Annotated in this window: 219 protein-coding genes, 1 tRNA gene, 2 rRNA genes, 1 pseudogene and 1 riboswitch (2 of these 224 running past the window's edge); of the genes and pseudogenes, 138 read left to right on the plus strand and 85 right to left on the minus strand. The window is 59.9% G+C overall.

Features of this window, described 5'->3' with window-relative positions; all coding sequences use genetic code 11:
• From GAL_RS04200 to GAL_RS04225, 6 genes are all read left to right on the plus strand, one after another.
• A 23S ribosomal RNA gene (locus tag GAL_RS04200) occupies positions 1-1272 on the plus strand (it extends 1556 nt beyond the left edge of the window).
• A gap of 118 nt (positions 1273-1390) precedes the next feature.
• Positions 1391-1505, plus strand: a 5S ribosomal RNA gene (rrf, locus tag GAL_RS04205).
• Positions 1506-1604: 99 nt separating this feature from the next.
• Positions 1605-1681: transfer RNA gene (locus tag GAL_RS04210), tRNA-Met, on the plus strand.
• Between the two features lie 213 nt (positions 1682-1894).
• Positions 1895-2971: a Hint domain-containing protein gene (locus GAL_RS04215; RefSeq protein ID WP_024096344.1), complete on the plus strand. Its 1077-nt coding sequence runs from the start codon at positions 1895-1897 to the stop codon at positions 2969-2971.
• A gap of 247 nt (positions 2972-3218) precedes the next feature.
• Positions 3219-3839 (plus strand): 30S ribosomal protein S4, encoded by a 621-nt coding sequence (gene rpsD, locus GAL_RS04220; RefSeq protein ID WP_024096345.1) that lies wholly within the window; start codon positions 3219-3221, stop codon positions 3837-3839.
• 205 nt (positions 3840-4044) lie between these two features.
• Complete coding sequence (locus GAL_RS04225; RefSeq protein WP_024096346.1) at positions 4045-4617, plus strand: PA14 domain-containing protein; 573 nt, start codon at positions 4045-4047, stop codon at positions 4615-4617.
• A gap of 41 nt (positions 4618-4658) precedes the next feature.
• Here the strand turns inward: GAL_RS04225 and GAL_RS04230 are convergent, their stop codons facing one another.
• Positions 4659-5120 carry an Lrp/AsnC family transcriptional regulator gene (locus GAL_RS04230; RefSeq protein ID WP_014875429.1) on the minus strand — a complete coding sequence of 154 codons (462 nt, stop codon included), beginning with the start codon at positions 5118-5120 and terminating at the stop codon, positions 4659-4661.
• 156 nt (positions 5121-5276) lie between these two features.
• Between GAL_RS04230 and hisC the strand changes: the two genes are divergently transcribed.
• From hisC to GAL_RS04245, 3 genes are read left to right on the plus strand one after another with little or no spacing between them, the layout of a single operon-like run.
• Positions 5277-6362 (plus strand): histidinol-phosphate transaminase, encoded by a 1086-nt coding sequence (hisC, locus tag GAL_RS04235; RefSeq protein ID WP_024096347.1) that lies wholly within the window; start codon positions 5277-5279, stop codon positions 6360-6362.
• On the plus strand, positions 6359-7279 hold the full coding sequence (locus GAL_RS04240; protein WP_024096348.1) for a prephenate/arogenate dehydrogenase family protein: 921 nt from the start codon (positions 6359-6361) through the stop codon (positions 7277-7279). Before hisC ends, GAL_RS04240 begins: the two co-directional genes overlap by 4 nt.
• Positions 7276-8139 (plus strand): extensin-like domain-containing protein, encoded by an 864-nt coding sequence (locus GAL_RS04245; RefSeq protein WP_024096349.1) that lies wholly within the window; start codon positions 7276-7278, stop codon positions 8137-8139. Before GAL_RS04240 ends, GAL_RS04245 begins: the two co-directional genes overlap by 4 nt.
• Here the strand turns inward: GAL_RS04245 and GAL_RS04250 are convergent.
• Positions 8136-9137: a DUF2125 domain-containing protein gene (locus tag GAL_RS04250; protein ID WP_024096350.1), complete on the minus strand. Its 1002-nt coding sequence runs from the start codon at positions 9135-9137 to the stop codon at positions 8136-8138. The genes GAL_RS04245 and GAL_RS04250 overlap by 4 nt on opposite strands.
• A 67-nt stretch (positions 9138-9204) precedes the next feature.
• Here GAL_RS04250 and GAL_RS04255 point away from each other — a divergent pair, with 67 nt between their 5' ends.
• From GAL_RS04255 to GAL_RS04265, 3 genes are all read left to right on the plus strand, one after another.
• The gene (locus GAL_RS04255; protein ID WP_024096351.1) at positions 9205-9735 is read left to right on the plus strand and encodes a gamma-glutamylcyclotransferase; all 531 of its coding nucleotides are present in this window, start codon (positions 9205-9207) and stop codon (positions 9733-9735) included.
• Between the two features lie 78 nt (positions 9736-9813).
• Positions 9814-10995, plus strand: coding sequence for a hypothetical protein (locus GAL_RS04260; RefSeq protein ID WP_024096352.1), 1182 nt, complete (start codon positions 9814-9816; stop codon positions 10993-10995).
• Positions 10996-10998: 3 nt separating this feature from the next.
• The gene (locus tag GAL_RS04265; protein WP_024096353.1) at positions 10999-12966 is read left to right on the plus strand and encodes a peptidoglycan -binding protein; all 1968 of its coding nucleotides are present in this window, start codon (positions 10999-11001) and stop codon (positions 12964-12966) included.
• Positions 12967-12976: 10 nt separating this feature from the next.
• Here the strand turns inward: GAL_RS04265 and GAL_RS04270 are convergent, their stop codons facing one another.
• The 4 genes from GAL_RS04270 to gloB form a co-directional block, all read right to left on the minus strand.
• A complete protein-coding gene (locus tag GAL_RS04270) occupies positions 12977-13561 on the minus strand; it encodes a DUF2087 domain-containing protein (RefSeq protein WP_024096354.1) in 585 nt (194 codons plus the stop codon).
• Between the two features lie 199 nt (positions 13562-13760).
• A complete protein-coding gene (locus GAL_RS04275) occupies positions 13761-14726 on the minus strand; it encodes a M23 family metallopeptidase (RefSeq protein WP_024096355.1) in 966 nt (321 codons plus the stop codon).
• 4 nt (positions 14727-14730) lie between these two features.
• On the minus strand, positions 14731-17052 hold the full coding sequence (clpA, locus tag GAL_RS04280; protein ID WP_024096356.1) for an ATP-dependent Clp protease ATP-binding subunit ClpA: 2322 nt from the start codon (positions 17050-17052) through the stop codon (positions 14731-14733).
• 182 nt (positions 17053-17234) lie between these two features.
• Positions 17235-18008 carry a hydroxyacylglutathione hydrolase gene (gene gloB, locus GAL_RS04285; RefSeq protein WP_024096357.1) on the minus strand — a complete coding sequence of 258 codons (774 nt, stop codon included), beginning with the start codon at positions 18006-18008 and terminating at the stop codon, positions 17235-17237.
• 65 nt (positions 18009-18073) lie between these two features.
• Between gloB and GAL_RS04290 the strand changes: the two genes are divergently transcribed.
• From GAL_RS04290 to GAL_RS04320, 7 genes are all read left to right on the plus strand, one after another.
• Positions 18074-18820 carry a class I SAM-dependent methyltransferase gene (locus GAL_RS04290; protein WP_024096358.1) on the plus strand — a complete coding sequence of 249 codons (747 nt, stop codon included), beginning with the start codon at positions 18074-18076 and terminating at the stop codon, positions 18818-18820.
• A 553-nt stretch (positions 18821-19373) separates the two neighbouring features.
• Positions 19374-19934, plus strand: a complete 561-nt coding sequence (locus GAL_RS04295) for a F0F1 ATP synthase subunit delta (protein WP_024096359.1) — start codon at positions 19374-19376, stop codon at positions 19932-19934.
• Positions 19935-21473, plus strand: a complete 1539-nt coding sequence (atpA, locus tag GAL_RS04300; RefSeq protein ID WP_024096360.1) for a F0F1 ATP synthase subunit alpha — start codon at positions 19935-19937, stop codon at positions 21471-21473. It abuts the gene before it with no gap.
• Between the two features lie 14 nt (positions 21474-21487).
• Entirely contained in the window at positions 21488-22369 is an 882-nt protein-coding gene (locus tag GAL_RS04305; protein ID WP_024096361.1) for a F0F1 ATP synthase subunit gamma, read from the plus strand.
• A 20-nt stretch (positions 22370-22389) separates the two neighbouring features.
• Positions 22390-23814: a F0F1 ATP synthase subunit beta gene (gene atpD / locus GAL_RS04310; protein ID WP_024096362.1), complete on the plus strand. Its 1425-nt coding sequence runs from the start codon at positions 22390-22392 to the stop codon at positions 23812-23814.
• An 11-nt stretch (positions 23815-23825) separates the two neighbouring features.
• Entirely contained in the window at positions 23826-24239 is a 414-nt protein-coding gene (locus GAL_RS04315; protein ID WP_024096363.1) for a F0F1 ATP synthase subunit epsilon, read from the plus strand.
• Positions 24240-24372: 133 nt separating this feature from the next.
• Positions 24373-24723: an H-type lectin domain-containing protein gene (locus tag GAL_RS04320; protein WP_040103900.1), complete on the plus strand. Its 351-nt coding sequence runs from the start codon at positions 24373-24375 to the stop codon at positions 24721-24723.
• A 6-nt stretch (positions 24724-24729) separates the two neighbouring features.
• Here the strand turns inward: GAL_RS04320 and GAL_RS04325 are convergent, their stop codons facing one another.
• Both GAL_RS04325 and GAL_RS04330 read right to left on the minus strand, forming a co-directional pair.
• On the minus strand, positions 24730-25107 hold the full coding sequence (locus tag GAL_RS04325; protein WP_024096365.1) for a GFA family protein: 378 nt from the start codon (positions 25105-25107) through the stop codon (positions 24730-24732).
• 138 nt (positions 25108-25245) lie between these two features.
• A complete protein-coding gene (locus tag GAL_RS04330) occupies positions 25246-26265 on the minus strand; it encodes a ribose-phosphate pyrophosphokinase (RefSeq protein ID WP_024096366.1) in 1020 nt (339 codons plus the stop codon).
• Positions 26266-26480: 215 nt separating this feature from the next.
• On the opposite strand from GAL_RS04330, the gene GAL_RS04335 reads away from it, so the two are divergent.
• Positions 26481-27344: an alpha/beta fold hydrolase gene (locus GAL_RS04335; protein ID WP_040103912.1), complete on the plus strand. Its 864-nt coding sequence runs from the start codon at positions 26481-26483 to the stop codon at positions 27342-27344.
• A gap of 104 nt (positions 27345-27448) precedes the next feature.
• Here the strand turns inward: GAL_RS04335 and GAL_RS04340 are convergent, their stop codons facing one another.
• On the minus strand, positions 27449-27883 hold the full coding sequence (locus tag GAL_RS04340; RefSeq protein ID WP_024096368.1) for a hypothetical protein: 435 nt from the start codon (positions 27881-27883) through the stop codon (positions 27449-27451).
• A 91-nt stretch (positions 27884-27974) separates the two neighbouring features.
• On the opposite strand from GAL_RS04340, the gene GAL_RS04345 reads away from it, so the two are divergent.
• On the plus strand, positions 27975-28850 hold the full coding sequence (locus tag GAL_RS04345) for a LysR family transcriptional regulator (protein WP_024096369.1): 876 nt from the start codon (positions 27975-27977) through the stop codon (positions 28848-28850).
• A 36-nt stretch (positions 28851-28886) separates the two neighbouring features.
• Here the strand turns inward: GAL_RS04345 and GAL_RS04350 are convergent, their stop codons facing one another.
• From GAL_RS04350 to GAL_RS04370, 5 genes are all read right to left on the minus strand, one after another.
• On the minus strand, positions 28887-29921 hold the full coding sequence (locus tag GAL_RS04350) for a threonine aldolase family protein (RefSeq protein ID WP_024096370.1): 1035 nt from the start codon (positions 29919-29921) through the stop codon (positions 28887-28889).
• Positions 29922-30392, minus strand: coding sequence for a YcgN family cysteine cluster protein (locus GAL_RS04355; protein ID WP_014875404.1), 471 nt, complete (start codon positions 30390-30392; stop codon positions 29922-29924).
• The gene (locus tag GAL_RS04360) at positions 30389-31321 is read right to left on the minus strand and encodes a bifunctional riboflavin kinase/FAD synthetase (protein WP_024096371.1); all 933 of its coding nucleotides are present in this window, start codon (positions 31319-31321) and stop codon (positions 30389-30391) included. Before GAL_RS04360 ends, GAL_RS04355 begins: the two co-directional genes overlap by 4 nt.
• A gap of 81 nt (positions 31322-31402) precedes the next feature.
• Positions 31403-31846: a MaoC family dehydratase gene (locus tag GAL_RS04365; RefSeq protein ID WP_024096372.1), complete on the minus strand. Its 444-nt coding sequence runs from the start codon at positions 31844-31846 to the stop codon at positions 31403-31405.
• Between the two features lie 142 nt (positions 31847-31988).
• The gene (locus tag GAL_RS04370) at positions 31989-32864 is read right to left on the minus strand and encodes a TIGR01459 family HAD-type hydrolase (protein ID WP_024096373.1); all 876 of its coding nucleotides are present in this window, start codon (positions 32862-32864) and stop codon (positions 31989-31991) included.
• Positions 32865-33120: 256 nt separating this feature from the next.
• On the opposite strand from GAL_RS04370, the gene GAL_RS04375 reads away from it, so the two are divergent.
• Positions 33121-34971 (plus strand): methyl-accepting chemotaxis protein, encoded by a 1851-nt coding sequence (locus GAL_RS04375; protein ID WP_244462727.1) that lies wholly within the window; start codon positions 33121-33123, stop codon positions 34969-34971.
• Between the two features lie 689 nt (positions 34972-35660).
• Here GAL_RS04375 and GAL_RS04380 read toward each other — a convergent pair.
• A complete protein-coding gene (locus GAL_RS04380; RefSeq protein ID WP_024096375.1) occupies positions 35661-36581 on the minus strand; it encodes a manganese-dependent inorganic pyrophosphatase in 921 nt (306 codons plus the stop codon).
• Positions 36582-36779: 198 nt separating this feature from the next.
• Between GAL_RS04380 and GAL_RS04385 the strand changes: the two genes are divergently transcribed.
• The 7 genes from GAL_RS04385 to GAL_RS04415 all read left to right on the plus strand — a co-directional run bounded on the left by GAL_RS04385 (position 36780) and on the right by GAL_RS04415 (position 43872).
• Positions 36780-37490: a DUF2161 domain-containing phosphodiesterase gene (locus GAL_RS04385; protein WP_024096376.1), complete on the plus strand. Its 711-nt coding sequence runs from the start codon at positions 36780-36782 to the stop codon at positions 37488-37490.
• 181 nt (positions 37491-37671) lie between these two features.
• Complete coding sequence (locus GAL_RS04390; RefSeq protein ID WP_024096377.1) at positions 37672-37959, plus strand: co-chaperone GroES; 288 nt, start codon at positions 37672-37674, stop codon at positions 37957-37959.
• Positions 37960-38033: 74 nt separating this feature from the next.
• Positions 38034-39686 (plus strand): chaperonin GroEL, encoded by a 1653-nt coding sequence (gene groL / locus GAL_RS04395; RefSeq protein ID WP_024096378.1) that lies wholly within the window; start codon positions 38034-38036, stop codon positions 39684-39686.
• 251 nt (positions 39687-39937) lie between these two features.
• Complete coding sequence (locus GAL_RS04400) at positions 39938-40831, plus strand: HNH endonuclease (RefSeq protein ID WP_024096379.1); 894 nt, start codon at positions 39938-39940, stop codon at positions 40829-40831.
• Positions 40832-40925: 94 nt separating this feature from the next.
• Positions 40926-41807, plus strand: a complete 882-nt coding sequence (locus GAL_RS04405; protein ID WP_024096380.1) for a DMT family transporter — start codon at positions 40926-40928, stop codon at positions 41805-41807.
• A gap of 101 nt (positions 41808-41908) precedes the next feature.
• Positions 41909-42727 carry a lipase family protein gene (locus GAL_RS04410; RefSeq protein WP_024096381.1) on the plus strand — a complete coding sequence of 273 codons (819 nt, stop codon included), beginning with the start codon at positions 41909-41911 and terminating at the stop codon, positions 42725-42727.
• The gene (locus tag GAL_RS04415) at positions 42724-43872 is read left to right on the plus strand and encodes an alpha-D-ribose 1-methylphosphonate 5-triphosphate diphosphatase (protein ID WP_024096382.1); all 1149 of its coding nucleotides are present in this window, start codon (positions 42724-42726) and stop codon (positions 43870-43872) included. The genes GAL_RS04410 and GAL_RS04415 overlap by 4 nt, the downstream gene beginning before the upstream one ends.
• A gap of 165 nt (positions 43873-44037) precedes the next feature.
• Here the strand turns inward: GAL_RS04415 and GAL_RS04420 are convergent, their stop codons facing one another.
• The 3 genes from GAL_RS04420 to GAL_RS04430 form a co-directional block, all read right to left on the minus strand.
• Positions 44038-45126, minus strand: coding sequence for a 5-(carboxyamino)imidazole ribonucleotide synthase (locus tag GAL_RS04420; RefSeq protein ID WP_024096383.1), 1089 nt, complete (start codon positions 45124-45126; stop codon positions 44038-44040).
• The gene (gene purE / locus GAL_RS04425; RefSeq protein WP_024096384.1) at positions 45119-45619 is read right to left on the minus strand and encodes a 5-(carboxyamino)imidazole ribonucleotide mutase; all 501 of its coding nucleotides are present in this window, start codon (positions 45617-45619) and stop codon (positions 45119-45121) included. The genes GAL_RS04420 and purE overlap by 8 nt, the downstream gene beginning before the upstream one ends.
• 129 nt (positions 45620-45748) lie before the next feature.
• The gene (locus GAL_RS04430) at positions 45749-45973 is read right to left on the minus strand and encodes a YdcH family protein (protein ID WP_014875389.1); all 225 of its coding nucleotides are present in this window, start codon (positions 45971-45973) and stop codon (positions 45749-45751) included.
• A 178-nt stretch (positions 45974-46151) separates the two neighbouring features.
• Here GAL_RS04430 and GAL_RS04435 point away from each other — a divergent pair, with 178 nt between their 5' ends.
• From GAL_RS04435 to GAL_RS04450, 4 genes are all read left to right on the plus strand, one after another.
• Positions 46152-46565: an Hsp20 family protein gene (locus GAL_RS04435; protein ID WP_024096385.1), complete on the plus strand. Its 414-nt coding sequence runs from the start codon at positions 46152-46154 to the stop codon at positions 46563-46565.
• Positions 46566-46570: 5 nt separating this feature from the next.
• A complete protein-coding gene (locus tag GAL_RS04440; protein ID WP_024096386.1) occupies positions 46571-46795 on the plus strand; it encodes a DUF1150 family protein in 225 nt (74 codons plus the stop codon).
• 249 nt (positions 46796-47044) lie between these two features.
• Complete coding sequence (locus GAL_RS04445) at positions 47045-47926, plus strand: PhzF family phenazine biosynthesis protein (RefSeq protein ID WP_024096387.1); 882 nt, start codon at positions 47045-47047, stop codon at positions 47924-47926.
• 18 nt (positions 47927-47944) lie between these two features.
• On the plus strand, positions 47945-48805 hold the full coding sequence (locus GAL_RS04450) for a glycosyltransferase family 10 (fucosyltransferase) (protein WP_024096388.1): 861 nt from the start codon (positions 47945-47947) through the stop codon (positions 48803-48805).
• A gap of 65 nt (positions 48806-48870) precedes the next feature.
• On the opposite strand, the gene GAL_RS04455 is transcribed toward GAL_RS04450, so the two are convergent.
• The 3 genes from GAL_RS04455 to trxB all read right to left on the minus strand — a co-directional run bounded on the left by GAL_RS04455 (position 48871) and on the right by trxB (position 52413).
• Positions 48871-50946: a bifunctional sulfate adenylyltransferase/adenylylsulfate kinase gene (locus GAL_RS04455; RefSeq protein WP_024096389.1), complete on the minus strand. Its 2076-nt coding sequence runs from the start codon at positions 50944-50946 to the stop codon at positions 48871-48873.
• A gap of 184 nt (positions 50947-51130) precedes the next feature.
• Positions 51131-51466 carry a ribonuclease E inhibitor RraB gene (locus GAL_RS04460; protein WP_024096390.1) on the minus strand — a complete coding sequence of 112 codons (336 nt, stop codon included), beginning with the start codon at positions 51464-51466 and terminating at the stop codon, positions 51131-51133.
• 5 nt (positions 51467-51471) lie between these two features.
• Positions 51472-52413, minus strand: a complete 942-nt coding sequence (gene trxB, locus GAL_RS04465; RefSeq protein WP_024096391.1) for a thioredoxin-disulfide reductase — start codon at positions 52411-52413, stop codon at positions 51472-51474.
• A gap of 242 nt (positions 52414-52655) precedes the next feature.
• Here trxB and GAL_RS04470 point away from each other — a divergent pair, with 242 nt between their 5' ends.
• Positions 52656-53156, plus strand: a complete 501-nt coding sequence (locus tag GAL_RS04470) for an Lrp/AsnC family transcriptional regulator (RefSeq protein WP_024096392.1) — start codon at positions 52656-52658, stop codon at positions 53154-53156.
• Between the two features lie 100 nt (positions 53157-53256).
• On the opposite strand, the gene GAL_RS04475 is transcribed toward GAL_RS04470, so the two are convergent.
• From GAL_RS04475 to lgt, 5 genes are all read right to left on the minus strand, one after another.
• Entirely contained in the window at positions 53257-54033 is a 777-nt protein-coding gene (locus GAL_RS04475) for a Hint domain-containing protein (protein ID WP_024096393.1), read from the minus strand.
• Positions 54034-54284: 251 nt separating this feature from the next.
• Positions 54285-54437: a hypothetical protein gene (locus GAL_RS22635; RefSeq protein ID WP_024096394.1), complete on the minus strand. Its 153-nt coding sequence runs from the start codon at positions 54435-54437 to the stop codon at positions 54285-54287.
• Positions 54438-54630: 193 nt separating this feature from the next.
• Positions 54631-55398: a peptidoglycan editing factor PgeF gene (gene pgeF / locus GAL_RS04480; protein WP_024096395.1), complete on the minus strand. Its 768-nt coding sequence runs from the start codon at positions 55396-55398 to the stop codon at positions 54631-54633.
• A complete protein-coding gene (locus GAL_RS04485) occupies positions 55395-56462 on the minus strand; it encodes a class I SAM-dependent methyltransferase (protein ID WP_024096396.1) in 1068 nt (355 codons plus the stop codon). Before GAL_RS04485 ends, pgeF begins: the two co-directional genes overlap by 4 nt.
• Complete coding sequence (gene lgt, locus GAL_RS04490) at positions 56459-57361, minus strand: prolipoprotein diacylglyceryl transferase (RefSeq protein WP_024096397.1); 903 nt, start codon at positions 57359-57361, stop codon at positions 56459-56461. Before lgt ends, GAL_RS04485 begins: the two co-directional genes overlap by 4 nt.
• A gap of 96 nt (positions 57362-57457) precedes the next feature.
• Between lgt and GAL_RS04495 the strand changes: the two genes are divergently transcribed.
• The 5 genes from GAL_RS04495 to GAL_RS04515 all read left to right on the plus strand — a co-directional run bounded on the left by GAL_RS04495 (position 57458) and on the right by GAL_RS04515 (position 60751).
• Entirely contained in the window at positions 57458-57706 is a 249-nt protein-coding gene (locus tag GAL_RS04495; RefSeq protein WP_014875376.1) for an accessory factor UbiK family protein, read from the plus strand.
• Positions 57707-58081: 375 nt separating this feature from the next.
• Entirely contained in the window at positions 58082-58582 is a 501-nt protein-coding gene (locus GAL_RS04500) for a type III secretion system chaperone family protein (protein WP_024096398.1), read from the plus strand.
• 57 nt (positions 58583-58639) lie between these two features.
• Positions 58640-59467, plus strand: coding sequence for a pyrroline-5-carboxylate reductase (proC, locus tag GAL_RS04505; protein ID WP_024096399.1), 828 nt, complete (start codon positions 58640-58642; stop codon positions 59465-59467).
• Positions 59460-59798 (plus strand): tRNA-binding protein, encoded by a 339-nt coding sequence (locus GAL_RS04510; protein ID WP_024096400.1) that lies wholly within the window; start codon positions 59460-59462, stop codon positions 59796-59798. The genes proC and GAL_RS04510 overlap by 8 nt, the downstream gene beginning before the upstream one ends.
• Positions 59799-59824: 26 nt before the next feature.
• Entirely contained in the window at positions 59825-60751 is a 927-nt protein-coding gene (locus GAL_RS04515) for a 2-hydroxyacid dehydrogenase (protein WP_024096401.1), read from the plus strand.
• A gap of 61 nt (positions 60752-60812) precedes the next feature.
• Here the strand turns inward: GAL_RS04515 and GAL_RS04520 are convergent, their stop codons facing one another.
• On the minus strand, positions 60813-61412 hold the full coding sequence (locus GAL_RS04520) for a thymidine kinase (RefSeq protein WP_024096402.1): 600 nt from the start codon (positions 61410-61412) through the stop codon (positions 60813-60815).
• Positions 61413-61784: 372 nt separating this feature from the next.
• On the opposite strand from GAL_RS04520, the gene GAL_RS04525 reads away from it, so the two are divergent.
• Positions 61785-62246, plus strand: a complete 462-nt coding sequence (locus GAL_RS04525; protein ID WP_014875370.1) for a hypothetical protein — start codon at positions 61785-61787, stop codon at positions 62244-62246.
• A 1-nt stretch (position 62247) separates the two neighbouring features.
• Positions 62248-62997 carry an arsenical resistance protein ArsH gene (arsH, locus tag GAL_RS04530; RefSeq protein WP_024096403.1) on the plus strand — a complete coding sequence of 250 codons (750 nt, stop codon included), beginning with the start codon at positions 62248-62250 and terminating at the stop codon, positions 62995-62997.
• A gap of 100 nt (positions 62998-63097) precedes the next feature.
• On the opposite strand, the gene GAL_RS04535 is transcribed toward arsH, so the two are convergent.
• Positions 63098-64222: a beta-ketoacyl-ACP synthase III gene (locus GAL_RS04535; protein ID WP_024096404.1), complete on the minus strand. Its 1125-nt coding sequence runs from the start codon at positions 64220-64222 to the stop codon at positions 63098-63100.
• Positions 64223-64432: 210 nt separating this feature from the next.
• Here GAL_RS04535 and GAL_RS04540 point away from each other — a divergent pair, with 210 nt between their 5' ends.
• The 4 genes from GAL_RS04540 (at position 64433) to GAL_RS04555 (ending at position 70338) form a co-directional block, all read left to right on the plus strand.
• Complete coding sequence (locus GAL_RS04540; RefSeq protein ID WP_024096405.1) at positions 64433-64930, plus strand: MarR family winged helix-turn-helix transcriptional regulator; 498 nt, start codon at positions 64433-64435, stop codon at positions 64928-64930.
• Between the two features lie 3 nt (positions 64931-64933).
• Positions 64934-65977: an efflux RND transporter periplasmic adaptor subunit gene (locus GAL_RS04545; protein WP_024096406.1), complete on the plus strand. Its 1044-nt coding sequence runs from the start codon at positions 64934-64936 to the stop codon at positions 65975-65977.
• An 11-nt stretch (positions 65978-65988) separates the two neighbouring features.
• Entirely contained in the window at positions 65989-69033 is a 3045-nt protein-coding gene (locus tag GAL_RS04550) for an efflux RND transporter permease subunit (RefSeq protein ID WP_024096407.1), read from the plus strand.
• A gap of 591 nt (positions 69034-69624) precedes the next feature.
• Positions 69625-70338, plus strand: a complete 714-nt coding sequence (locus GAL_RS04555) for a trypsin-like serine peptidase (RefSeq protein WP_024096408.1) — start codon at positions 69625-69627, stop codon at positions 70336-70338.
• A gap of 128 nt (positions 70339-70466) precedes the next feature.
• Here GAL_RS04555 and GAL_RS04560 read toward each other — a convergent pair whose 3' ends face one another.
• On the minus strand, positions 70467-71774 hold the full coding sequence (locus tag GAL_RS04560) for a serine hydroxymethyltransferase (protein ID WP_024096409.1): 1308 nt from the start codon (positions 71772-71774) through the stop codon (positions 70467-70469).
• A 118-nt stretch (positions 71775-71892) separates the two neighbouring features.
• On the opposite strand from GAL_RS04560, the gene GAL_RS04565 reads away from it, so the two are divergent.
• Positions 71893-72774: a LysR family transcriptional regulator gene (locus tag GAL_RS04565; RefSeq protein ID WP_024096410.1), complete on the plus strand. Its 882-nt coding sequence runs from the start codon at positions 71893-71895 to the stop codon at positions 72772-72774.
• An 81-nt stretch (positions 72775-72855) separates the two neighbouring features.
• On the opposite strand, the gene carB is transcribed toward GAL_RS04565, so the two are convergent.
• Positions 72856-76215 carry a carbamoyl-phosphate synthase large subunit gene (carB, locus tag GAL_RS04570; RefSeq protein WP_024096411.1) on the minus strand — a complete coding sequence of 1120 codons (3360 nt, stop codon included), beginning with the start codon at positions 76213-76215 and terminating at the stop codon, positions 72856-72858.
• Between the two features lie 188 nt (positions 76216-76403).
• Here carB and GAL_RS04575 point away from each other — a divergent pair, with 188 nt between their 5' ends.
• From GAL_RS04575 to GAL_RS04595, 5 genes are all read left to right on the plus strand, one after another.
• Positions 76404-77555 carry an aminodeoxychorismate synthase component I gene (locus tag GAL_RS04575; RefSeq protein ID WP_024096412.1) on the plus strand — a complete coding sequence of 384 codons (1152 nt, stop codon included), beginning with the start codon at positions 76404-76406 and terminating at the stop codon, positions 77553-77555.
• Positions 77498-78151, plus strand: coding sequence for an aminotransferase class IV family protein (locus tag GAL_RS04580; RefSeq protein WP_024096413.1), 654 nt, complete (start codon positions 77498-77500; stop codon positions 78149-78151). The genes GAL_RS04575 and GAL_RS04580 overlap by 58 nt, the downstream gene beginning before the upstream one ends.
• A gap of 168 nt (positions 78152-78319) precedes the next feature.
• On the plus strand, positions 78320-80098 hold the full coding sequence (gene aspS, locus GAL_RS04585; RefSeq protein ID WP_024096414.1) for an aspartate--tRNA ligase: 1779 nt from the start codon (positions 78320-78322) through the stop codon (positions 80096-80098).
• 215 nt (positions 80099-80313) lie between these two features.
• Positions 80314-81711: a DUF1800 domain-containing protein gene (locus tag GAL_RS04590; protein ID WP_024096415.1), complete on the plus strand. Its 1398-nt coding sequence runs from the start codon at positions 80314-80316 to the stop codon at positions 81709-81711.
• Positions 81712-81724: 13 nt separating this feature from the next.
• Entirely contained in the window at positions 81725-82966 is a 1242-nt protein-coding gene (locus GAL_RS04595) for a DUF1501 domain-containing protein (RefSeq protein ID WP_024096416.1), read from the plus strand.
• Between the two features lie 145 nt (positions 82967-83111).
• Here GAL_RS04595 and GAL_RS22415 read toward each other — a convergent pair whose 3' ends face one another.
• Positions 83112-83252: a hypothetical protein gene (locus GAL_RS22415; protein WP_024096417.1), complete on the minus strand. Its 141-nt coding sequence runs from the start codon at positions 83250-83252 to the stop codon at positions 83112-83114.
• A gap of 1 nt (position 83253) precedes the next feature.
• Positions 83254-83973 (minus strand): response regulator, encoded by a 720-nt coding sequence (locus GAL_RS04600; RefSeq protein ID WP_024096418.1) that lies wholly within the window; start codon positions 83971-83973, stop codon positions 83254-83256.
• A gap of 222 nt (positions 83974-84195) precedes the next feature.
• On the opposite strand from GAL_RS04600, the gene mce reads away from it, so the two are divergent.
• Positions 84196-84600: a methylmalonyl-CoA epimerase gene (gene mce, locus GAL_RS04605; protein ID WP_014875354.1), complete on the plus strand. Its 405-nt coding sequence runs from the start codon at positions 84196-84198 to the stop codon at positions 84598-84600.
• 57 nt (positions 84601-84657) lie between these two features.
• Positions 84658-84933 carry a DUF1467 family protein gene (locus GAL_RS04610; RefSeq protein WP_014875353.1) on the plus strand — a complete coding sequence of 92 codons (276 nt, stop codon included), beginning with the start codon at positions 84658-84660 and terminating at the stop codon, positions 84931-84933.
• A 92-nt stretch (positions 84934-85025) separates the two neighbouring features.
• Here GAL_RS04610 and GAL_RS04615 read toward each other — a convergent pair whose 3' ends face one another.
• Positions 85026-85730: an EI24 domain-containing protein gene (locus GAL_RS04615; protein WP_024096419.1), complete on the minus strand. Its 705-nt coding sequence runs from the start codon at positions 85728-85730 to the stop codon at positions 85026-85028.
• Positions 85727-86305 carry a nitroreductase family protein gene (locus tag GAL_RS04620; protein WP_024096420.1) on the minus strand — a complete coding sequence of 193 codons (579 nt, stop codon included), beginning with the start codon at positions 86303-86305 and terminating at the stop codon, positions 85727-85729. Before GAL_RS04620 ends, GAL_RS04615 begins: the two co-directional genes overlap by 4 nt.
• A 211-nt stretch (positions 86306-86516) precedes the next feature.
• On the opposite strand from GAL_RS04620, the gene GAL_RS04625 reads away from it, so the two are divergent.
• Positions 86517-86813: a DUF167 domain-containing protein gene (locus GAL_RS04625; protein ID WP_024096421.1), complete on the plus strand. Its 297-nt coding sequence runs from the start codon at positions 86517-86519 to the stop codon at positions 86811-86813.
• Between the two features lie 64 nt (positions 86814-86877).
• Here GAL_RS04625 and GAL_RS04630 read toward each other — a convergent pair whose 3' ends face one another.
• The gene (locus GAL_RS04630; protein ID WP_024096422.1) at positions 86878-87126 is read right to left on the minus strand and encodes a hypothetical protein; all 249 of its coding nucleotides are present in this window, start codon (positions 87124-87126) and stop codon (positions 86878-86880) included.
• Positions 87127-87293: 167 nt separating this feature from the next.
• On the opposite strand from GAL_RS04630, the gene GAL_RS04635 reads away from it, so the two are divergent.
• From GAL_RS04635 to GAL_RS04650, 4 genes are all read left to right on the plus strand, one after another.
• Positions 87294-88019, plus strand: a complete 726-nt coding sequence (locus tag GAL_RS04635) for a M48 family metalloprotease (protein WP_024096423.1) — start codon at positions 87294-87296, stop codon at positions 88017-88019.
• Positions 88016-88402, plus strand: a complete 387-nt coding sequence (locus tag GAL_RS04640; RefSeq protein WP_024096424.1) for a YigZ family protein — start codon at positions 88016-88018, stop codon at positions 88400-88402. Before GAL_RS04635 ends, GAL_RS04640 begins: the two co-directional genes overlap by 4 nt.
• Before the next feature lie 111 nt (positions 88403-88513).
• Positions 88514-88795, plus strand: coding sequence for a DUF6455 family protein (locus GAL_RS04645; RefSeq protein ID WP_024096425.1), 282 nt, complete (start codon positions 88514-88516; stop codon positions 88793-88795).
• Positions 88796-88891: 96 nt separating this feature from the next.
• Positions 88892-89158, plus strand: a complete 267-nt coding sequence (locus tag GAL_RS04650; RefSeq protein ID WP_024096426.1) for a DUF6455 family protein — start codon at positions 88892-88894, stop codon at positions 89156-89158.
• Here GAL_RS04650 and GAL_RS04655 read toward each other — a convergent pair.
• A complete protein-coding gene (locus tag GAL_RS04655) occupies positions 89155-89544 on the minus strand; it encodes a thiol-disulfide oxidoreductase DCC family protein (RefSeq protein ID WP_024096427.1) in 390 nt (129 codons plus the stop codon). The two genes, GAL_RS04650 and GAL_RS04655, sit on opposite strands and share 4 nt — an antisense overlap.
• A 297-nt stretch (positions 89545-89841) precedes the next feature.
• On the opposite strand from GAL_RS04655, the gene GAL_RS04660 reads away from it, so the two are divergent.
• Positions 89842-91194, plus strand: a complete 1353-nt coding sequence (locus tag GAL_RS04660) for a hypothetical protein (protein WP_024096428.1) — start codon at positions 89842-89844, stop codon at positions 91192-91194.
• Between the two features lie 19 nt (positions 91195-91213).
• Here GAL_RS04660 and rimO read toward each other — a convergent pair whose 3' ends face one another.
• Entirely contained in the window at positions 91214-92635 is a 1422-nt protein-coding gene (gene rimO / locus GAL_RS04665) for a 30S ribosomal protein S12 methylthiotransferase RimO (protein WP_024096429.1), read from the minus strand.
• Positions 92636-93045: 410 nt separating this feature from the next.
• Here rimO and GAL_RS04670 point away from each other — a divergent pair, with 410 nt between their 5' ends.
• Positions 93046-94998, plus strand: coding sequence for an AsmA family protein (locus GAL_RS04670; protein ID WP_024096430.1), 1953 nt, complete (start codon positions 93046-93048; stop codon positions 94996-94998).
• A gap of 78 nt (positions 94999-95076) precedes the next feature.
• On the opposite strand, the gene GAL_RS04675 is transcribed toward GAL_RS04670, so the two are convergent.
• Genes GAL_RS04675 through GAL_RS04690 form a run of 4 tightly spaced genes read right to left on the minus strand, consistent with a single transcriptional unit; the run spans position 95077 to position 99776 of the window.
• Positions 95077-96573, minus strand: coding sequence for a phosphomannomutase/phosphoglucomutase (locus tag GAL_RS04675; RefSeq protein WP_024096431.1), 1497 nt, complete (start codon positions 96571-96573; stop codon positions 95077-95079).
• A gap of 21 nt (positions 96574-96594) precedes the next feature.
• Positions 96595-97428: a 3-deoxy-8-phosphooctulonate synthase gene (gene kdsA, locus GAL_RS04680; protein ID WP_024096432.1), complete on the minus strand. Its 834-nt coding sequence runs from the start codon at positions 97426-97428 to the stop codon at positions 96595-96597.
• 4 nt (positions 97429-97432) lie between these two features.
• Entirely contained in the window at positions 97433-99139 is a 1707-nt protein-coding gene (locus GAL_RS04685) for a capsule polysaccharide export protein (protein ID WP_024096433.1), read from the minus strand.
• The gene (locus GAL_RS04690; RefSeq protein ID WP_014875338.1) at positions 99117-99776 is read right to left on the minus strand and encodes an ABC transporter ATP-binding protein; all 660 of its coding nucleotides are present in this window, start codon (positions 99774-99776) and stop codon (positions 99117-99119) included. Before GAL_RS04690 ends, GAL_RS04685 begins: the two co-directional genes overlap by 23 nt.
• A gap of 279 nt (positions 99777-100055) precedes the next feature.
• Here GAL_RS04690 and GAL_RS04695 point away from each other — a divergent pair, with 279 nt between their 5' ends.
• Both GAL_RS04695 and GAL_RS04700 read left to right on the plus strand, forming a co-directional pair.
• Complete coding sequence (locus tag GAL_RS04695; protein ID WP_024096434.1) at positions 100056-100649, plus strand: uracil-DNA glycosylase family protein; 594 nt, start codon at positions 100056-100058, stop codon at positions 100647-100649.
• Positions 100646-101443 (plus strand): SseB family protein, encoded by a 798-nt coding sequence (locus GAL_RS04700; protein WP_024096435.1) that lies wholly within the window; start codon positions 100646-100648, stop codon positions 101441-101443. Before GAL_RS04695 ends, GAL_RS04700 begins: the two co-directional genes overlap by 4 nt.
• A 98-nt stretch (positions 101444-101541) precedes the next feature.
• Here the strand turns inward: GAL_RS04700 and yghU are convergent, their stop codons facing one another.
• A complete protein-coding gene (gene yghU / locus GAL_RS04705) occupies positions 101542-102423 on the minus strand; it encodes a glutathione-dependent disulfide-bond oxidoreductase (RefSeq protein ID WP_024096436.1) in 882 nt (293 codons plus the stop codon).
• 392 nt (positions 102424-102815) lie between these two features.
• On the opposite strand from yghU, the gene GAL_RS04710 reads away from it, so the two are divergent.
• The gene (locus GAL_RS04710) at positions 102816-103334 is read left to right on the plus strand and encodes a YHS domain-containing (seleno)protein (RefSeq protein ID WP_024096437.1); all 519 of its coding nucleotides are present in this window, start codon (positions 102816-102818) and stop codon (positions 103332-103334) included.
• A gap of 154 nt (positions 103335-103488) precedes the next feature.
• On the opposite strand, the gene GAL_RS04715 is transcribed toward GAL_RS04710, so the two are convergent.
• On the minus strand, positions 103489-104097 hold the full coding sequence (locus GAL_RS04715; RefSeq protein WP_024096438.1) for a GcrA family cell cycle regulator: 609 nt from the start codon (positions 104095-104097) through the stop codon (positions 103489-103491).
• 316 nt (positions 104098-104413) lie between these two features.
• Here GAL_RS04715 and GAL_RS04720 point away from each other — a divergent pair, with 316 nt between their 5' ends.
• Positions 104414-105250, plus strand: a complete 837-nt coding sequence (locus GAL_RS04720) for an ABC transporter permease (protein ID WP_024096439.1) — start codon at positions 104414-104416, stop codon at positions 105248-105250.
• Here GAL_RS04720 and GAL_RS04725 read toward each other — a convergent pair.
• Positions 105232-106161: a DMT family transporter gene (locus GAL_RS04725; protein WP_024096440.1), complete on the minus strand. Its 930-nt coding sequence runs from the start codon at positions 106159-106161 to the stop codon at positions 105232-105234. The genes GAL_RS04720 and GAL_RS04725 overlap by 19 nt on opposite strands.
• A gap of 356 nt (positions 106162-106517) precedes the next feature.
• Between GAL_RS04725 and GAL_RS04730 the strand changes: the two genes are divergently transcribed.
• Both GAL_RS04730 and argF read left to right on the plus strand, forming a co-directional pair.
• The gene (locus GAL_RS04730; protein WP_024096441.1) at positions 106518-107702 is read left to right on the plus strand and encodes an aspartate aminotransferase family protein; all 1185 of its coding nucleotides are present in this window, start codon (positions 106518-106520) and stop codon (positions 107700-107702) included.
• Positions 107703-107811: 109 nt separating this feature from the next.
• On the plus strand, positions 107812-108738 hold the full coding sequence (gene argF, locus GAL_RS04735; protein ID WP_024096442.1) for an ornithine carbamoyltransferase: 927 nt from the start codon (positions 107812-107814) through the stop codon (positions 108736-108738).
• A gap of 91 nt (positions 108739-108829) precedes the next feature.
• On the opposite strand, the gene GAL_RS04740 is transcribed toward argF, so the two are convergent.
• From GAL_RS04740 to hrpB, 3 genes are all read right to left on the minus strand, one after another.
• Positions 108830-110311, minus strand: a complete 1482-nt coding sequence (locus tag GAL_RS04740; RefSeq protein ID WP_014875328.1) for an inorganic phosphate transporter — start codon at positions 110309-110311, stop codon at positions 108830-108832.
• A 90-nt stretch (positions 110312-110401) separates the two neighbouring features.
• Positions 110402-110860, minus strand: coding sequence for an NUDIX hydrolase (locus GAL_RS04745; protein WP_024096443.1), 459 nt, complete (start codon positions 110858-110860; stop codon positions 110402-110404).
• Positions 110861-111051: 191 nt separating this feature from the next.
• A complete protein-coding gene (gene hrpB, locus GAL_RS04750) occupies positions 111052-113556 on the minus strand; it encodes an ATP-dependent helicase HrpB (protein WP_024096444.1) in 2505 nt (834 codons plus the stop codon).
• 142 nt (positions 113557-113698) lie between these two features.
• Here hrpB and meaB point away from each other — a divergent pair, with 142 nt between their 5' ends.
• The 5 genes from meaB (at position 113699) to GAL_RS04775 (ending at position 116964) form a co-directional block, all read left to right on the plus strand.
• Entirely contained in the window at positions 113699-114721 is a 1023-nt protein-coding gene (meaB, locus tag GAL_RS04755) for a methylmalonyl Co-A mutase-associated GTPase MeaB (RefSeq protein WP_024096445.1), read from the plus strand.
• A 304-nt stretch (positions 114722-115025) separates the two neighbouring features.
• On the plus strand, positions 115026-115316 hold the full coding sequence (rpmB, locus tag GAL_RS04760; RefSeq protein ID WP_024096446.1) for a 50S ribosomal protein L28: 291 nt from the start codon (positions 115026-115028) through the stop codon (positions 115314-115316).
• Positions 115317-115490: 174 nt separating this feature from the next.
• The gene (locus GAL_RS04765) at positions 115491-115847 is read left to right on the plus strand and encodes a DUF2946 family protein (RefSeq protein WP_024096447.1); all 357 of its coding nucleotides are present in this window, start codon (positions 115491-115493) and stop codon (positions 115845-115847) included.
• Positions 115848-115900: 53 nt separating this feature from the next.
• Positions 115901-116371, plus strand: coding sequence for a copper chaperone PCu(A)C (locus tag GAL_RS04770; protein ID WP_024096448.1), 471 nt, complete (start codon positions 115901-115903; stop codon positions 116369-116371).
• Positions 116372-116508: 137 nt separating this feature from the next.
• Positions 116509-116964, plus strand: a complete 456-nt coding sequence (locus GAL_RS04775; RefSeq protein ID WP_024096449.1) for a low molecular weight protein-tyrosine-phosphatase — start codon at positions 116509-116511, stop codon at positions 116962-116964.
• A 3-nt stretch (positions 116965-116967) separates the two neighbouring features.
• Here the strand turns inward: GAL_RS04775 and GAL_RS04780 are convergent, their stop codons facing one another.
• The 4 genes from GAL_RS04780 to GAL_RS22420 all read right to left on the minus strand — a co-directional run bounded on the left by GAL_RS04780 (position 116968) and on the right by GAL_RS22420 (position 119989).
• Positions 116968-117933, minus strand: a complete 966-nt coding sequence (locus GAL_RS04780) for a LysR family transcriptional regulator (RefSeq protein WP_024096450.1) — start codon at positions 117931-117933, stop codon at positions 116968-116970.
• Between the two features lie 171 nt (positions 117934-118104).
• A complete protein-coding gene (locus GAL_RS04785) occupies positions 118105-118416 on the minus strand; it encodes a hypothetical protein (protein WP_024096451.1) in 312 nt (103 codons plus the stop codon).
• Between the two features lie 191 nt (positions 118417-118607).
• On the minus strand, positions 118608-118790 hold the full coding sequence (locus GAL_RS04790; protein WP_024096452.1) for a hypothetical protein: 183 nt from the start codon (positions 118788-118790) through the stop codon (positions 118608-118610).
• A gap of 173 nt (positions 118791-118963) precedes the next feature.
• Positions 118964-119989: a hypothetical protein gene (locus tag GAL_RS22420; protein WP_145957942.1), complete on the minus strand. Its 1026-nt coding sequence runs from the start codon at positions 119987-119989 to the stop codon at positions 118964-118966.
• 318 nt (positions 119990-120307) lie between these two features.
• Between GAL_RS22420 and lepA the strand changes: the two genes are divergently transcribed.
• From lepA to GAL_RS04810, 3 genes are read left to right on the plus strand one after another with little or no spacing between them, the layout of a single operon-like run.
• Positions 120308-122122 carry a translation elongation factor 4 gene (gene lepA / locus GAL_RS04800; RefSeq protein ID WP_024096454.1) on the plus strand — a complete coding sequence of 605 codons (1815 nt, stop codon included), beginning with the start codon at positions 120308-120310 and terminating at the stop codon, positions 122120-122122.
• Positions 122123-122129: 7 nt separating this feature from the next.
• The gene (locus GAL_RS04805) at positions 122130-123014 is read left to right on the plus strand and encodes a hypothetical protein (protein ID WP_040103905.1); all 885 of its coding nucleotides are present in this window, start codon (positions 122130-122132) and stop codon (positions 123012-123014) included.
• Entirely contained in the window at positions 123015-123566 is a 552-nt protein-coding gene (locus GAL_RS04810) for a hypothetical protein (RefSeq protein WP_024096455.1), read from the plus strand. It abuts the gene before it with no gap.
• A gap of 312 nt (positions 123567-123878) precedes the next feature.
• Here GAL_RS04810 and GAL_RS22135 read toward each other — a convergent pair whose 3' ends face one another.
• Positions 123879-124028, minus strand: coding sequence for an entericidin A/B family lipoprotein (locus GAL_RS22135; RefSeq protein WP_072506443.1), 150 nt, complete (start codon positions 124026-124028; stop codon positions 123879-123881).
• 244 nt (positions 124029-124272) lie between these two features.
• On the opposite strand from GAL_RS22135, the gene GAL_RS04820 reads away from it, so the two are divergent.
• The 5 genes from GAL_RS04820 (at position 124273) to GAL_RS04840 (ending at position 129202) form a co-directional block, all read left to right on the plus strand.
• Complete coding sequence (locus tag GAL_RS04820; RefSeq protein WP_024096457.1) at positions 124273-124581, plus strand: TraR/DksA family transcriptional regulator; 309 nt, start codon at positions 124273-124275, stop codon at positions 124579-124581.
• A gap of 250 nt (positions 124582-124831) precedes the next feature.
• Positions 124832-125347: a PhnA domain-containing protein gene (locus tag GAL_RS04825; RefSeq protein ID WP_024096458.1), complete on the plus strand. Its 516-nt coding sequence runs from the start codon at positions 124832-124834 to the stop codon at positions 125345-125347.
• 105 nt (positions 125348-125452) lie between these two features.
• Entirely contained in the window at positions 125453-126106 is a 654-nt protein-coding gene (locus GAL_RS04830; protein WP_024096459.1) for a protein-L-isoaspartate O-methyltransferase family protein, read from the plus strand.
• Between the two features lie 139 nt (positions 126107-126245).
• Positions 126246-127664: a TolC family outer membrane protein gene (locus GAL_RS04835; RefSeq protein WP_024096460.1), complete on the plus strand. Its 1419-nt coding sequence runs from the start codon at positions 126246-126248 to the stop codon at positions 127662-127664.
• Between the two features lie 128 nt (positions 127665-127792).
• Entirely contained in the window at positions 127793-129202 is a 1410-nt protein-coding gene (locus GAL_RS04840) for a hypothetical protein (RefSeq protein ID WP_024096461.1), read from the plus strand.
• Positions 129203-129259: 57 nt separating this feature from the next.
• On the opposite strand, the gene GAL_RS04845 is transcribed toward GAL_RS04840, so the two are convergent.
• Together GAL_RS04845 and GAL_RS04850 are read right to left on the minus strand one after the other, a co-directional pair.
• Positions 129260-130720 (minus strand): cobyric acid synthase, encoded by a 1461-nt coding sequence (locus GAL_RS04845; RefSeq protein ID WP_024096462.1) that lies wholly within the window; start codon positions 130718-130720, stop codon positions 129260-129262.
• A gap of 193 nt (positions 130721-130913) precedes the next feature.
• Complete coding sequence (locus GAL_RS04850; RefSeq protein ID WP_008207990.1) at positions 130914-131231, minus strand: DUF6280 family protein; 318 nt, start codon at positions 131229-131231, stop codon at positions 130914-130916.
• 216 nt (positions 131232-131447) lie between these two features.
• On the opposite strand from GAL_RS04850, the gene efp reads away from it, so the two are divergent.
• On the plus strand, positions 131448-132011 hold the full coding sequence (efp, locus tag GAL_RS04855) for an elongation factor P (protein WP_024096463.1): 564 nt from the start codon (positions 131448-131450) through the stop codon (positions 132009-132011).
• Between the two features lie 91 nt (positions 132012-132102).
• On the opposite strand, the gene GAL_RS04860 is transcribed toward efp, so the two are convergent.
• The 3 genes from GAL_RS04860 to GAL_RS04870 form a co-directional block, all read right to left on the minus strand.
• The gene (locus GAL_RS04860) at positions 132103-132672 is read right to left on the minus strand and encodes a hypothetical protein (protein ID WP_024096464.1); all 570 of its coding nucleotides are present in this window, start codon (positions 132670-132672) and stop codon (positions 132103-132105) included.
• A 101-nt stretch (positions 132673-132773) separates the two neighbouring features.
• Positions 132774-133514 carry a CAF17-like 4Fe-4S cluster assembly/insertion protein YgfZ gene (gene ygfZ, locus GAL_RS04865; RefSeq protein ID WP_024096465.1) on the minus strand — a complete coding sequence of 247 codons (741 nt, stop codon included), beginning with the start codon at positions 133512-133514 and terminating at the stop codon, positions 132774-132776.
• Between the two features lie 57 nt (positions 133515-133571).
• On the minus strand, positions 133572-135413 hold the full coding sequence (locus GAL_RS04870) for an ABC transporter ATP-binding protein (RefSeq protein ID WP_174888031.1): 1842 nt from the start codon (positions 135411-135413) through the stop codon (positions 133572-133574).
• Positions 135414-135817: 404 nt separating this feature from the next.
• Between GAL_RS04870 and GAL_RS04875 the strand changes: the two genes are divergently transcribed.
• Positions 135818-137071 (plus strand): pyridoxal-phosphate-dependent aminotransferase family protein, encoded by a 1254-nt coding sequence (locus GAL_RS04875; protein ID WP_024096467.1) that lies wholly within the window; start codon positions 135818-135820, stop codon positions 137069-137071.
• A 25-nt stretch (positions 137072-137096) separates the two neighbouring features.
• Here GAL_RS04875 and GAL_RS04880 read toward each other — a convergent pair whose 3' ends face one another.
• Positions 137097-138206, minus strand: coding sequence for a pyridoxal phosphate-dependent aminotransferase (locus GAL_RS04880; protein WP_024096468.1), 1110 nt, complete (start codon positions 138204-138206; stop codon positions 137097-137099).
• A 139-nt stretch (positions 138207-138345) separates the two neighbouring features.
• On the opposite strand from GAL_RS04880, the gene GAL_RS04885 reads away from it, so the two are divergent.
• Positions 138346-139131: a crotonase/enoyl-CoA hydratase family protein gene (locus GAL_RS04885; protein ID WP_040103918.1), complete on the plus strand. Its 786-nt coding sequence runs from the start codon at positions 138346-138348 to the stop codon at positions 139129-139131.
• 96 nt (positions 139132-139227) lie between these two features.
• On the opposite strand, the gene GAL_RS04890 is transcribed toward GAL_RS04885, so the two are convergent.
• From GAL_RS04890 to secG, 3 genes are all read right to left on the minus strand, one after another.
• Complete coding sequence (locus tag GAL_RS04890) at positions 139228-140130, minus strand: fructose bisphosphate aldolase (RefSeq protein WP_024096470.1); 903 nt, start codon at positions 140128-140130, stop codon at positions 139228-139230.
• 192 nt (positions 140131-140322) lie between these two features.
• The gene (locus GAL_RS04895; RefSeq protein ID WP_024096471.1) at positions 140323-141966 is read right to left on the minus strand and encodes a CTP synthase; all 1644 of its coding nucleotides are present in this window, start codon (positions 141964-141966) and stop codon (positions 140323-140325) included.
• A 262-nt stretch (positions 141967-142228) separates the two neighbouring features.
• A complete protein-coding gene (secG, locus tag GAL_RS04900) occupies positions 142229-142591 on the minus strand; it encodes a preprotein translocase subunit SecG (RefSeq protein WP_024096472.1) in 363 nt (120 codons plus the stop codon).
• Between the two features lie 249 nt (positions 142592-142840).
• Here secG and nthA point away from each other — a divergent pair, with 249 nt between their 5' ends.
• From nthA to GAL_RS04930, 6 genes are all read left to right on the plus strand, one after another.
• Positions 142841-143455 (plus strand): nitrile hydratase subunit alpha, encoded by a 615-nt coding sequence (gene nthA, locus GAL_RS04905; RefSeq protein WP_024096473.1) that lies wholly within the window; start codon positions 142841-142843, stop codon positions 143453-143455.
• A complete protein-coding gene (nthB, locus tag GAL_RS04910) occupies positions 143452-144156 on the plus strand; it encodes a nitrile hydratase subunit beta (protein ID WP_024096474.1) in 705 nt (234 codons plus the stop codon). Before nthA ends, nthB begins: the two co-directional genes overlap by 4 nt.
• A complete protein-coding gene (locus GAL_RS04915; protein WP_024096475.1) occupies positions 144153-144509 on the plus strand; it encodes a nitrile hydratase accessory protein in 357 nt (118 codons plus the stop codon). Before nthB ends, GAL_RS04915 begins: the two co-directional genes overlap by 4 nt.
• Before the next feature lie 703 nt (positions 144510-145212).
• The gene (locus GAL_RS04920) at positions 145213-146529 is read left to right on the plus strand and encodes a sensor histidine kinase (RefSeq protein WP_024096476.1); all 1317 of its coding nucleotides are present in this window, start codon (positions 145213-145215) and stop codon (positions 146527-146529) included.
• Between the two features lie 407 nt (positions 146530-146936).
• Positions 146937-148250, plus strand: a complete 1314-nt coding sequence (locus GAL_RS04925; protein WP_024096477.1) for an adenylosuccinate synthase — start codon at positions 146937-146939, stop codon at positions 148248-148250.
• Entirely contained in the window at positions 148250-148495 is a 246-nt protein-coding gene (locus GAL_RS04930) for a DUF2842 domain-containing protein (RefSeq protein ID WP_024096478.1), read from the plus strand. The genes GAL_RS04925 and GAL_RS04930 overlap by 1 nt, the downstream gene beginning before the upstream one ends.
• A gap of 168 nt (positions 148496-148663) precedes the next feature.
• Here the strand turns inward: GAL_RS04930 and GAL_RS04935 are convergent, their stop codons facing one another.
• Positions 148664-150934, minus strand: coding sequence for a hypothetical protein (locus GAL_RS04935; RefSeq protein ID WP_024096479.1), 2271 nt, complete (start codon positions 150932-150934; stop codon positions 148664-148666).
• 139 nt (positions 150935-151073) lie between these two features.
• On the opposite strand from GAL_RS04935, the gene GAL_RS04940 reads away from it, so the two are divergent.
• The gene (locus GAL_RS04940; protein ID WP_024096480.1) at positions 151074-151739 is read left to right on the plus strand and encodes a thiamine diphosphokinase; all 666 of its coding nucleotides are present in this window, start codon (positions 151074-151076) and stop codon (positions 151737-151739) included.
• Between the two features lie 25 nt (positions 151740-151764).
• Here GAL_RS04940 and GAL_RS04945 read toward each other — a convergent pair whose 3' ends face one another.
• The 3 genes from GAL_RS04945 to GAL_RS04955 all read right to left on the minus strand — a co-directional run bounded on the left by GAL_RS04945 (position 151765) and on the right by GAL_RS04955 (position 154920).
• Complete coding sequence (locus GAL_RS04945) at positions 151765-152727, minus strand: DMT family transporter (RefSeq protein ID WP_024096481.1); 963 nt, start codon at positions 152725-152727, stop codon at positions 151765-151767.
• Positions 152728-152839: 112 nt separating this feature from the next.
• Entirely contained in the window at positions 152840-154213 is a 1374-nt protein-coding gene (locus tag GAL_RS04950) for an L-serine ammonia-lyase (RefSeq protein WP_024096482.1), read from the minus strand.
• Positions 154214-154251: 38 nt separating this feature from the next.
• Positions 154252-154920: a glutathione S-transferase family protein gene (locus tag GAL_RS04955; protein WP_024096483.1), complete on the minus strand. Its 669-nt coding sequence runs from the start codon at positions 154918-154920 to the stop codon at positions 154252-154254.
• A gap of 189 nt (positions 154921-155109) precedes the next feature.
• On the opposite strand from GAL_RS04955, the gene GAL_RS04960 reads away from it, so the two are divergent.
• The 7 genes from GAL_RS04960 to GAL_RS04990 all read left to right on the plus strand — a co-directional run bounded on the left by GAL_RS04960 (position 155110) and on the right by GAL_RS04990 (position 162248).
• Positions 155110-155421, plus strand: a complete 312-nt coding sequence (locus GAL_RS04960; RefSeq protein WP_024096484.1) for a Dabb family protein — start codon at positions 155110-155112, stop codon at positions 155419-155421.
• A 77-nt stretch (positions 155422-155498) separates the two neighbouring features.
• Entirely contained in the window at positions 155499-156287 is a 789-nt protein-coding gene (gene rpiA / locus GAL_RS04965; protein WP_024096485.1) for a ribose-5-phosphate isomerase RpiA, read from the plus strand.
• Positions 156288-156324: 37 nt separating this feature from the next.
• Positions 156325-156837, plus strand: coding sequence for an AAA family ATPase (locus GAL_RS04970; protein WP_024096486.1), 513 nt, complete (start codon positions 156325-156327; stop codon positions 156835-156837).
• 153 nt (positions 156838-156990) lie between these two features.
• Positions 156991-158346, plus strand: coding sequence for a glutathione-disulfide reductase (gor, locus tag GAL_RS04975; RefSeq protein WP_024096487.1), 1356 nt, complete (start codon positions 156991-156993; stop codon positions 158344-158346).
• 69 nt (positions 158347-158415) lie between these two features.
• The gene (gene hflK, locus GAL_RS04980) at positions 158416-159573 is read left to right on the plus strand and encodes an FtsH protease activity modulator HflK (RefSeq protein WP_024096488.1); all 1158 of its coding nucleotides are present in this window, start codon (positions 158416-158418) and stop codon (positions 159571-159573) included.
• Positions 159573-160463: a protease modulator HflC gene (gene hflC, locus GAL_RS04985; RefSeq protein ID WP_024096489.1), complete on the plus strand. Its 891-nt coding sequence runs from the start codon at positions 159573-159575 to the stop codon at positions 160461-160463. Before hflK ends, hflC begins: the two co-directional genes overlap by 1 nt.
• A 285-nt stretch (positions 160464-160748) precedes the next feature.
• Positions 160749-162248, plus strand: coding sequence for a Do family serine endopeptidase (locus tag GAL_RS04990; protein WP_244462729.1), 1500 nt, complete (start codon positions 160749-160751; stop codon positions 162246-162248).
• Positions 162249-162797: 549 nt separating this feature from the next.
• On the opposite strand, the gene GAL_RS04995 is transcribed toward GAL_RS04990, so the two are convergent.
• Both GAL_RS04995 and GAL_RS05000 read right to left on the minus strand, forming a co-directional pair.
• Positions 162798-163562: a Crp/Fnr family transcriptional regulator gene (locus GAL_RS04995; RefSeq protein WP_024096492.1), complete on the minus strand. Its 765-nt coding sequence runs from the start codon at positions 163560-163562 to the stop codon at positions 162798-162800.
• A gap of 42 nt (positions 163563-163604) precedes the next feature.
• Entirely contained in the window at positions 163605-164189 is a 585-nt protein-coding gene (locus tag GAL_RS05000) for a peptidoglycan-binding domain-containing protein (protein ID WP_024096493.1), read from the minus strand.
• A gap of 323 nt (positions 164190-164512) precedes the next feature.
• Between GAL_RS05000 and GAL_RS05005 the strand changes: the two genes are divergently transcribed.
• The 3 genes from GAL_RS05005 to GAL_RS05015 all read left to right on the plus strand — a co-directional run bounded on the left by GAL_RS05005 (position 164513) and on the right by GAL_RS05015 (position 167694).
• The gene (locus GAL_RS05005; protein ID WP_014875267.1) at positions 164513-164836 is read left to right on the plus strand and encodes a 2Fe-2S iron-sulfur cluster-binding protein; all 324 of its coding nucleotides are present in this window, start codon (positions 164513-164515) and stop codon (positions 164834-164836) included.
• On the plus strand, positions 164836-165699 hold the full coding sequence (locus tag GAL_RS05010; protein WP_024096494.1) for an FG-GAP repeat domain-containing protein: 864 nt from the start codon (positions 164836-164838) through the stop codon (positions 165697-165699). Before GAL_RS05005 ends, GAL_RS05010 begins: the two co-directional genes overlap by 1 nt.
• Before the next feature lie 219 nt (positions 165700-165918).
• On the plus strand, positions 165919-167694 hold the full coding sequence (locus tag GAL_RS05015) for a DUF1217 domain-containing protein (protein WP_024096495.1): 1776 nt from the start codon (positions 165919-165921) through the stop codon (positions 167692-167694).
• 817 nt (positions 167695-168511) lie between these two features.
• On the opposite strand, the gene GAL_RS05020 is transcribed toward GAL_RS05015, so the two are convergent.
• From GAL_RS05020 to purD, 3 genes are all read right to left on the minus strand, one after another.
• The gene (locus tag GAL_RS05020) at positions 168512-169144 is read right to left on the minus strand and encodes a LuxR C-terminal-related transcriptional regulator (protein WP_024096496.1); all 633 of its coding nucleotides are present in this window, start codon (positions 169142-169144) and stop codon (positions 168512-168514) included.
• A gap of 147 nt (positions 169145-169291) precedes the next feature.
• Positions 169292-170173, minus strand: coding sequence for a bestrophin family protein (locus GAL_RS05025; protein WP_024096497.1), 882 nt, complete (start codon positions 170171-170173; stop codon positions 169292-169294).
• Between the two features lie 309 nt (positions 170174-170482).
• Entirely contained in the window at positions 170483-171748 is a 1266-nt protein-coding gene (gene purD / locus GAL_RS05030) for a phosphoribosylamine--glycine ligase (protein WP_024096498.1), read from the minus strand.
• A gap of 144 nt (positions 171749-171892) precedes the next feature.
• Here purD and xseA point away from each other — a divergent pair, with 144 nt between their 5' ends.
• Positions 171893-173458, plus strand: coding sequence for an exodeoxyribonuclease VII large subunit (xseA, locus tag GAL_RS05035; RefSeq protein WP_024096499.1), 1566 nt, complete (start codon positions 171893-171895; stop codon positions 173456-173458).
• 75 nt (positions 173459-173533) lie between these two features.
• Here xseA and GAL_RS05040 read toward each other — a convergent pair whose 3' ends face one another.
• Complete coding sequence (locus GAL_RS05040; protein WP_024096500.1) at positions 173534-173947, minus strand: hypothetical protein; 414 nt, start codon at positions 173945-173947, stop codon at positions 173534-173536.
• 228 nt (positions 173948-174175) lie between these two features.
• Between GAL_RS05040 and GAL_RS05045 the strand changes: the two genes are divergently transcribed.
• From GAL_RS05045 to ptsP, 10 genes are all read left to right on the plus strand, one after another.
• A complete protein-coding gene (locus tag GAL_RS05045) occupies positions 174176-174853 on the plus strand; it encodes a lysoplasmalogenase (RefSeq protein WP_024096501.1) in 678 nt (225 codons plus the stop codon).
• A gap of 111 nt (positions 174854-174964) precedes the next feature.
• Positions 174965-176248: a signal recognition particle-docking protein FtsY gene (gene ftsY / locus GAL_RS05050; RefSeq protein WP_024096502.1), complete on the plus strand. Its 1284-nt coding sequence runs from the start codon at positions 174965-174967 to the stop codon at positions 176246-176248.
• A gap of 96 nt (positions 176249-176344) precedes the next feature.
• Positions 176345-177247, plus strand: coding sequence for an EamA family transporter (locus GAL_RS05055; RefSeq protein ID WP_040103907.1), 903 nt, complete (start codon positions 176345-176347; stop codon positions 177245-177247).
• 123 nt (positions 177248-177370) lie between these two features.
• Positions 177371-177985, plus strand: coding sequence for an inner membrane-spanning protein YciB (locus GAL_RS05060; RefSeq protein WP_024096504.1), 615 nt, complete (start codon positions 177371-177373; stop codon positions 177983-177985).
• Between the two features lie 162 nt (positions 177986-178147).
• A riboswitch (SAM riboswitch) is annotated at positions 178148-178227 on the plus strand.
• A 61-nt stretch (positions 178228-178288) separates the two neighbouring features.
• Complete coding sequence (gene metZ / locus GAL_RS05065; RefSeq protein ID WP_024096505.1) at positions 178289-179479, plus strand: O-succinylhomoserine sulfhydrylase; 1191 nt, start codon at positions 178289-178291, stop codon at positions 179477-179479.
• 210 nt (positions 179480-179689) lie between these two features.
• On the plus strand, positions 179690-180793 hold the full coding sequence (folE2, locus tag GAL_RS05075) for a GTP cyclohydrolase FolE2 (RefSeq protein WP_024096506.1): 1104 nt from the start codon (positions 179690-179692) through the stop codon (positions 180791-180793).
• A 224-nt stretch (positions 180794-181017) separates the two neighbouring features.
• The gene (locus GAL_RS05080) at positions 181018-181779 is read left to right on the plus strand and encodes a hypothetical protein (protein ID WP_024096507.1); all 762 of its coding nucleotides are present in this window, start codon (positions 181018-181020) and stop codon (positions 181777-181779) included.
• A 64-nt stretch (positions 181780-181843) separates the two neighbouring features.
• Complete coding sequence (locus GAL_RS05085; RefSeq protein WP_024096508.1) at positions 181844-183292, plus strand: TrkH family potassium uptake protein; 1449 nt, start codon at positions 181844-181846, stop codon at positions 183290-183292.
• A 157-nt stretch (positions 183293-183449) separates the two neighbouring features.
• On the plus strand, positions 183450-184688 hold the full coding sequence (locus GAL_RS05090) for an aspartate kinase (protein ID WP_024096509.1): 1239 nt from the start codon (positions 183450-183452) through the stop codon (positions 184686-184688).
• A 46-nt stretch (positions 184689-184734) separates the two neighbouring features.
• Positions 184735-186975, plus strand: coding sequence for a phosphoenolpyruvate--protein phosphotransferase (gene ptsP / locus GAL_RS05095; protein WP_024096510.1), 2241 nt, complete (start codon positions 184735-184737; stop codon positions 186973-186975).
• Here ptsP and GAL_RS22425 read toward each other — a convergent pair.
• Positions 186950-187243: a hypothetical protein gene (locus GAL_RS22425; RefSeq protein WP_145957941.1), complete on the minus strand. Its 294-nt coding sequence runs from the start codon at positions 187241-187243 to the stop codon at positions 186950-186952. The genes ptsP and GAL_RS22425 overlap by 26 nt on opposite strands.
• A 403-nt stretch (positions 187244-187646) precedes the next feature.
• Between GAL_RS22425 and GAL_RS05100 the strand changes: the two genes are divergently transcribed.
• The 6 genes from GAL_RS05100 to GAL_RS05125 all read left to right on the plus strand — a co-directional run bounded on the left by GAL_RS05100 (position 187647) and on the right by GAL_RS05125 (position 194838).
• Positions 187647-189941 carry a bifunctional salicylyl-CoA 5-hydroxylase/oxidoreductase gene (locus tag GAL_RS05100; RefSeq protein WP_024096511.1) on the plus strand — a complete coding sequence of 765 codons (2295 nt, stop codon included), beginning with the start codon at positions 187647-187649 and terminating at the stop codon, positions 189939-189941.
• A complete protein-coding gene (locus GAL_RS05105; RefSeq protein WP_024096512.1) occupies positions 189938-190696 on the plus strand; it encodes an SDR family NAD(P)-dependent oxidoreductase in 759 nt (252 codons plus the stop codon). Before GAL_RS05100 ends, GAL_RS05105 begins: the two co-directional genes overlap by 4 nt.
• Positions 190696-191154 (plus strand): MarR family winged helix-turn-helix transcriptional regulator, encoded by a 459-nt coding sequence (locus tag GAL_RS05110; RefSeq protein WP_024096513.1) that lies wholly within the window; start codon positions 190696-190698, stop codon positions 191152-191154. The genes GAL_RS05105 and GAL_RS05110 overlap by 1 nt, the downstream gene beginning before the upstream one ends.
• Positions 191151-191954 (plus strand): enoyl-CoA hydratase family protein, encoded by an 804-nt coding sequence (locus GAL_RS05115; RefSeq protein ID WP_024096514.1) that lies wholly within the window; start codon positions 191151-191153, stop codon positions 191952-191954. The genes GAL_RS05110 and GAL_RS05115 overlap by 4 nt, the downstream gene beginning before the upstream one ends.
• Before the next feature lie 105 nt (positions 191955-192059).
• Positions 192060-193220 (plus strand): acyl-CoA dehydrogenase family protein, encoded by a 1161-nt coding sequence (locus GAL_RS05120; RefSeq protein ID WP_024096515.1) that lies wholly within the window; start codon positions 192060-192062, stop codon positions 193218-193220.
• Between the two features lies 1 nt (position 193221).
• Positions 193222-194838 (plus strand): AMP-binding protein, encoded by a 1617-nt coding sequence (locus tag GAL_RS05125; protein ID WP_024096516.1) that lies wholly within the window; start codon positions 193222-193224, stop codon positions 194836-194838.
• A 32-nt stretch (positions 194839-194870) separates the two neighbouring features.
• Here the strand turns inward: GAL_RS05125 and GAL_RS05130 are convergent, their stop codons facing one another.
• Positions 194871-195995 carry a glycosyltransferase family 2 protein gene (locus GAL_RS05130; protein ID WP_024096517.1) on the minus strand — a complete coding sequence of 375 codons (1125 nt, stop codon included), beginning with the start codon at positions 195993-195995 and terminating at the stop codon, positions 194871-194873.
• A gap of 3 nt (positions 195996-195998) precedes the next feature.
• Positions 195999-199346, minus strand: coding sequence for a glycosyltransferase family 2 protein (locus GAL_RS05135; protein ID WP_040103909.1), 3348 nt, complete (start codon positions 199344-199346; stop codon positions 195999-196001).
• Positions 199347-199789: 443 nt separating this feature from the next.
• Here GAL_RS05135 and GAL_RS05140 point away from each other — a divergent pair, with 443 nt between their 5' ends.
• The 5 genes from GAL_RS05140 (at position 199790) to GAL_RS05160 (ending at position 204061) form a co-directional block, all read left to right on the plus strand.
• Positions 199790-200470, plus strand: coding sequence for a hypothetical protein (locus GAL_RS05140; protein ID WP_244462730.1), 681 nt, complete (start codon positions 199790-199792; stop codon positions 200468-200470).
• A 564-nt stretch (positions 200471-201034) separates the two neighbouring features.
• Positions 201035-201898 (plus strand): hypothetical protein, encoded by an 864-nt coding sequence (locus GAL_RS05145; RefSeq protein ID WP_024096521.1) that lies wholly within the window; start codon positions 201035-201037, stop codon positions 201896-201898.
• 140 nt (positions 201899-202038) lie between these two features.
• Positions 202039-202290 carry a helix-turn-helix transcriptional regulator gene (locus GAL_RS05150; RefSeq protein ID WP_024096522.1) on the plus strand — a complete coding sequence of 84 codons (252 nt, stop codon included), beginning with the start codon at positions 202039-202041 and terminating at the stop codon, positions 202288-202290.
• Position 202291: 1 nt separating this feature from the next.
• The gene (locus tag GAL_RS05155; RefSeq protein WP_024096523.1) at positions 202292-203593 is read left to right on the plus strand and encodes a type II toxin-antitoxin system HipA family toxin; all 1302 of its coding nucleotides are present in this window, start codon (positions 202292-202294) and stop codon (positions 203591-203593) included.
• Positions 203594-203863: 270 nt separating this feature from the next.
• Positions 203864-204061 carry a hypothetical protein gene (locus GAL_RS05160; RefSeq protein ID WP_024096524.1) on the plus strand — a complete coding sequence of 66 codons (198 nt, stop codon included), beginning with the start codon at positions 203864-203866 and terminating at the stop codon, positions 204059-204061.
• Positions 204062-204328: 267 nt separating this feature from the next.
• On the opposite strand, the gene GAL_RS05165 is transcribed toward GAL_RS05160, so the two are convergent.
• Complete coding sequence (locus GAL_RS05165) at positions 204329-205231, minus strand: LysR family transcriptional regulator (protein ID WP_024096525.1); 903 nt, start codon at positions 205229-205231, stop codon at positions 204329-204331.
• A gap of 96 nt (positions 205232-205327) precedes the next feature.
• Between GAL_RS05165 and GAL_RS21890 the strand changes: the two genes are divergently transcribed.
• The 7 genes from GAL_RS21890 (at position 205328) to GAL_RS05200 (ending at position 210826) form a co-directional block, all read left to right on the plus strand.
• Entirely contained in the window at positions 205328-205933 is a 606-nt protein-coding gene (locus GAL_RS21890; RefSeq protein WP_024096526.1) for a DsbA family protein, read from the plus strand.
• Positions 205934-205950: 17 nt separating this feature from the next.
• Positions 205951-206814: an MBL fold metallo-hydrolase gene (locus tag GAL_RS05175; protein WP_024096527.1), complete on the plus strand. Its 864-nt coding sequence runs from the start codon at positions 205951-205953 to the stop codon at positions 206812-206814.
• Between the two features lie 108 nt (positions 206815-206922).
• Positions 206923-207465, plus strand: coding sequence for a nuclear transport factor 2 family protein (locus GAL_RS05180; protein ID WP_199535422.1), 543 nt, complete (start codon positions 206923-206925; stop codon positions 207463-207465).
• An 81-nt stretch (positions 207466-207546) separates the two neighbouring features.
• Positions 207547-207858, plus strand: a complete 312-nt coding sequence (locus GAL_RS22770; protein WP_024096529.1) for a DoxX family protein — start codon at positions 207547-207549, stop codon at positions 207856-207858.
• 105 nt (positions 207859-207963) lie between these two features.
• A complete protein-coding gene (locus tag GAL_RS05190; RefSeq protein ID WP_024096530.1) occupies positions 207964-208587 on the plus strand; it encodes a dioxygenase family protein in 624 nt (207 codons plus the stop codon).
• Between the two features lie 32 nt (positions 208588-208619).
• The gene (locus GAL_RS05195; protein WP_024096531.1) at positions 208620-209444 is read left to right on the plus strand and encodes an MBL fold metallo-hydrolase; all 825 of its coding nucleotides are present in this window, start codon (positions 208620-208622) and stop codon (positions 209442-209444) included.
• A 698-nt stretch (positions 209445-210142) separates the two neighbouring features.
• The gene (locus GAL_RS05200; protein WP_024096533.1) at positions 210143-210826 is read left to right on the plus strand and encodes an ArdC family protein; all 684 of its coding nucleotides are present in this window, start codon (positions 210143-210145) and stop codon (positions 210824-210826) included.
• A gap of 1 nt (position 210827) precedes the next feature.
• On the opposite strand, the gene GAL_RS05205 is transcribed toward GAL_RS05200, so the two are convergent.
• From GAL_RS05205 to GAL_RS05215, 3 genes are read right to left on the minus strand one after another with little or no spacing between them, the layout of a single operon-like run.
• Complete coding sequence (locus tag GAL_RS05205; protein WP_024096534.1) at positions 210828-211826, minus strand: tyrosine-type recombinase/integrase; 999 nt, start codon at positions 211824-211826, stop codon at positions 210828-210830.
• Positions 211823-212767, minus strand: coding sequence for a tyrosine-type recombinase/integrase (locus GAL_RS05210; protein WP_024096535.1), 945 nt, complete (start codon positions 212765-212767; stop codon positions 211823-211825). Before GAL_RS05210 ends, GAL_RS05205 begins: the two co-directional genes overlap by 4 nt.
• The gene (locus GAL_RS05215) at positions 212764-213978 is read right to left on the minus strand and encodes a tyrosine-type recombinase/integrase (protein ID WP_024096536.1); all 1215 of its coding nucleotides are present in this window, start codon (positions 213976-213978) and stop codon (positions 212764-212766) included. Before GAL_RS05215 ends, GAL_RS05210 begins: the two co-directional genes overlap by 4 nt.
• 227 nt (positions 213979-214205) lie before the next feature.
• Between GAL_RS05215 and GAL_RS05220 the strand changes: the two genes are divergently transcribed.
• The 8 genes and pseudogenes from GAL_RS05220 to GAL_RS05255 all read left to right on the plus strand — a co-directional run bounded on the left by GAL_RS05220 (position 214206) and on the right by GAL_RS05255 (position 221105).
• Complete coding sequence (locus GAL_RS05220) at positions 214206-214511, plus strand: zincin-like metallopeptidase domain-containing protein (RefSeq protein WP_024096538.1); 306 nt, start codon at positions 214206-214208, stop codon at positions 214509-214511.
• Positions 214508-214711: a hypothetical protein gene (locus GAL_RS05225; protein ID WP_024096539.1), complete on the plus strand. Its 204-nt coding sequence runs from the start codon at positions 214508-214510 to the stop codon at positions 214709-214711. Before GAL_RS05220 ends, GAL_RS05225 begins: the two co-directional genes overlap by 4 nt.
• Positions 214708-214911, plus strand: a pseudogene (locus GAL_RS05230) (hypothetical protein); the annotation flags it as partial. The gene GAL_RS05225 and the pseudogene GAL_RS05230, both read left to right, overlap by 4 nt.
• Positions 214912-214918: 7 nt before the next feature.
• Positions 214919-215200: a hypothetical protein gene (locus GAL_RS05235; RefSeq protein WP_024096541.1), complete on the plus strand. Its 282-nt coding sequence runs from the start codon at positions 214919-214921 to the stop codon at positions 215198-215200.
• A 174-nt stretch (positions 215201-215374) separates the two neighbouring features.
• Positions 215375-215965, plus strand: a complete 591-nt coding sequence (locus GAL_RS05240) for a helix-turn-helix domain-containing protein (RefSeq protein WP_024096542.1) — start codon at positions 215375-215377, stop codon at positions 215963-215965.
• Positions 215952-217748, plus strand: coding sequence for a relaxase/mobilization nuclease domain-containing protein (locus tag GAL_RS05245; protein WP_024096543.1), 1797 nt, complete (start codon positions 215952-215954; stop codon positions 217746-217748). Before GAL_RS05240 ends, GAL_RS05245 begins: the two co-directional genes overlap by 14 nt.
• A complete protein-coding gene (locus tag GAL_RS05250) occupies positions 217741-219669 on the plus strand; it encodes a type IV secretory system conjugative DNA transfer family protein (protein ID WP_024096544.1) in 1929 nt (642 codons plus the stop codon). The genes GAL_RS05245 and GAL_RS05250 overlap by 8 nt, the downstream gene beginning before the upstream one ends.
• Before the next feature lie 47 nt (positions 219670-219716).
• Positions 219717-221105 (plus strand): IS1182 family transposase, encoded by a 1389-nt coding sequence (locus tag GAL_RS05255; RefSeq protein WP_024096545.1) that lies wholly within the window; start codon positions 219717-219719, stop codon positions 221103-221105.
• Positions 221106-221125: 20 nt separating this feature from the next.
• Here GAL_RS05255 and GAL_RS22880 read toward each other — a convergent pair whose 3' ends face one another.
• From GAL_RS22880 to GAL_RS05275, 5 genes are read right to left on the minus strand one after another with little or no spacing between them, the layout of a single operon-like run.
• Complete coding sequence (locus GAL_RS22880; RefSeq protein WP_275541793.1) at positions 221126-221248, minus strand: hypothetical protein; 123 nt, start codon at positions 221246-221248, stop codon at positions 221126-221128.
• A gap of 48 nt (positions 221249-221296) precedes the next feature.
• Positions 221297-222799 carry a tripartite tricarboxylate transporter permease gene (locus GAL_RS05260; protein ID WP_024096546.1) on the minus strand — a complete coding sequence of 501 codons (1503 nt, stop codon included), beginning with the start codon at positions 222797-222799 and terminating at the stop codon, positions 221297-221299.
• Position 222800: 1 nt separating this feature from the next.
• Entirely contained in the window at positions 222801-223250 is a 450-nt protein-coding gene (locus GAL_RS05265) for a tripartite tricarboxylate transporter TctB family protein (RefSeq protein ID WP_040103924.1), read from the minus strand.
• 3 nt (positions 223251-223253) lie between these two features.
• A complete protein-coding gene (locus tag GAL_RS05270; RefSeq protein ID WP_024096548.1) occupies positions 223254-224204 on the minus strand; it encodes a tripartite tricarboxylate transporter substrate binding protein in 951 nt (316 codons plus the stop codon).
• A gap of 24 nt (positions 224205-224228) precedes the next feature.
• On the minus strand, positions 224229-224960 hold the full coding sequence (locus GAL_RS05275; RefSeq protein ID WP_024096549.1) for a GntR family transcriptional regulator: 732 nt from the start codon (positions 224958-224960) through the stop codon (positions 224229-224231).
• 80 nt (positions 224961-225040) lie between these two features.
• On the opposite strand from GAL_RS05275, the gene GAL_RS05280 reads away from it, so the two are divergent.
• The gene (locus GAL_RS05280; protein WP_024096550.1) at positions 225041-225820 is read left to right on the plus strand and encodes an amidohydrolase family protein; all 780 of its coding nucleotides are present in this window, start codon (positions 225041-225043) and stop codon (positions 225818-225820) included.
• Between the two features lie 103 nt (positions 225821-225923).
• Here GAL_RS05280 and GAL_RS05285 read toward each other — a convergent pair whose 3' ends face one another.
• Entirely contained in the window at positions 225924-226820 is an 897-nt protein-coding gene (locus GAL_RS05285; protein WP_158524442.1) for a LysR family transcriptional regulator, read from the minus strand.
• 176 nt (positions 226821-226996) lie between these two features.
• Between GAL_RS05285 and GAL_RS05290 the strand changes: the two genes are divergently transcribed.
• Positions 226997-227899: an MBL fold metallo-hydrolase gene (locus GAL_RS05290; protein WP_024096552.1), complete on the plus strand. Its 903-nt coding sequence runs from the start codon at positions 226997-226999 to the stop codon at positions 227897-227899.
• A gap of 13 nt (positions 227900-227912) precedes the next feature.
• Here the strand turns inward: GAL_RS05290 and GAL_RS05295 are convergent, their stop codons facing one another.
• A protein-coding gene (locus GAL_RS05295; RefSeq protein ID WP_024096553.1) for a TetR/AcrR family transcriptional regulator crosses the window boundary here: on the minus strand, positions 227913-228252 show its 3' portion. 269 nt of this gene lie beyond the right edge of the window; the window shows 340 of its 609 coding nt (coding positions 270-609); its start codon lies beyond the right edge, outside the window; it ends in the stop codon at positions 227913-227915.

The raw sequence follows: 228252 nt of genomic DNA on the forward strand, positions 1-228252 counted from the left end.
CTCCATGAGACCGTACCCTAAACCGACACAGGTGGACTGGTAGAGAATACCAAGGCGCTTGAGAGAACGATGTTGAAGGAACTCGGCAAAATACCTCCGTAAGTTCGCGAGAAGGAGGCCCGGTTCCAAGGCAACTTGGAGCTGGGGGCACAAACCAGGGGGTGGCGACTGTTTATTAAAAACACAGGGCTCTGCGAAGTCGCAAGACGACGTATAGGGTCTGACGCCTGCCCGGTGCCTGAAGGTTAAAAGGAGGGGTGAGAGCTCCGAATTGAAGCCCAGGTAAACGGCGGCCGTAACTATAACGGTCCTAAGGTAGCGAAATTCCTTGTCGGGTAAGTTCCGACCTGCACGAATGGCGTAACGACTTCCCCGCTGTCTCCAACATCGACTCAGCGAAATTGAATTGCCTGTCAAGATGCAGGCTTCCCGCGGTTAGACGGAAAGACCCCGTGCACCTTTACTACAGCTTCGCACTGGCATCAGGATTGTGATGTGCAGGATAGGTGGTAGGCATCGAAACCGGAACGCTAGTTCCGGTGGAGCCTCCCTTGAGATACCACCCTTCGCACTCTTGATGTCTAACCGCGGTCCGTTATCCGGATCCGGGACCCTGCGTGGCGGGTAGTTTGACTGGGGCGGTCGCCTCCTAAAGCGTAACGGAGGCGCGCGAAGGTTGGCTCAGAGCGGTCGGAAATCGCTCGTTGAGTGCAATGGCAGAAGCCAGCCTGACTGCGAGACTGACAAGTCGAGCAGAGACGAAAGTCGGCCATAGTGATCCGGTGGTCCCAAGTGGGAGGGCCATCGCTCAACGGATAAAAGGTACGCCGGGGATAACAGGCTGATACTGCCCAAGAGTCCATATCGACGGCAGTGTTTGGCACCTCGATGTCGGCTCATCTCATCCTGGGGCTGGAGCAGGTCCCAAGGGTACGGCTGTTCGCCGTTTAAAGAGGTACGTGAGCTGGGTTTAGAACGTCGTGAGACAGTTCGGTCCCTATCTGCCGTGGGTGTAGGATACTTGAGAGGAGTTGCCCCTAGTACGAGAGGACCGGGGTGAACGATCCACTGGTGGACCTGTTGTTGCGCCAGCAGCAGTGCAGGGTAGCTATGATCGGACAGGATAACCGCTGAAGGCATCTAAGCGGGAAGCCCCCCTCAAAACAAGGTATCCCTGAGGGCCGAGGTAGACCACCTCGTCAATAGGCCGGAGATGTAAGTGCAGCAATGCATTCAGTTGACCGGTACTAATCGCCCGATAGGCTTGATCTGTTCCAGTAACAGGCAGTGACACAATGAACCAAAAGCAAAACTAAAACATGGACTTCATGTCGATTGTATCTCCGCGACGTCTCAAAATAAAAACGTCGCGAATATGGATTTTCCTCGGTTTGGTGGTCATAGCGCAAGTGAAACACCCGGTCCCATCCCGAACCCGGAAGTTAAGCACTGTTGCGCCGATGGTACTGCGTCTTAAGGCGTGGGAGAGTAGGTCACCGCCAAACCTAGTAAAATCCATAAATCTAAACGATCAAAAATACCTTCAGATATCCCAGCTGAAGGGACACCTTCCTAATCACAAAAAACGTGATCTGGAAATATACCGCGGGATGGAGCAGCCCGGTAGCTCGTCAGGCTCATAACCTGAAGGTCGTAGGTTCAAATCCTACTCCCGCAACCAACTTAAGCAAGCAATAACAAATACTTACAGTCGTCTCCGGGCGGCTTTCCGTGTTTGGAACAACGGCGCTGGAAGCAACGCGGAAGAAAACAGAACCAAGTGGCACCGTGGCGGAGATGGGTTTTGCCGACCATCTTTGAAGTGCTTTTGCATCTGGCCCGGTTCTGTTAACGTTGGCTTAACAAAAAACGCCATAGGCAGGCAGTCGAGCATATGCACACAGGCTTTCGAGGCACCTACGTTATTTCGTGGGGGCAGACCGAGGTTGATGGTCTGCCAGGGGCGCCGGTATCCGCCGTCGCTACTGGGGCCAGTTGGCGGTGGGGCGGAGCGCCCTTGCGCGTTGACGGGCCGGGGAACCTTCTACAGTTGGAACCGAGCGATAGAGCGCGCGATTTGCGGCGCAGCGCGGCGCGCAGTGTGCGCCGGTTGGTGGGGCTGGCGATAGATCCCAAGGCTGAAGAAACCGGGTCGCAGGCTGCAGAGCCGGACACCGCGACAGTGCTGCGGGACCGCCATTTTGTGGTCACGGACGGGCTGCGCAATTACACTGTCACCCTGATTGAGGTGGGGCAGGGGCGACGTCCCTTGCTGATGTTCGTGGATTGCCGACCACCGCAGGACACAGATCTCTGGATTGTGGATGTACGGCTTGAGGGCTGCGACCGGGCGAATGTGTCGTCCCATACCGGGGTGATCTGTTTTACGCCCGGCACGATCTTGCGGACGCCCGCAGGCGGGGTGCTGGTCGAACACTTGCAGGAAGGGGACTGGATCCAGACCCGCGACAGCGGTGCCCAGCAGATCCAGTGGATTGGCGCGCGGCGCATGAGTGGAGCGCGCCTGTATGTGGCGCCAGAGCTGCGTCCGGTGCGGATCAGGGGCGGCGCGCTAGGCATGCAGAGGCCGGATGCGGATCTTCTGGTCTCCCCCAGCCACCGCATGTTGTTGCGCGGGCCGCATGTGCAGAGCCTGTTCAACACCTCCGAGGTGCTGGTTGCGGCGCGGGATCTGATCAACGGGCGCGATATTGTCGTCGATACCCAGTTGCGCGAGGTCACCTATATCCATCTGTTGCTGTCGGATCATCAGGTGCTTTGGGCGAATGGGGTGGAGACGGAGAGTTTTCATCCGGCCCAGGCCGCGCTGAGTGCGCTGCGTTGCGAAGACCGGACGCGCCTGTTGCAGGTGCTGCCGGATCTGGAGGTGGACCCGATGCGCTATGGCGATTTTGCGCGTCGCAACCTGAGCCAACCGGAGGCGGCTATCCTACGCCATGCTGCCGCCTGATCCATCGCGGATCAGAGGGGGCGGGCTCTTGGAAATTGCCCTGTTTTTCGGCGCGGGACATAGCGCCAGAAAAGCTGGTTGACTCTCTCCAGCCCTCGTCTATACACGCGGCTTCATTGGTGTTGGTGGCTCCCGCAAGGGAATGCCTGTCATGCCCGAAGCGCGCGAGTGAGTGCAACGCGGAGCAAGAGGACAACGCCCTTCGATGCAGCCATCTGGTTGTGATATAAACTGAAGGAGATCAGCCGTGACCAAACGCACGTCTGCCAAGTACAAAATTGACCGCCGTATGGGCGAAAACATCTGGGGCCGTCCGAAGTCCCCGGTGAACCGTCGTGAATACGGCCCCGGCCAGCACGGTCAGCGCCGTAAGGGCAAGCTGTCCGATTTCGGTATCCAGCTGCGCGCCAAGCAGAAGCTGAAAGGCTACTACGGCGACCTGACCGAGAAGCAGTTCCGCCGCATCTACTCCGAAGCGGAGCGTGTAAAAGGCGACACCGGTGAGAACCTCATTGGTCTGCTGGAACGCCGCCTGGATGCGGTTGTGTACCGTGCCAAGTTTGTTGCAACCGTTTTTGCAGCCCGTCAGTTCGTGAACCACGGTCACGTGCTGGTCAACGGCAAGCGCGTGAACATCCCCTCCTACCGCGTGAAGGAAGGCGACGTGATCGAAGTTCGCGAGAAGTCCAAGCAGATGACCGCGCTGCTGGAAGCTGTTCAGCTGCCTGAGCGTGACGTGCCTGACTACGTTGAAGCTGACCACTCCAAAATGACCGCCACCTTCGTGCGCGCACCGGGCCTGTCCGACGTGCCGTACCCGGTTGTCATGGAACCGAACCTGGTCGTCGAATTCTACGCCAAGAACTAAGTCTGTCCCAATCGGACAAGACAGAGAAGGGGCTGCCATCGGGCGGCCCCTTTTTTCGTTTGGGGGCTGCCGCTGCGGTTTCGGCTGTCCAACGGTCGCGCCGCCCAGCTTGCACCATTGGCATTAACGATTGTCAGCGGCCCCCTCACAGACCTATCCTGCCCGCAGAGGCCCGTTCAGAGGCCATGGAACAGGAAGGTAGACGATGAAGATGACCCGTATTCTGGGGTTGGCTGCGATGGCGGCTGTGACGGCAACATTGACATGGGCGGCCCCCCTGCGCCTGACACCGGCGGATCCGCAGCCCCGCGGGCTGAAGCCCGGCCTGTCGGTGCGCTATGCCTATCCCGATGATGTGAAAACTCTGCGCAGCGCCGCCAAGGCGCTGGAGGCCGGTGCGGAAGCTGGTCCGCCGCTCAAAGGGCTGGACTATCGCGATACCAGCATTGGGCAGAAGGCGCTGACTTCAAAGCGCTCCGAGAATGTCGCGGCGGATATTCGTGGCTATGTGCGGTTCGATGCGCCGGGCATCTATACCATTGATTTTCTCACCAATGACGGAATGCGCGCGGTGATCGGCGGCAAGGTCGTCGGCAAGTTCGATGGCCGCCAGACCTGTCAGGAGACCTTTGCCCAGAAGGTGGAAGTGCCCAAGGCGGGCTGGTATCCGCTGCAGGTGCTGTATTTCCAGCGGTTGAACACCTCCTGCCTGCATATGCGGATGGGGCCGGAAGGCAGCCGTGTCACCTGGATGCCGAACAAGGCCTTTGGCCGGTAACAGCCGGCGGCGATCATGATGCCACCGGTGGGTGTCCGCCGCTACAATGGCAGCGGGCGTCCCTCTGCGATGGCTTCCATCGCGAAATATGAGGTAACGCTGTCCAGCTCGACCCCTTCGATCAGGCGCTGGTAGACCTTGTCATAGCTCGCCATATCCTCTGTCACCACCTTGAGCTGATAGTCGTAGTCCCCGCCGATGCGGTGAAAATCGACAACTTCGGGGATGGTTAGCACGTGTCGGCGGAAGGTCTGCAGCCAGTCCGCTGAATGGTGCCGTGTGCGCAGCATGACAAATACCACCAGATCCAGCCCCAGCTGTTTGCGGTCCAGCCGGGCGGTGGTGCCCTGCATCAGGCCGCTTTCTCCGAGGGTTTTCAGCCTCCGCCAGCAGGCGTTCTGAGACAGGCCGACTTGTTCCGCCAGATCGCGTTGAGAGAGGCTTGCGTCACGCTGAAGCGCGCGTAGGAGGGCAAGGTCGATGTGGTCCAGCTTATGCGTCATGGCGCCATCATAGGCAGGGGGCAAACGGGAGTTCAATCGCTCAGTGTTGCGGTGCTGCCCGGAACCGGCGCCCTGCAACCGAAAGCGGGACGTCTTGCCGCTTTCCCATTGCGGTCAAGGTGGTTATTACGAAGCGGCATCTAAGGAGCATCTATCATGACCCACATCGCGCCGCAGCCTGGCATTCTGGATATCGCTCTCTATGAGGGTGGGGCTGCCCATGTGAAGGGGATGAGCAATGTGACCAAGCTCTCCTCCAATGAAAACCCGCTTGGGCCAAGCCCGAAAGCCATTGAGGCCATGCAGGCGGCGGTCGCTCAGATGCATCGATATCCCAGTTCCGATCACAGCGGCCTGCGTCAGGCCATTGGCGAGGTCTACGGCCTGCCGATGGAGCAGATCATCTGCGGGGCGGGCAGTGACGAGATCATCACCTTCCTCTGTCAGGCTTATGCGGGGCCGGGCGATGAGGTTCTGTTCACCGAGCACGGCTTTGCCATGTATCGGATCAGCGCGCTTGCCGCCGGGGCGACACCAGTTGAGGTTGCCGAGAGCGACCGTGTCACAGATGTTGACGCCTTGCTGGCTGGCTGCACGGAGCGAACGCGGTTGGTGTTCATCGCCAACCCGAACAATCCCACAGGGACCATGATCGGCGCCGCTGATCTGGCGCGTCTGGCGGATGGTCTGCCCAAGAGCGCGTTGCTGGTGCTGGATGGCGCCTATGCGGAATATGTCGAAGGCTACGATGCTGGTGCAGCGCTGGTGGCGAGCCGCGACAACGTTGTGATGACGCGTACGTTCTCGAAGATCTACGGACTGGGTGGCGCGCGGGTTGGTTGGGGCTATGCGCCAAAGCCGGTTATCGACGTGCTGAACCGGGTGCGGGGACCATTCAACCTCTCCTCTACGGCGCTGGCCGGGGCCGAAGCTGCGGTGCGCGATACCGAGTACACCGAACATTGCCGTCAGGAAAACGCCAAATGGCGGAGCTGGCTGGCGGAGGCACTGGCGGAGCTGGGCATCCCCTCGGACACCTCTTGCGCCAACTTCATTCTGGCGCGGTTTGCCAGCCCGGAAGAGGCCGGCGCCTGTGACGCATTTCTTCAGTCGCGCGGGCTGATCGTGCGTCGGGTGACAGGCTATAAACTGCCTGCTGCTTTGCGGATCACGGTCGGGGATGAGACCGCCTGCAAAGCGCTCGTTGCTGCGGTGAAAGCCTTCAAAGGGGGCGCAGCATGAGTAAACCCATCTACACCCGCATCGCACTGATCGGTCTGGGCCTGATTGCCTCCTCTATGGCGCATGCCATTCGCCGTGGCGGGCTGGCGGGCGAGATCACTGGATATGCCCGCAGCTCCGAGACCCGCGATACCGCGCGACGCATCAACCTGTGTGATCGCGTCTGTGATACGGCTGCGGAGGCGGCGCAGGACGCTGATCTGGTTGTGCTCTGTGTGCCCGTCGGGGCGATGGAGGCTGTGATGGCGGAGATTGCGCCGGTGTTGAAACCCGGTGCTACGGTTTCGGACGTGGGGTCGGTCAAACGCCATGTGATCGACGCGGTGCAGCCGCATATCCCGGAGGGGGTGCATTTTGTGCCCGCGCACCCTTTGGCCGGGACGGAACATTCCGGGCCAGAGGCTGGATTTGCGGAGCTTTATGACAATCGTTGGTGCCTGTTGGTGCCAGTGGAGGGCAGCGAGCGTGCCCCGGTGGAGCGACTACGGCAACTCTGGGAGGGGATGGGCGCCAATGTTGATGAGATGGATGCCGATCACCATGATCTAGTGCTTGCCGTGACCTCCCACGCGCCGCATCTGATCGCCTACACAATGGTAGGGGTCGCAGATGACCTGCGCCGGGTCACCGACAGTGAGGTGATCAAATATTCGGCTGCGGGGTTCCGGGACTTTACCCGGATTGCGGCCTCCGATCCGACCATGTGGCGGGATGTCTTCCTGACCAACAAGGATGCGACGCTGGAAATATTGGGTCGCTTCACGGAGGAGCTGTTTGCGCTGCAGCGGGCGATCCGCACCGGAGACGGTGAGCATCTGCACCAGTATTTCACCCGCACCCGCGCCATCCGCCGCGGCATTATCGAGGCGGGGCAGGATACAGCTGCTCCGAACTTTGGCCGTGAGGCAAAATCATGAGATGCGGCTGGATGGCCGGGCTGCGTGCTCTCTCAATTGCAGCTGGGCTGACCACGCTGGTTGCGGTCAGTGCCGGTGCCACGGCAGCCAATGCGCCGGAAACCTCCCTGCGGCCCAATGCGCGCCCGCACCCGGTGTCCGATGCAGCGGTGACGGCTGCTGCGCTCTCTGTCACCGCAGAGCTGCGCCCTCAATCGCGCCCGCAGTCGGAACAGGCTATCGCCCTGGCTGCGTTGAGCCTGCCGCTAGTACCTGCGGGGCCCGACGCCTCTCTGCGTCCGCATTTGCGACCCGGGGATCTGGCGGAGAAGATCCTGTTTGGCAAACGCAAACGCCGCAAGACCTCTGTCTGCGGTGATATCGACATTCAGGGCAGTAAGGTTGGCACGGTGCCGGGTCGATTGAACGGCTGCGGGGCAAAGAATGCCGTGCGCGTCCGCTCGGTCGCGGGGGTGACGCTCAGCCAGCAGTCGGTGATGACCTGTGACACGGCGCGCGCGCTCAAGAAATGGGTTGAGCGGGATGTGATCAAGGCCTTTGGCCGCCGTGACAAAGTGGTCTCCATGCGGGTGGCCGCGCATTATTCCTGCCGCACCCGCAACAACCGTCCCGGTGCCAAGATTTCCGAACATGGTCGCGGCAAGGCGATTGATATCTCAGGTTTTGTACTGGAGAGCGGTAAGGTTGTCACCGTGCTGAAAGGCTGGACCGCGCGCGCCACGCGCAAGGGGCTGCGCAAGATGTGGAAAGGTGCCTGTGGTCCATTTGGCACCGTGTTGGGACCGCTGTCGGATCGCTACCATCTGGACCATTTCCATCTGGATGTGGCGCGACATCGCGGCGGTCCTTATTGTCGTTAACGCAGGACCAGACGGGGCGCCGGGCCAATGGGCAGCGGGCCTAGCGCGACATAGCCGGATTTGAGCGTGAGCGGCAGATCAAGATCGCGGTGGTTGCCGCCGAGGCCGGCGAAAACCTGCAGCACCTGTTCAATGCCCGCGCGAACGCGGGGCGGCAGGTTTCCTGCAGTCTCTGCCATTTGCAGAATGTCCTGCCAGTTCTCGACTTGCAGCGCGAGGTCGCCCTCCGGCAGGCCGGTTTCATCAAGGCTGATATCCCCCGTGGCTTTGATCCGCATTGGCCCCCAGCGGGCTTCGGCCAGATGTAGTGTAATCTCGCGGGGCTGAGGGCGCCGCAACTCAATCGCGTTGCGGTCCCAACCGGTGTCGAAATGTACCTCCATATCGATGGCAACCACGTCGAGACGATCTGGTACGCCCTGCGTAGCCGCGAGACGCTGGCGCAGCAGCGGATGTGGCAACACGCCTTCGGCGCGAGCGCTGATCTGATACTGCGCGGGATCGCCGATCTGGCTCATTTCCAGCGCAAAGGTCTCACCGCTTAGATCCAGTTTGTCATCGCTCTTTAGGCTCCAGTCATTGGACTGCGCGCGCAGCTCTTCGAGGTCGAGCGCGGACCCGGGAGCGAGCTGCAAATCGGCGCGTAACCCATCGGCCTGAATGGTGGTGGTGGCGTCGAAATAGGAGAGTTTCTGCGGCGTTGGTGGCAGTCGCAGCGTTAGGGTGCCAGGCCATATCGCGAGGCTGCGAATGTCGAGCCAATCGGCGCGCCAGGCCAACCCTGTGCCGGGATCAGCAAGGGCAGGGGTGGTGATCCGATGATGGTGGTGCAAGGGAAAGCCCGTGGTATGCAGTGCTGCATAATCCGCCTGCCAGCCCTGACGCTGTTGCTCGGCAAACCAACCATCAAGCCCCTGACGCAGGCCCCAGCCCGCAATGGCCCAGTAAAGGCTCCAGACGCAGGCGGCAATCAACAGCAGTTTTGTCCATCGGATCATCATTCGGCCTCTTTTCTGGACGTTGAATTTGATGTTTATAGACCGCGATCAAAAAAGGGCCAGCGTCATGACCATGTGGGTATTTGGATACGGATCTTTGTTGTGGAACCCGGGCTTTCCGGTCGCCCGCCGCGAAGTCGCGACGCTGCCGGGGTATGCCCGGTCCTTCTGCATGAAATCCATCCATCATCGCGGCAGCGAGGAGAAGCCGGGGCTGGTTCTGGCATTGGACGCGATAGATGGCGCCGCCTGCACCGGGATCGCGCTGGCGGTTGAAGCGGGCCACGAGGAACAGACATTGCAGGAGCTGCGGGCGCGGGAGCTGATCTCCTCGGCCTATGTGGAGAAAGATCTGACGGTCCAGCTGGCCAGCGGGGGGGACGTGACGGCGGTCACCTATGTGATTGACCCGGATCACAATCAATATTGCGGTGGTATCAGTCTGGAAACTCAGGCGCGGATCATTGCGGAGGCGGTTGGCGGGCGTGGTCCCAATACCGAATACCTCTTTAATACGGCGGAGCATCTGGCCGAGATCGGGTTGCGCGATGCCGATTTGGATTGGCTGTCGGCGCGTGTGCGGGATCTTGCATCATAAAGCCTTGGCTCTTTTGAGGTTTTGCCTATAGGCTCCGGTTCTGCAAGAACACCAATAAAGTGTCAGGAGCCACAGACCATGGCGCAGCCAGACCGCGAAAGCAGGCCGCAGTTTTCCCAACCGGTACGCCAGATCATCATGATGCTGATTGCCCTTGGGCTGTCGGGGGTTGGGGCCTTTGTGGCGCTGCCGCGGGTCCTGCCGGTTTTTGAGGCCAATCCCTGGCTTAACGGGTTTATCCTGCTGGTGTTTGTCTTTGGTGTGATGGCCTGTTTCTGGCAGGTGCTGCAGCTGATCGGGTCGGTGCGCTGGATCGAAGGGTTCGCCGCCGGGGTGACCAGTGATGATGATCGCCCGCCGTCGATGCTGGCGCCGCTGGCCTCGCTGTTGCGCTCACGGGGCGCGCGGATGCAGCTGGGGTCCTCGTCGACCCGGTCGATCCTGGATTCCGTTGCCACGCGGATTGATGAAGAGCGCGAAATTACGCGTTACATCGTCAATCTATTGATTTTTCTCGGCCTTCTGGGGACCTTTTACGGTCTGGCGACCACAGTACCTGCGGTGGTGGATACCATTCGCAGCCTTGCCCCGCAGGAGGGGGAAGAGGGTATTGCGGTGTTCAATCGGCTGATGACCGGGCTTGAGGCGCAGCTGGGGGGCATGGGTGTTGCTTTTGCCTCATCATTGCTGGGGCTGGCAGGGTCGCTGATTGTTGGCCTGCTGGAGCTGTTTGCAGGTCATGGTCAGAACCGGTTCTACCGCGAGCTTGAGGAATGGCTTTCCTCCTTCACTCGGGTCAGTTTCTCCTCCGGTGAAGAGACAGGTGGCGGTGAAAACAGTGCGCTTGCTGGGGTGCTGGACAGTATGACCGAGCAAATGGATGCGCTGCAGGCGATGTTCGTCCAATCATCCGAAGGGCGCGCCGGGGTGGATCAGAAGCTGTCCGCGCTGGTTGATGCGATCACGGATATGAACCGGCGGCAGGATCAGTCCGAAGGCACCGCGCGCGCGCTTGAACGGGTGGCTGTCGGGCAGGAAGCCCTGACCGAGCTGATGCGTGCTCAGGGAGATGTCGGGCTGGACGCCGAAAGCCGGATGCGGCTGCGCTCCATCGATGTGCAGATGCTGCGTATCCTTGAGGAAATCTCCGCCGGACGTCAGGAAAGCCTTGCTGAATTGCGCAAAGATATCGACCTCTTGGTCAAAGCCTTTGCCAGACCACGTGGGTTGGGTCGCAGCGCGCGCGGGTCCGAGGATTAAGCCATGGCTTTGTCACGTCGCACCGGACAGCGTTTTCAGGCCTCGATCTGGCCGGGATTCGTAGATGCGATGACCGGTTTGCTGCTGGTCTTGATGTTCCTCCTGACCATTTTCATGGTGGTCCAGTTTGTCCTGCGAGAGACGATTTCCGGGCAGGAAAGCCAGCTGGATGAGCTGGCAGCAGAAGTCGGGGCGCTCGCTGATGCTCTGGGCCTCGAAGAACGTGCGAACAGTCAATTGCAGGCGCGGCTTGGGGCGCTGTCGGCCACGCTTGGAACCACCCAGGGTGCGTTGGAAACAGCAGAGGCAGACCTTGCAGCTGCGCGGGGCGAGATCAGCGATTTTGAGGCGCAGGTCGCCCAGTTGCTGCTGCAACAGCAGGACGCCAACGCCACCATCCGTGATCTGACCGCAGAGCGGGCAGCGCTGCAGGCGGCACAGAGCGATCTGGAAGGCGAGCGGGACGCGCTGTCGCAGGCTCTTGCGGCCAGTCGCGATGAAATCGATGCCCAGACAGAGGCTGCGCGCCTTGCCGCAGCCAAGCGGGAGGCGCTGGAAGCGCTTGTTGCTGATCTCGAAGGGCAGGCGTCTGAGGCAAGTGCAGCAGCTTCGCAGTTGGAAGCGGAGCTGACCGATGCAGAGGCTGCACGTCTTGCGGAGGCGGCTGCCGCAGAGGCGCTGCGAAATCGCTTGAAGACAGCAGACGCGGAATTGACGGCGATGACACTGGCCCTGGAAGAACAGCGTCAGGCCGCGGAAGATACGCTGACGTTGCTGGCGGCCGCGGAAACCGCCAAGGAGCAATTGGATGCGCAGTTGGCGGACGTGTTAGACGCGCTGGATGTCGCAAAGGTGGCAAACGCGGACCGTGACGCATTGGCCGAGCGCTTGACCCGCGTTCTCGCACAGTTGGAAACCGCGCAGATCAACGCCGATTCACAGGTTGCCGCACTGCAGGCAGAGCTGGAGCAGCTTCGTGAGAGCCGCGACGCGGCAACCTCTGAGTTGGAAAATACAGCAACAGAACAGGCTGAAACGGAACAGCGTCTGCTGGAGGCCCTGTCTCAGCTGGAACAGGCCAATGCAGCGGCTGCTGACCGGGAGGTGCTGCAACAACGCCTGCTTGCAGCGCTGACTGAGGGCGAAGAGCGGGCCGCGGAAACCGCAGATCTGGCCAGCCTCGCCGAACAGCGCGCGGCCCTCTTGGCACAGGCCCGCGAGAGCCTCAGCACGGAGCAGGCGGTGTCAGAGGAGGCGCAGCGACAGACGGCACTTCTCAACCAACAGGTTGCGGCGCTGCGAGAGCAGCTCGGTGGGTTGCAGGCGCTGCTGGATGACTACAAGGCCCGTGACGCCGCACAATCGGTGCAGATGCAAAATCTCGGTCAGGATCTGAACGCCGCACTGGCGCGGGCCGCTGCCGAGGAACGCCGCCGCCGTCTGCTGGAAGAAAGTGAGCGTAAGCGACTGGAAGCCGAGGCCGAACAGCTGAGCAGCAAGGCCCAGGATCTGGAGCAATACCGCTCGGAATTCTTCGGCCGCCTGCGGGATGTCCTGGGCAACCAGGAAGGGGTGCGGATCGAGGGGGATCGCTTTGTCTTTGCCTCTGAGGTGTTGTTTGCCCCGGGGAGCGCGGATTTGTCGCCGGTCGGGCGGGCGGAAATTGGCAAGGTCGCCGGTATCCTGCAGGCTGTTGCGGCGGCAATCCCGCCGGAGATCAACTGGATCATCCGTGTGGATGGTCACACCGATGACACGCCGCTTGGTATCCATCCGAAATTTGCCGACAACTGGGAGCTAAGCCAGGGACGCGCCCTGTCGGTTGTGCGCTATATGGTGCAGGCGCTGGGCATTCCGCCCGAGCGCCTGTCTGCCAATGGGTTTGGTGAGTATCAGCCGGTGAACCCTGCACAGACTGCGGCGGCCCGGGCGCAAAATCGTCGGATTGAGCTGAAGTTCACCGAACGCTGACGGCGCTGTGTTATCGCCTTGTCGCTCTGCCCTCTGGTCCCGCAGTTGCGAGCGCTGAGCGTTGTTTTCGCCGCGCTGACAGGCGGGATATCAGCGCCTTCGCCTCGGTCGGTGGTTCCTGCTCAATCCGCCTGTAGTTGCTGCCATCTCGCTGACGCGTCAGCAGTCCGCAGGAAATCATGGTCCGGCGTAAGGTTGCGGGGTCCTCAAACTCATGTTCTGCCAGCAGGAGTCTGTTCACTTCCGTCTCGGGCATTGGTGTGTCGGGCGGGAACACCGCCCAAAGACCAAAGAGCGCGAGCGTCTGCACCGCCCGTCGGGAGGGCCAGCGCAGCAGTCGCCCCGAAGCATCAAATTGGGTGAGTGTGCGTTCAATCAGCCGGTGATCAGCGGAGGGCGCCGTATTGGCCTGCGCCAGACGTCCGGCAGCGGCCTGAACGGCGCGCTGATGTTGCAGGTTCTGAAATCCGGCCGCGCGCGCCAGCATATTCATCAGCGTCAGATGGGGTGGACTGGCCTCCCCCAGTTGACGGGCCAGAGCTCGGGAGAAATGCGACAGGTCATCGACCTGTAAGGGAATAGATTTGCGGGTCATATTGCATCCAATTGGCGCCCGTCCTGGTCGTTGGTCGCTGGCTTGACGACGCGGCGCCATCTGCAATGGAAACCGTTCGATTGGATGGCAGGTTTAGCTCTCCCATGCGGGAGCAGCGACGCCTCGGTGTCTGCCGACCGCGACCGTAGACTAGCGCGTAGCCAAGGCGAGGCCAAGAGGGCTTCGCTTTGGCCCATCCTTATTCGACGGTCATGTCCTGCTGATGGTCATCAATGATCTCTCCGTCACGCAGCAGCGTCGCCGTGGCGGAGTAGCGACCGGGTTGGAGCCCGGCACCGTGGATCCGCTTGCCCGCTGCGCGGAACAATTGCGCCTGAGTTTTCTCCAACCGCTCAGTCTGCTCCAGCACGGGGCCGTCCGGCCCGTCGATCCGTAGCATCAGCTGATCACCACTGCGCGCGCCGAAGGCATAGGCCCAAAAAACCAATGCGCCTGACCCGGCGGGCAGGGGAGCCTGATCCGCTGTTCCGGCCTTGATGGCGGGAAATTTCGGGACATGATCGGCAAATCCACTGCCCAGAAACCCGCCAGCCTGATAGGTGATATCGTCTGCCCAGAGCGGTGTGCCTATGTCTGCACCGCAACCTCGCTCCATGCGGGGGCCGAACGGATCAACCGTCTTGCCGTCCTTGCGCACAGAGAGGTGCAAATGCGGGAATTGTGTGCTGCCAGAAAGGCCGATTTCTCCCAAAGGGGTGCCTGCAGTCACCTTGTCTCCCGACTTCACAAGAATGGAGCCGCGTTTCATATGGCAGTATTGGGTTTCCCAACCATCCCCGTGACGCAGCAGAACCCCATTGCCGCATTCGCGGCCCTTAATGGCAGGATCGCCGGGGCCGGTGGAATAGCGGTCTTCCATCCCGTCGCGGCTACCGGCCACGGTGCCATCTGCGGCGGCGAATACGGTGACGCCAGCATCCATATCGCTCAGGTAGGGCAGGGCAATGTCTGTGCCCTTGTGCCCATCGTAGGTAAGCGGATTGCAGGTGAAATCCTGTGTCGCCGGCCCCAACGCGCGGTCAACATATTGCTGGATCTGGCAGCTGTCGCCCAAAGTACAATCAACGGGCCAATCCAGAACGAGATCGCTCGCCGCGACGGGCGCGGCGAGCGATGAGATAAATGCAAAAGGCAAGAGCCGCATCGGGTTACTCGGCCGTCAGAAGGGGCGGCTTGTCTCCCGAGATGCGCGGTTTGGCTGGGCCTTCGATCCTGAGATCCAGTTTGCCATCCTTGATGCCGACCTTAACAAGACCACCTTTGGCGAGTTTGCCGAACAGCAGCTCCTCGGCCAGTGGTTTCTTGATGTGCTCCTGAATGACGCGGCCCAGAGGGCGGGCGCCCATCCGGTCATCATAGCCCTTGTCCGCAAGCCATTCGGCGGCCTTGCGGGTCAGCTCGATCGAGACATTGCGATCCATCAGCTGGGCTTCCAACTGCAGGACGAACTTCTCGACAACTTGCAGGATCACATCCTTGGGCAGCGGTGCGAAGGAGATGACCGCGTCCAGACGGTTGCGGAATTCCGGCGTGAAGGTCCGTTCAATCGCGGCGGTGTCCTCGCCCTCGCGCCGGTCACGGCCGAAGCCAATGGCCGCCTTTGCCTGTTCGGAAGCGCCGGCATTCGAGGTCATGATCAGCACCACGTTGCGGAAATTCACCGTGCGACCGTTGTGGTCGGTCAGCTGGCCATTGTCCATCACCTGCAACAGGATGTTGAAGACATCCGGGTGCGCCTTCTCGATTTCATCCAGCAGAAGTACACAATGGGGATGTTGATCGACACCATCGGTCAACAGGCCACCCTGATCGAAACCGACATAGCCCGGAGGCGCGCCGATCAGGCGGGAGACCGCGTGTTTCTCCATGTACTCCGACATGTCAAACCGCAGCAGCTCTACGCCAAGCGTATCGGCGAGTTGCTTGGCCACCTCGGTCTTGCCGACACCGGTGGGGCCTGCAAAGAGGTAGTTGCCGATGGGTTTTTCCGGCTCACGCAGGCCCGCCCGCGCCAGTTTGATGGCACTGGACAGGGCATCAATTGCGGCGTCCTGACCGAACACCACCCGTTTTAGCGAGCGTTCCAGATCCTTCAGCACTTCGGCATCGTCCTTGGAGACATTCTTCGGCGGGATTCGGGCGATTTTGGCGACAACGGCCTCGATCTCCTTGACGCCGATGGTCTTGCGGCGCTTGCTTTCCACCACCAGATGCTGGGCGGCGCCTGCCTCATCAATGACGTCAATGGCCTTGTCCGGCAGTTTGCGATCATTGATGTAGCGGGCCGACAGTTCGACCGCAGATTTGATCGCATCGCTGGTAAAGCGGATGCCGTGATGCTCCTCGAAATAGGGCTTCAACCCCTTCAGGATCTCGATGGAATCTTCAACCGAAGGCTCATTCACGTCGATTTTCTGGAACCGGCGCGACAGGGCGCGGTCTTTCTCAAAATGCTGACGGAATTCCTTATAGGTGGTGGATCCCATGGTGCGCAGCTTGCCGCCCTGAAGGGCGGGCTTCAGCAGGTTAGAGGCGTCCATCGCGCCACCAGATGTTGCCCCAGCGCCAATCACGGTGTGGATCTCATCGATAAACAGCACTGCGTCGGGGTGATCTTCCAGCTCGGTCACCACGGCTTTCAGGCGTTCCTCAAAGTCACCGCGATAGCGGGTGCCTGCCAGCAGCGCGCCCATGTCGAGCGAGTAGATGGTGGTTTCCGACAAGACCTCAGGGGTTTCACCAGCGACAATCTTGCGCGCGAGACCTTCGGCGATGGCGGTTTTGCCAACCCCGGGATCGCCGACCAGTAGGGGGTTGTTTTTGCGACGGCGGCACAGCACCTGAATGCAGCGCTCAACCTCGTGGCTTCGCCCGATCAGAGGGTCAATGTCACCTTCGCGGGATTTCTCATTGAGATCGACGCAGTATTTCGCCAGCGCGCTCTCTTTCTTGTCGCCCTCGGTGGTTGGCTGAGGTTCATCCTCGACTTCCGGGGAGCCGGAGACCGGGCGGGATTCACCAAAAGCCGGATCCTTGGCTACGCCATGGGCAATGAAGTTCACCGCATCATAGCGGGTCATGTCCTGATCCTGCAGGAAATAGGCTGCGTCGCTCTCACGCTCGGCGAAGATGGCCACCAGAACATTTGCACCTGTGACCTCAGTCCGGCCGGAGCTTTGTACATGGATGGCGGCGCGTTGGATCACGCGCTGAAAGGCAGCGGTTGGAACCGCTTCTGAGCCGTCGATATCAGTGACCAGATTGGCGAGATCCTCATCGACAAATTCGACAAGGGTCGCGCGCAACTCGGTGAGGTCCACGCTGCAGGCGCGCATAACGCGTGACGCCTCAGGCTCGTCCAGCAGGGCAAGCAGCAGGTGTTCCAGGGTTGCGAATTCGTGACGCCGTTCGTTTGCCAGCGCAAGCGCGGCGTGAATGGCCTGTTCCAAAGTGCTCGAGAATGAAGGCACGGGCGTGCTCCTCTTGGTCTTGGGTTGGCGGTGAGGCTGCGGGACGGATGCCTAGCCTTCCACAGTCCAACCATGTCCTGATAGTATTAGAGTTTGGTTGATAGTTGCCCGGCTTCAAGTTCTTTCTTGCAATTTCTTGTCACATTTATCGTGACTGTGCCGTGAAAAGGGGCCTGGCACGGTCAAAACTTGTCCTTCCGGGTCCGAATTTCGGCGAAGACTGCTGCCGCCGAGGCGTCCGGCATTCCAACCGCGGTCTTCAGGCTGTCGAGATGTGCCCGCAGGAAGGGGTTAGTGTCCAGTTCGTCCTGCAACCGCGAGGGCACGGTTGGCAGATCATCGGCGCGGGCGGCATCAATGGCTGTGCAGCGGCGTTGCAGCGCGGCGTTATCCGGCTCGATTGTGAGTGCGAAGCGGGCATTGGACTGGGTATACTCATGGCCGGAATAGACCGTCGTGTCTCCCGGCAGGGCTGCGAGTTTCTGCAGGCTCTGCCACATTTGTTCCGGTGTTCCCTCAAACAAGCGGCCACATCCCAGCGCCATCAGGCTGTCTGCGGTGAAGAGTGCGGCGGCATTCGGGACGTGAAAGGCGATATGACCAACCGTATGCCCGGAAACATCCAGCACGCGGACGTCATGGCCAAGGCAGGTGAAACTGTCGCCTTCTACCACTTCCAGGTCCAGCTCGGGCAGGCGATGGGCGTCAGCCTTGGCTCCGATGATTTGTGGGTCATAGGCGGCGCGCAGCTCCGCAACGCCGTCAATGTGATCCCAGTGATGATGCGTGAGCAAGATCTGATCCAACCCCCAGCCGCGGCGGTCCAGTTCGGCGCGAATGGCGGTGGCTTCGGGCGCATCCACCAGCGCGGTCTGACTGCTGTCGGCATTGTGCAGCAAAAAGGCATAGTTGTCGGAGAGACAGGGCAGGGTAACGATCTCAAGGGGCATGGTCATTCGCTTCTCGATGGGTAAACTGACGGCGACTGGCCTCAGATTGGCCCAAGCAACGGACGCCCGCAATGCATCTTGATGTTCAGGATCTGAGGAATTTCTATTATCGCAGCACCCTGGGGCGGGCAGCGCAGGCGTCAATCCGTGGGCGGCTGCTCGAATTATGGCCCGAAGCGGCGGGACAGACGGTTGCGGGCTTTGGCTTTGCCGCACCATTGCTGCGCCCCTATCTGGCCGAGGCGCGACGGGTCATGGCATTGATGCCGGGGCCGCAGGGGGTGATGCAATGGCCTGCGGGACTGCCCAATGTTTCGGTTCTCTGCGAGGAGACAGCCTGGCCGATTGAAACCGGACATGTCGACCGGCTGGTGTTGTTGCACGGGCTTGAGACCTCGGATCGGCCGTCGCATCTTCTGGAGGAATGCTGGCGGGTGCTTGGTCCCGGCGGGCGAGCCGTGTTTGTTGTGCCCAATCGCGCAGGCCTTTGGGCGCGGTCGGATGTGACGCCGTTCGGGTTTGGGCGGCCCTATACGCTGAGCCAGGTGGAAAATCAGCTGCGGCTGCATCAGTTCACCGTAGAGCGGCATTCTGCGGCGCTCTATCTGCCGCCCAGTCAGCGCCGCTTTTGGCTGAAATCCGGCCCATTGTTTGAACGTATGGGCGACCGGTTGCCGGCGATGCTGGGGGGCGGCGTGTTTCTTGTTGAGGTCAGCAAGCAGGTGCATCCCCAGCGCGGCGAGATGACCCGGCTGCGACCGCCCAGTCCGATCCGGGTGCTGGAAGGGTTGTCCAACCCGCTCCCGGAGCCGGCTTGAGCCAACGCAACGTCTCGGACCTGATCAGCAGGGTGGGTTTCTACCTTGGTTGACCATGGGTCGCCAGCGCAGGACGCTGCGTCGCGGGCGCCTTGGGCTGGACAGGCGGCGGAAATTCGGGCGGTCTCAAATAGGCAGGTCTTAATCTTGGTGCGGCGAATGGCGTGACGTTACGGGAGCCGACGCTGGGCAGTTGGCGGCTTGATTCCCCGCTGATGGTTCAAAATCGCGCTTTCAGCGCTCATTTTCGACGGTTTGGAGGTTTTTTCACCTGCAAGGCGTGTTTTTTGCTGATTTGGAATCGCAAAATTGACCCCTAAAGTTGGTTTTTTTGACGCATGTTCTGTCGTTTCATCGGGCGTTATCGTCTAATCATTTGAAAACGCTTATAACTTCCTTTTTCACCCTGCCGTCCAAGGCAGTTGATAGGTTGCCAACGCTCTGCTACATCCACGCTGATTTTGACGCCCCACCAAATTGTGGGGAGACCTCACGCCCCCGGACGCCGCCTGCACTAGGTCAGCCAACCGGGGCCAATATCGGAAGGGTGGACGTGTCCGAACCAGCTTCGATCTCCGCAGGCATTGCCGCGCGCTATGCCACCGCGATCTTTGAGATCGCCGAAGAGAGCAAGGCGCTTGATAGCCTTGAAACCAGCATCAATGACCTGTCTGCCGCTTTGGCGGATAGTGAAGATCTCCGCGATCTGATCACGTCACCCCTGGTGTCGCGTCAGGAGCAGGGAACAGCGATCACCGCGATTGCCAAGAAAATGGGCCTGGACCCGGTTCTGAGCAATGCGCTGACGCTGATGGCCGAAAAGCGCCGCCTGTTTGTGCTGCCTGCGCTGCTTGACGCCCTGCGCGCACGCCTGGCCGAAACCCGTGGTGAGATCACCGCCGATGTCACATCGGCCAAGGCGCTGACCAAGACCCAGAGCGAAAAGCTGGCCAAGACCTTGGCTGAGCGCACTGGCAAGAAGGTCGTAATCAATGCAACCGTCGATGAAAGCATCATTGGCGGTCTTGTCGTTAAAGTGGGCTCGAAGATGATCGACAACTCGATCCGCTCCAAGCTCAACTCCCTACAGAACGCAATGAAAGAGGTCGGATAAATGGGTATCCAAGCAGCAGAGATTTCTGCGATCCTGAAAGACCAGATCAAGAATTTTGGTCAAGAAGCCGAGGTGGCAGAAATTGGCCGCGTGCTGTCCGTTGGTGACGGTATCGCCCGTGTCTACGGTCTCGACAATGTCCAGGCCGGCGAGATGGTCGAATTCCCCGGCGGCATCATGGGCATGGCGCTGAACCTCGAAGCCGACAACGTCGGTATCGTTATCTTCGGCTCCGACCGTGACATTAAAGAAGGTGACACCGTCAAGCGCACCAACTCCATCGTGGACGTTCCTGCAGGCCCCGAGCTGCTGGGTCGCGTTGTCGACGGTCTGGGCAACCCGCTGGACGGCAAGGGCCCGATCAACGCGGCAGAGCGTAAAGTTGCTGACGTGAAAGCACCGGGCATCATCCCGCGTAAATCGGTTCACGAACCGATGGCAACGGGCCTCAAGTCCGTGGACGCGATGATCCCGATCGGCCGTGGCCAGCGAGAGTTGATCATTGGTGACCGTCAGACCGGTAAAACCGCCGTTGCTCTGGACGCGATCCTGAATCAGAAAGTCTACAACGACGCCGCTGGTGATGACGAATCCAAGAAGCTGTACTGTGTTTATGTTGCCGTCGGCCAGAAGCGCTCGACCGTGGCTCAGCTGGTGAAGAAGCTGGAAGAAACCGGTGCGATGGAATATTCGATCGTGGTTGCTGCAACCGCGTCGGAACCGGCCCCGATGCAGTTCCTGGCACCCTATGCCGCGACCGCGATGGCCGAATACTTCCGCGACAGCGGCAAGCACGCGCTGATCATCTATGATGACCTCTCCAAACAGGCTGTGGCCTATCGCCAGATGTCCCTGCTGCTGCGTCGTCCGCCGGGCCGTGAAGCTTATCCTGGTGACGTTTTCTACCTCCACTCCCGTCTGCTGGAACGTTCCGCGAAGCTGAACGAAGAATTCGGTGCAGGCTCGCTGACAGCGCTGCCCGTGATCGAAACCCAGGGCGGCGACGTGTCCGCGTTTATTCCGACCAACGTGATTTCGATCACCGACGGTCAGATCTTCCTGGAAACCGAACTGTTCTATCAGGGCATCCGTCCTGCGGTGAACACCGGTCTGTCGGTTTCGCGTGTGGGCTCCTCGGCTCAGACCAACGCGATGAAATCCGTCGCTGGCCCGGTGAAACTGGAACTGGCTCAGTACCGCGAAATGGCGGCCTTTGCGCAGTTCGGTTCCGATCTGGACGCCGCAACCCAGCAGCTGCTGAACCGTGGTGCGCGTCTGACCGAGCTGATGAAACAGCCTCAGTATGCACCGCTGACCAACGCAGAGATCGTCTGTGTGATCTTCGCAGGCACCAACGGCTACCTCGACAAAGTCGACGTAAAGGAAGTTGGCCGCTACGAGGCTGGCCTGCTGGCGCATCTGCGCGGCAAGCATCAGGACCTGCTCGACTGGATCACCACCGAAGATCCGAAGATCAAGGGTGACGCAGCCGACAAGATCAAAGCAGCTCTGGACGCGTTCGCAGCTGACTTCGCTTAAGGGGGGATCAGGCGTTGCCTAACCTTAAAGACCTTAAAAACAGGATCGCGTCGGTCAAATCGACCCGCAAGATCACCAAGGCCATGCAGATGGTCGCGGCCGCAAAACTGCGCCGCGCCCAAGAGGCTGCCGAGGATGCGCGTCCCTACGCCGAACGGTTCAACGCCGTTATGGCGGGGCTGGCCGCATCTGTCGGTGGCAGCGATTCTGCACCCAAGCTGCTTGCCGGCACCGGTAGCGACCAGGTTCATCTCCTGGTCGTACTGACCGCCGAACGCGGGCTCTGCGGGGGCTTCAACTCCAACATCGCCAAGCTGGCCCGGGTGAAAGCCCAGGAACTGGTCGCGGCGGGCAAGACCGTCAAGATCCTGACGGTTGGCAAAAAAGGCCGGGACGCGATGAAACGCGACCTTGGCGACTATTTTGTCGGTCATGTGGATCTGAGCGAAGTCAAACGCCTTGGCTACGTCAATGCGCAGGACATCGCCAAGGATGTGCTGGCCCGCTTTGATGCCGGGGAATTCGATGTTGCCACGCTCTTCTATGCGAAGTTCGTCAACGTTGTGACCCAGGTGCCGACTGCCCAGCAGGTGATCCCGGCGTCCTTTGATGCCAAGGAAGACGACGCTGCGACCAGCTCTGCCGTCTACGACTACGAGCCCAGCGAAGAAGCCATTCTGGCCGACCTGCTGCCGCGCGGTGTCGCTACGCAGATCTTTGCAGCGCTGCTGGAAAATGGGGCCTCCGAACAGGGTGCCCGGATGAGCGCGATGGACAACGCGACCCGCAACGCGGGCGAGATGATCGACAAGCTGACCATTGAGTTCAACCGCTCGCGTCAGGCCGTGATCACCAACGAGCTGATTGAAATTATTTCGGGCGCTGAGGCGCTCTAAAAGAAAACCGGAGACGAAATATGGCAAATGCAAAAGGCAAGGTGACCCAGATCATCGGCGCCGTTGTGGACGTTCAATTCGACGACCACCTGCCGGCGATCTTGAACGCGCTGACCACCGACAACAACGGTAAGACGCTGGTTCTGGAAGTTGCTCAGCACCTGGGCGAAAACACCGTCCGTACCATCGCGATGGATGCGACCGAAGGTCTGGTTCGCGGTCAGGCCGTAGCTGACACCGATGCACCGATCTCGATCCCCGTCGGCAACGCAACCCTGGGCCGCATCCTGAACGTTGTGGGTGAGCCCGTTGACGAGCAGGGCCCTGTTGTGGCCGCGGAAACCCGCGCCATCCACCAGCCCGCCCCTGAGTTCAGCGACCAGTCCACCGAATCCGAAGTGCTGGTGACCGGCATCAAGGTGATCGACCTTCTCGCCCCATACGCCAAGGGTGGTAAGATTGGTCTGTTCGGCGGCGCCGGCGTTGGCAAAACCGTTCTCATCATGGAACTGATCAACAACATCGCAAAAGTGCACTCGGGCTTCTCCGTGTTCGCGGGTGTTGGTGAACGGACCCGTGAAGGCAACGACCTCTACCACGAAATGATCGAGTCCAACGTTATCAAACCCGATAACCTGGAAGAGTCGCAGGTTGCTCTGGTCTATGGCCAGATGAACGAGCCTCCGGGTGCGCGTGCCCGTGTTGCTCTGACCGGTCTGACCCTGGCGGAACAGTTCCGTGACCAGTCCGGCACCGACGTTCTGTTCTTTGTGGACAATATCTTCCGCTTTACGCAGGCGGGTTCCGAGGTGTCGGCTCTCTTGGGTCGTATTCCTTCGGCTGTGGGCTACCAGCCGACGCTGGCGACCGACATGGGTGCGATGCAGGAACGTATTACCTCGACCAAGAACGGCTCGATCACCTCGATCCAGGCTGTGTACGTTCCCGCGGACGACCTTACCGACCCGGCACCGGCAACCACCTTTGCCCACCTGGACGCGACCACCGTTCTTAACCGTTCGATCTCGGAACTGGGTATCTACCCGGCTGTTGACCCGCTCGACTCCACATCGCGCCTGATGGATCCTTCCATCGTTGGCGAAGAGCATTATGCCGTGGCGTCCGACGTTCAGCAGATCCTTCAGCGCTACAAGTCGCTTCAGGACATCATCGCGATCCTCGGCATGGACGAACTGTCCGAAGAGGACAAGCTGACCGTGACCCGCGCACGTAAGATCCAGCGCTTCCTGTCCCAGCCGTTCGACGTTGCGAAGGTCTTCACCGGTGCAGACGGCAAGCAGGTTCCGCTTGAGGACACCATAGCGTCGTTCAAGGCCGTTGTGGCTGGCGAATACGACCACCTGCCCGAAGGCGCCTTCTACATGGTTGGCGGCATCGATGAGGTGATCGCAAAAGCCGAGAAAATGGCTGCTGACGCGGCCTAAGGAGGGCCCTGATGGCTGATACGATGCAATTCGACCTCGTGAGCCCGGAGCGCCGCCTGGCGTCGCTCCCGGTGACCGCGGTAATGATCCCCGGCGCGGAAGGCGACATGACGGCTATGGCCAATCATGCGCCGACCATCACCACGCTGCGTCCGGGTGTCCTGCGGGTCGAAAGCCCGCAAGGCACATCGGAATACCTGGTCACCGGTGGGTTTGCTGAAATCGGCGCTGACGGTCTGTCTGTCCTTGCTGAGAAGGCAATCCCCATGGACCAGCTGACGCGCGCGCAACTGGACGAGCTGATTGAAGAGGCCCGCACGACCTACAAGGCTGTGCAGGACACTGATCAACCGCATGGTCTCGTTGAAGATGCGGCGAAGCTGCTTGCTGATATGGAAGCCCTGGGCACACATATGAGCCTCTGATTTCTCAGAGCCATGGCAGAAGAATATGAACCGGCCCCTTGCGGGCCGGTTTTGTTTTTTGGCACTCTTGCCGCGGGGATCACGCAAAGAGTGAAAAACGGGCAGGGTGCAGCAGCGGGGGCGGGCACGCAGTATGAAACGGGTACACAGCCCCAGGCTTGGGGTGGATCAGGGCGATATCGAGATTTTCTCGGAGTTCGAGAATGGCGGCAGCATGTGGACAGGGGCGGGCCCACGCGAACGTCGACGCAAGGTGCGGTTTTCCGAACCCTTTGCGGAGATACCTGCGGTGCATCTGTCCAGTTCATTGATGGATATCGATTCCGGGGCCGCGATCCGGGCCGAGCTGGTCGCTGAAACCATCACTCCCGACGGGTTCGAGGTGGTCTTTCGCACCTGGAACGACAGTCGTATCGCACGGATACGGGCCGCCTGGATGGCCATCGGTACACTGCCCTTTGCGGACGACTGGGACGTGCCCTAGACGGCTCTAATCGCTGTCTCGGTCCTTGTTGTGTCGGATTGTGCCCGCGAACTCGGGCAACCAGTGCTCACGTCGGTCGCACCAAAGCTCATAGTCAGGCGTCAGACCACCTGTGTCGTCCAGACTGCCCAGATGCACCTCGATTTCACCCCCCGTTTTGGCAAAGACTGAGGACCCGCAGGTACCGCAGAAATAGCGTCCCTTATAGTGGCGCGGCCTGCCGTCAACGTGGACCGCCTGCGTGGGAAAGATAGCGGCGGCATAAAACAACGCCCCGTGATGTCTGCGGCAGTTCCGGCAGTGGCAGATGCCAACCCTGAGCGGCGGACCGGACGTGGTGACCCTGACGGCACCACACAAGCAGCCACCCTGATAGTGTTTCATGCGCCTCACTCCCGCTTCGCGACGTCTGGCAGTTTAGCACTTCTACCGGGGCGATGACATGGACGGGCCTGCAACGAAAAACCCCACGCGCCGGGTGCCGGGCGTGGGGTTCAAATTCTCTACGTCTAAGGGCGCGGCTTAGCCGTTGCGCGACAGCGACTCGTAGATCGGAACCAGTGTCTTGTCCTCAAACAGCGAGGATACAGAGGTGCCGTGCCAGATATTGAGGATCGCCTGAGTGAAGAGGGGGGCGGTCGGCAGGATGCGGATGTTCGGCGCGCCGAGAACCGCTTCGGTCGGCTGAATGGTGTCGGTCAGCACCAGCGATTTCATCACCGAGTTGGTGACGCGTTCCACTGCGGGGCCACTCATTACCCCGTGGGTGATATAGGCGTGGACCTCTTTGGCGCCATTGTCGAGCAGGACCTGAGCGGCCTTGCAGAGGGTGCCAGCCGTGTCGCACATGTCGTCGATGATCAGACAGATCTTGTCGGTCACATCGCCAATAACAGTCATCTCGGCAACTTCCCCGGCTTTTTCACGGCGTTTGTCGACGATCGACAGCGGCGCATTGATGCGCTTGGCCAGTTCACGGGCACGGGCCACGCCGCCCACGTCGGGGGAGACCACCATGAGTTCGTCCATGTTGTCCTTGAACTGGTTTTTCACATCCAGTGCAAAGATCGGCGAAGCATAGAGGTTGTCCACGGGGATATCAAAGAAGCCCTGGATCTGTGCGGCGTGCAGGTCCATGGTCAGGACCCGCTCGATCCCTGCGCCGGTCAGCATATTGGCAACCAGTTTGGCTGAAATCGGTGTGCGCGCCTTGGTGCGGCGATCCTGACGGGCATAGCCGAAATACGGGATCACCGCAGTGATCCGCTGGGCCGAGGAACGGCGCAGCGCATCGGCGATGATCAGCAGTTCCATCAGGTTGTCATTGGCCGGGTTCGAGGTCGGCTGAATGATGAACATGTCCTCGCCACGGACGTTCTCATAGACTTCGACGAAGATTTCGCCGTCGTTGAACCGTTCGACACGAGCATCGACGAGGCCCTGATCGACACCGCGGTGCATCGACATGCGGCGGGTAATGGTTTCGGCAAGCGGAAGATTGGCGTTCCCAGCAATCAGCTTGGGTTCGTTCAAGGTCGGCATTGGCTGTTATCCCCAGGCAGCAATGGCAGTGTGACAGATTCGTGATGTTGAACCCCGCTTAGCATGGGCGTACCGTCGCGCCTAGATTTAATGCGGGGGAACAGGCCCATGGTGGCGAAGGACAGAGCAGGGGAAACCTGCTGGGGTTGCGGGGAGGCGTGGACAATAATGGTATTGGTTGAAGGGGGCCTCATCGCCACGCCAGGGTGGCAATGATGGCGGTGATTTCTAACGGGCTGACGCAGCCTGTCGCCAGCCATGTTTTGGGAGGTGGCCCCAGAAAAGTGGTGGCAGTTCATTGTTCGCTGGCTCACTCGGGTGCCTGGCGCGGGTTGGCTACTATTCTGGAAGAACAAGTCACGGTCTCCAGCTTTGACATGTTGTCCCACGGCCGTAGCCCAGACTGGGATGGCGAGGGGTTGCTGCAGTTGCGCAACGCAGAGGCAGGTCTGGCTCTGATTGAGGCTGAAAACCTCGCCAAAGAGGGGCCGATTGATCTGATCGGTCATTCTTTTGGTGCCACTGTTGTTTTGGCAATGGCCCAGTTGCGCCCGGATCTTGTGCGGTCTCTGGTGATGGTTGAGCCGGTGTTCTTCTCGCTCGCCGCCGCCGCGGCAACTGCGGATCCGGCAGCCGTTGAGGCGCTGCGCAGGGATCACGTGACGGTGCGCGAAACATATCTGCGCGGCGACGTTGAACATGCGACACGGCTGTTCAATCGGGCCTGGGGCGCAGGCCATCCAAAGTGGAACGACCTTCCCGAAAGCGCCCGAGACGCCATGGTGCGCAGTTTTCCAGCCGTGATGGCCTGCGATACGCAGGTCTATGAGGATATGCTGGGGGTACTGACGCCGGAGAAGCTGGGGCGCGTGACGATGCCCTGTCTACTGATTGATGGCGGCAAGAGCCAACCCATCATGCATGAGGTTATTCGTGCGCTGGCTGCCCGGCTGCCGGATGTGACCTGCCGCCGGATTGACAGCGCGGGGCATATGCTGCCCATCACCCATCCTGCTGAAACCGCCGCGCTGCTGCAGGGATTCTGGCCGGAGATCGTACCAGCACCAGCTCAAGTCTAAGTTATCCATCATGTCCCTTGCCGGGGCTGTGTGACCATAGAAACCCGAGGCGGCACTGCGCCTCGGCTTCGCGTTTTTGAGGGTCCTGGGGCGATATCCTGGGATCAGATATCGTTCACTGTGGTGACGGTTTCGCGAAAATAGTCAATTTTTCCATCCGCCTGATGCGACAAGATGAAGGTGACGCTCTCCACCATGCGGCCACGCACAGCGTAGTGATAGCGTTGATGAAAGCGGGTGTTGTACCAGCCATCGCCCAGATCCTGTGAGCTTAGCCCGACAATTTTGGTGCCCTGGGGAAACACCTCCGGCCCAAGCCGGGACAGGATCACGCCGAAGCCTTCAATATCCGTGGCCTGTTGCCAGCTGACGTCGACACCGTCGCTGTCGCGGTAATGATCAATACGGAAATCAATGTCCGGCGCGATAAAGCCCATCAGCGCGGGATCGCCCGCTTCAAAAAGCCGGAGCAGCTGCTCGATGGCAGGTTGCGATGTGGTATCGGTGCCGGGGGCGGTGGCCAGATTGGTTGCGGGCATGGTGTTCTCCTGTTGGGTGTGAAGACAGGATCGCAAAGAAATCGGGCATAGGGAATTGCTCTGCCATCTATCTTTGATATAGTTTTGATCTATGGATGATCTCACACCGCTTCGATACTTCCGCGCTGCCTATGAGTTAGGGACCTTCAGCGCCGCGGCTCGCGCCTGCGATGTACGCCAGCCATCGGTCTCTGCCGCGATTGCCCGGCTTGAAGATCGCTATGACGGGCCATTGTTTCACCGCAGCAGGGATGGGCTAACCCCAACCGCGCTCGGCCATGAGCTGTATAGTCAGGCCGGGGGTGTTCTGGCGCAGGTGAGCCAGCTTGAGGCACGGCTGAAGGGTCATGTGGCGCGTATGGTGCGGGTGTATTGCGCACCGGATGTGATGATGGCGTCGTTTGAAGCCGGGCTGGCTCGGATCCGCCGCGCGGTGCCGCGGGCGCAGTTCCAATTCACCGATGATGCACTGCAGGCAGATCTGCAGTTTGTCGCCGAAAGCTGCCTGCCGCGTGGCTGCGGGTATCACCCGCTTTGGCAGGAGCGTTACGGCCTCGCATTTCACAGTGCCCATCCGCTGTTGGCGAAGGCAACGCTGACGCTCGCCGATCTGGCCGGGGAGGCGCTGATCGCCCGCCCTTACTGCCCGAGCGCCGATCGCTTTCTGACCGGGCTGGCGCAGGGGGAGGCGGTATCGGCGGGGCTGCGGGTGGCAGCGAGTGCAATCCATGATGCCCAGCTGATGGATCTGGTGGCAGCCGGGCTGGGGGTGGCGCTGATGCCGATGTCCCATGGTGAGGCCCATCGTGGCCTCGTGTTGCGTGAGATTTCGGATGTTGACCCGGTGACACGCGTTGTTGGTGTCGGGTACCGTAAGACCGGGTTTGCGGGTGACATGGCGCGGCATTTCCTCAACCGCGAGAGCGTCATGGGCGCGATGTCTTCGGCCTCGGTGGCGGCAGTCTGAAGGCAGCCGTTGGAACCGCTGCCCTCAGGATATGACCTACAGCAGCGCCAGAAACGCGTCGATCTGATCGTCGCCGATAGACCAGTCACAGACAAAGCGCGCTGTAACCTCTTCCTCTGCGGCGCCGTCCAGAGTTCCGTCCCAGAGGTGATAGACGGCGCCCGCATCGAACAGCCGCTGATGGGTCGCGCGGGGCAGCGCGGCAAAGATCATATTGGCCTGCGGTTCATGACTGAACTGGGCCCCCGCATCGCGCAAGCCCGCAGTCAGACGCGCGGCTTTTGCATTGGCGGTGCGGGCGTTTCTCAGCCACAGATCATCGGTCAGATAGGCCAGCATCTGCGCCGACAGATAACGGTGTTTGGAGAACAGATGAGCTCCGCGTTTGCGGCGATATTCGAACTCCTGCGCCTTTGCCGGGTCAAAGAAGATCACCGCCTCAACCCCCATGCAGCCATTCTTGGTGCCGCCAAAGGACACCACATCGACGCCTGCTTTCCAGGTCATCTCCGCCGGGGTGCAGCCGAGCGAGACCAGCGCGTTGGTAAAACGCGCGCCGTCCAGATGGACCGGCAGATCATAGGATTTCGCCACATCGCATAGTGCTCGCAGTTCGTCGAGCGAATAGACGGTGCCGAATTCTGTCACTTGTGTAATCGACACCGGTCCGCGTTGAGGGCCGTGTACGCCACGGGTTTCCTCGCCTTCAATCGCGCTGCGCAGATCGATGGGCGTCATTTTGTCTTCGCCAGTGATCAGTGTCAGCTTGGCCCCGCCGGTATAGAATTCCGGCCCGTTACATTCATCCATATTGATATGGGACGGGCCGGTGCAGAATACCGTCTGCCAGGGCTGGCACAGAGTCGACAGTGCCAGAACATTGGCCGCCGTGCCGGTTGCCACCAGATAGACCGCGGCCTGCGGCGCCTCAAAGATCTCGCGAATGCGGGAAGTGACCTTGGCCATCTCCTCATCGGCGCCATAGCCCATGGCGTAGCCAGTGTTTGCGGCATTCAGTGCTGCGAGGATTTCGGGATTGGCCGGGCCGGAATTGTCAGAGGCGAAATGCATTTAGAGCGGCTCCTCGATAATATGCTCTTCCCAGTCTTCTTCGGGGGTGTCGAATTCAGAAACGGTCCAGCCGCGCACCGAGACGCCTGCCTCATGTACGCTGGCCGGATCACCGGTGATCAGCGGGTGCCAATCGGGTAGGGGTTTGCCCTCCCACAGCAGGCGATAGGCGCAGGTCTGCGGCATCCAATAGGCGTGCGTGTCCAGATTGTCCGGTTTCAGAACGATACATTCCGGAACAAACTGGTGACGGTTTTCATAATGGGCGCAGCGGCAGGTGGCATCATCCAGCAGGCGGCAGGCAACACGGGTCAGCGCAACCTCACCACTGTCTTCGTCTTCCAGCTTGTTGAGGCAACATTTGCCACAGCCGTCACAAAGCGCCTCCCACTCACGGTTGTTCAGCTTGGCGAGCGGTTTCTTTTCCCAGAACCGTTTGGCCAGTCCGTTGCGATCAATACCGTCGCTCATAGGGCCGCCAAAAGGCTGCGCGCCTGTGAGCAATCCGCGTCCATCTGCGCCAGCAACCCGTCCAGCCCGTCGAAAGTCATTTCCGGGCGCAGGTATTCTACCAGACCGACAGACAGCGTCGCGCCATAGAGATTGCCGGTGAAATCAAACAGGAAGGTTTCGATGTTGGGATGGCTGCCGTCAAACATCGGACGCACACCAACGGAGGCCGCCCCGTGATAGCTGCCCTGATGCGGCCCATCCAGCACGTCAACCAGCACCGCATAGACGCCAAATGCAGGTTGATGCAGCCCGTCGATCGACATATTCGCGGTGGGATAGCCCAATTCGCGGCCGCGCTGTTCGCCGCCGATCACTTCGCCCTCAATCCGGTGCCAATGGCCCAGCATATTGGCGGCATCCCGTGGGCGTCCGTCGCTTAGCGCGCGGCGAATTGCGGTGGAGGACACCGTGTCCTCTGAGTATTCCATCAGCGGGGCGATGGTCACGCCAAAGCCCATATTCTCGCCAAAGCGTTTGAGATCTTCGGCGGTGCCTGCGCGCCCCTTGCCGAAACAGAAGTCAGAGCCGACAACGACATGCCGCAGCCCCAACCCGTCAGCGATGACCTTGCGCGCAAAAGCTTCGGGTGTGAGACCAGACAACGCGGCGTTGAAGTTCAGCTGATAGAGGCGCTCGACCCCCAGCTTTTCCAGTCGCGACGCGCGCGCCTCCGCTGACATCAGCCGGAACGGCGGGGCCTCTGGGGCAAAGAACTCACGTGGGTGCGGCTCAAATGTCATCACCCCCAGCGGGGCTTGCGGCTCTGCCTCGCGGGCCAGGTCGATGACCGATTGATGGCCGCGATGAACACCATCGAAATTGCCGATGGCGGCGGCGGCTCCACGATCCTTTGGATCTACGAATTGAAAGTCACGTATAATGCGCATGGCCACTGCCTAGCCGCGCCGACGCGCGCTTGCAAGAGCCATGCCGCGGGTTGGTGCCGGTTGCTGCAGGGCCGTCCTGGCTCAGTCAAACTTGCGGGACGGCGCCATCACCATGGCCTCACCGACCAACACCTTCTTGCCGTCGACCATGCAGCGGCAATCCAGCTTGACCCGCCGTTTGTCGATTTCGATGCCAGTGACTTCGACCTCGGCCAGAACCAGATCGCCGGGGCGCACAGGGGCGAGGAATTTCAGCGACTGGCTCATGTAGATGGTGCCATGGCCGGGCAGCTGTTCTCCGATGACCGCAGAGATCAACCCGGCTGTCAGCATTCCATGGGCAATGCGCCCCTGAAACATCGTATCCTGAGCGTAATCCTCATCCAGATGCACAGGGTTATGATCGGTCGAGACTTCGGCGAACATCTCGATGTCTTTATCTGTCACCTCTTTGCGCAGATAGCGGACCATCCCCATTTCGATATCTTCAATGCAGATGGTCCCGCGTGGAAAATTGTCCAACATGTGCCTCTCCCGGTTGCCGTAGGTTTGCTGCCGATTGTCCCAGCGTGCAGTGTTGGCGCAACGCGGAAACAATCGGGCAAATAAAGACTCTTTACGGCAACTTTATTACTTCGCAACTGCAGAAAGGCAAGTGTTTTCTGGCTTAGCGCAATTTGCCGATGGAATAGGTCGGTGCAGAATTTTCCTTTTTCAAATATTGGGTTAGCGCGGTTTTATCGGGTTGGTGATCGGTTTGGGTCTCTTTTGCGGCAAGTCCACCTGTTATGAACAGTGAGTCCAGACCCTCCCCCATTGCGCCGGCGACATCCGTATGCGGCCCATCGCCGATCGCCAGAATGTCGCGATCAGCGATGTCTTGGCCCAGTTCCGCGAGACGGCGACGCGCCAGATCATAGATCGGGGGATGTGGTTTGCCGAAATACAGGCTCTCACCACCCATTTCGGTATAAAGCCGCGCCAGCGCGCCGGCGCACCATTCGCGGGTTTCGCCACGATCGACCACGATATCGGGGTTCGCGCAGAGCAACTTCAAGCCCATTTGCTTGGCATAGAGAAAGTCGGGCCGGTTCACGTCAGGGTCTGCTTGGGTGTCAAAGGGGCCGCAGCAGACGATGCCCTCAGCTTCCTTAAGCGGCACTCGGATGACATCAAGCGGATCGTCCAGCATTTTCAATGGTTCGAAGAACCCGGCGTCGCGCTCCCATTCGCCCATGAAATAGACTTTGCTTCCGACCGCACCATTGAACATCGCCGCTCGCGCGGAGTCGCCGGAGGTGGCAATGGTGTCATAGGCATCATCCGGCACACCAAAGTCGCCCAACTGGGAGGCGACCCCGGCGCGGGGTTTTGGGGAGTTGGTCAGTAGCACAACGATCCCACCGTCCCTGCGATAGGCCTGCAGCGCTGCCACCGCTTCGGGGTAGGCTGTGATCCCGTTGTGAACGCAGCCCCACAGATCGACGAACAGGGCTTTGTATTGGTTTGAGACCTCTGCAAGTGAGGAAATGATCTGAGTCATGGGCTGATCTTTCGCGTGATTTTCCGGTGCATAAAGCTATGGCAGAGCGTGCGGTATTTGACCAGATTGGCTCCATTTCCAGTTTTTTAACAACCGAAGGGTAGAACGAGAAAGAGTTTCAACCCTGAGGTGTGCTGTAATGTTTCGAACTATCTCCACAAAAACCCGGTTTATGATCTCGGGGGCGGTATCGGTTTTTACGATCTTGGTGCTTGCTCTTATATCTGTTTACAGCCTTTGGCAGAGTGAACTGGAGTTGGAACGTCAAATAGATGTCACCAAAACGGTGCGACATGAGCTGAAAATTGACCTGTTACACGAGGAGCTGCACGCAGAGGTGCTCTACCTTGTGCTGGCGGGTGACCACGCCACAGCTGCTGAGCGAGAGGAGTTGCGTGCAAGGGTTGTGGAGGCCGGTGAAGAAATACGCACCAACGTCGAATTGCTGAAACGAGACACGTTGCCACCGAAAGCTCTTGCCCAGGTTGAGGGAATGGCTCCCGAAATGGACGCGTTTTTGACTCAAGGTGTGGCTCTGGCTGAGTTGGCAATGACGGATAGGGTCGCAGCTGAAGCGGGCCTCGATGCGTTCGAAGAGAGCTACAAGGCGTTGAACACACAGCTACACCCCCTCAGCGATTGGATTGAGCAGGCAGCAATTGAAACGGCCGATGCCGCGCGTGCACATGATATGGCGCTGCTCTATACACTGTTGGGAACATCTGTCCTGCTCGTCTTGATCACGATCTACAACGCCCGCAAGATGACCTTGAATATCGTGCGCCCAATTGGTCGCATGCGCGAGGCTTTGCGAGAAGTCGCCGAAGGGGATTTTGGCCTGAAAGTCGAAGCCCGTATGCGTGGAGATGACTTTGGTCAGATTGCCCATGACATCGACCGGGTATCTGGACGCGTCATCGATGAGCTGGAAAAACAGAACGCGCTGCGAGGCGAAAGCGAAAAGGTGATCGACCGGTTGCGTCAGGGCCTGCAGCGGCTTGCGGCGGGCGATTTCAGCGATCAGATCAACGACAGCTTTGGTTCCGATTATGATCCGCTGCGGATCAACTACAACGAAACTGTGGATAAGCTGAACGAGGTCATGGCGCAGGTGGTCAAGGCGAGTGCAGCTATACAGGCCCAGTCCGATGAAATCCGAAGCGGGTCCGAGGATATGTCTGCCCGCACCGAAAGCCAGGCCGCCACGTTGGAAGAAACAGCCGCTGCGCTGGAAGAGATGACGGTCAGTGTCAGTAACTCTGCGAAAAACGCCAAAGCGGTGGAAGGTGCGGTGGATTCCGCGCGCAAGGATGTTGAGAACAGTGGCCGGGTTGTCGAAGGCGCAATCGAAGCGATGAATGAGATTGAGCGATCCTCGGGCCAGATATCCCAGATCATCGGCGTTATTGACGATATCGCCTTCCAGACCAATCTGCTCGCCTTGAATGCAGGTGTTGAGGCCGCCCGAGCGGGTGAGGTTGGCCGTGGCTTCGCAGTCGTGGCCTCCGAGGTGCGTGCATTGGCGCAACGGTCATCGGATGCGGCCAATGAAATCAAAACACTGATCACAGCCAGCACCAGAACGGTCGAGGAAGGCGTTGAAAAAGTCGATAGCGCTGGTAAGGCCCTCTCGCAGGTTGTGGGCGAAGTGGTCAATATCGCGACTTTGGTTTCCGGGATCTCTTCGGAGTCCGGTGAACAGGCCCAGGGGTTGAACGAGATCAATATCGGAGTTGCTCAGCTGGACAATGTCACCCAGCAGAATGCTGCGATGGTTGAGGAATCCGGAGCGGCCATTCTAAAGATGAACAGTGAGACCTACGGACTTAATCAGATTGTCAGCCAATTTATCCTGCTGACGTCCGACGGGGGCGAGGGCGGGTCCTCTACGGCAAAGCGCGCGGCAGCGGCGGTCGAGGCAGGCCATCCAGATGAGGAACGTTGGGAAGACTACAATGAGGTCTCCGCACATGGGTCCGTTTCAGGGGACGGCATTGATGAGTGGAACAGCCAAGGTTCGTCATCGCAAAATCCTGCTGCGTCGGCGAGCGGCGCCGAGAGCGATGATGGCTGGTCTGATGACGATGCGGTGGCCAATTTCGCATAATACGGATTGGACCAAGGCGCGCGGCAGACATGGCGTGCCTTGGTTGCGAACGTTAGCGATACAGTATCTTCAGATACAGGCGCTCCACATGATGTAGATATCAAGGTGGGCAGCATCGGGGTGGTAAGGATGAGGCCCGTCTATATGAGGCCTGGGATGGCGCTTTGCGGCAATCCGGAGGGGCGTATCTGATCCTCGTGACCGCGTGGTGTACTCTGCCGACAGATTCTGCGCGGTTCTATCGGGCCATATAACCTGCCGAGCCACGGCGGGCTGGTCGGCAGCTTGACAGTCATGGCAGGTTTTGCGCGTTGCTGTAGGCAGGCTAGGCGCGGCCGCAGTTGGCATATGAGGCCAAGCCGTGCAGCGCAAAAGTAAAGCCAGCCCGTTTCTGATCTGGTTGCATAATTGCATATCAGGCTCATGATGCGCTGGCCCGGTCGCCGGTAGGGCATGCGACGTTGCAGACCTTAAACGCCGCCTGCCAACCATGCGCCCATGGCAAACCTAGGCATACGTGTTCGACGCGGCGAGGACATCCGGCGGAGCGCTGCTAGACAGCGCCCCCCTCTGCGGGATCGTTCGGAAACCAAAAAATGCGGAGCTCGTTACAAGCTCCGCATGTCTAAATCAGGTTGCGGCAGCAGTAGGCCGCCGCCTTAACTCTGGCGCATTCAGATCCAGCGACCTCAGATCGCCAGATTGGGGATGATCTGTTTCTTACGGCTCATCACGCCAGGAAGAACAACGGTATCGCCTTCGGCTGTGGCGTCAAAGCTTTTGGAGGCGAGGGTGCGGACCAGATCGTTGGGGACCAGCAGCGTGGCCTCTTCTTTCAGGATATCCACAACGAAGAGCAGGACCTGATCGACGCCATCTTCGTTTGCGACGGTTGTCATGGTCTCCATCAGCGACGCCTTGCGATCCAGAACAACGGCGGGAGCGGTGGTTTCCAGAACAGAGACGCGGAACTTGGTGCCCTCGACCGCATATTCCTTTGAATCCATCCGCAGCAGTTCCGCGTCGGAGAAGGCCGACACGTCGGATTTCGCGGCAAACATTTCTGCGGCATAGGCGGCAATGTCCACGCCCAGATCTTCGGCCAGGCTATAGGCCACGGCCTTGTCTTCCTGGGTTGTGGTGGGGGAGCGGAATTCGAGCGTGTCACTCAGGATGCAGGTCAGCATCGCGCCTTTGATGTCGCGCGGAGCCTGGGCCAGATCCGCGCCGATCATCTTCCACATGATGGTCGCGGTGCAGGCGACCGGCTCAATGCGGATGTTGATAGGGCCTTTGGTTTCAAGGCCGCCAACCAGTTTATGATGATCAATGATCGCTTGAATATCGGCGCCATTGATATTGGCGGGCAATTCGGCAGGATTGTTGGTGTCGACGATCACGACAGGCTGATCATCGGCGACGTCTGCAATGATCTCCGGCTTGTCCAACCCCCAGTGCTGCAGCATGAAGGCCGCTTCGGTGTTGGGCTCGCCCAGCAGTTTCGGCGCGGCTTCGACAGATTTGATCTGGTTGAGGTACCAAGACCAGATGATCGCTGAGCCGGTGGAGTCGGTATCAGGGGATTTATGGCCGAAGACGAAGGTGGTCATGACGTGTGTCCTATGCAAGTGCCGGAATTTTGCGCGTCTTATAGGCATGGGGAGGGGACTTGTCACCCCGGGCCGGTGTCTGATCAATGCCGCTATGTTGTTCGTGCAGACCTACGCTTCAGGGCTGGTCTGAGACAACAGGCAGGCGATGGTGGCGAACTGCTTTTCCTTCGGCGCGGTCGGGGCTACCATCGCGCCATGGACCGCGAAGATCAGCTCTATCCGCCTGTTAAGGCTCTGTTCGAAAGCCAGGGTTACACCGTCAAAGGCGAGGTCGGTGCGGCTGATGTGGTCGCCTGTCGCAGTGATGAGCCGCCGGTTATCGTGGAGCTGAAACTGCGGTTTTCGCTCTCCTTGTTTCATCAGGCGATCACGCGGCTTGCCCTGAGTGATCTGGTTTATATCGCGGTGCCCAAACCCTCGGGCCGTCAGGCGCGGCGAATGCTAAAGGACAATTTGTCGATGTGTCGGCGTCTGGGGCTGGGGTTGATTACGGTGCTGCCGGATGGGCGGACCGAGGTGCAGTGCGATCCAGGGCCATATGCGCCGCGCAAGTCGGCGAAAAAACAGACGCGACTGCTGCGCGAATTCCAGCGCCTTCAGGGGGATCCCAACGCAGGCGGCGCCACACGGCACGGCATTGTAACCGCATACCGTCAGGATGCGCTGCGCTGCGCCGCCCATCTGGCCGAACACGGGCCGAGCAAAGGAGCCGTCGTTGCTAAGAGCGCCGGTGTCCCCACAGCCACGCGGATCATGGCGAGCAATCACTATGGCTGGTTTGAGCGGGTGGAAACCGGCATCTATCAGCTGACAGAGGCGGGGCGTGCCGGGCTGATTCACTGGGCGCATAGCTGGGAGCCGATAGCGGCAGCCAGCGTCGCAGGCCCTGTGTCTGATCCAGCCTGACGGAGACGTGTGATGGGCGCGCCAGAATATTGCCACAAAATTTCCCCACGAGCCTGTTGACAGGGGCGCGCACCCTGCCTAGCTATTCCATCGTTAGCACTCAGACGCGTTGAGTGCTAACACCTCCTGCGGGGAGTAGGAGGCGAGACAACAACCTTTGAGCCTTTAAGGAGCTACAAAGATGGCATTGAAACCGCTTCATGACCGCGTGCTGGTCCGTCGCACCGAGAGCGAAGAAAAAACCGCCGGTGGTCTGATCATTCCTGATTCCGCCAAGGAAAAGCCGAGCGAAGGCGTTGTCGTCGCAACCGGCGAAGGCGCACGCAAGGACAGCGGCGAGCTGATCGCGATGGCTGTGTCTGCTGGCGACAAGATCCTGTTCGGCAAATGGTCAGGCACTGAGGTCAACGTCGACGGCGAAGAGCTGCTGATGATGAAAGAAAGCGACATCATGGGCATCATCGAGTAAGACGCCGGGTTTTCCCGACACCTTCTCTGATCCCATTCGCTGACAATTACAGATTTTCTCTAGGAGAGTGAACAATGGCTGCTAAGGACGTCAAATTCGACACCGATGCCCGCAACCGCATGCTGAACGGCGTCAACATTCTGGCCGACGCTGTGAAAGTGACCCTGGGCCCCAAAGGCCGCAATGTGGTTCTCGACAAATCCTTCGGCGCTCCGCGCATCACCAAAGACGGCGTGTCCGTGGCGAAGGAAATCGAACTGGAAGACAAGTTCGAAAACATGGGCGCCCAGATGGTGAAGGAAGTTGCTTCCCGCACCAACGACGAAGCTGGTGACGGTACCACCACCGCAACCGTGCTGGCACAAGCCATCGTAAAAGAAGGCCTGAAGCAGGTTGCTGCTGGCCTGAACCCGATGGACCTGAAGCGCGGCATCGACCTCGCGACCACCAAGGTTGTCGAAGCGATCAAAGCATCGGCCCGTGACGTAAAAGACAGCGAAGAAGTTGCGCAGGTTGGCACCATCTCCGCCAACGGCGAAGCTGAAATCGGCCGTCAGATCGCAGACGCGATGCAGAAAGTCGGCAACGAAGGTGTTATCACCGTCGAAGAAAACAAGGGTCTGGAAACCGAGACCACTGTTGTCGAAGGTATGCAGTTCGACCGTGGCTACCTGTCGCCTTACTTCGTCACCAACCCTGACAAGATGATTGCAGATCTCGACGACTGCATGATCCTGCTGCACGAGAAGAAACTCTCCTCGCTGCAAGCCATGGTTCCGCTGCTGGAGCAGGTAATCCAGTCGCAGAAACCGCTGCTGATCATTGCAGAAGACGTAGAAGGCGAAGCACTGGCAACTCTGGTTGTCAACAAGCTGCGCGGCGGCCTGAAAATTGCTGCTGTCAAAGCACCGGGCTTCGGCGATCGCCGCAAAGCCATGCTGCAGGACATCGCAATTCTGACCGGTGGTCAGGTGATCTCCGAAGATCTGGGCATGAAGCTTGAGTCCGTGACCATGGACATGCTGGGTACCGCCAAGAAAATCGAAATCACCAAAGACGAAACCACCATCGTCGACGGTGCTGGCGAGAAGGCCGAGATTGAGGCACGGGTTGCTCAGATCCGCGCTCAGATCGAAGAAACCACATCCGACTACGACCGTGAGAAGCTGCAAGAGCGCGTTGCCAAACTGGCAGGCGGTGTTGCCGTAATCCGCGTCGGTGGTATGACCGAAGTGGAAGTGAAAGAGCGCAAAGACCGCGTTGACGATGCTCTGAACGCAACCCGCGCAGCTGTGCAGGAAGGCGTCATCGTTGGTGGTGGTGTTGCTCTGGTTCAGGGCGGTAAGGCACTGGACGGCCTCGAGGGGGCGAACTCTGATCAGAACGCCGGTATCACCATCGTGCGTAAAGCCATCGAAGCGCCGCTGCGCCAGATCGCCGAAAACGCAGGTGTGGACGGTGCTGTGGTTGCGGGCAAGATCCGCGAATCCGCAGACAACAGCTTCGGCTACAACGCCCAGACCGATGAATATGGCGACATGTTCTCCTTCGGCGTGATTGACCCGGCCAAAGTGACCCGCACCGCTCTGGAAGATGCGGCGTCGGTTGCTGGCCTCCTGATCACCACCGAAGCCATGGTTGCTGACAAGCCCGCCAAAGAAGGCGCGGCTGCAGGCGGCGGCATGCCCGACATGGGCGGCATGGGCGGCATGGGCGGCATGATGTAATCCCAAATCCCACCGGGATTTGGGATGCGACAAAAGGCGATTGAGCAGATAGGCCAATCTGCCAGACGTCCGCCGCTTACGATGTTAGGAATTTGGGCTGCCTTCGGGCGGCCCTTTTTCATTTTGGACGGCGAAGGCCCGCCTTGCGGACCTGCCTGCGACGCGAGTATTTTTGGAGAGGTGATTGCAGCGATGATCTGCTTGTCATTGCTCTCTTTTCGTTTTCGAAACGACGGCCTAAAGTCGCCCTCATGGTCAAAGCCGTTTTTATTCAATCTTCGCATTCAGATTATGACGATCAGCCGGGCAAAGCATATCACTTTCCGAAAAAACACTATTTGAGTCGGGTAGAACAAACCATTGGCGATTGGGTGATTTTCTACGAAGGACGACGCGGAGGTGGAAGAGGCTACCATGCTGTTCAGCGCGTGCTTCAGGTTCAGAATGACCTTAACGACCCGGAAATGGCATACGCGCTGCTGGACGTCGGCAGTGAGTTGTCTTTCGAAAATCTCGTTCCCCGATGGGTAGATGGTCAGGGGCCGTTTGAAACTGGGCTGCCTAAATCGCGCGGCAGTAATACGAGCGCAGTCCGATTGATTTCTGATGGCGATTTTGCGCGGATAATCAACGCAGGGCTGGAGGCACGGAACGAGCCGAATGCCATTCCAAGAATCGGAGATGTCGTCGCTGAGTCGGGTTTTGCAGAGGCGCCGACACCCTTTGAACCCCAGATCCAACCGCGCGAGATGCTGCTGTCCCAGCGGGCCTTCCGGGACCGTAGCTTTGCGAGGCAGGTCAAACATGCCTATGGCGGACGCTGCTCAATGTCAGGGCTGGAATTGCGCAATGGCGGCGGACGGCCCGAGGTGGAAGCAGCGCATATCGTGCCGGTCTCGGAACGTGGTCCCGATACTGTGCGCAATGGTTTGGCTCTGTCGGGAACAGTACATTGGATGTTCGACAGGGGGCTGTTGTCGATCAGCGATAGCAATGAAGTGCTTGTTGCCAAAAATGCGGCGGATAAGGCGGTGCTTGACCGTTTGCTGCTGCCGGACAGGCGTTTGATCGAGCCTGAGAACGAGGCATATAAACCACATAAATCCTATCTCCGATGGCATCGGGAAAATGTGTTTAAAGGCTAGCGTCGTTCGCTATGGGAACGGGCAGGCTCTGAACCGGTGCCTGGACACAAAAATATCAGTGGTCCCGGGCATCCCGGCAGGGTAGCCCTAGCGCATGCGTCTGATTTTTCTCGTCTCTCTCACCATGGTGGCCTTTGCTGCAAATTCCATTCTGGGCCGGTTGGCCATTGGTGGGGGCTATATGGAAGCCACCAGCTTTGGTTTGCTGCGGCTGTTTTCCGGGGCGGTGACGCTGATCGCGCTTTGTATGTTCAGCGGGCTGTCGATGCGGCGCGATCTGCGGCAGACGCTCTGGGGCGCGGCGGCGCTTTCGATTTACATCGTCGGGTTTTCCGTGGCCTATCAGGATCTTGATGCGGGGCTTGGCGCCCTGATCCTGTTTGGTGTTGTGCAGGTGTCGATGTTTCTCTGGGGGAGTTTCAGGGGCAGCTCGGTGTCTCGGGGGCAGATCGGCGGGGCAGGGATTGCGCTGATAGGGCTTGCGGTAGTGGTCTGGCCCGGCGATGGGGCATCCGCCGCGCCGCTGGGGGCGTCGTTGTTGATGGCTTTGGGAGGGCTTGGTTGGGCAGCGTATAGTTTGCTGGGGCGGGGGGCGAGGACGCCGCTCGCGGCGACGGCAGTAAACTTTGCTGGGGCAACCCTGATGATGGTGCCAGGGGTCTTGCTGTTTGGTGGCGATATCGTGGTGACGCGAACAGGGGTGCTTCTGGCGGTCTTGTCAGGGGCGGTGACTTCCGGACTTGGCTATGCGCTGTGGTATCATGTGCTCCCCAAATTGTTGCCTGCAGTGGCGGCAACGGTGCAATTGTCCGTACCGGTGATTGCAATCCTCGCAGGTGCTGCACTGCTGGGAGAGGTTGTCGCAGTTCCGCTGGTGATCGGGTCGGCAACTGTCCTGGGCGGCATTGCCGTGGTTGTCTTGTCTGCTCCCGGTCGCAGGACGGCGGCGCGCAGCAAAACGGTTGCGGAGCGCTGACACGTCGCGTCACAGGAGACCCCTTTGCGGTCCACCCTTCCCGTTGCAGCGCTTTGGCCCTATGTGCAGTGTTCCATGATCCCAGTGAGGTCGCGAGCACCATGATCCGTTCTTTTATCCCCTCTGCGCTGGCGGGCGCTGTTCTGTGTTTCTCCGCAGCCATGGCGCGCGCGGATTGCGCCATCCTGCTGCATGGGCTGGCCCGCAGTGAAATCTCACTGGCAGTGATGGGGCAGGTGCTTGAGGCGCGCGGTGTCAAGGTTGTTACCCCCGGCTACCCCTCGACTGACAAAGCGGTGGCGGATCTTGCGGCCGAGACATTGCCCGATGCGGTGGAGCACTGCACGGCCCTCATCTCAGAAGGTGAGCGTATCCACTTTGTCACCCATTCCATGGGAGCCATCCTGCTGCGTCACTGGCTTCAGAACCACCGGCCCGACGCGCTGGGTCGCACGGTCATGCTGGCTCCGCCCAACCATGGCAGTGAGCTGGTGGATGAGCTGGGCGACTGGGAGGTGTTTGGCCTTCTGAACGGGCCGGCAGGCCTGCAGCTGGGGACGGATGCAAACAGCCTGCCCAACCAGTTGCCACCGGCCAGTTTTCCCGTTGGTGTGATTGCCGGCGATCTGTCTCTCAATCCGATTTTCTCGGCGATGATACCGGGAGCAGATGATGGCAAAGTCTCCGTGGAGAGCACCTATCTGGAGGGGATGGCAGATCACATCGTGCTGCCCGTCACCCATACGTTCATGATGAACAACCCTCAGGTTATCGCGCAGGCGCTGCATTTTCTCGACACCGGGCGCTTTGATCCCGATATCACGTGGCTCGACTCGATCACGGGACAGATTGAGGAGGCCTGCGCGGAAGGGCGGTGCAGTGACGACGGGAACCAGCCGCCAGAGGAGGCACAGCCATGAGCGCGCTCGAACTGACATTGACCGGGGCGGATGTGCTGCGCCCAGATGGCGTAGAGCGTGGTGGCGAGCTGACCTTCGCAGGAGGTGAGATCCAGACAGCGCGCGCCGGGCGGGCGATTGATCTGACAGGCTACCGTATATTGCCCGGCATCGTGGATTTGCACGGCGACGGATTTGAACGCCATCTGGCGCCGCGTCGTGGGGCCATGAAGCAGATGACCGAGGGCGTGATTGCAGCCGAGGCTGAACTGGCCGCAAATGGCATCACCACCGCTGTGCTGGCGCAGTTCTATTCCTGGGAAGGTGGGCTGCGCGGCCCGGAATTTGCGAGTCAGGTGTTTGACGGGATCAAGGCGGCTCGGCCCCGGGTGGTGACGGATCTGATCCCACAACTGCGCTTTGAGATCCATCTACTGGATGCCTATGATGATCTGCCCGCTCAGATTGCACAATGGCAGGTGCCTTATGTGGTGTTTAACGACCATCTGCCGCATGACCGGTTGGCACAGGGAAAAAAACCGCCGCGCCTGACCGGGCAGGCGCTGAAAGCAGGGCGCAATCCGGACGTTCATTGGCAGATGCTGAAGGATATGCATGCCCGGCGGCCAGAGGTGCCCGCAGCACTTGATAAGCTGGCTGCGACGCTGGGATCTGCGGGAGTCTGTCTTGGCAGCCATGATGACCACAGCGCCGAGGACCGCATCACCTGGCGCAATCGCGGCGCACGGATTTCGGAATTCCCGGAAACGATGGAGGCCGCAGAGACGGCCAAATCCGCTGGCGATGCTGTTATCCTTGGCTCGCCCAATGTGGTGCGGGGCGGCTCCCATAAGGGCAATGCCTCAGCGCTGGATCTTATTACCATGGGGCTGTGCGATGCGCTTTCGTCGGATTATCATTACCCCAGTCCGCGCCGGGCCGCGTTGATGCTCGAGCGCTCCGGCCTGCTGGATTTGGCAGGCGCCTGGCGGCTGGTGTCGGAGGGACCTGCGCAAATCCTCGGCCTTGGGGATCGGGGACGCCTGACCGCAGGGCTGCGCGCAGATCTGGTGATCCTTGACGCTGATAAACAGATTGCGGCGACTTTTTCGGGCGGGCGGGTCAGCTATATGAGCGGCGATGTGGCCGCCAGATTCCTCACCTGATTGTGGTCAAGGAGGGGAGCGCGGCCCATCAGGACGGAGGGCCCTCAGTGCCGCGCATAAAACCGGCGGGGCCGCTTTTACCGACCTGCCGCGTCTTTTGGTGTATTGTTGGCCAAGACGGTCCCCAGGGTTTGGGGAAGCGTTCCAATACCTCAGCCCCGCACTTCAAGTCTGCGGTTTTTGCACCCGGTTCACATGGCCCATCTTGCGTCCTGGCTTTGCCTCGGCCTTGCCATAGAGATGGAGTGCGGCGTTTGCTTCGCGCGCGAGCTCCGGCACCCGGTCCATATCTGCACCAATCAGATTCTCCATCACAACATCGCTATGCCGCTGCCCATCGCCAAGGCTCCAGCCTGCAACTGCGCGTATATGCTGCTCGAACTGATCAATGGCGCAGCCGTTTTGGGTCCAATGGCCGGAGTTATGAACACGGGGGGCGATCTCGTTTACGATCAACCCTTGAGGTGTGACGAACAACTCGACCCCAAGCACACCGACATATTCCAGCGCATTCAGGATTTTGCCTGCCATCAGCACCGCATCCATACGTTGCCCCGCACTAAGCCGGGCAGGAACGGTTGTGGTATGCAGGATACCGTCGCGGTGGATGTTCTCACCGGGATCAAAACAGGCGATTTCCCCGCTGACGCCCCGGGCTGCTATGACTGAGACCTCATGGCTGAAATTCACAAACCCCTCAAGGATCGAGGGCGCGCCTGCCATGGCAGCCAGTGCGTCGGTCGCGTCTTCAGGCGTTTTGATGCGGGCCTGCCCCTTGCCGTCATAACCAAAACGGCGGGTCTTCAGGATCGACGGGGCGCCGATCTGTGTCAGCGCTGCGTCGAGACTGGCCTGATCAGAGATATCGGCGAAGGGCGCAGTGGTCAGACCGAGATCCTGCAGAAAGGTCTTCTCGGTCAGGCGGTCCTGACTGATGCGCAGTGCCTCGCGGCCAGGGCGGATCGGCTTCAGTGTTTCCAGCAGATCAAGCGCCGAGGTCGGGATGTTTTCAAACTCATAGGTGATGACATCTACGGAGGCGGCGAAGGCGGCCAGTGCATCGGCATCTTCATAGCTGGCGGTTGTAACCTGATGGGCGACATCGGCGGCGGGCGGATTGGCGCTGGGTTCAAAGATATGTGTTCTGAACCCGAGACGCGAGGCCGCGACCGAGAGCATCCGCCCCAGCTGACCACCACCGAGGATGCCGACAATAGCGCCGGGTTTCAGAGCGTTCTCAGACAGGTCAGTCATCGACAGGTTCCTCGGGAATGGAGGCGGAGAGTGCGGCGCGCCAGTCGTCGAGGCGTTGGGCGAGATCTGCGTCCTGCAGTGCCAGAATACCAGCTGCCATCAGGCCGGCATTGGCCGCCCCGGCGGCACCGATGGCCATGGTCGCCACGGGAAATCCCTTGGGCATCTGCACGATGGAATAGAGCGAATCGACACCGGAGAGGGCGCGGGTCTGCACCGGCACGCCAACCACGGGCACGCGGGTTTTGGAGGCGACCATGCCGGGCAGGTGGGCGGCACCACCGGCGCCTGCGATAATCACCTGCAAGCCGCGGTCGGCAGCGGATTTGCCGTAGCTCCACAGCCGGTCGGGGGTACGGTGGGCCGAGACAATCTTGGCTTCATAAGGAATGCCCAGGTCATCCAGGAGGGTGGCGGCCTCTTTCATAGTGGGCCAATCCGACTGGCTGCCCATGATGATGCCCACTTTGATGTCGGCGGTGTGCTCTGGCATAGGCTCAGATCCTGTCATGCCGCGGGCCTGCGAACCCGCTGGGTTGGAGGAAGCGCGCACTATAGAGAACCCTGTGCATCACGCAATGCGGCAATGAACCCTTTGGGGCGCAGTGTTTAGAGGTCGGGATCAGGCGATGATATCCGGTGTCAGCCGGTCTTCGATCAGCGCGATTTTGTCCTTCAGGATCAGCTTCTGCTTCTTCAGCCGCTGAATGGTCAGTTGGTCACTGGTGCCACGGTCCTGCAGGGCGGTGATTGCCTCGTCCAGATCGCGGTGTTGCCTGCGAAACACCTCCAGCTCCACCTGTAAAACATCATCGGTTTTCATGGAGATATCGGTTGGTGCGTTCATTGGCGACTCGGCTGCTGGCGGGTTAAGACTTGGCGAATATTACGCTTTTAGGGGCTTTTGCGCCAGCGCTGCGGTGCCTTGGGCTTGTGAAAACGCATAAAACACCCATATTCTTAGGAAAGCGGTCGCCATAATGGGGCCGCCACCATACGTCGCTTTAGAATCAAGGACGAAACCTGTGTCTAAACTCACACTCGGCTCGTATCCGCATATGTTGGGATTTGAGCAATTGGAACGCCTTCTGGAACGCTCGGCCAAGTCCGGGAATGAAGGCTACCCCCCTTACAATATTGAACAAACCTCAGATCATTCCTATCGCATCACGCTGGCCGTGGCCGGTTTCGGCGAGGCAGATCTGGCGATCACCGTGGAGGACCGGCAATTGGTCATCCGGGGTCGGCAGAGCGATGACAGCGATGGCCGTGTGTTTTTGCACCGGGGTATTGCCGCGCGCCAATTTCAGCGCATGTTTGTATTGGCGGATGGTGTCGAAGTTGGCGAGGCGGTCATGGAAAACGGGCTGCTGCACGTCGATCTGACCCGGGCGCGACCGGAAACCGTGGTTCAGACAATCAACATCAAGAAGGGGTAAGACATATGCATACAGCCTATCAATTCAACGATGTGGACAGCCGTATTGTCTACGTGAAGGCCGTTGATGTGGCCGATCTCCCTGCTGAGGTTCAGGCCGGCGCTGACGGGCGCACACAGCTCTATGCGGTGCATGATGCCGCGGGGGAGCAGTTGGCCTTGGTCAGTGACCGCAAGATGGCTTTTGTGCTGGCGCGGCAACATGATTATGCACCGGTGCCTGTGCACTGACATCATCGCTGAGGGGCAGGGGGCGAGAGCGGTATCGCTGTTGACAACCTTGCTGCAGTTCATCGGTCGGGCGCCCTCGTGGCGCCCTTTTTCATGTTTGTGAAGGCACTCGGGCCTGATGATAGTGCCGAAAATCAATACGTTCTCATGAGCAGCGCTATATCGGAACCTCCAAGTAAATGCCCCTTGCGATACGGTCATCGGCGTGGTCTTGCTTGGAGGTGACGGGATTGATTGCGGGAGAGAGGCATGCGCTACGATTTCGATTGGGTCGATGCGTTTTCCGCGCGGGCCTTTGGCGGTAATGGCTGTGCGGTTGTGCATGGTGGTGCGGAACTGAGCGATGAGACCTGCATGGCCTATGTGCGGGAAACCTCGCTGGTAGAATGTACGTTTACCGGACCATCTGATGTTGCCGATCTGCGGGTTCGCTATTTTCTGGCCAGCCGAGAGATTCCCTTTGCGGGCCATCCGACCATTGCGACCGTTGCGGCGCTGCGGGATCGCGGGCTGATGACCGGGGATGCGATCACATTGGAAACAGGTGCCGGGCTGGTTCGGGTCACCACTGCCGATGGTCTCATCGAAATGACACAGGTCGCGCCAGAATTCGGTGCCTTCGCAGACCCTGCACTTGTGTCGGCGGCGGTGTCGCTGCCGGTTGATTCCATTATCGGCCGTCCGCAGAAGGTTTCGACCGGTCTGCCCTTTTGCATCACTGTGCTGCGGGACCGGGCGTCGCTGGAGGCAGCCCAGCTAGATATTCCGGCGCTTACCCGATTGGGGGAGGCAATGGGCGCTGATGGCATCGACATGATGGAGCCATTTCTGGTGACTTTGGACGGCGCCACGGCGGAGGGGGATACGTTTTCACGGCTGCTGATGGCGCCGCCCAGTCCGCCCGAAGACCCTTTCACCGGTTCGGCAACCGGGGCGATGGCGGCCTATCTCTGGCATCATGGGCTGATGGAGCCGGATCGCTTCATCGCGGAACAAGGTCACGGCCTTGGCCGTCCGGGGCAAGCCGTCGTAACCCGGGTGGGTCCGGCGGATGCCCCCAGCGGCATCCGTGTGGCGGGCCGGGGCTATGTGCTGATGCGCGGCACTCTCGATTTGCCTGACGTCAGCTGAAAGAAAGGCCGGAACCTGATGCGGGAACCTGCGATTGCGGTGGTGCCTTATGGGACCAGACTGACCCGCAACTTTGCCAAGCGTGACCTCTCCACCCTGCATTGGCCACTCGGCTGCCCTGAGGCGCTGGGCGGCGGGCAGGTCGCAGACCTGACAGCGCAGGATCATCTGATTGTCTGGGCCAAAACGGCCATGCACATGCAATGGCGGTGGCCCTGTCGTGCGCAGGTGTCCATGATGGTGATGGAGCCGAAGATCATGTCGGCGCTGCATCATCGACTGTTGCCCTGGACGTGCCGCCGCTTTTTCCGGGTGTTCAGCTATGACCAGGATCTGCTGGGTCGGATCGGCAATGGCGTGTTTCTCCCCTTTGGCACCACCTGGGTGCCGGACTGGCTGGATCTGACCGTGGAGAAATGCGCGGATCTTTCGGTTATCGCTTCGGCCAAACGCGACCATCCCGGCCATAAGCTGCGCCATGAGATCGTAGATCATCTGCAAAGTACAAAGCCCGAGGCCGCCATCTTGGGGCGCGGATACCAGCCCTTTGAGGCAAAGTCCGACGGGCTTGCGCCCTATCGGTACAGTGTGGTGATTGAGAATGTGCAGGAGCGCAATTACTTCTCCGAAAAACTTATCGATGCCATCCTCTGTGAAACGGTGCCTATCTACTGGGGGTGTCCGAATATCAGCGATTTTCTTGATCCGACTGGCATGATGATCTGCGCCTCGGCGGAAGAGCTACGCGCTGCCATCGCAATGATATCCGAGGGGGATTATGCCGCGCGTCTGCCCGCGCTTCGGGCAATCAAGTCGGAGGCCGCGCGGTATGGCAGCATCGAACAGCGTGCGGCGAAGGCCCTTTTGGACAGTCTATAAAACTACACCGCTGCGACGAAAAAGGCCGCCCAACTAGGCGGCCTTTTCAGTGTCTGTTGGCAGGATTAGCCTGCAATCAGCCCCATGTTTTCCAGCTTCAGCAGAACCTGATGGGCGCAGTTGTCGACGTCGACATTCTCGGTCTCGACACGCAGCTCCGGGTCGGCTGGTACATCATAAGGGTCGGAGATCCCGGTGAATTCCTTGATCTTGCCTTCACGGGCCAGTTTGTAGAGGCCCTTGCGGTCCCGGCGCTCACATTCCTCGATCGAGGTGGCAACATGCACCTCAAGGAAGGCGCCGAACTGTTCCACATCTTCGCGCACGGCGCGACGGGTGGTGGCGTAAGGCGCAATCGGCGCACAAATCGCGATACCGCCGTTCTTGGTGATCTCAGACGCCACATAGCCGATGCGACGGATGTTGAGGTCGCGGTGCTCCTTGGAAAAGCCCAGCTCGGAGCTGAGGTTTTTCCGCACGATGTCGCCATCCAGAAGGGTGACCGGACGGCCGCCCATCTCCATCAGCTTGACCATAAGAGCGTTGGCAATGGTGGATTTGCCAGAGCCGGAGAAGCCGGTGAAGAACACGGTGAAACCCTGTTTGGAGCGCGGCGGCTTGGTTTTGCGCAGCTCGTTCACCACCTCAGGGAAGGAGAACCACTCAGGAATTTCCAGACCTTCGGCCAGACGGCGGCGCAGTTCTGTGCCAGAGATATTCAGGATGGTGACGTTGTCGCGATCTTCGATCTCGTCATTCGGCTCATACTGGGCGCGCTCCTGCACATAGACCATGTGCTTGAAGTCGACCATTTCGATGCCGATTTCTTCCTGATGCTCACGGAACAGGTCCTGTGCGTCATAGGCTCCGTAGAAATCCTCGCCGGCGGAGTTCTTGCCGGGGCCTGCGTGATCACGACCAACGATGAAATGGGTGCAGCCGTGGTTCTTGCGGATCAACCCGTGCCAGACCGCCTCGCGCGGGCCTGCCATGCGCATTGCCAGATTGAGCAGCGACATGGAGGTGGTGGCGGCCGGGTATTTGTCCAGAACGGCCTCATAGCAGCGCACGCGGGTGAAGTGATCAACATCGCCGGGCTTGGTCATGCCAACAACCGGGTGGATCAGCAGATTGGCCTGAGCCTCACGCGCGGCGCGGAAGGTCAGTTCCTGATGCGCGCGGTGCAGCGGGTTGCGGGTTTGGAAGGCCACGATACGGCGCCAGCCCAGCTTGCGGAAATAGGCGCGCAGCTCGTTCGGGGTGTCGCGACGACCACGGAAATCATAATGAACGGGCTGCTGGATGCCGGTCACGGGACCACCGAGATAGATCTTACCTGCGGTGTTGTGCAGATAGTTTACCGCCGGATGGGCGTCGTCATCGGCGCCAAAAACCTTCTCGGCTTCGTGCGATTTATTCGGCTCCCAGCGGTCGGTCACAGTCATGGTGCCGAGGATCACACCTTCCTGATCGCGCAGCGCGATATCCTCGCCAATCTCCAGCGAGGCGGCGAAGTCCTCAGAGACATCCAGCGTGATCGGCATCGGCCACAGGGTGCCATCGGCTAGCCGCATGGTGTCGACGACGCTGTTGTAGTCTTCTTCGTTCAGAAAACCCTTCAGAGGGTTGAAGCCACCGTTCATCAGCAGCTCCAGATCGCAGATCTGGCGCGGTCTCAGGTCGTGGCTTTTCAGCTCTGCGGCTTCGACCTTCAGCTTTTGTGCGGAGTCATAGGAGACGTAAAGCTCCGGGATGGGGGCAAGGTTATTTTGCATCAACTTGGTCCTGTACTTAAATGGGACGAGGCCACTGGTGGTTCCGGTGAGTTCCGCATGCAGCGCATCATATTCAGCGAACTTGCGGGTGAGAAATTGATCGGTGAGCCGGATCTTCTCGGCGGCACCGCGGGTGGTGAGGGCATAGGCAAAGCGTTGGCGCTTGTCCGGGCCGGCGCGTGCGCTGACCTTGACAAGCCCCGCCTCAGCAGCCGCACGCAGCTGCGCATTGAGCCGACCCAGAGAGATGCCCACAGCCGCCGCCGTGGCCCGCTGCGAGGCGTCAGGCGCCTTGTCGAGCTGGCTGAGGATACGAAAGAGTAGATCTTCGTCCTCATGGCTTGGGGTGGTGGGGGAGGCTGGCATCGGGTCGACTCAAGGTGTGTTCATGCGTGAACAAATCTCACGCTTTGCAGTCGCAGCAAAGGCAAAACCACTACGCTTTGAGTGAAAAAGACCGCCGTTCCCAAATTGCAACGCAAGCGGAACGGGCGGTCTAATGCGATCCCTGCTTGGGAACAGGGATTTGACTGTCTGGGACGGGCAGGGGTTAGCCCTCTGCAAACCCCCAGCCATCGGGTTGAAAGCCGTGATCAATCGCGACGCGGGTTGCCACCTCTTCGACCATCCAGATCGCGGAGGCTGACAGGATCTGATCCGGCATCGTCGCAATGAGCGTTGCAGGTTCGTCGCCTTCAGCCTCGGCCCATTGGGTATGAAACCCCAGATCGGCCAGCGCTTCGGCCAGCGGCATCCACTCTTTATCGCCTGCGCCAGCCACAAAGAACAGGTCCAGATCGGCCTCAAACGGCAGATCACCTCCGGCCTGCAAATCGGAGAAGGCCGAGAATGTCTCGGCCTTCTGGGTGTCAAAATCATGCGCCACGGCGCTCACTCCTGTTCTGCCAGAAAGCGTTCGGCATCCAGCGCGGCCATGCAGCCCATGCCCGCTGAGGTAACAGCCTGGCGATACTTGTGATCGGTCAGGTCGCCAGCGGCAAAAATGCCGGGGACTGAGGTCTCAGTGGTGCCGGGGGTCACCTTCACATAGCCACCGTTGTGGGTTTCCAGCACATCCTTCACCAGTTCGGTCGCCGGAGCATGGCCAATAGCGACAAAGACACCCTTGCAGGGGATCTCGGTGATCTCGTCGGTTTTGACGTTCTTCACCCGTACCGCTTCAACACCCAGCGGGTTCTCGGTGCCGACCACTTCTTCCAGCTGGTGGAACCACAGCGGCTCGATCTTCGGGTTCTTCATCAGGCGGTCTTGCAGGATCTTTTCTGCGCGCAGCTCATCCCGGCGATGAATCAGCGTGACCTTTGAGGCGAAATTGGTCAGGAACAGTGCCTCTTCCACGGCGGTGTTGCCACCACCGATCACGACGATTTCCTGACCGCGATAGAAGAAACCATCGCAGGTGGCGCAGGCGGAGACGCCAAAGCCCTTGAATTTTTCCTCAGACGGCAGGCCCAGCCATTTCGCACGTGCACCGGTGGCGAGGATCACCGCATCCGCGGTATAGGTGGTGCCACTGTCGCCCTTGGCCACAAACGGGCGCGAGGAGGTGTCGAGGTCGGTAATGATGTCCCCGATGATTTCGGTGCCCATCGCCTTTGCGTGGTCCTGCATCCGCACCATCAGATCCGGGCCTTGAACCTCGGTATCGCCGGGCCAGTTCTCAACCTCGGTGGTGGTGGTCAGCTGGCCACCCGGCTCGATGCCCTGAACCAGGATCGGCTCCAGCATGGCGCGGCTGGCATAGACGCCGGCAGTGTAGCCAGCCGGGCCGGACCCGATGATCAGAACCTTGGTGTGGCGCGTGTCGCTCATCTCATTTCCCCAATAGATGAATAGGGCGGTCTTGCCGCCGTCAGGCAATGCATATAACTGCACCCGGCGACGTCTTAAAGCCCTGGCTTGGGCGAAGACGGGCGGTCCCGACCTCAGCGGTTTTACTAAGATGCTGAGGTTTCATCTTATCATTGGCAAATATTGTTGCGCGCAACTGAAATAATATTGCGTGTGCTTTGGATGCTGGTATAACAAACGGAAATTTCAACAGGAGCTTCCAGATGGTCACAACACGCCTTGATCCGATTGATCGCAAGATTTTGTCGGAATTGCAGGCCGACGGTCGCATGACCAATGTTGAGCTGGCCAAGCGTGTCGGTATTTCCGCGCCCCCCTGCCTGCGCCGGGTGCGCTCGCTTGAGGAGGCGGGGTTGATCCGGGGCTATCACGCTGAAGTTAATGCCCGCGAACTGGGGTTCGAGGTGCAGGTTTTCGCCATGGTGGGGCTGGAGAGTCAGGCCGAGGCAGAGCTGAGCGCGTTTGAAGCAAAATGCCGGGAATGGCCGCTGGTGCGCGAGTGCCATATGCTGAACGGTGAGGTGGATTTCATCCTGAAGTGCGTCTCCCCCGATCTCAGCACGTTCCAGAGCTTTCTGACCAGTGATCTGCTGACCACTCCAAATGTGGCAAGCGTCAAGACATCGCTGGTCATCCGTGGCGCCAAGGATGAGCCGGGTGTGCCGTTTGACGTTCTGGAGCAGCGTCTTGCCCGTGAGGCCTAACCAAGGCCGATAGCCCTAGTTGCGAGTATGAAAAAGGGCGCCCTGCAAGCGGGCGCCTTTTGCGTAGGGTTTTAACATTCTTGCTGCGCGAAGATGGACCTCAGACCATATCAGGGTCTGAGGGGGCGACGCGGGGATAGGCCAGCGCGCCAAAGCCCGAAATCGACTCAACGTGAGAAAACAGGTTGAGATAGAGTGTGCGGATTGCATGGCTCACCAATTTCAACGCATCGGGACCCGGATGATAGGTCTCAAACGGCAGACCGCCGACATTGATCACTGCGTGCCGGGGCAGGCAGATATGGTAGAGATCCACTGCCGTCGGGGGCGCGGTTTCCACAATGCTCATGCCGTCGTGGTACTGCTGTACCGGGATCAGAGAGGCGCCGTTTTCCAGCTGAAGACCGGGAAGCGGTGCGCGCTGCAGCAGGCGCGCCGCCGGACCCGCGACAACCGTTGACATTGGTTTTGCCTCGCCCAGGCTATCGGCGGTAAAGCTTGTCAGCCGATGGCTGCGCCCGCTCTGGCCGCTGCGGGAGGGGATTAGGCTGGTGCAGCCTTTCCACAGTAGTGGCTGCCGGTCTCCGTCGAAGGTAATCAGTTCGTCACCCGGCAGCAGATCCTCGATGGCGATGGGGCCTTGGGAAGTTTCGATCAGCGAGCCGCGGCAAAAGGCAGTAAAGGCCTCCTCAAACAGTGGTAGCGAAGGGGCCACATGGCGGGTTTCGGCGATGGATCCATTGGGCAACAGACTGCAGACGTCATAACGGCGCAGCTGAGGCCGCGCACCGCCGCGCTGGGCGGCTGGATCTTTCAACAGGGCGTTCGCTTCGACCGCATTGGCAGCTGCGCGGCGCAGCGACTGAGGTATGGTCATGGCTAACTTGCCTCTCTCATGACTGTACAGACGTCGACTTCGACGGCGCGATGAGCAGAAAGCGCGCCAAAGCCGTTTGACCCCTGCCGGACGTCCCGCCCGCAATACGCACGGTTCGGGGTATGCGCCCAGCAGGGCAGGTAATCGCGGCGGGTCCCGCTTGGGCAGAGGCCGCCGCCTGGCCAGAACATTGGTGGACGATGTCTGGCCGGTATTCATCGTCCCCGGCGTGTTGTGAGCCGGGGTGCAGTTCAGGCGCTTTTGACAGTTGCCTGCTGCGACGGGGTTTGATGACGGTGCTCAATCGCGGTTTGCCGGGTGGCGCCACGGGTCCAGGGCAGGCGGACCTCTTCGGTCTTGGCAGCAGCCACAATGGACTTGATGAAGCGCGATTTTAGTTTCATGAGGCGTCTCCTGTCGGGGCGGGGCAACCTCCTGTCGCCCGCGCGCTGTCTTGGCACCTTTTGTCGCCCGCCAATGCGCCAGCAATGTGGCCGATCTGTGGAAATCGCTGGAACGCCGATGCGCGGGGCTGCTCACGCCGCGTGGGGCGCGACGCAGTAGCGGGGAGCCTGTGACAGTCGTGTCTCGCGAAACTTACAGTCGGATACAGGAAATGAGGCGCCCATAGTCTGCCTCTTTTTGGTGGGTCGCGCGCCGGAAGGAATAGAACCGTTCCGGATCGGAATAGGTGCAATGACCCGTCCAGGCCGCCTCTGCCACGCCAGCGCTGCGGAGTTTGTGCAGGCCCAGCGATGGCAGGTCAAAAAGATACCGGTCGCCCTCGCCATTGGCAAAAAAACGGGCGTTGTCCGCATCCTGCATCATGAAGTCATCAAAGAACTCCGGGCCGACTTCATAGGCGCGCTGCGAGATCGAGGGGCCAATAACCGCGCGGGTGTTCTGACGACTCGCCCCCAGCTGTTCCATTGCATCCAATGTGGCTTCCAGCACGCCGTCCAGCGTGCCACGCCAGCCGGCATGGGCGGCGCCGACCACCTTTGCCTCGGCGTCGTGGAACAGCACCGGCTGGCAATCAGCCGTCAGGATCGACAGCACCACGCCGGGCACATTCGTGACCATCGCATCGGCCTGAATATCGCCCTGAATATTGTCCTGTTGCGCGCCGGAGATGGTCAGGACATTGGCCGAATGCACCTGATTTACCCGGCCGAGCGCCTCTGGCGGGGCCTCCATTGCAGCGGCGACACGGGCCCGGTTGATCTGCACCGCCTCTCGCTGGTCAGAGGAGCCAAGCCCGCAGTTCAGCCCTGCAAAGATACCCGAAGACGCGCCACCGCGACGGGTGAAAAACCCGTGTTTGGTGCCGTTCAATAGATCGGAGATGAGAATTTCCAGCGTCATGCGTTCAATCCCGGCGGAGGTGAGGCCTGCATGGGGAAAATCCCCAGCACTTTGAACAGGTTTCCCATTTCCTCAGGGTGCGTCAACCGTCGATGTGCGGCAATCAATGATTGCAGGGCGTTCCCCTCCAGCCGCGCAGCCAGTGTCTGCGCGCGATCGGTGATGCCAAGACGCTCCAGAAACACGCCTTGTGGGGTCAGTCGGCTATGGCTGCAACCGGCGGCCTTCGCGGTTAGCGCCAGTGCCTCAAAATCAACATGGGTGGTCAGATCGGCGCTGCCGGGGGCGTCCAGCGGGTCGCTTGGCGCATGGGCGCGTAGGGCCTGCAGAGTATCCCCCAGGGAGCGCCAGTCGCCATAGTCCACGATCAGCGCGGCGCCGCCGTGGCTTGCAATCCGGGTGGCGATGGTCTGCACCATGGGCTGCGCCGCTTCGCAGAGTTCCACCAGATCGTCATCGCGGGTGTCCTCAAGACGATGCGCCAGCGCCGGCTGCTGTGCGACAGCCCCAAGGCCAAAAGAGAGCTCACCATCCTGAAGTCCGACGGATTTTTCCCGCCAGCCCTCGCCATCCCGCAGGAACTGACGCACCGGCAGCGCGTCAAAGAACTCATTTGCGATTAGAAACAACGGCTGCTCGGGCAGGGCCGCCAGCGTGTCGAGCCAAAGAGGGGTGTAAACGTTCAGGGTCTCCGCCTGCTGGGTGCGCAGGGTGGGGGAGGCCTCAAGGAACGTGATTTGCATGGCATCATGGAAGCCCGGCACCTGTTTGGTCGCCCGCAGAAAATCGGCCATCAATGTGCCGCGACCGGGGCCAAGCTCGGCCAGAGTAAACGGGTTGGGGCTGCCCTGATCCAGCCAGCACTGCGCCAATGCCAGCCCGATCAACTCTCCGAACATCTGGCTGATCTCCGGTGCGGTGATGAAATCACCTGTACGGCCCAGCGGGTCGCGGGTGGTGTAGTAGCCATAGGTCGGATGCAGCAGCGCCTCCGCCATGTAGTCCGCAACCGAGATTGGCCCCTCTGCACGGATGCGGCTCGCGATGCAGTCATTCAGGGTCATGCGGGCACCGTTGACGGGCGACGGCTGCGCAGGACCAGAACGACACCGATGGCAATCATCGGGAGTGACAGGAACTGCCCCATGGTAAGCCCGTATCCACCGATGTGCCAGGCTAGCCCCAGCGGGTTGTCGATGGTCACGAACTGGGCATCTGGTTGGCGTACAAATTCGACCATGAACCGCGCCGCGCCATAGCCTGCGAGAAACACGCCGGTGACCAGACCGGGATGGCGCAAGCCATTGCGGCGATAGACCAGCCACAGCAGAACCGCGCCGAGGATGAGCCCTTCCAGCAGCGCCTCATAAAGTTGCGAGGGGTGGCGCGCGCAGATCTCTCCCACTGCCTGACCGCAGGACTGCGCTGCGCGTCCCGGAAAGGCCACGCCCCAGGGCAGATCCGTTGTGCGCCCCCAGAGTTCGGCATTGTTGAAATTCGCAAGCCGCCCCAACAGCAACCCCGGCGGCACCGTATGAGCCACCAGATCGGCAATCTGCAGACGCGGGATCTGATTGCGAATCGCATAGACCCAGGTGGCGAAAATGACTCCGAGAAGCCCGCCGTGAAAGGCCATCCCTCCCTGCCAGATGCGCAGGATCTCTGTGGGGTTCTCCAAATAATAGCCGGGCTGATAAAACAGCACATAGCCAAGCCGACCGCCCAGAATGACACCTAGGATGATCCAGGTCAGCAGGTCTTCGACCTGTGCTGGCCGCATCGGTGGTTGGCCCGCAGGCCAAAGTGCGGTGCGCCGCAGGGCGGCGACGGCCAGCCGCCAGGCGATGACAATGCCAACGATATAAGCCAGCGCATACCAGCGCAGGGCAAATTGGCTGCCAAACAGCTCAATCGTGAATATTTCCGGGGTCAGGTCGGGGAAGGGGAGCGTGAGTGCGATCATATGCCGTCAATGCCTCTGCGGGGGCTGCGGTGTCAACGGCTTGCCGCCGCCGGTGTTGATGCCCATATAGGGGGCAAGGCAGACATGGAGAAGACAATGCAGACTCGCAACAAGATCATGGACGATATTTCCCAGCTGATGACCAATGCGATGGGTGTAGCCCATGGCGCGCGGGAAGAGGCGGAAACCGCCATGAAGGGGCTGATCGACCGTTGGCTGGCGGATCGCGATTTTGTGACCCGTGAGGAATTCGACGCCGTACGCGCCATGGCGCAGAAGGCGCGCGAGGAGAACGAGGCGCTGAAAGCCCGGCTTGATGCGCTGGAAGCGGGTAAATCCGACTGAGCGCGATCGCAGGCTGAGGGGCAGGCAGAAGCCGCCAATCAGCGTCAAAATATCCGATCTGCAACATTTGACGGCGCGCGGCCCATTCCGGGTGGCGCGCTATTTTTTCGCGGATTTTTGGCCGCAAGGGTCAGCGTTCGACGGTGTGAGACCGCCGCCGTGCAGGCTCACAGCTTTTGTCACGATATTTTGAGTATGCGGGGCATTCGTCCACAACTTATTGCAGTTATCCCCAAATAAAGGGTTGCCAGACTCTCTCTCTGCCTCCACCATATCTAGTAGGAGAAGAGGAACGTCTCCTCTCCTTATTGAGCAGGCCGCTAGCAATTGGGGGTGCCCCGCATCTCTTTTGCTAGAGATCAGAGAGGTGGCAATATGGCTCTTTCCGAACATTTTTTGGAAGACGAAATTCACCCTATCGACATCGTCGAACATCTGGCCTCGGACCATGATTGGGATTTCGACCGTATTGGCGACGACCAGATCGCCATGGCGGTGGAAGGCCAGTGGCGAACCTATTCGCTGACACTCGCGTGGTCCGGCTATGAAGAAACCCTGCGGATGGTATGCAGTTTTGAAATGGAGCCGCCGAAGGACCAGCTGCCAAGGCTATATGAGCTGATCAATGAGATGAATGATCAGTGCTGGGCGGGTGGTTTTACCTTCTGGCCCGATCACAAGCTGATGCTTTACCGTTACGGGTTGGTGCTGACCGGCGGGCAGGTGGCAAGCCCGGAGCAGATCGACACATTGATCAACTCCGCAGTCGCCAATTGCGAACGCTACTACCCGGCCATCCAATTGATGGTCTGGGGCGGGCAGTCGCCGCGTGACGCGCTTCAGGTCGCCATTGCAGAGGCTTACGGGCGGGCGTAAACCTTTCCCGAACCGGTCCCGTATGGGGCCGGAGATCCGATCAGGGGAGGGGAAAGGATGCAGGTATCAGAGATCGCAGCGCGCGGTATTGTGCTATTGGGCTGCGGTAAGATGGGCTCGGCGATGCTGGCCGGGTGGCTTGATCAGGGAGTATCACCTGATCGCGTCTCGGTGATTGACCCAAACCCATCCGATTGGCTGCGCCAGAGCGGTGTTCATATCAACGCGCCGCTGCCCGAGGCTGGTGCCGATGCGCCGGGGATCGTGTTGATTGCGGTCAAGCCGCAGATGATGGGCGAGGCATTGCCGCAGTTGCAACAGCTGGGCAATGGCGAGACGTTGTTTATCTCCGTGGCCGCCGGCACGTCGATTGCCACCTATGAAACCCTGCTAGGGGCCGAGACGCCAATTGTGCGGGCAATGCCGAACACGCCGGCGGCTGTCGGACGCGGGATTACCGCCATCATCGGCAATACTTGCGCCTCTGCGGATGATGTGACCCGCGCGGAGACGCTGCTGCAGGCCATCGGCCAGACTGTCCGGCTGGAGGGTGAGGCACAGATGGATGCGGTTACCGGGGTCAGCGGCTCCGGCCCGGCCTATGTCTTTCACCTGATTGAAACCCTTGCTGCCGCCGGGGAGGCCGAGGGGCTTCCGGCGGATCTTGCCATGCAGTTGGCCAAGGCCACGGTGGCGGGCGCAGGCGCGCTGGCGGAAGCGGCGGAGGAGACCCCAGCAGAGCTACGTGTGAATGTAACCAGCCCCAATGGCACCACTCAGGCTGCGTTGGAGGTACTAATGGATAAGGATGACGGCTTCCCACCCTTGCTGCGGCGTGCGGTGGCGGCGGCCTCCAGCCGATCAAAGGAGCTGTCTCGTGGATAACATCAGTTTTGACGATTTTCTGAAGGTCGATATCCGTGTCGGCGAAGTTGTGCGTGCTGAGGACTACCCCGAGGCCCGCAAGCCCGCGATCAAGATGTGGGTGGATTTCGGCGATGAAATCGGCGTGAAGAAAACCTCTGCGCAGGTCACTGCGCATTACACCCCGGAAAAACTCTTGGGAAAACAGGTGATGGCGGTGGTTAATTTCCCACCCCGCCAGATCGGCAAATTCATGTCAGAAGTGCTGGTTCTGGGACTGCCTGATGACAGCGGAGAGATCGTGCTGATCGGTCCTGATGGCGCGGTGCCAATCGGGGGGCGCATGCATTGAGCGGAAAACTCTGGATCACCCGCCCGATGACGGCGGCGGTTGAGGCGCGTGCACGTGCGGAGTTTGATGTTGAGATCCGACAGGACACCACACCGTTGAGTGCGGCAGAACGCCAGCGTGCCCTTCGCGACTTTGACATTGTTGTGCCCACGCTCGGGGATCAGTTCGATGCGGCCAGTTTTGCGGGTGTGCCCGCGCCGCGCTGCAGGCTGCTGGCCAATTTCGGGGTTGGTTACAATCACATCAATGTCGCTGCGGCTGAGGCTGCGGGGGTCTTGGTCAGCAATACTCCGGGTGCGGTCACCGATGCCACCGCCGATACCGCGCTGACGCTGATGCTGATGACGGCGCGCCGCGCGGGTGAGGGGGAGCGACTGGTTCGCTCCGGTCAATGGCAGGGCTGGCATCCAACCCAGATGCTGGGGCTGCATCTGACAGGCAAACATGTGGGTATCGTAGGGTTCGGTCGTATTGGTGAGGCGATAGCGCGGCGCTGTCACTTCGGTTTTGGCATGTCGGTCAGCTATCTGGCGCGCAGTGAAAAATCACCGGGCTTTCCGGTGGTCCGGGCCGACAGCCTGAATGCCTTGGCGGCAAGTGTCGATGTGTTGGTGCTGGCGGTGCCCGGCGGTGCGGAGACCCGACACCTGATCGACGCCGAGGTTCTGGCTGCGATGCGGCCTGAGGCGCTGTTGATCAATATCGCTCGTGGCGAGGTCGTGGATGAGGCAGCTCTGATTGCGGCCCTTCAGGCGGGTCAGATCGCCGGGGCCGGGCTGGATGTCTATGAGTTCGAACCAGAGGTGCCGCAGGCGCTGCGACAGATGGAGCAGGTTACGCTCCTGCCGCATCTGGGCACCGCCACGGAAGAGGTGCGCAGCGATATGGGGCATCTGGCGCTGGACAATGTGGCGGCCTTCCTGGCTGGGAAGCCGCTGATTTCGCCAGTTTGATAAAGCGCAAAGGCCAGGGCGCGGAGAGTATGCGCCCCACCTTAGTTTTGGTCTGAGTACGTCAGTCAGACGTCTCTGCAGGCAGATCGCCCGTGGCCTGTCGCCAGTGGCGACGGCAGAGCGACACATACGTTTCATTGCCGCCGATCTGTACCTGAGCGCCCTCAGTGATGGTCCGCCCCTGATCATCCTGCCGGATCACCATGGTTGCCTTCTTGCCGCAGTGACAGATGGTGCGCACCTCGCGCATTTCATCGGCGAGCGCCAGCAGTGTCGCCGAGCCGGGGAACAGTTTGCCCTGAAAATCCACTCGTAACCCGTAGCACAGCACCGGCACCCGCAGATCATCGACCACCCGCGCCAGATCCCAGACCTGATCCGGAGACAGAAACTGCGCCTCATCGACAAAGATACTGGCGACCGGACCCGTCGACAGACGGTTGGCTACCTTGTCAAACAGGTTCTCGCCAGGGCGAAACATATCCGCCTCCGCACCAATCCCGATGCGAGAGGCGATCCGCCCCTGACCGGCGCGATCATCCAGCGCTGCGGTCAGCAAATAGGTGTCCATATTGTTCTCGCGGTAGTTATGCGAGGCTTGCAAGAGCACCGTCGATTTGCCGGCATTCATGGTGGAGTAGTGAAAATAAAGCTTGGCCATGGGGCTGATTTAGCCGCAGTGCATCCCGGAGGAAACGGTTTTTTCACCGGTGGCAGCATGATCTGCGGGTATTCCGTTTTAAATGAAGCGCCCTGCACGCTGATGCCGGTTCGAGGTGAAACAACCCGAGAAACGAACCACACGACACTCGCGGCAGGGCGCAAACTGGACGGAAATTGCCCACCAGCGAAGGCTCACGAAACACGCCTCCGCCCCCAACACATTTCCCTGTCGTAAGACCTGGATCAGCGCTGTAAGTCCCTTAAAACGTTAGGGATAGAAATAGGTTCGCATTTCCTTTAAGTGTCGTGAATGGGAAATTAACGCGTTTCTTCCCCAATGGGGAAGCGGTCATATGCAGGTAGAATTTATATGGCAGACATAGGTACTTATCTAAAAAAACACACCGAGGCGTTGGTCAAGGATGTGGGGATCGAGGCGGCCTGCCAGATCACAGGGAAATCCAAGGCGACGCTCGGGCGGTATTATTCGGATAATGCCGAACACGCCGATCGCTTCATGCCGGTTGATGCGGTGGCCAAGCTTGAGGCGGCAGCATCCTTTCCGCATGTGACCTCTGGTCTGGCGGATCTGAAAAACATTACGCTGTCGTATTGCGAGGCGAGCCCCGCGTCAGAGGCCCGCAGTGGCGGTGTCAATGCGGACGTTATCGCGCTGAGCCAGCGCTTCGCCACCTTGATGAGTGAGTATCAGGAGGCGATGGCCGATGGAATTATCACCATCAACGAGGCCAAGCGACTGCTGCGTGAAACTGTGATGCTGCAGCAGGTGCTGCTGGATATGAAACTGCATCTGGAAGAAGAGAGTGGCTGAGATGTCAACGGGGAAGGCCGCGACGCCTGAAGCACGAGCGGCCGAGGATCTACCTGCCCTTGTCGATGCCGCATTGCCACAGATTGATGTTGCTGGTTTGGCAGCGGGGGGCGACCCGCTGCATCCACCGCGCATTTTGCTCCTCTACGGGTCGTTACGGTCTGTAAGCTATTCACGAAAAGTCGTCGAGGAGGCCGCGCGAATCCTGCGTGCGCTGGGCTGTGAAACGCGGATCTTTGATCCGAGCGGATTGCCCCTGCCGGATGATGAGGGATCCGAGGGGCATCCCAAGGTCAGCGAACTGCGCGATCTGGTGGTCTGGAGCGAGGGCATGGTCTGGTCCAGCCCCGAACGCCATGGCGCAATGACCGGCATTATGAAAACGCAGATCGACTGGCTGCCGCTGTCGCTGAAAGGCGGCATCCGCACCACGCAGGGCAAGACGCTGGCAGTGATGCAGGTCTCCGGCGGGTCACAATCCTTCAATGCGGTCAATCAGATGCGCATTCTGGGCCGTTGGATGCGGATGATCACCATTCCCAACCAGTCCTCTATACCCAAGGCCTGGCTGGAATTTGGCGAGGGCGAGCGACTGCCTGACGGGCCGTTCTATCGCCGGGTTGTCGATGTGATGGAAGAGTTGGTGAAATTCACCTGGCTGACCCGTGGCCGCAAGGATTACCTAGTCGACCGCTATTCCGAGCGGGTTGAAGATGTCGAAGCCGTGCATCAGCGGGTGTCGCAGAAATAGTCCGACCCGTCTGTCGCACCGTTCCACGAAAAAGGCCTGCCACACTCGGCAGGCTTTTTTCTATGGCTCATGTTGTGTACTGGGGCGAGCCTGCGAAGGCTCAGGCAACGCGGCGCAGGATCACTGAACCCACGGAATAGCCTGCCCCAAACGAACAGATCAGCCCAAGATCTCCCGCGGCCAAATCATCTGAGTATTTTGAGAAAGCGATGATTGACCCGGCTGAGGATGTATTGGCGTAGTCCTGCAGGATATTGGGCTGTTCACCGGCCTCCGGCGTGCGGCCGAGGACTTTCTTGCCGATGAAATCATTCATCGTCTTATTCGCTTGATGCAGCCAGAGCCGCTTCAGGTCGGTGTTTGCAACCCCTTCGGCCTCCATATGCTCGGCGATATGCTGGCTCACCATCGGCAGCACTTCTTTAAATACCTTACGCCCGTTCTGCATGAACTGCATGTCGCGGCGATCCTCGACGCCGTCCGGGCGGGAGCGGCGGAGGTAGCCATTGTTGTTGCGGATGTTGTTGGAGAAACTGGTGGCACAGCGGGTCGACAGGATCTCGAAATAGGCTCCCGTTGCGTCTTCGCTGCGCTCGATCAGGGTCGCAGTCGCCACATCGCCAAAGATGAAGTGACAATCGCGGTCGCGCCATTCCAGATGGCCGGAGCAAATCTCCGGGTTCACCACCAGTGCCGAACGGATCGACCCCGACCGCACCATATCGGCAGCAGCTTGAATACCAAAGGTTGCCGAGGAACAGGCGACATTCATGTCAAAGGCAAAGCCCTCAATGCCCAGCAGCTCCTGAATTTCGATTGCCAGCGCAGGATAGGCGCGTTCCATATTGGAAGCGGCGCAGATTACGGCATCAACATCCGCAGCGGTCTTGCCTGCCTGCGCCAGCGCCTTCTTGGCGGCATCCAGCGCCATCTCCGCCATGATTGACGGCTCATCATCGGCACGTTGGCGCAGCAGTGGGTGCATCACCTCAGGGTCCAGAACGCCGCTTTTGTCCATCACGTAACGCTGTTCGATGCCGGAGGCTTTGAGGATGAACTCCTCGGAGGAATGCGCCAGCGGCTCCATTTCGCCAGCGGCAATCGCCTCGGCATTTTTGGCATTGGTCTTGTCTGCGTAGGCATTGAATGCCGCGACCAGCTCGGCATTGGTGATCGTCTGTGACGGGGTGAAGACGCCCGTGCCGGTGATGGCGGGTGTGAACATGCGCTGGACCTTCGGGTGGTTTTCAAAAAGTGCTGCATATCTGGGCATCTTCCCCCAGTCAGGTCAAGTCTGCCCCTTTGTTCCTGGCAATAGTGGCCCCTACGTCAACGCCGCGGGCAGGGCGCTGTGGTCGGTTTGAGGCAGTCAGGAAACTTCCCTCCTTGAATAGTTCGAATTTTGAAGTATATGCGCACTGAAGGCGGTGGCGGAATGATTCGAGAATCCGACAAGATCTTTGACGATGACACTGGCCAGCATCCGGGCGAAATCCGTCCAGAGGTCTGCGCGATGTTAGGTGTGTTTGCGCTCTATTGGCGCATTGATGCCTGCATCGAAGACAGCATTGAAGTCCCGGAATTGAGCCGTATGGAATGCCACATACTGGTGCGCCTTGGCACCCCATCCCGTATGGGGGAGTTGGCACGAATGCTGCAGACGGTTCCCTCTTCGGTGACCGCGGCAGCAGATCGTCTTGAACGGCAAGGGCTGATCCGGCGTAGCCGTGATCCTCAGGACCGGCGCGCCTGGCTTTTGTCACTGACGCCAGATGGTCTGATCAAGCGGGATCGCCTGGTGGCGGCGATGTCAGAGCTGTTTCAGCGCATTTCCGGGCTGGATCCGGACGAAATCCAACAATTTGCGGCCCTTTCGGCCAAAATCCATGACACTGTTGTAGCGGCGGACGCGAATCCGCTTCGGAAGGAGTAACTTATGCAGCTGAGTTCGAGAGTCATCGCCGGTATCGCCGCGCTGATGTTGGCGGGGGGACCGGCAGTTGCCGCGGATGTCCTGAAACCAGTCAAACTGATGGAAACACAGTCCGGTGCAATGCCAATCCACCGCGAGTTCTACGGTCAGGTCGCCGCCAAGGAAACGGTTGATCTGGCATTCCAGGTTGGCGGTCAGGTGGTGAAATTTCCCGTGACCGAAGGTGCCTTTGTGCCGAAGGGGGCGCTGGTTGCTGAACTGGACCTCGAACCTTTTGAGCTGAAGCTTGGCCAGGCCCAGTTGCAAAAAGAACAGGCGGATCGCACGGTCACGCGTCTGGAAAAACTGACTGGTACCGTCAGCCAGGTCTCCATCGACGATGCCGAGACCCAGGCGGGTCTGGCACGGATTGCCCTGCGGGATGCTGATTACGCGTTGGAACATGCAACTCTGAACGCTCCTTTTGATGCGCTGGTTTCCAGCCGTGAAGTGGCGTTGTTCAGCACTGTCAGCGCAGGCGCGCCGGTTGTGCGCCTGCACGACATGTCGGAACTCCACATTGAGGTCGACGTGCCTGAAGTGCTGTTCCAACAGGGGGAAGACAATGATGCCCTGACAATCACCGCAACCTTCCCGGGTGGTGATACAGCATATCCGCTGGAAATCCTGGAATTCGACGCAGAGGCCAGCAGTGTTGGCCAGACCTATCGCGTGACCTTCCGCCTGGACCCGCCGAAGGATCGTCAGATCTTCCCCGGCGCGTCCACGACGGTTCGGGTGACCGTGGATACCGGCGTATCGGCCATCGTTGTTCCGCCCACCGCAATTGTTCCCAAAGCCAATGGGGAGACCGGTGTAATGCTGTTTTCACCCAAAGGTGAGGATGAGGGCACCGTGACCTGGACCAAGGTTGAAACCTCCGCCACCGATGGTGGCCAGATTGAGATCACCTCCGGTCTTCAGGGCGGTGAAGAAATCGTGCTGACCGGTGGCAGCACGCTCGCCGATGGTGAGGCCGTACGCCGCTTCACCGGCTTCACCAACTGAGGGCGGATCTCATGGATATTGCACGCGGGTCGATCAATCGGCCGCTCTATACTTGGATCATCATGCTGACCGCCTTGTTCGGCGGGATATGGGGGTTCGTGAACCTTGGTCGACTTGAAGATCCGGCCTTTACCATCAAGCAGGCGGTGGTCATCACCCAATATCCGGGTGCCAGTGCCGAGCAGGTTGCGCTGGAGGTGTCAGAACCACTGGAATCTGCCATTCAGAAAATGGGTGAGGTAAAACTCATTAAGTCCATGAACCAGCCGGGGCTGTCACGCATCGATGTTGAGATGCAGGATACCTATGACGGCACCGAGCTGCCGGATATCTGGACGAAGCTACGCAGTGAGATCGGAGACGCTGCACGCGAGCTGCCGGAGGGCGTCAGCACACCGTTCGTCAATGATGGGTTCGGGGATGTGTTTGGCGTTTTCTACGCCGTCACAGCTGAAGGCTTCACCGATGCGGAGCGTCACGAAATGGCGACCTTCCTGCGACGTGAACTGCTTGCCGTGGATGGGGTTGCTGACGTGGAGATCGCAGGCCTACCGGAAGAAGCAATCTTTGTTGAGCCCAAGATGGCGATCACGGTTAACCAGAATATTCCGATCAGCGCGGTGTCCAATGCACTGGCGACAGCCAACTCCGTTCGCTCTGCCGGTGAGGTTGACAATGGCCCCGCCCGGACTCGCATCAGCGCGCCGGAAGGCTCGGACTCGGTCACTGAAATCGCGGGCTTGACGATTGGATCACAGGGCGAGGTCGTCAATATCGTTGATATGGCGGATGTGTATCGCGGTCGCGTGGATGAGCCATCACAAATCATCCGATTCAATGGTGTCGAGGCCTTCACCATGGGCGTCGCCGGGTTGGAGACCGAAAACATCGTTGAAGTGGGTCAACGTGTTGATGCGCGACTTGCCGAGCTTGATAGCCAGATCCCTTACGGGGTTGAATTAAAGCCGATCTACCAGCAACACGTCGTCGTAGATGAGGCGTCCAGCTCCTTTCTTGTGAACCTTGCGATGTCTGTTGGCATCGTGGTGGTCGTTCTGGCGATCTTCATGGGCTGGCGCGCCGCAATTGTTGTGGGCGCAACCCTTCTGCTGACGGTTGTCGGCACGTTGATGTTCATGAATTTCTTTGCCATCGAAATGGAGCGGATCTCACTCGGGGCGTTGATCATTGCGATGGGGATGCTGGTGGACAACGCGATTGTTGTGGCCGAGGGGATGCAGATCTCCATGGCGCATGGGCGAAACTCTCGCGAAGCCGCGCATGAAGCCGCCTCCAAGACCCAGATCCCGCTGCTGGGTGCCACCGTGATTGGTATCATGGCCTTTGCCGGTATCGGCCTCAGCCCGGATGCGACCGGTGAGTTCATGTTCTCGCTGTTTGCGGTGATTGGCATTTCGCTGCTGCTCAGCTGGCTTCTGGCACTGACGGCAACGCCGCTGCTGGCTCACTACTTCTTTAAACAGGGAAGCGGCGACGATCATGATGCCTATTCCGGGACCCTGTTCCGCGTATACAGCAAGATTCTGCGGCTTTCGTTGAAACTACGCTGGTTCGTGGTGCCGGGCCTTTTGGCAATCACTGTGTTGTGTTTCATTGGCTTTGGGCAGGTAAAACAGCAGTTTTTCCCGAATTCCAACACGCCGCTGTTCTTCGTGCACTACAAGCTGCCACAAGGCACGTCGATAGGAACAACCTCTGAGCATATGCGTGTCTTTGAGGGCTGGCTGGAAGAACGGGAAGATGTTGTGGCCGTAACGACATTTGTCGGAGAAGGTGCCACACGTTTCATGCTGACCTATGATGCAGAAGATCCCACACCGAGCTATGGGCATCTCATTATCCGGGCCACCAGCCTGGATGCGATCCCGGCGCTACAGGCAGATCTCGAAGTCTTCGGCAAGGGGCGCTTTCCTGAGGGTGAGTTCCGCACCAAACGTCTGGTCTTTGGTCCCGGCGGCGGTGATCCGATTGAGGTGCGGTTTTCCGGACCCGATCCACGCGTCCTTCGCCAGCTGGGGGATGAGGCCATGCAGAGGTTGCAACAGGCCACCTCTGACATCATCAGTGTGCGGCAAGACTGGCGCGAGCAGGAAATCTCGCTCAAGCCGGTCTATGCCACAGATCGGGCACAGACGGCTGGTGTCACGCGTGAAGCAATTGCGGATACCTTGCAGTTCTCGACCGATGGTTTGAGTGCCGGTATATTCCGGGAACGCGATCGCTTGATCCCTATTGTCCTGCGTCGCGAAGATACCGGCAACTATAACCTAATGGATCAACTGGTGTTCTCCGAAGCGGCTGGTAAATTCGTGCCCGTTGAACAGATGATCGACGGTGTGGATATCGTGGTGGAGAATACACTTGTCCGCCGCCGCGATCGGGTACCGACATTGACTGTCGGCGCGGATATTCAGGCGGACCTGACCGCGGCCACTGTTTTTTCTCAGGTGCAGAGCACTATTGAAGAGATTGCGCTGCCGGCCGGGTACACTATGGAATGGGGGGGAGAGCATGAGGATTCTGCCGAAGCGAATGCCAGCCTAGGTAAGCAGCTACCGGTTACAATCCTCATTATGGTGCTGATCTCCGTTCTGCTGTTCAATGCCATTCGCCAGCCGATCATTATCTGGTTGCTGGTGCCAATGTCAGTGAATGGTGTGGTGATCGGTCTTCTCGGGACTGGGCTTCCCTTCACCTTTACTGCGCTGCTTGGCCTGCTCAGCCTGTCTGGGATGCTGATCAAAAACGGTATCGTATTGGTCGAGGAGATTGATCTGGTGCGTGCCGAAGGCAAACCCATGCGTGAGGCCATCGTCGAGGCGTCTGTCTCACGTCTGCGTCCGGTGATGCTGGCGGCTGTGACGACCATTCTCGGGATGGTGCCGCTGCTGACCGATGCCTTCTTCGTGTCGATGGCGATCACCATCATGGGGGGGCTGGCCTTTGCCACGGTGCTGACACTGGTTGCCGCGCCAGTATTCTACCTGATCTTCTTCGCGCGGGATGAAAAGCGTGAGCAGGCCGCCGCAGCCTGATCACGGCGCCTGATATCTCAAGAGAAAGCCCCGGTTTATAGAACCGGGGCTTTTTTGTTGTGTAGATCACCTTCTGATTGCGGGATTGGCTCCGCTGGATAGGTTTTGCACTGGCATGGGCTACGTGGCACGGTCCCTGTCCAGGGCAGATACCGGTGTGGCGGTTGGTATTTCGGCCCCAAAACCCTGCGATGACCCGAGCGCGATCTCTTAAGACTTAGGCGCTGGCAAAGCGCTGACAGGATTCGCCCCAATTGCCGGTTGGGCGGGCCAAATTCCGCCTTAATCCCCGCGATTCCTTTCCAGATTTCAACGCCAGGCCCGTATCCACAGGGAAAACCGCACTGAAATCCTTGCTGGAAAAATGACATTTTTCCCGATGTTTGAGCGAAGTTTCTCTAAAAACGTTCAGAGAGGTTAAGGAAAATATAGAGCTGCGGCAGTCCTGTGGCCGCAATAATCGCACGCGTTAACTGATTGTTAAACACGTCACATTCTGCGCGTTTTTCTGACAGCTCTCCACAACTCCGAGCCGCATTCCAGCCTCAGCCGACCCCGAAGATGGCGATGTGGGAAAAATAGGAGTGGACCATGAAACGCATTATCGGGCTTATCGCCGCCGCTATTATTTCAAGTACAACCTTTAGCCTTTCTGCCGAGGCGCAGTCCTCAGGGGTCAGGGCCGTGCAGGGGTGGGAAGCCGTCGGGCGGCTCAACATCGCCGGACGCAATATGTGTACCGGCAGTCTGATCGCACCCAATCTGGTGCTGACAGCTGCGCATTGTCTCTATAATCCGCAAACCGGACAGGCCGTGAATCCCCGAAATATCAAATTCGAGGCCGGCCTCAATGGGCGCAGAGCGAAGGCATCGCGCCGTGTGGTGAAAGCCGTTGTCCATCCCGGATATCGTCACAACTGGTCCAGCCGTAGCGAAGCGGGCAGCGATATCGCGGTTTTGCGTCTGGATCGTCCGATTGCAGGCAGTCAGATCCGTCCCTTCGTATTGGCCGCAGCGCCTACGCCGGGCGACAGTGTCGATGTACTCTCCTACACCGTCAATCAGGCCACTCGCCCGGCCCGTGAAAAAGGCTGCCGGATCCTGTCGACCAGAAGCGAAACTCTGGTGACCTCCTGTCGAGTAGAATATGGCGCTTCCGGTTCGCCAGTGCTTCAGATGCGCAAAGGCGGCGCGCCGCTGCTGGTTTCGGTGATCTCCGCCAAGGCTCAGATCGGTCGCAAGCGGGTGTCGCTGGCCACCACCTTTGATGGATCGCTGCGCAGGCTAATGCGCCGCGCAGGCTGAGCTGGGCCTGCCCAGCCTCCGCTCCGTTTCCCACAAAAGCGTCTGTGGGAGGTGGGCAGCGTCCAGTCAGACAAAACCCCCGGAGCATCTGCTTCGGGGGTTTTGCGTTTTGCAGATCGGGAGCCACGTCAGTGAATGAAATGAAGCCGATCAAACTGCCGCCGCCAAGCCGAAACCTGATCCAACACTGCCTCCCCGCGCAAAGCGGCCGCGACCAGCGCAGCCAGTGCAGCGGAGTCCTTGCTCGTCATGCCCCAGCGCACCAGTTCTGGCGTGCCGATCCGCAGACCGTTCATATCGCCTTCAACCGCAGGCAGGGGCAGGCCGATACCGCAGGCCAGAAATCCGCTCTTTCGCAGTAGCTTCGATGCAGCCTGCCCGCCGCCATAGGCCTCGGCGCGCAGCGCAAACTGATGGGACATGGTGATGCCGTCGGCAGTTTTGAACAGCGGCAGGCCTTCTGCCTCCAGCGCCATTGCAAGGCTCTTTGCCATCGCAATCATTTCGGACGCATAGGCCCGGCCGTGATCGCGCCAGTCCAGCAGGGTCACCGCGAGGGCTGCGGATTTTGCCACATCAAAATTCGCCGTCATGCCGGGAAAGGCGATGCTGTCCAGAGCCTTGGCGATTTCGGCGTCGTTGCTGACGATCAACCCACCGGCAGGGCCACCAAGGCTCTTGTAGGTGCTCATGGTCATGAAATGGGCGCCCTCGGCCAGCGGATCGGCCCAAGCCTTTCCCGCAATGATCCCACATTGATGGGCCGCGTCAAATATGACTTTGGCGCCAACCTGGTCAGCAATGGCCCGCACGCCTGCGACGGGGTGTTCAAACAGGTTGAGACTGCCGCCGATGGTGATCAGCTTGGGGCGTTCCCGCTCTGTGAGCTGCTGAAGGGCCTCCAGATCGACGGTATAACCATCTTCGAGCACGGGTGCCGCAATACTGCGTAGCCCGTAAAGCCCGGCGCAGCCAGCCGCGTGATGGGTCACATGTCCACCGATGCTGGCGGGCGGTGCGATGATGGTGTCGCCGGGTCGACAGGTCGCCATAAACCCGTAGAGATTGGCGAGCGCGCCGGACGGCACCCGGATTTCGGAAAATTCCGCATCAAAGACCTCGCAGGCAAGACGGGCCGCAATGACCTCGATTTCTTCAATGGCCTCTAACCCCATCTCATATTTGTCACCGGGGTGTCCCAGCGACGGGCGTGACCCTAGACCGGAGGCAAGCAACGCCTCTGCCTTCGGGTTCATCACATTGGTGGCAGGGTTGAGGTTGAAGCACTCCTCTTCATGAATGACACGGTTTTCTTCGACCAGCGTCGCGATACGATCCAGCAATTGATCAGACGCTGCACCGGCCGTGGCGTGGGTGATGTCCTCGATCCGGGTGATGCTCGCTTCGGGAAGCCAGCTGTTGGGCGCTTGTCGCATCTGATCCTCCATCTATGGATAGCTCTGTCTGTGCTCACCTTGCGTCCGATAGGCGTGACCGGGCAAATCAGATTTGCTATTTGTTGACGTAGAAAAACTAAGCCTGAAGCGAGCTGCCATGTCTGTCTCTCCTCCACGCCCCAAAGGCCCACCTCTGAACGCGATGCGGGCGTTTGAGGCTGCTGCGCGCCTCAACGGTTTCGTTGCTGCGGCACAGGAACTGGGGGTGACCCCCGGTGCAGTATCGCAGCAGGTAAAGGCGCTGGAAGACTGGACGGGCACGCCTTTGTTTCAGCGTAACCCGCAGGGGGTGTTGCTGACCTCGGCGGGGCAGGCGCTGTTGCCAAGCTTCGTCGCTGCATTTGATGCCCTCGGCGCGGCGACGCAGGCCTTGCGGTCGCTACGACCGGTGCAGGAGCTGCATATCGCCGCCTTGCCTTCCATTGCACAACTTTGGCTGCCGCAGCGGCTGGATCGATTGCGCAGGGCGCTGCCGGGTTTGAAAATCTCTGTCACGGCGATGGAGGAACCTCCAAATCTCAACCGTGAACTTTTTGATTTCGCAGTATTTTACGCATCACCCGAGGAGCGCCCAGAGGCAGCGCTGGTTCTGCAGGGTGACCGGATCTTTCCGGTTTGCGCTCCGGTGGTTGCTGCGGGGCTGAACCATCCGGAAGACCTGTCACAGGTCGCCCTGTTGCAGGATCAGACCTGGGCAGCGGATTGGACGCAGTGGAGCAAGAGCACCGGGCTTGTTCTGCCAAATGTCGACAGCGGCCCAGCCTATTCGCTCTACAGTCTGGCCCTGCAGCAGGCGATTGCCGGAGCCGGTGTGCTGATGGGGCATGAGGCATTGGTTGCTGATGCGCTGGAACAGGGCAGCCTGATGTGTCCGTTCAAAGATCTCAGCGCTGACAGTGGGCGCCAGCTTATCCTTGTCCAGCCACCGCGCGCCAGAAGAGGCCCGGCGCATGAGACCATATTGGGGCTACTGAAATAGAGAGACAGTTGCGTTAGCAAAAAGGCCCCGACGCGATGGCGGGGCCTTTTGAATGGTTCGTGTTCTGCCACTGTCGGCAAATCAGCCCTGCAAGCTCTTCACCTCAACGTCACCTTCGGCCTGCGCCTTGATCGCGCGGGCGGCGGCATTGGCGCCGGCGGCGGTGGTGAAATAGGGGATCTTGTCATAAAGCGCGACGGACCGCATGTCCTTGCTGTCCTGCACGGCCTGTGCCCCTTCTGTGGTGTTCATCAGCAGTTGGACGTTGCCGTCCTTCAGCATATCGACCACATGTGGGCGGCCCTCATAGACCTTGTTGACCAGCTCGCAGGGCACGCCATGGCCGTCCAGCCAGCTTTGAGTGCCGCGTGTTGCCACCAGGGTAAAGCCTTGTTCCACCAAGATTTTTGCCGCATCCAGCATCAATGTGCCCTTGTCGGCATCCTTGATCGAAATGAAGGCGCGCCCTTCGGAGGGCAGCACCATTCCGGCGCCCATCTGCGCCTTAAGGAAGGCGCGGGCAAAGCTGCGGTCCCAGCCCATGACCTCACCGGTGGAGCGCATCTCAGGCCCCAGCAGCGTATCGACACCGGGGAAGCGGGCAAAGGGCAGTACCGCTTCTTTCACCGAGAACCATGGCATGTCGGGATCCGCCAGCGTCATTGGGTCGGCCATCGGCACGTTGACGTCATAGCCGGCATCCGGTTCATAAGGCGCGCGCTTGGGGAAATTCGACAGCGGTTCACCGGCCATCACGCGGGCGGCGATAGAGGCAATTGCGCTGTCGGTGGATTTCGCCACAAACGGCACGGTGCGCGAGGCCCGTGGGTTCACCTCAATGAGGTAGATCACCTCATTGCCGTCGGCATCGGGTTTCACCGCAAACTGGATGTTCATCAGACCAACCACATTCAGTGCCTTGGCCAGCGCATTGGTCTGTGTTTTGACCTCTGCAATCACCTCTTTCGAGAGCGAATAGGGCGGCAGCGAGCAGGCGCTGTCCCCGGAGTGAACGCCTGCTTCTTCAATATGCTGCATGATGCCGGCCACATGTACATCCGTACCGTCGCAGATTGCATCAACGTCCAGTTCCACCGCGCCTGCAAGATAGCTGTCGAGCAGAACCGGGCTGTCCCCGGAGACCACAACCGCCTCGGCGATGTAGCGCTTCAACTGGTCCATATCGCGCACGATCTCCATCGCGCGGCCGCCCAGAACGTAAGACGGTCGGATCACCAGCGGGAAGCCGATTTCTTCTGCGATCTCAATCGCCTGTGCATCGGTGGAGGCAATGCCGTTATGCGGCTGCTTCAGACCCAGCTGGTTGACCAGCGCTTGGAACCGCTCGCGGTCTTCGGCCAGGTCAATGGCGTCAGGCGAGGTGCCGAGGATCGGAATGCCTTCCTCTTCCAGCGCATTGGCCAGCTTCAGCGGGGTCTGGCCGCCGAACTGGACGATGACGCCGTGCAGGGTGCCGTTTTCCTGCTCCTTGGTCAGGATCTCCATCACATGCTCAAACGTCAGCGGTTCGAAATACAGCCGGTCAGAGGTGTCATAGTCGGTCGACACGGTCTCCGGGTTGCAGTTGATCATGATGGTCTCATAGCCTGCGTCGGTCAGCGCAAAACAGGCGTGGCAGCAGCAATAGTCGAACTCGATCCCCTGACCAATCCGGTTCGGGCCACCGCCGAGGATGACGACTTTTTTCTTGTCTGACGGGCGCGCCTCGCATTCCACATCGCCAAAGGCCGGGGCCTCATAGGTGGAATACATATAGGGGGTCTGCGCCTCGAACTCAGCCGCGCAGGTGTCGATCCGCTTGAAGACAGCGGTGACGCCAGCGTCGCGGCGGGCGCGGCGCACATCACTCTCACTCTGGTCGGTCAGTTTTGCCAGACGTGCATCGGTGAAGCCTAGCATCTTGATCGCGCGCAGACCCTGCTCGTCCTGGGGCAGGCCTTCGGCGCGGATCTTGGCTTCGGCGTCAACGATTTCGCGGATCCGGGCCAGGAACCAGGGGTCGAATTTGGTGACCGCTTGGATGTCATCATCGGACAAGCCATGGCGCATCGCCTGGGCGATGGTGCGCATCCGGTCCGGGGTCTGCTGGCTGATCGCTTTGATCACCGCAGCCTTGCCGTCGGTCTCATCTTCGGCGCCGGGGATAGCCACCTCATCAAAGCCTGTGAGCCCGGTTTCCATCGAGGCCAGCGCCTTTTGCAGGCTCTCATGGATGGTACGGCCAATGGCCATGGTCTCGCCCACAGATTTCATCGCGGTGGTCAGATAGGGCTCTGAGCCTGCAAATTTCTCAAACGCAAAGCGCGGGATCTTGGTGACGACATAGTCGATGCTTGGCTCAAACGACGCCGGGGTCACACCGGTGATGTCATTGTCCAGCTCATCGAGCGTGAAGCCAACCGCCAGCTTTGCGGCGATCTTGGCAATCGGGAAGCCGGTCGCCTTGGAGGCCAGCGCCGAGGAGCGCGATACGCGCGGGTTCATCTCGATCACCACCATGCGGCCATCAGCAGGGTTCACCGCCCACTGCACGTTGGACCCGCCAGTTTCCACGCCAATCTCGCGCAGCACCGCAATCGAGGCAGAGCGCATCATCTGGTATTCTTTGTCGGTCAGCGTCAGCGCCGGGGCCACGGTGATCGAATCACCCGTGTGCACGCCCATGGGATCAATATTCTCGATCGAGCAGACGATAATCGCGTTGTCGGCGGTGTCGCGCACCACCTCCATTTCGTACTCTTTCCAGCCCAGCAGGCTCTCATCCACAAGGATCTGATTGACCGGTGAGGCATCCATGCCGGAGCGGCAGAAATGGATGTAATCTTCGCGGTTGTAGGCCACACCGCCGCCGGTCCCACCGAGGGTAAAGGCAGGGCGAATGATTGCGGGCAGGCCGATATCTTCCAACTCGTCCAGCGCCATCTGCACACCGGCGTCGAGATCGGCAGTGCCGCCCTCTTTCTTCGGCGCGGTGATGATTGTGGCGCGGGGGTTTTCCAGACCCAGCCGATCCATCGCTTCACGGAACAGCTTGCGGTCTTCTGCCATTTCAATGGCTTCACGCTTGGCGCCGATCATCTCAACGTCGAATTTGGCCAGTATGCCCATCTCTTCCAGCGCCAGGGCTGTGTTCAGGCCGGTCTGCCCGCCCATTGTGGGCAGCAGCGCGTCGGGACGTTCCTTTTCGATGATTTTGGCAACCACCTCAGGTGTAATCGGCTCGATATAGGTGGCATCCGCCAGCCCCGGGTCGGTCATGATTGTCGCCGGGTTCGAATTCACCAGAATGACCCGGTAGCCTTCTTCACGAAGGGCCTTGCAGGCCTGCGCGCCTGAGTAGTCAAACTCACAGGCTTGGCCAATGATGATCGGCCCCGCACCAATGATCATGATCGATTGGATATCGGTTCTTTTCGGCATGGCCTGAATCCCTCTGATTTGCGCGAGTCATGGGCACCCCCGTGCGCCCAAATTGTCCTGCGTTATAGGGACCGCGCCGAAAGGTTCAAGGGGGATCGGAAACCGAATTGGAAATGCCGCTTCCATGGCTTTTGTTCGCATAGCGAACGGATATATGTGGGGAGGCTAGACAGACGGAGCAGGAAGACGTGCGGATTCGCTTTGATCAGGGGCCAAAGGGGGCCGAGACATATTTTGAGTCGCCTCTGCGTATGATCCGTGCAGAGGGACCTGACGACGTGCCTGGTGCGCTCGCCGCGCTGGATGCGGCCCGCGATGCCGGGCACTGGCTGGCGGGCTACGCGTCGTATGAGCTGGGCTACGCGCTCGAGCCGAAACTGGCGAGCCGGATGCCAAGGGACCGGCGGCTGCCGCTGATCTGCTTCGGGGTTTATGATGAACCCTCCTCTGAAACGGATCGGGCATCGCCGGACCTATCCGCTGGCGATGCGGGTTTGGAGGGCATCACCCCCCGATGGACCTATGAGCGCTATGCCCAGGCCTTCGCAGAAGTGCACCGCAATATCGGCAAGGGCGACATCTATCAGGCCAATCTGACCTTCCCGATTGATGCTGCGGCCTATGGCACCGCCGTAGAACTCTATGCCGCCTTGCAGGCCAAACAGACGGTGGGTCATGGCGTTCTGGTCGAACAGGATGGCCTGCCGGATCTGTTGTCGCGCTCGCCGGAGCTGTTTTTCCGCACCGATATCAATGGCATGATTGAGACCCGCCCGATGAAAGGCACCCAGCCGCGCAGCGCTGATCCGGTGGAGGATGCCCGCCGCCGCGACTTTCTGCGTCAGGATGAGAAAAACCGCGCTGAAAACCTGATGATTGTTGATCTCTTGCGCAATGACATCTCTCGCGTGGCTGCGACCGGTTCGGTTCATGTGCCCGAGTTGTTTGCCGTTGAGAGCTATGCGACGGTGCATCAGATGGTTTCCATGGTGCGCGCCAAATTGCGCCCCGACGCCGGGTTGGCAGAGATCTTCGCGGCGCTGTTCCCCTGCGGATCCATTACCGGCGCACCAAAAATTCGGTCGATGGAGATACTGGCGGATCTGGAACCCTGGGCGCGCGATATCTACTGCGGCACAATCGGTTGGGCGGCGCCGGACGGATCGTCCGAGTTCAACGTGGCGATCCGCACGCTGATGCTGGAAGAGGGGCGCGCGACGCTCAATGTGGGCGGCGGCGTTGTTTGGGACAGCACCGCAGAATCCGAATATGAGGAAGCGCTATGGAAAGCCCGGTTCGCCCGTGTGACACCATCCAGAACGATCCCGCTTTCCGCCTGATCGAGACGCTGGGCTGGCATCCGGGGCAGGGGGTCCGGCATCTGTCGCAGCATCTGGCCCGGATGGCGCGCAGCGCGGCGGCCTTTGACCTTGCCTTTGATCCTGAAGAGGCGGAGCGCATGTTGGCTGAGGTGACGGGCACGGCACCGCTGCGCTATCGGCTCACGCTGAACGTGGATGGGCAGCTGGCGCTGGTCACAGCGCCGCTAGGCCAGACACCGGCGCAATGGAATCTTGGCATCGCCGAGACTCAGCTGGACGCGGGGGATATTTGGCTGCAGCACAAAACCACCCGTCGCGCACTCTACGATGATGCGCGCGCAGCACTGCCGGGCGGCGTGGATGAGCTGCTGTTTCTGAACACACGCGATGAGCTTTGCGAGGGCACAATCACCAATCTCTTTGTCACTCTCCCGGATGGGCAGATGGTCACTCCGCCACTGTCCTGTGGCCTGCTGCCGGGTGTCCTGCGACAGGTGCTGCTGGAGCAGGGGAGGTGCGAGGAGGCTGTGCTGAGGCTTCAGGATCTAAAGCAGGCAAAGGCCATCCATATGGGCAACTCCCTGCGGGGGCTGATCCCGGCACGGCTGGTATAGTGGGGAACTGGGGGTTTCAGGCGTCAGACCACGTGGAAATCACCCAGTTTGCTTGACAACGCCGCCGCAACCTAGTGTACCACCCCGGACGAATTCCGCGCCGTTCTGGCGCATCTCCCGATTGACGGCCCGCCCGGTCATGTGACCGGTATAACGAAAGGTCACCCCATGCACGACTATCGCAGCCATACCTGCGCCGAACTCAACAAATCCAACGTCGGTGAGACCGTCCGCCTGTCGGGCTGGGTCCACCGCGTGCGCGATCACGGCGGCCTTCTGTTTATCGACCTGCGCGACCACTACGGCGTCACGCAGGTTATGGCCGACCCCGACAGCCCGGTGTTTGCCGAGATCGAAAAGGTCCGTTCTGAATGGTGTATCCGCATCGATGGCAACGTGAAGGCTCGCGACGAGAGCCTGGTGAACGACAAGATCCCCACCGGTGAGATCGAAGTCTTCATCCGCGACATCGAAGTGCTCGGCAAATCCGAAGAGCTGCCGCTGATGGTCTTCGGCGATCAGGAATACCCGGAAGAAACCCGCCTGCGCTATCGCTATCTCGACCTGCGTCGCGAGAAGATGCAGAAGAACATGCTCTTGCGCTCCAACATGATCCAGTCGATCCGCCGCCGCATGTGGGACAACGGCTTCAACGAGTATCAGACGCCGATCATCACCGCCTCCAGCCCCGAAGGCGCGCGCGACTTCCTGGTGCCGTCGCGTCTGCATCCGGGCAAATTCTACGCGCTGCCGCAGGCCCCGCAGCAGTTCAAGCAGCTGATGATGGTGTCGGGCTTTGACAAATACTTTCAGATCGCGCCCTGTTTCCGCGATGAGGACCCGCGCGCAGACCGGTCGCCCACCGATTTCTATCAGCTCGATCTTGAGATGTCCTTTGTCACCCAGCAGGATGTGTTCGACACCATCCAGCCGGTGATGCAGGGCGTGTTCGAAGAGTTCGGGAAGGGCCGCAAGGTCGACAGCGAGTGGCCGCAGATCTCCTATAAGGATGCGGCTAAATGGTACGGTACTGATAAGCCGGACCTGCGCAACCCGATCAAGATGCAGGATTGCTCTGAGCATTTCCGCGGATCTGGTTTTGCCATCTTTGCAAACCTTCTGGAAAACGAAGGCACTGAAATCCGCGCCATCCCGGCGCCCACAGGTGGCAGCCGCAAATTCTGCGACCGGATGAACAAATTCGCTCAGGGCGAAGGCCTGCCGGGCATGGGCTATATCTTCTGGCGCGATCAGGGCGAAGGCATGGAAGCCGCAGGGCCCCTGGCCAAGAACATCGGCCCGGAGCGCACCGAAGCCATTCGCCAGCAGCTGGGTCTGGGCGTCGGCGATGCGGCCTTCTTCCTCGGCGGTAAGCCGAAGACCTTCGAAAGCGTTGCAGGCCGCGCCCGCACCGTGATCGGCGAAGAGCTGGGTCTCACTGACAAGGACCGCTTTGCCTTCTGCTGGATCGTGGATTTCCCGATCTACGAGAAGGACGAAGAAACCGGCAAGATCGATTTTGAGCACAACCCCTTCTCGATGCCTCAAGGTGGCATGGACGCGCTGCTGGACGATCCGCTGGCCGTCAAAGGCTACCAGTACGATCTGGCCTGTAACGGCTATGAGCTGGTCTCGGGCGCGATCCGGAACCACAAGCCGGAAATCATGTTCAAGGCCTTTGAAATTGCGGGCTACGGCAAGGAAGAAGTTGAGAAGCGTTTCGGCGGCATGGTCAACGCGTTCCAGTACGGCGCCCCGCCGCACGGTGGCTGCGCGGCCGGCATCGACCGGATGGTGATGCTGCTGGCGGATGAGGCCAACATCCGCGAGGTCATCATGTTCCCGATGAACCAGCGTGCTGAAGACCTGATGATGGCAGCGCCTTCCGAGCCGATGAGCGAACAGCTGATGGAGCTCGGCCTGCGGGTGATCCCACAGGATCAGTAATCCGATAAAAATACGATACAAACAGGCCCGGGCAATCGTCCGGGCCTGTTTGCTTTTGGAAAGGGGCAGCGGCATCCGCAGCCGAGAAGGTGGAAAAGCGCGCTCGCAGTGCATAAGTCAACAAGAGGGCGCAGGTTGTAAAAAGGATCTGTGGACCAGTGCCGCAATGCACTACCGTCTGAAGGCGGCATCAGCTGAGAGAGGGCCGAACACCGATGCGCTTTGATCCGGAACTGGCAGAGATCCGCTTTGGCTGTGGTCTCTCGCCGCGCCACGCGCCTCCAGTGGGGCCGGAGGAGATGCTCGCAGCCTTGCGCGCGCCGGATGTGGCGGCCACGGATTGGCCGATACCGGGATTCGATGGCGCCTTGGCCGATGCGCGCGCCTATTCCGCCGCCCGCCGTACCCGCAAGGCGGCCATCGGCAGCCCGCTGTTCGACGCGCGGGATAAGGATCTGAAGCGCCAGCGGGCCCTGATGCGGGATCATCAGGCAGCATGGTTCACCCAGCGGCTCCTGCGCTGCATCACAACACCAAACGGGTTTCGGGAACGCCTGACCTTGTTCTGGGCCGATCACTTCACCGCGCAGGGCAAGATTGCTGCCTTGCGCTATGGGGCGACGCCCTATGTAGAGAGCGCAATCCGCCCCAATATCGCGGCCCGTTTCGAGGATCTGCTGATCGCAGCGGTGACCAGCCCGCTGATGCTGCATTATCTTGACCAGCACCGCTCCACCGGTCCCAACAGCCGCCGTGCCAAGCGGGTTGCCCGACGACGGGGGCGTCAGGTCGGCCTCAATGAAAATCTGGCCCGCGAAGTGCTGGAGCTGCACACGTTGGGGGTGGGCGGCCCATATGGGCAACAGGATGTGCGCCAGCTGGCAGAGCTGTTCACCGGGATGATTTACGACATCAACAACGGCTTCAAATTTGCGCCGGGTTGGGCGGAACCGGGCGGGGAGACGGTGTTGGGGCAGCCCTATGATGTCGATGTGACTGGCTTGGAGGCGATCAAACAGGCGCTGCGGGATCTGGCGCGGCACCCGGCGACGGCAGATCATCTGGCGCGGAAACTGGTCGTGCATTTCACCCGCGATACGCCGGACCCGGTTTTGGTCGCGCATCTGGCAGATCGCTACCGGGCGACCTCCGGGGATCTGATGCAGGTCTATGCGGCCCTGCTGGAGCATCCTGCTGCATGGGAGAGCGATCTGGGCAATGTGAAACCACCGTTTGCCTATCTCGCCTCCGCCTGTCGGGCGCTGGCGATGCCTCCCGAAGCCCTGACCAAACTCAGCCGCCCTCAGGTGAACCGTTTCTTCCTGCGTCCGATGCAGCGCATGGGGCAGCGCTGGGAATTTTCCGGCGGCCCCGATGGCTGGTCCGAGGCGGATGGCGACTGGATCACACCGCAGGCGCTGGCAGAGCGGTTGCGCTGGTGCATGTCGGTTCCGACGCAGTTGATGGGGGCCGTGCCGCCGCCGAGGACGGCGCTGCAAGACGCGCTTGGCAGCCGCAGTTCGGCGCGGCTGCGCTTTGTCGCGACCGCCGCCGAGACCGAGCGGGAGGCGGTGGGGCTGATCCTGGCCGCGCCTGCCTTCCAGCGCCGTTGAGACGGAGAGCATGATGATAAATATACCGCCAAGCCCCTCTGTCAGCCAGTCTGCCGGCCTGTCCCGGCGTAGCTTTTTGACACGCTCCGGCCTCATCGGCTGTTCTCTGGCGGCCAGCCCGCTGCTTACCCCGGTCAGTTTTGCCGCTGCGCCCTGGGACACAAGGCTGGTGGTGATCATCTTGCGCGGGGGCATGGATGCGATTGATGTGGTACAACCCTACGGCGACCCCGCTTATGCCGGGCTGCGATCAACGCTGATGGGTGGGCCCGAGCATGGCGCGCTGGATCTTGACGGGTATTTTGCGCTGCATCCGGCCTTGGCCCCTTTGATGCCGCTGTGGAAGGCGGAGCAGCTGGGCTTTATCCATGCGGTCTCTACCCCCTATCGCAACAAACGCAGCCATTTTGACGGTCAGGACCTCTTGGAAGCAGGCACGCCGGGCTTGCATCAGCGTCGTGACGGTTGGCTCAATCGCCTCCTGCAAGTGACACCAGGGGTAGAGGCGCGTACCGCCTTTGCCATCGGGCAGGGCGAGATGAAGCTGTTGCAGGGTGCGGCGCCGGTCTCTGATTGGTCGCCGGATGCGCAGATGTCGCTCAGCCCTCAAGCAGAACGTCTCGCTGGGCTGATGATGGAGCAGGATCCGTTGTTTCACAGTGCCCTTTCAGAAGCGCTCGATCTGGCGGAAAGCACGACGGAGGATGCGATGGCCGGGGCGGGTGGTCGGATGGGGCAGGGCCCGCGTCGGCCTAGGCCGCATCAGCGGATTGCCAGTTACGCGGCGCAGCAGCTGCGTGGAGAGAGCCGGATCGCAGCCTTTTCCATCAACGGCTGGGATACCCACAACCGTCAGACTGGCGCGCTCAAACGGGCGCTGCGGCGACTTTCGGAGACGATCCTGACACTGCATGGCGACCTCGGCCCCGGGATCTGGGACAAAACAGCGGTGGTTGCCATGACCGAATTTGGCCGCACTGTGCGCGAAAACGGCACTGGCGGGACGGATCATGGGACCGGCGGTGCCATGGTGCTGGCCGGCGGCGCGATCAAGGGCGGCCGCGTGCATGGGCAATGGCCCGGTCTGGCGGAGGCCCAGCTGTTTGATCGCCGCGATCTGATGCCCACCGGGGATGTCCGCGCGCAGATGGGTTGGATCATGCGGGGCATGATCGGCACCGATCATCAGGCGATTTCGGATGTGATATTCCCGGGCGTTGAACTGGGCAGCGATCCGGGGCTGCTGCGGGGTTAGAAAGATATTGCAGAGCCACCAATCGAGGTTCGGCAAGGTCGTATCATTGCGCATACCGTCCCGGATACAAGGCCTTTGCCAGAGAAATCACCAAGAGGCGCTGCGATGATCTTGGGCGCGGTGACACCGTGTCAGCGCTGAGCGCTCAGCGTTCGCTGCGTTCGAGGATGACCAGAGATCCCAGGCTGCGATCGCGGTTGCGGCGGATTTCACGGGCAGAGAACCGCGCCTGCAGGTATAAAACGATGCCCAAAGTGGCGGATGCGATAAGGACGACTTCAATCATCTCAGATGGCGACCTTCTGCTTCAGACGTTCCTGCACCAGCCCCGCGACGCGGGCGGCAATTGCAGCAACTGGGCGACCGGTGTTACGGGCGTCCGCCAGATCGGCGGCGGCCCCGGCCAGATGGGAATCGCCAACGCTGCGGGCGACACCCCCAAGGAATTGCGCCACATAGTCCAGGGTCTGGCCCTCTTCGGCTTCGTTCAGCACTTCCGCCGCATGGGACATATCATCCTGAAAAGCGAGGAGATCCGGTTCGATCTCTTCATCCGTCAACTCATTCGGACCGGAAAGCTGGCGTTCTGCCGGTAGGCGCGACAGGATTGCGGACTGAAAAGCGGCAAGCGAGGTAATTGGTTTCGCTAGGAACCCATCTGCACCGGCTTCCATCGCCATAGCCTCGCCGTTTTCATCGCCGGAGATGCCAAGGATTACGCCAACACGGGGAGTGGCCTCGGCCATGGAGCGTATGAGATCTGCTCCGGATCCATCTGGCAAGCCAAGATCGGCGATCACCACGGAGGGGCGATAGACCTTCAGATGTCGGTGGGCGGATTTCAGACAGTCAGCGCGCCGGATTCGGGCGCCACTGCGCAGGCACAGCAGGCGCATCGCCTCGCAAGCGTATCGGCTGTCTTCCACCACAAGAATGGTCAGCCCCAGCAACGGTCGTTTCGTCGTGGGCAGGCGGTGGGCGGCAGCAAACAGTTCCGAATCGTCCATGGCTAAGGCTCCTGACTGGATACGACTCAACGCTAGGGAAACGGGGCTAACAGCTGGTTAACATTCCAGGCGCGCCTTTAGGTTGAATCGAATTCACTGGGGTAAATCGATGCAACGGGGCGTTATTGCAGTGAATTTTCTGCCGCGCGGATTGGCGCACTTGCCCACAGGCGGCGGCTCTTTGATAAGTCTGGGCAGACAGATCACTCAGGAGACCGCAAAATGATTGGCCGCCTCAACCACGTCGCTATCGCCGTGCCCGACCTTGACGCCGCTTCGGCGCAGTATCGCAACACATTGGGCGCCAAGGTGGGTGCGCCGCAGGATGAGCCAGATCACGGTGTCACCGTGGTGTTCATCGAACTGCCCAACACCAAGATTGAGCTGCTCTACCCGCTGGGCGAGGCCTCGCCCATCGCAGGGTTTCTGGAGAAGAACCCGGCGGGCGGCATTCACCACATCTGCTATGAGGTGGATGACATCCTTGCCGCGCGTGACCGGCTGAAGGCGGAAGGCGCGCGGGTGCTTGGCTCCGGGGAGCCCAAGATTGGCGCCCATGGCAAACCGGTTCTTTTCCTGCATCCGAAGGATTTCAACGGCTGCCTGGTGGAATTGGAACAGGTTTGACGCTATCTGCCCCTTAACCCCTCGCAGTGGGGCGAGGGCATCAGAAGGACAGCTACTATGGGCGTGACATCCGGTTTGGTTCTTTATGCGGTGATCTGGTTCATGACCTTTCTGATCGTGATCCCGATCCGCATTGAGACGCAGGGCGACCGTGGCGAAATTGTGCCGGGCACCCATGCAGGCGCGCCTGAGCATCATTATCTGAAGCAGAAGGCAGTGATCACCACGATCGCCGCTGCCGTTCTCTGGGCGATCATCGCGACGATTATCCTCAGTGGTTGGATCACGGTGAATGATTTCGACTGGTTTGACCGGCTGCCTGATCCGCAATAGGCGCGGGCCTTAGACGACGATAATAGCGAAACAGGCGGGCATGGCCCCGCCTTTTTGCATGTCTGCCCGTCGTGATATATCGGTGACAGGGATCAGCGCGCAGCCATTTCCTGCCGGGCCAGCCGGTGGAACAGATGGGTGAATGTTGCGGCCCCGATGATCGGTATCAGCAGGTTCACCAGCGGGATCGAGAGCGGCATGGCCATCAGCACGCCTGCCATCCAGACCGTGCCCAGATGTTTGCGCCGCAACCGCTTTGCCTCCGGCAGACCCAGGCGGCGGGCCGCTGCCAGCGTGAAATATTCACGCCCCAGCAGAAACCCGTTCAGCCCCCAGAAGATAAACAGCGCAAAGGGGGCAAACATAAAGTACAGCACCAGCGCCAGCACATTGGCGATCACCAGAACGCCAAGGAAATTAATGGTGTCGCGCACCCCGTCCCAGAACGGCGTCTTGATAGCGGGGGGCAGCCCGGGATAGTGGCGATCCTCCACCGCCTGCGCGACCTCATCCAGAAACATTGAGGTGATGGCCGAGGCCACGGGCACCATCAGAAACACCGATAGCACCAGCATCAGCAGGAGCGAGGTGATTGACAACAGATCATCGATCCAGGTCACTGGACCAATCAATGGCAGGGTGGCATCGGGGCCAACCAGCCATTGGATCAGCGCCAGAAACGCCGCATGGGTCACCACCAGCAGCGCCACGGTAAGACCGACGCCCAGAAACAGGACCTTGCGGAAACGGGGATCGCCGAGCTGGCTCAGAGCTTTGGTGAAATCGGTCAGTATCATTGATCCATCCAGGTTGTCAGCGCGTCCAGATCCGGGCGGGGCCGTTCCGGCGGGGCCGAGGCCTCTGTTGCAATATGGATCAGGCCTGCAATCCGCTCATGAGCCTGTAGGTCAAAGGCTTCGGCGCAGAATTCTGCGTCATGGCTGGCCCATCCGGACAGCCAGTTCGCCCCCCATCCGGCAGCCAGAGCGGCATTCAGCAGCGCCAAACAGACCGCTCCGGCAGAGTAGGTCTGCTCAATGGTCGGGATCTTAGAGCTGGGTTTCTGAACCTCCACCACTGCCACGGCCAGTTGCCCCAGTTCAAACTGGCTGCGGCCTTTGGTAATGTCTTCTGCCGATTTGCCAAGCCGCTCACCGGCCTGGCTGGTCAGCTCCGCCAGCCGCGCCATCGCGGGCCGCTCGATGACGATGAAGCGCCAAGGTTCCAGCTTGCCATGATCAGGTGTGCGCGCCGCCGCGGTCAGGAGTGGCAGCAACTCTTCGCGACTTGGGGCCGGGGCCACCAGTGTCTTGGCCGGACGAGAGCGGCGTGATTGAAGAAACGCCAGAGCAGCATCATTGCGAGGGGGCATATGTGAAACCTTTTTACATCTATCGCCCATGTCGGCAGGGCGGCGTGGAATTTCAAGGGGTGATCCGGATCTTCCGTGGGAACGGCGTGCAAATTGCAGGCGTATAGCTGGCGGCACTTCTATCCGAACGCGACGTTTGCCGCAGGAATTATCCCGGACCACCTTGCAAAGTCTATGGATTTTGGCCCCAAACCGCGCCATCACTGGCAACATGGGTAAGCCAAAGCAGAAAGACCTCCCCGATCTGAGCCATCTGGCCAATGCCGGGGATGAGATCGCCGTTCGCGTCACACCGAAGGCCGCGCGCAATGCGGTCATCCCGGTAGCACCGGCCGAAAACGGGCAGGGGGCGTCGCTGAAGATCACGGTGACGGTCGCACCGGAGAACGGCAAGGCGACCGCTGCGGTTCAGGCGCTTCTGGCGCGGGCCATGCGGGTTGCGCCCTCCGATTTGACGCTGCTGCGTGGCGCGACCTCTCGCGACAAGGTGTTTGTCTACCGTCCCTGACGGCGGCGTCCCCCATGAGCTATCACGACCTCAACGCAGGCCGACGGAGTACTTCTTCAGAGCGCTAGCTCTCTCCCTCATCTTCGCGGGTAAATCGATAGACCCCTTCGGGCAGGTCCAGCGCCGCCGCGAGGTCTCGAACCTGACTGTGAGAGAGGGTGATTTTCTGCACCCGGTCGGTGCGCGGGTCCAACTGCTCGACTGTGACACATTCGGTGAAAATATTGATGGAAACATCTTCCATCAGCTGGGCGGTCTCGTCATCGACGAGGGTGACGACAGTGGCGTCGAATTCATGCTCAATGGTAAACATATGCCCAGCTTGCCACCGTGCCGCCCCCGCTGACAAGGCTTTGTCGCATCACGTATTCTTGCGGCACATTGCAGCCGCAGGGGCTTCATGCGATTGATCCCGTGTCTGCTGTCGCGATAAGGTGGTACTGGCAACGCAATGGGCACTGGCAAAACAAAGGAGATGTCATGCGTCGGGTTTTGCTGATGATGGGATGTGCGCTCACCATGGGGTTGGCAGCCTGTGATACTGTGGTCGACTCGGGGTCGGCACCTGCCGCGCGGCCGTCCGGCCCTCCGGTGCAGGGCATGTCCCCGGCTGAAGGGCGCAGCGCCTTTGCCTCGGTCACCCGCGTGGTGGAACCCGTTGCCGAACGCGAATGCCGTGTCCGGACGCAAGGGCTCAACTGCGATTTCCTCATTCGGATTGATCCAAACCCCAAGGCACCGCCAAATGCCTATCAGAGCCAGGACCGGTCCGGACGCCCGGTGATCACCTTTACCCAGCGGATGCTGGGACAGATCGCCAATCGCGACGAACTGGCTTTTGTGATGTCGCATGAAGCGGCGCACCATATCCGCGGCCACCTAGCGCGCAAACGTCAAAGCGCGGTCGCAGGCTCGATCTTGCTTGCCGGGCTTGCGAGCGTCTCCGGCGCAAGTGCCGCCGATGTGGCCCGCGCGCAGGATCTTGGTGCCGCGGTGGGCGCGCGTACCTATTCCAAAAATTTCGAGCTGGAAGCGGATGAGCTGGGCACCATCATCACCCATAAGGCCGGATATCGCCCTAGTGTCGGAGTGAAGTTCTTCTACCGTCTTCCCGATCCCGGTGATCGTTTCCTCGGCAGCCACCCGGCCAACCCGGACCGGGTGCGGGTGGTCAATCAGACCATCCAGAAATACAACCTGAATTGAGCGATCTGGCGCAGTCCGTCGCCTCCCTGAGGCAGCTCGGCGTCGTGCTGAGCGACCGTGGCTCGCGCTACGCGGTCAGCGGCGCGCAGGTCACCAGCCGGGCGCAGATCGACGCGGTTTTGGCAGCGCTGAAGTCCGACCGCAGCTATGCCAAGGCGACCCATAACACCTGGGCCGCCCAGCTGCCCACAGGCGGGCTGAAGGCGGATGACGGCGAAAGCGGTGCCGGTATGGTCATTCTGCGCATGATGGAACGTGAGGGATTGCGCGATCATGTCATCATCGTCACCCGTTGGTATGGCGGCAAGAAACTGGGCGGTGACCGCTTCCGCAGGGTTCAGGATGCGGTGCGCGCTTATTTCGATCAGGGGAACGCCAGTTGATCCGCGAGATGAAGTGCCCCCGCTAAGACAGCTGTTTGACCTGCATCAAGTCGCCCCGCTCTGACTGACGTTAAGCTGCCCGCAGGATGAATGATTTCAGGGGACAGCGCGATGACCAGCCAGACCAATGAGACCAGCCGAGGCGATCTGAAAACCCACGCTGCCCTGTTTGATCGCATGGCGGAAACCGTGGGGCTCGATCTTCAGGAGGAGGCGATTTCCGGTCGGCTGCGATTTGATGAGATCAGCGAGGCGGTGCTGCGTTGCACTCGTTGTGGCGGCGTCGGCGCCTGCCACAAATGGCTCGACAAAGGGCTGCGCCCGGGGGCCGAGGCGCCCGACTTCTGCCGCAACCGCGACCTGCTGGCCTATCTGCATGAGGATGAGGCCTAGAGGCACATCACGGGCGTGGCTCTTCCGAATGATCTGGGCCAAGCCAAAAGAGCGACACCATGCCCCTCTCACCCAATCCGCACAGGAGATCCTGATATGCACCCCTTGGGCCACCCGCTGCATCATCTGCGCCTGATCAAACGGATGGGGCAGGCGTGTGGCGTTGATTTGCCCGCCAGTTTCGCTGCAGGTCAGATCACGCAGACGGATTGGGCGGATATGGTGACCCGTTGCCGTGGTTGCCGCGAGGTTGCCCGTTGCGAGGCGTTTCTGGATCAGATCGACCGCGCCGCAGACACAATGCCAAAGGCGCCACTGCAGGGCTGCCGCAATGGCGACGCGCTGCTCCGGCTGCGGGACTAAGCGTGGCGGCTGCGCCGCAGACGCAGCCGATGCCAGCGATAGAGCACCGGCGCCAGAACATAGTCATATAGGGCGGAGGCCAGCTGGCGCAGCCCCGGCAGCCCAACCACACGCGCCACCCAGCGATACCCCGGCATCTGCGACCAAAGCACCAGAAACGCCGGGATGCCACTCAGCACTTCGCCCTGATGGCGCACATGCAGCCGCCGTGCGGCCTGATCCGCATCAACACCCCAGCGCGCCAGATCTTCTGAGTTGAGGTCATCAAAACGCAGCGGCAGCTCCCGCTGCTCCGCCAGATTGGCGTAATGGCGGATCTCGATACTGCACACCGGGCACTCTCCGTTATAGAGGATCTCGGTGGTGTCGTCCTGAGGGGTTGGCATGGCGCGATGCCTCCTAGTTGGATGATTACCTTAGAAATATAACGGCGGCCGGGCGCAAAAGGAGAGGCAGATGGTCACACCTGCGCTTTGCTTGGACCAGGCCATAGTCTCTCACTCCGCGCTGGACCGGCTGGACGGGCGTTGCAGTCAGGCGAGTGGCTGCTTGTGCTGAGACGCCAAGGATGGAGACACTTTCTATCAGAACCTTTGCATTGCCTCATAAGTTGTGCAAAATCAGCGTATGATTGTATGAGCTATGAATTTTTACTGTATTGGCAAGAGGGGATTTGACGCATCATGGAGAGACCTGAATATCTAAAACAAGGAGAGCCTGCGCGTCTTTTCCCGGTTTTGTCCAATAACTCCAAAGAGGGGCGAACGACTTCAATTCTCTTGGCTTGCCTTTCCAAAGTTGAGGAACTGGCATCAGAGCTGCTGGCGTCGTTGGGGCAACGGACTGGCAAACGCACCACGGTAGAGACGTTCACGGAAGTGGTCTTTGATGGTCAGAAAGAGGCGTGCAAAGATCGTCCTGACGGGTTGATCATCGTTAAAAACGGTTCTCGAGAATGGCGGGCCATGGTGGAGGCAAAGATTGGCAATAACCCTCTGACCGCAGAACAAATTGAAAAATACCGCAGCTTGTCAAAGGACAACGGGATTGACTGCGTCATTACGATTTCCAACCAGTTTGCGACTTTGCCCGCGAGCCATCCACTGGAAGATGTCCGTAAAAGCCGGTCAAAGATTCCTGTTTTCCACTGGTCATGGATGTTTGTCTTAACGGCCGTGGATTTGTTGATCAGCAACGATGGTGTGGCCGACGATGATCAACGTGTGTTGCTGAATGAACTGAGACGCTTTTTGACTCATGAAAGTGCAGGCATTCGTGGGTTCGATCGTATGCCGCCAGAATGGGGTGAGCTAAACAAACTTGTCTCTGCTGGTGGTAAGATACTTGCGAAATCACCAGAGGCTATTTGTGTATTGGATGCTTGGCATCAGGAAACCAAGGACCTTTCTTTGATTTTAAGCAGGCAGACAGAAGCAAGTGTCAGAGAGCGCTTGAACAGAAAGCACGCAAAGAATCCTGCAGATCGTCACAAAGATGAATTGAACCAGCTAAGGGAAGCTCATCAACTGCAAGTTAGCTTTGATATACCTAATGCTGCTGCCCCTTTGGAGGTTGTCGCGGATCTCAATCGTCGAACGATCGAGGCTGGAATGACACTCCGGGCACCTGAGGACAAGAAATCATCAAAAGCGCGATTGAATTGGCTGCTCCGTCAATTGAAGAGCGAAGCTAGCAGTGATCTGTTTGTTCGTATGACTTGGCCCGGGCGCAGTGAAGATACCCATTTCCCCTTGATGGAGTTGGTGACGGATCCGGATCTTTGCGAAAAGGATAAAAACGGACTTCAAGTCGTCAGTTTTCATATCTATGTCGCAAAGCGCTTGGGTGGAAAGTTCACCCAGCAAACAAACTTCATCGCTGAGCTTGAGGCGATTGTCCCGGACTTCTATCGGGAGGTTGGCCAAGATCTATCTTCATGGCGAAAACCTGCACCAAGAATTCGAGAGTCTCAGACGGACGCCAGTGTCCAATCGATTGAAGACGAAGCGGAAGTGGTAGCGTTGCGGGCGCAGTGAGTGTCGAGGCTTCAGCGGCCTAGCCAGCCCTGACGCCCCACAGATCATACTCTCCCGCTTCATCAACTTCAACGGTGACCAATTCGCCGACCTGCAGCCCTTCGGTTCCCTCATCAATGAACAGGTTGCCGTCGATCTCCGGCGCGTCGGCTTTGGTGCGGCAGGTGGCGATGCCGTCTTCGTCGATGTCATCCACAATGACCTGTAAGGTCTGGCCGACTTTGGCTGCAAGATTCGCCTCGGAAATTGCCTGCGCTTTCTCCATGAACCGGTCCCAGCGGTCCTGCTTCACCTCTTCCGGCACGTGGTCCGGCAGGTCGTTTGACCGCGCGCCGTCGACGTTTTCGTATTTGAAGCACCCCACACGATCCAGCTGTGCCTCATCCAGCCAGTCGAGGAGATGCTGGAACTCAGCTTCTGTCTCGCCAGGGTAGCCAACGATGAAGGTGGAGCGGAGGGTGATATCAGGGCAGGTCGCGCGCCAGGCGTTGATCTCATCCAGCGTCTTGGCCGCAGCCGCCGGCCGTGCCATGCGGCGCAGCACATCCGGGTGGGCATGCTGGAACGGGATATCCAGATAGGGCAGCAGCGCGTTGTCCGGATCCGCCATCAGCGGGATCAGCTCGCGCACGTGCGGGTAGGGGTAGACATAATGCAGCCGCACCCACAGTTCATCCGCGGGGGCCAGTTTGCCCAGCTCCCGGCTCAGATCCTGAATATGGCTGCGGACCTCACCGTCTTTCCACGGGTTCACATCATATTTGCGGTCCAGCCCATAGGCGGAGGTATCCTGCGAAATCACCAGGAGTTCGCGCACGCCAGCATCCACCAGTTTTTCCGCCTCGCGCAGAACCGCATGGGCGGGGCGGGAGGCCAGTTTGCCGCGCATGTCGGGGATGATGCAGAATTTGCACTTGTGATTGCACCCCTCTGAAATCTTCAGATAGCTGAAGTGGCGCGGCGTCAGCTTCACCCCCGCTGCGGGCAGCAGATCCACGTAAGGGTTGGGTGAGGGCGGCACGGCGGCATGGACCGCGTCCAGCACCTGTTCATATTGGTGTGGGCCGGTCACCGCCAGAATGCGGGGGTGGTGTTCGCGGATATAATCCGGCTCTGCGCCCAGACAGCCGGTGACAATGACCTTGCCGTTTTCCTTCAGCGCTTCACCAATGGCTTCAAGGCTCTCGGCCTTGGCGCTGTCGAGAAAGCCGCAGGTGTTCACGATCACCGCATCCGCCCCGGAGTAATCTGGCGACACGCCATAACCCTCGGCCCGCAGCCGCGTCAGGATCCGCTCACTGTCGACCAGCGCCTTGGGGCACCCCAGTGACACCATGCCAAGGGTCGGTTGCCCATCACGGGGCGCATCGCCAAGCCGTGGCTTGGGCGCAAGATCGGGGCGAAGGCTGGGCGGATTGGCGGAACCGGGTGTCTGTGTCATGCGCGCGCATATATCAGGACTGGGGCAGGAGGCAAGGAAAACGGAGGGGCTGTCCGTGCACCCGCTGTACGCCGCCTGTGCTTCCCTCGTTCGTCAGAGGCTGTATTTCCCGCTTGCCCGGACGATAGGCCGAGCAGCACCTGACTTTCTCCCTGGGAGGGCGCTTTGCACCTCCTCAAGGTAAGACGCTGTCCTCGGAGGCCGAATAAGACCACCAACCATGGATAGCCCCAGGAATGGCGCATGATCTCTCTGAGAGGAACGGCCAGCGGCACCGGCTGCGCTGACTAACAGCTGCAAACCTGCAAAGCTTTGATACCGGGCGAGGGCTTCGCGCATTGCACCTGCCCGCCCACGCGGTAAGCTGCGCAAAACCCTGCGGGAACAGGGGCAAGGCAAGAGGTGCGGTGATGAAGCTGATAATCCGGGTTGTAATAGCGCTGGTGGTGGCCGTGGTGCTGCTGTTGGGCGCGCTGCTGGTGCTGCCGGGCGAGAAACTGGCCCAGTTGGCCGCGAGCCAGATCGAGAAGCAGACGGGACGCACGGTGACCTTTGGCGGGCGTGTCGGCTATACGCTCTGGCCGACGCTAGGGGTCAAGGCCGACCGCGTGGCGCTATCCAATGCCGATTGGGCTGGTCCTGAGCCGATGCTGACAGCCGAGCGACTGACCATCGGTGTCTCGGCGGCGGATCTGATCGGGGGCAAGGTGCGGGTGACCGAACTTTCCGCAGTGTTGCCACAGCTCAATCTCAGCACCCGCGCGGATGGCACCGGCAACTGGGTGCTGGATTCCATTGACGACGGCCAGACCGGGGCCGCGCCAGCCGCCGAGGGCCGCATGGAGAGCCTGCCGGTCAGTATTGAGGCGCTGAACCTCACTGGCGCCAGCCTGCGCTACGCCCCCCATGGCGAGACCCCGATTGAGCTGACACAGGTTGATCTGGCGCTGCAGTGGCCTGAGCCTAACGGGACTGTGCTGGCCGATATCACGCTGCGCCCGGCCGGGGCACCGGTACAGATCGCGGCGGAGATCGGCACGTTTGAGGCCTTTCTGGCGGGGCAGGTTGCCTCTGTCGGGGCTGGTGTGACCGCTGATGAGACCGAACTGCGGTTTGACGGGCGGGCGAATATCAATGGTGCCGCAACGGGTCGCCTGACTGGCAAAAGCTCTGATCTGGCGCGCAGCCTTGCGGTACTGGGCGCCGCCGATGGGGTGGAGGCTCCGACGGTCGATACCTGGCTCTTCGGCTCCGACATGACCTATACCACCGACGGGCGGCTGGCGCTGCGTGATCTGACGCTTGAAGCAGATGCCAATCGGTTGCGCGGCGCAGCGGATGTGGCGCTCGGCGATGTGCCCAAGGTGACCGCGCGTCTGAGCGGTGAGCAGCTGGATTTCTCGGCGCTGCTGCCCGCGGGCGATGCGGGGGTGCCTGCCGCTGCTGCGGCAGACACGGGTACGGATCCGGTCAACGATGGCTGGTCGCGCGAGCGCATTGATTTTGGCTGGCTGGCGGCGCTGAATGCGGCGATTACACTGGATGTTCAGGGGATCGACACCGGCTCCGTCAAACTGGGTCCAAGCAAGCTGGACCTGTCGCTGGACAACTCCCGTGCGGTTCTGAAATTTCAACCTGCAACTGTGTTCGACGGCCAGCTGCGGGGGCAATTGGTGGTGAACAATCGCAATGGTTTGTCGGTCGGTGGCAAGTTGAATTTTCAGGGCATCCGATTGGAACAGGCGCTGGGCCAGACCATAGGATATGATCGCCTCAACGGTGAGGCGCTGGGCGAACTGGAATATCTGGGTATCGGCAATTCAGTGGCAGAGATCATGTCTTCGCTCAGCGGCAAGGGCTGGCTGGAGGTTGGCAAAGGGTTCTTTACCGGTTTTGATCTGGAACAGCTGATGCGCAGCGGCAGCGGCAACGGTGGCAGCACCGTGTTTGATCAACTGACTGCCAGCTACACGATGGACGGCGGCAATCTCCTCAACAAGGATCTGCTGCTGACCCTGCGCGGCTTGCGCGCCGAGGGGGAGGGCCGCATCGGGCTTGGAGCGCAGGATCTGGACTATCTCTTTACCCCCAGCCTGCAACGCGGCGATGGCAGCACCCGCCTGTCGATCCCGGTGGCCATCACGGGCCCATGGAGCGATCCCAAAATCCGCCCGGATCTGAAGCGTGCGCTGGAGCCGGAAATCGACGCGGTGGAACAACAGGCCAAGGATCGCCTGCGCGAGAAGCTGAGCGAAGAGCTGGATACAGAGATCGCGCCTGAGCAGGACATCAATGAGGCGATCCGCGACCGGATCGAGAAAGAGGCAAAGGACCAGCTGCTGCGGCTTCTCGGCGGCGATTGATGCTGCGGCTAGATCACATGTCCTACAACGGAAAACGCCCGCCAATGGCGGGCGTTTCTACATCAACTCTGAGGATGATCAGAAGGTCTGATCATAGTCACCGACCAGCGGTTCGGTGCGGATCACCGCGTCAATCTCGGCAAAGATCTCACGCAGTTCGGCCTCGCTCTCGCTGCTTTCGCAGACCACCACCAGATTTGGCGTATTGGACGAGGCCCGCACCAGCCCCCAGGACCCGTTATCAAGGATCACACGCGCCCCATTCACGGTGACGACCTCCTTGATGGGGCGGCCTGCCAGCGTCTCGCCAGCCTCGGCCTTGGCAACCAGCTTTTCGACCAGACGCTCCAGCACGGTGTATTTCTCGGTATCGGCGCAATAGGGCGACATGGTGGGCGTTGCCCAGGTCTTGGGCAGGGCTTTCCGCAGGTCCGACATGCTCTTGTCCGGGTTGCGGTCCATCAGCTTGCAGATCTCGACCGCCACGCGCATGCCGCAGTCGTAGCCCCGGCCCACAGGTTCAGCGAGGAAATAATGGCCGGACTTCTCAAACCCTGCCAGCGCGCCGATCTCCTTCACCCGCCGCTTCATGTGGCTGTGACCGGTTTTCCAGTAATCCGCCGTCACGCCATTGGCTTTCAGCTCGGGATCCGAGGCAAACAGTCCGGTAGATTTCACATCCGCCACAAAGGTCGCATTCGGGTGCAGTTTGGACAGATCGCGGGCCATGATCACGCCGACCTTATCGGCAAAGATCTCCTCGCCCTCATCATCCACCACACCGCAACGATCGCCGTCGCCATCAAAGCCAAGTGCCATATCGGCGCCGGAGGCCTTCACGCTGTCGGACATATCGTGCAGCATTTCCATGGCTTCGGGGTTCGGGTTGTAGTTGGGGAAGGTGTAGTCCAGCGCATTGTGGCTATCGACCACCTCGACCCCCATGCGGGCGAACAGCTCCGGCGCAAAGGCGGAGGCGGTGCCATTGCCGGTGGCGCAGACCACCTTCAGCGGGCGGGACATTTTGAAATCGCCGACCAGATCATCGAGATAGGCCTCTTTCACGCCATCCACGAACTGATAGGAACCACCAGGGCGGGCCACGCCCTCACCATTCAGCACGATGTCACGCAATTCACCCATTTCGTCCGGCCCGTGGGTCAGCGGGCGTTCAAAGCCCATCTTGACCCCGGTCCAGCCGTTGGGGTTATGCGAGGCCGTGACCATGGCCACCGCAGGCACATCCAGATGGAACTGGGCGAAATAGGCCATCGGCGACAGGGCTGGGCCAATGTCGCGCACCTCGATACCAGCCTGCATCAGGCCAATGATCAGCGCGTGTTTGATAGAGACCGAATAGTCGCGGTAATCATTCGCCACCGCAATCACCGGTGGAATGCCGCGCTTGTGCATTTGTGTGCCAAGCCCAAGCCCCAGCGCGGTCATGCCGGGCAGATTGATTTCTTCAGGGTATTTCCAGCGCGCGTCATATTCGCGAAAACCGGTGGGTGTGATCATCGGATCGCGTAGAAAGCTCCAGGTGTTCGGGCGCACCTCGGGGATGGGTTTGGTCATGGGATTACGCTCTCTTGTCGATCAGATGCGGATAGGGTCGGCCTTGGCCAGCGCATCAAAGCGCATCAGGCTTTCGATCAGCTTTGGCATCTGGTCCAGATAAATCATGTTCGGCCCGTCAGAGGGCGCGTTGTCCGGGTCCTCATGGGTTTCGATAAACACAGATGCAATGCCCAGTGACACTGCCGCACGCGCCATCAGCGGCGCAAATTCGCGCTGTCCACCAGTGGAGCCGCCTTTGCCACCGGGCTGCTGCACAGAATGGGTGGCGTCCATCACCACCGGATAACCACCTTGCGCCATCTGCGGCAGCGACCGCATGTCGGCGACCAGTGTATTGTAGCCAAATGAGGTCCCGCGCTCGGTCAGCAGGATGTTTTTATTGCCGGTGCTTTCCACCTTGGCAACGACGTTGGCCATGTCCCAGGGGGCCAGGAATTGGCCTTTCTTGATGTTCACGGCCTTGCCGGTCTTGCCTGCGGCCAGCAGCATATCGGTCTGGCGACACAGGAAGGCCGGGATCTGCAGGATATCCACGGCCTCGGCCGCGACTGCACATTGCGCCTCGGTGTGGACATCGGTCAGCACAGGCACGTCAAATTCCTTGGCGATGGTTTGCAGGACCTTCAGCCCCTCATCCACGCCCAGCCCGCGTTTGCCGGAGAGCGAGGTGCGATTGGCCTTATCGTAGGAGGCCTTGAACACATATTGAGCGCCATATTTTGCGCAGGCCTCTTTCATCTGACCCGCGATCATGCGCGCGTGATCCAGGCTTTCCAGCTGGCAGGGGCCAGCAATGAGGGTCAGCGGGCGGTCATTGCCGATGCTGAGGTCGGCGACGGAGATATTTTTCATGGCGTTATGACGAAACCTGTTCTCGGAGGATGGACGCAGTGAGCGAGCACATCAGGTAGATACCGGAAAAGATCAGGAATGCCAAAATCGTATTTTCAAATCGGCGGGGATAGGACGCTTCCTCACTTGGGACGGGTTCCACCGCTGTTGTCAGATAGCGCACCTGGCGGTTTGCCTCCATCCGGGTCTGCTCCACCTGCTGTAGCGCCGATTGCAGCATCATGTCACGGGTGGCCAGATCGGCCTGCGCCATCTGGATCTGCACCGTCAGACTGGCGAGCGAGTTTTCGCCGGCCGAGGCGTCGATCATGCGATCATTCAACCGTTGAATGAGGCTGTTCAGCCGCGCGATGTCGGCGCGCGCGCCGTCTACCTTGGCCTGATTGGGGCGGGCATTGTCCAGCAGGGCAGCCAGCTCCAGCTCCTTTTCCTGGCGCTGCAGTTCAAAGGTGCTGATCTGTGAGCGCAGCGACATGATCACCCCCTCGGGGTCAAGCACCGTGCCGCGCTGTTGCAGCTTGACCAGCCGTTCCTGGGCATTGCGGCGTTTGTCCTCCGCCATCTCCAGCGCGGTCTCGGCATCGCCCACCTGATCGGAGCGTTTCTGCACGGATAGCTGGTTCACCTTTTCCTGCGCATAGCTGATCAGCTTTTGGGAAAACTCGGCCGAGACCTGCGGGTCGGCGGCGGTGACCTCCATGCGGACAACGCCCTCCGTCGGATCATAGCCAATCTTCACGTTGCGCGAATAGGTCTTATAGGCTTCCTCATTGGTGGGGTTGTCTTCCAGCCGCTGGATCGGGTCGATCCACTCCTGCGTGAAATGGGATTTGAACCCGACCTCCCGGTCCAGCCGCAGCATCGCCTCCTTCGATTGCAGATAACTCTGTACCGCGATGGAATCCTGACTGGTCGCAAACTGCGTACCGCTCAGCAGCCCGCCAAGGCCACCGCCACTACCGGCGCTGTCGGCTTTGAGCACCAGAAACTCCGATTTCGCGGCATACATCGGCGTGGCAACGCCATAGAAATAGTAGCCGGTTAGGGCCGTTGGCAGCATCACGAAAAACGCTAGCCGCGCGCCGAGTAGCAAGAGTTTGCGACGGCGGCGACGGGCGATATCACGCTGAATTTGCTGAATTTCGCGGTTGCGCCGTTCTGCAGGGCTCATCTCCGTTGCGGGCAGTGATACCTTGTCGGACGGCACCGTCTGCGGCAGCTGCACGCTCCCCGGCGCCTGCGGCGCACCTGCGGGTTGGGCGGTGTTGGGCTGCACCACCAGCTCCAGCATATTGGCGCGCTGGAACGGGTCGATCCCCTTCAGCCGCAACTGACGCACAGCATCAAAATCGGAGGTGGCGGGCAGGTTGTTTTTCTGCGCGATGCGGCGGGCCAGCCGTAATTGGCGTCCCGTTAGCCCCTCCTTGCGGATCTCATCCAGATCGGTGGAGGGTTTACCGGTCTTTGCTTTTGGCGGCTCCTGAATGGAAATGGCTTCATCCGCAGGTGATGCCCCGACGCCGCCAAGCGTCCCAGAACCTGTTGCTCCGGCACGTGCCTCGCCTGCAGCTGCCGCCGATACCTCGGTTGGAGCCGCCTGGGGCGCGTCACCAGCGCTGGGCGGCGGTACGGGGCGTGCGGCCGCGGGCTGTGCGGCGGCGGCGCCACTGCGGCGGACCCGAAATTTCTTAGCCTTGGGTTTGGTAGTCATAGAGCTGTTTCGCTTCTTCCAAGGTTTCAAACATATGCAACTGGCCATCCACCAGAACAGCCGCAGAACGAACAAATTTCTCCAGCGTCTTGGGCTGGTGCGACACCATGATAATGGTGGTGGTTTCAAGCCGCTCCTGAAGGATGGAACCGGCCTTTTTGTTGAACTCCACATCGGTGGTGCTGGGCATCCCCTCGTCGATGAGGAAGATATCAAAATCCAGCGCCAGCATCAGCGCAAAACTGAACCGGGCCCGCATACCGGAGGAATAGGTGCCGACAGGTTGGTCAAAATATTCCCCCAAGCCGCAGAGCCAGCGACAATAGGCTTCGACGTAATCAGGATCCAGCCCGTAGAGATTGGCGATATAGCGGGCATTGGCCATCGCCGAGAGACGATTGATGACCCCGCCCATAAACCCCAGTGGAAACGAGATCCGGCAGCCACGGCGAATTTCGCCCTCATCGGGTTTTTCCAGCCCGGCCATCATGTTGATGAGGGTGGTTTTGCCGGTGCCATTGGGGGCCAGCACCCCCATCGATTTGCCGAGGTCAACGCGAAAGGACACCCGGTCAAGGATCACCTTGCGCTGGGTGCCGGTCCAGAAGGACTTGCTCACGTTTTCAAACTCAAGCATCGCGTGTTCCGGTGCTGCTCTCGGCCCCGTTCAGGGGCCTCTGGTCCTCATGATGCGCCAGGCGGATCCCGGCGGCCTTATGCCTGCACTAACAGATTTGTGTTAACGATATAGGCTGCTATTTGGACCATATTATGTCCAATTGTTACGGGATTTATCAACGCTCCGTTAACCAGATGACGCGGCTTTGATCACGTGGCGGCGTTCTCGCGGGCTGCGTAGCAGGTGAATGGACAGGGTGCCATGAGGCTGCGAACGGGCAGATAACAGGGGGCAGAGATGACCACAACCGAGGATCTGAGGCAGGAGATTCGTGCCTGTCGGCTATGTACGGACCGGTTTGCCGCAACCGTGACCCGACACAGCCCGCGTCCGGTTGTGTGGTTTGACGGTGCCGCGCGTATCCTGATCGCCGGTCAGGCACCGGGCGCGCGTGTTCACAACAGCGGTCGTCCTTTCACGGATCCGTCCGGGGATCGCCTGCGTGAGTGGCTGGGCCTGAGTGAGGCACAATTCTATAACCAGTCTCTGGTGGCGATTGTACCTATGGCGTTTTGTTTTCCGGGATACTCCGCGCGGAAGGCGGATCTGCCGCCCCCTGCGATCTGTCGTACCACCTGGCATGACCGGGTGATGACCACTTTACCCAACATTGGCCTGCGCGTGCTGGTTGGCGGTTATGCCCATAGCTATCATCTGGGCGGCAAACAGTCGGTGCAGGCACGGGTTGAGGGCTGGCGGGACCACGCGCCGCACGAGTTTCCCTTGCCACATCCGTCCTGGCGCAATACCGCATGGCTGAAACGCAATCCCTGGTTCGAGACCGATCTGCTGCCGGTCCTGCGCGCCCGGGTTCAGGAGCTGATACCATGACTGACGCCACCCCTCTGGATCATAGCCACGCCGCAATGCTGGCAGCGCCCCAGGACGACGCGGCCCGCCTGCGGTTCTACGAGCGGCTGGCGGATAGCGAGTTATTCCTGCTACTGACCAAAGAACCCGAGGGCGACAGCATTGCGCCGGAGCTGTTTGAGACCTCCGATGGCACCTTTGCGCTGGTGTTTGATCGCGAGGACCGGCTGGCTGAGTTCGCCGGGCGCATCGTTCCTTATGCCGCTTTGTCGGGTCGAGTCGTGGTGCAGATGCTGGCGGGGCAGGGGGCAGGAGCCAAAATTGGCCTTGGTGTTAACCTTGATGTGGCGCCGTCCGCGATCCTGATCCCGGCTGAGGCCGTGGCTTGGCTGCATGGAACCCTCGGCCAGACCCCGGCAGAGGTCGATGCCGAGATCGAGGCGATCACCGCGCCCAAGGGCCTGCCGGAGATGCTGATCACAGCGCTGGATACCAAACTGGCGACGGCTGTGGGGCTGGCACAATCGGCCTATCTGGTAGGGCTGCACTACCGTGGCGGCGGGCAGGGCCATCTCCTCGGTTTTGTCGATGCCAAGGAGGCCGCGCAATCTGCATTGGCCAAGGCGGTGGGCGAGGCGCTGACCTTCTCCGGGGTTGAGGCAGGCGCGCTGGATGTCGGCTTTTTTTCCAGCAGCGATGCGATGGCGGCGCGGCTGGCGCAGGCCGGTCTGCGGTTCGATCTGCCGCAACCGGCGGAGCCGGCGCTGCCTTCGGCCCCCGGGCGCGACCCCGAAAACCCGCCCCGGCTCAGCTAAGGCGGCGGGTCCCAAACAGAAACATCGCGGCCCTGTTCGGGGCCGCGATGTCTGGTGCCTTCAGCCGTGGTGACAGGCAGGACAGGCCTCGCCTGTGGTCAGCTGTTGGCCTCTGCCGGTTCCAGCTTGTCCTGTGTCTTGGTCTCAAAATCGGACGCATCGTGGCGCTCGCGCAGCTGGGTGTGCAGCTCGCCAAAGGCCCGGTTCACCATCCGCCCACGCGATACCGCAGGGCGCGCGTCGATCTCCTTGGCCCAACGCAGCAGATGAGTGTAGCTCTCCACATCCAGGAACTCTGCCGCGTCATAAAGACGACCCAGCACCAGCTGGCCATACCAGGCCCAGATCGCCATATCGGCGATGGAGTACTCCTCACCAGCGATATAGCGGTTATCGGCCAGCTGCCGGTCGAGCACATCCAATTGGCGTTTGGCTTCCATCGAGAAGCGATTGATCGGGTATTCGTATTTCTCCGGCGCATAGGCGTAGAAATGGCCAAAGCCACCGCCGAGATAGGGCGCGCTGCCCATCTGCCAGAACAGCCAGCTCATCACTTCGGTGCGCGCGGCACCGTCCTTGGGCAGGAAGGCGTCGAATTTCTCCGCCAGATGCACCAGGATTGAGCCGGATTCAAACACCCGCACCGGCGCATCGCCGCTGCGGTCCATCAATGCCGGAATCTTGGAGTTGGGATTGACCTCGACAAAGCCGGATCCGAACTGGTCGCCTTCGCCGATATTGATCAGCCAGGCGTCATATTCCGCGCCACTATGGCCCGCGGCCAGCAGCTCCTCAAGCATCACCGTGACCTTTACCCCGTTGGGTGTGGCCAGCGAATAGAGCTGATAGGGATGTTCTCCCACCGGCAGCTCTTTGTCATGGGTGGCCCCGGCAATGGGACGGTTGATCGAGGCAAAGCGGCCACCGCTCTCCTGTTCCCAGGTCCAGACTTTCGGCGGGGTGTAAGTTGTGTCACTCATCTGTTGGCCTTGTTTTAAAACGGTTTTTGAATGTGTCAGGCGATCATGTTACGCCGCTCCGATGCAAGGGGCGACGCGGCATTGTGCAAAACATAAGCAGGTCGCGCAAAATTCCAATGACTGGAAGGTCTGCCGCCTACACTTTTTGTTGACCACCCCCGGGCACAGTGGGCGGCGTGGACGTCCTGACACCATGGAAGATATCTCCACCCAGAACCAGCCTGTAACAAAACCTGCGCCTCCGATCACGCAGGCTCCGTATCGGACACAGGGGCGTGAGCCCCCCTTCGCATCGGGGCGGATCTGAATATTGTCTAGTCACATCGGCCACCGCGGTCGGCCTTCAGCTTCTGCCGGGTGCACGCCATCCGGGCCCTTGAAAAGGATTTATTATGAAAAGCGTTCTCTTTGCCGCCCTTGCTGCTGCCTCCTTCGGTCTGCCTGCCTTTGCCGGGGATCAATATATTGACAGCACCGGTTTTGCCGTTTCCGGCTATGACGTGGTGGCCTACCGCGATCTGGCGCAGAACCCCGTTGGCAGTGCCCAACCCGCAGCGGTCCCGGGCAATGCGGCCTATACGGCAGAACACAACGGCGCTACCTTCGCCTTCTCCAGTGCGGAGAACCGCGACAAGTTTGCTGCCAACCCTGACTTTTACGCGCCGCAATATGACGGCCACTGCGCCTATGGCGTCTCCAAGGGCGGTAAGGTTCCGGGCAATCCAAACCTGTGGCGCATTGTGGATGACAAGCTGTACCTCAACATCACCAAAAACGTTGTTGGCTTCTGGGAAGAGGATATTCCCGGCAATATCGACCTCGCTCAGGGCAACTGGCCCGAGATTGAACCGGCGGATGCCTCCAAGAATGTGATCCCGAACTTCACATCCTCCGCCCCGGAACAGGGCTGATCCTGGCGATCCGTTAAGGAGAGGGCAGGGCTTATGTCCTGCATCCTCCCCAAACGGCAGCACCCAAAGAAAACAGCGCCCCGAAGCAATCCGAGGCGCTGTTTTGATCTTCAAGCGATGGCCACCTTTCGCAAGGTCGAGGCCAACCTGTAGCTTACCGTTTGCGGTCGCGGCGTGCGCTCATCGGCTGGAACGCCACGCCCACATGGGCTTCGCAATAGGGTTTGCCTTGCTGAACCGGCAGGCCACAGAACCAGAAATCCTCAGTCGCGGGATCACCCACGGGCCATTTGCAGGTCCGCTCGGTCAGTTCCATCAGGCCCAGCTTCTTGGCCTTTTTCTCGATCTCATTGACCTTGGCCAGCGCTTCTGGGCTAATTTCATTCGCCGAGGGCTGCGGCGGCAGCGGCTGGCCGGCCGGAATGATCTGGCGGCGTGCAGGCGTGGCCGGGCGCCCTTCGGCAGAGGCCGCAGGCTCAGGCGTCACCGGGCGGGCCGGTTCGGTCTTTGGCTGCGGCTTGGGTTTGGCCGGTGCGGCCGCAGCTGCAGCGGGCGCCGGTTTTGGCGCGGTGGCGGGTTTTTCCTTTGGCTCGGCGGCGGGTTTGGCCGTACCGCTGTTGCGGTTGGACAGTCCCAGGCGATGCACCTTGCCAATCACGGCGTTGCGGGTCACGCCGCCCAGTTCCTTGGCGATCTGGCTTGCAGATTGCCCTTCGCCCCACATTTTCTTGAGCAGTTCGACGCGCTCGTCTGTCCAGGACATCTGTTGCCTTTCCAAGCTAAAAGCGGCCCCAGATCCTGCGGCCGCCATCGAATTCCGTAACAAGCCCCTATTCTAATCACTGCGCCCCGAGTTACAAGAGCGTCTTACGCCTCAGGGTCTGCTCTCTTGGTCCTTATTGGCCGCTGCGAGCCTTTGGCAGAGGCGCTTTGGGCGTGAAAGCCGCTTGCCCCGGCAGGGTGGGCATGGTTTGACGCAGAAGATCGACGGATGAGGAAGACCTGGGGCCGTCACCGATCGGCGTGCCCACAAGATTGGCCCGCAGATCGTCCCCGAAAGATAAGCAAAGAGGCGCGACATGGCACAGCACATCCCAGAGCAGACAGCACCAGCGACACCGGCCATCGCCCTTGGAGAGCGGCGCTTCGGGCGGATGAACTGGCTGGGGCTGCGCACGTTGGCCCGGCGGGAAATCACCCGGTTCCTGGTGGTCTGGACCCAGACTCTGATGGCGCCAATGGTCACTGCTGCCCTGTTCCTGATGATCTTCAATATCGCCATTGGCCCGGGGCGGGGCGATGTCATGGGCGTGCCTTTCATCGAATTTCTGGCCCCCGGTATCATGATGATGACGGTGATCCAGAATGCTTTTGCCAATACGTCATCGTCGATTGTGATCACCAAGGTGCAGGGCAATATCGTTGACACGCTGATGCCACCGCTATCGGGGTTTGAAATCCTGCTCGGCTATCTGGCCGGGGCTGTGGCGCGCGGGGTTCTCGTGGCGCTTGGCATTGGTAGCGGGTTGATGCTGGTTCTGGGCGTGGTGCCGGAACATCCGTTGGTGGCGCTGCTGTTTGTGGTGCTTGGGGCGCTGTTTCTGGGCGGGCTTGGCATCGTCGCTGGCGTCTTTGCCGAGAAATTCGACCAGATGGCGGCAATCACCAACTTCATCGTGACCCCGCTCGCCTTTCTCTCAGGCACCTTCTATTCGGTGGAGGCGCTGCCGCCCGTGCTGCGGCTGCTCTCACATCTCAACCCGGTGTTCTATCTGATCGACGGGGTGCGATTCGGGGTGATCGGTACCTCTGACAGCTCCCCTCTGCTCGGATTGCTGGTTTGCAGCCTGTCCAGTGCGGCCATCGGGACATTGGCTTGGCTGATGCTGCGCAGCGGTTACCGGCTGAAGTCCTGATCCGCCTGCGCGCCCGGATCCACATGCAGGGTCGGCACCCGCTGTCGCCCCTCACGCCAGGCCAATAAAGCCGCGCCCGCGAGGATAATCACCGCGCCTAGTACGGTGATCGCGTCTGGCGCCTCGGCAAAGATGGCAAAATCATAAAGGGCGGCGAAAATCAGCGTGGCATAGCTGAAAGGCGCCACAAAAGACGCATCCGCCCGCGCCATCCCATTGATGAAACAGCCCTGCGCACAGGCCATCATGGCTCCCAGTATCGCCATCAACCCCCATTGCTCCGCAGTGGGTTGCTGCCAGACCGCAATCACCGCAGTGCAGGCGATCAGTGTGCCCAGCAGATTGTTGAGCCACAGGATCTGTAGTGGCCTCTCACGCCCAGCTAGCCGTTTGATAAAGATCAGCTCCAGCCCCATCACCGCAGCCGCCGCCAGCGCCAGCAGGCTTGCGGGCTGAAAACTCGCAGGGGTGGGCCGCAGCAGGATCATCGCCCCGATAAGCGCAATCACCGCCGCCGCCCAGCGCCAGGGGCCAACCCGCTCGCCAAGCAGAGGGATCGCCAGAAGCATCCCGAATACCGGGTTCAGAAAGGTGATCGCGGTGGCATCGGCCAGCGGAATATAAGCAACCGAGGCAAACATCAGCGTCACCCCCATCCAGCCAAAGCTGGTGCGCCCGATATGCAGCCCCCAATGGGGCCGCACAAAGGTGGGTCGTCGCAGTCCGACAATCACGCTGATCGCCAGAAACGCAAAGGTAAAGCGCCCGAAACTGATCTGCAGCGGATGGAGGGGTGCGCCCATGGCATCAGTGCCAAGCGCTTTGGCCACCAGCGTGGTGCCTGCGATGAATACCGTGGCGAGCAGGATCAGCGCAGCGGCGAGGGCGGGGTTCTGACGGGTGTTGATCATGCTGTCAGCACTGCCCGTTGCTGCCACCAAAAGCAAGCCACCAGAGGGGGGCGCCGTGATTGAGCTGGCAGCCCGTCGGGTGACTGCAATAGCCGACACCTTCAAATAATAGCCGACACCTTCAAATTGACCAGCCGGGCCGACAAATGGTCTTTTCTTTTCTAAAAACCTCCGTTATGGACGCAGGCATGATCACTGCTGCACATATCAATTTGCTGCGACGCCGACGCCTCAGCGCGTAATCCGGCCCCGATCACCCGTGCCCCGTTGCGGCACATCCAACTTCTCCAATATCGTTGACCCTGCGGCCCGGCTGCGTCACTGCTTGGCCCATCATGTCCAAAAGGAAGATCCCGATGATCCCGTCCGTTCTGCCCACTTACAATCGTGCGCCTCTCAGCTTTGTGAAGGGCGAAGGCGCCTGGCTGATCGAGGCCGACGGACGACGCTTTCTGGATCTGGCGGCGGGCATTGCGGTGAACGCACTGGGTCATGCCCATCCGGTTCTGGTGAAGGCGCTGACCGATCAGGCCGAAACCCTCTGGCATGTCTCCAATCTCTACCACATCCCGCAGCAGCAGGCGCTGGCGGACCGGCTGGTAGAGCACAGCTTTGCCGATACGGTGTTCTTCACCAACTCCGGCACAGAGGCCTGCGAACTGGCGGTGAAGATGGCGCGGAAGTATTTCCATGACAAAGATCAACCTGAGAGAGTGGAGATCCTAACCTTCTCCGGCTCTTTCCATGGTCGCTCCTCGGCCGGGATCTCTGCGGCCGGCTCCGAGAAAATGACCGCAGGCTTTGGGCCGATGCTGCCGGGGTTCACACATCTGATGTTCGGTGATCTGGATGGTGTCACGGACGCGATCACGGAGCAAACTGCCGCCATTCTGATCGAACCGGTGCAGGGGGAGGGCGGCATCCGCCCGGTGCCCGATGCAGAATTGAAGGCGCTGCGCCAGATCTGTGATGAGCATGGTCTGTTGCTGATCCTGGATGAGGTGCAATGCGGCGTGGGCCGGACCGGCAAGCTCTTCGCCCATGAGTGGGCGGGCATTACGCCGGACATCATGATGGTGGCCAAGGGCATTGGCGGCGGCTTTCCCCTGGGGGCGGTGCTGGCCACCGAAGAGGCCGCCTCCGGCATGACCGCGGGCACCCATGGTTCCACCTATGGCGGCAATCCCTTGGGCTGCGCGGTGGGCTGTGCGGTGATGGATCACGTCACCGATCCGGCCTTTCTGGCGGAGGTGAACCGCAAGGCGGGCCTGCTGCGCCAAAAGCTGGAGGGGCTGGTGGCCGCTCACCCGCAGGTCTTTGAAGAGGTTCGCGGCAGCGGTCTGATGCTGGGTCTGAAATGTGTCGCGGCCAATACCGATGTGGTGACCGCAGGCTATCAGGCTGAGGTGGTCACCGTGCCCGCCGCCGACAATGTGGTCCGCCTGCTGCCGCCGCTGACCCTCACCGATGAGGATATCGCCGAGGCCTTCACCCGTCTCGATCAGGCGGCCACCGCTGTGGAGGCCAAAGCAGACGCCTGAGGCGTCATCTTTCCTGAAATACTCCGGGGGTGCGGGGGCTGGCCCCCGCGCGTGGCCGCAACGGCACCCGCCCCGGCAAGACACAAGCACAACGAAAGCGACGCTCGATATGAACCATTTTCTCGATATCCATAAAACCGACGCCGGCGCCCTGCGCAGCATCATCGATCAGGCCAGCGCCACCAAACAGGCCCGCCTCGGTCGTCCCAAGGCGGCGCCGGATGATGAGTTGCCGCTGAAGGATCGTATGGTGGCGCTGATTTTTGAAAAACCCTCTACCCGGACGCGCGTTTCCTTTGATGTCGGCGTGCGCCAGATGGGCGGGCAGACCATGGTGCTCTCCGGCAATGACATGCAGCTGGGCCATGGTGAGACCATCGCCGACACCGCCCGCGTACTCAGCCGTTATGTCGATATGATCATGATCCGGACCTTTGATGAAACCGTGCTGACCGAGATGGCCGAATACGCCTCGGTGCCGGTGATCAACGGGCTCACCGATCGCACCCACCCCTGCCAGATCATGGCTGATGTGCTCACCTATGAGGAACATCGCGGCCCCATCAAGGGCAAGAAAGTCGTCTGGTGCGGCGATGGCAACAATGTCTGCGCCTCCTTCCTGCATGCCGCCGCGCAGTTTGGCTTTGATCTCACCTTCACTGGCCCGTCCCAGCTTGACCCGGAGCCTGAGTTCATCGGCCTTGCACGCAATGCAGGTTCACAGGTGATCATCGAACGCGACGCTGCCAAAGCGGTCGAGGGCGCGGATCTGGTCGTCGCCGATACCTGGGTGTCGATGCACGATAGCCAATCCTCCAAGGAGCGCCGCCACAACATGCTGCGCGGCTATCAGGTGAATGACGCACTGATGGCCCATGCCAAGCCCGACGCGCTGTTCATGCATTGCCTGCCCGCCCACCGAGAGGAAGAGGTCACCTCCGCCGTGATGGACGGGCCGCAGTCGGTGATCTTTGATGAGGCCGAAAACCGCCTGCACGCGCAAAAGGCGATCATGCGCTACTGCCTCGGCGCCTGAGCCACGCTCCTCAGCCAGCGAGAAGACCAAAAAGAAACCGCCGCACCCGATCAGGATGCGGCGGTTTCTTTATTTCAGGTGAGGGGCCAGATCACATGGTGATCGCGGTCAGCGCCAGGAAGACACAGCCCGACAACAAGGCAGCGGCTGGCACTGTGATCACCCAGGCCGCAGCAATGGTCATGAAATGGCTGCGGCGCACCAGCTTGCGGCGGCGGCGTTCTTCCGGGGCGATGCGCTTGGTCTCGGGCCGCGTGGCGGAGCTGCGCTTCAGGCGGCGTTCCATATGCCATTCACGGAAGAAACCCACGCCAAACACGGCACCCACCGCGATGTGGGTGGAGGACACCGGCAGGCCCAACCAGCTGGCCACAATCACGGTGATCGCAGCCGACAGCGACACACAATAGGCGCGCATCGGGTTCAATTTGGTGATCTGGCTGCCCACCATACGGATCAGCTTGGGGCCGAACAGGAACAGACCAAAGGAGATGCCAAAGGCGCCAATCACCATGACCCAGGTCGGGATCGCCACTTTGGACGCGATATCGCCAAACTCGGTGGTGTGCACAATTGCTGCCAGCGGACCCACCGCATTGGCCACATCATTGGCCCCATGGGCAAAGGACAACAGCGCGGCAGAAATGACCAGCGGGATCGAGAACAGCACCTTCAACGACTTGTTACGGTTCTCCATGCCCTCGGACTGACGCTTGATCAGCGGTGCGGTCACCACATAGGACAGCCCGCCAACCGCGGCACCGATCAGCAGTGCGATTTCCAGATCGATCTTGATGATCCGCTTGAGGCCCTTCAGCGCCAGATAGGAGGCAAAGGCCCCTGCCATAATGCCCACCAGCACCGGCACCCATCGGCGCGCGGCGGCGATCTTGTCGTCCTGATAGATGATCTTGGCCTTGATAAAGGCGAGGAAGCCCGCCGCAATCAGCCCGCCCAGCACCGGAGAGATGACCCAGCTGGCAGCAATCTTGCTCATGGTGGGCCAATTCACAGCCCCAAAGCCAGCAGCGGCGATACCTGCGCCCATGACACCGCCCACAACCGAATGGGTGGTCGAGACCGGCGCGCCGATCCAGGTCGCAAGGTTCACCCAGAGGGCTGAAGAAATCAACGCCGCCATCATCGCCCAGATGAACACTTCGGAGCTGGCAACGCCTGCGGGATCAATGATGCCCTTGGAAATGGTTGAGACCACATCGCCACCCGCGAGCAGCGCTCCGGCGCTTTCAGCGAGCGCAGCGATTACAATGGCCCCGCCCATGGTCAGCGCATTGGCGCCCACGGCAGGACCCATATTGTTGGCCACGTCATTTGCGCCGATGTTCAGCGCCATATAGGCGCCAAAAGCCGCCGCCGCGATCACCACGAAGTTGGACGGCGCCGAGCCGAGAAATACCGCTGCCCCAACACCGGCGAGGGCGATGAAGACCAGCGCGATGCCGGGGGCGACCAGCGGGCGCGACACATAGGAGGTCGCCAGTTCAAGTTGAGAAATCCGGTTAAGATCCCGGTCCAATGTCTTCCACTGTGGTCTCTGCGGTGCGTCGCTCATTGTATCGATCCCGATTCAAAAGTTGCGCACGCGCCTAGCCTCCCCGTTGCAGTCATGCAAGGGTTTTGTCATATTTCCATCGTGGATCTGTTACAATTGGCGCAGCAGCTCGCTCAATTCGGGTTCCGCCACCAGCTCTGCCGCGGCTATCGGAGACATCCACTCACGGGTCCGCTCCGGCTGTTCGGGGTAGTCGTCAGAGAGTTCGGTGACCTCGGCGACATAGACCAGCGTATGGACCGTCTCCTTGGTGCCGTTGTCCTGCAATTTCACATATTCATAGGTGCCGACCGGGTCGCCCTCGATCCGGGCTTCGCGCACGCCGGCCTCTTCCCAGGCTTCCTGAAGCGCGGATTGCGGACCGTTCATGCCCTTGATGGGCCAGCCCTTTGGTACGATCCAGCGACCGGTGCCCCGGCTGGTGATCATCAGAACCTCTTTGCCCTCAGCGCCATCACGACAGCACATAGCGGCGACTTGCAGCCGTTTGGGGCGAAAGAACATTGGCCGGAGATATTCCTCCCAGGCGCTCGACATGATGTGTTTCATTGCTGCTCAGCTTTCTAGCGCCGATCATGAATGCCGGGCGCATTTTTGCTTTGGATCAATCTTGGCATCACGGGGCGGAAATTCAAGAGGTCGGGTTTCGCCAATCGAGGGTTTTTGTGCTGTTTTGGTGAAAAAATCGGCAAGTTTGCGTGGGAAATGCGCGTTTTGACGTCGTTTCACCGTCGGGCGATCTATTTGCTTGGTTTGGCGCGCAACGTCGGATCGGCCTGTGTGGGGTCTTCGGGCCAGGGGTGTTTCGGATATTGCGCCCGCATATCCTTGCGCACATCTGCATAGGACCCGGACCAGAAACCGGGCAGATCGCGGGTGATCTGAATGGGGCGCTGCGCCGGGGACAGCAGCGAGACCTTGAGGGCGACACCGCCCACCGTGGGGTGGCGGGTGACCCCAAACATCTCCTGTAGTCTGACGGAAATCTCCGGCACCTCCTCGGCATAGTCAATCGGGACCTTGCGCCCCAGTGGCGTGGTGAAATGCGGCGGTGCCAGTTGATCCAGCCGTTGCGTCTGCTCCCAGTTGAGCGCTGTGCGCAGCGCGGGCAGCGGGTCAAAGCGTTTCCAGTCCTCGGCGCTGCGCACCCCCGCCAGCATCGGCAGCAACCAGCCTTCCAATGTCTCAAGGAGGGCTGCCTCGCTGAAATCGGGCAGATCCTCCCCCGCAGCGTTCAGCAACCGCACCCGCGCGACAAACCGCGCTGCGGCACCGCTCAGCCGCAGGCCCAGCTCGCGCACGCCCTCCAGCATGGCGGTGGCCACGGTCTCGGCCGGGACATCCTTCCAGATATGATCCTCCAGCACGATGGCGCCCAGACATTGCTGACGACGCGCCACCACCCGGCGGTCGCGCTTCGACCATGTGCAGATCTGCTCCGGTGTGATCTGATCGGCAAATTCGGCGCGCAGCTCCGACAGGGTGATCGGTGTGGCCAGCCGCAGCCGCGCCTCACGGGGGTTGCCGTCGCTATCCAGCCCCACCAGAAACGGGGTCGCGGCCAGGCTGTCCTCTGGCGGCAGCATCGCGCCCTTGCCGCCGGAGAGTACATAGCGGGGCGCATCGCCCTTGCGGCGTTGGCCAATGCGGTCGGGGTAAGCGGCGGCGGCCATCACGGCAGCACTCGCCGAAGCTGAGGGGGTGCCACTGCGGGCCTGCCGCGCCAGTCGCTTGGCCTCTCCCTTGATACGCTCCAGCGTGGGGATGTTCAGCTGATAGCTCCGGCGGCGCTGAAACCCTTTTGCATCGCGCAGCGCCTCCAGTCGCAGCGCCAGATCCACCGGCGCGCCACGCAGGGGGTCGCGTTCTGCCAGCAGCGCGGCCAGCGGCGCCGCATCAGCACCAAACCGCGCCAGCATATGCCCCAGACGCGGATGCAGCGGTAGCTTGGCCAGCGCCTTGCCATGAGGAGTGATCCGACCCTCCCCATCCAGCGCGCCCAGCATTCGCAAAAGCGCCTGCGCTTCCTTCAGTGCGCCCTCTGGCGGTGGCGTCAGGAACGGCAGATCATCCGGTCCCGCCCCCCAGAGCGCCAGTTCCAGCGCCAGGGATGTGAGGTCAGCGGCCTGAATTTCGGGTGGCGGGAAGGCGGCAAGCGCGCCGTCTTCGCCCTTGGTCCACAGCCGGTAAGCCACCCCCGCCGCCACCCGGCCGGCACGGCCCTGCCGCTGGATGGCCTCGGCGCGGGTCACCCGTTCGGTGACCAGTCGCGACATGCCGGAACCGGGATCAAATCGGCTGCGCCTTGCCAGCCCCATATCCACCACCACGCGAATATCCTGAATGGTGAGTGAGGTTTCCGCAATGGAGGTCGCCAGAACCACCTTGCGCAGCTTCGGGTCCGGCTGGATCGCGGCGCGCTGCTCGGAAAAGGGCAGGGCGCCAAACAGGGGGCGCACCACGCAATCGCCTGGCAGCCGAGAGGAGAGCGCGGCAGCGGCCTTGCGGATTTCACCTTCGCCGGGGAGGAACACCAGAATGCCGCCACCCTTGGTCTCGGAGCTGCCATTACCGCCAGACCCTGCGGGTCGGGTCTCGGCCTCGGCGCGCAGCACCAGATCGACCAGCGCATCCAGCCGCCGGGGACCACGTCCGCTGCGGCTGTCCGCTGCCAGCGGTGCCTCCAGCCAGCGCGTCTCCACCGGGTAGCTGCGCCCCTCGGAGGTGACCAGCGGCGCCTCCATCAGTGCAGCCACAGGGGCGGCGTCCAGTGTCGCCGACATCGCCAGCAGGATCAGATCGTCGCGCAGCGCGCCCGCCACCTCAAGGCAGAGCGCCAGGCCAAAATCTGCATTAAGCGAGCGTTCGTGGAATTCGTCAAAAATCACCGCGTCAACGCCGGGCAGATCCGGGTCCGATTGCAGCATCCGCGTCAGGATGCCCTCAGTCACCACTTCGATCCGGGTGTCTGCGCTCACCTTTGCTTCACCGCGGATCCTGTAGCCCACGGTCTGCCCGACCGGCTCGCCCAATGTGTCGGCCATGCGCTCGGCAGCAGCACGCGCGGCCAATCGGCGCGGCTCCAGCATGAGGATGCGCCCTGTACAGAGGCCAGCCTCCAGCATCGCCAAGGGCACCCGCGTGGTCTTGCCTGCACCGGGCGGAGCCTGCAACACGGCGCGTTTGTGGTGCTGTAGCGCAGCAATCAATTCGGGCAGGGCGTCATCAATGGGCAATCTGGTCATGCTGCCTTATCGCCAATGGTGCGGGTCTGGTCCAGCGCCGACCGCACCGGCTTTGTCCTCCTGCGACGGATGCTCTCTGGACAATCGCGGCCCGGCTGCGCCATCAATGCGCGACAGGCGGATGGGAGCGGGAGAGGCCGATATGTCAGCAGCAGACAAACCGAAAGGTGCCACGCGGGGCGCCGTGCCGAATATTGACCATCTGGCCACCCGCATTCTGAACGGCGAACGCCGGGCGCTGGCGCGGGCCATCACGCTGGTCGAAAGCGGACGCGCCGATCACCGCGAGGCCACCACCCGCCTGCTGGAGTTGCTGGCCCGCGAAAACCGCCAATCCCTGCGTATCGGCCTGTCCGGCACGCCGGGGGTGGGGAAATCCACCTTTATTGAAAGCTTCGGCATGATGCTGATCAGTGCGGGTCTGCGGGTGGCGGTGCTGGCCGTGGACCCTAGTTCAACCCGCTCCGGCGGGTCCATTCTGGGCGATAAGACCCGGATGGAGCATCTCAGTCGCGAGAAAAACGCCTTCATCCGTCCCTCGCCAAGCCAGACACATCTGGGCGGTGTCGGGCGCCGCTCTCGCGAGGCGGTGGCGCTCTGCGAGGCCGCAGGGTTCGATGTGGTCTTGATTGAAACCGTTGGGGTTGGTCAATCCGAAACCGTGGTGTCAGAAATGTCCGATCTGTTTCTCTTGTTGCTTGCGCCAGCTGGTGGGGATGAGCTGCAAGGCGTGAAACGGGGCATTATGGAGATGGCCGACATTATTTTGGTCAACAAGGCGGATGGCGATCTGAAGCCCGCTGCAACCCGTACCTGTGCAGATTATGCCGGGGCGCTGCGCCTTTTGCGCAAACGCCCGCAGGACCCGGAGGGCTTCCCCAAGGCGCTGATGGTCTCCGCCGCCACCCGTGACGGGTTGGAGACCGCTTGGGATGATATGCAGACGCTGGCCGACTGGCGGCGCGAAAACGGCCACTGGCAGCGGCGGCGCGGCGAACAGGCCCGCTACTGGTTTGGCGAAGACGTGCGTCAGGCGCTACTGGCCCGGCTGGAGACGCCCTGGGCGCAAGGCCGTATGGCCGATCTGTCAGAAGAGGTCGCTGAGGGGCGCGTCACCCCGGCGGCGGCGGCCAAGGACCTGCTTGCAGGGCTCGGGGTTGGCTGAGCGGTCTGGCGCCGGGCGGTTGACGGGAACCCCACCCGTGGTGGCACCGAAAACCTGTGATCAGCGCTGGATTTCACAGCTGAGGCAGGCTAGAAGGGCGCGAACCTTGGATGCGGAAATAGCCCGTTAGGGGTGTGTGCACAGGTTGTCTCATAAAACCGTTTCATATGGCTTGACCCTGCACGCGATTCCTCCTAAACGCATCCAACCAGTTTTCGGGCGCAGCCAATGGCCGCGCCCCTTGTAATTTGGTGCTCGATTCGAACCATGATCAACGGGCGCCCCAGATACGAAGGATGAACCTATGTCGCGCCGTTGCGAACTGACCGGAAAAGGCCCGATGACTGGCAACAATGTCAGCCACGCCAACAACAAAACCAAGCGTCGCTTTCTGCCGAACCTGAACGACGTGACGCTGCAGTCCGAGACCCTGAACCGTGGCATCAAGCTGCGCATCTCGGCCGCCGCGCTGCGCACCGTTGATCACCGTGGTGGTCTGGACGCCTTCCTGGCCAAAGCCAAGGACGAAGAGCTGTCCAACACTGCGCTGAAGGTCAAGAAAGAGATCGCCAAGGCGCAAGCCGCAGAGGCCTGATCGCCGACCTCCTGGCCCAAGGGCTGGGATAGAGATTTTAAACGCCGTGCATGAAATCATGCGCGGCGTTTTCTTTTTGTCGATGGGGCAGGGGTGGCGTGTTGCCTGCAGCTTTGCCTGCGTCCCTTTTTCGCCTTGCGGCTGCGGGGTCACAGGCGCATATCTCATCACGACATGACCTTGCTGCGTTCATATCTGGCACTGGCCCTGATCGCGTTGATGACCCTCACCGGTATCAGCGCTCAGGCGGGTATGCGCGATGCTGCGGGGCAGATGGTGATCTGCACCGGCACTGGGCCTGTAATGGTCTATATCGATAGCGACGGCCAGCCCGTGTCGCCGCCGATGGAGTGTCCCGAGTGTCTGACCTTCGTCTCGGATTTGGGACTGGCATTGCCGGTCTTGGGGCACAGCACCCTGCCACAAAAACTGCCGCGCGATCTAGCGCAGCGCGCTGAGATCCGGCCTGTGGTGCGGTTGGCGGCCTTTGCTCGGGGGCCGCCGGAATTGGGATGTTCCCGCGCGGTATGACCGCGCTGTTTCTGACCCAAATTCCAAAGCCTACCTATCAAGGATCAAAAACCATGACCTTCAAAACCACGCTCGCCGCCACCTTTGCCGCCCTCAGCTTCGCCAATGCGGGCTTTGCCGCTGACGTCACCGTCACGGATTCCTACGCGCGCGTCTCCTCCAAAGCGGCCAAAAGCGGTGCTGCCTTCATGATGATCGAAAACGCCACCGACAGCGATGACCGGCTGATCGACGCGCGGAGCGATGCGGCAAAGATGGTGCAGCTGCACACCCATAAGGAAGGTGAAAACGGCGTTATGCAGATGCTGCACGTCGAGGAAGGCTTTGCCATCCCGGCGGGGGAAACCCATATGCTCCAGCGGGGCGGCGACCATGTGATGCTGATGGGGCTGACCAAATCGCTGGAACATGGCGACAACGTCGATCTGACGCTGGTTTTTGAAAAGGCGGGCGAGGTCACCGTGACCGTCCCCGTCGATCTGGAGCGCAAGCCTGATCACGGTGCGATGAAACACTCGCACTGATCATCGACCTGATCTGTCATCCTTTGGCCAATCCGCGCTCTGCTGCATGGGTTGGCCATTTTCTTTTGCCGCAGCCACGTTACGGCACATCTCTCAATTGGTGCTGGGTCGCGGTGCAATCTTGAAAGGCGGTCACAATGGCGCAAAACATCCTCTTCGTGTGCCTCGGCAATATCTGTCGCTCTCCGGCGGCTGAAGGCGTTTTCCGTGCACTGTGCCCAGAGGTGGCAACCGACAGCGCCGGTACCGCAGGCTACCATGTGGGATCACCGCCCTATGGGCCGATGCAGGCCGCAGCCAAGGTGCGCGGTTTCGACCTCTCAGACCTGCGCGCCCGACAATTCTCACGCCAGGATTTTGACCGCTTCGATCTGATCGTCGCAATGGATGGTGACAATCTGGCGAATATCGAAGCGCAGCGCCCTAAGGGAGCCACGACGCCGGTCAAACTCTTCACCGATTATGCGCCCGGTCAGGGGGCGGATCACGTGCCGGACCCCTATTACACCCGCGATTTTGAGGGCTGTCTCGATCTGATTGAGGCGGCCGCCGCGGGGCTGACCAAGGCGCTGCGCAACAGCAGTGCAGACTAGGTCTTAGTCTTCCAGCACCTTCAGATCACCCGCCAGCCAGGGCAGGCGCTGCACGGCAGGGTCAATCATATGCCCCTGCACCAGCCGCCGCATGGTCTGCGCCACGTCGCGCGGCACCCGGTCAGCCCAGTCCGCACTGGAAAACAGCGAAATCCGCCGCGAAAAGGCGCCAAAGGGCAGGGGGAAGGCCTCAATCTCATCGTGAAAACGCGCCGCCCGCATATAGCCCAGTGGCGTGGTGATCGCCCAGCCGATACGCCGCGCCACCAGCGCCATCAACGACAGGTGTGAGCCGATCTCGAACCGTTCCTCAAACAACAGTTTCTGCCGCGCCAGATGCGCTTCGATCTGCTGCGAAATCAACTGGCTGCCCTCATAACGCAGGAACGGCAGCGCATTGAGGATATCCATCTCCGCTTCCGGCTTGCGCAGCATTCCGCGCGGCGCCACCAGCATGAAGGGATCCTGCACCAGCGGGTATTCGGTGATCCCCTCGCGCAGGGCACCGGAGGTGGCTGCCACCGCGATATGCAGCTCGCGCGCGTCCAGCGCATCCAGAATGTCGTGGCTGGAGGCGGTGATCATCTTGAAGCGGCAATTGACCAGGCTTTCGGCCAGAGTGGTCGCCAGACGCGGGGTCAGATCATTGTCGAAATCGTCAATCAGCCCAATCGACAGCGTCGAGAGGTGGTTGAGGTCGACAACACTCAGCTCGCTCTGCGCCAGTCGCAGTTCCGTCAGCACCGCCTCTGTTCTGGCCAGGAAGTTGCGCCCCGCCGGGGTCAGCACCATCGGGCGGCGGCCATGGTTGACCAGCTCCGCCCCCAGCGCGCTTTCCAGATTGCGCAGTTGCTGGCTGACCGCAGGCTGGCTCAACCCGGTGAGCGCGGCGGTCTGTGCCACGGATCCGGTTTTGGCAAGCGCCTCAAACACTTCAAGTCCGCGCAGCGTCACCCCTTTCATCAACATATCTGCGGTCCTGCCTGATGTTGCGGGCGCGGTTCTGCGTCCCGTCGATGGGAAGGGAAGGGTGAGGGGCGATGCGGAGCGCTTATCTGGAAGCGGCGGTCCGCGTTGGTGTTTTATAAGATTTCATCTGGGCCAGAGGGGGCGCTATCGCACCCGCCCTGCCACGCCGGATCAGCTGCAAACGCGCGCAGCATTCTCGCCAAAGGATTTGTACCGCTTCCACAGCCGTTCATCCGAGCTGCGGCTCGACTGGCGCACCACCTGGGCCTGATGCGGATCGCTGAACCATTTCGACACGGTCCGGCGTTCGCTGCGGTTGAGGCTGGCATTGGCCACGGACTGAATGCAGCGACACAGCGAGGGTGAGGCGGAGGTGCGGTTGGACTGGCGACAGGCTTTCTCGATCGCGCCGGCCCCGACGGGGGCAGGCATCACCCCGGTGATCATCACGGCACATAGCGTGGCGGTCAGCAGTAGCTTCATCTTCATTGTCCCTAGAAATCTGCAAGTGCTCTGGTCCGAGCGGGTCTGTTGCCCGCGCTTGGGCGGACTATGCCGCAAGCGGCGGGGGCTTTCAATCTAGGTAAACAAGTGGTTGACCCTCGGCGGAAACCCGCCAATGGGGTATCCCGGTTTTTGCGGTCAAGGCGCTGACAGGGCCAGCGCCCCTCCGGTCAGGACTGGTTTGGCCCGCGCAGGGACAGGATCATCTGACGCACGGAGCGCCAATCCTCCGCCTCAGCCGTTTTGCCAGCCTCCTGACAACGCCGCATTTTCTGTGCCACCTCAGCCTCGGCCTTGTCGCCATGGGCAGAGTAGAGCGCACGGGCATATTCGGCAGTTCTGATTGCATCCATATCAAAGTCCTCCTGAGCTGTGGGATCCCCGGCAGCGGGGGCGCGCGTCTCGCGGAATGGCCGCAGTATAGCGCATTTTTAGCCCTCCCGCAGGAGGCCCGCCGAATTTGCGATGTTTTGGCGAGGATGTGCTGAGGGGCGCGCTGAGCGTGGGGACGGGCGGGAGAGTTAATTCAGCCGGGCGGTAGCGTTTTGACAAAGGCCCAAATGGCTTTGGCTACCGATTGCACGCTTTCAGTCTGCGCAGTGACAGTCACGGCGATTGCTCCAGCGGTCCATTTGGCCGTGGCCTTTGCCAGTTCCTTGGATCCTTCGCGGATCATGCCGTCCGCAATCGATCCGCAGTAAGCCGCCATGCGCAGTGAAATGTCCCAGAGCGCCTTGGCGATCTTTTCCAGCTGCAAAGGGGAGGGGGATGGTTTCGCGATTTCCTCCTCCAGCTCCTCAACCTGTTTCCAGATCAGCGCGAGGTCGGTCTGCAAGGCGCGCACCGCTGCATCCTCCAGCGGTGGACCGCCATTGTCGCCGATCAGAGAGGCTGCGGGTGTGTTTTGAACTGCTGTCAGTTGCTCCTTGAGGTTTGCAATTTCCTGTTCCAACTCGTAGCGGCTGCGGATGCGCTCTATCTCGGTAGCGACGGCTTCGGGGCCGGCCTCCCAGATTGCATCGTCAATCAAGGCCACGCGGCGCTGGAGTTCCCAGTCGAGCGGTTGGCCATCGAGGAAACCTTGATACCAGTCTCGCCAGAAGGACCATTCAGCTCTGTTAGACGAAAACAAATCAAATTCTTGCCAAACTGCTATAAGCAACGCCTCTCCCTCGAATGGCGATAATAACTTAGTTTGGAACAACGTCGAAGGCGATAACTTTGCGTCGTGAAATGACGCCGACTGTGCTTTTCTTTTGCATTCAATTTTTTGCCCTTGCGGTACGAGGAAGAGCGCCAGCGTGTCAGCGGCATCCGAAACGGCACGCAAGGCAGGCGTCGAAGCGTTTGGGTAGGTTGAACTCGCAGCGCTGGCTGCAAATCGGGCGGCCAACAGTGCACTGGCAGCGACATTGACCATGGCATCAGCGAGGTCAAGTTCCTCGTGCGGGGCGAGACCAGACTGCATTTGTGAAAGACGTGATGATTGGATTGAAAGGTGGATATCTTCTGCTGTAGCTTCTGCGGCCAAAGCGGCGGTGGAGTGTTCCACAACCTTGGATGCTGGGGTGGCGTGAGCGGTTACAGTAGCAAGAGTTGCTCGAAGGCACGCGAGAAGGGGTATCGAACCATTCTGAAGGGCAGTTCGTTGGTCATTTGGCTTCATCATCGCAAGAGTGCTTCGGAGAACCGAACGCCCAGCTATCGCAGTGCAACAGGGACGGTCCTGCACCCTAAGCCATCTTTGGAAGTCGTTCATATTGGAAATCACTTCACCGCATCCAGTTCTCAATTCGGCGCATCAAAATAACTTAGGCGAAGGCAAAGCGCCCGCTTGACCAAACCCTAAAACCAAATCATATCCCCTTGCATGACAGACTTGGCTCACATCCGCAATTTCTCCATCGTCGCCCATATCGACCATGGCAAATCCACCCTCGCTGACCGGCTCATTCAGGAGACCGGAACGGTTGAGGACCGCGATATGAAGGAGCAGCTGCTCGACTCCATGGATATCGAGCGCGAGCGTGGCATCACCATCAAGGCCAACACCGTCCGCATCGACTACACCGCCGACGACGGGGAAACCTATGTGCTCAACCTGATCGACACCCCCGGTCACGTCGATTTCGCCTATGAGGTCTCCCGCTCCATGCGCGCGGTCGAAGGCTCGCTCTTGGTGGTCGACAGCTCGCAAGGGGTGGAGGCGCAGACGCTGGCCAATGTCTATCACGCGCTGGACGCTGACCATGAAATCGTGCCTGTCCTGAACAAGATCGACCTGCCGGCCTCTGACTGTGACCGGGTGGCCGAACAGATCGAGGATGTGATCGGCATCGACGCCTCCGAGGCGATTCAGGTCTCCGCCAAAACCGGGCAGGGCATCCGCGACACGCTTGAATCCATCGTCCAGCAGCTCCCGGCCCCCACCGGCACCCGCGACGCACCGCTGAAGGCGATGCTGGTGGACAGCTGGTACGACGCCTATCTTGGCGTGATCGTTCTGGTGCGGATCATGGACGGCGTGCTGAAAAAGGGCATGCGGGTGAAATTCATGTCGAACAACACCCTGCATCATGTGGATCGTATCGGTGTGTTCCGCCCCGCAATGCAGGTGGTGGATGAGCTGGCGCCGGGCGAAATCGGCTTCCTCACCGCCTCGATCAAGCAGGTGCGCGACACCCGCGTCGGCGACACCATCACCAATGACCGCAACGGCACCGAGGTGGCGCTGCCGGGCTTTAAACCAGCCCAGCCCGTGGTGTTCTGCGGCTTGTTCCCGGTCGATTCCGCCGAATTCGAAGATCTGCGCGACGCCATCGACAAGCTGGCGCTGAATGACGCGTCGTTCTCCTTTGAAATGGAAACCTCCGCGGCCCTCGGCTTCGGCTTCCGCTGCGGCTTCCTCGGTCTGTTGCACCTTGAGGTGATCCGCGACCGGATTGAGCGCGAATATAACATCGAACTCATCACCACCGCGCCCTCCGTGGTCTACCACGTCTATATGAAGGGCAAGGACGGCGAAGCGGGCGAGATGATCGACCTGCACAACCCCGCCGACATGCCCGATATGTCAAAGGTCGACCACATCGAGGAACCCCGCATCAAGGCGACCATTCTGGTGCCCGATGACTACCTCGGTGATGTGCTGAAGCTCTGCCAGGACCGTCGGGGCATTCAGGAAGACCTGACCTACGCCGGCTCCCGTGCCATGGTGGTCTATGACCTGCCGCTGAACGAGGTGGTGTTTGACTTCTACGACCGGCTGAAATCGGTGACCAAGGGCTATGCCTCCTTCGACTATCAGATGACCGGCTACCGCGAGGACAATCTGGTCAAGATGTCGGTGCTGGTCAACGACGAGCCGGTGGATGCGCTGTCGATGATGGTGCACCGCGACCGCGCCGAAATGCGCGGCCGCGCCATGTGCGAAAAGCTCAAGGACCTGATCCCGCGCCACATGTTCAAGATCCCGATCCAGGCGGCCATCGGAGGCAAGGTTATCGCGCGCGAAACCCTGTCTGCCCTGCGCAAAGACGTGACCGCCAAATGCTACGGCGGCGACGCCACACGGAAGCGGAAACTGCTGGACAAGCAGAAAGCGGGCAAGAAGAAGATGCGCCAGTTCGGCAAAGTGGATATCCCGCAGGAAGCGTTTATTAGCGCTTTGAAAATGGACGGGTAGATAAGCGTTGGCAAAAATCGGACTAAGACCTTACCTTATTGAAATATCTAGAAAAAGTGACTTTGAGACAGTTTCGGTCTGCGGCGAGGATGGTGGCCCTTCTCTTGCCGATACGCTTTCCGCATTCGAGACAACGTTCTCCAAAGGGAACTTAGCTATCCAAGATGACAGGTCGATTCACGTCAAGAAGCTGCCAAAAGATGGGTATAGCTTCCATGGACTGATCCAATACGGATCACTTGGAATCGATAGTGTCATTGCAGATGAAGAAGGTGATGAGGTTTTCGTCAGAACCTCAAACCATATGGAGATTTTGCCGCTATACTATCGGATTTGGGTTCCTGTAACAGGCACGGCTGCACTTGCGGTCCTACAGTCGTACGAGAGCAGGTCATGTGCTTCCCAGTTCTTGAATTTGCTCCGTGAATACTTCGAATTTAACCATGACGGATATCGCTTGACGGTAAAGAAGATCATGCCCAATCCTCAAGCAGCTCTTGCTAATTCAGACGTAAAGAAGCTTCGCTTCTATAAGAGAAGAGTTTCTGCGGACAAGGTTGAAAATATACCTTTGGACAACACTGACTACGTTCACATCGAACTGATACTGCATGCGCGCCGTTGCGGAACACTTGGCAGATTGAAGGACTTGGTTGGTTCATTAGATGAAGGAGCTCTTATCTACGAGGGAATCGAATTTGAGAGTGCCTCGGCGGAAGTGCAGATCGGTGATGAAAAGCGAAAAGTCGGTTTAATAAATGCATCAAACGCAGCAGGAGTCGTTGACATTTCAGGTGACGTAACGTTAACGCAAGGACATCCTGACCCGGACTCCATAGCCTCAGAAGCTAAGAAGCTGATTGTTGGGCTTAAGCAAGAATATGGCTTGTGAATGAAGTTTGGTGTCCTCCAAATTGTTAAAGATCACTTGGCTACATTGAAAGACGACAGGACTGGTGCAAGTTCCATAATTGATTTGTTCATCCTGTTTGTCTTTCCAGCAATTATTTCTGTTTTTGTGTATCGGGTTGCGACAGGAGTCGTCGAGACTCCAGTTTCAGAGTTTGTGTCTGCAGTTTCTGTTTTTTCTGCTATTCTGGTCTCTTCACAGTTTGCCATACATGCAATGCTTTCACGACCTTTGCCTGAAGAGCATGATGATATCCAAAAGGAAATCTTTTTGAAGGAGAGGGAGTCTGAGATTGTAATTCTTGGAGAGATTCATTCCACTATTTCCTACCTTATTGGTTTTGGTGTTTTTTCTCTGTTTGTCGCGCTCAGTTTCTCCGTTGTTTCGCTTTGCCCGCACGTTGAAGTGGCGGTATTAACTTGGTTTACTCTTCACTTTGTTCTGACAACTTTAATAGTGGTAAAAAGAATACACTTGTTGCTATCTCGTTCCTATAAACGTGCGCTTGATGAGCTTTTGAAGGCAAAAGAGTAAGCTTGTTTTTTGGTTTTTTCGCTTTTCACCTAACCAGTCCACCTGGTCGCCAGGCCGGGCAGCGCCCGTTCCGCTCCCCGTCATGCCGGAGGCGTGCTTCCAGCACGACGCGGGCGCTTCGCTTCCCACCCCGCCGGGCCGGACGCAGCCCTGTGTCGCTGTAAGCAGGGGTTCCCCTATACCACCGTCCCTTCGCCACCGGCAAAACGGCCTGACACGCCCCCTCTGCGGTGTCACGCAACCCCGGACGCAACAAAAAAACCGCCCAGCCCCTCGGGCCAGACGGTTCTGTCGTCCTGAACCTCAATGAAATCAGAGGCTGTTCTGCACGTCCTGTGCGGCGCCGCTGATGGCTTGGCCGGCTTTGGAAATATCGCGGCCGGCGCCTTTGGTGGTTTCGCAGGCGGTCAGGCCAAACAGCGCGCCGGTGAGGGCAAGGGTGGTGAGGGCGGTTCGGATCATCTCATGTCTCCCGTGGTCGATCTTGCCCAACAGATAGCAAGGCGGGCGGGGCCGTTCCAGTGGTTTGCGGCGGGATAAATCGGCGGCATTTTCACGACCGCAATGGCCCCGGCACCTCATCGCCCGCAGCAACCCCATCCCCCATATCCAGCGAGTACCACTTTGGACTGAAACCGCATAGGTTGAGTCGGGCCGATAGATTTTCGTCAGCACAACCTGTCACCGATCCGGGGAGGACCTCTGAATGAACCACGCCGCTCACAAGGACATACTGACACATCTGCGCAAGGGCTTGCCGGCCACCGGTGCGCCGCTCACCGCTGAGGCCACTGTGGTGCCGCTGGCGCCCCGGCGTGCCACCCCGGCCGCGGTACAGCCGTCCGAGGCCGTGCTCAGCCGCAAGTGGCTGGAACTGCGCCGCGATATCGACTGCGCTCTGGCCCGGCTGGATGAAGGGTCATATGGCTACTGTCAGATCTGTGGCGATCGCATCAGCGACAGCCATCTGAACGCGAATCCAACCACGGCATTCTGCGCCTCCTGCGCGGGCTGACAGCGCGCCGTTATTGCGGGACTGGCGCCTCCAACCGGTGCCCGCAACACCACCCCCGACGCCGACGCTCCCCGGCAGACCCAATCCTCTGCAAGCCCAACCCCTGTGGAGCCGCAGCAAATCTCCGTGCTGCATCCCAACTCGCCCGCGCCTCCACGCGGGCGCTTTTCTTTTTGACTGTTTTCATTGCCCGCGCGCTCCCCTACAGCAGGGCCATCCTGTTCTGACCTGCCCCGATGGAGCTTTGCCGATGTCCTGCGCCCTATGTGCCGCCGAAACCCCGCTTGTGTCTCATGAGGTGACCGGCGCCCCTGATGGCCACTCCCCGGAGGTTGCGATCTGCGAGATCTGCGCCGAACAGGTGACTGGTGATCTGGATCCCAATCACATGCGCTGCCTGTCCTCGGCGATGTGGTCCGAAACCCCGGCGGTTCAGGTGCTGGCAGCCCGGTTGCTGGCACGGCTGGCGGATCATGACTGGGCGCGCGACCTGGCCGACCAGCTCTGGCTGGAGGATGAGATCCGCGCCTGGGTTGAGGCCGCACCGGCAACCAGCGCGCATCGCGACAGCAATGGCGCGCCGCTGGCGCAGGGCGATTCCGTGGTGCTGATCAAGGATCTGCCGGTCAAGGGCGCAGGCTTCACTGCCAAGCGCGGTACGGCTGTCCGCAACATCTCCCTCGTCGCCGACAATCCCGAACATATCGAAGGTCGGGTTGATGGGCAGCGCATCGTTATGCTCACCAAATTTGTGAAAAAGAAATAGGCGACCCAGTCGCCACAGGGCCGCAGAAATGCGCACCCGCCCGTTGCCGCCCTGTCTCGGATGTGGCACAACCGGATCAACAGACTGAACAGATGAGTTTAGCATATGACTGACTTTGCCGAACGTCGCCGCATGATGGTCGACACGCAGATCCGCCCGTCGGATGTCACCAAATTCCCGATCATCGAAGCCATGCTGGCAGTGCCGCGCGAGGCCTTTGTTGCCGATGCGCAGCGTGAAGCAGCTTATGCCGACGGCAATCTGGATCTCGGCCCCGGCCGTGTGCTGCTTGAGCCGCGCACTCTGGCCAAAATTCTTGATGCGATGGATGTGCAGCCGGATGAGTTGGTGCTCGATGTGGCTTGTGGTCTGGGCTATTCCACCGCAGTGATCGCCCGCGTCGCCCAGATGGTGATCGGCGTGGAGGCGGATGAGTCCATGGCCTCTGAGGCGCAGGATCAGCTGTCGGCAGTTGGCGCCGACAATGCCATTGTTCACACGGGCGCGCTGGATGCCGGTGCAGCGGAACATGGCCCCTATGATGTGATCATCATTGAGGGTGGCGTAGAAACCGTGCCGGAGGCGCTGCTCGACCAGCTTAAGGATGGTGGTCGCGTGGCCGCGATCTTCATGTCTGGCGCATTGGGGGAGGTCAAAGTCGGCTATAAGAGCGTTGGCCAGATCTCCTGGCGACTGGCGTTCAATGCTGGTGCGCCGGTACTGCCCGGTTTTGAGGCGGCAAAAGAATTCGCTCTCTGATCCGCAGGGAGTTTACAGTCGATCCGCGCTGATGATCCCTATTGGGGCGGATCGCAACATACAGGCGTCTGACGATCCGCAGCGCCAGAGAGCAGAACGGCACTGCCGCGTCGGTAGGCCGGACCACATGAGGCTAAAGATGCGCAATAAACTGACGGCAAACCTGTTCAAGGCCTTCGTCTTCGCCGGAAGCGCAGCACTGCTGCTGGGCGCGCCGAAACAGGCCGCCGCCGATAATCTCTCCGATGCGATGATCGGCGCTTATAACACCAGCGGCCTTCTGGAACAGAACCGCGCTCTGCTGCGCGCGCAGGACGAAAATGTTGCGGTGGCCGTTGCCCGTTTGCGTCCGGTTGTGGACTGGGTGGCGCAGGCCGAACGTCGTTACGTTCGCACTGGGTTTGGCAACTTCGCCGTCTCCAATCACGATTCGTCGATTTCAACAGGACTGGATCTCTCCTGGTTGCTGTTCGACAACGGCGTATCCCGCCTGAACCAGATGGCGGCACAGGAAACCGTTCTGGCCACGCGGCAGGCATTGATTGATATTGAACAGCAGGTGTTGTTTGCGGCGGTACAGGCCTATGTCAATGTGCTGCTGCAGCAGGATACGGTGTCTTTGCGCCGCAACAACCTGCGCCTCCTGCGCGAGGAACTGCGGGCGGCCAATGACCGGTTCGAAGTCGGTGAGGTCACCCGGACCGATGTCGCCCTCGCAGAGAGCCGGGTCGCGGGCGCGCAGGCCAGCCTGATCGAAAGCCAGGGCGACCTGCTCAATGCAAAAGCAACCTATGTGCAGGCCGTCGGCCGTGAGCCGGGAACAATTGCGGGCCAGCCGCCACTGCCTCAGCGGGTCGCCTCTTTGCAGTCTGCGGAAGCCATTGCGATGCGCAATCATCCTAGCCTGCTGACACAGCAACATTCGGTCAAAGCCGCCGATTTGAGCGCTCAGAGCGCCAGCCGTGGCCTCGGCCCGACGGTGAACTTCCGCGCCAGCGTGGCTCACGGCGAAAATCCCAGCGGTTCGGGCACAAGTGACACGTCAAGCGCAAGCGTTGTGCTCAGCCAGCGTCTCTATGCAGGCGGGGCGGTGGCCTCCGCTCGGCGCGCCAGCATCGCCCGTCTTCAGGCGGAACGCGGTGCGTTGATCACCACTCAGCGGAGTGTCGTTCAAGATGTCTCCGAGGCGTTTGTGGTGCTGGAAGCTGCGCGTGCCAGCCTTGTCTCCTCCAACGAACAGGTCCGCGCCGCGCGCGTTGCCTTTGACGGTATCCGCGAGGAGGCCACCCTGGGTGCCCGCACCACGCTGGATGTACTGGAGGCAGAGCAGGAGCTGTTGAACGCCCAGACCGCGCGTGTTCAGTCGCGCGCAAATCAGGCTCTCGCGGCCTATGCGCTGTTGCAGGCGCAGGGGCTGCTGACGGCGGAACACCTTGGTCTGGCTGTCGAAATCTACGATCCGACGCTTTACTATAATCTGGTGAAGGATGCCCCGGCCCATGTCAGCCAGCGCAGCAAGGATCTGGACCGGGTGATGCGCGCCTTGGGCAAGAACTGAGGCTCGATCAGGTATCAATTGGAGGTCCGTTGGGGCGGGCCTCCCTAAAAACCATCTGATTCACACGGTTGTCTGGACCGGGACAGGTCGCTACACTCAATCGCAAGAGGCGAGAGTGATAAGCAAAAATGTCCGAACCGGTTACCCAAGCTGAAATTGAAGACGTCCTGTCATCGATCCGCCGTCTGGTGAGCGAGGACAGCCGCACCGCTGGCACCTCGCTCGGCAAGGGGGCAGAGGCGGCATTGGCTGCGCAGATCACCAAGCCCGTTCCGGCGCCATCCGGGGGGCAGGGCACTGCCGCGCCCGGATCCGCCAACGGCGTCACTAACGGCAGCAGCCAGCCGGTCACCCGTCTGGTTCTGACACCTGCGCTGCGGGTGCCGGAAAGTAAGCTGACCCCCGTTGCGCCCGCGCCTGAAAATCCCGCCGTCGCTGGTACAAGCGCTGTGGTAGGTGCTGCATCTGCTGACAGTGCTCACCGGTCTGAAGAGGCGGCCGATATCGCGCCCGGCCCAGAGGCAGATCCTTCCGGGAAAGACAGGTTTGAGGCGCTCTTGGCAGCAGACGCTATCGAGTTCTGGACTGAGCCTCAGGACCTTATCGCGCAGGGTATTGCGCTGCATGACAATGATCCCGGCAATGAGGATCTGGCCTTTTTCAATGGTATTGCCGCCGCCACAGCTGCTGATGAGGCCGCTGATGAAGTGGCGGAGACCCCCCACGCAGCCGCTACTGTCCCCGACGCGCCAACATCGCCAGCTGAGGTAACGCTCAACACTGAGGCCCCTTGGACTGATCCCACTGCCACGCTCTACCAGGCCGCCGCCAGCACGGATCATGATGATAGGGCGCAGGCCGAGGATCCCAATCCGGCCGCGTCCCCGGCAAAACCTGCCTCGCAACTAAACCCGAAGGTCGGCGCGGTGGTGCAGAAACTGGCAGAGATGGAGGCAGCCAATACCTCCCGTCCGGTCCTCTGGGAACCCGATGGCTCCCGCGACACGCCCTATGCCGGCAGTGATCTGGAAACACTCGCCTGGGATGAGCAGGACGGCGACACGGATGCACAGGGGCAGACGGAACCCGTCGATGAGACCCCGACGACCGTCGCGGATGTGGTTATCAGATCCGAGGGGGACGATACACAGGCGGAGACAGCTCAGATAGACGCCGCACCGCAGATCGAACCCTCAGCCCTCCAGCCGGAGCTGCATACGCAGGCTGAGGCGCCCGCCGTCGATACCGCGGTTGAGGAGAACACAAGCAGCGACATCCCAGCAGCGCCAGCCGCATCGACCACCGATAGCGTTGATCGTGATCTGCTGGAGACTTCAGTCACCGAAACCGCACTTGAGGCGCTGGACGCTCTTGGTTCCGATGAGAACTTTCTGGATGAGCACGCCCTGCGTGAGCTGGTCTCGGAAATCGTGCGTGAGGAGCTACAGGGGGCCCTGGGGGAGCGGATCACTCGCAACGTCCGCAAGCTGGTGCGCCGTGAAATCCACCGCGCCCTGTCGGCCCAAAACCTGCTCTGATACCTTTGCCCGGTGATCTTGGGGCGATTGTCACAGCCCCTCTGTGACACGCAGGAGTTACGCGCCGCGCACCGGCTCTGCCAGGGCCAACAACGCATCCAGATCCATACAGTCCTCAAGGTGATCCGCCAGCGCGTCCAGCGTGGCCTCAACCCCGTCGTCATAGCCCGCCACACTCTCATGGCCGAGGCCGGAGAGAACGGACGCCCGAAACGCATCCGAACTGAACAGCCCGTGCAAATACGAACCGCGCACCCGCCCATCGGGGGAGGCGGCACCCTCTGGACGGCCATCAATTTCCAGCCAGGCGCGGGAGCAATCCGGTCCATCAGTGCGCCCCATGTGGATCTCATAGCCGCTCACAGGCAAGTTGCCATTGCGGGTCACCGCCTCGGTCAATGTCACCCGTTTTTCACCGGCCATGACCGTATGCACATCCAACAGGCCTAGCCCGGTAACCTTGCCTGGACGCCCATCCACGCCGTCCGGGTCGTCGATGGTCTGTCCCAGCATCTGATAGCCACCACAGAGGCCCATGACATGGCCACCGCGCCGGTAATGGGCCAGGATATCAATGTCCCATCCCTGTGCCCGCAGATAGGTGAGATCGCCAATGGTGGATTTGCTGCCAGGGATCAGCACCAAATCCGCATCACCGGGCAGGGCGCGGCCCGCAGGCACGATTTCCACCGTAACATTGGGTTCCGCTGCCAGCGGGTCGAGGTCGTCGAAATTGGCCATGCGCTCCAGCTGCGGTACCACGATCTTGCAGGTGCCGCCGGGGCGGGAGGCGATGTCCATCATATCCTCAGCCGGAAGTTTCCAGGCATCCCAGAACCACGGGATTACCCCCATCGACGGCCAGCCGGTGCGCGCTGCGATATCATCGCGACCGGCATCAAACAGGCTGCGATCCCCGCGAAACCGGTTGACCGCAAAACCCTTGATCCGCGCCAGATCCTGCGGCTCCAGCACCGTATGGGTGCCGACAATCTGCGCGATCACTCCGCCACGGTGAATGTCACCCACCAGCACCACTGGCACCTCTGCCGCGCAGGCAAACCCCATATTGGCGATATCGTTCTTGCGCAGGTTGGTTTCTGCCGGGGAGCCGGCGCCTTCGATCAGCACCAGATCCACATCGGTTGCCAGCCGGTGAAAACTCTCCAGCGCCGCCTCCAGCAGACCGGTTTTGTCGCGCATGAAGGATCCGGCCGCCTGCGTGCCCCGCCGTTTGCCCTGCACAATCACCTGCGCGCCGGTCTCGGTTTCCGGTTTCAAAAGCACCGGGTTCATATCGGTGTGGGGGGGGCGCATGGCGGCGCGGGCCTGCAAGGCCTGTGCACGGCCAATCTCGCCCCCCTCAGGGGTGACAGCCGCATTGTTGGACATGTTCTGCGGCTTGAATGGGGCCACCGACAGGCCCCGGCGCACAAAGGCCCGCGCTAACCCGGCGACAATCATCGACTTGCCGACATTGCTGCCGGTGCCTTGGATCATGATCGCCCGTGCTGTCATGGCTTTCTCCCTCTCGCGCGTAATTGGTGGTTCGATCTCTCTGCTCTCTCAGCCATGGCGGATTTTTGACGCGCTGAAAAGCCCGCAGAGCGGCCTATTCCAAGTTGAAACCGCCACCACAAAAAGAAAAAACGCGCCCCCCAGGACGCGCTTTTCATTGTCGGTATTCTGTCTGTCAGACTGGCAGGTCTGTTCAGGCCGCTTCGGCCTGTGCCGCATTGCGGCGTTCGCTCTCTTCGCGCGACAGCGCAACAGAGGTACGGACACCACGGCCGACAAATTCCATCAGGCCGCCGACCACGCGTTCGTTGGGGTCGATGCCTGCACAGCTCAGCACTTCGCGCCCATCGCGCGACCGTGCCCACCGAGCAATCTGCTCAGGGCCGTTACCATATTTCTTGTCATCGGCAATCGCGTCATCAAGTGCCGCCAGCACAACCGCCGCAAACAGCTTGCGTGCCCGGTTGCCTTGCTCGTTATTATATGCGGTGCCGTCAACGAAATCTCGCATCGTGCTTCCTTTTTGTTCTTGCTATTGCAATTTCGGCGTAGCGCTCCTTATGGCGGAATTGTGACGATTCGGATAGCCTCCATACGCATATCTTTTATGCGTAATTTGCATAGCTCTCCGGTCTGTCACACGACATATCGTTGTCTTGCCAGCCGACTCCCTGCCAGATATAGGGGCGGTTAACAGTTCATCAACCACCCGAGAGGGATTTTTGTCATGCCCAAAATCAACGGTAACGAGATCCGCCCCGGCAATGTTCTCGAGCACAATGGCGGTCTGTGGGCCGCTGTCAAAGTCGATCACGTGAAGCCCGGCAAAGGCGGCGCCTTTGCTCAGGTCGAGATGCGCAACCTGCGCAACGGCTCCAAACTGAACGAGCGTTTTCGCTCTGCTGACAAGGTAGAGAAGGTGCGTCTGGAGCAGAAAGATCAGCAGTTCCTCTATGAGAGTGACGGCATGTTGGTGTTCATGGACACTGAAACCTACGAGCAGATTGAACTGCCGGCAGAACTTCTGGGTGACCGCCGTCCGTTCTTGCAGGATGGCATGACCATCGTTGTTGAATTCCACGATGACGAGGCGCTGAACGCCACCGTGCCGCAGAAAGTCACCTGCAAGATCGTCGAGACCGAGCCGGTCGTCAAAGGGCAGACTGCAGCCAACTCTTTCAAGCCGGCCATCCTTGATAATGGGGTGAAGGTCATGGTGCCTCCCTTCGTCGGGCAGGATGAGCTGATCATCGTCAACACCGAGACCATGGAATATTCTGAGCGCGCATAAGTGGTTAGCGCCAACATACCCGCGAAACAGAAACCCCCCGCAGCCCGGCTGTGGGGGGTTTTTCTTACGCCGAAGGTGCTGGCAGCTGCCCTCAGTTGTAGTCGATGTCGAGCTGACGCAGCTCCAGACTGTGGCCGCATTCATCCATCATCTTGCCATAGGCGGCGGTAAATCCGGCCAGAGACGCGTCCAGAACCATCTCGCCAGCGGCATAGGGCACCACCGTGCGCACCTCCATCCGCTGACCGTTCTGCATCCACAGAATGCTGTTCAGCGCGTCCATCCAGCGGACCTGCGCGCGCGCCTCAGCGAGGCCTTCGTCGTTGATTTCACCGTTGGCGACACCGTAGAACACCGCTTCCCGATCGATGATGAACCCAATCGCCTGACCGTTCTGCACCTGTGTCGGATAGTGACGAGGGGCGCTCTCAAACAGTTCCAGCTGCGGGTAGGTTTCCGGTGGGCCGACATCGCCTTGGGTCACTGACATACGCAGAAGCGGCAGCCCATCACCGCCGGTCCAGGCCGTGCAATCGCGCCAGTCATGCTGTTCCGTGATCCGAATTTCAGCGGCGACAGACCAGTCCTGATACTCCCAATAATCCGTCGCAAGGGCGGGCAGGGGCAGCAGGCTGAGGGCAAAATAGGGGAGCAGGCGCATCGGCAATTCCTCGAAAAATGACCCCTCAGACATAGCCGAGCGTTGGATCAACCCTGCCATGACGTCGCGTCACAAGCTGAAGGAGCGGCCACAGAATTGCCTCATGTCTTACCGTGCCAGTCGATCCGCGCGTCCTGCGCACACATGTCGTCGCCGGCGCGGTCGAATCGCAGATAGGCGATGGCCTGATTTCCGGCCTGCGTGAACAGCGTGCCGACAGGTTTGTCGGCGCGCCGGATCTCGGTGCCGACCGGGGCCTCTCCCGTGACGGCCACCGTGGCCAGCCCCTTGCGCAGTGTGGTCTTGTGCTTCATCCGGGCGGTGACCTCCTGGCCGACATAGCAGCCTTTGCGGAAATCGACGCCATTCAACCGTTCAAACCCGGCCTCCAGGATGTAGCTGTCCGGCCCCAGTTCAATGCCGGTTTCGGGGATGCAATGTGCCACACGGATTGCGTCCCAGTTGCTGTCGTCGTCGCCCGCCTCCGCGCCATAAAGCCGCCAGCCCAGATCCGGGTGGCGCGGATCCTCCAGCGCGCCCTCAGGCGCAGGCCCGGTGCCCCGGCGCACGGCCAGATCGGTTTCCTCAATAGTGATCTTGGCGCGCAGCCGGTACATGGTCAGCCGTTTGGCCAGACTGGCGGCCAGACTCTCGTCCACATCCAGCAGCAGATCCTCGCCATCCGCAGCGACAAAGAAATCCGCCAGATATTTGCCCTGTGGCGTCAGCAGGGCGGCATAGACCAGCCCCTGATCGACCTTGGCGACATCATTGGTGATCAGCCCCTGCAGGAAGTCACGGGTCTCGGCACCGGAGAGGCGCAGGATGCGGCGGTTGCTCATAGGTCAGGCTCCTGAAGGATCATGAGAGGCAATGTAGGTCGCGGGGTGGGGCAAGGCCTAGCCGAACATGCGGCGGGCCAGTTTCTGGAACCAGCGGGGCTGGTCACCGCCATCGCGGAATTGTTTCGGCGCCTGTGCGGCGACGCCCTCGCGGTCGACCAACGTCTTGCCGTCCTGAAACTGCAGCCGGTAGAGATCCGCATAGATGCCGCCGCGCTCCAGCAGCTCTTCATGGGTGCCATGGTCCATCACCTCGCCACGTTCCATCACCACGATTTTATCGGCATTGCGGATGGTCGACAGCCGGTGCGCGATGACCAATGTGGTGCGCCCGCCGGAGAGTTTCTCCAGCGCTTGTTGCACCACCTTTTCAGATTGCGCATCAAGGGCGGAGGTCGCCTCATCCAGCAGCAGGATCGGGGTGTCCCGCAGAAGCGCGCGGGCAATCACCACCCGCTGGCGCTGTCCCCCAGACAGGGCTGAGCCACGCGGCCCCACCAGCGTATCCAGCCCATTGGCGAGTTTCGGCAGGAAATCCGCAACATGGGAGGCTTTCAACACCTCCTCTAGCTGCGCATCAGTCACATCGGTGCGCCCCAGCAGGATGTTCTCGCGCAGGGTCTCGTCAAACAGCAGGGCCTCCTGTGTGACCACGGAAAACAACCCGCGCAGGTCATCCAGATCCAGATCCCGCACAGCAACACCGCCCACGGTGACGGATCCCTCCTGCGGGTCCACCAGACGGGTCAGCAGGTTGAAGATGGTCGATTTGCCGGCACCGGATGCACCGACTAGGGCGGTGGTCTTGCCTGCCTCGGCCACCAGCGACAGCTGTCGCAGCACATCCGAGTCGCCATAGCGCAGGGTCACATCCGCCAGCGCCACCTCCGGTAGGCCCTTGGGTGGGGCGACGGGGTTTTCGGGCGATACCAGTTTGATCGGAGAATCCATCAGCTCCTTGATGCGCTCCATCGCGGCGGCGGCCGCCTGCCAGGTGCCGCTGATCGATGCCAGACGGCGCATCGGATCAAAGGCAAGACCGATGGCGGTGAAGAAGCTCATGAACTCACCAACGGTTTTCTTGCCCTCGATGATTTCGGCGCCGCCATAGAGCACCACGCCCATCACGCCCAACCCGGCCATGATATCGATCATGCCGGTGGTGGAGGCTACGCCAAAGGAGGCGCGCACTTCGGAGCGGACAAACTGATCCATATGGCCGCCAAACCGGTCGGTTTGATAGTCTTCAAGATTGTTCAGCTTGATTGGCACGATGCCATGAAAAATCTCATCCAGCCGGGTAGAGAGGGACGCGCCCAGATCCCGCGCCTGCGAGGCCTTGCGTCGCACATAGCGCTGCACGGCGGCCAGCGGCAGCAGCAGCATCGGCAGGCCAATCAGCATGATCGCGGTCCAGCGCCAGTCCACGCTGATCGCCACCGCCAACACGGCCACCATCTGGGTGACATCGCGGCCCGCACCGGTGATCAGCGCCTGCCAGACAGAGTTGATGGCCATGACATCGCTTTGTACTCGCTGGATCAGAAAGCCGGGCGGGTTCACCTGATGAAACGAGGGATCCTGTCGGATCAGCCGCGCCAGCATATCCTTGCGCATATGCGCGGCAGAGGTCTGGGAAATCTTGCTGAGGATCACCTTCTGGCAGACGCTGGACAGACCCCGCATGGTAAAGATGATCAAAAACGCCAGGCTGACCCAGAACAGCGCATTGGTATTGCCCGCGACAAACACCAGATCGAACATCGGCTGCATCATGTAGCTGAGGCCACCAACGGTGCCGCCCTCAATCAGCATGAACAGGATCGCCAGACCCAATAGCCCCATGTAATGGCGCAGATAGCCGCGCCAGAGCCAGCCCAGCAACTCGCGCGAGGACATGTGCTCAGGCTTGGTCTTGATAACCGGTGTCTCCGCTGTGGTCTGGGCTTCGGTCGCAGTTTGGGCCGTTGCTGCGGCATCCTTGTGCGCGTCCGTGGCAGCTCCTGTGGCAGAGGTCGTGTCCGGCGCTGCGGGAGAGGGTGTCTTGGGGTCAGTCTGGGGCAAGGGGTCCAACCGCTGTGGTTTTTCTGGCACTGACATCGGTGTCAGGCCTGCGCCATTTAAGCAGCTGGGGGCAAAGGTGCAAGCATTGGCGCGGTGTTCACCCACGGCTGGGGGGCATCCACCGGGATCACGACATCGCTACGTCAATTCTATTTCCACGGCATCACAAGGGCTTGCAGCCCGCGAATCCGCAGGCCACAGTCGCCGCAATCAGACCTTTTGCTTGACAGGAGTGCAGCATGACAGCGGGTGTTTCCCTTGCCGCAGGGCGCGGATATCTGGCGATCCCCGGGCCTTCGGTCATACCGGATGCGGTGTTGCAGGCGATGCACCGCCCGTCGCCTAATATCTACGCCGGAGAGCTGGTGGAGATGACTGCAACGCTGATCCCTGATCTGCGCCGGGTTGCGCGCACGGATCATAATGTGGCGATCTATATCTCCAACGGCCATGGCGCCTGGGAGGCGGCGTTGCAGAACACCCTAAGGCCCGGCGACACCGTGCTGGTGGCCTCCTCCGGGCGCTTTGCCATCGGCTGGTCCGAAATGGCGGAGGCCCTGGGGATCGAGGTTGAGCTGTTGGATTTCGGCACCGGTGCGCCCTGGGACATGGACCGCATCGCCAGCCATCTGGCCGCAGACCGTGCGCATCGGATCAAGGCGGTTCTGGCAGTGCATGTGGATACCTCCAGCTCCATCCGCAACGATGTGGCGGCGATGCGTGCGGCGCTGGATGCCTGCGATCACCCTGCGCTGCTGATGGCCGATTGCATTGCCTCGCTTGGCTGTGACCGGTTTGAGATGGACGCCTGGGGCGTCGATGTAATGGTCTCGGCCTGCCAAAAAGGGTTGATGGTGCCTGCGGGCATGGGGTTTGTGTTCTTCAGCCCCAAGGCCGCGGAGGCGCGGTCCCGTCTGCCACGGGTCAGCCGCTACTGGGACTGGCAGCCGCGCGCCAACCCGGAAGAATTCTACCAGTATTTTGGCGGCACCGCACCGACGCATCATCTGTATGGCCTGCGGGCCGCGCTGGATCTGGTCCACGCGGAGGGGATGGAGGCGGTCTGGGCGCGGCATCATCATCTGGCGCGCGCGATCTGGGCGGCATGTGACGCCTGGGGCGCTGGCGGTCCGTTGCGGATGAATGTGCAGGACGAGGGCTTGCGCTCCAATGCGGTGACATCGCTGCATCTGGGCGGGGATCACGCCACCCGCCTGCGCGCTTGGGTGGAGCAGACCCTGGGGCTGACGCTGGGCATCGGTCTTGGCATGGCGCCGCCTAATAGCCCGGAGTGGCACGGCTTCCTGCGGCTGGGCCATATGGGCCATGTGAACGGTCAGATGATCATGGGGCTATTGGGCGGTGTTGATGCCGGGCTGAAAGCGCTGGAGATCCCGCATGGATCCGGTGCGCTGGAGGCCGCGGCATCGGTGATCGCCGGGGCTGGCAGCATGGAAACCAAAGCGCCCTCAGGTCGCAGCTGCTGCGGCTGATCCGCAGCAGGTCTTGCGCCGCGCCTCAGCCGTTGCGCGCCCGCGCCAGTGCGACGGGCAGCGCGCGGGCAAAAGCGTTGAGCTGATCCTCCGGCCCGCAACTCACTCGGATGCAGCGGTTTTGCGGCGCGGCAAAGGGCATCCGCACAAACACGCCCTGATCCACCAGACCGTCCAGTACAGTCTTGGCAAATGCGCCGTCTCTGCCGCAGTCGATGGCCACAAAATTGGTGGCTGAGGGCAGGGGCGTCAGCCCATTGTCACGGGCAATTTCACCAATCCGGTCGCGGGCGGTACTGATGCGGTCCAGAACCTCAACGAGCCAGTCCTGATCCTGCAGGGCCGCCAGCGCGCCAATCTGGGCGGTGCGGTTCATGCCGAAATGGTTGCGCACCTTGTTGAAGGCGGCGATCAGTTCCGCCTCTGCCAGCACATAGCCCACCCGCGCCCCGGCCATGCCATAGGCCTTGGAAAACGTCCGCGTACGGATCACGCGCGGATCATCGATGTCGATGGGCAGGGCAGTGCCCTCCGGCGCGCAGTCGATATAGGCCTCGTCCAAGAGTAGCAGGCAGCCTTCTGGCAGGGCATCCATCGCCGCCAGCAGGTCGGCGCCGCTGTGCCAGCTGCCCATCGGGTTGTCGGGATTGGCCAGGTAGACCAGCTTGGCACCCACATCCGCTGCCCTGGCGAAGAGCGCCACGGGGTCTTCGTGGTTGCCCTTGTAAGGCACAGTATGCAGCACCCCGCCAAAACCCGCGACATGGTAGTTAAACGTCGGATAGGCCCCAAGCGAGGTCACCACCGGATCACCTTCGCCAATCAGCAACCGCACCAGATAGCCGAGCAGCCCGTCGATGCCCTCGCCAATCATGATGTTCTTAGGCGCGATCCCGTGGTGGGCGGCCAGCGCTGCGCGCAGCTCGTGGCTCTCGGCGTCGCCATATTTCCAGATCTCGCCGAGCGAATCCTGCATCGCGGCAATCGCTTTGGGAGAGGGGCCAAAGATATTCTCGTTTGCGCCCAGCCGTGCCTTGAACACCGCGCCGCGCTGGCGCTCTTGGGTTTCCGGCCCGACAAAAGGGACTGAGGCAGGGAGGGACTGGGCAAGCGGGGTGTAGCGTGGCTGTGTCATGGGAGCAGATAACGTGATCGGAGGCTGCCGGGCAAGCGCCGGCGACAGCCTGCGGTTTTGCCCCGGCGTTACGCTGGATCACCGCTGGGATCCGGGGCAGTCTGCGGCCAAGAGAATGTCCGAGAAAGAGGGGGCCGACATGGCACGGGTATCGGTAGAGATTGAAGACCATATCGCAAGGGTGACGCTGACCCGCGGCGACAAGATGAACGCGCTGGACAGCCAGATGATCGAGGAGATCATCGCCGCGGGCGAAAGCCTGATGGACAGTAAGGCGCGGGTGGTCGTGCTCTCGGGCGAGGGCAAGGCGTTTTGCGCCGGGCTTGATCTGATGAGCTTTGCCCAGATGGGGCTGCAAAACCCCGAAGAGTGGCTGATGAGCCGCTCTCACGGTGATGCCAATCAGGTGCAACAGGTGGCGATGGTCTGGCGCCGTCTGCCGATGCCGGTGATTGCGGCGATCAATGGCGTTGCCTTTGGCGGCGGGCTGCAATTGGCGCTCGGGGCTGATATCCGCATTGCTGCGCCGGATGCAGGGTTTTCTGTGATGGAGATGAAATGGGGTATCGTGCCGGACATGGGGGGCATGGTGCTGCTGCCGCAGCTGTTGAGGTCCGATGTACTGCGCAGACTGACCTATACGGCGGAGAAAGTCTCGGCGCCGCAGGCGCTGGACTGGGGGCTGGTTACGGAACTGGCCGAGGACCCCGTCGCCCGCGCCCATGAGCTGGCGACTGTGATTGCAGGCCAAAGCCCGGCCGCCATCCGCGCGGCCAAAGCGCTGATCGAGACAGCTGAGGCCAGCACTGACCGCGCCGAGGTGCTGCTGGAGGAATCCCGCGTGCAGGTCGGTCTAATCGGTAAGCCGGAACAGATGGAGGTGGTTGCCGCCCAGATGCAGAAACGCGCACCCAAATTCGACTGAGCCAGACATAGTCCGATCTTGAAATGAAAGAGAGCCGCGCCGGGATCTGACCAGCGCGGCTCTTTCCTTAGTGTCTTGCCCCGTCAGGGGCGCGCGTCAGATCGAGGCGCGGTAGATTTTGTCGATGTTGGAACCGAGTGCCGCGTTATAATCATCATCGCTCATGGTCACGTTCAGACCTTCGGTCAGGGCGCGGCTGAAGGAGGCGATCATGGTCTTGTTCTGGGTCAGCTTCTCACAGGCATCATCGGTGGTGTAACCGCCAGACAGGGCCACGACGCGCACCACATTGGCGTGGGCTGCCAGATCGTCATAAAGACCGGCCTCGGTCGGGATGGTCAGCTTCAGTGCCACTTTGGTATCGGTGGGTAGGGCGTTCAACTCGGCCAAGATCGCGTCTTTCAGCAGCGCTTCAGCTTCGGCTTTGGTGGCGGAGTGGATGTCCACTTCCGGCTCGATGATCGGCAGCAGGCCGGCGGCTGCGATCTGACGGCCAACGATGAACTGCTGACCCACGACATTCTTGATACCGGTGGCATTGGCACCCTTGATGACGGAGCGCATCTTGGTGCCGAAAATCCCGGCCTTCACGGCACGCGACAGCAGCGCATCAAGATCAGGCATCGGTTTCATGGTCTGGGCGTCGTCCGCCTCATCCGCGAGGCCTTTGTCTACCTTGAGGAAGGGCACAACGCCGCATTTGTCCCAGAGGTAGGCAGGCACCGCTGTGCCATCGATCGCCGCATCCATGGTCTTTTCAAACAGGATCGCGCCAAGGATCTTGTCGCTGTTGAAATCGGGCGCGGTGATGATCCGGGCGCGCATCTTCTGGATTTCGCCGAACATCTCGTCATCATTGCTATAGGCGTCTTCGGTCACACCATAGAGCGCCAGCGCCTTCGGGGTGGAGCCGCCGGACTGGTCAAGCGCCGCGATGAAGCCCTTGCCGTTTGCGATACGATCAAGCTGTGCGGTCTGGGTCGAGGTTTCTTGCGCCATAGGTCGGGTCTCCACGAAAAGGGATTGTCTGTCTGGCCCCGTCTATACCGCGCCTGCGGCAGGAAACAACTATTAGCATCAGGTGGTTGCGCTAACGCCGTCGCTAACATGACGCGTGGGCAAGAAAAAAGGCAGACCGCGCGGGCCTGCCTTTTTCGTTGTAATGATCTGTGGCGCATGCGGCGCCGGGCGTCACACCAGACGCGAGGCTTCCTTGGCGGCGCGCACGAAATCGTCGAACAGCGGGTGCGGATCAAACGGTTTCGATTTCAGCTCCGGATGGAACTGCACGCCGATGAACCAGGGATGATCGGACCATTCGACGATTTCCGGCAGGCGACCATCGGGGGACATGCCGGAGAATTTGAGGCCACAGGCCTCCAGCTGCTCGCGGTATTTGGTGTCCACCTCATAGCGGTGACGGTGGCGTTCCTCGATCTTGGTGGTGCCATAGACCTCGGCCACTTTGGAGCCTTCGGCCAGCGTGGCGTTGTAGGACCCCAGACGCATGGTGCCGCCCTTGTCGTCATCGACCTTGCGCGCGACAGTATGGTTGCCCTGCACCCATTCTTTCAGGTGATAGACAACCGGCTCAAAGCGTTTCTTGCCCGCCTCATGGTCGAATTCTTCGGAACCCGCCTCGGAGATACCTGCAACGTTGCGCGCAGCCTCAATCACGGCCATCTGCATGCCAAGGCAGATGCCCAGATAGGGCAGCTTGTGCTCGCGGGCATATTGCGCGGCCTTGATTTTGCCTTCTGTGCCGCGCTCGCCAAAGCCGCCGGGAACCAGAATGGCGTTGTAGCCTTGCAGGTAAGGGGCTGCGTCTTCCTTGTCGAACAGCTCGGCATCGACCCATTCGATCTTCACCTTCACGCGGTTCGACATGCCACCATGGGTCAGTGCCTCGGCGATGGATTTATAGGCGTCTTCCAGCTGGGTGTATTTGCCCACGATGGCGATTTTGACCTCGCCTTCGGGGTTGTAGATGCGGTCGGCCACATCTTCCCAGCGGGCCAGCTTGGGTTTCGGGGCGGGGGCAATGCCAAAGGCATCCAGCACCGCCTGATCGAGACCCTCGCGGTGATAGGCCAGCGGGGCCTCGTAGATGGACTTGAGATCTTGCGCCGCAATCACAGAGTCGGCGCGCACGTTGCAGAACAGCGCCAGTTTTTCGCGTTCCTTATGCGGGATCGGTCCCTCGGAGCGGCAGACCAGAATATCGGGGGCCAGACCGATGGAGCGCAGTTCCTTTACGGAGTGCTGGGTCGGCTTGGTCTTCAGCTCGCCGGAGGCCTTGATATAGGGCAAGAGGGTGAGGTGCATGAAAATACACTGACCACGTGCCTTGTCATTGGCAAACTGACGGATCGCCTCAAAGAAGGGCAGGCCTTCGATGTCGCCGACGGTGCCGCCGATTTCGCAGAGCATGAAATCAACCTCGTCTTCGCCGATGGAGATGAAGTCTTTGATTTCATTGGTTACATGCGGAATGACCTGAATAGTCTTACCGAGGTAGTCGCCCCGGCGTTCCTTTTCCAGCACGTTGGAATAGATCCGGCCCGAGGAGACCGAGTCGGTCTTGCGGGCGGCCACGCCGGTGAACCGTTCGTAGTGGCCAAGGTCGAGATCGGTCTCGGCGCCGTCGTCAGTCACGAAGACTTCGCCATGTTCGAACGGGCTCATCGTGCCCGGATCGACGTTCAGATAGGGGTCCAGTTTACGCAGGCGGACGGAATAGCCGCGCGCCTGAAGAAGTGCCCCAAGAGCGGCGGATGCCAGCCCTTTGCCCAGAGATGATACAACACCGCCAGTAATGAAAATGAAACGCGCCATGAGTGTTCGGCTGCCCCCGTGAGAAGTCAGAATTCAGCTGCCCGGCGGTTGCAGAAACCGCAGCATCACGGGGCTTTACGTATAAAGGATTCGCGCAAAATGCGCAAGCAAGCCGCAAGATGCTGTTACGGCTGCTTTTGTTTATTCTAAGTGTAGTGGATTCTCGCGAATCCCGCGTCAGACGCAGTGGTCATTGTCGGATCTGCCCAAAGCGGTGAGATCCGCCGGGCTGATCCAAAGGTCCAGACCCGAAGGGCCGGAGTTAGTCTGCGCTGGGAACCAGCGGTGCGTTGTCGCCCTGAACCGGCGGCAGCAGATCGCTACCGAGCGGCGCTTCGGGGGCATCAGCGGCACCCTCCGCGGCAGGGGTGCTCAGTCGGTCTGCGACCGAAGAGCCTGCGGATTTCTGCGCCGCCAGAATGGTCAGCGTGATCGAGGTGCCGATAAAGGCTACGGCCAGGATCCAGGTCAGCTTGCTCATCGCGGTGGCTGCGGCCCGGCCAGACATGGCCCCGCCACCGCCGCCGCCCATGCCAAGGCCGCCGCCTTCGGAACGCTGCAAGAGGACAACGGCAATCAGCCCCAAGGCCAGAAGAAGATGGATGATGAGTACGACGTTTTCCATAGGATCCTACGGCGGTTGGCTGAGTATCGGGCGGTAAATAGGGAAGATTGCTCTGAGGGGCAAGGGCTCAGTTTGCGGAACGGCGGAGAACGCGGCGCTGTGACCTCTGAGGCGGCTGAAATGTGCAAGAAATAGCGCAGGACCAGCGCCCGTGGGAGGGGCGGGTGGCGCCTTGCATCAGGCCCGCTGATCCCATCCATGACGGATTGTGACTGGACAGGTTTACGCTGCGGCGGGCAGTCTCACCCCATGCCTCATGATCACGCTGACGCCCCGCATAGCCTCTTGCCCCCGGATCCCGCCCTGCGCGTCAAGGCGCTGGAAACTCTGCTGACACAAAAGGGGCTGATTGATCCGGCCGCGCTGGATGAGATTATCGACACCTATCAGAACCGCATCGGGCCTGCGAATGGCGCGCGGGTGGTGGCACGCGCGTGGTGCGATCCGGAATTTAAAGCGGCGCTGCTGGCTGACGCCGACCCGGTGCTGGCGGATCTGGGCTATTATGGCCGTCAGGGCGAGCATATGGTGGTGGTCGAGAACTCGCCCGCGCAGCACAATATGGTCGTCTGTACCCTGTGCAGCTGTTACCCGTGGCCGCTGCTGGGTATTCCGCCGGGGTGGTATAAGTCGGACGCCTATCGGTCCCGTGCTGTACGTGAGCCGCGCCGGGTGCTGGCGGAGTTTGGTGTAACGCTGTCTGACGAAACATCCGTGCGGGTTTGGGATTCGACCGCCGAGGTGCGCTATCTGGTGTTGCCGATGCGACCCGAGGGCACCGAAGGGCTGAGCGAGGATGCACTGGCGGCATTGGTCAGCCGCGACAGTATGATTGGCACGGATATCCCAGAGGTGCAGAGATGAGCCGGGTTCATGACATGGGGGGACGATTCGGCGATGGCCCGCTGAAGCCCGAACGGCAGGATGCCCCGGTTTTTGCAGAAGACTGGCATGGCCGCGCGCTGGCGATAACGCTGGCTTGCGGCGCGCTGGGGCAGTGGAATATCGACACTTCGCGCCATGCGCGCGAACGGCTGGCACCGAAGGACTACACACGGTTTTCCTACTACGAGAAATGGCTGGCAGGTCTGGCGAGCCTATTGGTGGAGAAACAGGTGCTGAGTGCTGAGGATCTGGCGGGGGCTGCTGCGGCTGGCGATGGCACGGGCGCAGACCGCGCGGCCCCGCATCCGCTGGCGGCCCGTGCCCTGAAGGCGGCGGATGTGGCCGCAGCGCTTGCCAAGGGTGGCCCGGCAGATCGCCCCAGCCCAATTGAGCCCAGCTTTGCCCCCGGTGATACCGTGCGTTGTCGGAGGCCCGGTGGCAATCGGCTGGTGGATGGCGGCCATACGCGGCTGCCGACCTATGCGGTTGGAGCCACGGGGCAAATCCTGCGATTGCATGGCAGTCATGTTCTGCCGGACAGTGCTGCGCATGGGCTGGGAGAGGCACCGGAGCCGCTTTATGCGGTGACTTTCCCGGCCGGTGAATTGTGGTCCCACGCCGAACATCCGGGTGATGAGGTGGTTCTCGATTTATGGCAAAGCTATCTGGAGCGGGTATGAGCGAACGTGACGTACAGATGGCAAAGCGCCCGGAACCGGCCTTTGACCAGCCCTGGCACGCGCAGGTCTTTGCGCTGACGGTGCATCTGAATGAAAACGGGGTGTTTTCCTGGGGCGACTGGGTATGGCGGTTTTCTGCGACGCTGCGCCGTCACGGGCTGGCGAAAGATCTAAATGGTGGCGAGGATTATTTTGCCGCCTGGCTGGAAACGCTGGAGCTCTATCTGGCCGAGGTCGGCACCGTCGCTGCCGAGGACGCCGTAGATATGCGCCTGAAATGGGAGACGGCCTATCTCGCCACGCCTCATGGCCAGCCGGTGCGGCTGGCAGAGTCCACGGCGCGGAAGGGCTGAGCCCGGGTTATGGGCAGCGGACGGCGCCGCTGCGGCGGTTTCATAAACAGGGTGTTCAGACACTGTCGGGCATGGTGCTGTGTTGCTGTATGCGTTTGGATGTCTCCGGTTCGATCTCTTGGTATTACAGGGTTTTTCGATGTCTGTTGCGGATAAAAAGGGCGGCGCCGCCGCTAAAACTCTGGTCAGGCCCGGGTGGGGCCTGGCGGACAGGATATCCTGATCTGCCGCGCATTGCCTGGCGTGCCAACTGCGATCTAACGCAGCACCCTGCGGATGCGGAGCCAATCTTGGGTCGTCTTGGTTGGTGGCGCAGCAGGGCGGTTACTCCGGCTGCGCAGAGGTGATCGATCAGCGGCCAGTCTGGCAAAGATACGGATAAAGATCGTGAAGAGGGCGCGCGGTAGCCGGGCAACGGGCGGTCACGGCAGTGAGCCGCCGGTGATGCGCAGAAAGCGGAAATTGCAAGGAGATACCAGGTCTTAGCGCACAACCTAGGCGCTTTGTTTGACTTTCGATCCTTCAAGGTTTTCCTTCCAAATCAAATAATTCGATTGTAGGCTTGTCAGTGGTGCGATAGCTCAAGCGATCTCACCTAGAGGAAACCAAACCAATTTCTACTGACGTGCTACAGCAGATCGCCCCATCCGAAATCGTCGCGACCTTGAGAGAAAGTCTCTTGGTCCTTACGGAGGATTTGTTGGTGGAATATGCCAATGATCGGTTTTTTGAGACCTTTGAGGTCGAAAGGGAGGCGACCGTCGGTACAGAGATTGCAGAGCTTGGGAACGGCCAGTGGAATATCCCGTCGTTGATCCACGCGCTTAGTGGCATTCTCGACCATGGCCAAACCGTCCATGATATCGAGGTCGACCATGTGTTCGAGAACATCGGTCGCCGGGTTATGCTGCTCAACGCACGGAAGACGGTGCGTCCGGGAAATGGCTCCCGGCGCATATTGCTCGTGATCGAAGATGTGACTGCAAATAGTGATGCTGCGGCAGAACTCGAACGCGAGCGGCTGCTGTCGACCGGCATCGTCGACACCATAAGCGAGCCTTTGCTTGTGCTTGACGAGCGTCTTGGAGTGATTACTGCGAGCAGAGCTTTTTACACCAAGTTTCAAGTCACTGAACAGGCAACACTGGGGCGCCGTTTGGATGACCTCGGTAATGGGCAGTGGGCCATACCTGAACTCTTAGATCTCTTAACACATGTCATTCCTGAAAGCTCCGTCATCAATGACTACGAAATGTGTCATGACTTTCCGAGCATTGGCCGCCGCACTTTCCTTCTCAATGCGCGTAAAATCTACCGCGCAGGGAACCATACATACATGCTATTGCTGGCGATCCAGGATATCACGGAGAGGCGACAGCTAGAGGCAGAGCGGCAGCAGGCGCTTGAGAATGCAAATCGCCTACTCGAAGAGTTGAACCACCGTGTCATGAACAGTTTGGCGATGATTGGCGGTATCATCTCAATGGAGGCGCGCAATGTGAGTGACTTGGATGCAAAAGCTGCATTCTCACGGATGCGCGCGCGCTTGGACGCAGTGGGCCGACTGTATAAAACCTTGTCCCGCTCTGGCGCTGTGGACCATGTTGATACGCGACAGTATCTGACCGCTCTCGCTGAGGACCTTGTGACGTCCTCGGGGCAAATTGATTATCCAAATCTGGAAATAGATATCGATCAGGCGCCTATTTCCACGCGGATCGCTGTGCCGTTAGGTCTGATTGTAAATGAGTTGATCACCAATAGCCTGAAATACGCTTTCGATAAGAGCGACGGTCGGCTTCGTGTTACTATGAAGATCGACGGTAGCGAAAGTCGTCTTATGATCTCCGACAACGGCATCGGGATTGATCCGGCCGCGCGTGTTGATTCTGGCCTGGGACAGAAACTGACCGCTGCATTCACGACTGAACTCAACGGTAAGATCGCAACTTCAAGCGATGAAACCGGAACCCGGCATACATTGATTTTTCCGACGAGCACGTTCCAATCATCGGTGTGATCACGGCCCTAGTGGTGATGTGCCAGACAAACTGGCATCTACATTGACTGCAAAAAACTGCTGACCGCAAAACTGACGAATTTGGCGCATAGAGGAGTGGTTGAGAGTTGTGGCTGAGATGATCTCGCCTATGCCATGTTTTTCAATCGCCCGAGGGGAATCGCCGGATCTCACGGGATTGAGGTGCAGCTGAGGTCATCAGATGGGGCTTCGGCGTGCCGGTTATTGTATAGCTGGCGAATGGGGCAGGGCTCGGAATGGTTTTGGGCCTGTTTCAGAGTTCTTCACGGTGCGATATCCGCTGGAAAAGCGGTGCTCGGGTGGGGTGCGGCGAAAAACCGGTTCCCCTGTCTGCGCTGCCTCGTTATACGGAGCGTCGGTTTCAACCAGCATACAGAGGACCTGAGATGGCCAATGTCGTGGTAGTCGGCGCCCAGTGGGGTGACGAAGGTAAAGGCAAGATTGTCGATTGGCTCAGCGAGCGCGCTGATGTCATTGCGCGTTTTCAGGGCGGTCATAACGCCGGTCATACGCTGGTGATTGACAGCAAAGTCTACAAACTGCACGCGCTGCCCTCGGGTGTGGTGCGCGGCGGCAAGCTCTCGGTCATTGGCAATGGCGTGGTGCTGGACCCCTGGCACCTGATGAAAGAGATCGAGACCGTGCGCGCGCAGGGCGTGGAGATCTCGCCCGCGACGCTGATGATCGCGGAAAACACCCCGCTGATCCTGCCGCTGCATGGCGAGCTGGACCGGGCACGCGAAGAGGCGGCCTCCAAAGGCACCAAGATCGGCACCACTGGCCGCGGCATCGGTCCGGCCTATGAGGACAAGGTGGGGCGCCGCGCGGTTCGCGTGGCTGACTTGGCGGATGAGGCCACTCTGATCGCCCGCGTTGATCGGGCGCTGCAGCACCATGATCCGCTGCGCAAGGGTCTGGGTGTTGATGCCATCGACCGCGATGCGCTGATCGAGCAGCTGAAAGAGATCGCACCGAAGATCCTGCCTTATGCGGCACCGGTTTGGAAGGTGCTGAACGAGAAGCGCAAGGCGGGCAAGCGGATCCTGTTTGAAGGCGCGCAGGGCGCGCTGCTGGACATTGATTTCGGCACCTATCCCTTTGTGACGTCGTCCAATGTGATTGCCGGTCAGGCGGCGACTGGCGTTGGCATCGGCCCCGGCTCCATCGATTATGTGCTGGGTATCGTGAAGGCCTATACCACTCGCGTTGGTGAAGGCCCGTTCCCGACTGAGCTCTTGGAGGAAGACGGCACCCCGGATGCGGATGGCGAGCGTCTGGGCACCCGCGGCCACGAGTTCGGCACCACCACCGGCCGTCAGCGCCGCTGCGGCTGGTTTGATGCAGCACTGGTGCGTCAGACCTGCGCCACCTCGGGCATCAAGGGCATCTGTCTGACCAAGCTGGACGTTCTGGACGGCTTTGAGACCCTGAAGATCTGCACCGGTTATGATCTGGACGGCGAGCATCTGGACTACCTGCCGACGGCCGCGGATCAACAGGCGCGCTGCACCCCCATCTATGAGGAGATGCCGGGCTGGAGCGAGAGCACTGAAGGCGCGCGCAGCTGGAACGACCTACCGGCCAATGCCATCAAATACGTCAAGCGCGTGGAAGAGCTGATCGACTGCCCGGTGGCGCTTTTGTCCACCAGCCCGGAGCGGGACGACACCATTCTGGTGACCGATCCCTTTGCAGACTGATGTCTGACGAAAGTGGTCTGAGCTACAAGGCGCGGCGGCGCTGGGCGCTGGTGATCCTGCTGATTGGCATGCCGCTCTATATCGTGCTGGCGGTCAATGTGATCAGCTGGCTCGACCGGCCCTCGCTGCTGGTGGAGCTGATTGTTTATGTGGTTCTCGGTGTGTTGTGGATCCTGCCGTTCAAATTCGTCTTTCGCGGCGTCGGCAAGGCGGATCCCAACGACCCGGATCAGGATCAGGGCTGAGTTGGTGGAATTGGCGGTGAAGGGGCGCTGCCCCTCTTGACCTGACGGTCAATTCACCCCGGAGTATTTCGGGAAAGATGACGAGCGGTTTGCCCTGAACATCTTGCCCCAGACAGAAAAAGGCGGCCTTTGCGGGCCGCCTTTTTTGTGTGTTGCACGGGGCAGGGATCAGCCGACAGCGCGGTTGCCGGGTTGAAAGCCGATCTGGCCGGAGGCGGTGAAACGACCGTTGTCGGCGCGTTCAATCTTGCCCTCGCGCAAGAGCTGGCCAAAGCTGCGCAGCCCGTCTTCTCGGTTGAACTCAGTCCCGTCGACGCCGCGAACCTTGTTCATCAGCTGTGGGCGGGAGAAGTGATCGCGCCCTTCCACAAAGCTCATATAGGCGGCAGCCGCTTCGAGCAGCTCGCCGAGTTCGACTGCGCCGGTTTCCTCGGCGTAGGCGGCAAAGCCGCCTTCGGTGGCGCTGGTTACCGGGGCGTCTTCGGCCAGGATCGCGGCGGAGACCCGGCGCGGGCGCACCGGCGCGGCTGGGGCAGCGCTGCTGTCGTCGATGCGCTGCTCCTGTACCAGTTTCAGCGGTGCCGGGCGGCTTGCGGGTTTGGCGGGACGCTGGTCGGCGTTGCTGCGGCCTTCACCGCTGGAGGTCGGGCGGGCATCGGGGCGGCGCGGGCGCACCACGCTGGCCAGATCATCGCGGTAGACCTGTGCGTCATCCTTGCTCTCAAGGGCTCCACCGGCGCTGCGTTCGGTGGAGGCCGCGGCCATCACGGCCCGCAGCTGGCTGTAGGTTTCGCGCGAGGTGCTGTTTTCGGGGTCTTCCAGACGTTCGTCGGCGGCCGCCATCAGGCGCGCAATATCGCCGTCGGCGGTGCTGGTGGCGCCGCGTTTGGGGCCCGGTTGCGGTGCCACGGATGCGGCGGCGTCCTCCGGGGTGCTGATGGCGTGCGGGGCCTCTGTCAGCTGCGCGGGGTGCTGACGCTCTGCCATGGCGCCGGGCTGAGGCTCGGCAATCTCGTCTTCGTCGTCATAGGCAGTCAGCGTATCTGAGATATCATCGATCTCGTCACCACCGAGCAGATCCGCCTCCACCGCGGCGAGCTCGGCCAGAAGTTCGGCCTCGTCATCAGGAGACAGGCTGCTGTCGACGGCGGGTTCTTGCGCTGGTGTGCTGGTCTCGGGTGCTGGGGTGGATTTGGCGTCAGCGGGCGCGTCGCCAGCCTCATCATCAACCGCTTCCAGCGTGCCGCTGGCCATGGCGCCTTCGATCTCGCGGCGTTTGACGCGCAGCACGCGGCCCCGCTTGCGCGGCGTTTCGGTGTTTGCCGGTGTGGCTGCGTCAGCTGTGACCTCGGTCTCCTTGATCTCTTCGGGCTGCGCGGTTCCAGCGGGCGCGTCGCCGTCCTGTTCGGCGGTGATATCATCCAGACCGCTCAGATCATCGCGGGTCTCTTCGTCCGAGGTGTCATCTTCAGCCTCGCTTGTTCTGCTGTCGGCGAAGAACGCCTCAGCGCCTTCGGGCACGTTGGGGATGGCCGGTGTGTCAGAGGCGTCAGTGTCTGTTCCAAGTTCGAGGGGGTTCAGCGTCTCGGCTATATCGGCGTCGCTGTCGGCATCGGCGGTTTCTGTGGATGTCTCACCCGCGTTCTCAGAATCCACGGCATCGTGATCAGCGGAGAGCGCATCGGTGATGTCTTTCACCGCGTCTTCGCGCGCCTGTTCAGCGTGCTGATCTTCGGTGAACTCATCCGTTGGGGTTTTGGCAACAACCGCGCGGATACGGCGCAGCTTGGCGGCGATGCTCTCGGCGGAGCTGTCAGTATCGGCCTGAGTGGGATCGGCCTGAGCAGGGTCGGTTTGGGCCGTGTCAGTTTGAGCGGGGTCGGTCTGGGTCGCCTCGGGCTCCACGGTCTCGGCCACAGCCGTATCAGTCGGCGCGGCGACGGGTGCGGCGGGCGCGGTTTGTTGCACAGGTTGCAGCGGTACCTCTGCCACCTGAACTGGGGCCTCGGCGGCGGGCTGGATCTGCGGCGCGGCAGGCGTGGCTTCAACGCGTCTTGCGGTGGGCTCAACCGGGTCAGCGGCAGTGACCGGAGCCGCATCCGGGGAGGCGAGGGCGCTGGGGGCGCGGTGCTGCGGAGCATCACCTGCAGGCTGCGATGGTGTTTCGGCGGCGGGGCTGGTCAGGGTGGCGGCGCGCAGGTGGATACCTTCGGCGCTGGTGCGGGCCTCGACCTGGCGGGCGACTTCACGTTGGGCAATCCGGGCCAGCATCTCGGCGTCCGGCTGCGGCGGTTCTGCCCCGAAATAGCGGTCATCTGAGGCGAGATCGCGAAAATACTCCGCAATTGCCTTCATGGTGCCAAATGAATCGTCGAACCCTTCCAATGTGCAGGAAAAAGTCCCGTAGGAGACTGTCAAAACCTTGTTGTTCTGTACCATCGGATAGGTGTCCTCGCCAAAGTCATTGCCGCTTACGTTGCTGGCGCAGAGGGTCAAATTGCGCCCGAATCCGTGCAATTGATCGTATCATTTTGTGTTCAGATTGTGGTCTGTTTCCTTTTCTGCGAGTAATCGCGGTATGAAAAAGATGATTGTTGAGCAGGTTGAGCCGGTAACGCTGATTGGAGCCGGGGTGCTGGGACCGGATGATCTGGTGACAGCGCTGGCGCTGGCCCCGGTGCTGGTGGCGGCGGATGGCGGGGCGGCGCATGCGCTGGCGGCGGGGCATCGCCCGGTTGCAGTGATCGGCGATCTGGATTCGCTGGCAGCAGACGTGCAGGCGGATCTGGCACCGGGGGCGCTGCATCATGTGACTGAGCAGACCACCACGGATTTCGACAAGGCGCTGCGGATGATCGGTGCGCCGGTGGTGCTGGGGGTTGGCTTCCTGGGCGGACGGATTGACCACCAGCTGGCCGGGTTCAACACGCTGGTGCAACCACATCCCAGTCCCTGCGTGCTGCTGGGGCCGCAGGAGGTGGTGTTTCATCTGCGCGGTGAGATTGCGCTGCCGCTGGCGGCGGGGGAGGTGGTGTCGCTGTTTCCAATGCAACAGGTCACCGGTTGGTCGGAGGGGCTGGAATGGCCGATTGAGGGCTTGCAGCTGGATCCGATGGCGCGGGTTGGGACCTCCAACCGGGCGACCGGGCCGGTGCGGCTCAGGGCGGATGGGCCGGGGATGCTGGTTATCCTGCCGCGGGTCCGGCTGGCGGACGTTGTCGCTGCGCTGCAGGTGCAGGGGTGAAAGTCAGACCGGTCGCGCCGGCCGATCAGACCGCTGGCTGTTCAGGCGCGATGGGCGGGTCCTTGAGCAGCAGCGCAGCCTTATCGGCGGCCGCTTTTTGCAACTGGATCTGGCGTTCGCGCAGGATCACGAAGAGACCAGCGGCGATGGTGATCAGGATGCCGATCGCAGCGAGGCCGTTCGGTAGCTCATCAAAGATCCACAGGCCAATCAGAGCCGCAACCGGAATTTCCAGATACTGCATCGAGGCCAGTGTGGCGGCAGGCGCGTAGCGCAGGCTCCATGTCATCAGCAGATGTGCGGCGGTGCCCAGTAGACCGATGGCAGCCAGAAGGCCCCATTGCTCAGCGTTTGGTGTGATCAGCGCCAGTACGGGAAGATCCGCGATCTGGCCCAGCAGCAGTACTGGGGCCAGTAGCACGCAGGCCATGGTGCCGGAGACCGCTTGCAGGCCCACGGGATCGGTGTCCTTGGCGATCTGGCGGGTGACGAGCATGAAAAGCGCAAAGATCACCGCCACCATCAGTGGCCAGAGTGCGTGCCAGCCAACAGCCACAAAGCTGGGCTGGATCACCAGAAGCGTGCCCGCAAAGCCGACAATACAGGCCAGAAGACGGATCATACCCACCTCTTCGCCCAGCACATATTTGCCAAGGAGCAGCATGATGAACGGCATCACAAAGGCAATCGCCACCGCATCTGCAAGTGGCAGGTATTTCAGCCCGGTGAACATGGCACCAATGCCCGCGATATGTAGCAGGGTGCGCACAAAGGTCAGGCGTAACACGCGGCCCTGCATCCGCCAGATGCGACCTGTCGCCCAGATCAGCGGGGCGAGCAGCAAAACCTGAGCAGCAAAGCGGACAAACAGCAGCTGGCCAAGAGGGATATGCGCCCCCAGCAGTTTGGCCACCGCATCCCCCATCGGGGCGGTGATGCAGAAACCAAGCATCAGAAGGATGCCGAGGGAGGGGCGATCATGGGTCATGCGGCCACGCTAGGCGCGGGCGCATGGGGATGCAAGCAGGGGTTGCGATTCGGATCTGGTGTGATGCGTCAGGTGTATGTTGCACACCCCGCCAGAAAGAGCTTCCGGGACCTCAGCAGTTCGGCACGTTCACCGCAAGGCCGCCGAGCGAGGTTTCCTTGTATTTATCATGCATGTCCTCACCGGTCTGGCGCATGGTTTCAATGCAGGCATCCAGCGGCACGAAGTGCTGGCCGTCACCGCGCAGGGCGAGGGAGGCGGCAGAAACCGCCTTGATCGCCGCAAGTCCATTGCGTTCGATACAAGGTACCTGCACCAGACCCTTCACCGGGTCGCAGGTCATACCCAGATGATGCTCCAGCGCGATTTCAGCGGCGTTTTCTACCTGTTCGGGCGTGCCGCCCATCACCGCACAGAGACCTGCGGCGGACATGGCGGCGGCAGAGCCGACCTCAGCCTGACACCCCGCTTCAGCGCCGGAGATCGACGCGTTGTACTTCACGAGGCCAGCAATGGCGGCGGCGGTCAGCAGGAAATCCTCGATATGGGTCTCCGACGCGCCGGGCACGTGGTCGAGGTAATAGCGGATCACCGCCGGCAGGGTGCCTGCAGCGCCATTGGTCGGGGCGGTGACCACCTGACCGCCAGCGGCGTTTTCCTCGTTCACCGCCATCGCATAGACGCTCATCCAGTCATTGATGGTGTGGGGCGCGTTGATGTTCATGCCACGTTCGGCCTGCAGGGCATCGTGGATTCCCTTGGCACGGCGGCGTACATTGAGGCCACCTGGCAGGATGCCGTCGCGTTCCAGACCACGGTTGATGCAGTCATTCATCACCTGCCAGATGCGGGCTGTGCCTTTGGCGAGGCTGACCTCGCAGCCGCGGGAAATCTCGTTTGCGCGTTTCATGCCGGCAATCGATTTGCCGCTGGATTTGGCCATCTCCAGCATTTCAGCGGCGGATTTGAACGGGTAAGGCACCGGCTCGCCTTCGTCAGTCGCCTTGCCTGCAGCCAGCTCTTCCTCGGTCACGACAAAGCCGCCACCGATGGAATAATAGACCTGTTTCAGGATCACATCGCCCTGGGCGTCGGTGGCCATCAGGATCATGCCGTTGGCATGGCCGGGCAGCGCGTGATCATAGTCGAAGATCATATCCGCCTTGGGGTCGAAATGCAGCGCGCCGAGACCTTCGGGGTGCATGGTGTGGGTTTCGCTCAGCTCTGCTAGAAAGGCCTCTGCCTTATCGTCATCATAGTCATGGGCGACAAAGCCGCCGAGGCCCAGAATGGTGGCGCGGTCGGTGGCATGGCCAACGCCGGTGAAGGCCAGAGAGCCGTGCAGAGAGGCGCGCAGTCCGTGGAATTCAAACGGAGAGGCGCGCATCAGGTCCAGGAACTTTGCAGCGGCCACCATCGGCCCCATTGTGTGCGAGGACGAGGGGCCAATGCCCACTTTGAACATGTCGAAAACGGAGAGGAACATTAGGTGGCTGATCCTTCTGAGGGATTTGCGTAGGATGGCTAGGTAAAGGGGGCCGGGCCGAGGCCTTCTGCCTCGCAGGCCACGGTCACGGCAGTGCGGCTTTCCAGCCCGGCGCAGAGGCGCTGCAGGCTGGGGTAATGTGCCAGAGTGAACCAGGATCGGTCGGCCTGCGCCGGATAAAGCGCCATCCAGCGTATCTGGCAGGCCAGGTAATAGTCCAACACCGAAGGTTGCAGCGCACCAAACCAAGAGGGACGGGCCGCGGCGGCCTGATCGAGGTTGGTGAGATGCTGATGCAGGCGCTGATGCAGCACCTGTTGCAGCTGGGATTGCTGATCGGCGTCCGGGCCGATGTATTTCTTCGGATAAAACAGCATCCGCAGATCGGCGTGCAGCGTGTTGGATGCAAAGAACAACCACTTCAGGAAGGCTGCGCGGTCTGGGCTGCCAGGGGATGGGGCCATTGCGCTGTGCCGTTCGGACAGCCACAACAGAATGGCGGCGGTCTCAAACATTGGCCCGTCCGGGGTTTCCAGCACCGGGATCAGCCCGTTCGGGTTTAGCGCCCGGTACGCCGCGCTCTTCTGTGCCTTGGCCCTGCGATCAACCAGTACGCATTCGTAGGGTTGACCGAGTTCTTCCAGCACCAGCCGGATGACCAGCGAGGCGTTGTCGGGAGCGTAATGGAGGCGGTAGCTGTTCATCATGGAACCATTCTAAGGTGTCTGCCGGTGTTGGTAACGCCCGTTTCCGACGTTTCCAATAGGAAACACGCAGTTTGCGCAAACACTGGCGCAAGGGGCGACTGGTGATGTCCGGTGGTTGAGCTTGGCCCCTGGGAGTGGGTAAAGCTAGGGTTTGACAGGGCAGCCGGTTGCCCTGTCGGAGGGTGTGCTGTGATCCTGCATTGTGTGTTCTGTCAGTTCGATGAGACGGTTTCCCGCGTGGCGCGCGAGGATGTTCTTAAGGCTTTGGCGGAGTTCTCGTGTGGTCTGGAGGGCGTGCTGGCCTTTGACTGGGGGCCGAACCGCGATTTTGAGTGTAAATCCCAAGCCTATAGCGACGGGTTTGTCATCCGGTTTTCGGATCGTGCAGCATTGGAGCGGTACGCCGATCATCCCACGCATCAGCAGTTGGGCGCGCAGCTATGTGCCTTATGCGTGGGCGGCGGCGATGGGATCACAGTCTTTGATCTGGAAATACCATAGCGGGAGAGCATGGGCTCTCGCACGGATGGTGCAAATCCGTTTATAACGCAACAAAACAAGTGCATGGAGTCGCGGTCATGACCGGAGAACTATCCCCCATCGACAAGGCCAAATTTGTTGCTGCCAAACGTGCGGCGGAGATGGTTGAAGATGGCATGCGCGTGGGGCTGGGTACAGGCTCCACGGCGGCCTGGCTGGTGCGCTGTCTGGGTGAGATGGTGCAGAACGATGGGCTGCGGATCAAGGGTGTGCCGACCTCCACCCGCACCGCTGAACTGGCTCGCGATGTGGGGATCGAGATCCTGACATTGGATGAGGCGAAGTGGCTGGACCTGACCATTGACGGCGCCGACGAGTTTGACCGCGATCTGAACCTGATCAAGGGCGGCGGCGGGGCGCTGCTACAGGAGAAGATTGTCGCCACCGCTTCTGACCGGATGGTGGTGATCGCTGACAAGGCCAAAGAGGTCGAGAGCCTTGGGGCGTTCCCCCTGCCTGTGGAGGTGATCCCCTTTGGTTGGCAGACCACGCAGGCGCTGCTCGAGGAGACTTTGGTGGCGATGGAGGTCATGGGCCGCAAGACGACGCTGCGGATGAACGGGGATGCGGCGCTGGTGACGGATGAGGGAAACCATATTCTGGATCTGCACCTCAATCGTATTGGCAATGTGCGGCAGATGGCGCTGGTGCTGAACCAGATCCCGGGCGTGGTTGAGAATGGTCTGTTCATCGACATCTGCGACACCGTTGTGGTGGGCTACGGCGATGGCAAGGTTGAGGTGCGCGATATCAACGAGGGCACGGTGGAGACCGACCGGCTTGATTTCGTGGAGACCGAGAACCTGTTTACCGATCTGAGTGACTGAGGCGAGATAACCCGTCTAGACCTTATTGGGGGTATCCATGTCGCCATTTCAAGCCACGTCTTCTACACCGACCCTGCACATGCTGTGCGGGAAAATTGCTGCCGGGAAATCCACGCTGGCTGCACGACTGGCCGCTGATCAGGGGACCATCCTGCTGGCCGAGGATGCTTGGCTGCATGCGTTGTTTGCCGATCAGATGTCGTCGCCTGCGGATTACCTACGCTGCGCAGAAAAACTGCGCGGGATTATGGCGTCGCATGTTGCATCGCTCTTGCAGGCGGGGGTTTCGGTTGTTCTGGACTTTCCCGCGAATACCGTCGACTCCCGTGCTTGGATGCGCAGTTTGATTGATCACACCGATGCAGCCCATCAGTTGCACCTATTGGATGTGCCGGATGAGCTGTGCCTGGCTCGGCTTCGAGCGCGCAACGCTGCGGGCGCGCATCCTTTTGCGGCAACCGAAGCGCAGTTTCATGCGTTCACCAAGCATTTTACCCATCCTGCTGAAGAAGAGGGTTTCACGGTCGTCGTGCACAGGGTTGCAGAGTGATCTCGCCCCGGTCTTCTTCACGCGGTTTTCACGGTTTCGCGAGTAAACCGCCCTCGGGCATTATAAACCGGGCAGCTTACCCCCACCTGCAAGTCTGGCAATTACCTCTGCGCTATGTGATACCTCGCGCAAGACATGAAAAGGGCGATAGACATGAGCTTTGACTACGATCTCTTTGTTATCGGCGGCGGCTCCGGTGGGGTGCGCGCGGCGCGGGTGGCAGCACAGGGGGGCGCCAAAGTCGCGCTGGCGGAGGAAGACCGCTATGGCGGCACCTGCGTGATCCGGGGCTGTGTGCCGAAAAAGCTGATGGTCTTTGCCAGTGAATATGCGGGTATGGTTGAGGATGCGCAGGCCTATGGCTGGGATCTGTCCCCCGGCAGCTTCGACTGGGACCGCTTCAAGACCAAATTGCACGCCGAGCTGGATCGGTTGGAAGGCATCTATCGCGGCATCCTGAAGAACAATTCGGTTGAGACCTTTGATCAGCGCGCCAAACTGGCGGATGCCCATACGGTTGAGCTGGCGGACGGCACCCGCAAGACGGCGAAACATATCCTGATTGCCACAGGCGGCTGGCCAATGACGCCGGAGTTCCCCGGCTCCGAACTGGCCATCACCTCAAACGAGATATTCCATCTGGAAAAACTGCCCGAAAGCATGCTGATTGTCGGCGGTGGCTATATCGCCTGCGAATTTGCAGGCATCATGAACGGGTTGGGGGTCAAGACCACGCAGTATTATCGCGGTGCGCAGATCCTGCGGGGGTTCGACGATGAGGCGCGTGGACTGATCTCAGAGGAGATGTGCCAGTCCGGTGTGGATCTGCATCTGGGCACCAATGTGCTGGAGATGCGCAAAGAGGGCGACAAGATCTGGGTGAAGGCCACCAATGGTGATGAGACCCTATTCGATCAGGTGATGTTTGCCACCGGTCGCAGCCCCAATGCTGACAATCTCGGTCTGGAGGCGCTGGGCATTGAGCGCGACCGCGCCGGGGCCATTGTGGTCGATCAATACAGCCAGACTGGCGTGCCGTCGGTCTATGCTGTTGGGGATGTGACCAACCGGGTGAACCTGACGCCGGTTGCCATTCGCGAGGGCATGGCCTTTGTCGAGACGGTGTTCAATGGCAACCCGACCAGCCCCGATCACGACCTGATCCCGACGGCCATCTTTACCCAGCCGGAAATGGGCACCGTCGGCCTCAGCGAGGAAGCGGCGGCGGAACAGGAGGAGATCGAGGTCTATGCGACCTCCTTCAAACCGATGCAGCAGGCCTTTGCCGGGCGGGCACAGCGGGTGCTGATGAAGCTCATCGTCTCCAAGGCGACGCGCAAGGTGCTGGGATGTCATATTGTCGCTCCGGGAGCGGGTGAAATGATACAGCTGGCAGGCATTGCCGTAAAAATGGGTGCAACAAAAGAAGACTTTGATCGTACCGTGGCAGTGCATCCGACGATGTCGGAAGAGCTGGTCACGATGAAGACACCGGTGCGGACGGCTTGATTTTTCAGGCAGAAACCACAGGTAGGAACAACAAGCCGCGATGGGCGGCGAGATAGGGATTGGACACATATGGCGGGCAATAACGGTGGCCCCTGGGGGGGCGGTGGCTCTTCTGGCGGCTCAGGCAACAGAGGCAACAACCAAGGCGGTGACGACAATCGTGGGGGCGGACGCCGCCCTGATGATGGTCAGATCCCCGAGATCGACGAGCTGGTGAAAAAAGGCCAGGAACAGCTGCGGGTGCTGATGGGCGGTCGTGGCGGTGGCACTGGCGGCGGTGGCCGCGGTGGCGCTGGCGGCGGCGGTGGTGGTCCGCAGCTGACCAAGGGCACCGTGGCGCTGGGCGCGTTGGTGGCTGTCGGCTTCTGGGCCTTTGCCAGCTTCTACACCGTGAAGCCGGAAGAACAGTCGGTTGAACTGTTCCTTGGAGAGTATTCTTCCACCGGGCAGCCGGGCCTGAACTTTGCGCCCTGGCCGCTGGTGACCAAGGAAATTCTGCCGGTGACCCGCGAACAGACCGAGGATATCGGTGTGGGCGGCGGTCGTGGCTCTGAGGCCGGGCTGATGCTGACCGGCGACGAGAACATCGTCGATATCGATTTCCAGGTGGTCTGGAATATCAATGATCCGGCGAAGTTCCTGTTCAATCTGCGCGATGCCCGCACCACCATCCGTGCGGTGTCGGAATCCGCGATGCGCGAAATTATCGCCCAATCCGAGCTGGCACCGATCCTGAACCGGGATCGCGGCGCGATTGCCTCGCGCTTGCAGGATCTGATCCAGTTCACCCTGGATGACTATGACAGTGGCATCAACATTATCCGCGTGAACTTTGACAAGGCGGATCCGCCGGCCTCGGTTATCGCGGCCTTCCGCGATGTTCAGGCGGCTGAGCAGGAACGTGACCGCCGTCAGAACGAAGCCGATGCCTATGCCAACAATGCGCTGGCCGAGGCCCGCGGTCAGGCGGCAGAGCTGCTGGAGAAAGCCGAAGGCTACCGTGCTCGCGTTGTGAACGAAGCGCAGGGTGAGGCGAGCCGTTTTTCTGCGGTTCTGACCGAATATGAGAAAGCCCCGGATGTGACCCGCAAGCGTCTCTATTTGGAGACGATGGAAGAGGTGCTGGGCCGCGTCGACAAGATCATCTTGGATGAGCAATCCGGCGAAGGTCAGGGCGTCGTTCCCTATCTGCCGCTGAATGAACTGCGCCGTGGAGGTAGCAACTGATGCGTAAATCAACTCTTTTGCTGCCCGCACTGGTGATTATCGTCATCACCGCGCTGTCGTCTGTGTTTATCGTGGATGAGCGCGAAAAGGCGCTGGTTCTGCAATTTGGTCGCGTGGTCTCCGTTAAGGAAGAGCCGGGGCTGGCGTTTAAGATTCCGCTCATTCAGGAGGTTGTGCGTTACGATGACCGTATCCTGAGCCGTGACATCGATCCGCTGGAAATCACCCCGTCGGATGACCGCCGTCTGGTGGTCGACGCCTTTGCCCGATATCGGATCACCGATGTGAACCGGTTCCGTCAGGCCGTTGGTGGTGGCGGTATTGCTGCTGCTGAGAGCCGCCTGGATTCGATCCTGCGGGCGCAGACCCGCGAAATCCTTGGCTCCGTCAGCTCCAATGACATCCTGTCGTCGGACCGCGCGGCGCTGATGCTGCGGATCCGAAACGGTGCCATCGCTGATGCCCGAGCGCTTGGGATCACCATCATCGACGTTCGCCTGAAGCGCACAGACCTGCCGTCTGAAAACCTTGATGCGACCTTTGAGCGGATGCGGGCCGAGCGTGTGCGTGAAGCCACTGATGAACGCGCCCGAGGCAATGAGGCCGCACAGCGGATCCGGGCGCAGGCCGACCGGACCGTGGTTGAGCTGGTCTCCGAGGCGCAGCGCGAAGCGGAGATCATTCGCGGTGAAGCAGATGCTGAGCGTAACGCGATCTTTGCGCAGGCCTATGGTGCGGATCCTGAATTCTTCGAATTCTACCGCTCGCTCAACGCCTATGCCGCGTCGTTGCAAGCCGGAAACTCCACCATGGTTCTGTCGCCGGACAATGAGTTTTTCAACTATCTGAAATCCTCGGATGGCAAACCGGCAGCGGCTGCCCAGCAATGATCACCGCAGCAGATATTCTGCGTATGAGTGTGAGAGAACAGAAAGGGGCTGACAGTTGGGTCGGCCCCTTTTTTTATCCCCTTTTCTTGGGTGCGTTCCTCAGCGACAGCTCACCGGGTTTCACTTCGAATTGAATACGTGCAACATTCGTTGTGACCGTTTTTGAAAAGACTACATTACAGCCCATGATCCGCTGCGGGCCCAGAGGTGCGTGCCCGTGCAGGCCCCGCCGCAGCAGATGGAATTTGGCGACAACTAAGGAGTAGTTTCGTGCAGCCACAGGCAATGAAAAATACAATCAGCAGCGCCAGCGCCGTTGCGCGCCAGTCCGCGCTCCAGACGACGCAGTGGCGGATGCTCTGGCTGGCCATGGTTAGCACCCTGATGGTGCTGGCGCAGGTGGCCATTGCGCAGGCCCGACCCGAAAGCCTCGCCCCGCTGGCCGATAAGGTCAGCCGGGCGGTGGTGAATATCACGACGACAACGGTGGTTGAGGGACGCACAGGGCCGCAGGGTATCGTGCCCGAAGGGTCACCTTTTGAAGATTTCTTTCGGGAATTTCAGGACCGCAACGGTAGTCAGGGCGACCGTCCGCGCCGGTCTTCGGCGCTTGGCTCTGGTTTTGTGATTTCGGAAGACGGCTATATCGTCACCAACAACCACGTCATCGAAGAAGCCGATGAGATTGAGATCGAATTCTTCCCTGGCGAAGGCCAGCCGGCGCAACCGCTGCCCGCCAAGGTGGTGGGCACTGATCCCAATACAGATATTGCGCTTCTGAAGGTGGAAGCCCCGATGCCGCTGACTTTTGTCAAATTCGGTGACAGCGACCTGGCGCGTGTCGGTGACTGGGTTGTGGCGATGGGCAATCCGCTGGGGCAGGGGTTCTCTCTCTCGGCTGGTATTGTCTCAGCGCGTAACCGCGAGCTCAGCGGCTCTTATGATGACTACATCCAGACCGATGCGGCGATCAACCGGGGGAACTCTGGTGGGCCGCTGTTCAATATGGACGGGGAAGTTGTTGGTGTGAACACAGCCATCCTGTCTCCTAATGGTGGGTCCATCGGGATCGGCTTCTCCATGGCCTCCAATGTGGTCAGCAAGGTTGTGAACCAGCTGAAAGAATTCGGCGAAACCCGCCGTGGCTGGCTGGGTGTGCGCATTCAGGACGTGACCAAGGACGTGGCTGAGGCGATGGGTCTGGACAGCGCCAAGGGTGCGCTGGTCACCGATGTGCCGGACGGACCGGCCAAGGCGGCGGGACTGCTGGCGGGCGACGTGATCCTGTCCTTTGATGGGGTAGATGTGAAAGACACCCGTGCGCTGGTGCGTCAGGTCGGCAATACCGAAGTGGGCAAAGCCGTGCGCGTGCGGGTCTTCCGCGAAGGCAAGACCGAGACGCTGCGGGTGACTTTGGGTCGTCGTGAGGATGCGCAGCGTCAGAACACTCCCGTTAGCGGCGATGACAACGCGCCTGACATGACCGAAAAGCAGCTTCTGGGTCTGACCGTCAGCCGCCTGAGCGACGATCAGCGCAGCGAGCTGAACGTGCCCGATGGCATGGATGGTCTGGTGATCACCTCGGTGGATGAGACCTCGGAGGCATGGGAGAAGGGCATGCGTGCCGGTGATCTGATTACCGAGGCAGGCCAGCAGAAACTGACCTCGATCAGCGAGCTGGAAGCACGTATCGACGAGGCGAAGGAAGCCGGTCGTAAATCGCTGCTTCTGCTGGTGCGTCGCGCAGGGGAACCACGCTTTGTGGCGCTGAACCTGTCTGAGTGATCTTTGGCTGCGGGGGGCTTTAAACAGTGACCCGCTGCCCACGCGGTGCCCCGCTGCGCGTTTGAAATACTGGCGTTGGGGGATCGGTACAGAACGCAAGACAAAAGGGCCGGGCAGGGATGCTCGGCCCTTTTGCGTGGATCACAACAGGGTGGCGAAATTGCCCCCAGCCCTGGTTCGGCGTGTCACGGACTCACGCCGACGGGAGATGCCTACACACGGGTTCAATAACCCAAGGTACCTCCCGGCACCTTCTGTCCGATCCAACGAGCTGTTCTTAGGTTTCCGCCGCCCCAGATGGCGCAAATGGTCCCCGGTGTGCGCCCGGCGGATTTCCTGGGTCCCGTCGAGCCATGTGCCGTGACACATGGCTCTTGATGGGACAGGCTGCCGTTGGGATGGAACGGATAACGGCGGCCTGATATGACCATGCCCCTAAGCCACAGGTATGGTCTGTAACCCAGTTCACAATTGAGTAAGATTATTGGGACGTGGTCCTGCGCGGCAGTCAGTCCCTGATCCGGACTGGGCTGGGGTCCGCAGGGCGCGTTAGCCGATATCTGGGTCGGCCAGTAGTTTCAGCGCGGCCCGGTCGCGGATCGTCAGGCCTCCACGGCTGATATCAATCACGTCACTGCGTTTCCACTGTGACAGGGTTTTTGAAACCGCCTCACGGGTGGCGCCGACAAATTCCGCAAGTTCGCTCTGTGACAGAGACAGGCGCCCGTCTTCGCCTTCGGTCGTCAGATAGAGCAGCTTGCGTGCCAGCCGCACCGGCATCGGCAGAAAGACCTGCTCGCTGTACTGCGTGTTCATCCAACGCATCCGTTGGCCGGCCAGCCGCAGCAGATCCCCGGCAAGGGCCGGGTGATGTTGCAACTTTGCGAGCACATCGCCGCTGCGCAACCGGCGCAGGCGACTAGGCTCCAACGCCGTTGCGGTCGCAGTGCGCGGACCGGGGTCAAACAGCGCGATCTCGCCAAAGACGGCGCCGGGGCGCATGATGTCCAACGACAGTTTACGCCCGGCAGCGGATAGGGTGGAGAACTCCACCGCGCCACTGACAATGGCATAGAGCGCATCGCCTTCATCGCCTTGTTCAAACAGCTCTTCTCCGGTCTGCAGCAGCACTTCGCTGGCCTGGCTGTCGAGCATTTCTAGCAAGCGGTCAGAGGCACCGGAAAGAAAACCGCGATCCGGCAGCAGCCATTTGCGCCGCGAAGCATTGCCGGAGCCAGAGGTGTCGCCTTTGGGTCTGTCAGAAGCGTGGCCAGAGCGGGGCAAGGTGCCGGGGGCAGGGGGCAGCGGGCTCATGCCGGGCCTGCGATGGTGGTGCGAGGGGGGTGGCCTTCTGTTTCAGGTTTCAATGGCAACCAACCCCAGTTTGCGGGCGCTGAGAAGCGACAGCTGATCATTGTCGAACCCGTCCTGTTTCTGAAATCTGCGTACAGACGCTCGGGTGGCCCTGTCCAAATGGCCGTTGATTTCGCCGGTGTAGAGGCCGCGTACCGCCAGAGCCCGCTGCAAAGAGCCAACTAGTTGCGGTGTCATATCCACCGGGCAGGGTATCTCAAACCAGCTTTCGCGGCGGGGCCGCACAATTTCCTGACGGGTTTCTCGGCGAAAACGGGCAGGCGCAATAACCCGCCCATCTGGCGCGCTTTTGGCCGGGCGGGTCATCACCTGTACCGTGACAGTTTCGATCACGGCGGGCGTTGTATGGGTGGCCCAGCAACTGCCGGGGGCCGCGCCGGGCGGGGCGGCTGGGGTGTTGCGGGAGACTTGGGTGTTGCTGCCACCTGTTGAAGATTCAGTACAGGCGCCAAGCAGCAGCCCTGCCACCGCAAGCGAAATTAGGCGCAGGTTGGCCCGCCGCCAACTGTCGCGCCTGAAACAGGCCTGTCCCAGCCAGGGCCCAAGTGGGCGCAAGAGGTCAGCCATGAACAAAGTCCCCGTGACGAAACACCGATGTGAAACACCTGTGTCGAAATATCAGCAGCCGTGATGCTGCGATGGCCCGTCCGTGTGGGCGCATCTGGACTTAGGCTACCGCAGTTCCGTCTTCGGCGCAAAGCCCTGTTGCCGCTGCGCAGGACCTGGTGCATTGCCCCCGGCCAAAAGTGGGCAGCGCATGGCGCAAATTGATCACGATGGCCGCTGCGCAGGATCGCAGGAGTTTTACCCAAGCCGCGGTTTCTGACTGGCGCGGTGGCCGGTGGTTGGCTACAACCTCGAACGCAACGCGAAAAAGGATGCAGCTGACGATGGCAAAGATCACTTATGTCGAACACAATGGTGCCGAACACGTTGTGGAGGTGGCGAACGGCCTGACCGTGATGGAAGGCGCGCGCGACAACAATATCCCCGGTATTGAGGCAGATTGCGGCGGTGCCTGCGCCTGTTCGACCTGCCATGTCTATGTTGATGCTGGTTGGGTTGAGAAGCTCCCTGCCAAGGATGACATGGAAGAAGACATGCTGGATTTCGCCTATGAGCCTGATCCCGCCCGCTCACGCCTCACCTGCCAGATCAAAGTGACGGATGATCTGAATGGTCTTGTGGTGCATATGCCCGAGAAACAGATCTGATGCTGTCGGGGGCTCAGGCGCGGCGATCTCTGTTGCGCGCCTGGCTCCGGTTCATGCGCCGCGCAGAGCGGGCTTCGTGTCTGTGGCATGCGTTGTCTTATGGCAACGGCGCCAGACGGTCTAGCGTTCTCGGGATCCGGGGTGTCGTTCTGTCGCTTGGCCTTATCCTTGGTATCGCGGCGGTAGCAGACGCACAGCCGATCCTGACAGACGCACAATTTAAAGGTCCGGTCACCCACTATCCGCATGGGGTCTTGGGGGATCGTATTGAGTATTCTGCGATGGTGCTGCAGGACAGCCGTGGGCGCAGTCATCGCATTGACCTGCCTGTCGGCGGCGCAGTCTTTGAGGATCTGGCCCCGCGCCTGTGGGACGTGACTGGAGATGGCCTGCCGGAGGCGGTGGTTGTGGAAAGCGATCCGCAGGCTGGCGCACAGCTGGCAATCTATGGTCTGCGTGGCGGGACGCTTCACAAGATCGCGGCAACGCCGCATATTGGCACCCGGTTTCGCTGGCTTGCGCCGGTCGCTGCGGTGGATTTGGACGGTGACGGCCATATTGAAATCGCTTATATTGACCGCCCGCATTTGGCCAAGACCCTGAGGGTCTGGCGCTACCAGAACGGGGCGTTGCAGGAGGTGGCGCAGCAGACGGGGCTGACCAATCATCGCATCGGTGAGGATTTCATCACCTCCGGGCTGCGTGATTGCGGGGCGGGGCCCGAGCTGATCACGGTCGATGCCGATTGGACGCGCATTATGGCAACGTCGCTGGTGGACGGTCGGTTGATCAGCCGCGACATTGGTGCGTTTTCGCATCGGGACCAGTTGGCGACGCGCTTGTACTGCGTGGATCCAGCATAGCTGGAGAGGTTCGGGGCAGGCTGCATCGAACCCATTGCTAACGAAGCCATCGCTAAAGTTGCGCGTATTTTTCCCGGTTACCCGAGCTTTGCCCCCTTTGCGTTGCAGGTTTGTTCACCACTTTGCCGGTAGTCTCTTGTCAAAGACACCTCCCGGGATGCTGCGGATTCGGCCGGGGCGATCCGCGGTGGACCTCGTTTGCAAGCAGGAGACAGGCGCGTGACCTTTTCACCCTATGTGCTGGGCACCGGCATCGCCGGATGGAATTTCCTGGACCGGACCCGTGTCCAACAGCAGCAGATTTTCGAGAAATCGCCGATCCTGGATCGGGCGGTGCAGGATTTCACTCAGAAGATTGAGGGTATCCAGAGCTCAGATCAGCTGCTGGACGACTATAACGTGCTGAAGGTCGCGCTGGGTGCCTTTGGCCTTGATGAAGATATCAACAACCGTGCGTTCATCAAAAAAGTGCTGGATTCCGATTTGTCAGAGCCGACGTCATTCGCCAATCGCCTGAATGACAATCGCTATCTCGGTCTTGCGCAGACCTTTGGCTTCGGTGGGGATGCGGGGCCGCAGCTGCCCAGCTCCAGTGTTGAAAAACCCTATGCCAATGTCGCCAGCCCGGAGGATCTGCTGTCCAACCAGACGCTGCTCAATCAGGCGCTGGATGATTTCGGCCTGGAAAAATACGCAGGTAATGAGTTTTTTCTGATGCGGGTTCTGGAATCAGATACCACTGATCCTGCGTCCTTTGTGAACCGGTTGAGCGATAGCAAGCTGGCCGATTTCGCCAATGCGTTTCAGTTCAATCAGCCACCTGACTACGCCAGCAGCATGGAGGCGCTGGTAGGGGAATTCAGCGCCATGAACGATGGCAATGGTCCTGCCAATGCAGATGAGTTGTTGGAGAATGAGGACTTGTTGAAGGCGGTCGTTGATAGCTTCGATCTGGAATATACCAATACCATCTTCCTCAAGCGGATGCTGGAGTCCAATCCCTATGACCCGGATTCGCCGGTGAACCAGCAAGAAGATCCGCGCTATCTGGCGATGTCACGCGCGTTTGGCTTTGGCATTTCTGACATCAACAGCTTTACCAGCCCGGAGGAGTTACTGGCACAGCCCCAGTTGCTTGAGGATGCGCTGGAGCAGTTCAACCTGAGCAACCCCGGTGAACAGTATATCCGGGATGTGCTGGAATCGGATCTGTCGGATCCGAATTCCTTCGTGAACCAGCCCAGCAATATTGCCTTCTATGACTTTGCGGAAGCCTTTCAGAATGAGTGGCCAAGCGCGCCCAGTCGGATGCAGGTGCTCGCCAATGAGGTGGGGGGCAAACTGGCCGGTTATGAGCAGCCCCAACAGTTTGTCTTTGACTTCGACGCCTTTGAGGCGGGGCTTGATGTGTTCAACATCAGCGAACGGGAGTTGGATTTTGACGTGATGATCAAGGCGTTTGAATCCGACCTTTCCTCCGAGATTTCATACGCAAACCTGCACCGTGATCCGAACCTTAAGGCGATGGCGCATGCTTTTGCCTTCAATCCGGGCGGCAGTGATCATACCTATCCGGCTGGCTTTGCACAGGAAATCGTGGATCTATATAAGGATCGTAATTTCGAAATCGCCATCGGGGAAAGTGATCCGAACATGCGCCTGGCGCTGTCGCTGGAGCGTGAGTTGCAATCAATCGCGGATGCCGGGGGCAGCGAAGATGCGCATTGGTTCGGGATTATCGGCTCGCCGCCGCTCAAATCCATGTTCGAGACGGCGCTTGGCCTGCCTGCGAGTTTTGGACAGCTTGATGTTGACCGTCAGGTGAATGAGATGAAAGAGCGCGCGCAGACATCTTTTGGCACGACGCATCCGGCTGACTTGCTGGAAACCGAGAAACTTGATGAGTTTCGCAACCGCTTTCTGCTGCTGAGCGGTCTGAATAGCGATCAGGCGGCAAATGGGTTCAGTGATCCGATCTTCACCTTGTTTCAATAAGGGTGATTAGGTGGCTTGGCCGTCGCGACGGTTGCGCCATTCGATATCGGATGCGGGGGACTGGTTATCGGGGCGGCGTCTTGGCGCGCGGTGTAGTGCAGATGTGGAACTGCGCAGACGCGTGGGTCTCGGTCAAAGGATTTCTCGGATGGCATGACCCGCCGGGTGCGATTTGATCCCATGATCCTGTTGGCCGTGATCCTGTTTGTAGTGATCTATGCTGCGCCGGGTCCTGGATGGCCGTATCACAGCGTACTTGGTCATGTTTGGCTGCCTCATCAGGCTAGATCTCTTTGGAAGGGATCTCTCCGGACACGATCATACCTGGCCATGGTGGGACCTGCCATATCGGATTGGATCGGGATGGCTGATGGGCTTCGACAAATTGATGCCGGGAGGATCGGAGACGCGCGTATTTAGGCGGGAGGTCTGATACCGAACGAACTGATACCGAGATGCTCGCTAGTCGAACGATTACTGCTGGGATCGCCGATGCGAGTGTGGTTCGAACCGGTCGTTCCCATGGTGGAACCGGTCAGGTCGTTGGGGACCCTATTGAGGTGAAACATACTGAGCCGGGTTCTACCCAATCAGCTCATGATTGAGGTTGGCCGTCCCGTCGGGAGGTACCTCCCAGCGCTGATGACGTGCAGACAGATGCGCATGCGCAGCTCAATCACGTCGCCCAATCGCGCCGCCGGTGTCAAAGGGAACACAGCAGACCGGGTGGGGCACATCAAGCGGATCACACCAGCAGGACTATTTGGGTTGGCTAAGTCGCAAGATTGGACCCCGGCGCGGAGACGGTGGCGCAAGGTCACGTGTCTTGGCTGCCAACCACATGGGCCCCGTCGATATCGCCAAGCGACGAGAACAAAGCGGCGGTATTGCTGACCCCCATCTTTTTCAGCAACCGCGCCCGGTGCACCTCCACCGTGCGATAACTCAGGCCGAGGCTGCGGGCGATTTCCTTGCTGGTTTTTCCCTCGCAAAGCAGGGAGTAAACTTCCCGTTCACGCCGGGTCAGTGGCTGATAAGGACGTGAGCGTGACAGGTCAGCGAAGCTCCAGACTGCGCGTGCCAAAGGATCCTCAGGGGTGAAACTGTGGCCACGCACCCGCACCCAGAACAGGCTGCCGTCCTTGCGCCGCATGACCCGTTCATCCCAATAAGGCGCCCCGGTTCCCAAAGTATCGTCACCACGGCTGCGCAGGTTCAAGAACTCCTCCTCGGAGGGGTAGAGAAATGCAAAGAGTTGGTCCAGAAGGTCGTCCCGGGGATAGCCGAACATTTCGCAAAAACGCCGGTTGCAGTCCCTGAGCACTCGGTTTTCTGTGACGACAATCCCGACCGGCAGGAAATCATAGGCCAGCTGCATCAGGTCACGATCGGCAAAAAGCTGGTCGAGTGTTTCGGGGCTGGGGTGGGTCTGCGGGCGTTCGGCCGTCATCTGATCCTGCTGGTGCTCCTCGGGTGGCCACAATAAGGCTGCGGATACCTGCTGGCACAGCATGAGCAGCGGGGGCTATGGCCATTGTTGCGGGGACCTTAGCGGAGTGAGGCCATCGTGAAAACCGGCTGCGGGACGCGTCGGTGATCAGGACAGGTAGTAGTCCACCGGCTGCAGTGGCGGTGGCGCGTCCTGTCCGAGCTTCGGCGCCAGCGCCCGCTCTACCGTGCGACAGATCGCATCCAGCGGCAGGCCGTTTACCGTCTCGCCAAAGGGGTGAGACAGCTCTTCGGTCACCTCGGCTAGGCCGAAGAACACATAGGCGACAATGCCCACAAATATCGGGGTGAGCCAGCCCGCGCCGTCAATCAGCGCAAAGGGCAGGAGCAGGCAGTAGAGATAGGTCGTGCGGAACACCAGCAGCGAATAGACATAGGGGAGCGGCGTGGTCGCGATGCGCTCACAGCCGGCCTGCGCCAGTGCGATGCTGGCCGTGCGCTCGGCCAGGGCCTTGCGAGCGAAGCCATCGTCGGCACCAATGGCCACCGCCGCGGCCAGCGCATCCAATGCGGCGCAGGGGGCATGAGGGGATCCCGAAAAATCGTCGCCTGTCCAACGGATTGCTGGAGATGTGTCTGTTTCCTTACGTAGATTGATGCGGTGCAGATGCAGGAACCCAAGGGCGAGCCGCAGGATTTGCGCCTGCTTGTCTGGGTCAGCAACGAAGAGGTCGACCTCGCGGCTGAGGCTGCGCAGATCCGCAACCAGTTGGCCCCACAACCGCCGCCCCTCCCACCAGCGGTCATAGGCGGCGTTGTTGCGAAACCCCAGAAACAGCGAGAGCGCGATGCCAAACACAGCAAAGGGTGCCGCATTTGTATGGGGCAACGGCAGGACGTTGGCGTCGATCCACAAGACCAGCGCAGACAGGGCCGAGAGCCCGAGGATTCGGGGCAGAATGCGGGGCAGGACCGAACCGCGCACCGCAAACAGCAGCTGCATCAGTCCGGGTTTGTCGCGAAGGATCATCGGCGGTGACTCCGAGGGAGGAAAAGGGGACAAATAGCAGCTGGCGCGAGGCTGGCAGAACCCTGCGCCGATTGTTGGCGCAGGCAGCGGCAGCTTAGACCGCAATCCAGCCTATCGCCGTGCAGAAAACGGCAGCTGGCAGGCGTTCGCGGCGGTTTTCTGTCGGATCTGCAAAGGTGCCCAGATATTCTGAGTTTCAGAGAACCGATCAGCGGCGGTGCTGCCGGGCGCCATGCGCCCGGCCGCGCCCAACTGTGTCGGGCTATCTTTGATTGGTCGTGAACAGGCGGGAAGGCCTGCTGCGCGGGCCTATTTCAGCGCGCGCCAGCCGATATCACGGCGGAAGAACCCCTGCGGCCAGTCGATGCCATCGACCATCGCATAGGCGCGGTCGCGGGCCTCTTGCAGGGTGTCGCCCCGCGCTGTCACATTCAGCACCCGGCCGCCAACCGCCAGTACCTTACCATCTTCGGCCTTGGTGCCGGCATGGAACACCATATTGCTGCTGTCTTCGGGCAGGGTTTCCAAGCTTTTGATTTCAGACCCCTTTTCATAAGCGCCGGGGTAGCCTTCCGCCGCCATCACCACAGTGATCGCATGATCATCGGCCCAGTTCACCTGCGCCTCAGCCAGACGGCCCTCTGCGGCAGCCTGCATCAGATCCAGCGCCTGGGCGCCGAGGCGCATCATCAGCACCTGACATTCCGGGTCGCCAAAGCGAACGTTGTATTCCACCAGCCGGGGCTGCTCGTCCTTGATCATCAGACCGGCATAAAGCACGCCCTGATAGGGCATGCCGCGTTCCGCCATCACCCGCATGGTGGGCTTTACGATTTCTGCCATCGCTTTCGCATCAATGTCCGCCGACAAGACTGGTGCGGGGGAGTAAGCGCCCATGCCGCCGGTGTTGGGACCGGTATCGCCCTCGCCGACGCGTTTGTGGTCCTGGGCGGAGCCGATGGCCAGCACGTCCTCGCCATCGACCAGCACAAATAAGGAGGCCTCTTCGCCTTCCATGAATTCCTCGATCACCACCTCGGCACCGGCGCCGCCAAAGGCCCCGCCGAACATGTCGTCAATCGCAGCGATGGCCTCGGCCTCTGTCATGGCGATGATCACGCCCTTGCCGGCGGCCAGACCGTCAGCCTTGACCACCGTGGGTGCGCCGTGCTTGCGCACATGGGCCTTGGCCGCTTCGGCATCGGTGAAATGGCCATATCCGGCAGTGGGGGCGTTTGCCGCGTCGCAGATTTCCTTGGTGAAGCTTTTGGAGGCTTCCAGCTTGGCCGCAGCCTCGGAGGGGCCAAAGACCAGGAGACCTGCGTCGCGTAGGCGGTCAGCCACACCGGCGGCCAGCGGCGCCTCCGGGCCGATGATCACGAAATCAATGGCGTTTTCCTCGGCAAAGGCGGCGACAGCGCCGCCATCGTCGATATCCAGCGTGGCGCAATCGGCGATCTGGGCGATGCCGGCATTGCCCGGTGCCACGATCAGCTTATCGCATTTGGGGTTCTGCATCACCGCCCAGGCCAAAGCATGTTCGCGCCCGCCGCTGCCGAGGATAAGGATATTCATTGACGCATTCTCCGATCTGCCTGAGCCCTGTGACTCCCCGGCGCCAGCCGGGGCTTGCCTTGCTTGCCGCGGGTTCTATGCTGCGCGGACTTTCAAAACAAGAACTCAGTAGGTGCCTTTGCGCCGCAGGAGAGCAGCCCCGCCATGTCAGACCTGTTTGATGATCCAACCCCATCCGACCGGCCCGGGCAGAACGCCCCCGAATTCACCGTCTCGGAAATCTCAGGTGAGGTGAAGCGCACGCTAGAGGGCACCTTCGGCCGCATTCGGGTGAAGGGGGAGGTGGGCCGCGTGTTCAAGGCGCGTTCCGGGCATCTTTATTACGACATCAAGGATGATCGCTCGGTGCTGGCCTGCACCACCTGGAAGGGGCAGATCGCAAGCCTCTCCGTGGTGCCGGAAGAGGGGCTGGAGGTGGTTGTCACCGGCCGGTTGACGGCGTTCGGCGGACAGTCGAAATACAATATGAACGTCGATGAGGTGGCGGTTGCCGGGCAGGGCGCGCTGATGGCGTTGTTGGAAAAGCGCAAGAAACAGCTGGAGGCCGAGGGCCTGTTTGCGCCGGAGCGGAAAAAACCGCTGCCGTATCTGCCGCAGATCATCGGGGTGGTGACCTCGCCTTCAGGGGCCGTGATCCGCGATATCCTGCACCGGCTGCGCGACCGTTTCCCGCGCAAGGTGCTGGTCTGGCCGGTCGCCGTGCAAGGGCCGAACTGCGCGCCGGAGGTGGCGCGCGCCATCGAAGGATTCAACCAGCTGACACCGGGGGGCGCGCTGCCACGACCGGACCTGATCATTGTGGCCCGTGGCGGGGGCTCGATCGAGGACCTGTGGGGCTTTAACGAGGAAATTGTCGCCCGGGCTGTCGCGAACAGTCAGATCCCGCTGATCTCGGCCGTGGGGCATGAGACGGATACCACGCTGATTGATTTTGTGTCCGACCGTCGCGCACCGACCCCGACGGCGGCGGCGGAACTGGCGGTCCCGGTGCGGTTGGAACTGCTGGGCTGGACCGAGAATCAGGGCGCGCGGCTGGTGCGCTCGGCGGGTCAGGCGGTGCAGCAGCGACGGCAGAGGCTGAACGATCTGGCGCGGGCGTTGCCGAAGCCCGATACGCTATTGGAAACGCCGCGCCAGCGGCTGGACCGGGTGTCCGAACGGCTGCCCGATGCGCTGATCCGGGGAGTTGAGCGTCGCCGCCTGCGGCTGAGCGAGGCGGCGGCTGCGCTGCGGCCCAGCACGCTGCGTCAGCTGGTCACAGCCCGTCAGGATCGGCTGCGCAATCTCTCGTCGCGGTTGACGCTGCGCCCGATCCAGCAGGAGCTTGGACGTCAACGGGATCACATTGGCCAACTGGCGCAGCGGCTTGAAACCGTGCAGACACAGCGGCTGGACCGGCACCGGCACCGTCTGGAGGCAACGGGTCGGCAGCTGGAGATCCTCAGCTACAAGGCCACGCTGGAGCGCGGCTATGCCGTGGTGCGCAGCAAGGATGGCGTGGTGACCCGGGCCGCAGATGCCGCCACGCAGGCAGGTTTACGGATCGAATTTGCCGATGCGGAAATCGCTGTGATGACGGGAGAGGCAGGCACCGCAGATCGAGCGATGCCGTCGACAAAGAAACCCAGCGCGTCCAAATCAGAGGCGTCCAAACCGGGTAAGCGCCAGAGCGGCAAGGCGGCGCCGGATGACCAGGGGTCCCTGTTCTGAACCGCTGGCAAAGCTGAGGTTGCGCAGAAGCCACCCGCGTCGATACGGTTAAGGTCAGGGTTTGTGCGAAGGGGGCTAAACGCCAATCTTGGGACCAAGGCAGAGCATGTCCTCGCCGATGTCTTCGGCCTCATACAGCTCAGTGGCCTCCGGGTCGCCGTCGAACTGTGCAATCAGCCCATCGTCGCCGATTGAGAACTGCCAACACTGCGGTGTGCCGATCTCATCGTAGACAAAGCAGATCTGATCAGCCTCTGGGTACCATTCGCCATCCTGACATTGCCCGTCCAGAAATGACCAGATCACCCGGCGGTTCGGCAGATAGCGTTCAACCCCGTAGGGCACCCCGTCGAAGCCGTAGAACAATGTGCGGCCTTGGGTGTAGCGGTCGAACTGATCGGCAGTGAGCGGCGCGCCGGCCCAAGCGGGGCGGTCCTCGGACAGGAGGCCACAGAGCACCGTCGAGAGAATCAAGCTGAGCTGTCGCATGGGCCAACTGTGCCAGAGGCGCAGGGTTCTGGCCAATATTTCCGTGACCCATGTTCAGCAACATTTCGGGGTCTGTCGCGCAGTCGGCTTTGCGATTGGGTTGCGCGGCGTCACCTTTGACCGTTGGCGAAGAGGCGGGCAACATCAGTCATATACCGGCCAACTTAAGGCACGGCACGCAAAGCAAGCACCGGCGCAGACCGCAGCTGCAACGAAGGGGAGAGCGACATGCCAGGTTTTGGAAGCAGCCCTGCAGGGGATGTGTTGATTGTGGCGGCGGCGCTCTCGGCGCTTTTGTACCTAGGGTTGACCGCGCGACCTCCCAGCGCGCTGCGCAGCGTGACCAAGACGCTGGCGGTGCTCCTGCTGGCCGTTGCCGCATGGCTGGGAGGAGGGCCGCTGCTGCTGACCCTGGCGCTTGGCCTCTGCGCAGTGGGCGATTTCTGCCTGTCGCGCGACGGGGAGGGCGCGTTCATGGCTGGAGTGGGCGCCTTTGCGGCAGGCCATCTCATTTATATTTTTCTGTTCCTTGGTCAGGAGAGCAGTGATCTCGCAAGGTTGGTACAGCTGCCGCAACTGGTCGGCGTGCTGGTGCTGGCTATGGTCGGGCTTGCCATGGTACGGCTGCTGGCACCGCGGGCTGGTGCGTTGAAGGGGCCTGTACTGGCCTATGTGCCAATTATCTTGTGCATGGGGCTGGCGACGCTGACTTTGCCGCTGGGCATTGGGCTGACGGGTCTGGCGCTGGTGCTGCCGGCGGCGGTGGCCTTCATGGCCTCTGATATTGTGCTCGCGTTTGAGACCTTTGTGTTGGGCGAAGATCACCCGGCGCGGCGGATCACGCCTTATGTGGTTTGGCCGCTTTACTGGGGCGCGCAGGCGGGGTTTCTGCTGGCGTTTCTTTAGGCCGGGACCGGATTTGCGTCGGTTGATGCGGCGAGGTGCTTTGCACTTGCCGCAAAACCGCATTAGGTGTCCGCGTAACAACTCGCACCGACCCAATCTGCGGAGACCGACATGGCGTTTTTCTCAAAACTGAAGGACCGGCTGTTCAAGTCGTCGAACAAGCTTGAGGAAGGGCTGGATGCCATCGTCGAGGAGGGTGCAGAGGCTGCGGCCCCGCATCAGCCTGCACCTGAAAAGACACCTGATGTGCCGCCGTCCGCACCGCCTGTCGAGGGTCCAGCTGAACAGCCTGTTGAGGCTCCGAAGGCTCCGCCAGTGGAAGTGCCGTCTGAAGCGCCGTCCGAGATCCCCGTAGATGCGCCTGCCGAGATCCCGGCCCAGACGCCCGAACAATCGCCCCGCCCGGCGGAGCCCATTACAAAACCGGCGGAGCCCGTGAAAAAACCGGCGGAGCCGATGGCGAAACCATCGATCAAGCCGACGGTCGCGCCGGATCCAACTCCGGCAACGCCGGGTCTCTTGGGGCGTCTGATGGGGCGCGGCAAAGCGGATGAGCCGCGCCGCGCGCTGGATGACGAGATGCTGGAACAGCTGGAGGACCTTCTGGTCGGGGCTGACATGGGGGTCGATACCGCGCTGCGGGTCACCGCCAATATGGCCGAGGGTCGATTTGGCAAACGGCTGTCCACCCGCGAGATCAAGGAACTGCTGGCCGCAGAAGTGGCCCGGATCATGGAGCCGGTTGCCCGTCCCATGCCGATCTACCAGAAACGCCCGCAGGTGGTTTTGGTGGTGGGGGTTAATGGCTCCGGCAAGACCACCACAATCGGCAAGCTGGCCAGCCAGTTCAAGGCTGCGGGCAAAAAGGTGGTGATTGCCGCAGGCGACACCTTCCGCGCGGCAGCAGTGGAGCAGTTGCAGGTCTGGGGCGATCGGGCGGGCGTGCCGGTCCTGACCGCTCCGGAAGGGTCTGATCCGGCCAGCCTTGCCTTCGACGCGATGACCCGCGCGCAGGAAGACGGCGCAGATCTTCTGATGATTGATACGGCCGGACGCCTGCAGAATCGCGCCGACCTGATGGAAGAGCTGGCCAAAATCGTCCGCGTGATCCGCAAGAAGGACGAGACCGCGCCGCATAATACGCTGCTGGTGCTGGATGCGACCACCGGTCAGAACGCCCTCAATCAGGTGGAGACCTTCCAGAAGCTCGCAGATGTCTCCGGTCTGGTGATGACCAAGCTGGACGGCACCGCCAAGGGTGGCGTACTGGTGGCGTTGGCGGATCGCTTCGGCCTGCCAATCCATGCCATTGGCGTGGGCGAGCAAATCGATGATCTGGCGCCTTTCGACCCGGAAGAATTTGCTGCTGCGCTCACCGGTCTGGAACGTTCCTGACCAACGCAGGCCCACCCATCTTCTGGCTGAAAATATCCTCCGGGGTCCGGGGGTGGAAAACCCCCGGTCATCTGTCTTGGCGCAAAGGTATTTCAATTGAGCGATTGGCTGATCTCGCTGGAAGGCACGGAGGCGGGGCACCATATGGCCCTTGCTCTGGCCCTGATGGCTGCGCTGTTGCATGCGGTGTTCGGGGCGCTTCAGAAAGGGCGCTATGATCCTTGGTTGTCGCGCGGGGCGATTGATTTTTCCTATGGGATGATGGCGATGCCGCTGGCGTTGTTCGTCGTGCCTTGGCCGGAACCACATATGTGGCCAATCTTTGCGGCCGTCTGGGGGATCCATGTGGCCTATAAGATCCTGCAGGGGCTGGCCTACAGTAAGGGCAGCTATACCGTTGTTTACCCGGTCGTGCGAGGCACCGGGCCGCTGTTCACGGTGCTTGGCGCCTCGGTTCTGTTTGATGAGCGGTTTACGGCGGTCCAGTGGCTGGGGGTTGCCGTGCTTTTGGCGGGGATCTTTGGCCTTGCGCTCTACAATTTTCGCAATTTGACCAGCGATCGTGAGACCCTTGGCAGTGCGCTGGCGCTGGCAGGGGTCACCGGTATCTTTGTGGCGCTTTACACCACCTATGATGCCTATGGTATCCGCGCGACGGCGGATCCTTTCACCTTCCTTGCTTGGTTCTTCTTCATCGACGGGCTGGCGATGCCGCCTTATGCCTATTTGCGCTGGAGGGCGATGACGCCACGCCCTGATCCCGGTCCCCTGATGGCCAAGGGGTTATTGGGCGGTCTTATTGCCTTTGGCTCCTTTGGTGCGGTGATGCTGGCGACACGGCTGGACAAGGTGGGCGAGGCAGCGGTGCTGCGTGAGACCTCGACCGTGTTCGCGGCCCTGATCGGCTGGCTGGTGCTAAAGGAAACCGTTGGTCCGCGCCGGATTGCGCTGATGGCTTTGATCGCGCTGGGGGCCGTGATAGTGGAGATGGGCGGCTGATCCGCTGGCCCTTCACCACTCTATGATGACCCAACAGGTTGAAGACCAGAGGCAGGCAACCCAGATTTCGCAGAACGCACCGCGACCGCAGATGACGCGCGGGCGCAACAGGCAGGAGATCCCATGGCGGGCAAACCCATCAACCCAACCCTGAAACTGGTGCTGGAATACGGCCCGCTTGTTGCGTTTTTCGCAGGCTATCTGTGGCTGCGCGACGAGGTGTTTGTGATTGGCGGGGAAGAATACCGGGGGTTCATCATTGCCACCGCAGGCTTCATCCCTCTGATGATCCTCTCAAGTCTGGCGCTGTGGCGGCTTACTGGGCACATCTCCAAGATGCAGGTTGGCACGCTGATCATTGTGGTGCTGTTTGGCGGACTGTCTGTCTGGTTCAATGATGAACGGTTTTTCAAGATGAAGCCGACGATCCTCTATGTGCTGCTGGGCGGTGCCTTGGCAATCGGTCTTCTGCGGGGCGAGAGCTATCTGAAGGTGGCGATGGATGACCTGATGCCGCTGCAGGATGCCGGCTGGATGATCCTGACCCGGCGGCTGTGTTATTTCTTCTTTGCGCTGGCGGTTCTTAACGAGGTGATTTGGCGCACCCAGAGCGAAGGGACCTGGGTCTACTTCAAAACGTTTGGTCTGTCGCTGGCGATGTTTGCCTTCTTCATGACCCAGGCGCGGGTGTTTCAGGCCTATGCGCTGCCGGATGCCGAGGTGGATGAGACGGAGTGAGCCGGGGCTTTCGCATTTGCATTGGCGGCTGGGGTGTCGCATGTCGCGGGTCTCTCGTCGTCTTTGAGGTTGGGTCACGCGGGTGTGATGGAACACCAGGGGCTGAAGGGCGCGCAGTGCCGCTGCGGACTTGACCAAACGGCGGTTTCGGCGTATCCGAAGCTCACATATCGTGGCGATTTGTTTACCGGATTGCGGGCCACGTAAAACAATCCCGCTAAAGAGGTCAGGATGTGAAGGACCCCCTTTCGCTTGGCCGAACGGGGGTTTTTTTAATGCGCATTGCGCGCAAGGAGATAGAAGATGAGCGAGACCTGGAACAAACGCACCAAACTGGTGCATGGCGGCACCCGGCGCAGCCAGTACAATGAGGTCAGCGAAGCGATCTACCTGACGCAGGGCTTTGTCTATGACAGCGCTGAGCAGGCTGAGGCCCGGTTCATCGAGACCGGTCCCGATGAATTCATCTATGCCCGCTACGGCAACCCCACGGTGGCTATGTTCGAAGAGCGGATTGCCGCGCTGGAAGGGGCCGAGGACGCCTTTGCCACCGCGTCCGGCATGGCGGCGGTCAATGGCGCGCTCACTTCGATGCTGAAGACGGGTGACCATGTGGTTTCGGCCAAGGCGCTGTTTGGCTCCTGTCTCTATATTCTTGAGAATATCCTGACCCGCTTTGGGGTTGAGGTGACTTTTGTTGATGGCACCGATCTTGGCGCTTGGCGCGCGGCGCTACGGCCCGACACCAAGGCGGTGTTTTTCGAATCCATGTCCAACCCGACGCTGGAAGTGATCGACATTGCAGCGGTGGCGGAGCTGGCCCATGCGGTCGGTGCCACCGTCGTGGTGGACAATGTGTTCTCGACTCCGGTGTTCTCAAACGCCATCGAACAGGGCGCGGATGTGGTGATCTACTCAGCCACCAAGCATATCGACGGGCAGGGCCGGGTTCTGGGTGGCGTCATCCTTGGAACGCGCGATTTTATCCGCGGCACCGTTGAGCCCTATATGAAACACACCGGCGGCAGCCTCAGCCCGTTCAATGCTTGGACCCTGCTAAAGGGGCTGGAGACAATTTCGCTCCGGGTGAATGCGCAGGCGGACAGTGCGCTGGAACTGGCGCAGGCGCTGAGCGGTCATCCGGCGCTGTTGCGGTTGATGTATCCGGGGCTGGAAGATCACGCCCAACACGCGCTGGTCCAGCGGCAATTGGGCGGCAAGGGCGGCACTGTGCTGTCGCTGGATCTAAAAGGCGGCAAGGAGGTGGCATTCAGGTTCCTGAACGCGCTCACCATCCCGGTGATTTCCAACAATCTGGGCGATGCGAAATCCATTGCCACCCATCCAGCCACCACCACCCATCAGCGGTTGTCGGAGGAGTTGAAGGATGAGCTGGGCATCACCCCGGGGCTGGTGCGGTTCTCGGTCGGGTTGGAGGATGCAGGTGATTTGATTGCGGATCTGACGCAAGCGCTTGCGGCGGCTGAGGGCTGAACGGGGCGACACCAAGATGCAGTTGGGGCAGGGGGCAATTTGGGTTGCCTGCCTCAGCTGGGAACCGATCCTAGGTGATCTTGGGGCAATCGCCGGAAATACGCAAAACACGACGCTTTTGAATGATCTGTTTTGCGATCTGCCGCGTAACAGACTAAAACCAATCCTGCCGCCTGATGATCGGGCAGCATCAGCGGAGGTCTCTGTGTCATGAACTCTCACTCGCGTAATCTGACCAAGGCGCCTGATCGAGCGGACGCAGAAGAGGCGCTCGACCTATTGCGCCAATGGGCCAGCGCAGCCACCGAGACTGAAATTGCCCAGTTGAACCCGGCGGTCGCGCGGCTTCTTCCGGATGCGCCAGTGGGCAATTATCCGGATCTGTCGCGACACTACCCTGAGGGATTTGAGGCTGACATCAGCTATCGTGCAACCCTGCCGGATCTGCAAAACGGCCCTTCGAGCCTGATCCGGGGCGCGCATGAACAGATCCAGCATGTGGGGATTTCCAACTTTCGCCTGCCGATTCGCTTTCACACCCGTGACAATGGGGACCTGACACTGGAAACCAGCGTCACCGGCACCGTCAGCCTGGATGCCGACAAGAAGGGCATCAATATGTCCCGGATTATGCGGTCGTTCTACAAACATGCCGAGCGCACCTTCAGTTTTGAGGTGATGGAGGCGGCTCTGGATGATTATCTGACAGATCTGGAGAGCCTGGATGCGCGCCTTCAGATGCGGTTTTCCTTTCCGGTGAAGGTCGAAAGCCTGCGGTCGGGCCTGTCGGGCTATCAGTACTATGATATCGCTCTGGAAATCGTCGATCACGACGGTGAGCGGACGAAGATTATCCATCTTGATTATGTCTACTCCTCGACCTGTCCCTGCTCACTTGAGTTGAGTGAACACGCACGTAGTTCACGGGGGCAGCTGGCGACGCCGCATTCGCAGCGCTCGGTTGCGCGGATATCTCTGGTGCAGGAACCGGGCGCCTCGATGTTGTGGTTTGAAGATGTGATTGATCATTGCCGCCGCGCGGTGCCGACTGAAACGCAGGTGATGGTGAAGCGTGAGGACGAACAGGCCTTTGCCGAGTTGAACGCGGCGAACCCGATCTTTGTGGAAGATGCGGCGCGGTTGTTCTGTGAGGCGTTGCAGTCGGATCCACGGATCGGTGATTTCCGGGTTGTCGCCAGCCATCAGGAAAGCCTGCACAGCCACGATGCGATCAGCGTTCTGACACAGGGGCAGACATTTGCGGCCCGCAGCATTGATCCGAAGATGTTCGCGACGCTGATCCATCAGGGCTGAGGGCGCCTGAGGCGCGTATTCCGCCGCAGACTTGGCCTATCAAACCGAACCGCCTGCCCATTCGGGCGGCGGTTTCTTTTGTTAATCAATGGTCATCTGCGTTGCGGCATTTTTTTGCTGCACTGCGGCAATAATCAGCTAGACTTGCAACCTGAAGGGGTGCGTGCGTTGCGACTCCCATCCTCAGGAGGCCGCAAAAGCTGCCCGCCAAACAGGAGATGTTGATGATCCCTCTACTCGATTTCACAGACCTTCCCCGAACCCCTGCTGCGCTGGCTGGCACGATTGTTGGTAACCAGTTGCGGTTCTGGCGTGGCGCCATGACTCTGATGGGGGCGGTGCCTGCGGCGCAGATGGCCTTGGCTCGAGAGGCTATGGCTGCGACTTATGGCGTCACTGGCAAGACTGGCACCAAGACCGCATTGCCGTCATCGTCCAACGATACGGTTGCAAAGCCTGCGCCTGCCCGCCGTAAGGCCACGCGCAAACCGGCCCGTCCAGCGCAATCTGCAGCGGTCAAAAAGATCAATAAACCTGCCCCGAGCGGGGTCATCACTACAGAGGCAGCAGCCTCAAAGGCCACCAAGGCAGTAGCGACCCCAACCCAGACCACTTCCGACCAGAGCGGGTTTGCCAGCCAAAGAACCACCAGTGGCGGTAGCGCTGCGAAGCCGACTGCATCAAAACCCTCTGCGCCTGCGGCCCGCCGCAAAACACCTCGTGCGCCGTCGAAACCGGCGCAGATGCCAGCCACTCTTAAGTCGGCGGCGGCCAAATCTGAGGCAAAGCCTGTCGTGACCGATAGCCGACAGATGGGTCTAAAACAGACCGGAACCACCAGCGCGCAGGCCTTGATGGCGGGTCAGGCCGCAGGGGCGGCCCCGGGACAACAGGATAGTGGCAAACAGGCGGCTGCGAAGCCAACCACGGCGAAGCCAGCCGCTGCAAAGGCCAAACCTGCGTCTAAGTCACGGGCAAAACAATAGGGCCAGCCTGCCGGACGCGCGCAGTCTCTTGACAGTCTGTGCGGGGCAGGCCAACGCTGCGACCATGTTGGATCTGCGTCCGGTTGGATATGTCATTGGCCTGTTGGTGGCCATTCTTGGGGCGACCATGGTGTTTCCTCTGGCCGTCGATCTATACGACGGGCAGGGGGAGTGGCCGGTTTTCCTCGAAAGCGCGGTGATCACCATCCTTGGCGGCGGGCTGATCGCGCTCTCCTGTGCCAATGGGGTGCGCGAGGGGTTGACCATTCAGCAGACCTTTCTGCTGACCACGCTGGTCTGGGTGGCGCTGCCGCTGTTTGGAGCCATCCCGCTTATGCTCGGCGCCACCGAGTTGCGGTTTGTGGACGCGTTTTTCGAGGCTATGTCGGGCCTCACCACCACCGGTTCCACCGTGATCTCCGGGTTGGACGATCTGCCGCGCGGGCTGTTGCTGTGGCGCGGCATCCTACAATGGCTGGGTGGCATCGGGATTATTGTGGTCGCGATGGTGTTCCTGCCCGAATTGCGGGTCGGTGGAATGCAGATTTTCCGCTCAGAAGCTTTTGATACCATGGGTAAAATCTTGCCCCGCGCGCAGGCGATCGCGAAACAGATTTCGCTGATCTACGTGGGGCTGACCGTCGCCTGTATGGTGGTTTATATGTTGTTGGGGATGGAGCCGTTCGACGCGCTGGTCCATGCGCTGACCACCTGTTCGACCGGCGGGTTTTCCAATTATGACGCGTCTTTCGGGACCTTCACTGGGGAGCCCGAATATGCGGCATCAGTATTCATGATCCTCGCGGCGCTGCCGTTCGTGCGCTATGTGCAGATGATCAACGGCCAGTCCAAACCGCTGTTTCGTGATAGCCAGATCCGGGCATTTCTGACGACAATTGCCCTGCTGGTGGTGGTGACCGCCTGTGTGCTGGTCTACGTCTTTCCACATCATCCGGAACAGGCCGTGCGTGAAGCGCTGTTCAATATCACCTCGATCATTTCCGGCACCGGCTACGCCAGTGTCGATTATATGCAGTGGGGCAGCTTTCTGGTCATGCTGTTCTTCTTCATCGGGTTGATCGGGGGCTGTGCGGGGTCCACTGCCTGTTCGGTCAAGATCTTCCGGTATCAGTTGCTGTTTGCCTCGATCCGGGTGCAGATCCAGCGGATCCATTCGCCACATGGGGTGTTTGTGCCACGCTATCAGGGGCGGGCGGTGGATACCGAGGTGCTGAGCTCGGTGATTTCCTTTTTCATGTTCTTCGTTGTGACGCTGGGAATCGTGGCCTGGGCCCTGGCCCTGACGGGGCTGGATTTTGTGACGGCGGTATCCGGGGCTGCAACGGCTGTGGCCAATATCGGCCCCGGCCTCGGCGATCGGATTGGACCTGCGGGTAATTTCTCGACGCTGAATGACGGGGCGAAGTGGATATTGAGCGCGGCGATGCTGATTGGGCGGCTGGAATTGATGGCAGTTTATGCCATTCTGACCATCCGGTTCTGGCGCAATTAAGCAGATCGACCGTGCATGGCGGTTCTTACGCATCAATATTGCGTGTTGCCCCTGCGTTTCTATGTGTATCGCTACAATCCGCAGGCTTGCCCTCCTGAGGCCGCTCGCATAAGAGGCGGGGAGTTGAAACCCGCAAGCGCACGGAGAGTTTTGCCCAATGCCCGTTCTTGTGATGAAATTCGGTGGCACATCTGTCGCCAATCTGGACCGCATCCGCCGCGCGGCGAAACGCGTGGGCGTCGAGGTGGCCAAGGGCTACGATGTGATTGTCATCGTCTCTGCGATGTCGGGCAAGACCAATGAGCTTGTCGGCTGGGTCAATGAGACCTCGCCGCTGTTTGATGCGCGCGAATATGATGCGGTTGTGTCTTCTGGCGAGAATGTCACCGCCGGGCTGATGGCGCTGACCCTGCAGGAGATGGATATCCCGGCGCGCAGCTGGCAGGGCTGGCAGGTGCCGTTGAAGACCACCAGCGCCCATAGCCAGGCCCGGATCGAGGAAATCCCGCCGGAGAACATCAACGCGAAATTCGGCGAAGGCATGAAAGTCGCCGTGGTCGCAGGCTTCCAGGGGATCAGCCCCGAAGGCCGCATTACCACACTGGGACGGGGCGGATCGGACACCACCGCCGTGGCCTTTGCTGCGGCCTTTGAGGCTGAGCGCTGCGATATCTACACCGATGTGGACGGGGTCTATACCACCGACCCACGGATTTGTGACAAGGCGCGCAAGCTGGACAAGATCGCGTTTGAGGAAATGTTGGAACTGGCCTCGCTGGGGGCCAAGGTCTTGCAGACCCGCTCGGTCGAGCTGGCGATGCGCTACAAGGTGAAACTGCGCGTGCTGTCCAGTTTCGAGGAACAATCGGACGAGGCCGGAACCCTGGTCTGCGACGAGGAGGAAATCATGGAATCCAATGTTGTGGCCGGTGTGGCCTATTCCCGTGACGAAGCCAAGCTGACCGTCCAGTCGGTCGCCGACCGTCCCGGCATCGCGGCGCATATCTTCACCTCGCTGAGCGAAGCGGGCGTGAATGTGGACATGATCGTGCAGGATATCTCTGACGAGGGCCGCACCGATATGACCTTCTCCTGTCCGACCGATCAGGTCGCGCGTGCCGAGCAGGCGCTTCAGGCGGTGAAGGAAAAGGGCGAGCTGAACTATGCAGAGCTGCTGGCAGACCGTGATGTCGCCAAGGTTTCTGTGGTCGGCATCGGCATGCGCTCGCAATCTGGAGTTGCAGCGAAGATGTTCAAGGTGCTGTCGGATGAAGGCATCAACATCAAGGTGATCACCACCTCCGAAATCAAGATTTCGGTGCTGATCGACCGGAAATACATGGAACTTGCGGTGCAAGCACTGCATGATGCGTTTGAATTGGACAAGGCGGCCTGATCTGGACCTGGCCGCCTGACACCGACAACCTGTGTGAACGGCCCCCATGGTAAAGACGACCGAATCCGAAAGTCGCAACTTATTGATGCGCTTGCGTGAGGCGATGGCCGGTGACGATGCCGGTCAGGCCCGTCTGGACAAGATCACGCAGCTGATTGCCGACAGCATGCGCAGCGAGGTGTGCTCGGTCTATCTGTTCCGCGATGATGAGACGCTTGAACTTTGTGCGACTCAGGGCCTGAACGTGGAATCCGTGCACCAGACGCGCATGCGGATCGGTGAGGGGCTGGTGGGCCGTGTGGCGCGCTATGGCAAGGTGGTGAACACGCCTGACGCGCCCAACGCCAAGGGCTTCCGTTATATGCCGGAAACGGGGGAGGAGCGTTTTGCCTCTTTCCTCGGTGTGCCGATCCAGCGTCTGGGCGAGATGCTGGGCGTGCTGGTGGTGCAGTCCAAAGAGGGGCGTGAATTCTCTTCTGATGCGGTCTACGCACTGGAGGTGGTGGCTATGGTCATCGCCGAGATGACCGAGCTTGGCGCCTTTGTCGGGGAAGGCGCGGCCTTGTCTCCGCTGCACCAGCAGCCTGTCCTGTTGCGCGGTACCATCGCGCAGGAAGGCGCCGTGGAGGGCCATGTCTGGCTGCATGAGCCGCGCGTCGTGGTGACCAACCCTATCGCCGATGATCCCCACCGCGAGCTGGAGCGCCTGCATGAGGCGGTTGAGGAACTGCGCGTGGGTGTCGACAAGATGCTGGAGGTCACCCAAACCGGCGACAAAGAACAGTTGCAGGTTCTGGAAGCCTATCGGATGTTTGCCAATTCCAAGGGCTGGATGCGCCGGATGGAAGAGGACATTGGCCGGGGCTTGAGCGCAGAAGCCGCTGTGGAAAAAGAACAATCGCAGGCGCGTGCCCGGATGGGCCAGGTGCAGGACGCCTATCTGCGCGAGCGTCTCAGCGACCTTGATGATCTGTCTAACCGTCTGCTGCGCATCTTGACTGGGCAGGGCAGTGAGACTGGCGCCGAGCTGCCTGATGATCCGGTTCTGATTGCGCGCAATATCGGTCCGGGAGAGTTGCTGGAATATGGCCGCAATCTGCGTGGTATCGTGCTGGAGGAGGGCTCCGTGGGCTCCCATGCCGCGATCATCGCCCGTGCCTTGGCGATCCCGCTGGTGGTCCATGCCAAACGCATCACGACCGAGGCGCTGAACGGCGACCACATCATGGTCGATGGCGAGCAGGGCGTGGTGCATCTGCGGCCCGATGATACCGTTGTCGGCGCCTTCCGTGACAAGATTGCCATGCAGGCCAAGGCGCAGGAGCGCTATGCCTCGATCCGCGACAAGCAGGCGCTGACGCGGGATGGTCGCCGGGTGCATCTGATGATGAACGCCGGGCTGATGGCAGATCTACCATCGCTGGAAAACTCAGGCGCTGAGGGCGTTGGCCTGTTCCGCACCGAATTGCAGTTTCTGGTTCGCAACCAGATGCCCAAACGTTCAGAATTGGTGGCGCTGTACCAGCGGGTTCTGGATGCGGCGGGCGGCAAGCGGGTGGTGTTTCGCACGCTGGATATCGGCTCGGACAAAGTCCTGCCCTATATGAAGCCAACGGATGAGCCCAACCCGGCGCTTGGCTGGCGGGCAATCCGTGTGGGCCTGGACAAGCCCGGCGTGATGCGGATGCAGTTGCAGGCGCTGATCCGGGCTGCCAATGGACGTCCGCTAACGCTGATGTTTCCCTTTGTGGCCCAGTTCGAGGAGTTCCGCGACGCCAAGGCGGAAGTCGCCAAAACACTGGAGCGGGAGCGCCGTCTAGGCCATCCTCTGCCTGAGAAGCTGGAAGTCGGGGCGATGCTGGAGACCCCCTCTCTCGCCTTTGCGCCGCAGAAGTTCTTTGACGAGGTGGAGTTCCTGTCGATTGGCGGCAATGACCTCAAGCAGTTCTTTTTTGCCGCTGACCGTGAGAATGAGCGGGTGCGCAAGCGCTACGATACGCTGAATGTCAGCTTCCTGAGCTTCATCGCGCAGATCGTTGAACGCTGTGAGAAATCCGGTACTCCGCTCAGTTTCTGCGGTGAAGATGCTGGCCGCCCGATTGAGGCTGTTTGTCTTGCTGCGATGGGGCTTCGGGTGCTGTCCATGCGGCCTGCCTCAGTTGGTCCGGTAAAGTCCTTGCTGATGCGTGTAGACCTGAATGATATCCGCAAAATCATCACGGACGCCCGTCATCGGGGCGAACAGACCGTGCGTCCGGCAGTCATGCAGTATCTGCGAGAGCTTTGAACATATCGCAGACAGCGAGGGTGAATCCAAAGACCGCGCGGCCCATTCCGCGCGGTTTTTTTACGGCTGCCTCTGGCTGCGGACTGCAGCTTATGGGGGTATTCGAGTGGTGGGCTGTGGATGAAATGTCGAAATCATCGTAACCAGTGTTTGATGGATAGCGATTTTTCGGCTGAAAATATCCAGTAAAATTTTGAAAATCGTGTTCTTTTTTGTAGAATGCTGACAATATTCCACGTTTCGCGAGGTTTGCGCTCAAGTCGCTCAAGGGTTGAGAGTCCTTAGGTTGCCCCCTGACTTATCCACAGGCGTGACAGTATACCAAGGATACGTTTATGTTATTGATATTGCTTATTTAAATATTGTCGTATTCGCGAGGAGATAGGGCCGGTTCAATAAGTTCTCAACATCAACTATGACGCCTAGATAGCTGAAATGTTGGGGGAATACGTGGTGGTATGTAAGCGGATTTATCGCCCGCGTACCGATAGGCCCCGAAAAACCCGGAGTGTCCTGCCGCAGATCGAAGTTTTTCAGGTTTGGGTGAATATTCCTTTAAGGGGCAAATCAGTCATATTTGTAAAAGCTTCAAGTATAAAAGTTTAAGCTTGAAGTTTATCGTGATCCGCTTATCCTGTTTGCAGTTTAGACAGCAATAGGGGAGTGGCATCATGAAAATCGCCTGTTTGGGAGGCGGCCCGGCTGGCCTTTACTTTGCGATCTCAACCAAGCTGCGCCAACCTGACGCTGAGATCACGGTTTTTGAGCGTAACAAACCGGATGACACGTTCGGTTGGGGTGTTGTGCTGTCTGATGATGCGCTTGAGAACCTGACTGCGAACGATCCCGTCAGCGCCGGGCAGATCCGCGATAAATTTGCCTATTGGGATGATATCGCCGTTGTGCATGGTGGCGCGCGGACCGTCTCAGGTGGGCATGGGTTTGCCGGGATCGGTCGCAAGGCGATGCTGGTGATCCTGCAGGAGCGGGCGCGCGAACTGGGCATTGATCTGCAGTTTGAGACGGAAGTCGGGCCTGCAGCCTCCTATCAGGCGGATTATGATCTGGTGGTTGCCTGTGATGGGTTGAATTCCCGCGTCCGCAGTGAATTTGCGGACCAATTCAAGCCCAACGTCGATGTGCGCCCCTGCAAATTCATATGGCTGGGCACAAAGCAGAAATTCGACGATGCCTTCACCTTTATCTTTGAGAAGACACAGCACGGCTGGATGTGGATCCATGCCTATCAATTCGATGCCGACACTGCCACGGTGATTGTCGAATGCTCTGCTCAGACCTGGGAAAACTGGGGGTTTGAAGCGATGAGTAAGGAGGAGATCCTGCGGACCTGCGAGGAGATCTTTGCCGATCATCTGGACGGGCATTCCCTGATTTCGAATGCTGATCACTTGCGCGGCTCTGCGGTGTGGATCAACTTCCCGCGGGTTCTGTGTGAGACTTGGCACCATGAAAACGTGGTATTGCTGGGCGATGCCTCGGCCACGGCGCATTTTTCAATCGGTTCGGGAACCCGGCTTGCGTTCGACAGTGCGATTGCATTGGCAGAGTTCATCACGACCGAACCGACGCTGGAGCAGGCGTTTGTGCGCTATCAGGAGGAGCGGCGGCTGGATGTGTTGCGGCTGCAATCGGCGGCGCGCAACTCGCTGGAGTGGTTTGAAGAGGTGGAGCGTTATCTGGATATGGATCCAGTGCAGTTCAACTATTCGTTGCTGACCCGGTCGCAGCGGATCTCCCATGAAAACCTGCGCCTGCGGGATGCAGACTGGCTCGGCTCGGCGGAGAAGTGGTTTCAGGAGGCGGCGGGAGCACCCGCAGATGCGCCGACGCGGCCACCAATGTTTGCGCCTTATAGGCTGCGCGAGATGCTGCTCAAAAACCGCATCGTGGTGTCGCCAATGGCGCAGTACAAGGCCAAGGATGGCTGTCCGACCGATTGGCATCTCATCCACTATGGTGAGCGCGCCAAGGGCGGTGCGGGTCTGGTCTATACCGAAATGACCTGCGTCTCGGCAGAAGGGCGGATCACGCCGGGTTGTCCTGGCTTGTACGCGCCAGAGCATGAGACGGCGTGGACGCGGCTGACAGATTTTGTCCACGCGGAGACTGACGCGAAGATCTGCTGTCAGATTGGCCATTCCGGTCGCAAGGGATCCACCCAATTGGGCTGGGAGACCATGGACGCCCCGTTGCGGGAGGGGAACTGGGAAACGGTCTCCGCCTCGGCCATTGCGTGGTCCTATGGCAACCCGGCCCCGCGGGAGATCACGCGGGGGGAAATGGACGCAATCAAGGATGAATTCGTTGCCGCCGCGCAGATGGCTGAACGGGCAGGATTTGACATGATCGAACTCCATGCAGCGCATGGCTATCTGATTTCGTCGTTTATCTCGCCAAAGTCCAACGTTCGAACAGATGCCTATGGCGGAGCTCTGGAAAACCGGCTGCGTTACCCGCTGGAGGTCTTCGAAGCTATGCGTTCCGTCTGGCCTGTGGACAAACCAATGTCCGTTCGTATTTCCGCCAACGACTGGGTTGGCGATGAAGGGGTGACACCCGAGGAGGCGGTGGAGATCGCACGGGCCTTCACCGCAGCGGGGGCGGATATCATTGATGTGTCTGCGGGGCAGACATCAACGGAGGCGCAGCCGGTTTATGGCCGCATGTTCCAGACGCCGTTTTCGGACCGGATCCGCAATGATGCCGGGATCGCGACCATGGCGGTGGGCAATATCTATGAGGCGGATCATGCCAATTCGATCCTGATGGCCGGACGGGCTGATCTGGTCTGTGTGGGTCGCCCGCATCTGGCGGATCCCTATTGGACCCTGCATGAGGCAAGCCGGATCGGCGACCGTCATGCAGGTTGGCCGATGCCGTATCTGGCGGGGCGGGATCAGGCCTGGCGTCTGGCAGACCGCGATGCAGAGGTGATCCGGGCATGAGCGATCTGATCGGTAAACATGTGGTGGTCACCGGTGGTGGTTCCGGCGTGGGCGCCGCATTGGCGCGCAGCTTTGCCGGGCAGGGCGCGCGGCTCACGCTGCTTGGTCGGCGGATCGAACCGCTGCAGGAAGTGGCCGCTGAAACGGGCGCCCTGCCGCTTGCCTGCGATGTTACCGAGGCAGAGGCGGTGCGGGTGGCGCTTGATCAGGCGCGACAGCAGCATGGGCCGGTGAGTGTTGCTATTGCCAATGCAGGTGCTGCGCCGTCGAAACCCTTTGCCAAGATGGATCTGGCGGATTTCGAGGCGGCTTTGGCTGTCAACCTGTCGGGGGTGTTCAACCTGTGGCAGGCCGCGCTCCCTGATATGAAGTCGGCAGGCTGGGGGCGGATGATTGCTGTTGCCTCAACTGCCGGGCTCAAGGGGTATCCTTATGTTTCGGGGTATTGCGCGGCGAAACATGGGGTTCTGGGCCTCACGCGGTCGCTGGCGCAGGAACTCGCGCGCAGTGGCATCACCGTAAACGCGATTTGTCCGGGTTTTATTGAGACGCCGCTGCTTGAGCGGTCGATTGCGACCATTGTGTCCACCACCGGGATGAGTGAGGAGGAGGCTGCAAAATCGCTGCGCGCAGGCAACCCGCAAGGCCGCTTTATCCAGCCGGAAGAGGTGGCGGATGCCGCGCTTTTCCTTGCGTCCTCTTCGGCAGCGTCCATCAATGGCAGCGCGCTGCCCATTACCGGAGGTGAGATCTGATGCAAACCGACCGCTCCAAAGACCGGCTGCGGCTGTGGCTGAAAGTGCTCAAGGCAACCCGCGCTGTGGAAAGCGAAATTCGCGAGAACCTGCGACAGGAATTTACCACCACGCTGCCGCGGTTTGACGTGATGGCAGCCCTGAGCCAGCATCTTGACGGGCTGAAGATGAGCGAGCTGTCTGGCGTGCTTAAAGTCTCCAATGGCAATGTCACCGGGATCGTCGAACGGCTGGTGGATGACGGCCATGTGCAGCGCGAAAAGGTCCCCGGAGACCGACGTGCCAGCCGGGTAAGGCTGACGGAGGCGGGGATCTCGGAATTCGCCCGTCAGGCCGCCGCCCATGAGGCTTGGATTGACCAGATGTTTGACAGCGTGCCCGAAGCCGAGGTTCAGACGCTCTCTGATGCGTTGGATCAGGTGGCCAGACGGCTTGAAAATGAAGGACGCGACAGATGATTTCGACGGATACCAAGTATTTTCTGTGCAGTATTGAGGACGGTATCGCCACCGTGGCGCTGGACCGCCCCGAGCGAAAGAACCCTCTGAGCTTTGACAGCTATGCAGAGCTGCGGGACTGGTTCCGGGAATTGCATTATGACGACGATGTGAAAGCGGTGGTTTTTGCGCCCAATGGTGGTAACTTCAGTTCTGGCGGCGATGTCCATGATATCATTGGGCCGTTGACCAGAATGTCGATGAAGGAGTTGCTGGCCTTTACCCGGATGACCGGCGATCTGGTGAAGGCGATGGTGAATTGCGGCAAGCCTATTATTGCGGCGCTGGACGGTGTTTGCGTGGGGGCTGGCGCGATTATTGCCATGGCGTCGGATATCCGGATCGCCACGCCGGACACCAAGACGGCGTTTCTGTTCACTCGTGTTGGGCTTGCTGGCTGCGACATGGGGGCCTGCGCGATCCTGCCGCGCATCATTGGCCAGGGGCGTGCGGCAGAGCTGCTCTATACCGGGCGATCAATGAGCGCGGATGAAGGGGCAGCCTGGGGGTTTCACAACAAGGTGGTGCCCGCAGATAGACTGCTGGGCGAGGCACAGAGCTGGGCAGAGCGGATCGTGGCGGGGCCGAATTTCGGACATATGATGACCAAGACGATGCTCGCGCAGGAATGGTCCATGTCGATTGAGCAAGCGATTGAGGCCGAGGCACAAGCGCAGGCGATCTGCATGCAGACGGCTGATTTCGAGCGCGCCTATCAAGCTTTTGCCAAAAAGGAAAAACCTCTGTTTGAAGGTGATTGATCCGGCCCTTGCAGGCCGCAGCACCGGAGGAGGGTGCGGCGGCCTCCGGCGGGAGTATTTGAAGAAAGATGACAGGCGGCGGGTGCCGCTGCCGGGAGGAGTGCTATGGCGGATAAGACCTTTCTGAGCTGGCCGTTTTTTGAAGACCGCCATCGCGCGTTGGCCGCGGATCTGGACCGTTGGGCACAGGACGCGTTGGCGGATATTGATCACAGCGATACCGATGCCGCTTGCCGCGCGTTGGTGTCGGCCTTGGGAGCTGGGGGCTGGACGCAGTATTCCGGGGCTATGACAGGCGAGGCCTTGGACGTGCGGACACTGTGCCTGATCCGTGAGACCCTGGCCCGCCATGATGGGCTGGCCGATTTTGCCTTTGCTATGCAGGGGCTGGGGACGGGGGCGATTTCGCTGTTTGGTACGCCGTCGCAGCAGGCAGAATGGCTGCCGCTCACACGCAGCGGCAAGGCGATTTCAGCCTTTGCCCTGACCGAGCCGCAGTCCGGCTCGGATGTGGCGAACTCTACCATGACGGCCACATTGGATGGCGATCACTATGTGCTGAATGGTGAGAAGACCTGGATCTCCAATGGTGGCATTGCCGATGTCTATACGCTGTTTGCCCGCACTGGCGAGGGGCCGGGGGCAAGGGGGTTAAGCGCCTTTGTCGTGCCTGCAGGACTGCCCGGGTTTGAGGTTGTAGAGCGTTTGGAGACACTGGCACCGCACCCGCTCGCGACCCTGCGGTTTAGCGATTGCCGCATTCCGAAGACCGCCCTGTTGGGCGAGGCCGGGGCCGGGTTCAAGATTGCCATGTCGGTGCTGGATGTGTTCCGATCCACCGTGGCGGCGGCGGCGCTGGGATTTGCGCGTCGGGCGCTGGATGAGGCATTGGCGCGGGTGACAAACCGTCACGTGCAGGGGGCGCCGCTGGCGGATTTGCAGATGGTACAGGGGCATATCGCGGATATGGCGCTGGATGTGGACGCAAGTGCGCTGCTGGTCTATCGCGCAGCCTGGGCCAAGGATAGTGGCGCTGCGCGCATCACCCGAGAGGCTGCGATGGCGAAGTTGTTCTCCACCGATCAGGCGCAGAAGGTCATCGACAACGCCGTCCAGCTGCATGGCGGCGATGGCGTGCGGCAGGGTCAGAAGGTGGAGGAGCTCTACCGCGACATCAGAGCGTTGCGGATCTACGAAGGGGCATCTGACGTCCAACGTGTGGTGATTGCCCGTCAGGCGATTTCCACGTTTCAGAAGGGAGGCTGAGATGCTGGGTCCAAGCGCACATATCGATACTTTTACCCGTGATAATCTGCCGCCGGTGGATCAGTGGCCGGAGTTTCTGACCGGCGGGTACGCCTATCCTGAGCGATTGAATGCGGCGGTGGAACTGACCGATGCCATGGTCGACAAAGGGTTCGGGGATCATACCGCCCTGATCGGCAATGGGCGGCGACGAACCTACAAGGAACTGGCGGATTGGACTAACCGGCTGGCCCATGTGCTAGTGGAAGATCTGGGGGTGCAGCCCGGCAACCGGGTGCTGATCCGCTCCGCCAATAATCCGGCGATGGTGGCCTGCTGGCTGGCGGCGACCAAGGCGGGGGCTGTGGTGGTAAATACCATGCCGATGCTGCGGGCGGGCGAGCTGGCGAAGATCATCGACAAGGCAGAGATCAGCCATGCGCTGTGTGATACGCGGCTGATGGAGGAGTTGGTCGCCTGTGCCAAAACCTCAGCCCATCTGAAATCGGTGGTTGGGTTCGATGGCACTTCGAACCATGATGCGGAGCTGGACCGGTTGGCGTTGGAAAAACCGGTGCGGTTTGAGGCGGCGGCGACGGGCCGAGATGATGTGGCCCTTCTGGGGTTCACCTCGGGCACCACGGGGTCGCCGAAGGCAACGATGCATTTTCATCGCGATCTCTTGATGATTGCCGATGGCTATGCGGCGGAGGTTCTGGCGGTCACGCCTGAGGATATTTTTGTCGGGTCTCCGCCATTGGCGTTTACGTTTGGGCTGGGAGGGCTGGCGATTTTCCCGCTGCGGTTTGGAGCCGCGGCGACCTTGCTGGAGAATGCCTCGCCGCCCAATCTGATCGAGATTATCGAGAGCTATAAGGCGACGGTCTGCTTCACAGCGCCGACCGCCTATCGGGTGATGCTGCGTGCGATGGAGGAGGGGGCGGATCTCTCCTCGCTCAGGGCGGCGGTGTCCGCCGGGGAAACCCTGCCCGCACCGGTCTATGACGATTGGATGGCGCAGACTGGCAAGCCAATGCTGGATGGGATCGGGGCGACGGAGATGCTGCATATCTTCATTTCCAACCGGTTTGACGACCATCGTCCCGCCTGCACGGGTAAGCCTGTGCGGGGCTATCAGGTGCGGGTCCTCGACAAGGATGGCAATGAAGCGCCGCGGGGGGAGGTTGGTCGACTGGCGGTGAAGGGACCGACCGGCTGCCGCTACCTCGGTGATGCGCGGCAGGGCGAGTACGTGAAGGACGGCTGGAACATTACGGGCGACAGTTTTGTGATGGATGCCGATGGGTATCTGCATTTTGCCGCACGCAACGATGATATGATCGTCTCCGCCGGATATAATATCGCGGGTCCTGAGGTCGAGGCCGCGCTCTTATCCCACGAACTGGTGTCGGAATGTGCGGTGATTGGCGCCAGCGATGAGGCCCGTGGCGAGATTGTGCAGGCTCATGTGGTTCTGGCGGACGGCACAGAGGCATCGCAGGAGCTAACCAAGGCTTTGCAGGATCATGTCAAGGCCACCATCGCGCCCTACAAATACCCCCGCGATATCGTCTACACTGATGCTCTTCCAAAGACCGAAACCGGAAAGATCCAGCGGTTTCGGTTGAAATCGAAGTGATAGGCGGTGGGTGCCAGTCTCTGGTCCTGATGCTAGAGCACGGGCACCTGTTCCAGCCGGTCTATCAGGTCGGCAGAAATCGCGTCGGGGCCGTCGTTAAACTGTGCGCGGGAGACAAAGTTCAGGTGTCGCGACAGAAGCGTCAGCTTGGGCGAGGTGATCTCATCGTAGAACCTCTTCATATCCTCACGGGCCATCAGGTCTGTGATCTTGCTGCGGTGGGCGGTGACGGCGGCCTCATGCAGTGCTTTGATGCCTTTGAGACGTTTGAGGCGGGTTAGCTCTTTTTTCGTGGCGGGGAGGCGGCGTTGGATAGAGGTATCTTGCTCCATATTGAAGTTCATGCGCATCCAATAGGCCAGCCCCTGATCGCGTTCGACATGGTTGACACGTCCACGGTCGCGTTTGACGAGGAAGCTCTCGGTGCTGCGCACGGCGTAGTGGTTGAGGGTCACCACATCGTAGCCGTGGTCACGAATGCCAAAGCGCCAGCCCTGATCGGCCATATCTTCGGGCACCGGTTTGCCGCTACCTGCGACCCACTTGGGCATCCCTTCAATCCGTCGTTTGAGTGGACGGTGGACGCCGATACGGTCATAGCTGCCGGCAACGTAGTCGCCGGCGGTCTTGAACATGGTCTTGATGCCCCAGGCCTGGATCGGGGCAGGGCAGTATTTCGGTGCGCAGTAGCTATGCTCTTGCGTTAGCAGGACGTCGTCGTAGCTGTTTCGGAAGCTGTTGCCGAACAGGCGCCACTGCATCGAGATCATGTCGGGGTCATTGGTGGCGGCAAAGAGACTGTCGAGATCCCCATCCCCGACATGGATATTCACGAATTCATCAACGTCGGAGACCAGAACCCATTCTGCCTGCTGGACCAGATCGAGGCTCTCGGCGAATTTCAGCGCGCCCTTCTGGGGATTATAGCCGCTGCCCATCTCCTGATAAGGGTTGTCCATGCGGGTGATGTAACCACGGGTGGCCAGCGCATCGAGCAGCTCAACGGTGCCGTCGTCGCAGTCGTTTGTGAAGACCAGCATATGGTCAAACCCGATGGCACGGTGGTGAGCCACCCATTCCAGAATGAAGGGTCCTTCGTTCTTCATACAGGTGATGATCAGGCGCTTTGCCTTGGCGGCGCTGGGGGAGGCGGTCATGGCTTAGCTCTCTGTTTCGGCGACTTCAGCACGCAGCCGTTCAAGCGAATTGCGGATGTTCTTGGCATCGCGTTTTTTCAACGTGTATTCGCAGACCTGAATGGCGAGCTTTCGGTGGTTCTTCTCTTCTGCCTTCATCAGCAGATCATGCTGGTAACGCGGCAAATCCCGACGGGCGCGCAACAGTTTATAGAAGCGGTCACTGGTCAAGCGACCTTCGCAGATTTCGCTTAGCATGGGTTTCAGGATTTCCATATTTGCCAGCGCCTGCGGTAGCTGGTGGCCGAAGAACGGCATCCGCAGTTTGCGGATATTGTCGCCGTGCAGCCGGTTTACCTGATCCACATCGGGGGCAAAGTAGGGGTCATAGAGCACCACCACATCATCGGCGAGATGCGTCGCCTTGGCCGCATCCGCATAGCGATCATCCCAGTCCAGCCGTGCGGTCCAGCCCCAACGATTGTCATCGGGCAGGATGCGCCTGTCCAGTGTGGTCTGCGGGGCTATGGCAAAGACCTTGGCGCCCGGTGCGCATTGCGAATAGGTCAGCGCCCCATAGGCCCCCATAGAGGCCCCGTAGAACAGCACTTCGTCAAATTGCTCAAAGAAACCACTGTCGCGCAGGTGATCAAATCCATCATGAACAAAGGAGCTGCGGAACCAGTTGCGTTTGGCTCCAATCACACCGAGGACCGAACAGCCCAAGGTTTGCGATAGTAGTTTGTAGCCCCAGGGCCAGCGCTGGCCCTCTTTTTGCTGAACCACATGGATATTGTCAAAGGTGACCACAAGCCGTTTGCCAAAAGGCTCGAAGAACAGTGCGTTTTCATCGCTTTCCCAGAAAAAGCCGGCGCGCTGAGCGGCATGGCTCTGCATGTCTGTGAACCTTGCATCCCCATTGGTCGGGGCTGCGCTTTGCGGCGCTTTGGGAAGCCAGATATGCGCGTGACGAAGGGCTGGCTGGGCGACGGCAGGCCGTGCCGGTGGGGGCGTATGAGCCATCTGGACAGATGCTGCTATGACCGTTTTCCCAGATGTTCCGGTCCCATCGTGGGGGGCCGAAGGCGCGGGTGCAGGCGTGCGCTGCATCTGCTGGGCAAGGTCTGCGATATCAATGTCAGCGCCTAATTCTGCTGCGCGCGCGTCCAGATCGTTTTTGCGGATCTTCCCCTCGATCATCTCCGTCAGCAGCTGGGTTTTCGCCTTGATCTGGGCGGGTGAGAGCAGCAGCGCCTCGGGTTCGGGGATCTGGACACCCGCAGGGGTATTGATATCGGCCTGATCTTCCAACTTGGTCAGATATATCGCATCGGGGCGCGCGACGTCCGTCAGGTTTTCGTAAAGTGCGGCGTATTCCGGTTTTGATTTCAGATCAGCGATCTTGGCCTTGTGCCATTGAACCGCTTCCGCATGCAGACTTGCCAGTTTGGCATCGGCCATCAGACTGTCCAACTCGGAACGCATCATTGGCGCGCGGTTGTGCATACGAGCGTCGGTTTCAGAGGCGTAGTTGCGCCGCGCCCAGTACTCGACGCCCTGATCCTGTTCGGTGTGGTTGATCCGGCCGCGGTCCCGTTTCACCAGAAAACTGTCGGCGGAGCGCAGCACGTAATGATTTAGCGTCGCCATGCGATACCCAAGTGACCGCTTGGTGGAGCGCCAGCCGTTGTTGGTCAGCAGCATCTCCGGCATGACCCGCCCGGAGCCGTTGACCCAGCGCACCTGCGAGACATTGGCTTCGTCGTCGATCTTCAGCGGGCGATGGACGCCGATCTTGGTGTAGGGCGCAGACTTATGCAGCATGCTTTTGAACCCCCAGCCCAGTCGTGGCTTGGGAATGAACTCAGGCGCGCAGGCGGTGAACTGTTCGATAATCGGGCGGTCTTTATAGTTGGCAACGCCACCATTGCCGAAAAATTTCCAAGTGAAGGAGATGACATTGGGGTCACCAGCCGCTTTGAACAGATCGGCAAAACGTCCTTCGCCGACATGGATGTTCACAAATTCATCGACATCAATGGTCAAAACCCAATCCGCAGCCTTATACACGGGTTGCTGCATGGCGTCAGCCAGCGCCACATGCTGAGGCTTCTTGCCGGAGGTCGGATCCCAAGGGTTGGCGACACGGGTGACCAGACCCAGCTCTGCCAAGCGGTCCAGGATCTCATTCGTGTTGTCGCTGCAATCGTTGGTATAGACGAGGAAGTGCTTGGCCCCGATCGCCTTGTGATAAGCGACCCACTCCAGAATGAAGGGCGCCTCGTTCTTCATTGAGGTCAGGATCAGGATATCGTCGTTTGAGATTGGCTCCGACAGCGGTGAAAGCCGGTCGCCTATGGTCTCGGTGCGGAGCTCAAGGTTGTCAATCGCGCGTTGATAATGCGGACTATGCACGAGTTGGTCCAGCGGCATCTTAAGGCGGGGATGTGTGGAGCGCGCAGGGGCAGGGGGAGGGGATTTGGCCACCGGGGCGGAGGATTGGGCGCTTGCTGCCAACTCTGCCTGTGTCGGTTTTCCCGCCGGTGGGCGGTCCGGGATCGGGGCTGCAGCAGCGTCGATGTCATGGCGGATCAACGCACGGCCAAGATAGCTCTCGGGATGGGGAATGCCGCCTTCGTGGGTGATCAGGCGGCGGCTCAGGCGACGGTTCCAGAGGTGCACACCATAGCAGCCATCATCGATCTTCTTCTCGACAATGTAGCCCGGCGAGAGCAGGTTGCGGCGTTCCTTGAACGAAATCTGGAAAAACGCCATCTGTGGTTTCACATGGGCCATCTCGCCAGTTTCATTGAGAAAATACGTCAATGCTGAGGGCCCCCAAACGCCCCATTTCAGCTCGGATACATGCACCGGGTTGCCAGCCGCATGTGCGGCCTCAAGCTGTGCGCGTTCTTCCCCCTTTGCCCAAGGCGGGATCGGGTATTCGTTTTCGCAAAAGGCATTGAGCCGTTGCAGCGTTCGGGAGAACCGGGGCAGGCCGAGAACGGCGTTGCAGACCAGACGCCCGGTTTTTTCCCAGCCGAACACCCATTGGTCCCGAAAATCCCAAGGCTTCACGCAAAGGACATCCGCGTCCACCCAAATCACATTCTGCATCGAGATCATCTTGTAGCGAAAGGCATCGGCGTGAACGGCCGGGGAGCCAGACACCTTGTGGCGGATGAAATCTGACGCCGGAAAAATCCGGTTGGCGTCCATCAACTCCACACCGGGTGGGCAATTGTCTACGGTTTCATAGGTGTAAAGAAGGATGCGATGTCCGTGATCGGCAAATGATTTCAGACAGGTTTGTTCAAGATAACTCAGATTTCCCCCAATCCAGAGGGAGGCGATTACTGGGAGGTCAGACATAATATTCCGCACTGCTTCGTTGTTTTTATGGAAAAGGCCAAGAGGGGGAGAGTTGGGTCGATTGAAAATCGTATCTTTCGCGGGGCGAAATTGACGAATTGCAAAGTCGAGCCTGAAAATCTGCTCCCTGTCCAGCAGTGCCTTGTTCGACACTTATCCTCGTTACCATTAAGGGGCCCCATGGGGATGTTGCACTGGCCCCTCAGCGCTGAGGCGGTTTGCGCGTATTCATACCTGCTTTGTCAACCTCTTGGGCCGCTTGCTGACCCGCCTGTGATCATTGCCCGAGGTGACCCCGCATGTCATAAGCGGACGATACCCTACCTTCTGAGTGCGTTCAAATGATTGTAAGCCATAAGCACAACTTTGTTTACGTGAAGCCGGGGAAGACTGCTGGCAGTTCAATCGAACTCGCGATCAGCAGATATTGCGGCCCGCAGGATATGATAACCAAACTGCGCCCGCGTGAGGAAACCCAGCGGGTGGATTGTGCTGCGCGGATCGAAAATCCGCGATTTGTGAACATCAATTCCGGTGAAGTGATTGAGCTGCAAAACCACTCCAGATATTGTGATGCGCTGCGCATCTACGGTGAGGATATCGTGGATTACGATGTGGTCTGTACCGAGCGAAATCCGTGGGAGAAGGCAATTTCCTCCTTCTTCTGGAAGGGTAACCGGCGTCCGGAGCGCCCAGTAGAACCCCGTTTTAAAAGGTTCGTCAGCGATGGCCGCTGGCCGCAGGATTTTGATGTTTATTCGCTCAATGGTGTTTGCGTCGCGGATCACATCATCCGGGTCGAACGCCTAAAGGATGACTACCGCGAATTTTTGATGTTCCTCGGGATCCCTGTGGAGGGAGAGATCGTGTTTCCATCGTCCAAGGGATTCCAGCGCCCGAAGGAGGCGACGCGCGAGGCGATGTTTACGCGTCCTTGGGTGGTACGAACTGTGTTTGAGCATACCGAGGACCTGCGCGCGGTACTGCCTTACAGTTTTGACGACCGCTCCGCGCCCGATATCCGGCTGCATGAAAATCGCCGTGCAGCGCGTTACAAGTTTCTCGAGGAGAATGACTGCGGTCCTGTCTACTGGGAGCCGGTTCAGGTACCCGTTTCGGTCTAAAAGCGATGCGATCCCCAGACGATGGTCGCGGCGCGAGTGTGTGCAACGGTCTAGCTAAGACGCTTTACGACGCTCGTATGCGAAGCTGCGCTTATTTACCCACGCCACCAGAAAGACAGTCTCGAAGGATGCAGAAGAGGCCGGTCAGACAATGCGCACACGTCAAGCATCGGAGGAGTGTCTATAAGCAGAAAAGGGGGATCACTCGAATGAGATGCCCTGGTGATAACATCAAGGGTTCAAGTGTTTTCAACTTATTGATTTTGTTGGAGGCGAGTACCGGAATCGAACCGGTGTACACGGATTTGCAATCCAGAAAGAGAGGAAGCAAAAACAAAGGTTTAGTGGTGCAAAATACCCCCCGACAAAAAGTGAACAAAAAGCGAAAGTTTCAAAGCCAAATTCGCCGGTTCAAAACGAAAAAGGCCCCGTCACAGCGGCAACTGTGAACCGGGGCCAAATAGAAAAAGCCTGTCAGCTTTCGCAGTACGTTAGCATGAGCAAGCGCCACACCGCAAACGCTCAGTCGGCTTTTTCGCGGCCGTTGACCGGTGAGGTGGTCCAATGAGCTGGCGCATCGCAAATGAATGCGCCGAGCGCCGCTTTGGCAGTGCCGCACGCAAGCAGATCATCATGTTCCTTGCCGACAAGGCGAGCGACGACGGCTCGGGTATCTGGTGCTCCAAAGGGACGATCCAGCGCCATACTGAGCTCAGCGAGAGCACTGTGAAGCGCACCATCATCGACTTTCTGCGCGAAGGCATTCTTATCGAGACAGGGCGGCGGCACTGCAAGAACGGCTATACGGTCATTTACCGCATTTTTCTGGAGCGCGTGGCTGCGCTCGAATCCACCGCAGAGCCCGATATTGAGACGGGGTTCACTGTGAACCCCGTCCAGCCTGAACCCGGTACGGGGTCCACGGTGAACGGGGTACGGGGTTCACGGTGGCCCCCAAACCATCCTAAAACCATCCATAAACCACCTACGCGCAGGCGCGAGGCGGCGGAGGAGGTTGAAGATCTTGAGTCTGAGAAGATCCTGGCGGCCTATCCCGAGGACAGGGTCCGAGACCGGCGAACCAGTCTGCGCTTGATCGCAGCCGCCGTGAAAGCCGGGGTAAAGCCCGATGATCTGCTGCAGGCGGTCAAGGCCTATGCGAAGGAAAGTGACGGCTACACGCGCAGCAAGGTTTGTTTCTCAGACAACTGGTTCAAGATGCGCCGTTGGGAGAAGGGCCTTGCCCAGATACAGGCGGACCGCGAGAAGGCACGAGAGGCCGAAGCCAAAGGTCGTGCCAGCCTCACCGAGTGGATTCACGAGCGCCATCCCCTGTGTCGTCACATCACCAACCGGCAGGTCGAGGACTTGATTGCATCGAAGCTGGTGACGCCTGAGCAGGTTCGAGCTGCGGGGCTGCAGGCGTGAGTGCATTGGCGAAGTCTGCGGATTTAGCTACCAATGCTGCGGATATTTATGATGTTGGGATCATATTATGTACTTATGACCTGAAGATCATATTGACAATTTATGACCTAAGGGTCATATATGATGGCAGGAGAACCGCCATGAAGCACCTCGTTCGTACATCAAAAAACTTGGGCCACGCAATTCGCCAGGCTCGGAAAGCAAAGAACCTTACCCAGAAGGAACTCGCCTCGATGAGCGGTGTCTGGCAGGAGACAATTTCCAAGATCGAGAACGGCAGTGGGGGAACCAAGCTGGAAACGGTATTCGATTTGATCGCGGCCCTGGAGCTCGAAATTACGGTGACCGAGCGCAGCAAGGGCACATCAGACGGGCTTGAGGACATTTTCTGACATGGGCCGCAAGCGCAGCTACACACCGCTGAACGTTTTCCTGAACTCGCGGCTCGTGGGCCAATTGGTACGTGAGCCCTCGGGCGGCGTCAGTTTCGCCTATACGCGAGACTGGCTCGAATGGGAGCACCGGATGCCTGTGTCGCTATCATTGCCATTGCAGGAAAACCGCTACATCGGCGCACCTGTGATGGCCGTCTTTGACAACCTGTTGCCCGACAGTGACCTCATTCGACGAAAAGTCGCAGAGCGCGTCGGGGCCGAGGGCGTCGATGCCTTTAGCTTGCTGTCCCAAATTGGGCGCGACTGCATTGGTGCGCTGCAGTTCCTTCCCGACGGGCAAGAGCCACAGCCAATGTCCGAGCTGACTGGAGAAGGTGTGAATGAAGCTCAGATTGGGGCAATTCTGAGCGACCTCGATCTCGCGCCACTGGGTATTCGCCGCGAAAATGACTTTCGCATTTCTGTCGCGGGCGCGCAGGAAAAAACAGCGCTGCTTCGTAAAGATGGCCAGTGGATTGAGCCAACCGGTACGACGCCAACCACGCACATCATCAAGCCGCAAATCGGCAGGCTGCCCAATGGCATGGATCTGTCTGACAGTGTAGAAAACGAATACCTTTGCCTCAAGTTGATGGAGGCGTTTGGGCTTCGGGTTGCGAATGCCGAGATGGCGCAATTCGGCGAAAAGAAAGCCTTGGTCGTTGAGCGTTTTGATCGGCGCTGGACGTCAGTTGGCCGCTTGATCCGTCTGCCGCAGGAGGATTGCTGTCAAGCATTGTCCGTTGTGCCTACCCAGAAGTACCAGAACGAGGGCGGCCCAGGAATCTCAGATATTATGGATCTATTGTTGGGAAGTGATGACCCCAACAAAGACCGGTACGATTTTTTCAAAGCGAATGTCCTGTTCTGGTTGCTGGGCGCGACAGACGGACATGGTAAAAACTTCAGCGTCAGCCTCTTACCCGGCGGTCGCTTTCGCATGACACCGCTTTACGACGTTTTGACGGTGCAGCCGACTGTCGATGCGCGACAGATCGAGCGAAAGTACTTCAAACTGGCCATGAATTTCGGCAACTCAAACCACTACAAGGTTTCGAATATCGTTGGTCGGCACATCGTGGAGACTGGAGTTCAATCCGGCTTATCCCGCGCTGTCGTACAGGGCCTATTCGAAGAACTGCAGGAGACCTCGCACGCGATCGTTGAGGCCACGTTCAACCAGCTTCCAGCGGATCTCCCAGAGTCGTTGCTTGCTTCGATCGATGGCGCGCTGAAGGCCAGGTTGCACCTGTTGAACTGAAAGTGGTTGCGCTTGACTGGTGCGAAGATGCGTCTTTTCCGGGTCAAACGAAATCAGGTCAGGACGCCCTAGCCATAAGCAGTTCCTCAATGATGTGTTTCTGATTGCTGAACATAAGCGGGCAGCCGTGCAAGATGCGGTGTGGACACCGCTTCAACAGGAATATTCCTCTGCGCCAGCGCATTCCTCGCGACCCAATATTCCAGCTGACATCTCCTTGGTGCCTGCGTTGGTCGTGTTCATCGAAACACTCAAAATGAGGATCAAACAATGGCTACTCAAACTCTGAAACTGAACGTCAAATCCGGCGAAAAAGACGGCAAGAACTTCTGGGACCGCTGCGGCGTGCTCTTCGTCAACACCGACGACCGCGGCAACATCACGTCGATCAACGTCAAACACAGCATGTTCCCCGACGTCGAAATGGTCGCCTTCCCACGCCGCGATGACGATCCGGTTACCGAGTGACCGGTGCGCCGGGGCGGGTTTTCCGCCCCGGATAAGCCCGAAGCTGAGTGTGGATCGCTGCCAATTGGACTTCAACAAGTATCCGATGTCGCATCGGTGCAACTCCTCAGACCGGACCTTCGCTGCAAGTGCAAAATCGGCAATTGGGGGAACTGGTGCTCTGCGGACAAAGCCGACTTTAGCGGCAACTGTGCTAAGGGCTGCTAAGCGTTCACGCGTTTCAATGTTAGACGGAGACAATGTTAACTGAGTTTCGCCACCCTTCTCTTACGCCAGACTGCTGCGAAGTCTTTTTGCAAACATTTCTGCAAAGCCTTTTGTCGCAGCTGATCGAAACTGCGTTGGAGGGTAAACGGCATAGATGCCTCCTGTTGGAAGCGCCCAATCCGGAACAAGCCGGATCAATGTGCCGTTTTCGATTTCTCTCTTAGCGAAAAAATCTGGCAGAATGGAGATCCCGGCCCCTTCGATTGCCATTGCCTTGATCGCTGGTGTTACGTCTGCTCGCAGCGCGGGGTTCATTTGAACGTTACAGGTTTCACCGGTAGCTTTAATAAATTTCCAACTCAGTGAGTTTGGCAAGGCTCTGTGTTCGACGAATGGAAACGCTGCCAATCGTTCCGGATGTTCTGGTCGCCCAAGTTGCTCAACCAAGTCAGGCGACGCCACTACGATTTGCTGAAAGTCGGCCAACTTGCGCGCAATGTTGGCGGAATCGGCAAGCCAGCCTACCCGATACGCAATGTCAAATCGTGCCTCGACCGGATCAAACCGCGTATCACTTAACATCAAATCAATCGTGACAGCCGGATAGGCGATGCGAAACTCGGCCACGACCGGTGAAACGTATGTAACGCCCATATCGAGAGGGGCGGTGATGCGCAGGTTTCCAGTTGGTTCTGCGCGCCCTTGTTTTACCATTTCATAAGCTTCTTCGGCCTGCGCCACTGATGCACGTGCGGCTTCATAGAAGGACTGTCCGGTTTCCGTGAGATTCAGGTGGCGAGAGTTGCGCACAACAAGCGTTGCACCAAGCTCTTCCTCCAGCAATTGAAGCTGCTTGCTGACAACTGCCTTGCTAATACGCATTCGTTCAGCGGCCGCAGTGATGGTACCTTCTTCCGCGATAGCAACAAAATACTCTAGTCGGTTCAGATTTGATTTCTTCATCTCTTGTCATCTTTTGACTGACGTAGTGTCTACAAGCATTACCTTTAGTCTACAATAGCGGCGCACTACCTGTGGTCCACCAAAATGGAGACTGCAATGACGCGCTTCACCTATATCTACGATACCTATTGCGGCTGGTGCTATGGCGCGGCTCCGGTGATCAATGCGCTGATTGAGTGTGGTGCTGATGTCACCGTCATGCATCGCCATTTGTTCCAAGGCGCAAATGCATACCGAATGGGCGATGGCTTTGGGCGAATGGCTTTGGAATACGATCGGCGTATCGAACGGCTGACCGGCCAGGAATTCAGTCCTGCTTACGTTCAAGACATTATTAGAAACCCGGATGAAGTTCTGGATTCCGGTCTGACCGCATACGCCGCTGCCTTGGTCCACGATCAACGCGCCATGGCGGAGATGAAGCTGGCACAAATTTTGCAACGGGCACGTTATGTCGACGGTGTTTCTGCGGGTAACAGCGAAGCGGTCCGTAGTGCGCTGCTTGAGTTTGGCGTGAACCGTCCGTTGGACGAAGGCAGAAACCACGCCCGGCAGATCAGTACGAACGCTGCAAATTTGCAATCACGGGTCGGGTCGCAAGGTGTCCCGACTCTGGTGATGCAAACCGACGGCGGAACAACCCAAGTCGACGTCTCAACCTACTACAACTTTCCTGAAGAGATCGCGGCATTGGCCGCATAAATGCAAGGAGCATCCCTATGAAGACGATCCTCACTTCTACTGCAGCCGTGCTGCTTTCCACCGCAGCCTTTGCGGCTGATCTCACCATCACGGCCTTCAGCCCGAATGACGGCAGCCTATTTCCGGTCTCATCAAACCTTATCGAAGGCCCGAATGAGGTGATCCTGGTAGATGCTCAGTTTGAAAAGGATGATGCCGAGCAGCTGGTGGACATGATCAAGGCGACAGGTAAACCCCTGACGACCGTCTTTATCAGCCACAAAGACCCTGACTTCTATTTCGGGCTGGATACGATCCGTGCAGCCTACCCGGATGTCAAAATTGTCGCGACACCTGAGACCGTCAAAGGCATCGAGAAAACCATCCAGCTCAAATACGATTTCTGGGGCCCGATCTTGGACGCGAACGCCCCATCCGAATTGATTGTTCCTGAAGTTCTGGAAGGCGATAGCCTGACAGTGGATGGCGAAGCCGTCCAGGTCATTGGCCTCGATGGTCATGATCCGGTTCACACTTTCCTGTGGGTGCCTTCGGAAAAAACCGCGTTGGGCGGCGTTGTACTTTATGAAAACGTGCACGTTTGGATGGCCGATAACCAAACCCCTGAAAGTCGTGACAGCTGGCGCGCGACATTGGACCAGATTCTGGAATTGAACCCCGATCGGATTATTCCGGGCCACGTGATCGGCGATAGTGCAGAGGACGCAAGCATCGTTGATTTCACAAAGGAATATGTCGCCGCGTTCGAGGCAGCCGCGGACAAGGCAGAGGGTTCAGCCGAGTTGATCGCTGCGATGCAGACGGCCTATCCCAACTTTGAGAACGTGAGCGATCTGGAGCTAAGCGCCCAGGTTATCAAGGGCGAGCGTTCCTGGCCGTAAGCGTAAACAGGCATCAGGAGCCGTCCAATTCGGTTTCTGTATTACAAAAGGGGCACCGGCCTCTCAAATCCGGCGCCCAATCACCAACAGTGCAAAACTCAGTTTGCTGTGAACTACACCGCATTCGCCGCGACGAAGAGAAGCAATTTCATGTCTTGCAAGTTCACGAATACCAAGATCACGCAATACAGCATCATTGGGGCTGTCCTGTTTGCGTTCGTTTCGGCGACAACATTTGCCGTCAACGCTCAGGAGCAAAACATGACTCCATTGGAAATTGTCAAAAGCACCTATGAAGGCGAAACCTCCGAAGAAAACGGTCGCAACCTTCAGGCGCATTTGGCTCCTGATGCCAAATGGACAGAGGCAGCGGGTTTTCCCTATTCGGGAACCTATACCGGTTTTGACGAGATCGCGAAAAACGTGTTTGCGCGGTTGGCTTCAGAATGGACCGACTATCGGTTTGTCCCTGAAAACTATGTAGCCGATGACCATCGCGTCGTCGCATACGGGACCTACTATGGAACGTACAATGCAACCGGCAAGGCATTTTCGGCGCGCGTTGCACATGTCTGGAAGGTCGAAGACGGCAAGATCGTTAAATTTGAACAGTTCGTCGACAGCGCGCCAGTAAAGGAAGCGATGGAGTAATTCACCCCATCTCATCCGAATACCAATTTCACTCAACGTCGGTCGGCAGGCCCAAAAAACGCGGCCGATCAAATCTCGGGAATGAATAAACTGATAGCAGCTCTGAACAATCAATCTCTGCGGGTTCTCAGCATTCTGCGGATCATGACGGGTCTTCTGTTTGCGGCTCATGGAGCACAGAAAATATTGAACTTCCCCGCGCCGCCAGAGTGGGAGGTCGCGACATTCTCGATGCCATGGTTTGCTGGCATGATGGAGCTTTTCGGCGGTGCCTTGATTGTTCTGGGCCTTTTTACGCGCCCGGTCGCGTTCCTTCTGTCCGGTTTGATGGCCAGCGCCTACTTCATTGCCCACGCCCCGCAGAACTTTTATCCGATCCTGAGTGGCCGGTGATGCCGCAATTTTGACTGCTTCATCTTCCTGTATTTTGTATTTTCCGGCCCAGGTCGCTGGAGCCTTGATGCAAAGATGGGCCGCGAATAGCTGAGGAGGAATTTGATGACTCATTCAAAATCGCGCCGAAAAATTCTTGCTGGAATAACTTCTGCTACGGGAAGTTTACTCCTGTCCCGGACCGCATTGGCGGCCGATTTGACACCGCGCGCCGCAGAAGGGCCGTTTTATCCGACCAGATCGATGCGCGTGAGCGACACCGACAATGACTTGGTGAAGATCGCAGGGCTTGTTCGCGAGGCAGGCGGGGAAATCATCACGCTCAAAGGTCAGATTACCGGTCGCAATGGTATCCCGATAGCGGGTGCACGCATCGAAATTTGGCAATGTGATGTGAATGGAAAGTACTTGCACCCCGGCGATGATCGTCCGGTGCCCTATGATCAGGGTTTTCAGGGCTTTGGCCACGATATCACGGATGACACTGGCAACTATGCGTTCCGCACGATCAGGCCAACCAAGTATCCGGGGCGAACACCCCATATCCATGTGAAAGTCCTAGATGGAAGCCGAGAGCTTCTGACCACGCAGTTCTACATTGAAGGTGATCCTGACAATGCGAAAGACGGGCTCCATCGCAGGATGTCGAAGGCGGAAGCCCGGGCAGTATCCATGGCATTCACCGAAGGGCCGAAAGGCACAGAAACCATCGTAAACATTGTTGTCTGACGGGCCCGGCCGGATCAGGAAAGGAACAGATTATGAAAACCGCATTGATCGCCGCAGCCATGGCAATCCTGACACCAGCCATTGCCGCAGCACAATCTACAGATGCCTTCACCCATGTCGGAGGCAATGTCTATTACTTCCAGAACAGCAGCTACAATTCGCTTGTTGTCGTCACCGACGAAGGGACCCTTGTTGTCGATCCGAACGGCCGTACGGCACAGCAGTTGCAAGACAATCTTCCTGCACTAACGGACCAGCCAGTGACGCATCTGATTTTTTCGCATTCGCATGGCGATCACGCCTCGGGCGGTGATGTCTATGGCGGCGATGTCCAGGCCATCGCGCATTCGAAGGCTCCGGCAACACTTGGAGGCGTAAGTCTCGATGTTCAGTTCGATCAAGAGCACAGCTTTCAGCTGGGCGAAAACACGATCGAGCTGACCTATCTTGGGCCCGGAGACGAAGAGGACATGATCGCAACGGTCGTGCGCCCCGAAAATGTTGTCTTTCTTGTCGATGTCGCCGCACCCGAACGCATGTTCTACGCCAGCTTGGGTGGTGACAATGTTGAAGGGTGGTATCAGCAGATACTCACCGTCGAAGCGCTCGATTTCGATATCTTCGTGCCGGGCCACGGTCGTGTAGGCAATCATGACGACCTAACAAACGTTCGGCTCTATATGGAAGAACTGCGCGCAGATGTTTTGCAAGGGCTGCAAGCCGGGAAATCGACGAACCAACTGGTCGAAGAACTAATATACCCAGACCGTAGCCACTGGCAGCAATACGATACTTGGCGGTCGAGTAATGTGCGCGGCATGGCTCAGCATTTGATCAACAGCGGAGCAGTTGAGTAAGGAAAATCATGCTGGTTTTGAGTTTGTAGCGCAGGGGCTTGCAGTCCACTGTTAAAACCCAGATAGCAATACCCAGTTAACAAAAAATGGATAAGCAGCCATTCGGACAACCTGCGGCATTGGTAGTTATGGGCTCCAAGCGGACATGCGGCAGCGCAACGAAATATTCGATTTCGAAGAAGTTTCAATGTCGGCTTCAGGTGGTTCAGCATGAAAGGTTCCTACCAGCCGAGTTTCGTTTTTTCCGACGGTCCGAAAAATAAATCTTCCCGAATATGGATACGAGCCCGCGCAGTGGCGCGCGGGCGACAAATTTTAATCGACTGCACCGGAACTCAACGGGCCGTTGGCCCGCTCACCCCGATCCAGGCATCATTCCTTTTGTTTGGTCCGCCCAACATCCCTGACCGTGGCGGTCAACCTTAGTCCATCCCCAAAATCAGCCACCAATTTCCCCTGTCTCGCGGGCGAGCCATTCCTCGCGGCGCAAATTGGTGTCTTATTTTGGCGCAGACATTTTCTTCGCAAATGTGGCCGATTGACAGCCCCGTTCAGGGCCGTGGGTCGGGCTTTGCCCTCTCCCACTCTGTTCCGCCGAATACATGCGTATTCGGTCAGATCAGGTGGCCGAGGCGCAGCCCATCGGCGGAAGGGGGCGCGAAGCCTCACCCGCGTCACTTTGATCGAGGAGGCCACAAATGGCACCGAAGTTTGATGTTTATGCCCATGTCACCGACACCATTATTGCAGAGATCGAGGCAGGCACGCCGCCATGGCGTAAGCCTTGGACTGGGAACGCGTCCTGCATTGCGCTGCCGACCCGACACAATGGGGAGGAGTATCGCGGGATTAACATCCTGATGCTCTGGGTCATGGCGGCCAAGCATGGCTATGTGTCCAGCCGCTGGATGACCTACAAACAGGCGCAAGATCTGGGCGGTCAGGTCCGCAAAGGCGAGACGTCGTCCACTGTGGTCAAATACGGCACATTCACACGTGAGAACGAGCTGGGCATTGAGGAAGAGCTACCCTACGCACGTGCCTACCGTGTGTTTAACGCGGATCAGATCAAGGGCTTGCCAGAGGACTACTACATCCGGCCAGAGGCTCCCCGCGACCTTGGCACAGCGGAAGATCCGGAGCTTGATGCGTTTTTCAGCCGGACGGGGGCGGAGATCCTCACCAGTGATGATCCGCGCGCCTATTACAGCCCCACCAAAGATTACATCCACATGCCGCCGATTACCACGTTTCACGATGCGGCAGGCTACTATGGGACGTTGGCCCATGAGGTGATCCATAATGCCGATGTTCAGATTATGCCGCGCCGATCCTCACAGCCTGTTGTCCTGCGGGAAGACCGGCGCGGCGTGTCGGCATAATTCAGAGCGCTTCCAGGAATGCCAACAACTCGTCACCCGGCCGATATCGTCCGCCGGTGCCGCCAACCGGCTTTGTCAGCGCCATCGCTCTTTCCTTCAGTTCGATATCGGCATGGATGTAGACCTGCGTCGTCTCGACCGATTCATGGCCCAGCCAGAGCGCGATGATTGTCCGATCGACGCCGCTCTGCAGAAGCTGCATCGCGGCAGTGTGGCGCAGGACGTGTGGCGTGACACGTTTCAATCTGAACGTCGAGCTGTTCGAGGCGGCGGTGGCCGCATGTTTCCGAACGATCCGTTCAACCGCATCCCGGCTCAAAGGCTTACCGCGGATTGTCGCGAACAGGGGATCACTGGTTTCCGCCCCGGTTTGAGCAAGCCACACCCGCAACGCTTCCCGGCTGTCTGCCCGGAGTGGCGTCGCGCGTTCTTTTCGGCCTTTGCCGATGCATCTCAGATGCGGCCCGGTGCCGAGCTTAACATCGCCAACGCGCAAGCCGATCAACTCCGATACACGCAGGCCAGTTTGGAGCATTGTGAGGAGCAGAACCCGATCGCGCCGACCAAACCAAGTCGATTGGTCCGGCGCCTTCAGCAAGGCCTCCATCTCATCACGGGTGAGGAAGTCCACCACGCGTTTTTCGTGTCGTTTGGCCGGCATCGCCAGCACCTTCTGGCAATGATGCAACAACTGAGGTTCACAGCCGGCGACATATTTAAAGAACGAGCGAATAGCGGCAAGCCGCGTGTTTCGGCTTCGCGCGCTGTTGCCGCGTTCCTCCTCGCAGAAGGTCAGGAATTGCCCGATGATTTCGGCGTCGATATGAGCCACATGCAGCTCTGTCGGCGGCAGCCTGGTTTCCGCTTCCGCGTATTTCAGCAAGAGCCTGAAGGTGTCGCGATAGCTGGCAATCGTGTTCGGACTGGCCTGCATCTGGGTCAACAACCGCTCGGTGAAGAACCGCTGCACATAGATGGGCAAGGGATAGGTCGCAATCATAACGCATCCTCCAGAACCCGTTGTTCGGCCCGCGCCGCCGCCAAATGCATCAGCTCTGGCACGGCCTCGATGTACCAGAATGTGTGCTTTGGCTCGGAATGGCCGAGATAGGTGCTGAGCTTGTACATTTCGGCTTCGATGTCCCGGCCTTCGCGGAACCAGTCCAGGATGGTGTGAACGGCAAAACTGTGCCGCAAATCATGGATGCGCGGTCCGTGGCCGTGGCGTTTGAAGGCTTGCGGTGGCCTGAGGCCGATATTTCCGCTGACCTGCGCGAAGTTGTAGCGCGCGCCGCAATCTCCCGCCGGTTCGCCATCCTCTTTGATGAAGAACCGGGATGACGGACGCGCGATCAGCCGATCCCGCAACTTGGCATATCGGGCGAGTTGAAGGGCGGTGTCGCCGTTGACGGGTAGCTGCCGATCCCGGCCATTCTTTGTGTTCCTCAGCGTGAGAAAGGCTCGTTTCAGATCAACGTCTTGCCGATCCAGTGATAAGGCTTCGTTCACGCGCATTCCCGTGACGGCGATCAAGCCGAACAGGGTCTGCCACAACGCGGCCCGGAGACCATAGGGTGATGGCAGCCGACCCGCCTCAGCAACGATGTTTGCGATCTGGCTGGGCGCGTAAATATACGGCACCCGTCTTCGGTATCGGCCGGTGACAAGCTGACTGGACGGTATTTCGGTGCGATCATCATGTTGCGCAAGCCAAAAGGCAAACCTTCGGACCATCCCGAGGCGACAAGACCAAGTGTTGTTGTCCGCGCTGCCGTAGTTTGCTTTCCAGTCAAGGAACAAGGGCGTCGAGATCCGGTCGAACCCGCGTTCATCGCCATAGGTCGTGAACTTGCGCAGCACACGTTCATCAAAGGTGAGAGCAAATCCCATCGAGCGCCGTAGAGCCAGATACTCGTCAAGTCGTTGGCAAAGCGTCTTCATTGCACCCCTCCCGAAGTTGGCCACGGGCGTGAGATCGAGCGCAGGGAATCCACATCGTATTGCGCGTAAATGGTCGTGGTCATCGCAGATCGGTGACGCAGCACATCCCCGATCTCAGCAAGCGAAGCGCCCTTTCGCAGCATGTCCGTGGCGAGGCTGTGCCGGAGAATGTGGGTGCCGATATAGGCTTGTGGCGGGCAGATGCCGGTCGCGTCATAGGCATCACGCAAAATCCAGCGGAGGATTTGAGCGTCCTTGAACCGCTTGAACGGCGGTTTCACCGACACGAACAGTGCTCGCTCTGGCCCCCGGCGCTCATTGCGGATGTAGTCGACAATCGCCTCGCCGACCTCCACCGGCAGTGGCATCCGGTCATGCAACTGCCGTTTGCCGCGGATCAAGATTTCTCCGGCGCGCCAGTCGATGTCGTCCAACTCTATCGCCGTCACTTCAGGTGCCCGAAGACCGAGCCGGGCGATCAGCATCAGCATCGCATAGTTCCGCCGACCTGTTTTCTTGTGATTGCGAACGACCTCGATCAGACGATTGACCTCTTCGGGCTCAAGATATCTCGGAATGCCGGTCGGCTTCGGCTGCCGTGCCTTTGGCACGGCGTTGCTCAGATTGCGCTCGGTTTTGCCGCTCCAGAACAGGAACTGGAACAGATTGCGAAGATGCGATGGGCCTGTCTTGTCACGCGGCGCGTTTTGTTCCTTGCGCAACCAGAGTATGAATCCTGTGATGTCGTCGGGCTTGATGGTGTTCAGGTCGCCAAGACCGGCGCCGAACTTGGCCGTCAGGAACCGGTCGCAAGACCGAAGGCAAGAGTAGATGGTGTCATCGGAAAGGCCGCGCTGGACGCGAAGGTAGGCTTCATATTCCCGTTTCAGGCAAGCTCTTGGCGACATGTCCAGCGGCGGTTCAGAACGCGGCGGTGCGCCCGCGGTCTCAATCAGGAAATCCCTGAACCGATCGATGCGATGCCGACAGTGCTTTTTGTCTTTCACCGACGCGGCATTGATAATCGGCCCCGTCAGTTGATCCATGTGATCTTCAGTCAAGTCTGCGGACCCGAGGTTTGCCTTCAGCATCGCGGCCCAAAGCGTTTCGGCGGTGCCCCTGAATTTCATGATGGAGCGGCGAGTGTATCCTTGATCTTCGATATGTGAGGCGAAGCGTTCCACCTCATTTGGTTCGACACAATTTTCCATAAGTATTTCCTTCACTTGGTTGGTTGAAGGATGTGCTTATGGCAGAGGACAGACACGAATGGCGCTGCCGGAAACGCGCACAAGGCGGCTTTTCCAGTCGGACCGCCCCCAGTTTGGAACACCGACGGTCTCCGTGGTCGTCTTATGCAGTCTGAAAATACGAGGAACCCAACGAAACAGGAAATCCCCAGCCGAAACGCGGCATAATCTGAACATCGGCATTATGCGTGTTATGCCGACGTCGGCATAAGGCCCATTGGACCGGCAGCGATAAGCGGCTGGAGCGGATCAAGAAGTTTGCGAACCGTGAGGCCTATGCGTTCGAAGAGCTGGTGGCGGAAATCGGTGCTTGTTTCCTTGGTGCTCAGATTGGCGTCGCGCCAGAATTCGACCAAAGCGCCGCCTATGTTGAAGGGTGGTTAAAAGCTCTCAAGGAGGACAAGCGGGCGATTTTTCGCGCGGCGTCCGAGGCGCAGAAGGCAGCCGATTTTGTTCTTGCAGCGGCAGGTCAGAGCAAGGAGGTGGCAGCATGATCCCTGACTATCAAAGCGATGTTTTTGCGACCACGCGCTTGGAAGACACGGTCAGCCTGCGAAGCGCTGCACGTGAGGCGCGCGCCACGCTTTATGCGGTTCTGAACCGGCTGGAGCTGAACGATCTAGAGGGTGAGGAGCAGCCCTATATCGACGATTGTCTCGGGGCTCTCGCAATCCTTGAGGAGGCGTTGCGATGACCTTGGAAGAGATCAAAGCAGCAGTGGACGCGGGCAACCGCGTTCACTGGGGCAACAGCGGGTATGTGGTGACGCGTGATGACCTCGGGCAATACCTCATCACCTTCACCCGGAACGGGTCAGCTATCGGCTTGACCAGTCGGGATGGCACCCGCCTGAACGGCAAGCCTGACGAATTTTTCGTCAGTGAAAGCGACGAGGTTTGCCATGAAGTATTCTGACATCAGGCAGGCGGCCCGAGAGGGCCGCGCCAGCGTTCATCTGCATGGGTTCTGCAATCTGCCCGATGGCGGGCAGGAGTATTGTGATGATCCAGGACTGATCGATGGCTGGGCGATCTATGTCCGAGTTGAGACCCCGGACGACCCGCAACAGCCTTTTGATCTGCACGAGTTGCCCGACCATCAAACCTATGCCAGTGCCGAAGGCGCAGCCCGCGCAATAGCGCTGCAATTGCTTGGCGATGCTGAGGCGTGGAACCACGACTAGTGGTGCCATGCCTTGAGCATGTGGCCGGGCTTTGCCCGGCGGTCGCAGCCGATGGCTGCTCCAAACGGAATACAGGCAGTTGATTCAATATTATAATATTGAATCAATTATGGCGAAATGCAATAACGGGGCTGCCTGTATGATGCTGGCAAGAAATAGGGGTGATTACTTCACATGGGCCGACCGCGCGCACCACTCCACAAGCGACTAACGCAAAACCAGCGTTTTGCCATCGTGCGCAAGCGTGCCGAGGGGGTGCCGATCGAGGATCTGGCTCGTGAATTCGGCGTCACGACCCGCAGCATCTTCTACACGTTGAAGGCCGATCAAAGCCGCAAGTTGGATGCACGCGTGCGCTCCGAGCTGGTGAATGTCCGGCTCACACTGAAGGAGCTTGCGAGCTTCGATGCGGTGCTGACGCGGCATGATATCAACAGTCGGGCAGAGGGGCTGCGGCGGCTGATCTATGCGTCGAACGATCTGTTTGTTCCCGATGATGAACTGGCGAACCAGATGCAGGGGTTATCGGCTTCGCTCAATCGCACCGGCAACAACATCAACCAAATTGCGCAGCGCCTGAACGAGGCAAAGCGCCAGGGCAAGACGCCGCCCTATGGCAATTCTGCCCATGCCCAAGTGCGCGCCTTGGCCGGGCTGATCTTCGATATCGCCGACCAAGTTCAGGACATGGCGCAGCGCCGCCGCAGCGCGCTGTCTGGCGAGATTGCCCGCGTTCTGGGAGGCTTTACCGATGGCCCGGAATAGCGCCGTCGCCGCCGCGCAGGAGGCCTTCTTCGATCGCGACTGGAGCCGCATTCGCGGCAGCGTCCCGCGCGCCCGTGCCAAGCAAATGGCGCGCGCCGCCATGGGGCATTCCCCCGCGATCTTCAAAGCCATTCGCGACGGCGGCACGCACAACAAAATGCAGCTGCGCAACCAGCTGGAATACCTGACCACCAAGTCGAGCTTCATCATCGACAGCCGTGGCACCTATGACGGCCAAAGCGTCTTGTCCGCGAAAGAGATCGAGCAGGTCACACGCCGGTTTGCAGCGCAATGGAATGAAGGGTTTCATCCCAAGCTGGGGCATACCTCGCATCTCTTGATGGCTTTCCCGATTGGTTCACGCGGAGAGGATGTCGCCGAGATCACGCGCGAGATCTGCGAGCGGTTCTTTCAGGGCGAAGGTAGCCATTTTGACTATATCGCCGCCGTACATGAGGACCGGGACCACCCGCATGCCCATATCGTCCTGAATCGGCGCAGCAAGGACGGTGAATTTTTCTTTCTGAAGGAAGGGCACCACTTCAACTACGACAGTTTTCGCGAGGCGATGGTTGAGGTGTCGGACCGCTATGGGTTGCGGCTTGAGGCGACGCGAAAGCTCGAGCGTGGGATCACAACGAAGAGGTCAAGCGACGTGGACCAACGTCGTGCAGAAGTCACGGGGCAGAAGCTGACTGAGCGTGAGCGCGTGGGTCCGGAGCTTGACCGTGCCTTGGCCGAGGTGGCGCAGAACGCGCGGCTCTATCGCGGCCTTGCGGCCGAGGCCTCACGCGAGAACCAGCATGACATTGCAGCAGCCATGGACAAGGCCGCGACGCTCTTGGCGCAGGGCAAACCGATTGAAGCAGATGGGAAGGTATATGGTATGGCCGAAGAACAGCATTCGTTTGATGAGGTCGTGGATGCCTTTCACGACAAGATCAACCAAGCTGAACGTATAGTCGCTGAGGCTCCGGTCGATCGGCGGGCGGCGCTCGAGCATGAGCTGAACGATATCTATCGTTCTTTGTCACATCTGAGCCCTATGGGAACGCAGTCCCACACCTTGCTCGAGGACGCGTCCAAAAGCGGGATTTATTCGGCTGCGAACATCCAGGCCGAAGCCCAAGGTGCCTTGCAGGATTCAGGGCTCGCCGAACGCCTTCAAGAGGCTTTGAAAGGCACCGGCATTGATGCGCAGGATGTTACGCGTCGCGTCGAAATAGGCGCGGGAAATGCCGCACTGGAGAGGCAATGGCTTGGCCAGGATTTGAAGGCGATTGCCGAGAAGGAAGGCTTTGACCTGTCACGCGCCGATCAGCTGGAGCAGGCGATCGACCGCCTTGACCAGGTGCACAGTGATCTGGGCCGTGCCTTGGCCGATGCTGAGGTTCTAAAGGACAGTGGGGCGGTGGAAGCCGACCGGCAGGAAGCGATAGTCGACAGGTTGCCGCCGACCACGGCTGATATCCTGAGCCGAATGAGGGTCGACCCAACCGCAGATCCATTCCGCAGCGATCTGGAGCGTGAGACTTTTCGTGCTGAGATGGAGGAACTGGTCGGTGAAGAGGGCACCCCGGACTTGGCGATTGGCGATGAGACCAGGCTAGAGGAGCATATCGAAGACCGCCTGGACCGGCTCTATGCGGCGAAGGCCTATCTGCAGATGGCGAACAGTGTGACGATGGAGCATGTCCTCGACGAAATCGCCAATGAAGAAATTGATGTTCAACGCGAGCGGCATGTCGATAGCGATGGCGAAAAGGGCGTGACGCATGGGTAAGGCGCGGATCGCACTCGGCGTCATGAGCTTTGCTCTTCTGGGCGCGGTGCTGGGGTATGTTCTGGCGTCGGCCTTTCTGACGTTCCACTGGTTCGGGGTCGGGGCGGATATCGATTTCTTGATGCTGGCACGCAGCTATGGGGTTCTCCGAACGACGCATCAGGCCGACATGCAGATTGTTCACTTGGTCGTGGGGATCAGCACTGGTGCCGGTGTTTTGCTCAGTGCGGTGTTGATGAACGATGCGCTGACCAAATTTGGGGAAACCCACTGGCAGCAGATGTCCGAGATGAAGCGGAACGGTTTCTTCGGCAAGCCTGGCCACGGCTTTGTCCTCGGCAAAATGGGCAAGCCCAAAAGTCGCAAACCCTTCGTGATGTCCAAGGTATTCCCCCATGCCCTGATCGTCGCCCCGACCGGACGCGGTAAGACCACAGGGTTCGTCATCCCGAACCTTTTGACCTATCAAGGCAGTGCCGTGGTGCTGGACGTTAAGGGCGAAAATTTCGAGGCAACAGCGCGCCACAGGGCAGCGCAGGGCGACCAGGTGTTCCGGTTTGCGCCCACTGATTGGCAGGATGGCCGCTCGCACCGGTACAATCCTTTGTTGCGCATATCGGCGCTGGACAACGTCGATCGCCAGCAGATGGAGCTGCAGCTTCTAGCATCGCTGTTCTTGCAAGCTGATAGCGACCGGGTCCAAGGGCTTCTCGATGGCGGCATCGACCTGTTTGTGGCGGCAGGGCTTTTGGCGTTTGAGCGCAAGCGGCCGACCCTGGGCGAGATCTACCGCATCACCGCATCTGGCGGGGACAAGCAAAAGGAATATCGCCGTCGCGCCGACGAAGTGGTCTACCCCGCTGCCAAGCTGATATTCATGCGCATGGCCTCGACCAACAACGACACGCTGACCTCCTACCTGTCGCTCTTGATGACATCTGGCCTCAAGCAGTGGTCGAACCCCGCCATAGACCGGGCGACCGCGACCTCAGACTTCGATTTTCGCGACATCCGAAAGGCACCCTTTTCGGTCTATCTCGTGGTCGAACCGCTTATGGTGAAACCCCTCGCGCCGCTGATCCGATTGTTCTTCTCGGACTTGCTGGCATCGCTGCAGGACCATGAACCAGGCAAGGACGAGCCTTGGCCCGTGATGATCATGCTCGATGAGTTCAACCGCCTCGGCAAAATGCCCATCGTTCTGGACAGCATCGAAACTCTGCGCTCCTACCGCGCCAATCTCGCGATCGTCACCCAGACCATCCCGGCGCTCGATGAAATCTACGGTGAAAACGCCCGCCGCGCCTTGCAGGGCAACGCGGGCATCAAGCTCTATCTCACGCCCTCAGATGAGAAGACCATCGAAGAGCTTAGCAAAGCCGTCGGCAAAACCACCAAGCGCGTTGTAACCCGCTCACGGTCGGTCGGCCGAAACCCCTTCGCCGGGCGCAGTATGTCTGAACGGACCGAAGAAACCGCGTTGTTACCTGAGGACGAGGCACGGCGCATGGATCTTGATGACATCGTTCTGGTGGTCGACGCGCAAATGCCCGTGCGCGCCAAGCGGATCAAATACTATGACGACCGGTTCTTTAAGCAGATATTCGACAAGCAGACAGGCGATCTGCCATACCCCTCACCCGGGGACCAAATGCGCGGGCTGCAAGGGCAGATCAAGGCGCTGGAGGCTAAGATTGGAGCGCTTGAGATGCCGAAAGCGGTTTCAGGTGACGGGTCCGAAAGCGGAGGGACGCGGCGCGAAGAGATCGATGCTCTGGCCAATGAAGAGCGGGGTCCGGCGTCAGGCAAAAAGCCTAGTTTGAGCGAGTATCAAGCAGGAGTTGAACGGGTGGAGAGATTTATGGAGGAGGCAGCTCGGGGACGAAGGGCGTATTTTGTTGAAAAACTCTTTCTTGATTGAAGCCTGAACTGCTGATTCAATTCCCTTATTGATTGGGGGATTTCGCAATGTTGGGACCAAGACAAGAAGCACAGGCGGCACTGTTTTATAAGTTTTCGCTTGATAATCATGTCCCACAAGATCACCTGTTGCGATCCATTGATCGTTTTGTCGATCTGAGAAGCGTTCGCGCCCATCTTGCAGATTTCTACAGCCACACAGGCCGTCCGTCGGTTGACCCGGAACTTCTGATCCGCATGCTTCTGGTAGGCTATTGCTTCGGCATCCGATCCGAGCGACGGCTCTGCGAAGAGGTGCATTTGAACCTCGCCTATCGCTGGTTTTGCCGCCTCGATCTGACGGACCGGACCCCGGATCACTCAACCTTTTCCAAGAACCGACACGGGCGTTTCCGGGAGAGTGAGTTACTGCGGCATTTGTTTGAGATGACCGTCGCCCGCTGTATTGAGGAAGGTCTTGCCAGCGGGCAGCGCATGGCAGTTGACGCCAGCTTGATCGAAGCAGATGCCAACAAGCAGAACTCAACACCGAAGGAAAAATGGGATGCGACGAGCGTCGATCCTGTCGACGCGCCTCGCGCAGTCCGTGAGTATCTCGACACGCTAGATTGTGCCGCATTTGGCGCAGCGAGCGAGGTTCAGCTCAAGTTTACCTCGCATTCCGATCCGGCTAGTCAGTGGACTGCAGCCCGCAAAGGCCCTGCCTTCTTTAGCTATTCAGACAATTACCTGATCGACACTGATCATGGTGTTATTCTGGACGTCGAAGGTACCCGTTCGATCCGGCAAGCGGAGGTTGGATCGACGCAGACCATGCTCATACGGGTGAAAGACAAATTCGACCTAGTCCCTGGCTGGATGATCGCCGATACCGCCTACGGCTCCGGCCCGATGCTTGGCTGGCTCGTGGATCGCAAGATCGATCCTTACATTCCGGTCATCGACAAGTCCGGGCGTCCCGACGGAACTTGGACACGCACGGACTTCGAATGGGATGCTGAGAATAATCAATACATCTGCCCCGAGGGGCACGCGCTCAAACAGTTCCGCCGGAATTACTCCGATCCGAACCGTGGCCCGACAGGCAAGGGCACAGCGCGATATCGCGCCTTGAAAGAAGTCTGTCAGGTCTGCCCGTCCAAGCAAAAATGCTGCCCCAATGCTGATGCGCGCAAGATCACTCGTGAAGAGCACGAAGATGCCCGGCAGGTCGCCAGAGATTTAGCCAAAACCGAAGAATACCAGATCGCGATGAAGCTCCGAAAGAAAGTTGAGATGCTCTTTGCTCACCTCAAACGCATTCTTGGGCTGGGACGACTGCGGTTACGAGGACCATGTGGCGCAAATGACGAATTCCTGCTCGCCGCCACTGCCCAAAACCTCCGCAAACTAGCCAAGATTCTTCCTGCACCGCAGCAAACGTGCAAAGCCTTATAGAAAAGGCGCTCGCGCTCTGTTCAGAACCACACCTGCTGCGCCTGCAATACGTTGTTTTTCCACAGAATCAGCGGGAAGCCGACTTTCGCTGCAACTGCGAAACGAATAGAAAGAAAATCAGAAAGAAGACTTTCAACAGGCATCAATTTTGTTTTGCATTTCGCTACCGGAGTACCGTTTGGGCGCTGTACCTACCTTGAGCTATCGACTGAGGAGTTTTTGGTCCGAAGCATTTTTATTATCGGCCACAGGATCACAAGCGCAGTTGCGATAGCCAGCACAGCAGAAATCGGGCGTGTCACCAGATCGGTTGCATCGCCCCGGGCGATCAGCAGGGCGCGGCGGACGCTTTGTTCCGCCATAGGGCCAAGGATCATGCCAAGGATAATCGGAGCAAGCGAGACATCGACCTTTTCAAGAAAATACCCGGCGATGCCGGCCAGCAGCATGATCCACAGATCGACAGGGCGACCATTGATGACATAAACACCGACGCACATCAGGATCAGGATAGACGGCACCAGCAAAACACCCGGCAAGCGCTGGAACTGCGCGAAGACACGGGTTGCGAGCGCGCCACCAAGGCACAGGATCAGCACCGAGGTCAGCAGCATTTCCATCATGAAACCGCCCACAAGAACCGGGCTTTGCTGGAACAGCTGCGGTCCAGGCTGTAGCCCGTGGATTACCAAGGCGCTGAGCACTAACGCTGCGACCACGTTGCCGGGAATGCCAAGAGCAAGCGCGGGGATCATGGAGGCTGCATTGTCGGCGTTGTTGCCGCATTCCGCTGCTGCAACACCTTTGGGGTTGCCCTTGCCAAAACTATCGGGGTCTTTGTCGGCGTTCTTAGCAGTGTTGTAGCTTAAGAAGGCGGCGATATTGCCGCCAGCTCCGGGAAGGATACCAACGGAAATACCGATGCCCGAGGCGCGCAGCCATGTCGGGATCAAGCCGCGCAATTCGCCCTTTTTGAAGGGCACCGCCTGTAGTTTAGGCGCCGCCGCCGACAGCCCCTTGAAATCGCATTTTTCGGCCAGTTGCAGCACGGGCGGCAAAGCATAAAGCCCGACGAGGACAACGATCAGAGGCATGCCGCCCAACAGCCAGGTCTGGCCAAAGGTGTAGCGTGCTTGACCGGACAGGTTATCAAGTCCGATGGTGCCAACCCACAGCCCCAGCAAGGCCGCCATGAGCCCTTTCATCGGGTCTGAGCCAACCATGACGCCGACCGATGCCATGCCGAAAACGGCGATCCAGAAATACTCCGCCGGACCAAACAGCAATGTGACTTTGGCAAGCAGTGGCCCCACCGTCATCAGCGCTATTGCCGAAGCGATGCCACCAATCGCGGACGAGTAGCATGCAACTTTCAAGGCTTTTGACGCCTCACCCTTTTCGGCCATGGGAAAGCCGTCAAATGTCGTGGCAATCGAGGCCGGTGTGCCGGGAATGCGCAGCAGGATCGACGGTATAGCGCCGCCATACATTGAGCCGTTGTAGATGCCCGCGACCATGCCAAGCGCCACGAGCGGATCCATAGAATAGGTCAGCGGCAACAAAAGCGCGATGGCCATCACCGGGTTGAGGCCTGGCAGAGCACCGATGAAAACGCCAAGAATGGTTGCACCAACCATGGCTGCAATGGGCCCAAAGGTCAGGACGCCTGCAAGTGCATTGATATAGAAGTCCATGTCAGCCTCCCGAACCGAACAGGGTCAAGATCGCTTCACGCGGAAGCGGGCGTTCAAGGAACACCGAGAAGACCAGGTAAACAATTGCCGTAAAGATGGCGCCCACTGTCAAAGAATAGGCGTGGCGGCAAAAGCCTAGGGCGACGGGCAGCGCCAACATCAGCAGCAAAGACGAGGTGTAAAAACCAAGTGGCACCACAAGAGCCACATAGATCACACCGACACCGATCGCGATGAAAAGTTTGCCGGGCGCGTGTATCAGAACGCGCTCGGCAGAGGAAGAAGACCGGATGGCCTTGAAGGCCACAAGCGCCCCGGTTAGCGCCAGCAGTAGCCCCAGGACGAGCGGATAGTTTCCACTAGCGCCCGAATAGGCTGTGGCCCCCCAGGCTGCGGCGAGTCCGAGAGCCATGAAAATGGCTCCCAGTACGATATCCTGCTGACGCTCCATGGTTTAAAGCCCCAGTGCTTTGGAGACTTCGGCCAGGCCGTCGTATTCGTCCTGCAGTCGCTTTCCGAGGGCTTCGCCCTTCACAACATTCGGGATTTCACCCTTGGTCGCGAGAAATTCCACGTAGCCCGGATCATTGACTGCGGTTTCGATGATGTCGGCCAGCTTAGCGACGATCTCGGGATCCATTCCCTTTGGTCCAAGGATAGCGCGCCACAGGAGCGTTTCCTTGTCCGCCAGACCCAGCGCCGCCAGTCCCGTGGCACCGGGCAAGGTCGCGACGTCAGCCGCCGAGGTCACGATCGGGCATACGGCTTTGCCCGCTTCGACATGGGGCAAGATGGTGGAGATGGAACCGCCATAGATGTCGACGTGTCCGCCCAGGAAGTTTTGCATGGACTCTTTCGCGCCACCAAAGGGAATGGCGATTGCATCAATTCCCTTGGGTTGGAAAATGCGTTCCGCAGCAAGCTGCATGGTCCCGCCGATACCGTCGTTGGCATAGGTGTATTTGCCGGGGTTTGCAGCCAATTCCTCCAGGAACGCCGCGCCGGTTGTGCCAGGGAAATCGGGGCTGACGCAGAGCGTATAAGCTGTTTCAGAGGTTGAGGCGATGGGGGTGAAGCTGTCCAGCGAATAGGCCACATTCTGCACCTGCGGCACGGTGGTCAGCGGGCTGTTCCATGTCGCAAACAGGGCATATCCGTCAGGCTTGGCTTGCATAAACTGTGTCGCCCCAACCGCACCGCCGCTGCCGGACACGTTCAGAACGGCGATGGATTGGCCCAAGGCTTCTTCCAGCAGTATCGCCAATTTACGAGCGCTGGTGTCGGTACCTCCTCCAGCACCGGCAGGAATGGTCAGCTCCAGCGCGCGTTCGGGATATTCGGCAAATGTCGGTGTCGCCAGCGCGGTGACTGCGGCCAGACCGGCCATGGTTGCTTTGATATTCATGGTTTCCTCCCAGAATGATAAGATTTACGAGATTTCGCTGCGGTATCGAAAACGCTCAGCGTCGCCATGGGCGATACGCCATTCCACAGGTTGGCCTTCGAGGTTGAAGGCCGTGCGACGGATGACCGCCAGCGGGTCGCCTTCGTTCAACCGCAACTGGGTTGCCACGGCAGGCGTTGCCCGCCCGAACCCCAGTTCATCTGTGGCGCGTTTCACAAACACACCAAAACGTTCGAAATAGAGCGGATAAAGGAGTGGGCCGAAGTCGGTTTCCGCAAGGTCTTCGAAACCGGCAAACATCGCCGCCGGAATATAGATCTCTTCGAACAGCACCGGTTCGTCTGACAGGCTCCGCAGGCGGATGATCTTGATGACATCATCGGTCCCGAGTGCCGAAGCGGCCTCCGCGGGGGCTTGTCCCCGGCTTCGCAGGATCAGACGACTGGACGGGATCGAGAGCCGCGAGCCGTCTAGCTGACGTAGTTGGAAAAAACGAAACAAGGTCGCGTCGAAGGAAGGCGCGCGCACGAAAGTGCCCGAGCCCTGCCGACGTTCCAACAGACCCTCTTGAACGAGACCGTCCACGCCCTTGCGCACCGTGCCTACGGAAACGCTGAACTCTTTGGCCAGTTTCGCTTCGGAGGGGATGGGTTGATCTGAGGTCCAGTCACCATTCGCGATACGCCCGGCCAGCGTATCCCGCAGCCGTGCATAGGCCGGTAGCCGATCATCCGTTTCTATAAAACCAGTTGCCATAACATTCCTCCCACGCTTAGGGTAAACAGGGATAAATCATACAGTCAACTGGTCATATATATGAATTGGGGAGGCATCGCGTGGTTCACTTCGACTGTCATGCGCATGTGTACGAGAAAATCACGGCAACTCCGGGCGCACGCTATGTTCCCAAATCTCCGGCGCCGCTCGAAGTATGGAAAAATAACCTTTCTGAACATGGCTTTACCGGAGGCGTGATCGTGCAGGTCAGTTTCCTTGGTACGGACAACTCCGAGCTTTGCTCAGCTCTGAGCAAACTGGACAAAACCCGATTTGCAGGCGTCGGCGTGGTGGATCTCGATGTAGATGACGCAGAGTTGGATCAGTTGGTGACAGCGGGAATCAGGGGGATTCGCTGGAACTTGGTTCGGGGCAAAGCCGTACCGGATGTCACCCAGCCTGTCGTGCAAGCGTTCTTTCAAAAGCTACGGGCGCGGGGCCTGCATCTGGAGGTGCATCTTGAAGGACCACGGCTTGCCCCGCATTTATCATCACTGATCGACCAAGGCATCAATCTGGTGATTGATCACTATGGATTGCCATCAGACCCAAGACCCGACGCTGATCCGTTCATTAATGCCGTCAAAGTCCTACCCACGCGCTGCAACCTGTATCTCAAATTCGCGGCTCACTACCGCACCAATTTTTCTGTCACCCCGCATGCCAAGGCGCTGCTGGATCTACTGGATGACAATCGTGTTGTTTGGGGCAGCGACTGGCCTCATACGCAACATGAGGCCTCGACTCGTTATACCGATACATTCCAGGCATTTCCCCAGGCGCGAGATTTCTTGGATTCCACTGCGGCAGAGGCTCTGTATGGTATATCTATCGAATGACTGGCTACTCGCACATACAACGGCCAAGCAGAAACGAGGCGCTAATTTGATTGGCGAAAGCAGACCTAATTGTCGCTGGGTCGCACCTTGAATGCACTCTACGTCAAAATTCCTGTGGCTTTGAGCCCAAGAAATCACGCCAGAATCTGTGTCTTTCAGATGTCTGGTTTCTGACATGCCAGATTAAAGCCAACACCAGCCCGTCTTGCTGCCAAGGCGGGGCTACGTTCCCCAAGTCATCGGGCGCGATTGGCGCTGGTAGGGTTGCGATCAAAGCGGTTCCTCTAACTGCGGCCAAGGCTGAATCGAAGTCTGCGACTTGCACCGCAACGTGGCGCTTGCGACCAAGTTTTGCCAATCGCCTGTCTATTTCAAATCCGGCATCAGGCCCAAATCCGACCCGAACCTGTGGGCGGGCGCAAAACGCATCCCAATCATCGGCCCTTAGCGGAAAATCGGGGTCGAAGAACACAAGGTCAGATGTCGAGAACAGCTTGCGTTGCATCAATCCTTCGGATGTCGCCGCGTTGGGTGGCATGATCGCGGCGTCCAATGCACCGGTCATAAGCCGTTCAGTGATCTGCTGAGGCGATCCGGCTGAATGCAGTTCAATCCTTAAGTTGGGGGCCAAGCGTTGGGCATGTTTGATGAGAGGTTTGACAATCAAAGTCCTTTCTACCGCCGTGGTGGAAATCCGCAACACGCCAGAATCCTGTTTGGGGTCATAGTGTTGGGGTTGAAACATGGTCTCCAAGTGATCAAGAGCGGCTTGCGCTGCCGGGAAGAGCTGTTGAGCCCGTTCCGTCGGGACCACGCCGTTTCCTTGCCGAACAAAAAGTGGATCACCAATGCGTTTGCGCAAAACATCCAACCAATAGCTTACAGTAGATTGGTTCATGTCCAGCATCTTGGCTGCACCAGACAGTGATCCGGCCTGTTGGATTGTCAGCAGCAGATGCAGCTGGCGGCCATCTATCCCAAGGTAATCAGGTTTTTCCATAGTCTGCATTGATATCATCGGATTTCCTGCTTTCGCAACTCCATCTACCTATCATCCATCTTCTAACGGTCGCACTTCGCCAGGGTTCAGCAACCCACAAAAGACGGAGCGCAAAAAGTGGGCCTGGCGCTGATCAAGGGAACAATCGGGGCCGCGACATTTGAAAGGAAAGCAACATGAGCCACATCACACGACGAAAACTTCTCTGCACAAGCCTTGCGGGCCTGGCCGCTGCACTTGCAACACCGGGTTTCGCCGTAGGGTCGCTTGATTTTGACCAAGGCACTTTGATGGCTTTGTCAGATGGATCTTTCACAGTACCAGGCCAGTTCTGGCCGGGAGCCAGCGAAGCTGAGCAAGCCGCCCTTGGCACCAAAGTGAAAGTCGGCGCCAACGTGTTTTTGGTACGCCAAAATGAACGCATCATTTTGATTGATGCAGGGGCAGGGGGCGGCGATTTTGTGTCCAGCCGGTTTGGCGATCTCGGGCGTTTGCCCACTGCGTTGGCGGACGCTGGCATTGCGCCAACAGATGTCACGGATATCGTCATCACCCACATGCACATTGACCATTCTGGCGGATTGATCGCAGGGGGCACTCCTGCCTTTGAAAATGCCACGATTCACATTGACCAAAAGGAGTGGGATTTTTGGACAGATGCGGGTCTGCCTGACAAAATGCCACAAGATCTGCGCCCCATGGTTGTCGAAGTTCAGCAAATCGCAGACATCGTCAAGGATCAGGTCCAACCCCATGACGGGACCAAAGATTTTGGCAATGGGTTGCGCGCCATTCAGACCTATGGGCACACGCCGGGGCATAACAGCTTCGAACTTGATCTTGAGGGTGAAAAACTGTTGATCATGGGCGATCTGGTGGTGTCCGATCACATCCATTTCAACAATCCCGATGTCGGCTGGGCGCTGGATGGCATTCCTGACATGGCGATTGCCACCCGTCACGCGATTTTGTCCCGCGCCGCAGACGAGGGACTTGTGATCGCAGGAAGCCACCTGACCGCACCCGGTCTGGGGCGGGTTGTTCGCACTGACAAGGCTTACAAGTTTCAACCGCTATAAACCGGCCTGATACTCAGCGCGATAGGATCATCTTAACCCGGTGATCCAGATCGCGCTGCAGATCCTCAGCCTTCCAGCCTGCGCGACCGCGAAACATATAGCCCTGACGAATGTCATACAGCAGCGCGCCGCGTTCCTGCGATGGGAAGTCCTGGGGCAAAGTGCCTTTTTCCTTCTCGCGCTCAAAGCGTTGTGCCAGCCGTTTGTCCGTGTCGTCAATTGCGGCGCGGACCCGTTCGCCCACCCCTTCGACCTGCCCGATATTGGTCGAAACAGAAGACGCCAGGAAACACCCCTTGGCCCCATAGCCGCTGTCGGTGGCGTATTGGATCACCTCTAAAAGAAAGCCCCGA

The organism is Phaeobacter gallaeciensis DSM 26640 (genome assembly GCF_000511385.1).
In the GTDB taxonomy this organism is placed as follows: Bacteria; Pseudomonadota; Alphaproteobacteria; order Rhodobacterales; family Rhodobacteraceae; genus Phaeobacter; species Phaeobacter gallaeciensis.

Bases quoted from the DNA above. Each gene is read 5' to 3' on its own strand.
- GAL_RS04215 (WP_024096344.1), top strand. From the start codon at position 1,895: ATGCACACAGGCTTTCGAGGCACCTACGTTATTTCGTGGGGGCAGACC.
- GAL_RS04225 (WP_024096346.1), top strand. From the start codon at position 4,045: ATGAAGATGACCCGTATTCTGGGGTTGGCTGCGATGGCGGCTGTGACG.
- GAL_RS04230 (WP_014875429.1), bottom strand. From the start codon at position 5,120: ATGACGCATAAGCTGGACCACATCGACCTTGCCCTCCTACGCGCGCTT.
- hisC (WP_024096347.1), top strand. From the start codon at position 5,277: ATGACCCACATCGCGCCGCAGCCTGGCATTCTGGATATCGCTCTCTAT.
- GAL_RS04240 (WP_024096348.1), top strand. From the start codon at position 6,359: ATGAGTAAACCCATCTACACCCGCATCGCACTGATCGGTCTGGGCCTG.
- GAL_RS04245 (WP_024096349.1), top strand. From the start codon at position 7,276: ATGAGATGCGGCTGGATGGCCGGGCTGCGTGCTCTCTCAATTGCAGCT.
- GAL_RS04250 (WP_024096350.1), bottom strand. From the start codon at position 9,137: ATGATCCGATGGACAAAACTGCTGTTGATTGCCGCCTGCGTCTGGAGC.
- GAL_RS04255 (WP_024096351.1), top strand. From the start codon at position 9,205: ATGACCATGTGGGTATTTGGATACGGATCTTTGTTGTGGAACCCGGGC.
- GAL_RS04260 (WP_024096352.1), top strand. From the start codon at position 9,814: ATGGCGCAGCCAGACCGCGAAAGCAGGCCGCAGTTTTCCCAACCGGTA.
- GAL_RS04265 (WP_024096353.1), top strand. From the start codon at position 10,999: ATGGCTTTGTCACGTCGCACCGGACAGCGTTTTCAGGCCTCGATCTGG.
- GAL_RS04270 (WP_024096354.1), bottom strand. From the start codon at position 13,561: ATGACCCGCAAATCTATTCCCTTACAGGTCGATGACCTGTCGCATTTC.
- GAL_RS04275 (WP_024096355.1), bottom strand. From the start codon at position 14,726: ATGCGGCTCTTGCCTTTTGCATTTATCTCATCGCTCGCCGCGCCCGTC.
- gloB (WP_024096357.1), bottom strand. From the start codon at position 18,008: ATGACCATGCCCCTTGAGATCGTTACCCTGCCCTGTCTCTCCGACAAC.
- GAL_RS04290 (WP_024096358.1), top strand. From the start codon at position 18,074: ATGCATCTTGATGTTCAGGATCTGAGGAATTTCTATTATCGCAGCACC.
- atpA (WP_024096360.1), top strand. From the start codon at position 19,935: ATGGGTATCCAAGCAGCAGAGATTTCTGCGATCCTGAAAGACCAGATC.
- atpD (WP_024096362.1), top strand. From the start codon at position 22,390: ATGGCAAATGCAAAAGGCAAGGTGACCCAGATCATCGGCGCCGTTGTG.
- GAL_RS04315 (WP_024096363.1), top strand. From the start codon at position 23,826: ATGGCTGATACGATGCAATTCGACCTCGTGAGCCCGGAGCGCCGCCTG.
- GAL_RS04320 (WP_040103900.1), top strand. From the start codon at position 24,373: ATGAAACGGGTACACAGCCCCAGGCTTGGGGTGGATCAGGGCGATATC.
- GAL_RS04325 (WP_024096365.1), bottom strand. From the start codon at position 25,107: ATGAAACACTATCAGGGTGGCTGCTTGTGTGGTGCCGTCAGGGTCACC.
- GAL_RS04330 (WP_024096366.1), bottom strand. From the start codon at position 26,265: ATGCCGACCTTGAACGAACCCAAGCTGATTGCTGGGAACGCCAATCTT.
- GAL_RS04335 (WP_040103912.1), top strand. From the start codon at position 26,481: ATGGCGGTGATTTCTAACGGGCTGACGCAGCCTGTCGCCAGCCATGTT.
- GAL_RS04340 (WP_024096368.1), bottom strand. From the start codon at position 27,883: ATGCCCGCAACCAATCTGGCCACCGCCCCCGGCACCGATACCACATCG.
- GAL_RS04345 (WP_024096369.1), top strand. From the start codon at position 27,975: ATGGATGATCTCACACCGCTTCGATACTTCCGCGCTGCCTATGAGTTA.
- GAL_RS04350 (WP_024096370.1), bottom strand. From the start codon at position 29,921: ATGCATTTCGCCTCTGACAATTCCGGCCCGGCCAATCCCGAAATCCTC.
- GAL_RS04355 (WP_014875404.1), bottom strand. From the start codon at position 30,392: ATGAGCGACGGTATTGATCGCAACGGACTGGCCAAACGGTTCTGGGAA.
- GAL_RS04360 (WP_024096371.1), bottom strand. From the start codon at position 31,321: ATGCGCATTATACGTGACTTTCAATTCGTAGATCCAAAGGATCGTGGA.
- GAL_RS04365 (WP_024096372.1), bottom strand. From the start codon at position 31,846: ATGTTGGACAATTTTCCACGCGGGACCATCTGCATTGAAGATATCGAA.
- GAL_RS04370 (WP_024096373.1), bottom strand. From the start codon at position 32,864: ATGACTCAGATCATTTCCTCACTTGCAGAGGTCTCAAACCAATACAAA.
- GAL_RS04380 (WP_024096375.1), bottom strand. From the start codon at position 36,581: ATGACCACCTTCGTCTTCGGCCATAAATCCCCTGATACCGACTCCACC.
- GAL_RS04385 (WP_024096376.1), top strand. From the start codon at position 36,780: ATGGACCGCGAAGATCAGCTCTATCCGCCTGTTAAGGCTCTGTTCGAA.
- GAL_RS04390 (WP_024096377.1), top strand. From the start codon at position 37,672: ATGGCATTGAAACCGCTTCATGACCGCGTGCTGGTCCGTCGCACCGAG.
- groL (WP_024096378.1), top strand. From the start codon at position 38,034: ATGGCTGCTAAGGACGTCAAATTCGACACCGATGCCCGCAACCGCATG.
- GAL_RS04400 (WP_024096379.1), top strand. From the start codon at position 39,938: ATGGTCAAAGCCGTTTTTATTCAATCTTCGCATTCAGATTATGACGAT.
- GAL_RS04405 (WP_024096380.1), top strand. From the start codon at position 40,926: ATGCGTCTGATTTTTCTCGTCTCTCTCACCATGGTGGCCTTTGCTGCA.
- GAL_RS04410 (WP_024096381.1), top strand. From the start codon at position 41,909: ATGATCCGTTCTTTTATCCCCTCTGCGCTGGCGGGCGCTGTTCTGTGT.
- GAL_RS04415 (WP_024096382.1), top strand. From the start codon at position 42,724: ATGAGCGCGCTCGAACTGACATTGACCGGGGCGGATGTGCTGCGCCCA.
- GAL_RS04420 (WP_024096383.1), bottom strand. From the start codon at position 45,126: ATGACTGACCTGTCTGAGAACGCTCTGAAACCCGGCGCTATTGTCGGC.
- purE (WP_024096384.1), bottom strand. From the start codon at position 45,619: ATGCCAGAGCACACCGCCGACATCAAAGTGGGCATCATCATGGGCAGC.
- GAL_RS04430 (WP_014875389.1), bottom strand. From the start codon at position 45,973: ATGAACGCACCAACCGATATCTCCATGAAAACCGATGATGTTTTACAG.
- GAL_RS04440 (WP_024096386.1), top strand. From the start codon at position 46,571: ATGCATACAGCCTATCAATTCAACGATGTGGACAGCCGTATTGTCTAC.
- GAL_RS04445 (WP_024096387.1), top strand. From the start codon at position 47,045: ATGCGCTACGATTTCGATTGGGTCGATGCGTTTTCCGCGCGGGCCTTT.
- GAL_RS04450 (WP_024096388.1), top strand. From the start codon at position 47,945: ATGCGGGAACCTGCGATTGCGGTGGTGCCTTATGGGACCAGACTGACC.
- GAL_RS04455 (WP_024096389.1), bottom strand. From the start codon at position 50,946: ATGCCAGCCTCCCCCACCACCCCAAGCCATGAGGACGAAGATCTACTC.
- trxB (WP_024096391.1), bottom strand. From the start codon at position 52,413: ATGAGCGACACGCGCCACACCAAGGTTCTGATCATCGGGTCCGGCCCG.
- GAL_RS04470 (WP_024096392.1), top strand. From the start codon at position 52,656: ATGGTCACAACACGCCTTGATCCGATTGATCGCAAGATTTTGTCGGAA.
- GAL_RS04475 (WP_024096393.1), bottom strand. From the start codon at position 54,033: ATGACCATACCTCAGTCGCTGCGCCGCGCAGCTGCCAATGCGGTCGAA.
- GAL_RS22635 (WP_024096394.1), bottom strand. From the start codon at position 54,437: ATGAAACTAAAATCGCGCTTCATCAAGTCCATTGTGGCTGCTGCCAAG.
- pgeF (WP_024096395.1), bottom strand. From the start codon at position 55,398: ATGACGCTGGAAATTCTCATCTCCGATCTATTGAACGGCACCAAACAC.
- GAL_RS04485 (WP_024096396.1), bottom strand. From the start codon at position 56,462: ATGACCCTGAATGACTGCATCGCGAGCCGCATCCGTGCAGAGGGGCCA.
- lgt (WP_024096397.1), bottom strand. From the start codon at position 57,361: ATGATCGCACTCACGCTCCCCTTCCCCGACCTGACCCCGGAAATATTC.
- GAL_RS04495 (WP_014875376.1), top strand. From the start codon at position 57,458: ATGCAGACTCGCAACAAGATCATGGACGATATTTCCCAGCTGATGACC.
- GAL_RS04500 (WP_024096398.1), top strand. From the start codon at position 58,082: ATGGCTCTTTCCGAACATTTTTTGGAAGACGAAATTCACCCTATCGAC.
- proC (WP_024096399.1), top strand. From the start codon at position 58,640: ATGCAGGTATCAGAGATCGCAGCGCGCGGTATTGTGCTATTGGGCTGC.
- GAL_RS04515 (WP_024096401.1), top strand. From the start codon at position 59,825: ATGACGGCGGCGGTTGAGGCGCGTGCACGTGCGGAGTTTGATGTTGAG.
- GAL_RS04520 (WP_024096402.1), bottom strand. From the start codon at position 61,412: ATGGCCAAGCTTTATTTTCACTACTCCACCATGAATGCCGGCAAATCG.
- GAL_RS04525 (WP_014875370.1), top strand. From the start codon at position 61,785: ATGGCAGACATAGGTACTTATCTAAAAAAACACACCGAGGCGTTGGTC.
- arsH (WP_024096403.1), top strand. From the start codon at position 62,248: ATGTCAACGGGGAAGGCCGCGACGCCTGAAGCACGAGCGGCCGAGGAT.
- GAL_RS04535 (WP_024096404.1), bottom strand. From the start codon at position 64,222: ATGTTCACACCCGCCATCACCGGCACGGGCGTCTTCACCCCGTCACAG.
- GAL_RS04540 (WP_024096405.1), top strand. From the start codon at position 64,433: ATGATTCGAGAATCCGACAAGATCTTTGACGATGACACTGGCCAGCAT.
- GAL_RS04545 (WP_024096406.1), top strand. From the start codon at position 64,934: ATGCAGCTGAGTTCGAGAGTCATCGCCGGTATCGCCGCGCTGATGTTG.
- GAL_RS04550 (WP_024096407.1), top strand. From the start codon at position 65,989: ATGGATATTGCACGCGGGTCGATCAATCGGCCGCTCTATACTTGGATC.
- GAL_RS04555 (WP_024096408.1), top strand. From the start codon at position 69,625: ATGAAACGCATTATCGGGCTTATCGCCGCCGCTATTATTTCAAGTACA.
- GAL_RS04560 (WP_024096409.1), bottom strand. From the start codon at position 71,774: ATGCGACAAGCGCCCAACAGCTGGCTTCCCGAAGCGAGCATCACCCGG.
- GAL_RS04565 (WP_024096410.1), top strand. From the start codon at position 71,893: ATGTCTGTCTCTCCTCCACGCCCCAAAGGCCCACCTCTGAACGCGATG.
- carB (WP_024096411.1), bottom strand. From the start codon at position 76,215: ATGCCGAAAAGAACCGATATCCAATCGATCATGATCATTGGTGCGGGG.
- GAL_RS04580 (WP_024096413.1), top strand. From the start codon at position 77,498: ATGGAAAGCCCGGTTCGCCCGTGTGACACCATCCAGAACGATCCCGCT.
- aspS (WP_024096414.1), top strand. From the start codon at position 78,320: ATGCACGACTATCGCAGCCATACCTGCGCCGAACTCAACAAATCCAAC.
- GAL_RS04590 (WP_024096415.1), top strand. From the start codon at position 80,314: ATGCGCTTTGATCCGGAACTGGCAGAGATCCGCTTTGGCTGTGGTCTC.
- GAL_RS04595 (WP_024096416.1), top strand. From the start codon at position 81,725: ATGATAAATATACCGCCAAGCCCCTCTGTCAGCCAGTCTGCCGGCCTG.
- GAL_RS22415 (WP_024096417.1), bottom strand. From the start codon at position 83,252: ATGATTGAAGTCGTCCTTATCGCATCCGCCACTTTGGGCATCGTTTTA.
- GAL_RS04600 (WP_024096418.1), bottom strand. From the start codon at position 83,973: ATGGACGATTCGGAACTGTTTGCTGCCGCCCACCGCCTGCCCACGACG.
- mce (WP_014875354.1), top strand. From the start codon at position 84,196: ATGATTGGCCGCCTCAACCACGTCGCTATCGCCGTGCCCGACCTTGAC.
- GAL_RS04610 (WP_014875353.1), top strand. From the start codon at position 84,658: ATGGGCGTGACATCCGGTTTGGTTCTTTATGCGGTGATCTGGTTCATG.
- GAL_RS04615 (WP_024096419.1), bottom strand. From the start codon at position 85,730: ATGATACTGACCGATTTCACCAAAGCTCTGAGCCAGCTCGGCGATCCC.
- GAL_RS04620 (WP_024096420.1), bottom strand. From the start codon at position 86,305: ATGCCCCCTCGCAATGATGCTGCTCTGGCGTTTCTTCAATCACGCCGC.
- GAL_RS04625 (WP_024096421.1), top strand. From the start codon at position 86,517: ATGGGTAAGCCAAAGCAGAAAGACCTCCCCGATCTGAGCCATCTGGCC.
- GAL_RS04630 (WP_024096422.1), bottom strand. From the start codon at position 87,126: ATGTTTACCATTGAGCATGAATTCGACGCCACTGTCGTCACCCTCGTC.
- GAL_RS04635 (WP_024096423.1), top strand. From the start codon at position 87,294: ATGCGTCGGGTTTTGCTGATGATGGGATGTGCGCTCACCATGGGGTTG.
- GAL_RS04645 (WP_024096425.1), top strand. From the start codon at position 88,514: ATGACCAGCCAGACCAATGAGACCAGCCGAGGCGATCTGAAAACCCAC.
- GAL_RS04650 (WP_024096426.1), top strand. From the start codon at position 88,892: ATGCACCCCTTGGGCCACCCGCTGCATCATCTGCGCCTGATCAAACGG.
- GAL_RS04655 (WP_024096427.1), bottom strand. From the start codon at position 89,544: ATGCCAACCCCTCAGGACGACACCACCGAGATCCTCTATAACGGAGAG.
- GAL_RS04660 (WP_024096428.1), top strand. From the start codon at position 89,842: ATGGAGAGACCTGAATATCTAAAACAAGGAGAGCCTGCGCGTCTTTTC.
- rimO (WP_024096429.1), bottom strand. From the start codon at position 92,635: ATGACACAGACACCCGGTTCCGCCAATCCGCCCAGCCTTCGCCCCGAT.
- GAL_RS04670 (WP_024096430.1), top strand. From the start codon at position 93,046: ATGAAGCTGATAATCCGGGTTGTAATAGCGCTGGTGGTGGCCGTGGTG.
- GAL_RS04675 (WP_024096431.1), bottom strand. From the start codon at position 96,573: ATGACCAAACCCATCCCCGAGGTGCGCCCGAACACCTGGAGCTTTCTA.
- kdsA (WP_024096432.1), bottom strand. From the start codon at position 97,428: ATGAAAAATATCTCCGTCGCCGACCTCAGCATCGGCAATGACCGCCCG.
- GAL_RS04685 (WP_024096433.1), bottom strand. From the start codon at position 99,139: ATGACTACCAAACCCAAGGCTAAGAAATTTCGGGTCCGCCGCAGTGGC.
- GAL_RS04690 (WP_014875338.1), bottom strand. From the start codon at position 99,776: ATGCTTGAGTTTGAAAACGTGAGCAAGTCCTTCTGGACCGGCACCCAG.
- GAL_RS04695 (WP_024096434.1), top strand. From the start codon at position 100,056: ATGACCACAACCGAGGATCTGAGGCAGGAGATTCGTGCCTGTCGGCTA.
- GAL_RS04700 (WP_024096435.1), top strand. From the start codon at position 100,646: ATGACTGACGCCACCCCTCTGGATCATAGCCACGCCGCAATGCTGGCA.
- yghU (WP_024096436.1), bottom strand. From the start codon at position 102,423: ATGAGTGACACAACTTACACCCCGCCGAAAGTCTGGACCTGGGAACAG.
- GAL_RS04710 (WP_024096437.1), top strand. From the start codon at position 102,816: ATGAAAAGCGTTCTCTTTGCCGCCCTTGCTGCTGCCTCCTTCGGTCTG.
- GAL_RS04715 (WP_024096438.1), bottom strand. From the start codon at position 104,097: ATGTCCTGGACAGACGAGCGCGTCGAACTGCTCAAGAAAATGTGGGGC.
- GAL_RS04720 (WP_024096439.1), top strand. From the start codon at position 104,414: ATGGCACAGCACATCCCAGAGCAGACAGCACCAGCGACACCGGCCATC.
- GAL_RS04725 (WP_024096440.1), bottom strand. From the start codon at position 106,161: ATGATCAACACCCGTCAGAACCCCGCCCTCGCCGCTGCGCTGATCCTG.
- GAL_RS04730 (WP_024096441.1), top strand. From the start codon at position 106,518: ATGATCCCGTCCGTTCTGCCCACTTACAATCGTGCGCCTCTCAGCTTT.
- argF (WP_024096442.1), top strand. From the start codon at position 107,812: ATGAACCATTTTCTCGATATCCATAAAACCGACGCCGGCGCCCTGCGC.
- GAL_RS04740 (WP_014875328.1), bottom strand. From the start codon at position 110,311: ATGAGCGACGCACCGCAGAGACCACAGTGGAAGACATTGGACCGGGAT.
- GAL_RS04745 (WP_024096443.1), bottom strand. From the start codon at position 110,860: ATGAAACACATCATGTCGAGCGCCTGGGAGGAATATCTCCGGCCAATG.
- hrpB (WP_024096444.1), bottom strand. From the start codon at position 113,556: ATGACCAGATTGCCCATTGATGACGCCCTGCCCGAATTGATTGCTGCG.
- meaB (WP_024096445.1), top strand. From the start codon at position 113,699: ATGTCAGCAGCAGACAAACCGAAAGGTGCCACGCGGGGCGCCGTGCCG.
- rpmB (WP_024096446.1), top strand. From the start codon at position 115,026: ATGTCGCGCCGTTGCGAACTGACCGGAAAAGGCCCGATGACTGGCAAC.
- GAL_RS04765 (WP_024096447.1), top strand. From the start codon at position 115,491: ATGACCTTGCTGCGTTCATATCTGGCACTGGCCCTGATCGCGTTGATG.
- GAL_RS04770 (WP_024096448.1), top strand. From the start codon at position 115,901: ATGACCTTCAAAACCACGCTCGCCGCCACCTTTGCCGCCCTCAGCTTC.
- GAL_RS04775 (WP_024096449.1), top strand. From the start codon at position 116,509: ATGGCGCAAAACATCCTCTTCGTGTGCCTCGGCAATATCTGTCGCTCT.
- GAL_RS04780 (WP_024096450.1), bottom strand. From the start codon at position 117,933: ATGTTGATGAAAGGGGTGACGCTGCGCGGACTTGAAGTGTTTGAGGCG.
- GAL_RS04785 (WP_024096451.1), bottom strand. From the start codon at position 118,416: ATGAAGCTACTGCTGACCGCCACGCTATGTGCCGTGATGATCACCGGG.
- GAL_RS04790 (WP_024096452.1), bottom strand. From the start codon at position 118,790: ATGGATGCAATCAGAACTGCCGAATATGCCCGTGCGCTCTACTCTGCC.
- lepA (WP_024096454.1), top strand. From the start codon at position 120,308: ATGACAGACTTGGCTCACATCCGCAATTTCTCCATCGTCGCCCATATC.
- GAL_RS04810 (WP_024096455.1), top strand. From the start codon at position 123,015: ATGAAGTTTGGTGTCCTCCAAATTGTTAAAGATCACTTGGCTACATTG.
- GAL_RS22135 (WP_072506443.1), bottom strand. From the start codon at position 124,028: ATGATCCGAACCGCCCTCACCACCCTTGCCCTCACCGGCGCGCTGTTT.
- GAL_RS04820 (WP_024096457.1), top strand. From the start codon at position 124,273: ATGAACCACGCCGCTCACAAGGACATACTGACACATCTGCGCAAGGGC.
- GAL_RS04825 (WP_024096458.1), top strand. From the start codon at position 124,832: ATGTCCTGCGCCCTATGTGCCGCCGAAACCCCGCTTGTGTCTCATGAG.
- GAL_RS04830 (WP_024096459.1), top strand. From the start codon at position 125,453: ATGACTGACTTTGCCGAACGTCGCCGCATGATGGTCGACACGCAGATC.
- GAL_RS04835 (WP_024096460.1), top strand. From the start codon at position 126,246: ATGCGCAATAAACTGACGGCAAACCTGTTCAAGGCCTTCGTCTTCGCC.
- GAL_RS04840 (WP_024096461.1), top strand. From the start codon at position 127,793: ATGTCCGAACCGGTTACCCAAGCTGAAATTGAAGACGTCCTGTCATCG.
- GAL_RS04845 (WP_024096462.1), bottom strand. From the start codon at position 130,720: ATGACAGCACGGGCGATCATGATCCAAGGCACCGGCAGCAATGTCGGC.
- GAL_RS04850 (WP_008207990.1), bottom strand. From the start codon at position 131,231: ATGCGAGATTTCGTTGACGGCACCGCATATAATAACGAGCAAGGCAAC.
- efp (WP_024096463.1), top strand. From the start codon at position 131,448: ATGCCCAAAATCAACGGTAACGAGATCCGCCCCGGCAATGTTCTCGAG.
- GAL_RS04860 (WP_024096464.1), bottom strand. From the start codon at position 132,672: ATGCGCCTGCTCCCCTATTTTGCCCTCAGCCTGCTGCCCCTGCCCGCC.
- ygfZ (WP_024096465.1), bottom strand. From the start codon at position 133,514: ATGAGCAACCGCCGCATCCTGCGCCTCTCCGGTGCCGAGACCCGTGAC.
- GAL_RS04870 (WP_174888031.1), bottom strand. From the start codon at position 135,413: ATGTCCTCGCGCGAGTTGCTGGGCTGGCTCTGGCGCGGCTATCTGCGC.
- GAL_RS04875 (WP_024096467.1), top strand. From the start codon at position 135,818: ATGACAGCGGGTGTTTCCCTTGCCGCAGGGCGCGGATATCTGGCGATC.
- GAL_RS04880 (WP_024096468.1), bottom strand. From the start codon at position 138,206: ATGACACAGCCACGCTACACCCCGCTTGCCCAGTCCCTCCCTGCCTCA.
- GAL_RS04885 (WP_040103918.1), top strand. From the start codon at position 138,346: ATGGCACGGGTATCGGTAGAGATTGAAGACCATATCGCAAGGGTGACG.
- GAL_RS04890 (WP_024096470.1), bottom strand. From the start codon at position 140,130: ATGGCGCAAGAAACCTCGACCCAGACCGCACAGCTTGATCGTATCGCA.
- GAL_RS04895 (WP_024096471.1), bottom strand. From the start codon at position 141,966: ATGGCGCGTTTCATTTTCATTACTGGCGGTGTTGTATCATCTCTGGGC.
- secG (WP_024096472.1), bottom strand. From the start codon at position 142,591: ATGGAAAACGTCGTACTCATCATCCATCTTCTTCTGGCCTTGGGGCTG.
- nthA (WP_024096473.1), top strand. From the start codon at position 142,841: ATGCCTCATGATCACGCTGACGCCCCGCATAGCCTCTTGCCCCCGGAT.
- nthB (WP_024096474.1), top strand. From the start codon at position 143,452: ATGAGCCGGGTTCATGACATGGGGGGACGATTCGGCGATGGCCCGCTG.
- GAL_RS04915 (WP_024096475.1), top strand. From the start codon at position 144,153: ATGAGCGAACGTGACGTACAGATGGCAAAGCGCCCGGAACCGGCCTTT.
- GAL_RS04925 (WP_024096477.1), top strand. From the start codon at position 146,937: ATGGCCAATGTCGTGGTAGTCGGCGCCCAGTGGGGTGACGAAGGTAAA.
- GAL_RS04930 (WP_024096478.1), top strand. From the start codon at position 148,250: ATGTCTGACGAAAGTGGTCTGAGCTACAAGGCGCGGCGGCGCTGGGCG.
- GAL_RS04935 (WP_024096479.1), bottom strand. From the start codon at position 150,934: ATGGTACAGAACAACAAGGTTTTGACAGTCTCCTACGGGACTTTTTCC.
- GAL_RS04940 (WP_024096480.1), top strand. From the start codon at position 151,074: ATGAAAAAGATGATTGTTGAGCAGGTTGAGCCGGTAACGCTGATTGGA.
- GAL_RS04945 (WP_024096481.1), bottom strand. From the start codon at position 152,727: ATGACCCATGATCGCCCCTCCCTCGGCATCCTTCTGATGCTTGGTTTC.
- GAL_RS04950 (WP_024096482.1), bottom strand. From the start codon at position 154,213: ATGTTCCTCTCCGTTTTCGACATGTTCAAAGTGGGCATTGGCCCCTCG.
- GAL_RS04955 (WP_024096483.1), bottom strand. From the start codon at position 154,920: ATGATGAACAGCTACCGCCTCCATTACGCTCCCGACAACGCCTCGCTG.
- rpiA (WP_024096485.1), top strand. From the start codon at position 155,499: ATGACCGGAGAACTATCCCCCATCGACAAGGCCAAATTTGTTGCTGCC.
- GAL_RS04970 (WP_024096486.1), top strand. From the start codon at position 156,325: ATGTCGCCATTTCAAGCCACGTCTTCTACACCGACCCTGCACATGCTG.
- gor (WP_024096487.1), top strand. From the start codon at position 156,991: ATGAGCTTTGACTACGATCTCTTTGTTATCGGCGGCGGCTCCGGTGGG.
- hflK (WP_024096488.1), top strand. From the start codon at position 158,416: ATGGCGGGCAATAACGGTGGCCCCTGGGGGGGCGGTGGCTCTTCTGGC.
- hflC (WP_024096489.1), top strand. From the start codon at position 159,573: ATGCGTAAATCAACTCTTTTGCTGCCCGCACTGGTGATTATCGTCATC.
- GAL_RS04990 (WP_244462729.1), top strand. From the start codon at position 160,749: ATGAAAAATACAATCAGCAGCGCCAGCGCCGTTGCGCGCCAGTCCGCG.
- GAL_RS04995 (WP_024096492.1), bottom strand. From the start codon at position 163,562: ATGAGCCCGCTGCCCCCTGCCCCCGGCACCTTGCCCCGCTCTGGCCAC.
- GAL_RS05000 (WP_024096493.1), bottom strand. From the start codon at position 164,189: ATGGCTGACCTCTTGCGCCCACTTGGGCCCTGGCTGGGACAGGCCTGT.
- GAL_RS05005 (WP_014875267.1), top strand. From the start codon at position 164,513: ATGGCAAAGATCACTTATGTCGAACACAATGGTGCCGAACACGTTGTG.
- GAL_RS05010 (WP_024096494.1), top strand. From the start codon at position 164,836: ATGCTGTCGGGGGCTCAGGCGCGGCGATCTCTGTTGCGCGCCTGGCTC.
- GAL_RS05020 (WP_024096496.1), bottom strand. From the start codon at position 169,144: ATGACGGCCGAACGCCCGCAGACCCACCCCAGCCCCGAAACACTCGAC.
- GAL_RS05025 (WP_024096497.1), bottom strand. From the start codon at position 170,173: ATGATCCTTCGCGACAAACCCGGACTGATGCAGCTGCTGTTTGCGGTG.
- purD (WP_024096498.1), bottom strand. From the start codon at position 171,748: ATGAATATCCTTATCCTCGGCAGCGGCGGGCGCGAACATGCTTTGGCC.
- xseA (WP_024096499.1), top strand. From the start codon at position 171,893: ATGTCAGACCTGTTTGATGATCCAACCCCATCCGACCGGCCCGGGCAG.
- GAL_RS05040 (WP_024096500.1), bottom strand. From the start codon at position 173,947: ATGCGACAGCTCAGCTTGATTCTCTCGACGGTGCTCTGTGGCCTCCTG.
- GAL_RS05045 (WP_024096501.1), top strand. From the start codon at position 174,176: ATGCCAGGTTTTGGAAGCAGCCCTGCAGGGGATGTGTTGATTGTGGCG.
- ftsY (WP_024096502.1), top strand. From the start codon at position 174,965: ATGGCGTTTTTCTCAAAACTGAAGGACCGGCTGTTCAAGTCGTCGAAC.
- GAL_RS05060 (WP_024096504.1), top strand. From the start codon at position 177,371: ATGGCGGGCAAACCCATCAACCCAACCCTGAAACTGGTGCTGGAATAC.
- metZ (WP_024096505.1), top strand. From the start codon at position 178,289: ATGAGCGAGACCTGGAACAAACGCACCAAACTGGTGCATGGCGGCACC.
- folE2 (WP_024096506.1), top strand. From the start codon at position 179,690: ATGAACTCTCACTCGCGTAATCTGACCAAGGCGCCTGATCGAGCGGAC.
- GAL_RS05080 (WP_024096507.1), top strand. From the start codon at position 181,018: ATGATCCCTCTACTCGATTTCACAGACCTTCCCCGAACCCCTGCTGCG.
- GAL_RS05085 (WP_024096508.1), top strand. From the start codon at position 181,844: ATGTTGGATCTGCGTCCGGTTGGATATGTCATTGGCCTGTTGGTGGCC.
- GAL_RS05090 (WP_024096509.1), top strand. From the start codon at position 183,450: ATGCCCGTTCTTGTGATGAAATTCGGTGGCACATCTGTCGCCAATCTG.
- ptsP (WP_024096510.1), top strand. From the start codon at position 184,735: ATGGTAAAGACGACCGAATCCGAAAGTCGCAACTTATTGATGCGCTTG.
- GAL_RS05100 (WP_024096511.1), top strand. From the start codon at position 187,647: ATGAAAATCGCCTGTTTGGGAGGCGGCCCGGCTGGCCTTTACTTTGCG.
- GAL_RS05105 (WP_024096512.1), top strand. From the start codon at position 189,938: ATGAGCGATCTGATCGGTAAACATGTGGTGGTCACCGGTGGTGGTTCC.
- GAL_RS05110 (WP_024096513.1), top strand. From the start codon at position 190,696: ATGCAAACCGACCGCTCCAAAGACCGGCTGCGGCTGTGGCTGAAAGTG.
- GAL_RS05115 (WP_024096514.1), top strand. From the start codon at position 191,151: ATGATTTCGACGGATACCAAGTATTTTCTGTGCAGTATTGAGGACGGT.
- GAL_RS05120 (WP_024096515.1), top strand. From the start codon at position 192,060: ATGGCGGATAAGACCTTTCTGAGCTGGCCGTTTTTTGAAGACCGCCAT.
- GAL_RS05125 (WP_024096516.1), top strand. From the start codon at position 193,222: ATGCTGGGTCCAAGCGCACATATCGATACTTTTACCCGTGATAATCTG.
- GAL_RS05130 (WP_024096517.1), bottom strand. From the start codon at position 195,995: ATGACCGCCTCCCCCAGCGCCGCCAAGGCAAAGCGCCTGATCATCACC.
- GAL_RS05135 (WP_040103909.1), bottom strand. From the start codon at position 199,346: ATGTCTGACCTCCCAGTAATCGCCTCCCTCTGGATTGGGGGAAATCTG.
- GAL_RS05140 (WP_244462730.1), top strand. From the start codon at position 199,790: ATGATAACCAAACTGCGCCCGCGTGAGGAAACCCAGCGGGTGGATTGT.
- GAL_RS05145 (WP_024096521.1), top strand. From the start codon at position 201,035: ATGAGCTGGCGCATCGCAAATGAATGCGCCGAGCGCCGCTTTGGCAGT.
- GAL_RS05150 (WP_024096522.1), top strand. From the start codon at position 202,039: ATGAAGCACCTCGTTCGTACATCAAAAAACTTGGGCCACGCAATTCGC.
- GAL_RS05155 (WP_024096523.1), top strand. From the start codon at position 202,292: ATGGGCCGCAAGCGCAGCTACACACCGCTGAACGTTTTCCTGAACTCG.
- GAL_RS05160 (WP_024096524.1), top strand. From the start codon at position 203,864: ATGGCTACTCAAACTCTGAAACTGAACGTCAAATCCGGCGAAAAAGAC.
- GAL_RS05165 (WP_024096525.1), bottom strand. From the start codon at position 205,231: ATGAAGAAATCAAATCTGAACCGACTAGAGTATTTTGTTGCTATCGCG.
- GAL_RS21890 (WP_024096526.1), top strand. From the start codon at position 205,328: ATGACGCGCTTCACCTATATCTACGATACCTATTGCGGCTGGTGCTAT.
- GAL_RS05175 (WP_024096527.1), top strand. From the start codon at position 205,951: ATGAAGACGATCCTCACTTCTACTGCAGCCGTGCTGCTTTCCACCGCA.
- GAL_RS22770 (WP_024096529.1), top strand. From the start codon at position 207,547: ATGAATAAACTGATAGCAGCTCTGAACAATCAATCTCTGCGGGTTCTC.
- GAL_RS05190 (WP_024096530.1), top strand. From the start codon at position 207,964: ATGACTCATTCAAAATCGCGCCGAAAAATTCTTGCTGGAATAACTTCT.
- GAL_RS05195 (WP_024096531.1), top strand. From the start codon at position 208,620: ATGAAAACCGCATTGATCGCCGCAGCCATGGCAATCCTGACACCAGCC.
- GAL_RS05200 (WP_024096533.1), top strand. From the start codon at position 210,143: ATGGCACCGAAGTTTGATGTTTATGCCCATGTCACCGACACCATTATT.
- GAL_RS05205 (WP_024096534.1), bottom strand. From the start codon at position 211,826: ATGATTGCGACCTATCCCTTGCCCATCTATGTGCAGCGGTTCTTCACC.
- GAL_RS05210 (WP_024096535.1), bottom strand. From the start codon at position 212,767: ATGAAGACGCTTTGCCAACGACTTGACGAGTATCTGGCTCTACGGCGC.
- GAL_RS05215 (WP_024096536.1), bottom strand. From the start codon at position 213,978: ATGGAAAATTGTGTCGAACCAAATGAGGTGGAACGCTTCGCCTCACAT.
- GAL_RS05225 (WP_024096539.1), top strand. From the start codon at position 214,508: ATGATCCCTGACTATCAAAGCGATGTTTTTGCGACCACGCGCTTGGAA.
- GAL_RS05235 (WP_024096541.1), top strand. From the start codon at position 214,919: ATGAAGTATTCTGACATCAGGCAGGCGGCCCGAGAGGGCCGCGCCAGC.
- GAL_RS05240 (WP_024096542.1), top strand. From the start codon at position 215,375: ATGGGCCGACCGCGCGCACCACTCCACAAGCGACTAACGCAAAACCAG.
- GAL_RS05245 (WP_024096543.1), top strand. From the start codon at position 215,952: ATGGCCCGGAATAGCGCCGTCGCCGCCGCGCAGGAGGCCTTCTTCGAT.
- GAL_RS05250 (WP_024096544.1), top strand. From the start codon at position 217,741: ATGGGTAAGGCGCGGATCGCACTCGGCGTCATGAGCTTTGCTCTTCTG.
- GAL_RS05255 (WP_024096545.1), top strand. From the start codon at position 219,717: ATGTTGGGACCAAGACAAGAAGCACAGGCGGCACTGTTTTATAAGTTT.
- GAL_RS22880 (WP_275541793.1), bottom strand. From the start codon at position 221,248: ATGCCTGTTGAAAGTCTTCTTTCTGATTTTCTTTCTATTCGTTTCGCA.
- GAL_RS05260 (WP_024096546.1), bottom strand. From the start codon at position 222,799: ATGGACTTCTATATCAATGCACTTGCAGGCGTCCTGACCTTTGGGCCC.
- GAL_RS05265 (WP_040103924.1), bottom strand. From the start codon at position 223,250: ATGGAGCGTCAGCAGGATATCGTACTGGGAGCCATTTTCATGGCTCTC.
- GAL_RS05270 (WP_024096548.1), bottom strand. From the start codon at position 224,204: ATGAATATCAAAGCAACCATGGCCGGTCTGGCCGCAGTCACCGCGCTG.
- GAL_RS05275 (WP_024096549.1), bottom strand. From the start codon at position 224,960: ATGGCAACTGGTTTTATAGAAACGGATGATCGGCTACCGGCCTATGCA.
- GAL_RS05285 (WP_158524442.1), bottom strand. From the start codon at position 226,820: ATGGAAAAACCTGATTACCTTGGGATAGATGGCCGCCAGCTGCATCTG.
- GAL_RS05290 (WP_024096552.1), top strand. From the start codon at position 226,997: ATGAGCCACATCACACGACGAAAACTTCTCTGCACAAGCCTTGCGGGC.